General features: G+C 55.1%; 162 protein-coding genes, 1 tRNA gene and 1 other annotated feature. Of the genes, 42 read left to right on the forward strand and 121 right to left on the reverse strand.

Annotated elements, in window-relative coordinates; all coding sequences use genetic code 11:
• Window positions 1-145 precede the first annotated feature (145 nt).
• From F1379_RS08485 to F1379_RS08495, 3 genes are all read left to right on the forward strand, one after another.
• Window positions 146-1,027 (forward strand): glycosyltransferase family 2 protein, encoded by an 882-nt coding sequence (locus F1379_RS08485; protein WP_150268442.1) that lies wholly within the window; start codon window positions 146-148, stop codon window positions 1,025-1,027.
• A gap of 147 nt (window positions 1,028-1,174) precedes the next feature.
• Window positions 1,175-1,387 (forward strand): hypothetical protein, encoded by a 213-nt coding sequence (locus F1379_RS08490; RefSeq protein WP_150268444.1) that lies wholly within the window; start codon window positions 1,175-1,177, stop codon window positions 1,385-1,387.
• Between the two features lie 3 nt (window positions 1,388-1,390).
• The gene (locus F1379_RS08495; RefSeq protein WP_150268446.1) at window positions 1,391-1,696 is read left to right on the forward strand and encodes an HNH endonuclease; all 306 of its coding nucleotides are present in this window, start codon (window positions 1,391-1,393) and stop codon (window positions 1,694-1,696) included.
• Window positions 1,697-1,835: 139 nt separating this feature from the next.
• On the opposite strand, the gene F1379_RS29990 is transcribed toward F1379_RS08495, so the two are convergent.
• The 4 genes from F1379_RS29990 to F1379_RS08510 all read right to left on the reverse strand — a co-directional run bounded on the left by F1379_RS29990 (window position 1,836) and on the right by F1379_RS08510 (window position 5,768).
• Window positions 1,836-1,994 carry a hypothetical protein gene (locus F1379_RS29990; RefSeq protein WP_203457062.1) on the reverse strand — a complete coding sequence of 53 codons (159 nt, stop codon included), beginning with the start codon at window positions 1,992-1,994 and terminating at the stop codon, window positions 1,836-1,838.
• A 200-nt stretch (window positions 1,995-2,194) separates the two neighbouring features.
• The gene (locus F1379_RS08500) at window positions 2,195-3,202 is read right to left on the reverse strand and encodes an aldo/keto reductase (protein WP_150268448.1); all 1,008 of its coding nucleotides are present in this window, start codon (window positions 3,200-3,202) and stop codon (window positions 2,195-2,197) included.
• Between the two features lie 4 nt (window positions 3,203-3,206).
• Complete coding sequence (locus F1379_RS08505; RefSeq protein WP_162551101.1) at window positions 3,207-4,022, reverse strand: HAD family hydrolase; 816 nt, start codon at window positions 4,020-4,022, stop codon at window positions 3,207-3,209.
• A 105-nt stretch (window positions 4,023-4,127) separates the two neighbouring features.
• On the reverse strand, window positions 4,128-5,768 hold the full coding sequence (locus F1379_RS08510; RefSeq protein WP_162551102.1) for a stalk domain-containing protein: 1,641 nt from the start codon (window positions 5,766-5,768) through the stop codon (window positions 4,128-4,130).
• 193 nt (window positions 5,769-5,961) lie between these two features.
• On the opposite strand from F1379_RS08510, the gene F1379_RS08515 reads away from it, so the two are divergent.
• Window positions 5,962-6,633, forward strand: a complete 672-nt coding sequence (locus F1379_RS08515) for a tetratricopeptide repeat protein (protein WP_150268454.1) — start codon at window positions 5,962-5,964, stop codon at window positions 6,631-6,633.
• A 1,000-nt stretch (window positions 6,634-7,633) separates the two neighbouring features.
• Here the strand turns inward: F1379_RS08515 and F1379_RS08520 are convergent.
• The 7 genes from F1379_RS08520 to F1379_RS08550 all read right to left on the reverse strand — a co-directional run bounded on the left by F1379_RS08520 (window position 7,634) and on the right by F1379_RS08550 (window position 14,132).
• Window positions 7,634-10,792, reverse strand: a complete 3,159-nt coding sequence (locus F1379_RS08520) for an MMPL family transporter (RefSeq protein ID WP_150268456.1) — start codon at window positions 10,790-10,792, stop codon at window positions 7,634-7,636.
• Complete coding sequence (locus tag F1379_RS08525) at window positions 10,789-11,241, reverse strand: MarR family winged helix-turn-helix transcriptional regulator (protein WP_150268458.1); 453 nt, start codon at window positions 11,239-11,241, stop codon at window positions 10,789-10,791. The genes F1379_RS08520 and F1379_RS08525 overlap by 4 nt, the downstream gene beginning before the upstream one ends.
• A gap of 193 nt (window positions 11,242-11,434) precedes the next feature.
• Window positions 11,435-11,875 carry a GNAT family N-acetyltransferase gene (locus F1379_RS08530; protein ID WP_150268460.1) on the reverse strand — a complete coding sequence of 147 codons (441 nt, stop codon included), beginning with the start codon at window positions 11,873-11,875 and terminating at the stop codon, window positions 11,435-11,437.
• A 49-nt stretch (window positions 11,876-11,924) separates the two neighbouring features.
• Entirely contained in the window at window positions 11,925-12,353 is a 429-nt protein-coding gene (locus tag F1379_RS08535) for a VanZ family protein (RefSeq protein ID WP_162551103.1), read from the reverse strand.
• 46 nt (window positions 12,354-12,399) lie between these two features.
• Window positions 12,400-13,086, reverse strand: coding sequence for a ribose-5-phosphate isomerase RpiA (rpiA, locus tag F1379_RS08540; protein WP_150268464.1), 687 nt, complete (start codon window positions 13,084-13,086; stop codon window positions 12,400-12,402).
• 40 nt (window positions 13,087-13,126) lie between these two features.
• Window positions 13,127-13,672, reverse strand: coding sequence for a macro domain-containing protein (locus tag F1379_RS08545; protein ID WP_150268466.1), 546 nt, complete (start codon window positions 13,670-13,672; stop codon window positions 13,127-13,129).
• Complete coding sequence (locus F1379_RS08550; RefSeq protein WP_150268468.1) at window positions 13,656-14,132, reverse strand: hypothetical protein; 477 nt, start codon at window positions 14,130-14,132, stop codon at window positions 13,656-13,658. Before F1379_RS08550 ends, F1379_RS08545 begins: the two co-directional genes overlap by 17 nt.
• 211 nt (window positions 14,133-14,343) lie before the next feature.
• Here F1379_RS08550 and fsa point away from each other — a divergent pair, with 211 nt between their 5' ends.
• From fsa to F1379_RS08565, 3 genes are all read left to right on the forward strand, one after another.
• Complete coding sequence (fsa, locus tag F1379_RS08555; RefSeq protein WP_150268469.1) at window positions 14,344-14,991, forward strand: fructose-6-phosphate aldolase; 648 nt, start codon at window positions 14,344-14,346, stop codon at window positions 14,989-14,991.
• A gap of 209 nt (window positions 14,992-15,200) precedes the next feature.
• Window positions 15,201-15,644, forward strand: a complete 444-nt coding sequence (locus tag F1379_RS08560; protein ID WP_150268471.1) for a MarR family winged helix-turn-helix transcriptional regulator — start codon at window positions 15,201-15,203, stop codon at window positions 15,642-15,644.
• Window positions 15,645-15,656: 12 nt separating this feature from the next.
• Window positions 15,657-16,880, forward strand: a complete 1,224-nt coding sequence (locus F1379_RS08565; protein WP_239004603.1) for an MFS transporter — start codon at window positions 15,657-15,659, stop codon at window positions 16,878-16,880.
• 134 nt (window positions 16,881-17,014) lie between these two features.
• Here the strand turns inward: F1379_RS08565 and helD are convergent, their stop codons facing one another.
• Together helD and F1379_RS08575 are read right to left on the reverse strand one after the other, a co-directional pair.
• Window positions 17,015-19,369 carry an RNA polymerase recycling motor HelD gene (gene helD / locus F1379_RS08570; RefSeq protein ID WP_150268473.1) on the reverse strand — a complete coding sequence of 785 codons (2,355 nt, stop codon included), beginning with the start codon at window positions 19,367-19,369 and terminating at the stop codon, window positions 17,015-17,017.
• 247 nt (window positions 19,370-19,616) lie between these two features.
• A complete protein-coding gene (locus F1379_RS08575; RefSeq protein ID WP_150268475.1) occupies window positions 19,617-20,648 on the reverse strand; it encodes an FUSC family protein in 1,032 nt (343 codons plus the stop codon).
• Window positions 20,649-21,117: 469 nt separating this feature from the next.
• Between F1379_RS08575 and F1379_RS08580 the strand changes: the two genes are divergently transcribed.
• Window positions 21,118-21,468, forward strand: coding sequence for a hypothetical protein (locus tag F1379_RS08580; protein ID WP_150268477.1), 351 nt, complete (start codon window positions 21,118-21,120; stop codon window positions 21,466-21,468).
• Window positions 21,469-21,689: 221 nt separating this feature from the next.
• On the opposite strand, the gene F1379_RS08585 is transcribed toward F1379_RS08580, so the two are convergent.
• On the reverse strand, window positions 21,690-22,337 hold the full coding sequence (locus tag F1379_RS08585; RefSeq protein ID WP_150268479.1) for a phosphatase PAP2 family protein: 648 nt from the start codon (window positions 22,335-22,337) through the stop codon (window positions 21,690-21,692).
• 77 nt (window positions 22,338-22,414) lie between these two features.
• On the opposite strand from F1379_RS08585, the gene hfq reads away from it, so the two are divergent.
• Entirely contained in the window at window positions 22,415-22,669 is a 255-nt protein-coding gene (gene hfq / locus F1379_RS08590) for an RNA chaperone Hfq (RefSeq protein ID WP_150268481.1), read from the forward strand.
• Here the strand turns inward: hfq and F1379_RS30615 are convergent.
• Both F1379_RS30615 and F1379_RS08595 read right to left on the reverse strand, forming a co-directional pair.
• Complete coding sequence (locus F1379_RS30615) at window positions 22,558-22,794, reverse strand: hypothetical protein (RefSeq protein WP_162551097.1); 237 nt, start codon at window positions 22,792-22,794, stop codon at window positions 22,558-22,560. The two genes, hfq and F1379_RS30615, sit on opposite strands and share 112 nt — an antisense overlap.
• A gap of 282 nt (window positions 22,795-23,076) precedes the next feature.
• Window positions 23,077-24,156 carry a lactonase family protein gene (locus tag F1379_RS08595; protein ID WP_150268483.1) on the reverse strand — a complete coding sequence of 360 codons (1,080 nt, stop codon included), beginning with the start codon at window positions 24,154-24,156 and terminating at the stop codon, window positions 23,077-23,079.
• 201 nt (window positions 24,157-24,357) lie between these two features.
• On the opposite strand from F1379_RS08595, the gene F1379_RS08600 reads away from it, so the two are divergent.
• Complete coding sequence (locus F1379_RS08600; protein ID WP_150268485.1) at window positions 24,358-24,693, forward strand: hypothetical protein; 336 nt, start codon at window positions 24,358-24,360, stop codon at window positions 24,691-24,693.
• A gap of 223 nt (window positions 24,694-24,916) precedes the next feature.
• Window positions 24,917-26,182, forward strand: a complete 1,266-nt coding sequence (locus F1379_RS08605) for a peptidylprolyl isomerase (RefSeq protein ID WP_150268486.1) — start codon at window positions 24,917-24,919, stop codon at window positions 26,180-26,182.
• A gap of 78 nt (window positions 26,183-26,260) precedes the next feature.
• Here F1379_RS08605 and F1379_RS08610 read toward each other — a convergent pair whose 3' ends face one another.
• Both F1379_RS08610 and F1379_RS08615 read right to left on the reverse strand, forming a co-directional pair.
• Window positions 26,261-26,455: a DUF2188 domain-containing protein gene (locus F1379_RS08610; RefSeq protein WP_150268488.1), complete on the reverse strand. Its 195-nt coding sequence runs from the start codon at window positions 26,453-26,455 to the stop codon at window positions 26,261-26,263.
• Between the two features lie 79 nt (window positions 26,456-26,534).
• The gene (locus tag F1379_RS08615; protein WP_150268490.1) at window positions 26,535-27,134 is read right to left on the reverse strand and encodes a nitroreductase family protein; all 600 of its coding nucleotides are present in this window, start codon (window positions 27,132-27,134) and stop codon (window positions 26,535-26,537) included.
• 270 nt (window positions 27,135-27,404) lie between these two features.
• Between F1379_RS08615 and F1379_RS08620 the strand changes: the two genes are divergently transcribed.
• Together F1379_RS08620 and F1379_RS08625 are read left to right on the forward strand one after the other, a co-directional pair.
• Complete coding sequence (locus tag F1379_RS08620; protein WP_162551104.1) at window positions 27,405-28,829, forward strand: metallophosphoesterase; 1,425 nt, start codon at window positions 27,405-27,407, stop codon at window positions 28,827-28,829.
• A 24-nt stretch (window positions 28,830-28,853) separates the two neighbouring features.
• Entirely contained in the window at window positions 28,854-29,069 is a 216-nt protein-coding gene (locus tag F1379_RS08625) for a helix-hairpin-helix domain-containing protein (RefSeq protein ID WP_150268494.1), read from the forward strand.
• Between the two features lie 83 nt (window positions 29,070-29,152).
• On the opposite strand, the gene F1379_RS08630 is transcribed toward F1379_RS08625, so the two are convergent.
• The 9 genes from F1379_RS08630 to F1379_RS08670 all read right to left on the reverse strand — a co-directional run bounded on the left by F1379_RS08630 (window position 29,153) and on the right by F1379_RS08670 (window position 39,489).
• The gene (locus tag F1379_RS08630) at window positions 29,153-30,664 is read right to left on the reverse strand and encodes a copper amine oxidase N-terminal domain-containing protein (RefSeq protein ID WP_150268496.1); all 1,512 of its coding nucleotides are present in this window, start codon (window positions 30,662-30,664) and stop codon (window positions 29,153-29,155) included.
• A gap of 114 nt (window positions 30,665-30,778) precedes the next feature.
• Window positions 30,779-31,447, reverse strand: coding sequence for a TraX family protein (locus F1379_RS08635; RefSeq protein ID WP_150268498.1), 669 nt, complete (start codon window positions 31,445-31,447; stop codon window positions 30,779-30,781).
• A gap of 178 nt (window positions 31,448-31,625) precedes the next feature.
• On the reverse strand, window positions 31,626-33,440 hold the full coding sequence (locus F1379_RS08640) for an LTA synthase family protein (RefSeq protein WP_150268500.1): 1,815 nt from the start codon (window positions 33,438-33,440) through the stop codon (window positions 31,626-31,628).
• A gap of 108 nt (window positions 33,441-33,548) precedes the next feature.
• On the reverse strand, window positions 33,549-34,538 hold the full coding sequence (locus F1379_RS08645) for an aldose 1-epimerase (protein WP_150268502.1): 990 nt from the start codon (window positions 34,536-34,538) through the stop codon (window positions 33,549-33,551).
• An 84-nt stretch (window positions 34,539-34,622) separates the two neighbouring features.
• Window positions 34,623-35,354 (reverse strand): MgtC/SapB family protein, encoded by a 732-nt coding sequence (locus F1379_RS08650; RefSeq protein ID WP_203457064.1) that lies wholly within the window; start codon window positions 35,352-35,354, stop codon window positions 34,623-34,625.
• A 216-nt stretch (window positions 35,355-35,570) separates the two neighbouring features.
• On the reverse strand, window positions 35,571-36,362 hold the full coding sequence (locus F1379_RS08655) for an SDR family oxidoreductase (RefSeq protein ID WP_150268504.1): 792 nt from the start codon (window positions 36,360-36,362) through the stop codon (window positions 35,571-35,573).
• A 275-nt stretch (window positions 36,363-36,637) separates the two neighbouring features.
• Window positions 36,638-37,432 (reverse strand): ABC transporter ATP-binding protein, encoded by a 795-nt coding sequence (locus F1379_RS08660; RefSeq protein WP_150268507.1) that lies wholly within the window; start codon window positions 37,430-37,432, stop codon window positions 36,638-36,640.
• Complete coding sequence (locus tag F1379_RS08665) at window positions 37,419-38,345, reverse strand: ABC transporter permease (RefSeq protein WP_150268509.1); 927 nt, start codon at window positions 38,343-38,345, stop codon at window positions 37,419-37,421. The genes F1379_RS08660 and F1379_RS08665 overlap by 14 nt, the downstream gene beginning before the upstream one ends.
• A 64-nt stretch (window positions 38,346-38,409) precedes the next feature.
• Window positions 38,410-39,489: an ABC transporter substrate-binding protein gene (locus tag F1379_RS08670; RefSeq protein ID WP_150268510.1), complete on the reverse strand. Its 1,080-nt coding sequence runs from the start codon at window positions 39,487-39,489 to the stop codon at window positions 38,410-38,412.
• A gap of 381 nt (window positions 39,490-39,870) precedes the next feature.
• On the opposite strand from F1379_RS08670, the gene F1379_RS08675 reads away from it, so the two are divergent.
• Window positions 39,871-40,794, forward strand: a complete 924-nt coding sequence (locus F1379_RS08675) for a C40 family peptidase (protein ID WP_150268512.1) — start codon at window positions 39,871-39,873, stop codon at window positions 40,792-40,794.
• A gap of 69 nt (window positions 40,795-40,863) precedes the next feature.
• Here F1379_RS08675 and F1379_RS08680 read toward each other — a convergent pair whose 3' ends face one another.
• Together F1379_RS08680 and F1379_RS08685 are read right to left on the reverse strand one after the other, a co-directional pair.
• Window positions 40,864-43,563, reverse strand: coding sequence for a cation-translocating P-type ATPase (locus F1379_RS08680; protein ID WP_239004604.1), 2,700 nt, complete (start codon window positions 43,561-43,563; stop codon window positions 40,864-40,866).
• Window positions 43,564-43,690: 127 nt separating this feature from the next.
• Entirely contained in the window at window positions 43,691-44,122 is a 432-nt protein-coding gene (locus F1379_RS08685; RefSeq protein ID WP_150268517.1) for a DUF2500 family protein, read from the reverse strand.
• Window positions 44,123-44,284: 162 nt separating this feature from the next.
• Between F1379_RS08685 and F1379_RS08690 the strand changes: the two genes are divergently transcribed.
• Together F1379_RS08690 and F1379_RS08695 are read left to right on the forward strand one after the other, a co-directional pair.
• Complete coding sequence (locus F1379_RS08690) at window positions 44,285-44,662, forward strand: hypothetical protein (RefSeq protein ID WP_150268520.1); 378 nt, start codon at window positions 44,285-44,287, stop codon at window positions 44,660-44,662.
• Window positions 44,663-44,716: 54 nt separating this feature from the next.
• Window positions 44,717-45,574: a YitT family protein gene (locus F1379_RS08695; protein WP_162551105.1), complete on the forward strand. Its 858-nt coding sequence runs from the start codon at window positions 44,717-44,719 to the stop codon at window positions 45,572-45,574.
• A gap of 96 nt (window positions 45,575-45,670) precedes the next feature.
• On the opposite strand, the gene F1379_RS08700 is transcribed toward F1379_RS08695, so the two are convergent.
• From F1379_RS08700 to F1379_RS08715, 4 genes are all read right to left on the reverse strand, one after another.
• Complete coding sequence (locus tag F1379_RS08700) at window positions 45,671-45,958, reverse strand: stage VI sporulation protein F (protein ID WP_150268524.1); 288 nt, start codon at window positions 45,956-45,958, stop codon at window positions 45,671-45,673.
• A 67-nt stretch (window positions 45,959-46,025) separates the two neighbouring features.
• Window positions 46,026-48,077, reverse strand: a complete 2,052-nt coding sequence (gene recG, locus F1379_RS08705) for an ATP-dependent DNA helicase RecG (RefSeq protein WP_150268526.1) — start codon at window positions 48,075-48,077, stop codon at window positions 46,026-46,028.
• A gap of 15 nt (window positions 48,078-48,092) precedes the next feature.
• A complete protein-coding gene (locus tag F1379_RS08710; protein WP_150268528.1) occupies window positions 48,093-48,953 on the reverse strand; it encodes a DegV family protein in 861 nt (286 codons plus the stop codon).
• Between the two features lie 30 nt (window positions 48,954-48,983).
• On the reverse strand, window positions 48,984-50,762 hold the full coding sequence (locus F1379_RS08715) for a DAK2 domain-containing protein (protein ID WP_150268530.1): 1,779 nt from the start codon (window positions 50,760-50,762) through the stop codon (window positions 48,984-48,986).
• Window positions 50,763-50,955: 193 nt separating this feature from the next.
• Between F1379_RS08715 and rpmB the strand changes: the two genes are divergently transcribed.
• Complete coding sequence (gene rpmB / locus F1379_RS08720; RefSeq protein WP_150268532.1) at window positions 50,956-51,144, forward strand: 50S ribosomal protein L28; 189 nt, start codon at window positions 50,956-50,958, stop codon at window positions 51,142-51,144.
• A gap of 75 nt (window positions 51,145-51,219) precedes the next feature.
• On the opposite strand, the gene spoVM is transcribed toward rpmB, so the two are convergent.
• The 16 genes from spoVM to F1379_RS08800 form a co-directional block, all read right to left on the reverse strand.
• Window positions 51,220-51,300 (reverse strand): stage V sporulation protein SpoVM, encoded by an 81-nt coding sequence (spoVM, locus tag F1379_RS08725; RefSeq protein ID WP_006675261.1) that lies wholly within the window; start codon window positions 51,298-51,300, stop codon window positions 51,220-51,222.
• A gap of 280 nt (window positions 51,301-51,580) precedes the next feature.
• Window positions 51,581-52,249, reverse strand: a complete 669-nt coding sequence (gene rpe, locus F1379_RS08730; protein WP_150268534.1) for a ribulose-phosphate 3-epimerase — start codon at window positions 52,247-52,249, stop codon at window positions 51,581-51,583.
• A 5-nt stretch (window positions 52,250-52,254) separates the two neighbouring features.
• Window positions 52,255-53,166 (reverse strand): ribosome small subunit-dependent GTPase A, encoded by a 912-nt coding sequence (rsgA, locus tag F1379_RS08735; RefSeq protein WP_150268536.1) that lies wholly within the window; start codon window positions 53,164-53,166, stop codon window positions 52,255-52,257.
• Window positions 53,167-53,301: 135 nt separating this feature from the next.
• Window positions 53,302-55,500: a Stk1 family PASTA domain-containing Ser/Thr kinase gene (gene pknB / locus F1379_RS08740; protein ID WP_150268538.1), complete on the reverse strand. Its 2,199-nt coding sequence runs from the start codon at window positions 55,498-55,500 to the stop codon at window positions 53,302-53,304.
• Window positions 55,497-56,273 (reverse strand): Stp1/IreP family PP2C-type Ser/Thr phosphatase, encoded by a 777-nt coding sequence (locus F1379_RS08745; protein ID WP_150268540.1) that lies wholly within the window; start codon window positions 56,271-56,273, stop codon window positions 55,497-55,499. The genes pknB and F1379_RS08745 overlap by 4 nt, the downstream gene beginning before the upstream one ends.
• Before the next feature lie 6 nt (window positions 56,274-56,279).
• On the reverse strand, window positions 56,280-57,320 hold the full coding sequence (gene rlmN / locus F1379_RS08750; protein ID WP_150268543.1) for a dual-specificity RNA methyltransferase RlmN: 1,041 nt from the start codon (window positions 57,318-57,320) through the stop codon (window positions 56,280-56,282).
• 144 nt (window positions 57,321-57,464) lie between these two features.
• A complete protein-coding gene (gene rsmB, locus F1379_RS08755; protein ID WP_203457065.1) occupies window positions 57,465-58,919 on the reverse strand; it encodes a 16S rRNA (cytosine(967)-C(5))-methyltransferase RsmB in 1,455 nt (484 codons plus the stop codon).
• Window positions 58,916-59,854: a methionyl-tRNA formyltransferase gene (gene fmt, locus F1379_RS08760; RefSeq protein ID WP_150268546.1), complete on the reverse strand. Its 939-nt coding sequence runs from the start codon at window positions 59,852-59,854 to the stop codon at window positions 58,916-58,918. The genes rsmB and fmt overlap by 4 nt, the downstream gene beginning before the upstream one ends.
• A 4-nt stretch (window positions 59,855-59,858) precedes the next feature.
• A complete protein-coding gene (def, locus tag F1379_RS08765) occupies window positions 59,859-60,347 on the reverse strand; it encodes a peptide deformylase (protein ID WP_150268548.1) in 489 nt (162 codons plus the stop codon).
• Between the two features lie 117 nt (window positions 60,348-60,464).
• Window positions 60,465-62,993 (reverse strand): primosomal protein N', encoded by a 2,529-nt coding sequence (priA, locus tag F1379_RS08770; protein ID WP_150268550.1) that lies wholly within the window; start codon window positions 62,991-62,993, stop codon window positions 60,465-60,467.
• Window positions 62,993-64,225: a bifunctional phosphopantothenoylcysteine decarboxylase/phosphopantothenate--cysteine ligase CoaBC gene (coaBC, locus tag F1379_RS08775; RefSeq protein WP_150268552.1), complete on the reverse strand. Its 1,233-nt coding sequence runs from the start codon at window positions 64,223-64,225 to the stop codon at window positions 62,993-62,995. Before coaBC ends, priA begins: the two co-directional genes overlap by 1 nt.
• 275 nt (window positions 64,226-64,500) lie before the next feature.
• A complete protein-coding gene (rpoZ, locus tag F1379_RS08780) occupies window positions 64,501-64,701 on the reverse strand; it encodes a DNA-directed RNA polymerase subunit omega (RefSeq protein ID WP_150268555.1) in 201 nt (66 codons plus the stop codon).
• 39 nt (window positions 64,702-64,740) lie between these two features.
• The gene (gmk, locus tag F1379_RS08785; protein ID WP_150268557.1) at window positions 64,741-65,328 is read right to left on the reverse strand and encodes a guanylate kinase; all 588 of its coding nucleotides are present in this window, start codon (window positions 65,326-65,328) and stop codon (window positions 64,741-64,743) included.
• Window positions 65,329-65,346: 18 nt separating this feature from the next.
• The gene (gene remA, locus F1379_RS08790; RefSeq protein WP_150268559.1) at window positions 65,347-65,607 is read right to left on the reverse strand and encodes an extracellular matrix/biofilm regulator RemA; all 261 of its coding nucleotides are present in this window, start codon (window positions 65,605-65,607) and stop codon (window positions 65,347-65,349) included.
• 48 nt (window positions 65,608-65,655) lie between these two features.
• Window positions 65,656-66,552 (reverse strand): YicC/YloC family endoribonuclease, encoded by an 897-nt coding sequence (locus F1379_RS08795; protein ID WP_150268562.1) that lies wholly within the window; start codon window positions 66,550-66,552, stop codon window positions 65,656-65,658.
• Window positions 66,553-66,590: 38 nt separating this feature from the next.
• Window positions 66,591-68,459: a bifunctional homocysteine S-methyltransferase/methylenetetrahydrofolate reductase gene (locus tag F1379_RS08800; protein WP_150268564.1), complete on the reverse strand. Its 1,869-nt coding sequence runs from the start codon at window positions 68,457-68,459 to the stop codon at window positions 66,591-66,593.
• Between the two features lie 173 nt (window positions 68,460-68,632).
• Here F1379_RS08800 and F1379_RS08805 point away from each other — a divergent pair, with 173 nt between their 5' ends.
• Window positions 68,633-68,890: a hypothetical protein gene (locus F1379_RS08805; RefSeq protein ID WP_150268566.1), complete on the forward strand. Its 258-nt coding sequence runs from the start codon at window positions 68,633-68,635 to the stop codon at window positions 68,888-68,890.
• On the opposite strand, the gene F1379_RS08810 is transcribed toward F1379_RS08805, so the two are convergent.
• The 5 genes from F1379_RS08810 to F1379_RS08830 all read right to left on the reverse strand — a co-directional run bounded on the left by F1379_RS08810 (window position 68,863) and on the right by F1379_RS08830 (window position 76,886).
• Window positions 68,863-69,963: a GerAB/ArcD/ProY family transporter gene (locus tag F1379_RS08810; protein ID WP_150268568.1), complete on the reverse strand. Its 1,101-nt coding sequence runs from the start codon at window positions 69,961-69,963 to the stop codon at window positions 68,863-68,865. The genes F1379_RS08805 and F1379_RS08810 overlap by 28 nt on opposite strands.
• Window positions 69,964-69,982: 19 nt before the next feature.
• Window positions 69,983-71,209, reverse strand: coding sequence for a Ger(x)C family spore germination protein (locus F1379_RS08815; protein ID WP_162551106.1), 1,227 nt, complete (start codon window positions 71,207-71,209; stop codon window positions 69,983-69,985).
• The gene (locus tag F1379_RS08820; protein ID WP_150268572.1) at window positions 71,196-72,839 is read right to left on the reverse strand and encodes a spore germination protein; all 1,644 of its coding nucleotides are present in this window, start codon (window positions 72,837-72,839) and stop codon (window positions 71,196-71,198) included. The genes F1379_RS08815 and F1379_RS08820 overlap by 14 nt, the downstream gene beginning before the upstream one ends.
• A gap of 253 nt (window positions 72,840-73,092) precedes the next feature.
• Entirely contained in the window at window positions 73,093-73,929 is an 837-nt protein-coding gene (gene dapF, locus F1379_RS08825) for a diaminopimelate epimerase (RefSeq protein WP_150268574.1), read from the reverse strand.
• A gap of 140 nt (window positions 73,930-74,069) precedes the next feature.
• Entirely contained in the window at window positions 74,070-76,886 is a 2,817-nt protein-coding gene (locus F1379_RS08830; RefSeq protein WP_150268576.1) for a calcium-translocating P-type ATPase, SERCA-type, read from the reverse strand.
• A gap of 191 nt (window positions 76,887-77,077) precedes the next feature.
• On the opposite strand from F1379_RS08830, the gene F1379_RS08835 reads away from it, so the two are divergent.
• Entirely contained in the window at window positions 77,078-78,964 is a 1,887-nt protein-coding gene (locus F1379_RS08835; protein WP_150268578.1) for an Rqc2 family fibronectin-binding protein, read from the forward strand.
• A 796-nt stretch (window positions 78,965-79,760) separates the two neighbouring features.
• Here the strand turns inward: F1379_RS08835 and F1379_RS08840 are convergent.
• The 12 genes from F1379_RS08840 to F1379_RS08900 form a co-directional block, all read right to left on the reverse strand.
• Window positions 79,761-80,657 (reverse strand): PHP domain-containing protein, encoded by an 897-nt coding sequence (locus F1379_RS08840; RefSeq protein ID WP_150268580.1) that lies wholly within the window; start codon window positions 80,655-80,657, stop codon window positions 79,761-79,763.
• Window positions 80,635-81,249 carry a GNAT family N-acetyltransferase gene (locus tag F1379_RS08845; protein ID WP_150268582.1) on the reverse strand — a complete coding sequence of 205 codons (615 nt, stop codon included), beginning with the start codon at window positions 81,247-81,249 and terminating at the stop codon, window positions 80,635-80,637. The genes F1379_RS08840 and F1379_RS08845 overlap by 23 nt, the downstream gene beginning before the upstream one ends.
• Window positions 81,250-81,433: 184 nt before the next feature.
• Window positions 81,434-82,333, reverse strand: coding sequence for a LysR family transcriptional regulator (locus F1379_RS08850; RefSeq protein WP_150268584.1), 900 nt, complete (start codon window positions 82,331-82,333; stop codon window positions 81,434-81,436).
• A gap of 101 nt (window positions 82,334-82,434) precedes the next feature.
• Entirely contained in the window at window positions 82,435-82,857 is a 423-nt protein-coding gene (locus F1379_RS08855) for a hypothetical protein (RefSeq protein ID WP_239004605.1), read from the reverse strand.
• 135 nt (window positions 82,858-82,992) lie between these two features.
• Window positions 82,993-83,958 carry a GGDEF domain-containing protein gene (locus F1379_RS08860; RefSeq protein WP_150268589.1) on the reverse strand — a complete coding sequence of 322 codons (966 nt, stop codon included), beginning with the start codon at window positions 83,956-83,958 and terminating at the stop codon, window positions 82,993-82,995.
• Window positions 83,939-84,844, reverse strand: coding sequence for an EAL domain-containing protein (locus F1379_RS08865; protein WP_239004606.1), 906 nt, complete (start codon window positions 84,842-84,844; stop codon window positions 83,939-83,941). The genes F1379_RS08860 and F1379_RS08865 overlap by 20 nt, the downstream gene beginning before the upstream one ends.
• 236 nt (window positions 84,845-85,080) lie before the next feature.
• Window positions 85,081-85,344, reverse strand: coding sequence for a YlbG family protein (locus tag F1379_RS08870; protein ID WP_150268591.1), 264 nt, complete (start codon window positions 85,342-85,344; stop codon window positions 85,081-85,083).
• Window positions 85,345-85,386: 42 nt separating this feature from the next.
• Window positions 85,387-85,827 (reverse strand): YlbF/YmcA family competence regulator, encoded by a 441-nt coding sequence (locus tag F1379_RS08875; RefSeq protein ID WP_150268593.1) that lies wholly within the window; start codon window positions 85,825-85,827, stop codon window positions 85,387-85,389.
• Between the two features lie 29 nt (window positions 85,828-85,856).
• Entirely contained in the window at window positions 85,857-87,800 is a 1,944-nt protein-coding gene (locus F1379_RS08880) for a helicase-associated domain-containing protein (RefSeq protein ID WP_162551107.1), read from the reverse strand.
• Between the two features lie 2 nt (window positions 87,801-87,802).
• Window positions 87,803-89,467, reverse strand: coding sequence for a DNA repair helicase XPB (locus F1379_RS08890; RefSeq protein WP_150268599.1), 1,665 nt, complete (start codon window positions 89,465-89,467; stop codon window positions 87,803-87,805).
• 111 nt (window positions 89,468-89,578) lie between these two features.
• The gene (locus F1379_RS08895; RefSeq protein WP_203457066.1) at window positions 89,579-90,007 is read right to left on the reverse strand and encodes a CBS domain-containing protein; all 429 of its coding nucleotides are present in this window, start codon (window positions 90,005-90,007) and stop codon (window positions 89,579-89,581) included.
• Window positions 90,008-90,088: 81 nt separating this feature from the next.
• The gene (locus F1379_RS08900; protein WP_150268601.1) at window positions 90,089-91,258 is read right to left on the reverse strand and encodes an amidohydrolase; all 1,170 of its coding nucleotides are present in this window, start codon (window positions 91,256-91,258) and stop codon (window positions 90,089-90,091) included.
• Between the two features lie 292 nt (window positions 91,259-91,550).
• Here F1379_RS08900 and ftsW point away from each other — a divergent pair, with 292 nt between their 5' ends.
• Window positions 91,551-92,885, forward strand: coding sequence for a putative lipid II flippase FtsW (gene ftsW, locus F1379_RS08905; protein ID WP_239004607.1), 1,335 nt, complete (start codon window positions 91,551-91,553; stop codon window positions 92,883-92,885).
• A gap of 112 nt (window positions 92,886-92,997) precedes the next feature.
• Here the strand turns inward: ftsW and F1379_RS08910 are convergent, their stop codons facing one another.
• Entirely contained in the window at window positions 92,998-93,366 is a 369-nt protein-coding gene (locus F1379_RS08910) for an Asp23/Gls24 family envelope stress response protein (RefSeq protein ID WP_150268603.1), read from the reverse strand.
• A gap of 165 nt (window positions 93,367-93,531) precedes the next feature.
• Here F1379_RS08910 and cax point away from each other — a divergent pair, with 165 nt between their 5' ends.
• The gene (cax, locus tag F1379_RS08915) at window positions 93,532-94,608 is read left to right on the forward strand and encodes a calcium/proton exchanger (protein ID WP_150268605.1); all 1,077 of its coding nucleotides are present in this window, start codon (window positions 93,532-93,534) and stop codon (window positions 94,606-94,608) included.
• A gap of 97 nt (window positions 94,609-94,705) precedes the next feature.
• On the opposite strand, the gene F1379_RS08920 is transcribed toward cax, so the two are convergent.
• The 5 genes from F1379_RS08920 to F1379_RS08940 all read right to left on the reverse strand — a co-directional run bounded on the left by F1379_RS08920 (window position 94,706) and on the right by F1379_RS08940 (window position 99,830).
• On the reverse strand, window positions 94,706-95,008 hold the full coding sequence (locus F1379_RS08920; RefSeq protein ID WP_150268607.1) for an Fpa/YlaN family protein: 303 nt from the start codon (window positions 95,006-95,008) through the stop codon (window positions 94,706-94,708).
• Between the two features lie 233 nt (window positions 95,009-95,241).
• Window positions 95,242-95,487, reverse strand: coding sequence for an HPr family phosphocarrier protein (locus F1379_RS08925; protein WP_150268610.1), 246 nt, complete (start codon window positions 95,485-95,487; stop codon window positions 95,242-95,244).
• A gap of 101 nt (window positions 95,488-95,588) precedes the next feature.
• Window positions 95,589-96,704, reverse strand: coding sequence for an aminopeptidase (locus F1379_RS08930; RefSeq protein ID WP_150268612.1), 1,116 nt, complete (start codon window positions 96,702-96,704; stop codon window positions 95,589-95,591).
• A gap of 96 nt (window positions 96,705-96,800) precedes the next feature.
• Window positions 96,801-97,676 (reverse strand): hypothetical protein, encoded by an 876-nt coding sequence (locus F1379_RS08935; protein WP_150268614.1) that lies wholly within the window; start codon window positions 97,674-97,676, stop codon window positions 96,801-96,803.
• Window positions 97,677-97,811: 135 nt separating this feature from the next.
• Window positions 97,812-99,830 carry a sensor domain-containing diguanylate cyclase gene (locus F1379_RS08940; RefSeq protein WP_150268616.1) on the reverse strand — a complete coding sequence of 673 codons (2,019 nt, stop codon included), beginning with the start codon at window positions 99,828-99,830 and terminating at the stop codon, window positions 97,812-97,814.
• A 389-nt stretch (window positions 99,831-100,219) separates the two neighbouring features.
• On the opposite strand from F1379_RS08940, the gene rpsD reads away from it, so the two are divergent.
• Window positions 100,220-100,819 carry a 30S ribosomal protein S4 gene (gene rpsD / locus F1379_RS08945; protein ID WP_150268618.1) on the forward strand — a complete coding sequence of 200 codons (600 nt, stop codon included), beginning with the start codon at window positions 100,220-100,222 and terminating at the stop codon, window positions 100,817-100,819.
• A gap of 224 nt (window positions 100,820-101,043) precedes the next feature.
• A complete protein-coding gene (locus F1379_RS08950) occupies window positions 101,044-103,968 on the forward strand; it encodes a transglycosylase domain-containing protein (protein WP_150268620.1) in 2,925 nt (974 codons plus the stop codon).
• A gap of 94 nt (window positions 103,969-104,062) precedes the next feature.
• Here F1379_RS08950 and F1379_RS08955 read toward each other — a convergent pair whose 3' ends face one another.
• The 3 genes from F1379_RS08955 to F1379_RS08965 form a co-directional block, all read right to left on the reverse strand.
• Window positions 104,063-104,758: a 5'-methylthioadenosine/adenosylhomocysteine nucleosidase gene (locus F1379_RS08955; protein WP_150268623.1), complete on the reverse strand. Its 696-nt coding sequence runs from the start codon at window positions 104,756-104,758 to the stop codon at window positions 104,063-104,065.
• A 137-nt stretch (window positions 104,759-104,895) separates the two neighbouring features.
• Complete coding sequence (gene ccpA / locus F1379_RS08960; protein WP_150268625.1) at window positions 104,896-105,906, reverse strand: catabolite control protein A; 1,011 nt, start codon at window positions 105,904-105,906, stop codon at window positions 104,896-104,898.
• 288 nt (window positions 105,907-106,194) lie between these two features.
• Window positions 106,195-106,677 carry a hypothetical protein gene (locus tag F1379_RS08965; RefSeq protein ID WP_150268627.1) on the reverse strand — a complete coding sequence of 161 codons (483 nt, stop codon included), beginning with the start codon at window positions 106,675-106,677 and terminating at the stop codon, window positions 106,195-106,197.
• A 204-nt stretch (window positions 106,678-106,881) separates the two neighbouring features.
• Here F1379_RS08965 and F1379_RS08970 point away from each other — a divergent pair, with 204 nt between their 5' ends.
• Complete coding sequence (locus F1379_RS08970) at window positions 106,882-107,406, forward strand: type 1 glutamine amidotransferase domain-containing protein (RefSeq protein WP_150268630.1); 525 nt, start codon at window positions 106,882-106,884, stop codon at window positions 107,404-107,406.
• Between the two features lie 44 nt (window positions 107,407-107,450).
• Here the strand turns inward: F1379_RS08970 and F1379_RS08975 are convergent, their stop codons facing one another.
• The 7 genes from F1379_RS08975 to aroA all read right to left on the reverse strand — a co-directional run bounded on the left by F1379_RS08975 (window position 107,451) and on the right by aroA (window position 116,940).
• Window positions 107,451-108,863, reverse strand: a complete 1,413-nt coding sequence (locus F1379_RS08975; protein ID WP_150268632.1) for a hypothetical protein — start codon at window positions 108,861-108,863, stop codon at window positions 107,451-107,453.
• Window positions 108,850-109,383, reverse strand: a complete 534-nt coding sequence (locus F1379_RS08980; protein WP_150268634.1) for a sigma-70 family RNA polymerase sigma factor — start codon at window positions 109,381-109,383, stop codon at window positions 108,850-108,852. Before F1379_RS08980 ends, F1379_RS08975 begins: the two co-directional genes overlap by 14 nt.
• 210 nt (window positions 109,384-109,593) lie before the next feature.
• On the reverse strand, window positions 109,594-111,360 hold the full coding sequence (gene ptsP / locus F1379_RS08985) for a phosphoenolpyruvate--protein phosphotransferase (protein WP_150268636.1): 1,767 nt from the start codon (window positions 111,358-111,360) through the stop codon (window positions 109,594-109,596).
• Window positions 111,357-113,243 carry a glucose PTS transporter subunit IIA gene (locus F1379_RS08990; RefSeq protein ID WP_150268638.1) on the reverse strand — a complete coding sequence of 629 codons (1,887 nt, stop codon included), beginning with the start codon at window positions 113,241-113,243 and terminating at the stop codon, window positions 111,357-111,359. Before F1379_RS08990 ends, ptsP begins: the two co-directional genes overlap by 4 nt.
• An 898-nt stretch (window positions 113,244-114,141) precedes the next feature.
• Window positions 114,142-114,810 carry a PDDEXK family nuclease gene (locus F1379_RS08995; RefSeq protein ID WP_150268640.1) on the reverse strand — a complete coding sequence of 223 codons (669 nt, stop codon included), beginning with the start codon at window positions 114,808-114,810 and terminating at the stop codon, window positions 114,142-114,144.
• A 267-nt stretch (window positions 114,811-115,077) separates the two neighbouring features.
• A complete protein-coding gene (locus F1379_RS09000; protein ID WP_150268642.1) occupies window positions 115,078-115,512 on the reverse strand; it encodes a CoA-binding protein in 435 nt (144 codons plus the stop codon).
• A gap of 135 nt (window positions 115,513-115,647) precedes the next feature.
• Window positions 115,648-116,940 carry a 3-phosphoshikimate 1-carboxyvinyltransferase gene (gene aroA, locus F1379_RS09005; protein WP_150268644.1) on the reverse strand — a complete coding sequence of 431 codons (1,293 nt, stop codon included), beginning with the start codon at window positions 116,938-116,940 and terminating at the stop codon, window positions 115,648-115,650.
• A 117-nt stretch (window positions 116,941-117,057) separates the two neighbouring features.
• Here aroA and F1379_RS09010 point away from each other — a divergent pair, with 117 nt between their 5' ends.
• Window positions 117,058-117,366 (forward strand): rhodanese-like domain-containing protein, encoded by a 309-nt coding sequence (locus F1379_RS09010; RefSeq protein ID WP_150268646.1) that lies wholly within the window; start codon window positions 117,058-117,060, stop codon window positions 117,364-117,366.
• 246 nt (window positions 117,367-117,612) lie between these two features.
• Here the strand turns inward: F1379_RS09010 and F1379_RS09015 are convergent, their stop codons facing one another.
• From F1379_RS09015 to F1379_RS09025, 3 genes are all read right to left on the reverse strand, one after another.
• The gene (locus F1379_RS09015) at window positions 117,613-118,161 is read right to left on the reverse strand and encodes a shikimate kinase (protein WP_150268648.1); all 549 of its coding nucleotides are present in this window, start codon (window positions 118,159-118,161) and stop codon (window positions 117,613-117,615) included.
• Between the two features lie 229 nt (window positions 118,162-118,390).
• Entirely contained in the window at window positions 118,391-119,803 is a 1,413-nt protein-coding gene (gndA, locus tag F1379_RS09020) for an NADP-dependent phosphogluconate dehydrogenase (protein ID WP_150268650.1), read from the reverse strand.
• Window positions 119,804-120,055: 252 nt separating this feature from the next.
• A complete protein-coding gene (locus tag F1379_RS09025) occupies window positions 120,056-120,652 on the reverse strand; it encodes a hypothetical protein (RefSeq protein WP_150268652.1) in 597 nt (198 codons plus the stop codon).
• A 259-nt stretch (window positions 120,653-120,911) separates the two neighbouring features.
• Between F1379_RS09025 and F1379_RS09030 the strand changes: the two genes are divergently transcribed.
• Window positions 120,912-121,535, forward strand: coding sequence for a DUF1054 domain-containing protein (locus tag F1379_RS09030; RefSeq protein WP_150268654.1), 624 nt, complete (start codon window positions 120,912-120,914; stop codon window positions 121,533-121,535).
• Between the two features lie 263 nt (window positions 121,536-121,798).
• On the opposite strand, the gene F1379_RS09035 is transcribed toward F1379_RS09030, so the two are convergent.
• The gene (locus F1379_RS09035; protein WP_150268657.1) at window positions 121,799-123,106 is read right to left on the reverse strand and encodes an MFS transporter; all 1,308 of its coding nucleotides are present in this window, start codon (window positions 123,104-123,106) and stop codon (window positions 121,799-121,801) included.
• 91 nt (window positions 123,107-123,197) lie between these two features.
• Between F1379_RS09035 and F1379_RS09040 the strand changes: the two genes are divergently transcribed.
• On the forward strand, window positions 123,198-124,673 hold the full coding sequence (locus F1379_RS09040) for an aminotransferase class I/II-fold pyridoxal phosphate-dependent enzyme (RefSeq protein ID WP_150268659.1): 1,476 nt from the start codon (window positions 123,198-123,200) through the stop codon (window positions 124,671-124,673).
• 182 nt (window positions 124,674-124,855) lie between these two features.
• Here the strand turns inward: F1379_RS09040 and F1379_RS09045 are convergent, their stop codons facing one another.
• The 5 genes from F1379_RS09045 to F1379_RS09065 all read right to left on the reverse strand — a co-directional run bounded on the left by F1379_RS09045 (window position 124,856) and on the right by F1379_RS09065 (window position 127,111).
• On the reverse strand, window positions 124,856-125,176 hold the full coding sequence (locus F1379_RS09045; protein WP_150268661.1) for a DUF1292 domain-containing protein: 321 nt from the start codon (window positions 125,174-125,176) through the stop codon (window positions 124,856-124,858).
• Window positions 125,177-125,266: 90 nt separating this feature from the next.
• Entirely contained in the window at window positions 125,267-125,818 is a 552-nt protein-coding gene (locus tag F1379_RS09050; protein ID WP_150268663.1) for a copper amine oxidase, read from the reverse strand.
• A 204-nt stretch (window positions 125,819-126,022) separates the two neighbouring features.
• Complete coding sequence (locus F1379_RS09055; RefSeq protein WP_150268665.1) at window positions 126,023-126,256, reverse strand: DUF3892 domain-containing protein; 234 nt, start codon at window positions 126,254-126,256, stop codon at window positions 126,023-126,025.
• Between the two features lie 87 nt (window positions 126,257-126,343).
• Window positions 126,344-126,790, reverse strand: coding sequence for a GNAT family N-acetyltransferase (locus F1379_RS09060; RefSeq protein WP_150268667.1), 447 nt, complete (start codon window positions 126,788-126,790; stop codon window positions 126,344-126,346).
• A gap of 108 nt (window positions 126,791-126,898) precedes the next feature.
• Window positions 126,899-127,111, reverse strand: a complete 213-nt coding sequence (locus F1379_RS09065; protein ID WP_150268669.1) for a hypothetical protein — start codon at window positions 127,109-127,111, stop codon at window positions 126,899-126,901.
• Window positions 127,112-127,274: 163 nt separating this feature from the next.
• Window positions 127,275-127,537 (forward strand) — a binding site (T-box leader).
• A 72-nt stretch (window positions 127,538-127,609) separates the two neighbouring features.
• Between F1379_RS09065 and metG the strand changes: the two genes are divergently transcribed.
• Window positions 127,610-129,268 carry a methionine--tRNA ligase gene (gene metG / locus F1379_RS09070; RefSeq protein ID WP_150268671.1) on the forward strand — a complete coding sequence of 553 codons (1,659 nt, stop codon included), beginning with the start codon at window positions 127,610-127,612 and terminating at the stop codon, window positions 129,266-129,268.
• 386 nt (window positions 129,269-129,654) lie between these two features.
• Here metG and F1379_RS09075 read toward each other — a convergent pair whose 3' ends face one another.
• Together F1379_RS09075 and F1379_RS09080 are read right to left on the reverse strand one after the other, a co-directional pair.
• Window positions 129,655-130,104, reverse strand: a complete 450-nt coding sequence (locus F1379_RS09075) for an NUDIX hydrolase (RefSeq protein WP_150268673.1) — start codon at window positions 130,102-130,104, stop codon at window positions 129,655-129,657.
• 72 nt (window positions 130,105-130,176) lie between these two features.
• Window positions 130,177-130,677, reverse strand: coding sequence for a cupin domain-containing protein (locus F1379_RS09080; RefSeq protein ID WP_150268675.1), 501 nt, complete (start codon window positions 130,675-130,677; stop codon window positions 130,177-130,179).
• A 192-nt stretch (window positions 130,678-130,869) separates the two neighbouring features.
• On the opposite strand from F1379_RS09080, the gene F1379_RS09085 reads away from it, so the two are divergent.
• A tRNA-Val gene (locus tag F1379_RS09085) sits at window positions 130,870-130,941 on the forward strand.
• 199 nt (window positions 130,942-131,140) lie between these two features.
• Here the strand turns inward: F1379_RS09085 and F1379_RS09090 are convergent.
• On the reverse strand, window positions 131,141-131,890 hold the full coding sequence (locus F1379_RS09090) for a hypothetical protein (protein WP_150268678.1): 750 nt from the start codon (window positions 131,888-131,890) through the stop codon (window positions 131,141-131,143).
• 109 nt (window positions 131,891-131,999) lie between these two features.
• Between F1379_RS09090 and F1379_RS09095 the strand changes: the two genes are divergently transcribed.
• Both F1379_RS09095 and F1379_RS09100 read left to right on the forward strand, forming a co-directional pair.
• Window positions 132,000-132,200, forward strand: a complete 201-nt coding sequence (locus F1379_RS09095) for a DUF6199 family natural product biosynthesis protein (RefSeq protein WP_150268680.1) — start codon at window positions 132,000-132,002, stop codon at window positions 132,198-132,200.
• A gap of 173 nt (window positions 132,201-132,373) precedes the next feature.
• Entirely contained in the window at window positions 132,374-132,808 is a 435-nt protein-coding gene (locus F1379_RS09100) for a hypothetical protein (RefSeq protein ID WP_150268682.1), read from the forward strand.
• A gap of 99 nt (window positions 132,809-132,907) precedes the next feature.
• Here the strand turns inward: F1379_RS09100 and F1379_RS29730 are convergent, their stop codons facing one another.
• From F1379_RS29730 to F1379_RS09125, 6 genes are all read right to left on the reverse strand, one after another.
• Entirely contained in the window at window positions 132,908-133,081 is a 174-nt protein-coding gene (locus tag F1379_RS29730) for a hypothetical protein (RefSeq protein WP_162551108.1), read from the reverse strand.
• 111 nt (window positions 133,082-133,192) lie between these two features.
• Window positions 133,193-133,588 carry a LytTR family DNA-binding domain-containing protein gene (locus F1379_RS09105; protein ID WP_150268684.1) on the reverse strand — a complete coding sequence of 132 codons (396 nt, stop codon included), beginning with the start codon at window positions 133,586-133,588 and terminating at the stop codon, window positions 133,193-133,195.
• 78 nt (window positions 133,589-133,666) lie between these two features.
• Window positions 133,667-134,296, reverse strand: coding sequence for a hypothetical protein (locus F1379_RS09110; protein ID WP_150268687.1), 630 nt, complete (start codon window positions 134,294-134,296; stop codon window positions 133,667-133,669).
• 140 nt (window positions 134,297-134,436) lie between these two features.
• Window positions 134,437-136,047: a helix-turn-helix domain-containing protein gene (locus F1379_RS09115; protein WP_150268689.1), complete on the reverse strand. Its 1,611-nt coding sequence runs from the start codon at window positions 136,045-136,047 to the stop codon at window positions 134,437-134,439.
• Between the two features lie 105 nt (window positions 136,048-136,152).
• On the reverse strand, window positions 136,153-137,184 hold the full coding sequence (locus tag F1379_RS09120) for an ABC transporter substrate-binding protein (RefSeq protein WP_150268691.1): 1,032 nt from the start codon (window positions 137,182-137,184) through the stop codon (window positions 136,153-136,155).
• An 85-nt stretch (window positions 137,185-137,269) separates the two neighbouring features.
• Window positions 137,270-137,755, reverse strand: coding sequence for an NUDIX hydrolase (locus tag F1379_RS09125; protein ID WP_150268693.1), 486 nt, complete (start codon window positions 137,753-137,755; stop codon window positions 137,270-137,272).
• Between the two features lie 219 nt (window positions 137,756-137,974).
• Here F1379_RS09125 and F1379_RS09130 point away from each other — a divergent pair, with 219 nt between their 5' ends.
• Together F1379_RS09130 and F1379_RS09135 are read left to right on the forward strand one after the other, a co-directional pair.
• Window positions 137,975-139,033, forward strand: a complete 1,059-nt coding sequence (locus F1379_RS09130) for a LacI family DNA-binding transcriptional regulator (RefSeq protein ID WP_150268696.1) — start codon at window positions 137,975-137,977, stop codon at window positions 139,031-139,033.
• 92 nt (window positions 139,034-139,125) lie between these two features.
• Window positions 139,126-141,561 carry a glycoside hydrolase family 94 protein gene (locus F1379_RS09135; RefSeq protein ID WP_150268697.1) on the forward strand — a complete coding sequence of 812 codons (2,436 nt, stop codon included), beginning with the start codon at window positions 139,126-139,128 and terminating at the stop codon, window positions 141,559-141,561.
• 150 nt (window positions 141,562-141,711) lie between these two features.
• Here the strand turns inward: F1379_RS09135 and F1379_RS09140 are convergent, their stop codons facing one another.
• Window positions 141,712-143,679, reverse strand: coding sequence for a glycoside hydrolase family 127 protein (locus tag F1379_RS09140; RefSeq protein WP_150268699.1), 1,968 nt, complete (start codon window positions 143,677-143,679; stop codon window positions 141,712-141,714).
• Between the two features lie 175 nt (window positions 143,680-143,854).
• Between F1379_RS09140 and F1379_RS09145 the strand changes: the two genes are divergently transcribed.
• The 4 genes from F1379_RS09145 (at window position 143,855) to F1379_RS09160 (ending at window position 146,732) form a co-directional block, all read left to right on the forward strand.
• Window positions 143,855-144,727, forward strand: coding sequence for a helix-turn-helix transcriptional regulator (locus F1379_RS09145; RefSeq protein WP_150268701.1), 873 nt, complete (start codon window positions 143,855-143,857; stop codon window positions 144,725-144,727).
• A gap of 90 nt (window positions 144,728-144,817) precedes the next feature.
• Entirely contained in the window at window positions 144,818-145,402 is a 585-nt protein-coding gene (locus tag F1379_RS09150; RefSeq protein WP_150268703.1) for a YitT family protein, read from the forward strand.
• Between the two features lie 115 nt (window positions 145,403-145,517).
• Window positions 145,518-146,285 (forward strand): threonine/serine exporter family protein, encoded by a 768-nt coding sequence (locus tag F1379_RS09155; protein ID WP_150268704.1) that lies wholly within the window; start codon window positions 145,518-145,520, stop codon window positions 146,283-146,285.
• 24 nt (window positions 146,286-146,309) lie between these two features.
• On the forward strand, window positions 146,310-146,732 hold the full coding sequence (locus tag F1379_RS09160; protein ID WP_150268706.1) for a threonine/serine exporter family protein: 423 nt from the start codon (window positions 146,310-146,312) through the stop codon (window positions 146,730-146,732).
• Window positions 146,733-146,907: 175 nt separating this feature from the next.
• On the opposite strand, the gene F1379_RS09165 is transcribed toward F1379_RS09160, so the two are convergent.
• From F1379_RS09165 to F1379_RS09235, 15 genes are all read right to left on the reverse strand, one after another.
• Window positions 146,908-147,420 (reverse strand): GNAT family N-acetyltransferase, encoded by a 513-nt coding sequence (locus tag F1379_RS09165; RefSeq protein ID WP_150268708.1) that lies wholly within the window; start codon window positions 147,418-147,420, stop codon window positions 146,908-146,910.
• Window position 147,421: 1 nt separating this feature from the next.
• Complete coding sequence (locus F1379_RS09170; RefSeq protein WP_150268710.1) at window positions 147,422-149,431, reverse strand: Na+/H+ antiporter; 2,010 nt, start codon at window positions 149,429-149,431, stop codon at window positions 147,422-147,424.
• 190 nt (window positions 149,432-149,621) lie between these two features.
• Entirely contained in the window at window positions 149,622-150,257 is a 636-nt protein-coding gene (locus tag F1379_RS09175) for an NAD(P)-dependent oxidoreductase (protein ID WP_150268712.1), read from the reverse strand.
• Between the two features lie 30 nt (window positions 150,258-150,287).
• Window positions 150,288-151,157 (reverse strand): VOC family protein, encoded by an 870-nt coding sequence (locus F1379_RS09180; protein WP_150268714.1) that lies wholly within the window; start codon window positions 151,155-151,157, stop codon window positions 150,288-150,290.
• Window positions 151,158-151,994: 837 nt separating this feature from the next.
• The gene (locus F1379_RS09185; RefSeq protein ID WP_150268716.1) at window positions 151,995-152,414 is read right to left on the reverse strand and encodes a hypothetical protein; all 420 of its coding nucleotides are present in this window, start codon (window positions 152,412-152,414) and stop codon (window positions 151,995-151,997) included.
• A 528-nt stretch (window positions 152,415-152,942) separates the two neighbouring features.
• On the reverse strand, window positions 152,943-153,392 hold the full coding sequence (locus F1379_RS09190; protein ID WP_150268719.1) for an Rrf2 family transcriptional regulator: 450 nt from the start codon (window positions 153,390-153,392) through the stop codon (window positions 152,943-152,945).
• Window positions 153,393-153,457: 65 nt separating this feature from the next.
• Complete coding sequence (locus F1379_RS09195) at window positions 153,458-154,054, reverse strand: DJ-1/PfpI family protein (protein WP_150268721.1); 597 nt, start codon at window positions 154,052-154,054, stop codon at window positions 153,458-153,460.
• A gap of 28 nt (window positions 154,055-154,082) precedes the next feature.
• Complete coding sequence (gene map, locus F1379_RS09200) at window positions 154,083-154,829, reverse strand: type I methionyl aminopeptidase (RefSeq protein ID WP_150268725.1); 747 nt, start codon at window positions 154,827-154,829, stop codon at window positions 154,083-154,085.
• 63 nt (window positions 154,830-154,892) lie between these two features.
• Window positions 154,893-155,651: a metallophosphoesterase family protein gene (locus F1379_RS09205; protein WP_150268727.1), complete on the reverse strand. Its 759-nt coding sequence runs from the start codon at window positions 155,649-155,651 to the stop codon at window positions 154,893-154,895.
• A gap of 38 nt (window positions 155,652-155,689) precedes the next feature.
• Window positions 155,690-156,664, reverse strand: a complete 975-nt coding sequence (locus tag F1379_RS09210) for a hypothetical protein (protein ID WP_150268729.1) — start codon at window positions 156,662-156,664, stop codon at window positions 155,690-155,692.
• Window positions 156,665-156,820: 156 nt separating this feature from the next.
• Window positions 156,821-157,450, reverse strand: coding sequence for an SGNH/GDSL hydrolase family protein (locus F1379_RS09215; RefSeq protein ID WP_150268731.1), 630 nt, complete (start codon window positions 157,448-157,450; stop codon window positions 156,821-156,823).
• 115 nt (window positions 157,451-157,565) lie between these two features.
• Window positions 157,566-158,414 carry a DUF2785 domain-containing protein gene (locus F1379_RS09220; RefSeq protein WP_162551109.1) on the reverse strand — a complete coding sequence of 283 codons (849 nt, stop codon included), beginning with the start codon at window positions 158,412-158,414 and terminating at the stop codon, window positions 157,566-157,568.
• A gap of 273 nt (window positions 158,415-158,687) precedes the next feature.
• The gene (locus tag F1379_RS09225; protein ID WP_150268735.1) at window positions 158,688-159,011 is read right to left on the reverse strand and encodes an antibiotic biosynthesis monooxygenase family protein; all 324 of its coding nucleotides are present in this window, start codon (window positions 159,009-159,011) and stop codon (window positions 158,688-158,690) included.
• Between the two features lie 217 nt (window positions 159,012-159,228).
• On the reverse strand, window positions 159,229-160,407 hold the full coding sequence (locus tag F1379_RS09230) for an NAD(P)/FAD-dependent oxidoreductase (protein ID WP_150268737.1): 1,179 nt from the start codon (window positions 160,405-160,407) through the stop codon (window positions 159,229-159,231).
• A gap of 36 nt (window positions 160,408-160,443) precedes the next feature.
• A complete protein-coding gene (locus F1379_RS09235) occupies window positions 160,444-160,881 on the reverse strand; it encodes a DUF1641 domain-containing protein (RefSeq protein ID WP_150268739.1) in 438 nt (145 codons plus the stop codon).
• Window positions 160,882-161,191: 310 nt separating this feature from the next.
• On the opposite strand from F1379_RS09235, the gene F1379_RS09240 reads away from it, so the two are divergent.
• Window positions 161,192-161,809 carry a nitroreductase family protein gene (locus F1379_RS09240; protein WP_150268741.1) on the forward strand — a complete coding sequence of 206 codons (618 nt, stop codon included), beginning with the start codon at window positions 161,192-161,194 and terminating at the stop codon, window positions 161,807-161,809.
• 246 nt (window positions 161,810-162,055) lie between these two features.
• On the opposite strand, the gene F1379_RS09245 is transcribed toward F1379_RS09240, so the two are convergent.
• On the reverse strand, window positions 162,056-162,685 hold the full coding sequence (locus tag F1379_RS09245; RefSeq protein ID WP_150268743.1) for a hypothetical protein: 630 nt from the start codon (window positions 162,683-162,685) through the stop codon (window positions 162,056-162,058).
• A 4-nt stretch (window positions 162,686-162,689) separates the two neighbouring features.
• Window positions 162,690-163,607 (reverse strand): EFR1 family ferrodoxin, encoded by a 918-nt coding sequence (locus F1379_RS09250; RefSeq protein WP_150268745.1) that lies wholly within the window; start codon window positions 163,605-163,607, stop codon window positions 162,690-162,692.
• 588 nt (window positions 163,608-164,195) lie between these two features.
• Here F1379_RS09250 and F1379_RS09255 point away from each other — a divergent pair.
• Complete coding sequence (locus F1379_RS09255) at window positions 164,196-164,711, forward strand: hypothetical protein (RefSeq protein ID WP_150268747.1); 516 nt, start codon at window positions 164,196-164,198, stop codon at window positions 164,709-164,711.
• Between the two features lie 165 nt (window positions 164,712-164,876).
• Here the strand turns inward: F1379_RS09255 and F1379_RS09260 are convergent, their stop codons facing one another.
• Complete coding sequence (locus F1379_RS09260) at window positions 164,877-168,230, reverse strand: X2-like carbohydrate binding domain-containing protein (RefSeq protein ID WP_420850487.1); 3,354 nt, start codon at window positions 168,228-168,230, stop codon at window positions 164,877-164,879.
• 275 nt (window positions 168,231-168,505) lie between these two features.
• Entirely contained in the window at window positions 168,506-169,753 is a 1,248-nt protein-coding gene (locus F1379_RS09265) for a purple acid phosphatase family protein (RefSeq protein WP_150268749.1), read from the reverse strand.
• 274 nt (window positions 169,754-170,027) lie between these two features.
• On the opposite strand from F1379_RS09265, the gene F1379_RS09270 reads away from it, so the two are divergent.
• The 3 genes from F1379_RS09270 to F1379_RS09280 all read left to right on the forward strand — a co-directional run bounded on the left by F1379_RS09270 (window position 170,028) and on the right by F1379_RS09280 (window position 173,413).
• Entirely contained in the window at window positions 170,028-170,741 is a 714-nt protein-coding gene (locus F1379_RS09270; RefSeq protein ID WP_150268751.1) for a polyphosphate polymerase domain-containing protein, read from the forward strand.
• 1 nt (window position 170,742) lies between these two features.
• Window positions 170,743-171,477, forward strand: a complete 735-nt coding sequence (locus F1379_RS09275; protein ID WP_150268753.1) for a DUF4956 domain-containing protein — start codon at window positions 170,743-170,745, stop codon at window positions 171,475-171,477.
• A gap of 109 nt (window positions 171,478-171,586) precedes the next feature.
• Entirely contained in the window at window positions 171,587-173,413 is a 1,827-nt protein-coding gene (locus tag F1379_RS09280) for a CotH kinase family protein (protein WP_150268755.1), read from the forward strand.
• 142 nt (window positions 173,414-173,555) lie between these two features.
• Here the strand turns inward: F1379_RS09280 and F1379_RS09285 are convergent, their stop codons facing one another.
• On the reverse strand, window positions 173,556-174,425 hold the full coding sequence (locus F1379_RS09285; protein ID WP_162551110.1) for an S-layer homology domain-containing protein: 870 nt from the start codon (window positions 174,423-174,425) through the stop codon (window positions 173,556-173,558).
• Window positions 174,426-174,610 lie beyond the last annotated feature (185 nt).

A 174,610-nucleotide genomic window follows, 5' to 3' on the forward strand; every position in this document is an offset into this window, starting at 1 on the left:
TTTTTGAGGAGGTAAACTTCCGATTTGTGGTGGAAATAATTATGATCTGTAAGCAGGTCTCCAGCCTTTTTTCGGTCTTCCGGTCGCGTATGACTATTCTATTTCATAATGTGTAACCAGAGACAAGTATTTAGGAGGATGCCCATTGCCCAGAATATCTGTAATTCTGCCGGTCTTCAATAACGCAATGTACCTTCAGGAAGCCGTCAACACGATTCTGATGCAGACTTTAACCGACCTGGAACTGATTATTATCGACGACGGGTCAACCGACGGATCAGCGGGAATCATTCATGAGCTAAAGGATGCCAGAGTAAGGAAGGTTTTTCATGCTGTCAACATGGGTATTGTCACTTCGTTGAACCAGGGACTTGACCTGGCCCGAGGGGAGTATGTCGCCCGCATGGACAGCGACGACATTGCAGCGCTGAACCGTCTGGAAGTGCAGGCCTATTTCATGGACCAGCACCCCGAGATCGATATCTGCGGAACCGGATACACGACCAACTACCTTGGGCCTGTCAAAATAAATCCGATGCATCACGAAGAAATTAAGGTATGGCTGCTATTCCACTCCTGTCTGCTGCACCCTTCGGTTATGATGCGCCGAAGCACCATAGACCGGCTTGGAATTCGTTATGACTATAATTATCCCCATGCCGAGGATTACGAGCTGTGGAACAGGCTTTCGTCCGTCGCGAAATTGGCGAACCTTCCTTACAATTTAATGTATTACCGTCCCCATGAAGGACAGATATCGAACAAGTACCGGTTCATCCAAGATAGCTCTGCCCGAAATATCCGGCTGAGACAGCTTGCTCAACTGGGTGTTCAGTTGTCTGATGATGAATACAATACCATGGCTAAATTGGCCGAGTTCCGCGTGAATTCCGAGGATTTCGAGGATTACCGCACAGCAGCCGGCTTGGCGAACTGGCTGATTGAGCAAAACCGGAAATACCGTGTTTTTGATCATGATTTATTACAAATGGCCTTCTCCAGATGTATTTCCAGAGTGCCGTACTGATCCGATCTGCATAAAGCCGCTTCCGGGACAGCGGCGACAATTGTAACAACCGATGTACAGACCCTCTCCGGTGGATTTCTCGGCGGCATCCGGTTATACTGTTGATGGTTTCGCCATTATCGCCGTGTCACAAAGGAGAGAACTACTATGCCCATTAACCGTCCGCTGCTGACCGACAGCGATTTGCAGGAAGCTGTAGACCGCAAGCTGCCGGTCCGCGTGTTTGAGGATGATCATCTGGTCAATTCTGGAGGCACTGTCATCCGTTTTACCGATTCCGATGTGGTGATCCAGAACCGGGTCAGCGATTTGGCCTATTATTCCCGCCGCAGCTGCGAGTTCTTTGAGGTCAGACCCTAGCCCATGGACATCCGCGCCGAAGACCGCTGTGAGCTGTGCGGGCGCTTCCCGCTGGCCACAACGGTTCATCACCTGACGCCCAAGGAAGAAGGCGGCTCCCTGCTGCCTACCGCCCGGCTGTGCCGGACATGCCACCGCCAGCTACACGCCTTATATACGAACCGTGATCTGGTGACGGCCGGCTTGACTACAATTGAAGCCTTACAGCAGGACCCGCAGATCGCTGCTTTTCTGAAATGGGTCCGTAAACAGGCCCCCGGCGCCGAACCCAAAATACGCAAGTCCCGCCATGTACGGGGTAACCGTTGACTGAATACCCGGTTAAGGCGTAAGAAGCCACCTGACAATTAATTGACGTTGACGCAACGCAAAGAAGCCGGATAATTGGCCTGTTGGCCATCGTCCGGCTTCTGTTATTTCATGGTTTAGAGCGAATAAGAGTCGATGTTTATGGGCGGTGCGTGCTCAAAACCTTCAGCTTCTCGTTGAGAATATCCTGAAAGCTTTGCGTTTGCTCCCGTTCACGGCTTGGTTTGGGTGTAGCCACCGGTTGAGGTCTTAAAAACTGATGGTTAAAGCCCATAAGGTTATGTACTGTCATGTTCATTCAGAATCCTCCTCCTTGCGGTCTATCTTCCGGTTTGCGCAGGTATGCAGCTGCTTATCCCTTTATTAAACCCACTTTTCCAACCCTAAACAGTTTTTTGTCTTTTTTTAGGCAAATAATTATGATATCAGCAACAAAAAGCCTCCCGGACCGGAAAACCGGCTGGAGGCTGGTGTGATTACGCTTATATTCAGCTTTCTTTAATTGAGTGCCGCCCATGACGCTTCGTTTAGCAATTCCAGCTCGTCCCGGGTTAACCGGAAGCTCATCGCCCCGACATTCTCCTCGGCATGCCGTACCTTGGACGCTCCGGGAATTGCCACTACCGTCTCGTCATGGTAATGGACCAGCCAGTTCAAGGCAATCTGCCCGGACGTCACCCCGTATTTGCCTGCAAGTGACGACAGCTCGTTAATCAGCGGCCGGCTCCGCTCCAACCCTTCCGGATTCAGACCCGACTGCATGCGCCGGATACGGGAGAGCTTGGCAATCTGTGCAGGGTCCTGATGGAATCTGCCCGTCAATACGCCTTGCTGGAGCGGAGAATAAGCAATGATAGATATCCCCAGCTCCTTCGCAGCCTCCATAATGCCATTGCGCTCAATATTGCGGTGGAGCAGATTATATTTCACCTGATTGGATACCAGGACCAGGCCGTATTGCTGCAGCTGCCTGTGCGCTTCCCGCATCTGCTTCGCCGAATAGTTGCTGACGCCGACATAGCGGATTTTGCCCGCTTTCACCAAGCCGGCCATCGCTTTCATCTCGCTGGCAATCGTCGACAAGGAGAACGGCTGATGAATCTGGTACAAATCTATACGCCGGCCGCCCAGGCAGCGGATGCGTTCATCACTGGTAGCCGTAATGGAGCGCGCCGTGCGCAGCATCGGCCACCATTTGGTAGCAATCAGCGGCCGGGCATGCGGATTCCCTTCCCGCTCCAGTGTCCCGAGCGCATCGGCAAGCGCCTGCTCCGATTTGCCGCCGCCGTAGATTTCGGCCGTGTCGACCCAGTTCATGCCGCCTTCGAGGCTTGTCCGCACGATGGCTGAGATATCCTCGTCGTTCAGATTGCTCCAGTATTTGCCGACGATGCCGCTCGCCCGGCTGAACTGCCAGCAGCCAAGGCCAAGCGGCGAGACCCTAAGGTCCGATTGGCCGAGCGGACGGAGCCGCACTTCATGATGTGCAGAATGGTCTGAATTCATGCCTCTACATTCCTCCTCTTTCAATAACAGCGGCTTCGGATAGCCACCGCTCCAGCACCAGGGCGACACCTTCCCGGTCATTGGTATCGGTAATTTCGCTTGCCGCCTGCTTCAGCGCCGGAGCCGCATTGCCCATCGCCACTGCGTAGCCGCATTCCCGGAACAGCCCGAGATCGTTGTAATCATCGCCGAAGCACATGACTTCCTCCATCACTATACCGAGATTCAGGCAGAGCTGCCGGACCGCAGCCTCTTTGGAGACACTGGCGGCCATGATCTGCACCAGTGCGCCTTCATCGGTGACCAGGATATTCAGCAGATGTCCATATTTCGCATACAGGCTGTCCACCTGGTCGAAATATTCGATCAGAATTTTGGTGCAGTCAAGAGACTGGAGGGCATTCCGCTCTATAACGGAAGGCGGCTCCTTGGCTTTGGTCGTCCGGGAGTAATCCAGCGGACGGAAGCTGTACCAGCTGTTCATGACTTCAATGCTGAGTGCCGCCGCCGGGTCCAGCAGCAGACAGTAATCCATGACCTCGGCCGCCAATTCGCGGTTAATCGGATAGTGAAAGGACTGCTTGCTGACACAGCATTCGAATAGAGCGCCGTTGTAATAAACAACTGAACCCAGCGCGGACAGATCCATCTGTTCAAAAGCCACCGCCCGCGGCGGTCGTGCGGTGGCAAATATCAGATGCAGCCCCCTGTCCTTAGCAGCAGCCAAGGCCTCTCTGGTTCTATCTGTAATCCGTTTGCTTGAGGTTAGCAATGTACCGTCCAAATCAATCACGGCCGCCTTTACGTTCAATACTGACATACAGTGCACCCCGCTCTCAACTGTCATTAGGTAATGTCAGCATAACGCGTGTCCCCGGTGAACTGTCAACAACCTTTCTCCGGTATAAGTGAATGCTGCCCCCCTTTATTTCGCGGCATTCTTCGGTGTGATTGTTAATACAAAATTGACACTGTCCCACTTGGCCGATGCACCAAGCGCTGTTGCCAGCGGGCCGGCCGGAGCAAGCAGGGTATAGCCGACATTTACCGGGACCGGCGTCAGATTGCTTGTCTTGCCGTCCGCGGTCAATTGTTCCCCCTGAATCCGGATGATGCGTCCTGTCTGCTCCAGCTTAATGCCGTTATCCCATGTAACGGTATACCCCAGACTCTCTGCAAACGCCCTTACAGGAACCATGACTCTGTTATCCTGCAGCAAAGCGGCCTGCTCCGTCTCTACTTGGCGGCCCGCTACCACTAAGGTCACCGGCTTCAGAATCGGCGATGCCGTGAACGGGCGCGACTCCACCGTGCTGATCCCCAGCTGACCAAACCTGTTGGTGCCCCAGGCAACCGCAGTCCCGTCTTTGAGTATGGCATACTTACTGTACTCACCGCTGGCGAAGGCCACCGGATTCAGCAGCCCTTTGATCTGCCACGGACGCTTGAACTTCAGAGTCTCGTTGAGATAATCCCTGCCCATATTCCAGGTTACTCCGTTCTTTTGCGTAACCGCAATCCCGTCCGGAATGAGCGCAGCCCGGACGGCCTGCGGAACGGCGGTAACCTTCTGCAAAGACCGCTGGTCGGTCCCGGATTCCCAGACCCAGATTTCACCCTTTCCGTTCTGGACCAGATTGAGGCTTTCCTTCGTCTCTGCGGAGACGGCTCCACTGAGCCTGCTCATCTTCTTGACGGTTTGCGGCAGGAAATGTTCGTAATCAACGCCAGATGTTGCCCACACACTGCCGCTCCCGGTCAGCGCGATAAGGCTTCTGCCGTCCAGGCTGAAAGACTTTACGTTGTAAAGTCCTGCTATCTGAGCGGGCTTGGTGCGCAGCAGTCCGGCCGGACCTTGATCCTTATCGGCCGATGTCCACAGCCATAACGTCCCGTCACTGCGCAGTGCCGCATTAAAAGCGCCGCTGGCGATTTCCTTGACTCCTGTAATTCCGGAGATTTCCTTGGCTGCCGGTAACGGAACGATGTCTGAACCGTCTGACTCCGGAGCTTCCCATTGCATGAGCCTTCCGTCGCCCCTTAAAGCAAGCAGACTGTCATCACCTGCCGCAAGCTTGACAACTCCGCTCAAGCCCGGGACCAGTTGCGGTGTACTGACCCGCGTATTGCCGCCGGGAGAGTCTGCCTGTTCCCGGAGACTTCCGCCCCATACTCTCACCGAGCCATCGTTGCTCAGTGCAGCATAATAGCCGTTGCCTATTAAGAGCTGACGCATGCCGTCCAGCGCAGCAATCCGCAGCGGCGTGATGATCCAGCCATCAGGGCTGGATGTGCCCCGGGCGAATTGGCCGAAGAAATTGCTGCCCCACACCCATACGGTTCCATCCTGTTTAAGTGCGAATGAGCTCCCGCCCCAGAAGCCGGAGGAAGCGACAATTTCCTTGATGCCGGACAGCTTGGCTGCACCGGCTGAATAGCTCTGCGTCGCCCCGCCCGGAGCAGCAGAAGCTGCTGAAGCGCTCACCGGGCGCGCACTGATTACCGATAATGCTGCAATCAGCAGCAAGGTCATATAGCGGAGCCCTCGTCCAAAAGTATTCCTCATAGCGATTCCCCTTTGGCAAATTATAGAACTGGATAATTGATAATTGCATAGATTAAGACGCACTGCTCCTGCAAAGGTTGTTGCCCCTGCCATAAAAATTCCATACGGAAATGTGGGACATTATGGTATAATTACCCTGCTTTGCTGCCTTGTGCTAAACTACATATAGATTTATTGATTATAGGGGGAACACATGTTAAAATTCATCGGATTTATTGCACTGCTGAACCTGGTCGGCAATCCTCTGATTGCCTTGATCATTTTGTTTGCCATTCTGTATTTCCTCGATCGCCGGTATGTCGGAATCTTCCCGAGTCTGGGCAAACCGTTCCGCCGCAGCCGGCAGATCTCCAAGCTGCGGAATACAATCACGCTCAATCCCAATGATGTCTCCGCCAAATTCGATTTGGCCAGACTGCTGATCGAGAAGAAGCGTTATGCAGAAGCGAAGGAGCTGCTGCTGCAGATCGGCGACCGCTACGAGCAATCCGCCGAATATTGGGTGGAGCTCGGTTATGCCAACCTGCGGCTCGGCCAGCTGGCCGAAGGGGAAGCGCAAATGCTGCAGGGGCTGGAGATTAACCGCCGGGCCAGATACGGCCAGCCCTACCTGCGTTTGGCTGAAGTGTTCCGCGGCAGCGACCAGGACAAGGCGCTCCGCTATGTAGGCGAATTCCAGGACATTCAGACGTCCTCCAGCGAAGCTTATTATCTGGCGGGATCGATGTACAAGACGCTGGGCCGCGATGAGGAAGCCAAGCAAGCCTTCTCCGAATCCATCGCGATCTACCGTTCACTGCCCAAATATAAGAAACGCCAGGAACGGGGCTGGGCGCTGCGCAGCTACCTGGCCAAGCTGCGTTAAGCCTGAACGCTATAAGCCGTGACGGGCAAGGTTTTTTGCGGGGCGATGAGCCCCGCAAAAGGCCGGCCTGCGCGGCTGTTTTTTTATTCGGGCTGCTGAACACTTGATCGGCTGAATGCCAAACGCCAAACGATTGACATCTGAACGCGAATTGCCTGGCGCATTGTGGTCGCTTTTTCATACACATTTGCCCCGGTTACCCACGCAGCGGCGCATTGTGGTCACTTTTTCATACACATTCGGCCCATTACCCCATGCAGCGGCGCATTGTGGTCACTTTTTCATACACATTCGGCCATTAACCCATAAAGCGGCGCATTGTGGTCACTTTTTCATACACATTTGCCCTGGTTACCCATGCTGCGGAGCATTGTCTCGTTGTGGTCGTTTTTCCATACACATTCGGCTCATATCCCCTTACAGTTGCAAATTGTGGTCGCTTTTTCGCACACATTTGCCCCGGTTACCCATGCTGCGGAGCATTGTGGTCACTTTTTCATGTGAAATCCTTGAAAATGTCCGGCAAGCGGCCACCATACCTGCTCGACAAACAAGCGTTTTCCGTAGCCATGACCGCTTTGCAGCGTATCAAGCCGTTCTCCTTCCCTTTGCTTTGAGATGATCGCTCAACCATTGCTTATGTTCATACGTAAAACCCATTTCCGTCCCCTCGCTTTACGATATTGGTTTCTAAATACACAAAGCCCCGCCTCCTTCCGGATGGAAAAGGAGACGGGGCATTCTGTGCCGCGTATGCTTGTATCTGTAGCCACCTGTGCCACTTTTGGCCGCTAACGCAATACGAAATTTGGCCCGTTACATCTATGGGTGAAACAGATAGTTACTGATCAACAGCGCTATTCCAACATTCCTGCTGCTATGATTTTCTGCTATATGCAATACTGCTTCTATGCATTCCTGCTTCTATGCACTCTTGCTCCTATGCACTCCTGCTTCTATAATCCAGCGCTAATATACTTTTACTGTTTACACTTCCATACTACATTTCCAGTGTATCCGGCTTCTCCTCGCTTGCCGAACCACTGAACGGCCACCAGTTGGCCCGGCCGAACATCCGTACCATCACCGGAACGAAGAACGGCAGGAAGAGCAGCGCGTAGAGCGCAAGCCCGGCAAGCACAACGGTGGCAATCTGCATCATCGACAGCACGCCGGACGGATACATCGAGGCAAAGGTTCCGCCCAGGATCAGCACTGCCGACAGGATAACCGTGCCCATGTTGCGCATGGCATGCAGCATCGCTTCGCGCACATTCCAGGTCTTGTTCTCATTGAAGCGCGACATCAGGAAGATGCTGTAGTCCACGCCCAGGGCAACCAGCATAACAAAGCTGAAGAACGGTGTGCTCCAGGTGATCCCCGAATAATTCAGCAAATTGACGAAGATCGCCTCGGTGACACCCAGTGCGGTAAAGTATGTGACCACCAGCGAGAGCATCAGATAAACCGGCATCACAATCGAACGCAGCAGCACTACCAGGATAATGAAGATGCCCGCCAGCATCAGTATAACGGTCCGCGTATAATCCTCATCGGAGATGGTCTGCAAATCGTTGTATGTGCTGGTCACTCCGCTCATGGCCGTCTCGGCATTTTCCAGCTTGGTGCCCTGTACGGCGCGGCCTACGGCAGCCTGAATTTCGTCCACACTGTCAATAGCCGCCTCGCTGTACGGATTCTCGGCAAAAACAACATCCAAGGTCATGACCTTGCGGTCTGCCGACAGGTAAGTGTCGAACACCTGCCGGATGCCCTCCGCTTCCAGCGCTTCCGCCGGAACGAAGAACCCGCTTAGCTCTTCATCCTTCAGGTCCTGAATTTGCTGCAAATAACCCTTGGCCGAATCCAGGCCCCCGGTAATTTGCGCCAGTCCGGCTGCGCTTTGCTCCAGGCCGTCCGTCAGCTGGCCGAGCTGGCCTGACAGCTGACCGAAGCCATCGGCCAGCTGCTGCTGGCCGCCTTGCAGCTCATCCAGCCCGCCAGTGAGCGCCGGGATCTGGTCAATGATCTGCCCCTGACCAGCCGCCGCCTGATTCAGCCCGCTCTGCAGCTGGTCTATACCGGCAACCAGCCGGTTCAGCCCCTGGGCCAGCGCCGTCTGGCCGGCAACTGCCTGCGCATAGCCGGCATTCGCTTCCGTCAGGCCCGCAGCCGCGCCGTCTAGCTGGCCGGAAATCTGCGCGAGTCCAGCTACAAGCTGCGCGGCTCCGGCCCCGGTCTGTGTAACCGTCCCCTTGATGGTCTGGTAATTTGCATCCTGCAGCAGATCGGGATGGCTGATCTCCAGACCCGTGAAGGACGCCTCCAGCCCATTCAGGGCTGTGCCCACACCCTGTAACTGGGTCTCCAGTTGGCCGAGTCCGCCGCTAAGCGCCGTGAGCCCCGAGCCAACCGTCTTGTAGCCTTCCAGCAGCTTGGCGCCCGCGTCCGCCAGCTGTCTGGCGCTGGCCGCCGCTTGGGCCAGGCCGTCCTTGATTTCTCCGGCGCCGGCCGAACCGCTGCGGATGCCGTTCTCGATCTGCGTCAGCCCGCCGCCGAGCTGTGCGATGCCTTCCTTCAGCGCGGCCGTGCCTTCGGTCAGCTGTGCGCTGCCCGAGGCAGCCTCTGCCAGCTTCGGCTCATTGTCCTTAAGCTGCTCCCCAGCTTCCGCCAGACCGGACTTAATCCGGACAAGTCCCTCATTGCTCTGATCCAGCCCTTCCGATAGTGTAGCCACCTGGGTTGGGATCAGGAAGTCATTGATCTGCTCTCCGGTCGGGCGCGACATACTGCGCACGGATTTCACACCGTCGACCTTCTCCAGTTCGCGGCTGATTTTTTCCGCCAGGCCCATATATTCCGCATTGTCCATACGGTCATCGTTCTTGATCACGATCTTGCCCGGCATGGATTCGCCTGGACCGAAGCTGTCTGCGATGATATTGAAGCCCTTGACCGAATCGTAGCCCGAGCCGATTTCATCCATGCTGTTGAAGGACAGCTTGCCGTCATAGGTGACGAGGAAAGGAACGACGATGACCGCAACGAGCAGCAGCGCTGCCCATGGTCTTTTGAAGGAGAAGGAGCCTGCCGCTCCCCAGATCTTGCTTTCACTGTGCTCAAGCTTGCCGCGGGACGGCCAGAACAGCTTTTTGCCCAGCACCGCCATGAAGAAAGGAACAATTGTCACGAGTGCCAGCAGCATCACGGCGATGCCGACCGCCACCGCCACCGCGGAACGGTACAGCATGAACTTCGAAAGACCAATCGCCACGAAACCAACGAACACCGCCAACCCGGAGTAAAATACCGTCCCCCCGGCCTTGCGGTAGGTTGCGATAATCGCGCTTTGTGTGTCTTCTGCCGTGGACAGCTCTTCCTTAAACCGGCTGATCAGCAGAATGCAATAGTCCGTGCCGATCCCGAACAGCACCGCCACCATAAAGATTTGCGTGAACGTTGACAGCGGGAAATCAAAGCGGTCCACCAGGAACGCTACAATCGACTGGGACACGATATAGCTCAGTCCGACGGTAAGCAGCGGTACAAACGGAGCCACCAGCGAACGGAACACGACAAACAGAATCAGTAAAATAAAAATAACCGTAATATATTCCGATTTCTTGAGACCCGCTTCCGAGCTGACAATCGTATCCTCTGTAATCAGCCCTTCACTGGTCAGATAATGCTCGGCTTGCACACCGTCCAGGAGCTCACTCACTTTGCCCGGCAGCTCCTTGACCGCCTCCTCCCCGCCAAGGACGGATAAGGCGACCATGATAGTCTTGCTGTCTGCAGAGATCAGCGTATCCGCAAGGTCCGGTGTCGAAAAAGGATCGTTAATCGTGTCCAGACTCAGCTCCGCCTTGTTCGCAGCCAGCGTCTCCACGCCCTGCTTTACGCTGTCCTTCGCCTCACCGCTCAATCCGTCCGGATTGTGGAACACCAGCGCCACCTGGTGCAGGGTCTCTCCGCCCTTGGCATCGGACACCTCACTAAGAATTTCTGCGGCCCGGGAGGACGTATAGCCCTCAGGAACAGCGATTTGCCCCTTTTCGCGCACCAGGTCGCCCATCCCCGGCGCTGTCAGGAACAACAGCACGGCGGCAGCCAGCCAGGCGGCGATGATGGCCCATTTTGTCTTCAGAATGATTCTCACGAATTTCTCCCTCCACTCTCCTGCATCAGAGATGCCAGCTTCTCGAACCTTGTCACGAACATTTCGACCTCATCTTCCTTAAAATGCAGCAAATATGGCGCAATGATCTGCTGCACCTCTACCTCGGCAATCCTGTACACCTCTTCACCATGCGGCGTCAAGGTCAGGTACACGAGCCGCCGGTCCTGTTCGTCACGCGTCCGATCCAGCATTCCGGCTTCCACCAGACGGTTGATGATCGCGGTAATGGAACTTTTCCCGACGGCCACGGCTTCCGACAAGTAAGTGGAGGTACAGCGCTCCTGTCCTCTGATCAGCCGCAGGATACTAAACTGATCGTTCGTCAGCCCATCCGGAATCCGTTCTTTAATGCGGGAGCTGACCTGCCTGGTCACAATGCCGTAAGCGTCTATGTAGCGGTTAATCCACTTCTCCGCCTCTTCATTCATCAGCAAACCTCCTAAACCCAATAATAGTTTCATAGACGAACTGTTCTACAGTAAAACTATATGATTTGGCCTCACAAAAGTCAATGCAGATTGTATGCCTCAAATTCCCCAATGTATATAAAATAAAAGAGGAAACCCGGTATCACGGATTCCCTCTCATCTGAACCACTTTATTAGTCATAAATTGGACTCTTTACTCTTCATCTTCAGACTCTTCCACCTCATACACGCAGCGGAACATCTCGATGCCTGCAGCGTTCACGCCCAGGCTGTAGACCATAAAGCCAAGACTGCGGTAGAAATCGGCGGCAATCTCATCCTCCGTCTCCGCCAGCAGATAACGCGGGCTGCGCGCCTCCAGCAGCTCCAGTATCATGCCGCGGGCATAGCCCTTGCCGCGGTTCTCGGGCAGCACAGCGATGTGATGCAGCTCCAGCGAGCCGTCCTCGGTCTCCTCATACCCGGCCAGACCGACCAGCAGCCCCTCTTCCTCCCATCCTGCCAGCTTCAGCGCATTGCCAGTGCTGTATTCAGCAGTTATAGCAGCCAGCGCATCGGGATCATCCATTACGGCGTAGCCCAGCAGCTCCTGCACCTCCGGCGTACCGGTTCGGGATTTCAAGTCAATCAGCATGTTGTATCCTCCTATTATTACTTGTGCTGCAATCGAAGCGGCAGCTCGCTTATTTCCACCGCATTAGCCGCAGTACAATATATCCGATCCACACGCCCAGCAGATTGAGCAGCAGATCATCAATGTCGAAGCTGCCGACATGCAGCAGCATTTGCAGACATTCCAGAATCAGAACCCAAAGCCCTGTATAAAGCGTCAGTCTTACAATGGACCGCAGCTTGCCTTTGACAAGCGGAAGCAGGATGCCGAACGGAACGAATACGGCGACATTGCCGATCAGATTCACCAGCCTGTAGCCGTAGGACACCCCGTTGTCGAGATTAAAATACAGCTTGATCGTCCGCAGCGGCTCCAGATTGTACTGCAGCGGCCCTTCGGGATCGGGCGTACGTCCGAAGCCGATGAACATCCAGTATATCACTGCACCCGCGTAAAAGAACAGGAGCAGCCGCGCCCCTATCCGGCGCGGCTGCTTCACCTGTGCCTTCCCGGACCGCGAGGCCGGGGCGCTGCGGCCTTTGGACTTAGAGATGCTGCTCACCCTCAAGTACAGTAATGCTTCCGTCGGCATGTCCAATGATTGCCAGCGAGGCGATACCGATGAAGAGTCCATGTTCCACAACACCCGGGATCTGCTGCAGGGCTAACGCCAGCTCGCTTGCAGAGGCTATCGCCCCGAAGCGGCAATCGGCAATATAATTGCCGTTGTCTGTCTTGTATAATTCACCGTCTTTATGCCGCAGCTCCGTCCGGCAGCCCAGCTTGTCCAGAGCGGCCACCGTCCACTCCCAGGCAAAAGGCACGATCTCCACCGGCAGCGGAAATTGACCAAGCGTCTCGACGACCTTACCCTCATCGGCGATAACAATCATGCGCGCGCTTCCTGTCGCTACGATTTTCTCGCGCAGCAGCGCACCGCCGCCGCCCTTGATCAGCTGCAGCTTGCCGTCGAGCTCATCCGCTCCGTCAATGGTGATATCCAGACTGTCGATATCCCCGAACGCAACTAGCGGGATTCCCAGCTCGCGGGCTTGATCCTCCGATGCCTGTGAAGTGGCTACGGCAGTAATCTGCAGCCCCTCCTTGACCCGTTCCCCCAGCTTGCGGATGGCCCAGTAGGCGGTGGAGCCGGTGCCGAGCCCGACCTTCATTCCGTCCTTTATGTATTCCACGGCTTTCTCCGCCGCAAGCTGCTTCACATTGACACTCATGTTATGCCTCCTAATTAATCTGTGATAAAAGCGCTGATGATTACCGCTGCAGCAATTCCCTATAAATCTCTGCATTGTCCTGCTCAAAGCAGACAAATGCAATAAGCTTCAGCGGCATTGCAGGACCACTCTCTCTGATGAACTGGATAACCGAGGTTACAGCGGTTTGGGCCGCCGCTAATTTAGGGAAATTATACACTCCCGTCCCGATATTCGGAAAAGCGATGCTCCGCGCTCCTTGCTGACAGGCCAATGTCAGGCTGGTGCTGTAGCATTTGGCCAGAATCGCCGTTTCGTTTGCGCTCCCGCCCTTCCAGATCGGGCCTACGGTATGGATGATCCCCCGGAACGGCAGGCTTCCGGCAGTCGTAAGCGCAGCGTCACCGGGCAGCACATGTCCCTGCTTCTGGCGGATCACAGCACATTCTTCGGCAATCCGCCGTCCGCCGGCGCGGTGGATTGCCCCGTCGACGCCTCCGCCGCCATAGAGGCCCGAGTTGGCAGCGTTTACGATATAATCACCCTGCCAGCGTGTAATATCTCCCTCAATGACTTCAAGCACCACTTGTTCAATATTGATTTGCATTTCCGGCTTCCTCCTTCATAACGGCCATAAGGCGTCTGGTTAATTCTCTTTCCCCTTTACGGACGGCATGCTCCGCATACGTTGCCGGCATTAACTTGTTCCCTTCAATGCCGGCTGTGCGGATATGCTGCACCATCCGCCGCTCGGCCTCCGCCAGATCCATCTGGCCGCTGCCGGCAGGGACGCGGCATAACGCCAGCGTCTCGCCTGTCTCTCCCTCGGCTAGTTTCTCTCCGGTCCCCGAAACAATGCTGAACTGGAACAGAGGCACCGCCTCCGGCAGCTTCTCCTGCGGCGCGAAGGAACGCCGGAGGATGGAGTACATGCGCGAGCTCAGCCGGGTATCATGCTCCTCGGCCTGACGCTCAGCCATAATCCTCCGGTTTTGCCCGGCGAATATTCCGGCGGCCAGGAGCAGAAACAGGACAATGCCTGCCAACTCGATATACAGTTCAGCCACCTCATTTATCCGAAATCAACAAGCACTCTACTATATTATCATGGACCGATCAGAGCGCAAATGGTCCAGGCAGCAGAAATCATTTTTTCTGTATTCTATAAAGTTATTTTGAAATATTCAAGTTAACAGTTGAAACTTTGGTTAGCATGACTCATAATAAAGCTGTGCTTAGGTTTGCCAATTCATAAGAGATCAAGGGAGGATATTTTCAATGAAATTTTTCTTGGACACTGGTAATATTGAAGAAATCAAACGGATTACCCGGCTCGGTCTGGTCGACGGCGTTACCACCAACCCGTCGCTGATCGCCAAAGAAGGCCGACTGTTCAAGGATGTTATCAAAGAAATTGTTGAGATCGTACCCGGTCCGGTCAGCGCCGAAGTTATCGGGCTCACTGCGGAACAAATGCTTAAGGAAGCCTATGAAATTGCCGAGTGGGCTCCCAACGTCGTTATCAAGCTGCCAATGACCGAAGACGGTCTGGAAGCCTGCTACGAGCTCACCAAGAAAGGCATCAAAACCAATGTAACGCTGATCTTCTCCGCTGCTCAGGGCCTCATGGCCGCCAAAGCCGGCGCAACATACATCAGCCCCTTCGTCGGCCGCCTGGACGATATCGGCGTAGACGGTATGAAGCTGATCCAAGACCTCAAGACCATCCTGACGAACTATGGATTGCAATCGGAAATTATTGCCGCCAGCATCCGCAACATTGCGCATGTTGAGCAGGCTGCAATCGCCGGAGCCCATATCGCCACCATTCCGGGCTCGCTGCTGCCATCACTCTGGAAGCACCCGCTGACCGATAACGGCATTGAGCGCTTCCTCAAAGACTGGGAGAAAGTACCGCAAGTCTAATGTTCGCAAGCTAAACTTTTACATCAACACCTTCTGTATGCCGCACCTTACACGGGCCGGCAAGCGGAAGGTGTTTTTTGTATATATGAGTTTGTCCAACGCAGCCGTTTATGAAAGTGAATTTGGAATTTTCATTGCAAAGCATTACATTTACATGCTATAATTATAATTGTTATGACAAGTATTATATGTGAAAGGGAAGTTGCCTTATGCCGATTTCTACTCCGCAGCAGTTCCTCGGTTTCCTCCTTGGCTCTACTTATCGCCGAATTTCCAATGCGTTTGCCAGAGCATTGAAGCCTTATGATATCACCCCGGAGCAGTGGTCGGTGCTGCTGATGATCTCAAGCCGCGGCGGCATCAACCAGAAGGAGGTTGCTGCGGCAGCGGCCAAGGATCAGCCCACCACCGCCCGGATCGTCGAGCTGCTGCTCAAGAAGGGCTTTATTACCAAATCGATAAGCGAGAGCGACCGGCGCGCTTATCTTCTGTATGCCACAGAATCGGGCACAACGCTCATTGAAAGCACGCTTCCGCTGGAGCAAGAGACCATTGATGCCGCTGTAGCGGGACTTCAGCCGGCACAGCTGGAAGAGCTGCGCGCCATGCTGGAGCATATCTACCACAACACAGACAAACCGCATCAGGAATAGGAGAACCTACTATTGACTAATTTATCCGAACGTTTATGGACCAAATCCTTCATTGTACTTACACTATGCAATCTGCTGCTCTTTACCGGGCTGCAGATGACGTTGTCTACGCTGCCCGCTTATGCCGAAGAATCACTGGGCGCCACATCGGTGCAGGTCAGCCTGGTTACCAGCCTGTTCGCACTGAGCGCCATTGCTTCCCGCCTGTTCGCAGGCAAGGCGATGGAGAAGGGCGGCCGCAATCTGCTGATTTTCCTCGGCCTTGCGATTTCGCTTGCCGCCGTCGTCGGCTATTACTGGGCCGGCGGCGTGACCGCACTTCTCTTGCTGCGCATGCTGTTCGGCGTCGGCTTCGGCATGGCCAGCACTGCGTTTCCGACCATGGCCTCGGACGTCATTCCCATCCGCCGCATGGGCGAAGGCATGGGCTACTTCGGGTTGTCTACCAGCCTCGCGATGTCAGTAGGCCCGATGATCGGGCTTACCCTGCTGCAAGGCCCCGGCTTTGGTACGCTGGTGCTGGGCACGGCGGTAATCCTCGCACTCATCGTTCCGCTGGGCCGGCTGCTCACCAGATCACTGCCGGCGGGTCATAAGGAACCTGCGGTGCAGGAAGCCGCAGACGACCAAGGGGGGAGCTTCCGCAGATTGTTCCTTCCCAGTCTGCTCAACTTCCTGCTGTCCGTATCCTACGGCGGCCTGCTCGGTTTCCTGGCCCTCTACGGCAAAGAAGTGCATTTGGCGAATGTTGCCTATTTCTTCTTGTTTAACGCCGTAGCCATTGTTATTATCCGCCCCCTGTCCGGCAAAATTTATGACCGGTACGGGGCACCGGCGCTGCTGATTCCCGGCAGCCTGCTAGTCATCGGCGGGTTGCTGCTGCTCTCCTTCGCCCGCTCGACAGCCGCACTGTTTCCGGCGGCGCTGCTGTACGGCTTCGGCTTCGGCTCGATGCAGCCTGCCCTGCAGACCTGGATGATCCAGGCTGTCAGTCCAAGCCGGCGCGGGATCGCCAACGGCATGTTCTTTAATTCGCTGGATCTCGGCGTAGCCCTTGGCACGATGGCGCTGGGCTCCATCGCGCTGTACAGCAGCTATGCCGAGATGTACCGCTATTCGGCCCTGGCCCCGCTCCTGCTGCTGCTTGTATACGTCATTCTTATTGCCGGTAAACGCCGCCGCAAAGGCAAGAATAACGGCGTGACAGCACAATCCGGTGCAGCGGCGGCCGAATAATGTACCCGGCGGCCATTTCTTTGGCCGGTTAGCCCGGATAGCTAAACAGAGCAGCGATTCTCCCGGCTACGGAAGGAACGCTGCTCTGTTTGTTATTCAGATCTGTTTCTTGAAGCCTGCCGCTGCCGGAGCGCTCAGCCCTGCGGCAATCCCGCATGCTCCGGTTCTCTTACCGCCGGCAGGAAGCGGCTGGGCTGTCCCAGGCTGAACACATGCAGTACATGCATCGCCCGAGTACAGGCGGTGTAGAACAGCTTGCGCTCGTTCTCCCGGTCATACCGGTCCGCCGAGCCGTCGTAGATGATGACAGCGTCGAATTCTACGCCTTTGGCCAGATATGCCGGAAGCACCAGCGTGCCTTTCTGGAAATTCGGCGTATCCTTGGTGACCAGCTGCACAGGCAGCTTGTCTTTGAGTGCCGCATGTACCCGGCTGCTCTCCTCCGCCGTCTTGCAGATCACGGCTACGTAATGATAACCCCGGGCATGCAGCTTCAGAATATCCTCAGACACTGCAGCAACCAGCTCGGTCTCCGAATCTACAGAGGTTATCAGCGGCTCTTCGCCGCGGCGGTTAAACGGAACAATCTTATCCCCGCCAGGAATCATCGAGCGTGTAAATTCGACGATTTCGTAAGTGGAACGGTAGCTTCGTGTCAGCGAGATGACCTCGGTGTTCTCTTGGCCGTAGATACTGACCAGCCCGGCCAGATCGCCTAGCACCTCACCCTGGGCATAAATGGCCTGATTCAGATCGCCTAATACGGTCATCTTGGCCCGCGGAAACAGCCGGCGCATAAATTCCAGCTGAAACGGCGAATAATCCTGTACTTCATCGACAATCACATGCCGGATCAGAGTATTCGTGCGGAAGCCCTGACTTAGCTCCTTCAAGTACAGGAACGGCGTGGCATCCTCATACGCAAGATTCCCTTCGGCAATGACTGCCAGAGTCTGCGCGGAGATATCGTCCCAAAGCGCAGGCAGCGGTGCATGCCCATTCAGCTCCTCCATCCAGTCCCGGTCGGAGAAGAGCCGGCTGTAGAGCCCCTTCACATCGACGAAGCGTCCGCGCTTGGTCCATCCGCGCAGCGGCTTCAGCCGCTGGCTGACGACGTAGCGGGCCAGCGAGCTCTTTTCCAGGTCGAAATCGTCAAAGCTTTCATTCTGCCCGCCGCCTTTACGGCGCACCATCTGGTAAGCCCGCTGATAATCGCTTGTATCCAGCAGTTCTATCTGTTCCTCCACCCAGGGCGCATTGCGTTCCTCCACACTGAAGGCGGCAATTCGCTTGAGCAGCCAGCTGCTCATCAGATCGATCCGGTTCGCCAGCCGGATGGCAGGGTCGTAGCTGTAGAATTGACGGGCCATCTCCTCCCGGTCGACAATTGCCCGTCCCTGGAACATCAGCGGCTTGAAGAGCATGCCCTCCCGCTCCAATTGACCGGCATAGGAGCGGATCACATCGAGAAACGCCACCGACGACTTATACTCGATTCCTTCCCGGCGCACCTGTGCCTCGGGAGCGTCCGGATCGTTCAGCAGACGTTCGGTCTGGCTGAATACGTCCTCAAGCTGGAACTCCTGCCCCAGACGGTGCTCCAGATACATCTGAAAGGTCGTCTGCTGCATGTTCTCTTCGCCCAGCTCAGGCAGAACGGTGGAAACATAGCTGTTGAAGAGCGGATTCGGCGAGAACAGCAGCATCTGATCCGCCTGCAGCACCTCGCGGTACTTGTAGAGCAGATATGCAACGCGCTGCAGAGCCGCAGAGGTCTTGCCGCTGCCCGCGGCCCCCTGAACCACCAGCATCCGGCTCCGGTCATTGCGGATCACCGCATTTTGTTCCCTTTGGATAGTGGCGACAATATTCTTCATCCGGTCATCCGCACTGTGGCTGAGCACCTGCTGCAGCAGCTCGTCTCCGATGGTTACGCCGGTGTCGAACATGACCTCGATGGTTCCGTGATCAATGACGAACTGGCGTTTCAGCTCCATTTCACCCGAGACCTGGCCGCCTGGCGTCTCATAGGCGGCGGGACCGGGTGCCCCGTCATAATACAGGCTTGATATCGGCGCACGCCAGTCATAGATCAGAAATGTTCCGTCATCCTCCATCAGTGAACCGATGCCCAGATAGATTTGCTCGGCTGCAGTGTCGTTCTCCTCCCGGAAATCGATCCGGCCGAAGTACGGCGATACGACCAGCTTTTTATATTTTTTCAGCGCCTTGCTGGACTGCAGGTGATGGCGTTCCCGTTCGTTCAGGATTTGCGACTGCTGCCGCAGGCTGGTGGATGTTTCGCCCAGGTCGTCCGGGCTGCTGAAGTTTACGGTAACCTCTTCCCAGAAATCCTTACGCATATCCACCACATCGCTGCGGTGGGTCCCAAGCTCCTCCTGCAGTGCACGGATATGGGAGGTCAATTGCCTGGTTACCTTTGTTACCCGTTCTTGTTCTGCTGTCCACTCTTTATCCTGTGTATCCAAAATGATTCATCCCCTTTGGACGTTGACATATCATTTAGTTCATGATATAATTATTTTGATTACCTATGTCTTTTTTGTTGCTTTTATTTTCGATATCTTTATATATTACCAATGTTTGTGCGGCTTATCAAGCACATCCCAATTCATTGAAACTCATTGCTGTCTATACTGTTATGTATGTGAACCTCCGGTCCTTATGGACCGGGGGTTTTATGTTTGTACCGTAGCGGCTTGCCGTGTTTTCCGGTTATTCCTTGTCGTCGCCGGCGGCACGGTTGATCCGCTCTGCAACCCTGTCGAGCCGCTCCAGCTGATAGCCGTACTCGTAAATCGCCGTCGCTACGACCGACAGCCGCAGCTGCCCTGTTTTATCAGCGTCATAACCAAGGATTGCCGATTCCAGAAAGCTGTCATTGTCGGTGTTCCAGGGCTCCAGCTCGCTGCCGCCCGGCTTCAGCTTATCCTCGAATTTGAGCAGGATCAGCTCATGATATTTAATCAGCCGCTCCAGATGCCGGTCAAAGAGCTCATCCGTCTCTTCCGAGCGCTCCGCCTGAAAATAATGCCGGTCAATGGCATCCAGCACTCCGTATCCTTTTTGCAGAGATTCCAGCAGATTCTTATAAACCACCAGCTGCCGGGTCTGGCTGTACTTCGCCCGCCGCAGCTTCTTCTGCTCCTCCTCGAACAGATTATATTTGTCGGTAAGTGCCCGGATGGAGCCTGCCAGCGCATTCTTCTCATCGCGGAACACACTCTCCTTCATTTCATGCGATACCGCCGTACGGAGCAGCAGCGAGAGGCTGGTGAACACGCTCTCGATCTGCTGAATGTACTGCTTGCGCGGCTTCGGCGGGAACACGGCGATATTGATGATGAACGCAGAGAAGATTCCCACCAGCGTCAGCAGAAACCGGGTAAGCGCGAATTCCCACTGGCCCGAAGCCTCCATGACGGAAATGACCGTCACCAGCGTCAGGCCGACGGTATCCGCCCGGTTCATCTTCATGCTGAGCATCAGCACCAGAATACAGACGAGGCCGACCGCAATAGGCTCATTCGACAGCAGCATTCCGCCGAGCAGGGCCAGGACGGCACCCATGGTACTGGTCTGGATCTGATCGAGAAAATAGCGCCAGGATCTGTAAATGGAGGGCTGCATGGCGAAAATCGCGGCAATTCCCGCACCGACAGGCGAAGCGAATTGAAAGAGTACGGATAAATAGAGGGCTAATGTTACTGCCATCCCTGTTTTAAGTATGCGGGCACCAAAGGCCAAAATCATCCCTCCTAAAAGTTTTATGGAGCATAGCCTCCTGGTAATCACTTCGCAATAAAACTCGCTTCGGAAGCATTTGCTTAGTTATGTAAAGCGATACTCCAATGATAATACTACGTACATAACTCGCTTCGGAAGCATTCACTTAGTTTTATGGAGCATAGCTTCCTGGTAATCACTTCGCAATAAAACTCGCTTCGGAAGCATTTGCTTAGTTATGTAAAGCGATACTCCAATGATAATACTACGTACATAACTCGCTTCGGAAGCAAGCCTCTTGAATCATTCTTCCCCGGGTATGTATATCCTTCGGCCGTTCGGTGAATTTTGAATAGGGTACATGGTTTATTTACCCATGAAGACAGCCGGCGAAATATCCTTCACATTACGCATCATGGCTGCCGGTTCCATGCTTTCGGCAAATGCTGTGTACAGCAACATCATCCGGTTAAGGAAAAGAGGTGAACCCATGAATAGCGTGTTCTGCAAAATCACCGCTCTTGCCGCAGTGCTCATGCTGGCCACCGCTCCAGGAGCGGCGCTTGCCGAGACAGCCGTACAGGCGCCTGTTTCCGTCTCCTACAGCCCCCTGTCCAAGGGCCATCCCCATCCGCATCATCAAGGCAAAGGCTTTCGGGCCGGCGGTTATTTCATTCTGAATGAAACGGCCAAGCTACTGGATATGGAGCGTTCCGAAGTGGTTGACAGCCTCAAGAGCGGAACAACGCTTTATGCACTGGCCAAGGAGAAGAAAGGCTGGAGCGAAGAGCAGTATCTGCAGCAGCTCAGTGCAGCGGCCGGCCGCAAAGTCGACGAGTAAGTCAAGGAAGGCCGGCTGACACAAGATGAGGCTGCCAAGCTGAAGGCCGGGCTGCCCGCCCTGCTGAAGCTGACGATCAGCAATGCCGGCAGCCTGCACGGGACGAAGCCTGCCCCGGGCGTCAGCCATAGCCATTAACCTTCGGCCGGTACTCAAGTTTCAGGCGGATGCTTCCCGCATGGATTTGCGGGCATCCGCCTTTTTGATGCGAGCGCAGCCCTTCAGAGGCGGATGCTGCGCCGGTTCCGGTACGCTGTAAAGCAGGCGATGCACAGCATCAGCCAGGCACCGCTGGCTGCATATCCGCCGATGACATCGCTCGGATAATGCACACCAAGGTAAATCCGGCTCCACCCGATCCCCAGCGTCATCAGTACGGCAAACAGAATGAGCAGCAGCCGTTCCTTCCGGGAACGGGTATGCCGCCAGAGCAGATAGGCAAGCACGCCATACAAGGTGAAGGCCGCCATCGAATGGCCGCTGGGAAAGCTGTAGCCAGCCGCTTCTGCCAGCCGGTGGATGTTCGGGCGTTCACGCCGGAACCAGAGCTTCATAGAGATATTCAGCAGCTGTGAGCCAAGCGAAGCTACAAGAAAAAAGGCCAGCTCCGCCCAATGCTTCAGCAAGCAGAAGAGCAGCACCATCGCCACGATTGAAATGCCGATGACCAGGCCGGTGGACCCGACAAGCGACAAGCCTTTGGCCAGAAAGGTTAGCCCTCCTGTCTCCATTCCCTGGACGAACGAGATAACAGACCGGTCGAAGGCCAGTGTCCCTTCCTGCACCACCAGGGTAGCAATCAGTGCGAAGCCCAGCATGAACCACAGTAAATAACGAAACCCTCTGGACCAGCTCCGATAATACAACATGGCTCCCTCCTGTGACTGTTAATTTATGTACGCCAGTTTCCTGAGCGGGTCTTTCCCGTGTTATAATGTCTCTAGAGATGACAATTCATAAAAGATGGAGTGCTGCCAAAGTGGAAACTCTCAAGCTGCAGGAGCGCTTGTTGAATCAATGCATTTCAACAAAGATGCCCGTCACGATCTTTACAACAAACGGAGTGAAAATGCAGGGCCTTATAACCTCTTACGATGCGTACACCATCACTTTGCAGGGCCAGAACGACAGCAGGCAGAACGTACTGTTCAAATCGGCAATTTCGACGATAGTCCCCCTCAAGCCGGTCTCGCTCAAATAAGCCGCCGGCCACGCTGAAGCCACCCTGCTGCCTTGCAGAAGCCGAAGTGAAATCAAAAGGGCTGCCCCAATCGCCGTTATCCGGCTAACGGGCAGCTTCTTTTTGGCGTTCACGGGATGTGCCATCGGCACTCTGCCGCTAACGGACCCGGGAGCCTCTATTTCTCCGTTTTGCGTAGATTTCCCGGTGTAACGGACATCAATGCGCCTATTTGACATGCACCGGAAAGAATGTATGAAAAGTGATTCTGCTAGGCGGAATGGATAAGTTGAAGCTTGTTGCGGAGCTTTCCCTTGGCCGCAGACCCAAAAGCGCAGAGCAGCGTTCCTCAACTAGCGGGAGAAACGCTGCTCTGCTCATTGGTCATGCCAGTTCTTCAGAGTGCCATGTTCTGCGCACCGCTCAGCTTAAAAAACAACAGGCTTCACGCAGACCGGTTTGCCGGTCTCCGCCTCATTTCCCGTAAAGGTCAGTCTTCCACTTTCGCGGTCTACATGGAACACCACCAGATTGTTCCCGTCCCGGTTGGCGGCGATCAGAAATTCACCGCCGGGCAGCAGCGCGAAATGGCGCGGATGTCCGCCTCTCGTCTCCACATATTCCACCGGTGTAAGCACAGCCGCAGCAGACTCGACCGCGTAGACAACAATGCTGTCATGCCCGCGGTTAGAGCCGTACAGGAAGCGTCCGTCTTCCGATAAGGCGATCTCTGCGCAGCTGTTCTCGCCGGTATAACCTTCCGGTAAGGTTGAAACTGTGGCAACGGTCTCCAGGTCACCGGTTCCGCTGTCATACCGGAAGGAAGTAACGCTGCTGTCCAGCTCATTAATGACATAAGCACTCTGTCCGTCCGGGTGGAACACGAAATGCCGGGGACCTGCCCCGGGATGAAGCCGGGTATCTCTGAGCGCTTCGAGCTGATTGTTCTCCTTATTAATGCGGTAGGTGCGGATCAGATCCAGACCCAGATCGCACATGAACAGGAAGCGCTCATCCGGACTGAAGATCGCCGAGTGCAAATGCGGCTTGGCTTCTCCGCTATGTACGGCAGTATCGGCAAGCCGCTCCGGCAGGCCGTCTTCGCCCATTGTGAACAGGCCGGCCATTCCTCCGTGGTAGCTGCAGACAATCATATATTCATGGGCCTTGTCCTGATTTATATGGCAGGCGGTTGTCTGGTTGCGGCCCTCAACCGCCGGCATTGCTGGCGTGCGCTTCAGCTCTGTCAGAGTGCCTGCTGCCGGATGAACTGCATAGGATACTATCTCCGCTTCCTTCCCGCCCTCTTCGTTCAGCCGTTCGCCGATGGCATGCAGCTTGTGCCCCCGGGCGTCCACATGCAGAAAGGTAGGATTCACGATGCCTGTCACACTGTCCTTTAGCGTCAACGTTCCTCCGGCTTCGCCGTCGAACTCGAATACCTTCACTCCGCTCTCACTGGCTGTGGCATACGAGCCGATAAACAACAGCAGTTTTTGATGATTCATCTACGTAATCCTCCTTGGGCAAGATGTAACCGGATGATAAATACGGCCATCTTTATAATTTACAATTTTTCGACTCCTATGACAAATACATTGGAAAGAATGACAAAAAACATTTCAAAAATAAGACTTCTCAAAACAAAAAATGTATGCTATAATGAAAGCGCTAACATTCATGCATATTTTTATAAAGGGGGAACACGAATGAGCAGCCTGCTCGAGACCAGAAATGTATATGAGGACTTCGAGGTGGAGACGGACATTCTGTTCTTTAAGGTCGGTGACCACGACCTGGTCATTTTTCACGGCAGAAACTACAATATCAAAAAAAGAATGACTGCCGAGCAATTGAACCGCTTACTGTCTAACGCTAATTACTATCATGTTTACGGCGGCTGTTATGTCAATCTGAACAAGATCAGCAGCATTGAGGATGACTGCATCTACTTCGGGGAGAAGGGCCATTATGCCAAGAATGTGCGAATCCCGCGACGGAAGCAGGACAACATCCGCCATTTACTGCAACAAATGCACTCGTAATTACTGTGGCTTCAGCGAAAGACCAACTCTTGTCTGAAGCTGTAAAAGCCGGAGCGGCACGGGTTCTCCTGCCGCTCCGGCTTTTTTTCTGCCTGCAAACTTAAAGCAATCTTAAAAAGGATTTTCACTTTTTTATACTTTCTTAAGGTTTGAAATCCTTTTTTCTGGTAAAGTTGTAGGAAGGACAGGCATCACCTATTATTGAAGGGAGTCATTAATTCTAATGGACAAAAAAGATGTAAACGGCAATGAACACCTGGACACAAACGAAACACCCAATGAAACACCGAGCAACGTAACGGAAGATACAACAGCTTCCGATTTGATTTCCGAAGGAACCAACGGGCCCTCGACGGAAGCCGTAGAGCCTGCAGCCGAAGAACCGGCAAGCACCGTGAATGAGCCGGCTGAAGTTCCGGCAGAACCGGTCAAGACCGCTCCGGCAGCTTCCAAGGAATCCAATATTCCTGTGATGAGCAAGGTTGGTGCGCCTGAAGCAGCAGCGTCCGCACCCGGCAGCAAGAGCAGTAAAGGCTGGATGATCGCATCGATCATTCTTGCAGCCGCACTGATTATCGTACTGATCAAGCCGCCGTTCCAGAAGGACGACGACAGCTCAGCCGTAGCTACTGTCAACGGCGCAGACATTACCAAAGGCGACTTCTATGACAAGCTGGTCGAAGCCGGCGGCGAAAGCACCCTGCAGAACCTGATCACTACCACTTTGGTTGGTCAGGAAGCGAAGAAAGCAAATATTACGGTTACCGATGAAGACATCAACGCCGAGCTTGAGGATCTCAAGGCCCAATTCGGCGGCGAAGAGGCCTTCAATAACGCATTGATGCAAAGCGGCATGTCCGTCGACGATCTGAAGGCGCAGATGCCGCTGCAGGTTGAAATCCGCAAGCTGCTTGAGCCTAAGATCACCGTAACCGATGAAGAAATTTCCACCTATTTCAATGACAACAAAGCATCCTTCAACCAGGAAGAGCAGGTCCGTGCATCGCATATCCTGGTAGAAACCAAGGAAGAAGCCGATGCCATTGTGACTGAGCTGAAGGGCGGAGCTGATTTTGCTACGCTGGCCAAGGAAAAGTCGGCCGATACCGGCTCCAAGGATAACGGCGGTGATCTGAACTTCTTTACCCGTGCCGAGATGGTTGCCGAATTCTCCGATGCGGCGTTTAACCTGAAGGTTGGTGAGGTCAGCGAACCGGTTAAATCCGACTACGGCTACCACATCATCAAAGTGACCGACCGTAAGGAAGCCCATGAGTATACGCTGGAAGAGAAGAAAGAAGACATCAAGAAGACACTGACGTCCCAGAAGGTTTCCGAAATGTCCTCGACATGGCTGGCAGACCTGACCTCATCCGCGACAATCACCAACTCGCTGACGGACAAGCCTGAAGAGAGCGAAGCTCCGGCTGCTTCCGATGCCCCTGCTGCATCCGAGGCTCCTGCTTCCGAAGCTCCGGCTACCGAATAGTACTATAGGTATTCCAACAAATAACCGGACAGGCATATCAGCCTGTCCGGTTATTTGCTTGTGGCGAGCGATGGCGCTTCAGTGGCCTTTCTTGCGGATTTGCTTATCATGATTCTCGCCCCACTCTTTGGCCTGGGCGGTTGCAATGGAAATGGCCCTTCCTTCCTCATATCCGTCCTCCAACAGCGCATTGGCGATATCAATCGCTTTGTTCCGCACAGGTGCGGTGAAATTCTTCAGTGAATCCGGATATTCATCCTTGTTCCATGGCATAACAAAACCTCCTTAGTCGGCTATAGCTATAATTAGCCTGACACAGGAGGTTTTAAACATGCTAGTGATAACAGGTCGCTTATTTGCGTACTTTCACGCGTTCCTCAATCGGCTGGAATTCCTTCTCACCCGGAGGGGTAACGATGTTGCCGAACGGCAGCTGGGCAATCAGCTTCCATTCCTCCGGAATGTCAAAGGTCGCACTGACTTCATCGTCGATCAGCGGATTATAATGCTGCAGCGACGCGCCTAGTCCGGCTTCCGAGAATGCAGTCCATACCACGTATTGCAGGATGCCCGAAGACTGGTTGGACCATACCGGGAAATTCTCGGCGTACAGGGCAAAATTCTCCTGCAGGCTCTTCACCACGTTCTGGTCTTCATAAAAGAGAACCGTGCCGTAGCCGGCTTTGAAGGAAGCTAACTTCTGGGAGGTGCCTTCAAATTGTTCGGTCGGAACGATCTTGCGCAGCGTTTCGGAAGTGATGTCCCACAGCTTATCATGACTGTCGCCAAGCAGCACTACCGCGCGGGAGCTTTGGGAATTGAAGGAAGTCGGGCTATGTAATACAGCCGCTTCTACGATTTCTTGGATTTGCGCATCGGAAATCGGAGTCTCCTTACCGATGGCATACACAGAACGTCTCGTTTTAACGGCTTCTAAAAAGCTGTTCGACATAAAATAACTACCTCCATTTAATTTAGTTACTAACTTTTTAGTATCATAACACTATTCTTCCGTATATACAACTTCTTTTTCACAAATTTTCCTTATCTCTGAATGGGTTCCCCACTTATTGTCGCGATTTATGATCTTATTATTCGTTCGCTCTTATTTTCTTTAAAGCATTTCCGGGCCGCAGAAACACTGTTCACATTTCAGATAAACATTAACTGCGGCAAATGGGCTACAATAATGGGCACATACGCCCGAAGGAAGGTCATCCCTATGAAGTTAATGAAGCATTTCCCGCTGTCACAGACTATCGCCAAGCATAAGCAATCCCTCCTCGCCCTTCCCTTATTGGCGGCACTCACGCTGACAGGCGGCTGCAAGGATGATTCTGCGTCTGCCACCCTGCCGGTCAATGCGGCAAATCTGACGGCAGCATCGGCAGAGCCTGTATCGTTCTGGGTCGCGACAGACACGCATTATCTGGACAATGGGCTGCAGGATGGCGGAGCGGCCTTTGAAGCCTATGTCAGCGGCGGCGACGGCAAAATGCTGCCATACAGCGATGAATTGATGGAGGCGCTGGTGCATGATGCCGAGCAGAAGAAGCCTGCTTTTCTTATACTGAGCGGGGATTTGACCAACAACGGAGAAACAAGCAGCCACAAGAAGCTGGTGCAAAAGCTGGTGCGCATAGAACAAGCGGGGACATCGGTTTATGTAATTCCCGGCAACCACGATTTGAATAACCCGTGGGCTAGATCCTTTGAAGGGGACAAGCAGATTGTCGCCTCGCATATTTCCGCTGAAGATTTTGATAAGCTGTATGCAGATTTCGGTTACAATGAAGCTATCTCCCGGGACAAGGAAAGCCTCAGCTACCTGGTGCAAGCCGCTCCCCGTCTGTGGCTGCTGATGCTTGACAGCGTCCAGTATGCCAAGAATGAGGAGTACGGCTTCCCGCAAACTGATGGACGGATTCTGCCTTCCACTCTTGCCTGGATAGACAAATGCGCCAAGCTTGCCGCCGGGTCTCAGGCTTCGGTAATTACGGTGATGCACCACAACCTGCTGAATCACACCTCAATGCATGTGTCCGGATTCCGGCTGAACAACAGCCAGGAAGTGCTTAAGCAGCTTCGTAAAGACGGGCTTAATCTGGCCCTCTCGGGACATATCCATATGCAGGATATCCGCCGTGACCCCGGAGCCGCAGCAGCGGATGCCGCAGCACCCGTGTATGACATCGCCACCGGTGCCTTTGCCGTCAATCCCCACCAGTATGGGGCAATGAGCTTCGATCCGGTAACCCGGAGGGTCACCTATGCCACCACCGCCGTAGATGTTGAAGGCTGGGCAGCCGCTAGCGGCAGTACCGATCCCAATCTGCTTGGATTCAAAGCTTACGCGGAGGATACCTTCGCCGCTTCCTCTTACAACAAGGCACTGCAGCGGCTGGAAGAGAGTACGTTCAGCGCAGCGGAGCGGGCATCCATGGCCGAAGCGATGGCGAAGCTGAACGTTTATTATTTCGCGGGAACGGCATCGGAGCATTTGAGTGAAATCAAGGCCATGCCGGGCTTTAAGCTGTGGGAGCAGACGGAAGGCGGCTTCATGTCAGGCTACATCCGCAGTATGGCGGAAGAGCAGGGCGGGAGCAATGTGTCGTTTGAGATGGTGCTGGGTGCCGCAAAGCCTTAACTTAAGAAGAAACGGGGAATGTTCATGACCGCTGAACCCATCGATCCGGCGCAAGGCGGCTTTCCGGCCGGCTTATCGCAGCCGGCCTTGCGGGCGCTGGCCCACGCTGGCTACCGGACACTGGAGCAGCTGAGCGCCGTATCCGGCAGTGAGCTGCTGAAGCTGCACGGCATGGGACCCAAGGGCGTCCGGCTGCTGCGCGAAGCGCTGGAGGCCAAAGGCTTATCCTTCAGAAAGTAAGACGTCCCTCCTGCCGTCTCATGAGGCAATAAAGGGCCCGTAAGCCGTCCAGTGGCTTACGGGCCCTCTATTTATATTCCGGCTTACGGACGGTCTACAAAGATATATCCATCCTCATCCACTTCAACGGTTGCATACAGTCCGGCTGCCAGGAAGCGCAGCGGCACATAAGCATCGCCGTATTCATCGACGAACACCGGCTTCACCAGCTTCACGGCCGTGCCGTTCACCAGCACCTGGTCCGAACCGATGCGGAAGACCAGCTGGTCTCCGTAGACATCCTCCGTCACCACGATGGCCCGGTTGGCCGCATCCCATTCAACGGTGGCATCCAGATCTTCGGCAACATAGCGCAGCGGCACATAAGTGGTGCCATTCTCCACGATTGGATAATAATATTCATCCTCCGGCTCGATAAAGAGCGAACGAGAAGTGATGCCCAGATCGTTCTTCAGCAGACCATAGACAGCCGAATCCGGCTCGAAGCTCCGCAGCGTCTGACCCGGAGTCAGTTCAGCGCTAAACATATCAATTGCACCTTCGGCGCTGATTGGATCGGCTGTTACCGGACCGTTCACATTCCAGACCTCGCTCTCCATGGTAATGGCGATTGACTGGAGCGGCAGATCCTCGCCTGCCGGCAATGCGATGTTCAGTCCAATATTCTGCTTGCGGATATGGAACCCGCTGTCAACAAACAGAACGACCGTCAGCTTCGTGTCCTTGCCCAGAATCGTCACAACATCCGGATCTTCATACACAGCTTCCACTTGCTTGTCATAGACAAGCAGCAGTGTGTCTACGGCCAGCTTGGCAGCATCATGCAGCACCGTAACTACGGCTTCCTTGTCTTCCAGCGGAATATCTCCGAATCCGAGATTATCCAGCTCGGCATCGAGCCCTGAAGCGGTCAAAACCGGAAGCAGGTAATCATATAATCCGCTGATCAGATTTTTGAAGCCTTCAGTGTCCTGCGAAATGGACTTCAGGAAGCTCTTGAGCAGAGCCGGGAGCTCATCACCCGTAATCTCTGTATGTAGCTTCGTCAGATTAACCGTTTGCCCGTACACCGCTTCACTTACGGAAGAGACGTTGATTTTTCCGGGATTAGGGAGATTCTTCACAACAAAGGAAGTCAGCAGCTTGGTAATCTCCTGCGCCTTCGCTTCATCAAGCCCTTCCAGATTCAGCTCCTGGCCATATCCGGCAATCGGCGCATAGAACGGCTGTTTCGCCCCCTCTACCGTGAACACAAGTCCTTCCTGGTCCATATAGAAAGCGAACGGAATGGTCAACTGCTTGTAATGCAGGTTACCGGTAGCAGATGCACTGCCATTATCCTGCAGCTTCACATGGGCAAAATCGAGTGAGAAAGAATTGATAAGATCGACTACAGCCTGGTCTTCACTGCTGATTCCGGCTGCGGGTACCGCTTTCACAGATAAGGTGGAGCTCGATTCCGAGGATTTCACGTCGAGATCGCTTAGCAGCGCCTTGTTGACATCAAACCCCGCCACGCTTTGGCAGCCGGCCAGGATCAGGATCAGCGCGAGCAGTGGCAACAGCCATTTCGTCCTTGCCTTGATTGTCTTCATAGCATGTCTCCTTTGACTATAGTGTGTAATTGCTTATATCCATCAACTCTAAACGATAGAGGAAGGACCGCTACTAAATGATACGGGAGACTTGGCTTCGTTAGCCCTTCAGGACTAAATTTGAAATAAACTACGCCAATCCATAATTACCCATTCGTCAAAATATAGAATCTTGATCGCCGCCAATATGGCCAGATGTCCCGGATAGAAGGACCACCATACCCAGCGGGGCAGTCTGCGCGCCTCCAATGCCTGACGGTAAACCGGCAGAAGACCGATCAGCAGCGTAGGGACGAGGCTCAGCATCTGCACCACCCATTGGTAGTAGAACAGATAGACAAAGTTGAGCACAAAGTGGCCCAGGACCAGCCAGTAAGAACGCAAATAACGGAAGATCAGCACCAGCAACAAGCCATACGCGTTATAATCAAGCGGAAAATGGTCCATCACCACGAACGCGGCAAGCACCACGGGAATGCCCAGCCACAGATTCGGCAGCTTATCCAGCACAATCAATACGAGCTCGGACAGCAGCAGAGTGAACACGACATTCCAGCCGTCCGGCGTCAGAGCCAGATTATACGGGATTTGAGCGATCACTGCGATCATAAACAGTCTCAGCACATAACGCCGTTTCGATGAAGTATGTATATGCCCCTGCACCAGCAAGTAGCAGTAGATCGGGAAAGCAATTCTCCCAATGTACCTCCATCTCAAGTCATCCGGAAAAAATATATATCCGATGTGGTCGATCAGCATCGTCAGCATGGCGATAATTTGCATCTGCGGCCTCCTGTAAATGGTTGTATGCTTGTTATTATCTCTGCGATTGCATCTAAACGCAACCGTTAGGAACAGGCAGAAGGCAGATTTCACCGGACAGGTGACGCAGCGCATGAATAAGGACCCCACCTGCACATACGCAGGATCAGGGTCCCAAGTTTCACGAAGCTGTCGGCGTTTAGAACATCAGCTCAGCGGCAAACTGCCCGCCCTCCAGCAAATCATACTCAATCAGGCGATAGTCCTGAAGCAGCCGCTGCTGAGCTGCGCTAAGGCTACCAACCTCTCCGGACGGCCCGAGCAGGACGCTCTTGCTCAGACCGGGAAGCTCACTGCGCACCCGTTCCAGCAGCGTATAGAAGCCCGGCATGGCCTGCCCGGTCAAGCGGAATACCTCCGGCCCGAGAAAGGCCGGACTGAGTGTGCCGAGCGGCTGTCCGCCCAGCTCGAAATTAGCCAGCATCAGCAAGGGGGTCTCATACTTCAGCCGCGGCTGATCCCCCCAGCCCGCAGAGGCATAAATTCCGTCCGTCAGCGCAGGCAGATGATCGCCCCAGAAGACGGCAATCGTCGGCCGCCCGATCGTGAGCAGCTCCTGCTGGAGCTTGGCGAGCGCCTCATCCGTCAGCTTGACATTTTGCGTAAAGGTCTCCAGCTCGTCACGGTCCTCTTCCGCCACGCCGTCAATGCCGACTGTATTCGGTCCGTTCTGGCCCTTCGTGAAGGGGAAGTGATTCTGCATCGTGACCAGATGGACAAAGGTGGGCCGGTCGGCTGATTTCAGCCTGCTTACGGCCTCCTGTATAGCAGCTTGGTCCGAAATGTACGCATTCGGCGTAAGCCGCTCTGCATTCCCCATATCCTCCTCGCTGACAAATTCGTCGAACCCGAGGATCGGATACACCCGGTTGCGGTTGTAAAAGGTTTTGTCATAGGGATGCAGTGCCAGCGTGCCATATCCGCGATCTTCGAGAATGCTGACAATGGAAGGCATGGCATTCATTTTAACGATTTTCTGCTGATAAGGGATCGATCCGTCCTTGAGAAAATACATGGAAAGCCCGGTCAGCGCCTCAAATTCCACATTGGCCGTATTGCCGCCGAACTCCGGCGACAGCAGAAATCCGGATGGATGATCAGCTGCTGCCTGATGAATGAAAGCCAGCGGATCTTCACTAAAGTCAAAGGCAGTCATCCGCGTCGGATCAAAAAAAGCCTCATTCATGATAAACAGGATGTTCGGCTGCTCACCGTTCAGAATCCCTTCCGGGGTTTCCGGTTCTCCCGCATACTTAGCTGCAATCCGCTCAATCGCTATGCGGCTGTAGCCCTCCGGCTCCTCCAGCAGGCTCTGGCGCAGGTTGCCTGTGAACGCAAATACAAATCCGTTCTGGCTGTAATTCACCTTCTGGTTCCAGAACAGGTTCTCATAACCCAGTGCCGAAGCCATAGGAGACGGAGCGGAGACCATATGTACGAAGCCGCCAGCGCCAGTCAGAGATACAGTCAGCAGGACGGCTCTCAGCGGCAATGTCACCCGGGACTTCGGCAGCTTGCGAACCAGCAGTATCAGCACTGCGATCAGGAAGACAGCCGTACCCAGCATCAGCGGCGTGATCATGCCTTTAGTGATCCGGAGCATCTCCGGCGCATTCCTCAGAAGCATCAGGTCCCAGGGAAACAGCGGCTCGTCCGTCGTTTCCAGCTTCTTATAATCCGCTGCCGCAGCGACAAGAAGCAGAGCCGCAGCTGTTGCCGGGCCCGCATACAGATGGGGCAGCAGCATCGAGCTGCCGAGCAGAATGAGAAACAGAAGCAAGCTGCCTGCCAGGTACAACCAGAAATGGCTACCGATCCACACCCAGACGGCAGAGATATCCAGGTCCAGCGAAGCAAGCTGCATCACAAAATTAAGTATTAAACTGCTGAAGATAAGAATGAAGGCAAGCCTCCGTATTCCTTCACCGGCAAACCTCCGGGGCTTGCAGCGCATTTTGATTCACTCCCAGGTTCATCTAAGCTGTGTTCAAGCGAACAGTATACGGTATAAAAAGAGGAACGGCAACCTGCCGTCCCCCTGCATGCCCTATTCTGAGCCCTGTTATTTCACGTATAAACGCGCAGTCTCTTCCCAATATTCGCCCGGTGCCAGGCTGAATAAGCCAATCTCCTCTGCCGGAAGCTCAACCTTCGGCGCATTGACCAGATTGATCTGCGGCTCCGGACAGAAGAAGCCTTCGGTTGCCCCGTTGTTCCAGATCATCCACTGCTTGTACGAAGCTCCGACATCATAGACCAGCGTCACACCGGCTTTGGTATCCGTCAATTCCATCTTGTTGCGGCCATTCTGCGGCACAGCAGTGTAATGGTTGTCCATCGGACCGAAGAAAGGATTTACCCCTTCGCCGCGGAGTGCGACTTCCTCTGCGGTCAGCGGCTGATAGTTCCCGGTTGGCAGCATGCGGCCGTTCAGCTCCCAGCGTTCGCCGATCGTCGCCTTTACGCGGTAATCCTGAGCGCTACCTCCAGGTACGAAGGGCGCATTGATAGCCGTATGGAACGCCAGCAGGCAAGGCATCAGCACTTCGCCGTCGTTATGTACGCTCAGGTGCTGGGTCAGACCTCCCTCGCTCAGGGCATAGCGCAGCTTCACCGTGTATTTAAACGGCAGATATTGATAGGAGGAATGCTTCTCATCTACCTGGATCTTTACGGTTACAAAGCTCTCCGTCTTACCGGCACCGAAGTCTTCTACCTCCCAGGCAGCGGTATGCAGGAATCCGTGCAGATGGTTGCCTGTAGCTTCTTCATTCACCGGCAGATGGTAGGTCTGTCCATTGAACGGAAATTCTCCGTCTTCATAACGGTTCGGCGGGAACAGTACCGGAATGCCGTGGATGCCCGGGCTGGCTTTGAAATCCTCCATGCCCTCCGCACCCGGCTCGTGCAGGAAACGGTAACCGTTTTCGGTATCGCGGAAGCAGATCAGATTGCCCCCGATGCCCGGCAGCACGGCAGCTTCATAACGGCCGGCCTGCAGCCATACGGCGTATTCTCCTTCGTATTGTCCTTCATATGCTTTGATAGCCATGATTTCGTAAAACTCCTTCCATATTCTCATAATGACTGTCTCCTGAATAGATTACCACATCTGCCCAGGAGACGACATGCCTTTTTACAGCTGTTCCACTTCCACGCTCATCACATGCTCGATTTGCTTCACATCATTGTAGACTTCCGTAGCATAATCTTTGTCTGAGCAGGACAGCACCATATCAATCATCTGTCTGCCGTCCTCCAGATCCTTAATACGGATACGGCGGATGGTCCTGCCGGTCACTTTGGCCTTCTTGTGCATACCCACTTGCGGGCCTTCGATCCGGCTGATGACATCCGTGAGCTGATAATCTGGCTCCATAATAATCTGCACGGAGATCTCATGCTTGTTAAGCACCTGGGGGCCGATCAGCTTGATCAGCAGCGGTACCAGATTGACGGCGAACATGAGCAGGATAACCGCATATCCGGCTTCCACATAGAAACCTGCCCCAACCGCGATGCCGATGCCCGAAGCGGTCCAGATCAGCGCGGCTGAAGTCAGTCCCGAAATGGCGTCACCGCCACGCCGCAGGATGACCCCTGCTCCCAGAAAACCGATACCGCTGACAATCTGCGCCGCCAGACGCATCGGGTCCATGGTGGGATGATCGGCGCCGCCAAACTTGTCGTAAGCATGAATGGATACCAGCGTTACCAGACAGCTGGCGATACTGATGACCATACTGGTCCGGATGCCCAGCGGTTTCTGCTTGAGCTGCCGGTCGATGCCGATGAACAGCCCGAACAGCATGGCCACGAGCAGCTTGACTATGGATTCAGTATGCAGGTTAATATCCAACAGATTCATCGCTTCGCCTCCAGTCACACGTTAAAATAATAGTATACATCATAAATAGGCGAATGCTCAGATCTATTATTAGGCCCGGATGCAACAACGGACCCCGCCCCGCTGCGTTATCTGTCCTCATAATGCGGGCAGCACACAAGCAAGGAGCGGAATCCGCTTCTTCCTGAAGGGTTATTCCTTTATAATCTATGCGTCAGACCGCAAGAGTAGACACCTTTAGCCGTGCAGGAGCGATTCTGCTCCGTCGCAGTAAATTTCAGTGCCGGTAATGTGATCGGAATCTTCCGAAGCCAGGAACAGGGCCAATCTAGCAACTTGATCAGGCCGTCCCGGTCCCTTCTCCAGCGGCTGACCGCCGTCCGGGAACTGGACCTCGATCTGCACTTCCTGCAAATCATCGGAAGGGAAGGTGTTATCGTCGATGTTGGTGGTAATGGCTCCCGGACAAATCGCATTGACGCGGATTTTGTACTGGGCCAGCTCCAGCGCAGCCATCTTCATAAAAGCAACCTGGCCGGCCTTTGTCGTACTGTATGCCGAAAAGCCGATATTCGAGAACACCCGGTTACCGTTAATCGAGCTGTTGATTAGCACACTGCCGCCGTTCTCCTTCAGATAGGGGATCGCATACTTCACGGTAGCGAACGTGCCCCGCAGATTGATATGGATGGTCTGATCCCACGCTTCGATGTCCATCGTCTCAATCGGCGTCATCGCCCCGTTGATGCCGGCATTGGCGAACACGATATCCAGCCGGCCCCACTTCTCAGCCGCCTGCTTCACCGCAGCCTCAACCTGCTGTGGTTCGGCGATATCGCACTCGATAACGACCGCTTCCCCGCCTTCCTGCTCCACCTTGCGGCGGACCTTCTCGGCATTCTCAGGGGTACGGTCCAGCATTGCCACCTTTGCACCCTGGCGGGCGAATTCCAGCACGGTTGCTCTGCCGATGCCCGATCCGCCTCCGGTGATGATCGCTACCTTGCCTTCAAGCTTCTTTTCTGCCATCTCTGTCATCTCCTCCGTGGTTGTTGCCGGGGGCGAATGCTTATACGGCGCCTTTCCCGGCTTCTTCTTGCTGCGAATGCTACGGGATAAGTTCTTTCCTTAACTTATACCTCGCATACCCGGCAATGAATCGGGAGATTCTAGGGGTTAGACTGAGCGGCATATCATTATTCCGATATTAGGTATAACAAAGACCCGGGTAGATGCAGCATCTTGCTACTGCATCTACCCGGGTCTACACTTCTTATGTGCCAGTCTGGTCAGCCGTCTGTCTGTTAGCCCAGTACGATTCGGTCATCAGCCAGCTTATGCCCGCTGATCGCCTCGAATTCTCCGAGCAGCCGTTCTACGCTCAGGTCGCGCTTGCGTTCTTCGTCGATGTCCAGAATAATGGAGCCTTTATCCATCATAATGAGCCTGTTCCCCAGCCGGATCGCCTGCTCCATATTGTGGGTTACCATCAGCGTCGTCAGCTTCATCTCACGTACAATATTGTCCGTCAGCTTTGTAATCAGCTCGGCCCGAGCCGGGTCAAGCGCCGCAGTATGCTCGTCCAGCAGCAGAATCTGCGGCTGGGTGAAGGTTGCCATCAGCAGGCTCAGCGCCTGCCGCTCTCCGCCCGACAGCAGGCCAACCTTGGCCCGCAGCCGGTTCTCCAGTCCAATGCCCAGGCGGCTCAATTGTTCGCGGAACAGGTTGCGCCGGGCAGCGTTCACGCCGAAGGCCAGTCCGCGGCTCTGGCCGCGCTTATATGCCATGGCGAGATTCTCTTCAATGGTCATATGCGGGGCTGTTCCGGCCATCGGGTCCTGAAAGACACGGCCGATCCAGCGGGCCCGCTGATATTCGGGCAATTGGCAGATCGAGCTGCCCTCGATTCTTGCATCCCCAAGATCAGGCTTCATCACGCCGGAAATGATATTCATCAGCGTTGATTTACCTGCGCCGTTGCTGCCGATTACAGTTACGAAGTCACCGGCCTTAAGCTCCAGATCAATACCGAGCAGCGCAATCTTCTCATCGGGTGTTCCCGGATTGAACAGCTTGGATACATTATCAAGCTTTAGCATCGGCAGCTCCCCCTCTCTTGCGGGCAATCGCCTGCTCGGCCAGCTCGGCACTGCGTTTGCGGGCCATGCTCTTCTGCTTCACATATCGCTGGATGGACGGGAAGAGAAGCGCGATAATAACGATAATCGCCGTAATCAGCTTCAGGTCCGAAGCCTCCATGCCCGGCGCACGCAGCGCCAAGGCCACAACGATACGGTACACAATTGATCCCAGCACAACGGCCAGAGTTGCCCGGAATACACTGCGGGCTCCGAAGATCGCTTCACCGATAATCACGGAAGCGAGGCCGAGAACAATCATACCGATACCCATCGAGCTGTCGGCAAAAGCGGAATCTTGGGCAATCAGTGCACCGGAGAGCGCTACAAGACCATTGGACAAGCTGATGCCGAGAATGGTTGTTGTATCTGTATTGACACCGAAGCTGCGGATCATCCGGGCGTTGTCGCCCGTAGCCCGCAGGGCAAGCCCAAGGTCGGTGCGCAGAAACAGATCCATCAGGATCTTAACGGCAATCACTACAAATGGCATAACCAGCAGCAGATTGATCGGGCTCAGCAAGGTCTCCTCGCCCATCAGCGAGACATTCGGCTTGCCTAAAATGCGCAGGTTAATGGAATAAAGCGCAATCATCATCAGAATGCCCGAGAGCAGTCCGTTGATCTTGCCCTTCGTATGCAGAAGACCGGTGCACATGCCGGCCAGTGCTCCGCCCAGCAGCGCGCACAAGGTGGCCAGCCACGGCGAGTAGCCGTTGGTAATCATCACGGCGGCAATGGCTCCGCCGGTCGTGAAGCTCCCGTCCACCGTCAAATCGGGAAAATCAAGAATACGGAACGTAATATACACACCGAGCGCCATAAAAGCATAAAGCAGCCCTGATTCCACAGCTCCCAGCATTGAATTCATCATAGGTGACTTCCTCCTTAAGCATCAAGGGGCGTCCGCAAGGGAACAGCCCCATTACATAAACCTGTTATTGGATAATACTGCTTGCCGTATCGGATACTTCAGCCTTCATGGCATCCGTTACTTCAATGCCCTGGGCTTCCGCTGCCTTCAGATTCAGAATCAGGTCCAGCTTCTCCTGCATCTTGACTTCCATGTCGCCCGGGCTGGTGCCGTTCTTCAGCACCTCCACTGCCATTTCTCCTACCTGGTAGCCATGGTCATAATACTTGAAGCCTACAGTGGCGAATGCCCCCTTCTCAACCGTGTCGCGGTCAGCGGAGAAGAATGGGATCTTGTTGTCATTCGCTGTCTGGATAATGGCATCCACACCGCTGACAACCGAGTTGTCCAGGGTGATGTAGAAGGCATCTACACGGCCTACCAGCGATTCAGCTGCCTGCTTCACTTCGGAAGTGTTGGTAATCGGCGCCTTCACCAGCTCGATCCCGTGCTTGTCCAGCTCTTCCTTGGCAATGCCCGACATAACAACCGCGTTTGGTTCGCCTTCATTGATGATCAGTCCCAGCTTCTTGACGTTCGGGAACTGCGCGGCAATGAACTGCATCAGGCGAGTAATGGATTCAGGGTTCGTATCCGAAGCCCCGGATACGTTGCCCCCGGGATGCGCCAGATCGGAAACAAGCTTGGCGTCAAGCGGATCGGTAACGGCTGCAAACAGAATCGGCGTGTTCTTATCCACTTCCTGCACAACCGCCTGTGCCGAAGGTGTGGCAATAGCCAGTACCAGATCGTTCTTATCGCCGGCAATCTTCTGGGCTACTGCGAGGTTGTTGGATTGATCCGCCTGGGCGTTCTGGAGATCCACGGTCAGGTTCTCCCCTTCCACGAGGCCTGCGTCCTTCAGTGCGGCCAGGAAGCCTTCACGTGTCGCATCCAGCGACGGATGCTCCACATACTGCGAAATAGCGATCTTGTAAGAATCCTGCGCCGCCGGAGCTTCACTCGCCGGGGCATTAGTTGCATTAGCCGCACCATTGCCCGAGTTAGCGGCATTCTCCGTGTTTGCTGTGTTGTTGCCTCCGCAGCCGGCGATCGCCAGCATCAGGCACAGGCCGAGTCCGGCCAGCATATTTTTTCTTTTCATGAAATAACCCCTTTTCTTTTACGGTATCAGCGCGTGCATCAATGGGAGCGGTTAAGCATTATCGCTTTCATCTTTAAAAGCGATAAAGCAAAAGCTTACACCGAACTCACATTTAATACAGCAAATCTATTAAACTAATATTATATGGCGGTTGATTATCCGTCAATCATTTATCACCTCGCCAGATATTACAAAACAGGCACAATGCATCCGTTCGGGTCCGAGCAATGATGTAGTAATTCTTGACATTTACTGCATATTGCACATATCGGCTATGTAGGATCAGGAAGTTCAGGCAATAAGTTTACGTTCCGCGCTCTGATGAAACCGCCACAGGCTGCACACACTTTAGGTACAGTCTGAGATTGGAGCGTGTTAATGATGCCAACAAGCAAAATTGCCAAATCCGCTGCAACAGCTGCAGTGCTTACTGTTCTGCTGGCGGGCACTTCGGCCTGCGGATATTACTCCCAGGATACCAAGCCTAAGGTAAATTCGGTCACGCCTACCGGCAACCTGGCCGGCAGCTATTATGAGAAGGAAGTGTATACCGACCAGAAGGGCAAGTTCTGGATTCCGCTGAAACCGGCGGCCGCATCCCTCGGCTACCGCACGAAGGACGATACCGCAAGCGGCGGTTACGCCAAAGTCGGCTATACCGATGTCATGTACATGCTGAAACCGAATTCCAGTGAAGCTTTCTCTCTTGGAGAGAAAATCACGCTTCCCGACGCTCCGATACGGCACAACGGGCAAATCTATATTACACCCAATGCGCTGTCCAAATTTCTTCAGACCGAGGTAGGCTGGAATCCAAGCAGCGGCGAGATCAATGTTTCTCCGCCCGAGGATAAGGATTCTGGCGGAGCAGGCACTGGCGCCGCTAAACCGCTGCGCATCCAGAGCCTGTCCGACGTTGACAAAGGCGAGCTGGTGTCTTATGCCAAGAAATATCTTGGCACCCCGTATGATTTCGGCGCCGGCACATATGAAGAGACCAAGAAATTCGACTGCTCCTCCTTTACTCGCCATGTCTTTAAGAAATTTGACGTCACTCTACCGCGGCTGGCCCGGGATCAGGACAACATCGGCAGACGTGTATCCCGCAGCGACCTTGATGTGGGCGACCTGATCTTCTTCACCGTGCCCGGCCGCTTCGAGAGCGATGCCGTCCCTGGACATGTCGGCATTTACATTGGAGACGGTAAATTCATTCATACCTGGGGTGAACCTGGTGTACAAATCAGCAACCTTGATACAGGATATTGGCATGATGTAATACTGCACATGACTCGCGTGCTTTAAATTAAATATAGCAAAGAGCTTGCGCTCCCGGATGAGAGGCAAGCTCTTTTTGTGCGGTTCTGCAACCATTCAATCCCAGGTCTTTCCTTTGCCGCTGAGCCGGAGCACAAGCTTCACCAGTTCTACAATCACTACAATGGCAAGTGCTGCGCCAACAACAATAAGCCATTGCGTCCCGTTCATATGCTGCACACCGAACCATTCGTTCAGCCCCGGAATGATAATGACCAGCACCAGCAGCAGGCCGGAGATCACCGAAGCTCCCAGCATGTAACGGTTCGAGAACAGACCGAGCTGAAACAGCGATTTCGTATTGGAACGGACGTTAAATGCATGGGTGATCTGCAGCAGCCCGAGTGTGGCGAAGGCCATGGTTACCGCAACGCCTTCATCATAATGGGTGTGTGCCCAGTAGTATACCAGCAGCGTCAGCAATGCTTCCAGAATTCCCTGATAGATGATCCCTGCGCCGACCCCTCCGGCAAAAATACTGCTGCTCGCCTTCCGCGGCTTCTTCGCCATAACATCGCTGCCCGCCTTCTCCAGGCCCAATGCCAGCGCCGGAAGCGTATCTGTCACCAGGTTAATCCACAGAATATGGATCGGCTCCAGAATGCGCCAGCCGATCAGTGTCGCGATGAACAGGGTTAACACTTCCCCGAGGTTCGCCGAGAGCAGGAATTGAATCGCCTTGCGAATATTACTGTACACTTTGCGTCCTTCTTCTACAGCAACAACTATCGTCGTGAAATTATCATCCGCCAAGACCATGTCCGACACGCCTTTGGCTACATCCGTCCCGGTAATGCCCATGCCGACACCGATGTCGGCCGATTTGAGGGCCGGTGCGTCGTTGACGCCGTCGCCGGTCATCGCTACAATCTTGCCCTTTGCGCGCCAGGCCTTGACAATTCGCACCTTATGCTCCGGAGAGACCCGGGCGTACACCGAGTAATCCGCTACCCGCTCGGCAAAATCCTGCTCGCTGATCTTATCCAGCTCCCGCCCTGTAAGCACCGCATTGTCGTCTTCGATAATGCCCAGGCGTTTGGCGATAGCGGCGGCGGTATCCCTGTGGTCCCCGGTAATCATTACCGGCCGGACTCCGGCCTTGCGGCAGACGGCCACGGCCGCCTTAACCTCTTCGCGCGGCGGATCGATCATACCGGCGAGTCCGACAAACACCAGCCCGGTTTCCGTACTCTCCGGCGTAGGGTCTGCCGGCAGTTCTCCATGCTCCCGGAACGCAAAAGCCAATACGCGCAGCGCTTCGTCCGCGAGCTGCTTGTTCCCGGCAGAGATCCGCCGGGTATGCTCCTCCGTCAGCGGCACGATGTCTCCCGCTTCAAGAATATGGCTGCAGCGGGACAGAAGCACATCGGGCGCTCCCTTCGTCAGCGCCCGGAAGCCGCCTTCCACCTGATGAATCGTCGTCATCAGTTTGCGGTCTGAATCGAACGGAAGCTCGCTGCGGCGCGGCTGCTCCCGCTCCAGCTCCCGCTTGTCGGTACCGATGCTGAGCGCATAATCGACCAAGGCCGTTTCGGTCGGATCGCCGATGATCGCCTTGCCGCTCTTGCCCCCTCCTCCGGCAGCACCCTCGTCAATGCTGGAATCGTTGCAGAGCGTCATGACCTCCAGCAATCTCTTGCCCCCGGGAACACTGGACAATTCCGCGGTTGCTTCCAGCAGTTCACCGTTCAGGTACAGCTTCTCTACCGTCATTTTATTCAGGGTGAGCGTACCCGTCTTATCCGAGCAGATAATTTCCGTGCTGCCAAGGGTCTCGACCGCCGGCAGCTTGCGGATAATCGCCTTGCGGCCGGCCATCCGCTGTACGCCCAGCGCCAGAATGATGGTTACGATTGCCGGAAGGCCTTCCGGGATCGCCGCTACGGCCAGCGAGATGGAAGTCAGCGTCATATCCAGCAGCTCTCTGCCTTCCAGCAGTCCCACCGCAAAGATGACCACACAGACGCCGAGAATGATATAGGTGAAATATTTCCCAAGCTCATCCAGCTTTTTTTGCAGCGGCGTTACGTCGGACTCCTCTTCCGAGATGAATCCGGCGATCCGGCCGACCTCCGTCTGCATGCCTGTCGCCGTGACCACGCCGACGCCGCGTCCATAAGTCACACTGCTGCTCATATAGGCCATGTTCGTCCGGTCACCGATGACCAGATCGGCGCCCTCCAGCACAGCAGTCTGCTTCTCCGCAGGCAGTGACTCTCCGGTAAGCGCCGCTTCCTCCGTCTTCAGCGAGGCCGCTTCCAGCAGACGCACATCAGCCGGAACCACATTGCCCGCCTCCAGCAGCACAATATCGCCCGGTACCAGCTCTTCGCTCTTGATCTCCGTTACCTGACCGCCGCGGCGGACCCGGGCCATCGGAGAAGACATGCTTTTGAGCGCTTCCAGCGCCTGCTCCGCCTTGTTCTCCTGAATGACGCCGAGCACGGCATTGAGCACAACCACCAATAAAATAATGATTGTATCCGTCCATTCACCCAGCACGCCGGAGAGCACTGCCGCCACCAGAAGAATAAAGATCATTACATTCTTGAATTGCTCAATGAACTTGGCGAGCAGTGTCTTCTTCTTCGCTTCCTGCAGCAGATTACTCCCGTAACGTTCGCGACGTGCCGCCGCTTCCTCTGGACGCAGCCCGTCTAGCGAGCTGTCAAGGCGCTTCAGCACCTCTTCACTGCCCAGAGTATGAAACGGTGTGAGGGTTTCCGCCTTCGCTTTTGTAGGTTCAACAGGATTCAAACCGCCAGCTCCTTCCGTATCCATTTGATCTTGGCCTAGCTCCTATATGGAGTTTACCCAAAAATAGCCGGGGGATTCTGTAAACCGCGACGATCGGCAAAAGTTTTAAAGCATACCATAATATCTTTTACTCTCCGTAGACTCGCTGAGGCATCCGTTCAAAGCCCTTGAACCGTGTCCCCTGATAGGATAGCCGTCCGCGGTCGCCCTCCACAATAAGTCCATAGTCGGTCCCTGACACATACATTTCAATGCGTTCTCCGTACTCTGTTTCAAACGTTATATAGTAGTTTGTGCTGGCGCTGGAATCTCCCGAACCGCCCCACACCTCAGTACGTCTCCCAATAACAGTACTGTTGACTGTAGTCAGAGGACTTGCGTTATTTTTACTCCAGCCCACCAACCCTTTTATGATCACAAAGACAAAAAATCCGATGACCAATACAAAAATCAGCATCACGAAAAAAGGTAATCCCCCGAAAAAACCATTGAATATACCCGGCTCCGAAAACCCCGGTGGCTGCCCCCAATTACTCAAAAGTAACCCATCCTTCCCCATTAAAAAGTTTTTGCACGGCTTTTACTCCGGAATACGCCCGATACCTCTTCCGGTTTCAAAATCCCATTACTCTCATGACCATTTTAACGCGTTTCCAATTTGGCTGATACCTAGCCGTATGTTATGCTTAAACTATACTTTATTCCGTCAGGAGGTGGTCCCATGATGAACTTCCGGAACAGCCAATGGCGGTTTCGTCTGTCCGCGGCGGCTTTGATCCCGGTTCTGCTGCTGAGCGTTCTTGCGGCTTCGGCAGGGCTGTTCAATTCAACCGATGCCGATAACAGCACCTTTAAGATTGAACGCCAAGAGCATAAAATGACGCACGCTGCCTGGAAGAAAACAACGCTGCTTAAGCATATGCCGCTTATCCGTCCTGTGCAGCAGGGGACCACATCCTGGATACCCGGCACCTCAGCGGCGGTGCTGCTTGCCGGCTTGCTGCTGCCGGTCATATATCTCTGCCTGAAGCGGCTGCTGCTGCGCCCGCTGAAATACACCTCTCATTACGTGGACAGCGCTGCGTGTCTGAGCGTATAACTACTCTCCACTGAACGCAGTCCTAACCACCCTATGAGAGGGGAGCCAATAAATATGAAACGACGTTACGGTGAAAGCGGATTGCCCTTGGATATGCGCAAGGGAGTGCGCGTTCTTTCAGTTATCGCAGGCGGTCTTATCGCCGCCGTGGGCCTTGAGCTGTTTTTGATGCCGCATAAGCTTATCACCGGAGGTATTGCCGGCTTGTCGGCATTGCTGTCACATATGACCGAGATGCGCCTTGGCTTGTTCCTGTTCCTGCTGAACCTGCCGTTCATCCTGCTGTCGCGCAAGCAAATTAACCTCCGGTTTGCCATGTATACCATGCTTGGCCTGATCTGCCTGACGGCCGGATCACTGGCGCTTCACCGGTTCCCAGCCGTCATCACCGAGCCGCTGCCGGCCGCACTTGCAGGCGGATTGTGCCTGGGCGTGGGCCTCGGCATTTCCATCCGCTTCGGCGGCGTAGGCGGCCCGGCGCCGGAGTCGGGATTTATGTTTCTGCGCAGCGGGCCGCCCAAATGGGCGGAGACCGCACTGATGCTGCTGAACTGCGTCATCCTGCTATGTGCGGGCGCCTTGTTCGGCTGGGATCAGGCGATGTATTCCATCATCGCTTACCTGCTGGCATTCGAAGGGGTACGCTTCTCTCTGCGCGACCTTACCCGTTCCCGGCCGGTATGGATCACCACGAACCGCTGCACAGAGATCAGAGAGGCGCTGCGGGATGAACTGAAGCGTGAAGCCAAGCTTGTGCAGGCCGCAGGCCCCGAGGGGCAACCCGGCACCCTCTTCTGTCTGGCCACCCGCATGGAAGAAGAGGCGCTGGCGACCATTGTCCATAGCTTCGACCGCCACGGCGAAATTGTCGTCGGAGGCGGCGAATCGCGTTGGATGCTTCCTTCCAATTAACCAACGCCGCACTCTTGCGGCATAACCCAAAAAGCGTTCCTGCATTTCTACCTGCAGGAACGCTTTTTTGGGGTCGTCAGATGCGCTTACCAAAGATCAGCGGAACATATTCCATAAGCGGATCAAGTGAAAGGTATTGTTCGGATCAATCTTCTGGGCAATGACAAACTTGACAATTTGCTCTTCCTGCGCGGAGGACAGCTTTTCATTCAACACGGCCGCGGCATTACGCACAAGTCTGCGCACAACCGCTGGGTCCTGCAGCTCCTGCCGCGAAATCCCCTGAATCATGTTCTTGATGCGGTCCTTGACAGCCGTATTCTTCATCTTCAGCTTAATGCGTTCCACCAGCTGCGGGCTGATTCCGTACTGCTGATATCCCAAACGACAAGCACCTCCCGTCATATCCGTCATTCAGAGTATATGCCCGGGGGGCTTTGCATGTGCCTATTTAGTCGATGATCTCACCCTGAAAAATTTGTTCATTCTGCAGATAAGTCCGCAGCGCCGCATATTCAGGTGATGTCCAGAAGGAAGCATCCTTCAGCATTTCGGCTGCATCGTCGCGGGCCTGCTCCAGAATGTCGAAGTCGGCCGTCATGTCGGCCAGCCGGAATTCCGGCAGACCGCTCTGTTTCGTGCCGAAGAAGTCACCGGGACCGCGCAGCTCCAGATCGCGTCTGGAGATCTCGAACCCGTCTTCCGTCTCAGTCATGGCAGTCATCCGCTCACGGCCAATCTCCGATTTCGGGTCCGCCACCAACACGCAGTATGAAGCATGACTGCCCCGACCGACGCGCCCGCGCAGCTGATGCAGCTGGGATAACCCGAAGCGGTCCGCATCCATAATGATCATCAGCGTAGCATTGGGAACGTCTACACCGACTTCTACCACGGTCGTAGAGACCAGCAGCTGAACTTCGTTGTTATAGAAGGCCCGCATGACCTCGTCTTTCTCGGCAGGGGTCATCCGACCGTGCAGCAGGCCTACCTTGTAATTCGGGAAATGCTGCGACATCTGCACATACAGATCAATTGCATTCTGGACATCCAGTTTCTCCGATTCCTCAATCAATGGACAGATCAGGTAAGCCTGGCGGCCCTGATCCACTTCACGGTTCACCAGATTCAGCACACGGTCCAGCATATCGTGCTTCACCCAGTAGGAGGTAATCGGTACCCGTCCCTTCGGCCGTTCCGACAGTGTGGAGACATCCATATCACCAAAGACGGTAATGGCCAGTGTGCGGGGAATTGGTGTCGCCGTCATCGTCAGTACATCGGGATTATATCCCTTGCGGCGAAGCACACTGCGCTGATTGACCCCGAAGCGGTGTTGCTCATCGGTAACCACGAGTCCAAGGCTCCGGAAGAAGACATCGTCTTGAATCAAGGCATGTGTGCCTACGACAACATCCAGCATCCCCATCTGCAAAGCGGCCAATATATCCTTCCGTTTGCGGCCTGATACACTTCCGGTGAGCAGCCCCACCGAGATGCCAAACGGTTCGAACATTCGGGTTAACGAGCGCATATGCTGCTCCGCCAGAATTTCCGTCGGCACCATCAGAGCCCCCTGGAATCCCGACCTTACCGTCGCAAACAATGCCACGGCGGCCAGCACGGTTTTACCTGACCCGACATCGCCTTGAAGCAGCCGGTTCATGCAGTATGGAGATCGCATATCCTGCAGAATCTCCAGCTCTACCCGTTTCTGTGCATCCGTAAGCTCAAACGGCAAGCTGCGCACGAACTGGCGCACCGTTGCATTGTCCACCGTATGCACCACACCGTCCGTCCGCCGCTGGTTGAGTACCCGGAACGCCTGCACCTTAAGCTGGAACAGGAACAGCTCCTCATAGACCATTCTGCGCCGGCCCTGCTGGCCTTCGCGCGAGTCCTCGGGGTTATGGATGGTGGCTATGGCCCGTTTGCGCGGCATAAAATCATATTTACGGATAATAGATTGCGGAAGTATCTCCGGAATCAGCTCACCGAACTGCTGCAGCCCTTGATTGATCGCCTTGCGGATCCAGTTCTGCGTAATTTTGCCGCCCACCGAATACACCGGCTGCAGTGTCCCGGTCTTGCCGCCTCCGCGGTCGGGGAATTCGTAGTCCGTCACCGTAATTTGGCTGCGCTTCTGATCCCATTTGCCGGTAATGACAATTTCCCGGCCCACTGTCAGCTGCTCGCGCACATACTGCTGGTTAAACCAGGTGGCCGTGAACATCCACGGCTCTGCGATGAGCTTGCAGCTAAGCCGTGATTTGCCGCCGAAGCGCTGCAGCACCGGGATTCCGATTACCTTGGCCACCAGTGTCGCCTTATCTCCATGCTTCACTTCACCCAGAGTGCGGGGACGGAAGTCTTCATAGCGAAACGGGTAGTATTCCAATAAATCCTTCACATTAAAGATGCCAAAGGCGTGAAGCTCACTTTGCTTTTGAGCACTCACGCCGTTCACTTGCTTCACTTCAATTGATTCTAGAGATAATGTCATCATGCACCCCTATGTTCAAGCGGGCCATATGAACACTGCCAGCGTCCCGTTGCCGACATGACTGCCTACAACAGGTCCGACGTTGGTCAACACTTGCTCGTTCAGGCTAAAATGACCCGCGAGCTCCTTCAGGAACTCTTCGCCGGCTGCCGGTTCAGCGGTATGGCCCACGGCAACGTTGATATGATCGACACCCGGCAGATCAGCCTTGAACAGCTCGATCATGCGGGCTACCGCCTTCTTGCGTCCTCTGACCTTCTCCACCGCATAAATAATCCCTTCCTCATCAATGGACAGGATAGGCTTGATATTCAGCAGTGTTCCAAGGATGGCCGACGCCTTGCCGATTCGGCCGCCCTTTTGCAGGTATTCCAGCGTGTCCACCAGGAAATACAGCTTGCGGGAACGGCGCAGACGCTCTACAGCTTCCAGAATTTCTTCCGGCGGCTTGCCTTCTTCCGCCCATCTCGCAGCCTGCACCACCAGCAGACCGAAGCCGTAGGAAGCGGAGAGAGAGTCCACTACTGTGATCTGCTCCCCTTCCTCCTCCAGCATGGATTTGGCCAACACAGCGGACTGATAGGTGCCGCTCAGCCCGGAAGAAATATGAAACGACAGAATCGAGCTACCCGGATGTTTCGCCAGAATACTACGGTACACATCCATATACTCCACCGGCGAAGGCTGCGATGTAGTCGGCAGCTGCGGCGAACGGGGAAGGCGATCATAGAATTGCTCCGGTGTCATATCCACCCCGTCGCGGAATGATTCCTCGCCGAACATGAGCTTTAGCGGTACGACTTCAATCCCAAGCTCCCTCGCCAGCTCCGGCGGGATATCGGATGTGCTGTCGGTGACGATTAGAGTGCGTTTCATGGATTTCCTCCCCAACTGAATTGGTGTCTCTTATGGCTCCACCGAGAATAAATAGTAATACAGCGGCTGTCCGCCTTCATGTATCTCCACTTCCACCTGCGGGTATGTCTCTTCAAGCCAGGCAGCGAGAGACTCGGTTACTTCCGCGTTGGCATCGGCGCCCGTCAGCACGGTAACGATCTCATCGCCGTTCACAAGCATATTCTCCAGCAGCTGCCGGCTTGCGGCCAACAGATCATCGTCAGCGGCGACAATCTTAGAGTTGCTGATGCCGATGTATTGCCCGGACTTAATCTGCAGCTCTTCAATCACCGTATCTCTGACCGCATTGGTAACCTGTCCGGACTTCACCTGGGCGATGGCTTCCAGCATATTGCTTGTGTTGACATCCACAGCGTCGTCTTCCTGGAATGCGAAGGCGGCAGCAATACCCTGAGGAATGCTCTTGCTCGGGATAACGGTAATCTCGCGTTCACCTTCCAGAAGATCCTTCGCCTGCTGCGCAGCCAAGACAATGTTGGAGTTGTTCGGCAAAATGTAAATATGCTTGGCGGAGATGGAAGAGATCGCATTAACGAAATCTTCCGTACTCGGATTCATCGTTTGTCCGCCTGAGAGCACAGCGTCCACACCGAGACTGCGGAAGATTTCCGAGATGCCGTCGCCGGAAGATACGGCGATGAACCCGTAAGGTGCCAGGTCGTCCGCAGGCGGAACAGCAGGAGCCTGCACACTGCTTGTCTCTGCCGGCATATCGGCAAACAGCTCCGGCATCGGTGCGATATCCATCCCCGTAGTCAGCAGATCACGGTGCTGTTCGCGCATATTCAGAATATGAATCTGGGTTATTTCTCCGTATAAAAGGGCAAGGTTCAGTACTTCGCCCGGAGTCTTGGAATGGACATGCACTTTGATCGTCTCGTCATCGGAAATGACAATGATCGAATCCCCGTTGACTGATAACGCTTTCCTGAAAGCATCCTCATCAAAAACCGCATTTGCGGCACCGCCAAGCTGGCGGTTGATGAAAAACTCCATATCATAAAGAAACTCGATATCTTCCGTGTGCAGCTGGGATTGCGCCGAAGTGTGCATCGGTACTGCAGGCGTTGCTGCAGGCTTCTCCTGTACCGGAGCCTGTGCAGGCTTGAGGGCTTGTCCCTGCTGCGAGGCTGTCCCGGCAGCCGGAACGGCGCCTGTCAGATATTGATGAAAGCCTTCATAGATATAGACCAGACCCTGTCCGCCTGAATCGACAACCCCTACCTGCTTAAGTACAGGCAGCAGCTCTGGCGTATGCGCAAGCGCTTCTTTGGCTTTGGCCAGCACTTCTGTCATGAGCTCTGTTACATCCGTAGTCCGCCGGGACAAATACGTGGCGTGCTTCGCCGCTTCCTTGGCAACGGTCAGAATGGTGCCTTCCACCGGTTTTACGACCGCTTTATAGGCGGTATCCACCCCCGTCTGCAGCGCCGCTGCGAACTGCTGGGCATTAAGCTCTTCGTACTGGGCCGCATAACGTCCGAATCCCCGGAACAGCTGCGACAGGATTACCCCGGAATTGCCGCGGGCTCCCATCAGCAGGCCCTTGGAGAGCACTCCTGCGCACTGGCCCAAAGAGGCGGTATTATTCTTCTTCAACTCATTCGCGCCTGCGGTCATCGTCAAATTCATATTGGTTCCCGTGTCGCCGTCCGGCACCGGAAATACATTCAAGGAATTGACATGCTCTGCATGCTGATGCAGCATATCCGCTCCGGCGAGAACCATTGCGGTAAAATCTGTTCCATTTATAGAACGCTTACTCAATGAGAATTCCCCTTCCTAACTTTATGCCTAATCAATTCGTAGATTAACTGGACATAATACACTAAGGTATATTGTACTATAAGAGCCAAAAGAAATAAATGTTTTTGAATCAGTTGACGTAGCATTTTTTGCTGTGATATTATATTTAAGTATTGTTTTAAGCAGGTCTTAGTAACACAAGGAGGTGTAATTCATGTCCCGTAAATGTACTGTAACTGGCAAGAAACCAAGCAGCGGCAACCACGTATCCCATGCCAATAACCGCAACCGTCGTTCTTGGGGGGTTAACGTTCAGAAGGTTCGTATTCTCGTGAACGGCAAACCGAAACGTGTATACGTCAGCACCCGCGCACTGAAGAGCGGTAAAGTAGAACGCGTTTAGTCCTAATATGAAGCAAAAAGCACCCTTTACAATCGTAAGGTGCTTTTTTTCATGTTTGCTGTTCTTTCCCCGGCTTCAGCTCTTCTGAAACGTGTTTAATATCGCTTTAACAAAACCTCCCAAAAATTTTGGCAGCTTAAACGTGTAGAATTTCATCCTTTACCCTCCCATCAATTCATGCCGTACAGTAGGAGACTTTCCTGTCTTTCCTGTCTTTCCATACCTAACGAACCGCAGAACCTCCCGGCAACCATGTAGAACCGTCTTTGCCGCCCTCCCAGAAGGCGGTAACCGTTGCTGCGAGAAATATCAGATTTGTGTAAGAACCGCAGGTTTATAAATCTCTGATATCAAAAAAGGCTACATGAGATTTTCTGCTCATGTAACCATGTTATGCTTGCCGGACTTGGCCTATACCTTGAAGGCAAGCCCGCTTTTAGCGGATTCCGCTTTCTGCAGCGTGGCGGATTGCTGAAATGGCGGCTGCGCGGTCGCTGCGGCCGAACACGGCGTTGCCGGCCACCAGCACATCGGCCCCCGCCTCTGTTACAAGCGGCGCCGTCGCTTCGGCAATGCCGCCGTCCACCTCGATAAACAGCCCCTTATGGTTCATTTCATTGGCCCACTCACGAACCTGCCGGATCTTGCGCAGCACTCCGGGAATGAATGCCTGACCGCCAAAGCCCGGGTTCACCGTCATTGCCAGCACCAGGTCGATATCCTCCAGCACTTCACGCACCGCCGCTGCCGGAGTACCCGGATTCAGCGCGACGCCGGCCATCAGGCCCAGCTCCTTAATTTGGTGAACCACACGGTGCAGGTGCACGCAGGCTTCGGCATGGACCGTAATCACTGAAGCCCCGGCCGCCGCAAAATCAGCCAGATAACGCTCAGGATGCTCAATCATCAGATGAACATCAAGCGGCAGAGACGTATGCTTCTTGACTGCCGCGACAATCGGCGGCCCCAGTGTAATATTCGGGACGAAATGGCCATCCATCACATCCACATGAATCCAATCTCCGCCGCAGCGTTCAGCTTCGGCCACTTCAGCGCCAAGCGCGGCGAAATCCGCCGACAGAATAGAGGGAGCAATAATGGTCATGTTGGTTAGTACCTCCGCTTTTTGTCTTTCATTTCTTGGTGAAACAGCTTGTAATGCTCATATCGGCTGTCCGCAATCTCACCGGCCTGCCAGGCTTCGACGACACGGCAGCCCGGCTCATGCAGATGGCTGCAGCCCCGGAATTTACACTCCTGGGCATAGGGAATGAACTCCCGGAAACATACCGACAGCTCTTCCACGCCTAGCTCCAGAAAATCAAGCTGGCTGAAGCCCGGGGTATCAGCCACCAGCGCGCCTCCGCCGATGTCCATCAGCTCGACATGGCGGGTCGTATGACGGCCGCGGCCAAGGCGCATGCTGATCTCTCCCGTCTCGAGTCCCAGGCCCGGCACGAGTCTGTTCAGGAGCGTCGACTTGCCGACGCCGGATTGTCCGGCGAACACGCTGACGGTTCCCGCCAGACGTTCGCGCAGCTCATCGCTGCCCGTTCCCTTGAATGAGCTGGTAATCAGCACCTCATAGCCGATTCTCTCATACAGCGCCTTGACCTGCTCGGATGCGGCATCATCCTCAGCATCTTCCTCCAGGTCCTGCTTAGTCAGCACGATAAGAGTGTCGAGGCCGGAGTGCTCGATATGTACGAGGAACTTGTCCAGCAGATTCAGGTTCATATCCGGCTCACGCAGGGAGAAGAGCAGCACCGCCAGATTGACGTTGGCCACCGGCGGACGGATCAGCTCGGATTCACGGGCTAGAATTTCATCCACCATGCCCTCCCCGTTCTCGGTCAGTACATAGCGGATACGGTCGCCGACGAGCGGCGTCTGTCCCTTCTTCTTCAGAATTCCGCGCCCGCGGCATTGCACCGCCTCTTCATCGGCAGCCACCGAGCCGTCCCGCAACGGTTTAACATAATAGTACCCGCTGAGCGCTTTGACGATCATTCCTTCAGGCATACATTACAAGCCTTCCTCTCTATCCTGAAATTGTGCAAATGACCCTTGCACTTAGGATACGCGCAGGGTCATTTGACTGTCGCTGCTGGCGGTCCAATTCAGGAAGCCGCAGCCGCATTGCAGAGTTCAGTTATTCTAATGCTTGTCTTTGTTCTTGTTTCCTTTGCCGTTCCCGTTTCCATTTCCGTTGCTTGCCTGACTGTTCTTGTCGTTCAGAATAAATCCGGTCTGCTCGCCGTCAACAGCCTCGCCCCCGTCATCGCTCGGCGGGAGAATCTCCGGTTCAATCGTTGGATCGGGCGGCGTCGGCTCAGGCGTCGGTGTCGGCGCCGGCGTCTCTGCCACCGGCAGCTGCGGCTCATCCACGGTCCCGTTCTTGGCATCGGAGAAGCGCACTTCATAAGCCTCTACATATTCACCGTTCACGTAAACGGTGATCGCACCGTCCTTGTTCGGAGCCAGAACTAAGTCTACCGGCAAATACTGACCTTTTGCGATCGTACGAATGCCCCATTCCTGCTGCTCACCGTCCTTGCGCGCATCGGAGTAGACAATTCGAATCTCCGTCTTGGTGCCCTCGCTCGTCGGTGTAACCGGTACACGGAACGTATAGTTGATCGCCTCCGGAGGAAAGCCGGTGCTGAGCGTAATCGTAAATTTCTCGCCACGCTGAGCAGACTCCCCTTCTTCATAAGGCCACTGCTTGATGACTTTGCCTGCATCAATGTTGAAGCTGCTATCCTGCTGCACTTCTTCAAGCACCAGCCCGAGATCCTCCAGCGCTTTCTTCGCCTGAGCCTCTGTCTTGCCGGTCAGATCTGGCACCGCTACACTTTCATTGCCCAGGCTGACGAATACGGTGACCGACTGCGTCTCCGGATCAAACTCGCTGCCCTCGGCAGGCTCGGTACCAATAACCTGGCCCTCGGCAAACTCTTCACTGTATCTCTCATCCGGAGTAATCCGGGATTGGTCTATTCCAAGAGCGACCAGAGCCTTCTCCACATCAGCATACTTTTGTCCCGAGTAACCTGGCATTGCGGTGAGCACCTTAGCAGTGCTTACAGTAAGCGCGATATGGGTACCCTTCTTGACCATGGTATCAGGGGACTTGCTTTGCTCGTAAACGACATTCTCACCGTAGTTCGGGTTGTATACCGCTGTCACCGGCTCCTCGATACTCAGGCCAACCTCGTCAAGCATAGTTCTGGCTTCTTCGATATTTTTGTTGATCAGATTCGGTACGGCTACTTCCGGTACAGACAGCTTGTTGGTGAAATACCACACCAGAACGCCTAAGATCAGCACTACGGCCAATGCTATTCCGGCCCACAGCGCCGGCTTGCTCCATTTACGCTTCGGAGGAGGCGCCGACTCCGGTTCCATCTGGCGCCGGGTCAGCCCCTCTTCACCCCGGCCTTCAAAACCGCGCTGCACCGGCTTGATCGCCGGAATAATCCGCGTTTTGTCGATATCATCGTCGTCATGGAAATCGGCCTTGGCCTCACTGCGCCGTTCCGGCAGCAGGCAGGTCTCCAGATCCTGCAGCATCTCCTTGGCGGAGTGGTACCGCTCCTCCGGATTTTTGCGCATCGAGCGCAGAATGACGTTCTCCACGCTTTGCGGAATCAGCGGATTCAGCTGCCGCGGCTCTTCGAACTCTTCCTGCAGATGCTTCAGCGCTACGCTGATCGGACTCTCTCCCAGAAACGGCAGCGCGCCGGTCAGCATCTGGTACAGCACGATGCCCAGTGAGTACAGATCGGATTTCTCGCCGGCAGCCACACCCTTGGCATGCTCCGGAGAGAAATAATGCACGGAGCCGACCACAGAGCCGGTTTGGGTAATCGTTGTAGAGGTAACCGCACGGGCAATCCCGAAGTCCGTCACCTTCACCCGGCCGTTACGGCCAATCAGAATATTATGAGGTTTAATATCGCGATGAATAATCTGGCTATGATGGGCATGATCGAGCGCATCGCAAATCTGCGAGGCAATGCGTACAGCCTCATCAACCTGCAGCGGCGCCCGCTCTTTGATGATTTCGTTCAAATTCTTGCCTTCAACGTATTCCATAACAATATAATGAATGTCATCTTCCTGTCCGACATCGTAAATGCTAACCACATTGGGATGGGACAGCGACGCGGCGGATTGCGCTTCACGCCGGAACCGGCGGATAAATTCCTCATCATGAACAAACTGGTTGCGCAGTACTTTAATTGCGACATTGCGGTTGAGCAGAATGTCATGGGCTCTATAGACGAGCGCCATGCCCCCTCCTCCGATCCGCTCGATGACTTGGTAACGGCCGCCCAATTCGTGACCGATCATCTGTTCCACTCCTTTGTTTCGGGCACAGCGGCCTCTCCTTGATGTTCTAACAAAGCGACGCTGATGTTATCGCCGCCACCGGCCAGAAGCGCCAGTTGAAGTAATCGCTCCGCTCTTTCCTCTAAAGAGATTTCATGGATGCCGGCCACCTTGCCCAAGTGCTCCTGGCTGACGAAATTACTGAGTCCGTCACTGCACAGCAGCAGCTGCTCACCGGCTGCCAGGCTTACCGGGGCCAAATCGGCCGCCACCGCCGGGTCGGTGCCCAGCGCTTTGGTCAGGACATTGCGACGCGGATGATTATCCAGCTCCTCCAGGCTGAGCTGGCCGTTCTTGAACAGCTCATTGACCAGTGTATGATCCTCAGTCAGCAGTGTAGCCCTGCCATCCTTGATCAGGTAGGCTCTGCTATCGCCGATATGGCCGATATAACCTGCGGCTTCTTTCAGCAGTACGGCCACGACGGTGGTCCCCATATTGTGGTACTTCTCATCGCTGGAAGCCTCCTGGTAGACCGTGCGGTTGGCCTTCTCAATCGCTGCGGTCAGCGCCTCCTGTAGTTCGTTCTCAGGAAGGCCGGGCGGCAGTGATTCCAGGCTGGCACGCATACTCTCCAGCGCCAGCCTGCTGGCTGTGTCGCCGGCCAAATGGCCGCCCATCCCGTCGGCGATAATACCAAGGGTATACCCGTGGCGCGTAGGCCCGGTCCAGACCGAATCTTCATTGACCGTACGTACACGGCCAACATCGCTGGCATGAACTGTTCTGATCAAATATCCTCACCCCAACTCCATATGTTTGGCGCGCAGCTGTCCGCATGCGGCCGCAATATCATGGCCCTGCTCCCGTCGGATCGTTACATTTACGCCTTCGTCGGCAAGAGCGCGTTGAAATTCGAAAATATCCTTGCGCGAGGTCCGCACATATTTGCGTTCCGGCACATGGTTGACCGGAATCAGGTTGACATGGCAGATCATCGACTTCAGGACGCCGGCCAGCTCTCTCGCATGCTCCGGCTGGTCGTTGACGCCGCCGATCAGGGCGTATTCAAAGGTGATGCGGCGGCCAGTCTTCGCCTGGTAGTAGCGTAGCGATTCGATAACCTCATCGAACGGGAAGCGGCGGTTCACCGGCATCAGCTTGGAGCGCAGCGCATCATTAGGCGCATGAATCGAGATCGCCAGATTGATTTGCGTATCCTCGTCGGCAAATTTGTAGATGTTGGGCACAATCCCGCTCGTAGAGACGGTAATATGACGCTGGCCGATGTTGAGACCCTTCTCATGAATCATCAGCCGCAGGAAGGTCATCGTAGCATCATAGTTCTCGAAGGGCTCGCCTGTCCCCATGATGACGATGCTGCTGACGCGTTCGCCCCGCTCATCCAGCATCTGCTGGCAGCGGACAACCTGGGCTACGATCTCACCAGCCGTCAGATTCCGCTTCAGGCCGCCCAGCGTGGAGGCGCAGAAGGTACACCCGACACGGCAGCCTACCTGAGTTGTAACACATACGCTGTTACCGTAATTGTGCTTCATGATGACGGTCTCGATCGCGTGATCGTCATGCAGTCCAAACAGGAATTTGACCGTTCCGTCCTTGGACTCGAAGCGGGTAATTTCACTCAGCGCCGAAATGCTGAAGCTGTCCGCCAGCTTGGCCCGCAGCCCCTTGGACAAATTGCTCATGGCTTCGAAGTCGGTGACGCGTTTCACATACAGCCAGTCGAAAATCTGGCCGCCGCGAAACGCGGGCTCACCGTTATCCTTGGCCCACTGCTGTAACTCTTCCAGAGTGAAATCATATATTAAAGGTTTCATTGTTATCAACACCTGTACTTTCTTTATTAAGGATATGCTTATTATTTCTCATTCTTCCTATTCTAACACAAAATTCAGAGCCGGTAAAAGAAAAGCCCGCCGCGCAGAGGTCCTGCGGGCGGGAATCCGGGCAGAAATACTATATTACAAGAGTTTCTGGAGGCGGGAAATATAAAAGCCGTCACTGCCAAAATGCTGCGGCAGCAGCTGAATCCCGTCCCCTGCAGCCAGCGCCGTCCCCTGCAGCCGCTCCCAGACGGGAGAGTCAAAGGTCACAGCGGTGAAGCCTGGCTGCGCGCGGAGGAACCGCGAGACAACCTCGCTGTTCTCTGCCTGCTCCGTCGTACAGGTGCTGTAGACCAGGACACCGCCCGGCTTCAGCAGCCGGGCGACCGATTCCAGCAGCCTGCCCTGAAGTGCGGCAATTTCAGTGATGTCTCCGGGCTGCTTGCGCCATTTGAGATCCGGCTTGCGGCGGATAACGCCGAGACCGGTGCAGGGCGCATCCAGCAGAATCCGGTCAAAGGAAGCTTCCGGCAGCTTGCCGGCCAGCTCCAGCGCGTCTCCGCTGTGCACCGTAATGCATTCAAGGCCCAGCCGCTCCGCCTGACCGGCGATCAGCTTCGCCTTATGCTCATGCAGATCATTGGCGTAGACGGCGCCTTCGTCCTTCATCAGCTCGCCCATGTGCGCACTCTTGCCGCCGGGTGCGGCGCAGCAATCCAGCACGCGCATGCCCGGCTCCGGCGCCAGCGCTTCCGCCACCAGCATGGAGCTCTCATCCTGCACGGACAGATAGCCGTCCGCATACCAGGAGGTCAGCGCCAGATTGCCGCCGCCCCGTACGACAATCCCGTAAGGACTGACCTGCGATTCCGCCGCATCCAGTCCTGCCTCCACCAGCTTCGCCAGCATGGCTTCGCGGCTGATCATCGTGGTATTCACGCGGACGCTGGCAGCCGGCGCCTCATTGTTCGCCGCGCACATCGCTTCCGCGGTCTCCAGGCCGTACTCCCCGGCCCAGCGCCGCACCAGCCAGAGCGGATGGGAATGAAGCACCGAGATGCGCTCCTCCGCGCTGAGCCCTTCCTTCAGCACCGGCAGCTCGCCGACGCGCAGCACGCTCCGCAGCACACCGTTCACCATCCCGGAGATTCCCTGGTGGCCGCGCTTCTTGGCGATATTGACCGCTTCATTGACGGCTGCATGCGCCGGCACACGGCTCAGGTACATGATCTGGTACAGGCTTAGCCGCAGCAGATTGCGCACCCAGGGCTGCAGCTTGGCCAGCCCCTTGCTGACGTAATCTTCGAGCACATAGTCCAGCGTAAGCATCCGGGAGATGCTGCCGTAGACCAGCTCTGTGGCGAGTCCGGCATCCTCGCGCCCGAGACCGGCCTTCTGCAGGGCGCTGTTCAGCAGCAGATTGCTGTAAGCGTCCTGCTGCTCGACACGCGTCAGAATGTCGAGCGCCACTTCCCGCGCGGTGGCTCGGGCACCGCCGCCGCTGCCTTTGGCTCCGGCGGCAGGTGTCCTGCCGCCGGGTTTCCCGGCCGCCCGTGCGCCGCTGCGGCCTGTGCCGCCCCCGTCCCGGCTCAACCGAGCACCGTCCCGGGCGGCATGTTCGCGCCGCGGCTGAAGTCGGCGGCGTTCATCGCTTTCTTGCCCGCCGGCTGCACTGCGGTCAACAGCAGGCTGCCGTCGCCGGTCTTCACCTCGACGCCGCGCTCACTTACCGCCAGCACCGTCCCCGGTGCTGCGGTTCCGCCGGTGCCGGCGTCTCCCGGCTTCGCCGCCGCCCACACCTTGAACGTCTCACCGTTCCAGAGCGTGAACGCGCCGGAGAACGGCACCAGTCCGCGGATGCGGTTATAGATCGCCCGCGAGTCCGCGCTCCAGTCGATCCGTTCATCCTCGCGGCTAAGATTCGGGGCATAGGTCGCCTCGCGCTCATCCTGCGGCTGCGCCTCTACCTTTCCTGCGGCCAGCCGCGGCATTTCGGCCTTAAGCAGCTCGCGTCCGGCCAGGCTGAGCTTCTCAAACATGGTTCCGGAGGTATCCTCATCTTCGATCGGCACTTCGACGCGTGAAATCATATCGCCGGTATCCAGTCCCTCGGCCATATACATCAGCGTCACCCCCGTCACCGTCTCCCCGTTGATAATGCTGCGCTGGATCGGAGCGCCGCCGCGGTATTTCGGCAGCAGCGACCCGTGAACATTAACGCAGCCGTTAGCCGGCATGTCCAGCACCGCTTTCGGCAGGATCTGCCCGTAAGCGGCCGTAACAATCAGGTCCGGCGCATAGGCTGCCAGCTCGGCAACCCCTTCCGGACGGCGCAGCCGCTCCGGCTGCAGGACGGGCAATCCGAGCGCCAGCGCCGCTTCCTTCACGGGCGAGGGCGTCAGCGTCTTCTTGCGGCCCTGCGGCCGGTCCGGCTGGGTAAGCACGGCTACGACTTCATAGCCTTCCTCCACCAGCATCTGCAGAGAAGGCACCGCAAAGGCCGGCGTGCCCATAAATACGATTCTCATAGTCTCACTCCCCGGCTGCGCCGGTCTGCTCCGCCGTCGCCTCGTAGATCTTCTCGGCGATATCTGTGAACAGCACACCGTTCAGATGGTCGATTTCATGCTGGAACGCCCGGGCCAGCAGCCCGTTTCCGGTAACGGTAATTTCATTGCCCTCGCGGTCAAGCCCGCGCACGGTCACAGTCTCCGCCCGGCGTACATCGCCGTTGAGCCCGGGAATACTGAGGCAGCCCTCCGGCCCGAACTGTTCGCCCTCCGTGGCGATGATCTCAGGGTTGATCATCTTGATCAAGCCATGCTCCTCATCGGCATCCACTACAATCAGCCGTTTGAGAATGCCTACCTGCGGCGCGGCCAGGCCTACGCCCTCGGCGTCGTACATCGTATCGGCCATATCGTCCAGCAGCTTCTGGACGTTGGGTGTGATTTTGGTAACGGGCTTAGCCGTCTTGTGCAATACATCATCGGGTTCTTTCACGATCAATCGGATTGCCATAATGCAAACACCATCCTTGTTTCTACGATTCAGTAATTTATACAATAAAGCGCACAGCAAATGGGCCTAAGCCCAGGCGGCGCATTATTTCCTATCCCATTGTACCATGAAGCCGGATTACATCAACATTTGCGGATCAACGTCGATGCTGATCTGCAGGCCGGGATCGCGCACGGAATCCTCCAGCTCCTCGGCTACTTTGCGGGCGAGGCCGACCGCATCGATCGCGCCGCGCCATTTAATAATGCACTGGAACCGGTACCTGCCCTTCAGACGTGGCAGCGGAGAAGCTACCGGCCCCAGCAGGTCGAGCGCATCTGCGGACAGCTTGTCCAGACTGCCGAACCAGCGCAGCTGACGGGCCTTGCCCTGCAGCTCCAGCGCGTAATTCTCCGCCATCTTCAGCAGCAGGGGCATCTGCTCGTGGGACAGTGTAACCAGTATTAACCGGCAATATGGCGGATAATGCAGCGCCTTGCGGTGCTTCAGCTCATCGCGGACAAAGGAGCCGTAGTCATGCCCGCTGGCATGCACAATGGAATAATGCTCCGGCGTATACGTCTGGATGACCACCTCGCCCGGCAGCTGATGCCTTCCGGCACGGCCGGCCACCTGTGTCAGCAGCTGAAAGGTCTTCTCCCCGGCACGGAAATCGGGCAGATTCAGCGCCGAATCGGCGGTAATGACACCGACGAGCGTCACATCCGGAAAGTCCAGTCCTTTGGCCACCATCTGCGTGCCAAGGAGAACATCCGCTTTCTTATCGCGGAACTGATTCAGCAGCTTCTCATGCGAGCCTTTCTCGGTAGTCGTATCGACATCCATCCGGATGACCCGGATACCGGGGAACAGCTTCCCCAGCTCCTCCTCTACCCGCTGCGTACCCGTCCCGAAGAAGCGGATATGCTCGCTTTCGCATTCCGGGCATTGCTTGGGAGCGGGCTCCGCATGGCCGCAGTAATGGCAGCGCAGGTTCTCGCTGCGGCTGTGGAAGGTCAGCGAGATATCACAGTTCGGACATTCGGCGACATACCCGCAGCTCCGGCACATGACAAAGGTGGAGAACCCGCGGCGGTTCAGCAGCAGCACCGTCTGCTCGCCCCGCTCCAGCCGTGCCTTGAGGCCGGCATGCAGCCTGCGGCTGAACATCGAGCGGTTTCCCTCCTTCAGCTCTGCGCGCATGTCGGTGACATGCACCTTCGGGAGCTCATTCCCGAGCGCACGCGTTGGCATCTCCAGCAGTACGGGCGAGAAATGGATGTCGCTCTGCGAACGGGCCGCATGATAACTCTCCAGCGAAGGCGTCGCCGAGCCCAGAATAACGGCTGCACCGCACCCCTCTGCCCGGCGCACAGCAACATCGCGCGCATGGTATTTCGGATTCTCTTCCTGCTTATAGGAGCTTTCATGCTCTTCATCCATAATGATCAGGCCGAGATCATTGAACGGTGCAAATACAGCCGAGCGGGCGCCGACAGCGACCAGTGCCTTGCCTTCGCGGATCTTGCGCCATTCATCATAGCGCTCTCCCGCAGACAGGCGGCTGTGCATGACCGCCACTCCGCTCCCGAAGCGTCCCTTGAACCGCTCCACCATCTGCGGCGTAAGGGCGATTTCCGGAACCAGCACCACCGCCTGGCGGCCCTGGTCCAGCGCACGCTGGATCGTCTGCAAATAGATCTCCGTCTTGCCGCTGCCCGTAACTCCATGCAGCAGGAATACTTCATGCCGCATGGATTCCACAGCATCCACTATCCGCGTGTACACCTGCTGCTGCTCCAGGGTCAGCGGCAGCGGCGCCGTCGGCTTGAAGTCACGTCCCTGGTACGGATCGCGGTAGACTTCAATTTCGCTGATCTCGATGATTCCCTTGTCCTCCAGAGCCTTGACTGTACCCGCAGTCACCTGAAGGACAGCGAGCAGATCCTTCATCGGCATCGGCAGCACTGCCTCCATCTCGATCAGGAAGGCAAGAACCTCCTTTTGCCGTGCCGAACGCGCCGTGAAGGCAGATAAGGCTTCCCGGGCGGCCGATAGTCCGACGGCAAGATCCACCGCCTTCAGCTTCTTCTTGCCCAGCTTGTCCTTGATCGACTGGCTTTCGGTCAGCACCCCGCGGCGCAGCATGAACTTTACCGTCTCCGCCGCGTCGGGAAAGGTACGGGTCAGCTGCTTCATCGTTACCTCACCGTTCCCGCGGACAAAATCAATAATCCGCTGTTCCTCCGGATCATTCTCCAGGAACAGCGGGAACAGCTCGTCTTCGGACTGGCCCGGTTCCTCGGCATCGCCCAGGGAAATCAGCCGTTCCGCCTTGCCCTTGAGCGCTGTCGGCAGCATGGCCTGCAGTGCGGATATCCGCCGGCAGGCATACTTGCGGCTCATCCAGTCTGCCAGCTCCACCAACTCCGGTGATAGCGGAGGCAGCAGGTCGAGCACCTCCTGCACAGGCTTGAGACTGCCCGCCCCTTCCGTCTCTCCTGATTCCAGAGAGACCACGAAGCCTTGCACGGTCCGGTGTCCGAACGGTACCGCCACTCTGCTGCCGACCTCAATCCATAATTTCAGCGAGCCGGGGATCAAATAATCAAATGGCCGGTCCGTGCTGCGGACGGGAACATCGACAATGACCTTGGCTATATCCATCAGACCGCCGCCCCGGCCATGCGCTCTGCCGCCAGCTGCAGGATGCGGCGGGCCACCTCGTCTTTGGAGCTGAGCGGCAGGTCCAGGACCAGCCCCTCCGAACTATAAATGGAGACAATATTGGTTTCTGTGCCGAAGCCTGCCCCCTCTTGTCCAACATCGTTGGCCACAATCAGGTCGAGATTTTTGCGGACCAGCTTGTCCTTTGCGTACAGCTCGGCATTGCCCGTCTCAGCGGCAAAGCCGATGACAAACTGCTTTTCCTTGATTTTGCCGAGAGTATCCAGGATATCGGTCGTCTTCACAAGCTCCAGCGTGAGCGTATCGCCGCTCTTCTTGATCTTGGTCTCTGCGCTTATTCTGGGCCGGTAATCCGCCACCGCCGCCGCGCCGATGAGCAGATCACAATCGCTCCAGCGGCTGCTTACCGCTGCATACATGTCTGCGGCGGATTCGACGCGGACCAGGTCGATCTGCGGGTCCTGCGGAGGCGCCACATCGGTGCGGGCCGCAATCAGCGTAACCTCTGCACCCATGGCCCGGGCCGCCCGGGCGAGCGCAAAGCCCATTTTGCCGGAGGAATCATTCGAGATATAGCGGACCGGATCAATGCGCTCCACCGTTCCGCCGGCGGTAACCATCACCCTTTTGCCTGCCAGCGGACCCTGGGCTGCCATATCCCGGCCGGCGAAGAATTCATTGACCACAGCTACAATCGTCTCCGGCTCCTCCATCCGTCCCTTACCGACATACCCGCATGCCAGCAGCCCCTCACCCGGTTCAATGAAGTGAACACCGCGGCTTGCCAGCGTCTGCATATTGGTCCGGACGGCGGGATGCTGGTACATATGCACGTTCATCGCCGGAGCTACCATTACCGGTGCCGTCACGGCAAGCATCGTCGTCGAAAGCATGTCGTCCCCGATGCCCACCGCCATCTTGGCCAGGATATTTGCCGTCGCCGGTGCAATCAGCACCAGATCAGCGGAATCAGCCAGGTCAATATGGGAAATTTCGGCGGGATCACGTTCCTGGAACGTATCGCTGTACACCCGTTGCTTGGACAGTGACTGCAGCGTCAGCTCGGTAATGAATTCCTTGGCTGACGCTGTCATGATAACGTGGACCTTAGCGCCCTTTTGCGTCAGCTTGCTGGTCAGAGCCGCCGCCTTGTAGGCTGCGATCCCGCCTGTCACACCGAGAATAATCGTCTTGCCGTAAATGTGGTTCATACATCTTTCCCCCTGTTCCTTAAGGTGCGCCATCTGTATGTGCAGAGGCACGAAAAAACGGCTGCTGTGACCCAGACTGAGACGGCATCCGTTTTGATGTAGATGTGGCTATGCGTTAGAATGAATCCTTTAAAAAAATAACAACCTTCCGGTTGTCAGTAGGCCCTGCGGGCCGTGAATCAATAGGTTATGAAGCCCGTCGCGCCGGCGGAGACGAGAGCCGTTAATCAGGCATGGACGGCGTTCGCATCCGCAGCGGGCGGCAGGTCCGCAGGCTATTCTTCCCCGCGGGTAACTACAATGCGGTCTTCATAGATTTCTTCCAGCGCAACACCGACATATTTATGCGATTTCGGCGCCTTTACATCGGTCTTGCCGCCTTCGCGAAGCGATCTGGCCCGGCGGGCTGCTGCGACAACGAGTGAATATTTGCTGTCAACCTTGTTCATCATTTCATCAATGGATGGATATAGCACGTAAGACACCTCTTCATCATCTTTATACTGCTAGCGGAATCAACCGTGCAGCGCATCTCTTCTTACTTTACAATGCTCGGCGATAATAATGCTTTCTATTCTTCTGCAGGCCAAATCGATCTCGTCATTGACAACGGCATAATCGTAATGACGAATCAGGCTGATCTCATCTTCCGCCACAGACATGCGGTGATTGATAACATCGGGATGCTCGGTGCCGCGTCCACGGATGCGGTCCTTCAGCTCGTCCATGGAAGGGGGCAGCAGGAACACAAAGATCCCCTCCGGAAATTTCTCCTTGACCTTGAGGGCACCCTGGACCTCGATCTCGAGAATAATATCCCGGCCGCTGTCGAGCGTCTTCTCCACAAAATCGCGCGGTGTACCATAGTAATTGCCTACGTACTCCGCATATTCCAGCAGTTGGTCGGCTTCAATCATCGCCGCAAATTGCTCTTTGCTCTTAAAGAAATAGTTGACTCCGTCCTGCTCACCCTCGCGCGGATTGCGCGTAGTTGCAGAAACAGAGTAGACCAGCTCAGGCATCCGCGGTCTTAGCGCGGTACATACCGTGCCTTTGCCTACACCGGAAGGGCCGGATAAAATAATCAGCAATCCTCTTGACATAGTACGCTCCATTAGTTGTTATTCGTCGCTGTCGTCATCTTTGCTGGACAAGCGGTGCGCCACGGTCTCCGGCTGAACCGCCGAGAGGATGACATGATCGCTGTCTGTAATGATGACGGCCCGCGTCCTGCGGCCATAAGTGGCGTCGATCAGCATATGCCGGTCTCTAGCCTCCTGAATAATGCGCTTGATCGGCGCGGATTCAGGACTGACAATGGAAATGATCCGGTTGGCCGATACGATATTCCCAAAGCCGATGTTAATTAATTTGATTGCCATGTTCCGGTTGTTCCCCCCATAAGTAACTTGTCTTGTTTCCGGTGGCGGTTATTCGAGATTGGCCGCCTGTTCACGTATCTTCTCGAGTTCGCCTTTCATTTCGAGCGTAAGGTTGGCCAGGGCCAGATGGCTGCATTTGGAGCCGATCGTGTTGGTCTCCCGGTTCATTTCCTGAACGAGAAAATCCAACTTGCGTCCTGACGGCTCACCGGACTGCAGCAGTGCCCGGCACTGCCCGAAATGGCTGAATAGACGGGTTAGCTCCTCATCAATGTTGGAACGGTCGGCAAAGATAGCAATTTCCATCCCCAGCCGGTGCTCATCCAGCGGCAATGCTCCGCCGGTAAGGACTTCCAGGCGCTGCTGCAGCTTATCGCGGTACTCGTGCAGGACAACCGGAGCCAGGTTGAGCATCTCAGCGTGCAGTTCTTCCAGCCGGTCCAGCCGCAGTGCAATATCACGGGCCAGGAACTTCCCTTCCCGTCTGCGCATTTCCATGAGCGATTGCAGGCTGTTCTCCAGGCCCTCGGCCAGTGCTTCCTTGAAGTCGCCGGCCGCTGCAAAGGCATCGCTGCCGGATTCCTCGGCAATTTCCATAATACCGGGCATAGAAAGTATATCACGCACTGTCAACTCACCCGGCAGGCCGTAATTCTTCTTCAGCGCCTCCGCGCCTTCCAGGTAAGACTGTACCAATGCATGGTTCAGACCCTGGACAGGAGCAGAATCGCCGGCTGTTTCTCTATTAATCGTGACATCAACTCGTCCACGCTTGATATGACTCTGCACCTTGCGGCGCAGCATATCTTCATACCCCGACCAATCGCGGGGCATCCGCAGGACTACTTCGCAGTAACGGTTATTCACCGACTTGACCTCGAAAGTAATCTTGTAGCCGCCGGATTGGAGGGATGATTGACCGTATCCGGTCATGCTAAATGACAACGGAACCACATCCATTACACTATTGTAATTGATTCTTACTAGCGAAACAAGGGGGACAATCTGCGGCCCTGCTTCTGCCAGATGTACTCCAGAAGCTGAACGCTCATGTCGTAGAACATGAACGGCGTCATCAGATAAATGCCGTTGAAATGGGCGGTGGCAACTTCCAGCAGCTCCTTGGCGATGGCCACACCTTCAGCACGTCCCTCCGCTCCTTCAAGCCCCTGCATCCGGCTGCGTACCGCATCGGACAACTGGATTCCCGGAACCTCATTGTGGAGGTACTCGGCATTTCGGCCGCTGGCCAGCGGCATAATGCCGATGAAGATAGGAATGTTGAGATGCGCTGTAGCATCGGCGATGCGGACGATCAGCTCCGGATCATAGACCGGCTGCGTCATAATATAATCGGCGCCAGAAGCAATCTTCTTCTCCAGCCGTTCCACCGCCTTGTTCAGATGCTTGACATTGGGATTGAAGGCGGCGCCGATAACGAATTTCGCCTTAGCTTTCAGCGGCTTGCCGGAGAAGGCGATGCCGTCATTGAGCTGCTTGATCATCCGGATGATCTCGAAGGAAGTCAGATCATAAATGGAGCTGGAGCCCGGCAGATCGCCGAACCGTGCCGGATCGCCCGTAACCGCGAGCACATGGTCGATGCCCAGCGCATCGAATCCCATCAGATGCGACTGTGTCCCGATCAGATTGCGGTCGCGGCAGGCCACATGCACCAGCGGCCGCAGCCCGGTGCGGGCCTGTACGAGATGCCCGAGCGCCATGTTGCTCATCCGGGTGACCGCCAGTGAATTGTCGGCCAGCGTCAGCGCGTCCGCTCCCGCTCTACGCAGGGCATCCGCACCCTGCATGAATTTCGTAATATCCAGATCGCGCGGCGGGTCGAGTTCCACGATCACAGTGTGCCGCTCCTTTACAAGATCGACCAGCGTCGGCTCACCGCCGCCGGCGTCTTCGCCGAATTGCTCCTGCACCGCGATCCGCTCCTGCGCCCGCAGCTGCACCGGCTCCGGCAGCGGCTGCGGAACATAAGCTTGCAGCGCAGCCGAGATTTCAGCGATATGCTGCGGTGTTGTACCGCAACATCCGCCGATGATCCGGCAGCCCAGATCGGCCAGGACCGGGGCCATCTGGCCGAAGTACTCCGGAGATGCCCCGTAGCGGTACTGCCCGTCCACATAATCGGCAACCCCGGCGTTCGGATAGACAGAGGCCGGGAGCGCCAGGCTGCCCTGCAGTTCGCTGAGCGCCCGCTTGATGCCGTTCGGGCCTGTGCGGCAGTTGAAGCCGATAACATCCGCGCCATCCTGCTCCAGAATCCGGAATGCTTCCGGGAGCGTGAATCCGTCCAGCGTGCGCGCCATTTCGTCCACAGCCAGCTGGCAGATGACCGGCAGATCGGTAAGCTTGCGCACCGAGCGCAGGGCCAGATGCAGCTCCTCGACATCATAGAAGGTTTCCAGCATGATCCCGTCCGGCTCCTCCGTAAGCAATGCCGAGAACTGTTCAGCGAACAGGCGCTTCAGCTCTGCCGGGGACAGGTTAGCCCGTTTGCCTGCACGTATGGAGCCGGCGGCGCCAACGACATAACCTGTTTCTCCTGCAGCCCTGCGGGCGATCCGTACACCGGCCCGGTTGATTTCGCTGACTTTGGTCTCCAGTCCGTATTTGGACAATTTGTCGTAATTGGCGGAGAAGGTGTTGCTCTCCAGAATGACGGCACCCGCTTCCACATAGCTGCGGTGTACCTCTTCAATCACTTCCGGCGAGGTTAAATTGAGTTCCTCGTAGGAGATGCCTACGGGAAAACCCTTTTGATACAGAAAGGTGCCCATGGCCCCGTCACCGACCAAAACCTTGTTGCTCCAAGCTGAGCGCAAATCCGGCTTCACCGCTAGAACCTCCCCTGTCTGTCATTAGTTTCATACTAATGTAACATAAAACGGATAGGTTGATAAGCCGGATCGGCCTAAAAGCTTCCCGCCTCCGGGAACGGCCGCATGTCCAGACAGGAATTGAACCATACTACCCGTAGATTTCCGGAAATGGAGGCGACCTATTTTATATGAAGAAAAAAATCAGAAGACAGCTCCTGCGGAAATACGCCGCCATTCTGCTGCTGGCTTTGCTTTCAATACTGTACCTGCTGCTGGGCGACTGGCTGTTCGGCTACGGAATGAAGAACCTGTGGTACATCTGCAATTACCTGCTCTATACCACCGCAGAGAAGCTGGTCGCGGTAGGTCTCCTGCTCTGTCTGGTGATTCCCGATGCCTTCTATTTTATAACGGGCACTCAGTCCGGCCGCCGTTCCGAGAAATGACTTTTCACAGCGGTTACCAGGATCAGTACTGCCGGGACGACGATCATAAAGAAAGGATATACTGTATACAGCAGCCTTCCGCCTTCATCCAGATGTTCGATAAAGCTGCGGGCGTCCACCATGGAGGTGAGCAAAATGATCAGTGCTGCGGGATACAACATCTTGCGGTAGGGCAGCTTGAATACCTCGGAGATACCGATCAGCGCGGCCGCAAAGAACACCGACATTTTGAAGAACACACCGATAATCAGCACCATCACCACGAAGATGTCCACACGCTGGATGAAATCCGAAATGGAGATTTTACTGATGGCGGGCATGAGCGGCAGAGGGGACCTTTCCACGATATCCGCTCCCAGCACTGAAATGTTAAGCGCCATGGTGTAAGCCAGCAGCAGCGCTGCGGTCAGCATTGCCCCCATGATAACCCACGGACCCTTGCGGGAATTGGAGAGATAGGGCATCAGCATGGTGAAGCAGACCATCTCCCCGAAGGGAAACATGTAGCTTTGGCGCACAACAGACTCCAATACGGGCTGTATACCGGTCTCCATAACCGGCAGGAGCCGGTTCAGATTGATGCTCCCCGAGAGCATCAGCATTATGGTACTGAACAGGCCGATCAGGAGCACTATCATCAAAAAGACAAGCGATGTTCTGGTCAGCACCTCGATTCCTTTGTGCAGCACATAAGCAGATGATAATATCATCAGCGTACTCAGGATAAACAGCGGAGTATGGTGCATGGTCGCCATGGCCAGCATCGTGCCGCCGTCGCGCATATCGCGGGCAGCCAGATTCAGATAAAGAACGATATAGGCAATGGAGACGGGCACCCCGATCGCTTTGCCGAGAAGCTTGGTAGTGTAGCCGGTGAACGTTAAATCCGGATGCTTCCAGTACAGATAGGCATATCCCAGAAAAACAAGGATGCCTGCCAGTCCTCCGAGCAGGATCGAGACCCAGGCATCCTTTCCGCTGAGTATTCCCAAATTGACGACCAGCGCCGTTCCCAGTTCAAATAACAACGCTATGCTGAAGAATTGGCTCAAGCCGATTCTCACGCTTCCCATATCTGCACCTCTTCTGCCTTCATTTGTTCACCTGAAAGGAATTGCCGCGCATATCGGTATGCCTGATGACCGCATCCGCATTAATCTTGACCTCGCAGGTTTTAAACAGTTCCTCCCAATGATCCTTGACCCTGTTCCAGCCCCGCGGGTTTTCCCGGCGAAGCGCCTCACCGAAGCCGATATAATCGCTGCCCAGCCTGCGGGCCTCCTGCACGGCAAGCTGAATCATGTTTTTGGTCTCCGCGGTCAGGCGGTCCGACAAGCCTTCGATCACTTCCGGGTCTGAGTAATCCAGGGTGCTGGGCCCTTCCTTAAGCGCAGCCTGCTGCGAAATATTCACAATAATTAACGGGTGTTCCGGGTCCTTGGCTTTAGCTGCAATCTTTACTGTCGACTGATACACATTAAACGCAATATATCCGCCCTCCCTGTCTTCGACCAGCGAAGGGAATTCCTTGACCTGGTTCTGCAGCAGAGCTGTACCGAGCGCCGTCTCTCCCTCCAGCCAGCCTTTCAGCTTGTCATCCTTGAAGGCGGCTAATCCGGTGACCCGCAGAATGGCCTTCGGGGCGATCGTCTTCAGATTGTCATTGGAGCCCGCATTCTCCTTATCCCCGGTGGTTTGTACACCGTTAATCGTGGGTCCTCCGCCTCGGATCTGTATCCCGCGGATGACTTCATCGACCTCCATCCGGTAGTTGTAGCCGAACTGTTTGGAGGTCGTCTCCAGCTTCTCTACGAGATCATTGGCCGGGATCTTGCTGAACACCGTCATTGTCGACATCAGATCCTTGGCGGGCTGCCCCTTCGAAATAAACATCAGACTCGTCAAGCGCGTATCGCTTTCTCTTTCGAGCACATCCATGATATCCCGGATGCCTTCACGGGCGAATTTCTCGGAGATAACCAGCACACGGACATGACCCAATGAGAGAAAGCGGGCTGTCTGCCGCGAAGCATTGGCCAACGCCTCGAACATGGTCCTCCCCCGGCCCGTATATAAAGCCACCGGGGCTATCCCTCTCGCTTTCTCGCCTGAAATCTCCTCGGATACGATCACCTGAAACGAGAGCACGTATTTGTCCGCTTCCGTCTCCCCTCTGTCAATTGCGACCCCCGACACAATAGCCCGCCGGTTCAGCTCAACGCTGTCCCAGCAGCCGGTCAGCAGGGGCATCAGGGCAAGCAGCGCCGAGAATAAGAGCAGGCTCCGGCGTACAGGTATCCCCCGTCTATTCCGGTTCATTGCTATTGCCTCCTTCCCGTTTCCGGTCCATTTCCTCATTTTTCTTGATGGCAGGGGACAGCACAGCTTCATGTCCGGTGGTAATCTGCATCGATTTCGGCAATTCCGCGCGCATCTGCTGCGGCGATTTGCCGGGATTCATCATCCACATCGGCAGCCGCAGGAGCGTATCCTTTTGCCCCCGGACCGATAGCGGAACGAACGGCGACAGATAAGGTATACCGAAGGAGCGCAGGCTGTTCATATGCGCAATCATCACGATCAAGCCGAGCGTTATGCCGTAGAAGCCGAACATTCCGGCCAGCAGCAAAAAGGCAAAGCGGATCAATCGCCCGGCGATAGCCATGTTGTATGCCGGAATCGCAAAGCTGGCGATGCCGGTCAGGGCGACCACGATAACCATGATCGGCGTAATAATGCCTGCCTCAACCACCGCCGAGCCAAGGATCAGAGCACCAACTACGGAGACGGTCTGCCCGATGACACGCGGCATCCGCACACCCGCTTCCCGCAGAAATTCAAAGGCGATCTCCATCAGCATCGCTTCGACAAAAGCAGGAAACGGCACGTTCTCCCGCTGCGCCAGCAAATTGATCAGCAGCGTCGTCGGAAGCATTTCATAATGATAGGTTGTCAAGGCGATGTAGACGGAGGGGCCCAGTATCAGCACAATGAAACTAAGATAACGTACTACTCTCATTAGAATGGCAATGTCAAAGCGCTGGGAATAATCCTCGGCGGATTGGAAGAACTGCGTAAACACAGCCGGAAGAATCAGCACAAATGGCGTGCCATCCACAAGAATCGCCACTCTGCCCTCCAGCAAATTGCCAACCACCACATCCGGACGTTCCGTGTTGTAGATGGTCGGAAACGGGGTAATGGTCTTGTCCTGGATCAGCTCCTCGATAAATCCCGATTCGAGCACTTCGTCAATCGCCACTTTCTCCAGGCGTTTACGCACCTCGCCGACAAGATCGTCGCTGGCGAAGCCCTTCACATACATCAGGACAACCGTCGTTTGCGTCTCAGTCCCGATCTTCATCGATTCCAGTCTCAGCTTGGGCGAGCGGAGTCTGCGGCGGACCAGGGATATGTTGGTGGCGATGGATTCCACGAACCCGTCTTTGGGGCCGCGCACTACCAGCTGTGAGGTCGGTTCGCTGACCGAGCGCCATTCACCGCCCCGGGTGCCGCAGATAATCGCCACAGTACAGCCGTCCAGCAGGATGGCGGTATCTCCTGACAGCACTGCAATCAGGGTTTCGTTCCAATCCTCGGCTATCGCCGCTTCCCCCACCTCCAGCGCGCGGCCCAGCAGCAGCTTCGGCAGCTCATCCACCGGGTTGTCCGTTAATTCTTCCGCGTTCTGCAGCAATGCACCCATCACGAATTCATTCAGAAGCTGCGCATCGGTCAGCCCGCTTAAGTGAACCGCCGCAGCCTGAATACCCGGAGCGGGGCCAAGCCGTATCTCGCGTACCTTGATATCGGGACTGTAGCCGACTTCGGCCTGAATATTCCGGAGGCTCTCGTGCAGATCAAGCGACAGCCGGCGTTCGGCGCCGTCCGCCCGGGCACCCGCAGCCTTAGCTCCGGATTGCGTACCGGAATCCCTTCTGGCAGTCATAGTGCTCCCCCTTTTTTACGGATAATGGTCTATTATTCGCGGTTACCGTTGCCATTATTCGGCTGACAGGGTAGATCGTACCCTCCGGCGGCTCGCCAGGCTCACTTGTGACAGAAGCAGCGAGGGTAACGTTTCATAACTATTGCAAGTTCAACCTCCCCATACAAAAAAAGAACAGCCCCGGGCCGCAGCCCGGGACTATTCCGGTTTAAAGCATTCTTCCTGCCGCTCAGCTTGTCTGAGCCGCCCAGGATTACAGTTCTACCGAGCCTGTATACACTACCTGTGCCGGGCCGGTCATGTACACATGGTTATCTTCCTCGCTCCAGCGGATGAAGAGATCGCCGCCCTTCAGGCTGATGACAGCCGAACGGTCAGTAAGGCCGTTCAGCACCGAGGACACCAGCGTCGCACAGGCGCCGGTTCCGCAGGCCAGCGTCGGCCCCGCTCCGCGTTCCCATACGCGCATGTCCACATGGCCGCGGTTCTTCACGGTGGCGAATTCCACATTCACCTTCCGCGGGAACAGCGGGTGCACCTCCAGCTTCGGTCCCCAGGTTGCCAGATCGAAGGAGACGGCATCGTCGACATAAATGACGCAATGCGGATTGCCCATGGAGACGGCGGTAAATCTAAACTCAGCGCCGTCCGCCGAGATCGCTTCATTCAGGACCGGCTCGGCGTCAATGGCCACCGGGATCTGCGGTCCGGACAAGACCGGCTCGCCCATATCTACGGTAACCGATTCGACCTTACCGTCCTTCACCTGCAGCTTCACCTTTTGCTCCCCTGCGCCGATGGTTTCGATCACGATTTCTTCGGAAGCCACCAGCCCCTGCTCATACACATATTTGGAGACGCAGCGGATAGCGTTGCCGCACTGTTCTGCCTCCGATCCGTCCGAATTCATAATGCGCATCATGTAGTCGCCACGCTGCGACGGAAGAATATACACCAGACCGTCCGCGCCGATGCCGAAGTACCGGTTGCACAATCGGACGGCAAGCTCGGATGCGTTGGCCGGCAGCTCCGGCTCGCCGTATACAATGATAAAATCGTTGCCGAGTCCGTGCATTTTCGTAAATTCCATATCAGATTCCACTCCCAGGATTATGTTAATGATACTGTCTGCGCAGGCATACTTCTGCGCGCCCGGCTCCATACCACTTTACCATGCAGCCGATGCCGTGAGACTAGCATACCCTAAGGAGAATCGATCCGCTATTGATTTTATGCCGAAAATTTTGTACTTTTTATCATCGGCGGACGTCCGGCGCGTGCGCGGTTCTTCCTGCCGCCCCACACGCTTCCTGCACCCATGAGGAAGGTCGGAATGCCGGCCATCACCAGAACGAGGCACCAGTCGCGTAAGCCCAGCGGCACCGTCTTGAAGATCGGCTGAAGCACCGGCAGGTACATGACAACGAGCATTAATACGACCGAGGACAGCACCGCCAGCACCAGGTATTTGTTCTGGAACGGATTGCGGTGAAATACCGAACGCGAGCTGCGGCAGTCAAAGACATGGATGAGCTGGGCCATTACCAGCGTAGCGAAGGCTACGGACTGCGCCTGGAGCAGCTGCTGCGGGTTGCCCGGAGCGACACGCAGCGTTATCCAGAAGGCAGCCAGGGTGCACAGGCCGATCAGCAGACCGCGGCTGATAATCTTCCAGCCGAGCCGGCGGGCGAAGATGTTCTCCTTGGCGCCGCGCGGCTTGTGCTCCATCAGATCCTTCTCGGGCTGATCCACGCCCAGGGCCATGGCCGGCAAGCCGTCCGTCACCAGATTGACCCACAGAATCTGGATCGGCACAAGCGGCAGCGGCAGCCCCAGCATCATGGCGAAGAACATGGTTAGTATCTCGCCGACATTGGAGGCCAGCAAATACCGGATAAATTTGCGGATATTCTCGTAGATGCTCCGGCCTTCTTCAATTGCCGCCACAATCGTCGAGAAGTTATCGTCTCCCAGCACAAGCGCCGAAGCCTCCTTGGTCACATCGGTGCCGGTAATACCCATGGCGATCCCGATGTCCGCCGCTTTGATCGCCGGAGCGTCATTGACGCCGTCGCCGGTCATTGCCACCACATGACCGTGGCGCTGCAGCGATTTGACGATCCGCAGCTTATGCTCGGGCGATACCCGGGCATATACGTGGATATTGTCGGACACTTTATCGAGCGCATCGTCATCCATCCGGCTGAGCTGGGTGCCGGTCAGCACGGAGCCGCCGCGCTGCAGAATGCCGAGCTGATGGGCAATCGCCTCGGCGGTTGTGCCGTGGTCTCCCGTAATCATCACCGTCTTGATGCCGGCCCGGCGGGTGACGCTGATGGCATCGCGGACCTCGCGCCGCGGCGGATCAATCATTCCGGTGAGCCCTACAAAGATCAGCTGGGATTCGGCTTCCTTCTCACTTTCAGCCGTTTCCCCGGAACGCAGCTCGCGGTAAGCCATGCCGAGCACGCGAAGGGCTCCGGAGGCCATGCCTTCATTGGCTTCAAGCACCTTCTGGCGCAGCGTCGGCGTGCATGGCACGACTCCGCCTTCCCAGAGCATATAAGCGCAATTATTCAGCAGCACATCCGGAGCGCCCTTGGTGCAGATCATTCGGCCGCCGGGATGGCCGACCAGCACGGACATCAGCTTGCGCTCGGAATCAAAGGGGAACTCCTTCTCGCGTGCGAAGGTTACCGCCAGCGATTGCGCACTGAGTCCCATTTTGGCTGCGAGGGCGACCAGCGCGCCTTCCGTAGGATCGCCCTTGAGCTCCCATACAGAAGCGGCGGCGGTTGTCTTGTCCGCTTCTGCTTTCTCCTTGCCCTTGCGCTTGCCCCGCGTCTCCCCGGGAAAGGTCTCCACAATCTCCGCATTGCTGCACAGCGCGCCCACCTGCAGCAGCCGCCGCAGACTCTGGTCCGCCTTCAAATCAACCGGCCTGTTCTTCTCCAATACCTGTCCGAACGGTGCATAGCCTTCACCGGTAACCTCCAGGCTGCGGCCGGCGGTCCACACCCTCGTCACCGTCATTTTATTCTGGGTCAGCGTTCCCGTCTTGTCGGAGCAGATGACGGAGGCGCAGCCAAGCGTTTCCACGGACGGCAGCTTCCGGACAATCGCCTTACGCTTGATCATCCGCTGCACGCCGAGCGCCAGGGCAATCGTCACAATGGCCGGCAGGCCTTCCGGGATGGCGGCTACCGCCAGACTGACGCCGGCGAGGAACATGGCTGGTGCGGGCTGGCCATGGAGAATGCCGGCCAGTACAACGACAATGGTCAAGCCGAGCGAGACATAGATCAGAATTTTGCCCAGCTGCTCCAGGCGGTGCTGCAGCGGTGTCTCCTGGGACTCTGTATTCTGGATAAGGTCAGCAATCTTGCCCATTTCCGTGTTCATACCCGTTCTTACAACCACGGCCTTGCCGGTGCCGCGTGTGACCATCGTGCCCATGAAGCCGATGTTCTTCTGGTCGCCCAGCGGAATCTCCTCCGCATGGATCGCGTCGGCATGCTTGGACACAGGCAGCGATTCCCCGGTCAGCGCCGATTCCTCGGCATAGAGCGAGCTGCACTCCAGCCAGCGGACATCCGCCGGTACCCGGTCCCCGCTCTCCAGCAGCACGATATCACCGGGAACCAGAAGCCGCGCCGGCACGGTCACCTGCTGCCCGCCGCGCAGCACCTTGGCGGTTGGTGCGGAGAGCTGCTTGAGCGCACGGAGCGAGCGCTCGGCGCGGAATTCCTGCACAAACCCCAGAATTCCGTTAAGCACAATAATGGCAACAATCGTGACCGCATCCAGATATTCACCCAGAAGTCCCGATACCAGTGTCGCACCCATCAAGACCAGAACCATGAAATCCTTGAACTGGTTCAGCAGCAAGGTCAGCGGCGAGACCGTCTTGCCTTCCGAAAGCTCGTTGGCGCCGCTTTCCTGGCGCCTGGCCTCGGTTTCCTCTTCGCTCAGGCCCGTTTCGGGACGAACGCTAAGCAGCCTCTGCAGTTCTTCCGCACCGAGCCGGTGCCAGCTTTTTTGTTCCATAATTACCCTTTCCCCTCCCGGTCGTTTCTTGACTTCCGGCGGCACATAGCTTTTCCACCCGTTCATGAGCCATTGTATTCATGGTCGTCCCAAATTATCACCGCAGGAAACGGGCTTCTCCTTTTGCGCAGGGTGTCAATCTATGGCATCATAGAGAAGAGTTATCACATTTATGCGACAGGAGAACTTATATGGCATTAGACGGCATTGTTACCAGAGCGATCGTGCATGAGCTTCAGCCGTTCATCGGCGCACGCATCGGCAAAATATATCAGCCAAACACCCACGACCTGATCTTTATTCTCCGTGGCTCCGGGGGAGGCGGCAAGCTGCTGCTCTCGGCCAATCCGACCTATCCGCGCCTGCATTTGACCGAAAGGAGCAGCATCAATCCGGCGGAAGCACCCATGTTCTGCATGCTGCTGCGCAAGCACTGTGAAGGCGGAATGATTGAATCGATTGCCCAGGTCGGAATGGAGCGCATTATTCATATCGATATCCGTACCCGGGATGAGCTGGGAGATGTCTCGGCCAAAAGAATAATCGTAGAGCTGATGGGTCGGCACAGCAACATTATTCTAACCGACCTGTCCACAGGCATCATTATTGACGGAATCCATCATGTAACGCCGTCGATCAGCAGCTACCGGATCGTCATGCCCGGTGTCGCCTACACCGAACCGCCGCAGCAGCACAAGCTGAACCCGCTCACCACCGGGAAAGCGGAATTTATCCGGCTGGCGCTTGACGCAGAGGAGTCCGCGAAGCAGAAAGACGCTGAAGAAGAGCTGCCAGCCGAGGAGATGATCGAAGGCGACATCGCCTTGCTCGCCGGCCTTGGAGCAGAGAAGCGCCCGGATGGCAGCGGCGGCCCCTCCCCCTTTGCCGATTTCAGCGGCTGGCTGGTGCATGCATTCAGCGGCGTCAGTCCGCTTGTAGCCGGCGAAGTCGCGCTTCGGCTGAATAGCGGGACGGCTGACAGCCCACTCGCCGCAGATGATTCCGGCGCTGCTCAGATGTGGGCAGCATTCGATGGCGTTATCTCTCCAGTACGGGAGAACAAATACTCCCCCGTCTGCGGTGCGAATGCCCGCGGCAAGCTTGTCTATTCGGCGATCCCGCTCACCTTCCCTGGAGAAGATCCCAAGCATTACAGTACGATCAGTGCTTGTATGGAGGACTTTTACGGCGACAAAGCCGAACGGGATACCGTCAAGCAGCGGGTAAGCGATCTGATCCGCTTCCTAACCAATGAACGGACCAAGAACATCAAGAAGCTGGACAATCTGCACAAGGATCTGGAGGAAGCCAAGGATGCGGACCACTACCGGATTTGCGGCGAGCTGCTGTTCGCTTCCCTTCACGCGGTCTCCAAGGGTGACAAGGAAATCCGGCTGGTGAATTATTACGATGAGGACCAGGCAGAGATCACTATCCCGCTTGACCCGCTGCTCAGCCCGTCGGACAACGCCCAGCGATATTTCAAGAAATACAACAAGTACAAGAACAGTCTTATCGTCATCAATGAACAGCTGCTCAAGACTCGTGAGGAGATTGTGTATCTGGAGACGCTGCTGCAGCAGCTTGCCGACGCCTCGCTGAATGACATCGAGGAGATTCGCGAAGAGCTGGTCAGCCAGGGCTACCTGCGCGACCGCAGCAAAAAGGGCAGCAAGAAGAAGAAAAAGAACGCCCGCCCTACCCTGCAGGTGTTCACCTCCTCTGAGGGCATCGACATTTATGTCGGGAAGAACAACCTGCAGAACGAATACTTGACCAACCGCCTGGCTGCGCCGGGCGACACCTGGCTGCACACCAAGGATATTCCCGGCTCCCATGTGGTCATCCGCAGCGAGAGCTTCGGTGAGGCCACCCTCGAAGAGGCGGCACAGCTGGCCGCCTATTTCAGCCAGGCCAAGCAATCCAGCAGCGTTCCGGTGGACAGCACGCTGATCCGCCACGTCCGCAAGCCGAGCGGTGCCAAGCCGGGCTTCGTGATCTATGATCATCAGAAGACCCTGTTCGTCACACCGGATGAGGAGCGGATCAAGAGCTTGCCGAGCGCTTTGAAGAGTTAGCGAACAAGGAGCGTTGGGACATTGATAGTTTTAAGGATCGTTGGTAGTTTGGTTGAGAAGGTTAAGACTAGAGAACTATCTAGTGTAGGATGCGGCGGGGCTGCGGGAATACGGGAGCTCGGTGCCTTCGGGGATACGGGGCTATGTACGTGATACGGTGCCACAGGCTTCGGGGACACGTGCTACGAGGGCATCCGGGCGCTACGGGCCACGAGGGCCACGGACCGCGGGCTACGAGGGCTTCGGGGCCACGGACCGCGGGCTTCGGGGCCACGGGCCGCGGGCTACGAGGGCTTCGGGGCGCTACGGGCCACGGGCCACGGGACCACGGGCCGCGGGGCGCCACAGGCTACCGACTCCGGGCTACGTGCTACGCTGGGCCACATGTGCTTCAAAACTTCCTGCCGCATGCCAGAACGCAGCAATTGATCGTATAGTTGCACTTCGTACAACTATTATTAACCAAAGCGACCCTTTTTTCAGTTTAGCTGCACTTTGTGCAACTAAACTCCGGGTACAATGCCGAAATGGACGAAATCGCTGATTATAGTTGCACAAACTGCAGCTATTTCCAACAAACTCATATTTCCAAAGGGTTTAATTGTACAAAATACAATTAAACCCTGTCAGCAAAGAACCTCCGATCCTCAGAAGCTAACGCTTCAGGATGCGGAGGTTCTTTGTGTTACTGTTTGTTTCTAATTGCCGGGCCCGATAGTAAAAGTACGAGTCGGTCCGGCAAAGCTTAATTAGTAAGTGTGTAACTCATTACGTGCCACTAGCGTCTTGCATTCATTTATTTCTCCCGCTGCCCGCCTGCGGCTTCCCGCAGCTGCCGCAGTACATCCGCCGGGACGCGGACGCTGCCGATATCGCCATGGAAGACTACGCCCTGGCGTACGCCGTGGTAATCCGAGCCGCCCGTAATCAGCAGGCCGAATTCTTCGGCCATGGCGGCATATCTGGCAGCATCCTCGGGACTGTGGTCCGAGTGGTAGGCCTCAATGCCGCCCGGCTGTGCAGCGGCGATGATGCTCCGCACCAGTTCGTCATCCCCGTAGATCCCGGGATGGGCCAGCACCGGCACGCCGCCGGCTTCCCTGATCCATTCGCAGGCCGTCTCCGGGGCAATCCGCGGCGGCGACACATAGGCCGCCGCCCCTTCCGCGAGGTACTTGTCGAAGGCGTCGCGCATATTGTCGGCGGCGCCCAGCCGGACCAGCTCATCGGCGATATGGGGACGCCCGACGCTCTCGTCCGGCTTCAGCTCACGGCCCAGATTTGCCACGATCTGCTCCAGCGTAATGCCAATGCCCAGTTCGCGCAGCTTGGTCAGAATAGCTTCATTGCGCTGGGTGCGCGTGTCCCGCTGAGCTGCAAGGCGCGACAGAAACAGCTCTTGCTCCGTGTCGATGTAATAGCCCAGCACATGGATCTCCTTGCCGCCGGACCGGGTGCTGATCTCCACACCCGGCACCACCGCAATGCCGTATTGCCGTCCGGCCGCTACAGCTTCCGCAACGCCGCTGACCGTATCATGGTCAGTGATGGCCACAGCGTCCAGCCCTTTCTCATGGGCCAGCCGCACATTCTCCGCCGGAGGCTGTTTGCCGTCCGATGCAACTGTATGCGTATGTAAGTCACACCCGCCACTTTGTGCCGCAGCGGTCTTATCCAACTTGTCCTGCTGCATTGACTCCACTCCAATCCTTAATATACCTGAGGCTGCTGTCATCCCATTCCTCACGGAGGATGCCCATCTTGATCGCATCGTAATATTCACCGCGTACGATCCGCGCCTTGCGGACCCGCGCTTCTTCCGCCATGCCGCATTTGGCCGCCAGCCTCATCATACGGATATTGCCCGACCAGGTGCCGATCCCCAGACGAACGGTGTCTACCGCCCGGAACAAGTACTCCATCCACATGCCAAAGGCTTCGGTGCCGTAGCCACCGGACCAATAACGTGAATCGTAGATGGCGATGCCGATTTCGAACCAATTGGTCGCCTTATCGATCCAATAGCGGCCCACAGTCCCTTTCAACTCACCGTCGATTTCAATGATTAGCCGGTTGCGGGGCGTATCTGTCCCGACTAACGGTAACTGTGTCCGGTAACGTTCGGCAAACTCTTCATACGTTTCTTCTTCAAGCGGTTCATAAGGCCCGTCCCATTGCAGAAATTCCCGGTCTTCCGCTTCGTAGCAATGATGATACATCTGCCGGATATCTTCCTCCGTCATATCCCTGAGTACAACCCGCTCACTGCGCAGCATAATAGAAATGATAACTCCCCCAATCTCCCGTTGATTAACGACATCTCTTTACATAGCATCGCTTCGCATAGCATCTCTCTTTACAGTCCCTTTCAAACTCGCCGTCGATTTCAATGATTAGCCGGTTGCGGGGCGTATCTGTCCCGACTTACAGCATCTCGCCTACTACCTGCATACTCGCCGCCCGCCCAAATCACCGTTCGTTCGCATGCTGGCGCAAATAAGTCAGGAAGGTTACCGCCGAGATCGGCAGCAGCGTCGACTTCAGATGAATGGCGTAGAACTGCCGCTTGAAGGACGCATCGGTGAGATCAACGATCTTCAAGAGACCCAGCGCCGCTTCATGCTTTACAGAGGAGGCCGAGATGATGGTCAGACCCAGACCCGCTTCAACCGCCGACTTTACGGCGCCTGTACTGCCCAGCTCCATCACCACCTGCATCGCCCCCGGGTCCTGTCCCTTGACCAGCAGCTCCTCCTCCATCACCCGGCGGGTTCCCGAGCCCTGCTCACGCAGCACAAACGGATACTGCAGCGCCTCCCCGAGCGTGACTTCCGTTCGTTCCGCCAGCGGATGATCCCCGGGAACGATCAGCTTCAGCTCATCGCCCATCACCGGCTCCACTTCCATATCCGGATGGGTTACAGGCGCCTCGATCAGCCCGAAATTGAGCTGGTGCTTGAGAATCTCCTCCATGATCTGCGTCGTATTCATGACCTTCATCATGATGGAGATGTGCGGATATTCCTTGCCGAACGGCCCAAGCAGCCGCGGCAGCACGTATTCTCCGATGGTCAGACTTGCCCCGAGCAGCAGCCGTCCCTCCAGCATATGAGTAAAGGCCGACATCGCCTGATCCGTTTCCCGCATCAGCTGGATGCTGCGCAGCGCGAACGGGAGCAGGGTGCGGCCTGCTTCGGAGAGCATGATTTTTTTGCTGGAACGGTCGAACAGCTTGGTGCCGAAATAATCCTCCAGCGACTGCACCTGCATTGTCACCGCAGGCTGAGTCATATGCAGCGTCTGTGCCGCCGCCGAGAAGCTGCCCCGTTCCGACACAGTATAAAAAATATGGAGCTGATGAAAATTCATGCTTCGTTAACCCCTTCATAATAACCTGGTATGCCAAAAAAATATGCCAAAAAAGGACATGCAGCGATAAAGCCGCATGTCTGCTTATAGTGCTGCCGGAGCTATTTGCGCCTGCGGCGCTTCCTGCCCGGCTTCTTCCGGCTGGGCTGCACCGTCCGTGCATAAAATCCCTTCAATTCCCGCAGCTGGGGCAACACGGAGATCCGTCCAAGAAAGGAGACGACGACCATGACATCAAGCGGCCTTCCAGAGAGGCTTGTCACTCCTTCCAGCCGGTTGAACTCCGCGATCATAACGATATCCTCGTCGATCAGATACGCGTTATACTCCGGAGCCTGGTATGACTTGATCCGGCGCTGCTTCAGGCGCTGCCATATCCATGCGTCCAGCTCCCCGGCTGCTTCGCCCTCCTGCAGAATCCGGTCCGCGTACCGGCCCCGCGCGTGAGGGGTGATAGAGATATCAGCGACACAGTGTTCGTTCAGCATGATATGAAAAGGCTCATACGTCCTTTCCAATTCCATCCCCTTGAAGGACATCCTCATCACACTCCACACAAAAAGGGTCTTGCCATGCTCTTATTGTTGTTCATCTTACCTTATCTGCACGGCTTGTTCAAGCATGTTCCCTTCCCGGTCTTCACCATGTTCGCCTCAGGCTCAGCTTGCAGACCCTATTAGGATGCCGGCATCGTCCACACAGCTGCTGCCCGGAATCCCCTTACATTTCTTCTTGAGCCGAGCCGACTCCCCCGACAGAGCCTCAATCGAATCAAAGCGCTGCCAGCGGTTCGTCACCACAGCGATGGAAATGGAGACGAGCGGAATTTCCTCCACAGTTCCCGAACGGCCTTCGGTCAGTACATAGCGCCTGGAGAGGTGTCCGGTATGATAGAAATCGAGCATCGATTTTTCAAACTGGCGGATAATGTCCCTGCAGCACTCTTCGTAACGGTAATGATTCAGACATATGATGAAGTCATCCCCGCCGATATGACCGAGAAAGCCATCCAGCCGCAGCGCGCTGTGCTTCAGAATTTCCGCTGTCGCCTGGATCATCCGGTCGCCCTCCTTGAAGCCATATGTATCGTTATACGCTTTGAAGTGGTCCAGATCGATATACAGCACACTAAACTGCTCCTGCAGCAGCGACTTGACCAGCCGTTCGTTGATGCTCAGATTGCCCGGCAGTCCCGTCAGAGGGTTGAGGAAGCTTGCAGCCAGCGCCTGTATTTCGGCAAAATTAAGCAGCAAATCCCGCACGCTGACGGCCCCGTACAGCTTGTCATCATGGGTGACCAGCACGTAATCGTACAGATGCTCATCGCTGCGGTTCATCGCGAGCTTGCTGACTTCGGTAATCGGCGTCCGGTAATCGACCAGCAGCGGGCTGTCGTCCATGACCAGCTCCACCGCTCTGCCCATGTATAGAGTATACCCGTAAAGCGTGCCGATCTGCTGATAAAAGCGGATACGCATAATCAGCGCCACCGGCCGGCCATTTTCTGTCACGGCCACTCCATGCAGCTGCGGGTTCTTTTTAAAAATCCGGTCGACAACCTCGCATTTTTGATCGAGCGAAATTTCCGGAATCTGTTCGGCGATCTCACCGATCTGAAGAAACATGTCTCAAGCCCCCTTGTCGCAAAAATGGGGAAGCCTCGGCGGGAAGCGCGCCTGTAACCGGCCGGTGTGCAGGCCTGCCGAGTGCATATCCCTGTCCGTAATCTATACCGCTCTGCCGCAGATAGTGGAGCTCCTGCTCCGTTTCGATCCCCTCGGCAATTACCCGCGTCCCTGACCGTTCGGCGTATTCTCTGACCAGCCCCAGCAGCTCCTGCTGTTCCCGGCTGTCATGGATCGCTCGGATCAGCGACTTATCCAGCTTGATGAACTCCGGCTTGAGATAGACGAGCGTCTTCAGGCTGTTGTAGCCTGAACCCGCGTCATCGACGGCAATCCGGAAGCCCTGTTTGCGGTAATGCGACAGCACCTTCTCAAAGCCGATGTAATCCTGCACCGCCTGGCGCTCTGTCAGCTCGAACACGATGCGCTCCGGAGACAACCCGAGTTCTCCTAGAAGACCCAGCGTTTCACCGCTTTTGTGGCGGGCGTCGCCCAGCACACCGGGATGTACATTAATGAAGACCAGCCCGTCCGCCGGTGTCTCTGTGCGTGAGCTGCGTTCGACATAGCGGGAGAGCGACATCCGCCGGCAAAACAGCTCAAAGCGGAACATCTGCTCCGTACACCCCGCGAACTCGTAGAAATGCTCCGTGGAAGGAAAATGCGCCGAGCTTGGCGGCCGGTTCAGAACCTCATGCCCGAGCGTGTGTCCACCCCCGAGCTGCACAATCGGCTGAAAGAACGTATCGAGCCGCTTGTTATGCATAATATCCAGAAAGGCGGACAGCCTCCCCAGTTCCTTAATTTCATGTTTGATCCTTCCGCTCAGGTGCTGCATAACCTCTATGCACACTGACATCCCTTTGGTAGCTGTATCTGGCTTCATTCCATCACCCGCATGTTTTCTCGTGAATTTTGTCACTATTCTTCAAGTATACGGCGTGAATATTAAGCAGCGGTAAAATACAAACCAGTATTTCCCGCGAATCGGCAAATTTCTGCAAGATATCAGCATCCGGGTGCACAGTTATGCTGGGGCAGAGTTCACCTGAGCCGCCGGCAGCGCAGAAAAAAGCAGGCGCCTCACGGCGCCTGCCCGGTACAAGCAATATCTTCTGCGGTTTACAACCCGTAGTAACGGGTCTTGTCCTGCCCGTTGTTCGAATATTCCGTCTTCAGTTCATTGCGGAAAGATCTTTCGATCTTGCGAACATAGGAGAGCCTGCGGACATTCTTCATAATCTCCTCGGCACGATCCGAATTCACGTACATCACCGCGTAATGCATTTTCCGGGAAACATAATGCAGCGTCCCGTATTTCTCCAGGTTGCGCGCCGCCTTGACGTCGCTGACCCAGACAATATATCCTGTCCGTTCCGCAAACATAAGCTCATCCGCCTTTCGTTCTTCACCCTTTACCCGCTTACCTTAACCGCAGGAGCAAGCGCCTCCGCTGCCGCAGCCGCCGCCCTTCGGGTTCGGGTCATTGCTGGGAACCTTGATGCTGTCCGAGACCGCATAGGCAATCGTCTCCGACATTGAATGCAGCATGTTGTCCAGCGCGAGTTCCGCCTGCTTGAAGCGGGCGACCTCCTCGAATTGCTCCAGCTCCTTCTCCACCGCCGCCACTTCGTCCTTGGCGGCATGGTAGTTCGGATGGAAGTGGCCGAACCGCTGCGTTTCCTCGAAGAGCTCCTTCTTGGATTGCAGCCGCTTGATCATGCCCTGAATGTCCGGATTGCCGTTGACCCGGCTCTTCCAGTATAAGTAATCCGCTACCTCGGCGGACTGGTTAATCATATCGCCTAATTCATAGGCGTATGTCAGCACTTCGGCCATATCGACCGTACTCATTTCCGCTACGCTCATGAACTTCACTCTTTTCTTGTACAGATATTCTACCGTGAACCAGTAGACTTTCTTATCATACCATAATCGCCCACTACAGCAGAAGAGGAATTTCTGCGCGCTGCGGGCAACAGCAGCTTCATCTCCCGCCAATCCCCTGCGGCGAGCATCGCTTCCTCCGGTGCCGTACCCGGGCGCAGCAGTGTGCCCGATACTCTCCAGGGAATCCCGTGGCTGCGTTCGGGAATGAATTCACAGGCTTCGCCTTGTACAGCGACCTGCACTTTATACCCGCGCTCCAGCGCATGCTCCATCATTTGCATGGCCGTGGAAGCGTGATAGTGGCGCCACTCCTTCAGCCACATCTGCGGGACCCCTTCCCCGCCGGCCGCTTCCTCCGGCCCGGCGGGCGGGATCAGCGGCAGCTCCGTGAACGCTGCCGTCCCGGGGCCGCTCTCCTTCGCCGTTCCGTGCGAAGGCAGCGCAGCGCTGCCGCCCGGCGCGGTCTCCGGGCCGCCGAGAAACAGCGCTTGCAGCGCAGGCCCCGCTGCTTCCCGCCCGGCGAACGCGCGGGGCGGAGCCATGCCGGCGGCGGCCAGCTCCTTGCGCAGCGGCTCCACGTCCGCCGCCGGCACCGCAAAGTGCAGCGGGCCGAGCCGCGCAAGCCGCAGCCGGGGATGGGCGGCGATCAGCTCCGCCTCCTCCAGGCTGCGGCAGGTCAGGAGAATCGCCTCCGACAAGGCGGTCCGGCCGATTCCCCGGGCCCAGAGCCGCAGCGCCTGCTCCGCCTGCTCCGGCAGCCCGCCCATGGCATGCTCCGCAAGCCAGGCGATAACCTGCCCGGGCTCCAGGCCATGCTCCGCCGCCTGCTCCAGCCGCTGCCTGGACAGGCGGAAGCTCCAGAACGCCTCGGTGTCCTGCAGCTCCGCACAGGCGAATAGCGTCCAGCGGACACTATAGGGCACCTCCGGCGGCACCAGCACCTCCAAATCCGGCTGGACGATGAATTGCGCCGCAGTAGCCGGATCAGCCGCGTGCCCGCCTGCGGACAGCCCCTCCGCTTCGTCGTCCCGCTCGCCGGACGGATGGCCGGCCGTGAGGCGCGGCTTGTCCTTCGTCCAGCGGAAGAGCGGCTCCCCCCCGGCCGCGCTGGCCAGCTCCATCCAGCCGCAGCCGGCCAGCGCCTTGAGCCAGGACCCGCTTGCTTCGAGCAGCTCCTGGATGGTCTGACCGGCTGTCAGCCCGGCCTGTTCCAGTACCGCCAGGGTATCCGGCAGCGAGAACCACGCTCCCGGCAGAAGGTCGCTGCCGGTAATCCAATAGCGGAAATGCAGCAAGGCCGGCTCCTGAGTGCCGCTGCGGGCAAGGATCATTTGATACAGCCTATCGTTCATTTCAGGCTCGGTAAGCTGAAGCCAGGCAGCCAGCGCCGCCGGTACTAAGGTAATGGCCCCGCTCTCTTTGACCGCCAAGCCCAGCGCCAACAGCAGATCCAGCAGCACGGCTGCGGCCGGCGGCAGATTAACCATACCCCCGGAGGGTGGCAGCATGGCCTTCAGCCGCTCGCCCTCCCCGCTCAGCGAGGCGGTGAGGCGGCCGGCGGCGGCTTTGTGAATCGCGCCTTTGGCGGTAAGCGCAACTCCGCCATCAGCCATGAAAGCCAGCATGCGGAACACCTCTGCGGCCAGCGGCGGGCCGCTGCTCACCCCCGATCCAGCTTCGGCCCGGCTGGTAGGAGGCCCGAGCGCTGTCACTGCCTGCAGAATCGCCGGAATCCGCTGTTCAGGAATCCGGTACAGCCGTTCGCCCCACAGCTTCTGCCGCAGCTCCAGCCACTCTTCCCGGCGCAGCTCCAGCAGCGCCAGCTCCAGCTCCGCCCGGCACATCGCCTTCGGGCGGTGCTTCTCCTCCTGCCCCGCCGGAAACGGTATAGCCGAATAAGCGGCGAATAACCGCTTCAATATTTCCTGTGCTCCGTCGCTTAACCGGTACATGCTTACTCCCCTTCCCTTGCCGCTTGACTTCGCCGAACTGCGTATTCGTATCCCTGCTCGGTGAGAAACAGCCGGCGGCGGAGCGCGAATTCCTGCTCCCGGCTGTCCTCCGAGACAAGCGTATAGAAGTAGGCCTTATTGTCGCCGGGCTTCGGACGCAGAATGCGGCCCAGCCGCTGCGCTTCCTCCTGCCTTGAGCCGTAGGCTCCGGATACTTCGATTGCCACCGCGGCATCCGGCAGATTGACGGCGAAATTCGCCACCTTGGATACCACCAGCACGCGCAGCCCCCCTTCATTGAATGCCTCATACAACTCCGAGCGCTGGCGCTGCGGTGTTTTTCCGGTAATCAGCGGGGCCTGCAGTTCCTCCGCCAAGTGCTCCAGCTGGTCGAGATATTGTCCGATAACCAGAACCGGTGTGGCAGGATGGGCCTCGACGATTCTTTTTGCCGCCTCCGCCTTACCCGGATTGCCCGCTGCCAGGCGGAACTGCTCCCTGCTGCCTGCATAGGCATACTCGCTTCTGAGCCGCATATCCATCGGCACCGTCAGCTCAATGCATTCGACGGATGCAATGAAGCCCTCCTGCTCCAGCTGTTTCCAGGGCAGCTCATAGCTCTTGGGACCGATCAGCGAGAAGACATCGTCTTCTCTGCCGTCCTCCCTGACAAGCGTGGCGGTCAGCCCAAGGCGCCGGGTAGCCTGGATTTCTGCAGTGGCCCGGAACACCGGGGCAGGCAGCAGATGCACCTCGTCATAAATAATCAGGCCCCAATTCCGTTCGTTGAAGAGACTCATATGAAGAAACGGGGCGTCCTTGCCGGATCGGTGTGTCAGCATCTGATAGGTAGCCACAGTCACCGGGCGCACCTCTCTCTTCTCCCCGGTATATTCACCGATAAGATCTTCCGAAAGGCTGGTGCGGCTCAGGAGCTCTTCGCGCCACTGCTCAACGGAAGTCGCGTTGGAGGTGAGAATAAGGGTTTCGCACTGCAGCCGTTCCACAGCTGCGATGCCCACTACAGTCTTGCCTGCGCCGCAGGGCAGTACGATAACGCCGCTGCCGCCGCCCTTCTCGAAGGCCCGGGCTGCTTCAAGCTGGTATTCGCGCAGACGGAAATCTGCTCCGCTCCACTTCACAGACAAGGTCTGTCCTGCCCGGTAGCCTGCCCGGTCAAGCACAGGATAGCCCAGCCGGGTCAGCTCCTGCTTAAGCAGGCCGCGGCCCGCTGCAGGCAGCAGCCACTCCCCGGGACCGCTGGTCCGCAGACCCATTCCGGCCAGGACCGGATTCTCCTCAAGCTGCGGCATGAGGTTATTCTGCAGTGCACGAAGCACCATCAACCGGTTGTCCTCAGGGCAGGTGCATAGCTCAAGGCTCCCGTAACGGGACATAATTTCGGTAATTTCCTCGTTCAGTCCGGCCGGAACACCCCAGCGCGACAGCCTGCCGAGACTGCAGCAAATCTCGGCGGCCGTATGGCCGGCAGCTGCGGCATTCCATAGGGACAACGGTGAAATGCGGTACGTGTGATAGACGGACGGGCTCTTCAGCAGCTCGGCATAGCCGGCGAGCTCCCTTCTGGCCTCCGCAAACCCGGGATGGGCGCACTCCAGCAGAATGGTGCGGTCCCGGCGCAGAATGCAAGCACCTTGTCCTTCCATAGCAACCCCTCCAGTCAGTCTGCAATATGATTAAACAGCCCTGATACGCAGGAAGAAGCCCACCTCCGGCCTGTAGCCGGACATGAGCTTCCCCGTATGAAACCATTAAATTCAATGCAGCTGCCGCGAAATATCGCTCAGCGCTTCCCCGGCCTCATCCGCAAATACATTTCGCACCGCCAGATCACCGAGCGAGATGATTCCAAGCAGCTTCTGCCCTTCGCATACCGGCAGACGGCGCACCTGGTGCTCCGCCATAATCTCGGCAGCCTCATCTACGGTGGCCGCTGGAGAGACGGAGAGGATATCCTTGCTCATTACCGTTTCAACTGCGGTCGAGCCGGAATGCTTCTCTGCATAGCCTCTGATGACCAGATCGCGGTCGGTAATGACCCCAAGCAGGGTCTGTCCGTCAGCGGAATCGACCACCGGGATAAAACCGGTGTCATGCTCCTTCATCTTGACCGCCACTTCATAAATATTATCGAGCAGCGTAACCGTTGCCGGCCGCGCGGTCATGACTTCCTTCACTGTCTTCAAGCAAGGAACCCTCCTGTTTCTAAGCGTGGATGCTTCATCAGCAGTAGGATTTCCCCGCATTGCCAAATCTATACGGCCATGTTATTCATTCATGTAAGAATCCGCCATGGCAATCAGCAGGCGTGCGCCATGCAGCATCGCCGCTTCGTCGAAATCAAATTTGCTGTGGTGGTGGGGATAGACGGCGTTCTTGTCCGGATTGCCGGCGCCTACGAAGATGAAGCAGCCGGGGATCTCCCGGACATAATAGGCGAAATCCTCCGCCGGCATCAGCTTCTCGATCAGACTCACCTGGACACCTTCGCCAAGCACCTGCGGCGCTACGCGGAAGAACCGGTTAAACTCCGCTTCATGGTTCACCAGCGGCGGATAACCCATCATATAGTCCAGGTGATACTCCGCGCCATAGGCCGCCGCTACAGCAGCCGTCAGCTCCTCGATTCTCTTGCGGATCAAGAAGCGTGTCTCTTCATCGAAGGCACGGACTGTACCCGTGATGCGGGTACGCTCTGCCACCACATTCTGGGCAGTGCCGCTCTGGAATGTCCCGACGCTGACCACAGCCGGCCGCAGCGGGTCTACCGAGCGGCTGACGATGGTCTGCAGCTGCATCACCAGCGCCGCTCCGGCCACGATGCTGTCCACCGCTTTATGCGGCATGCCGCCGTGTCCGCCTTTGCCGATGATGTCGATGAAGAATTCATCGGCTGAAGCCATCAGCGGTCCCGGTGCACTGCCGACCGTGCCCACAGGCATCGGTGTCCACAGATGCAGTCCATACACGGCGTCGGCGCCTTCCAGCACACCTTCTGCAATCAGCCCCTGGGCTCCGCCGGGGCATATTTCCTCCGCAGGCTGGAACAGGAACCGCAGCTCGCCCGCGATGCTCCCGCGTCGTGAACTGTAATATGCGGCCGCCGCCAGCAGCATCGAAGTATGCCCGTCATGTCCGCAGGCATGCATGACGCCCTCCTTCTGCGAAGCATATTCCGCCCCGCTCTCTTCCTGAATGGCCAGTGCGTCCATATCGGCCCGGAGGACCACCGTCTTTCCGGGCTTGTCTCCCTTCAGAATCCCCACTAATCCATAGCCGGAGGCGCTCCGCTTGACTTCGATGCCGAATTCGGCAAGCCTGGCGGCAACATAGGCCGAGGTCTCCTTTTCCTGATAGGATAATTCAGGATGTGCATGCAGGTGGCGCCGCCACTTGACCATCTCCGGGTACAACCGCTCTAACGTCAATAACTCCATATCCAATCGCCCTTTCTGCATAACCCGCTCCGGCCCAATTCCGGACCCCGCCTTCCTGGTGTCACCGGATTTCAGCCGCAATAGGCTATATTTCTTCTATTGTAGCAGAAACGCTATAAAGTAGGGAATCATAGGTCCCGATTACCTTGCACTGCCTCTCTAAACATACTATCATGAAGTAGAATGGTATTCTTTCCGGTTTATGAATCTATGATTATACTCAATTAAGGAGACCGATCGCTATGATATTTATGAATATACATACTTCCCGAGTGAAAGCGCTGCTGGCGACATGATGGCCTTGAAGGGAAATACCAGGACGAATACCAAGACGAATGCCAGAAGCAGCGGCAAAGCCGGCGCCGAGAAGAAATCCAGTTCATCTGCCAAACCCAGGGCAAGTCTTCCCGCCAGGGGCACGCCGGATTTTCAGCTGCTCATTCTGACGCTGCTGCTGGTCGGCTTCGGGCTGGTGATGGTCTTCAGCTCCAGCTCCAGCCTGACGCTGGCCAGCAATAAATTCGGCAATGATCCGTTATATTTCATTAAGCGCCAAGTGGTATGGGTAGTCTTGGGGACGTTCGTCATGTTCACTGTGATGAATATTCATTTCAGCAAGTTCAAGAAATGGTATGCCCCGTTGTTCATTCTTACCCTTATTCTGCTGCTGCTCGTTGCTTTTACCGAACGGATTAATGGCGCCAAGAGCTGGCTGAGCATCGGCAGCCTTGGCATTCAGCCGACCGAGCTGGCCAAGCTCTCGATCATTCTCTATCTGGCGGCGCTCATCACCAAGAAGGGCGAACGCTTCCGCGATTTGCGCACCGGCTATATCCCGGTGATGGTGATCGTCGGCATCGTCGCCGGGCTGATTATGATGCAGCCGGATTTGGGCTCCTGTCTGATTCTGGTGGCTACAAGCGGGCTGGTGATCTATGCCGGCGGAGCCAGCATGAAGCACATTCTCGGCTCCATCGCCCTGCTGATTCTGGGCGTAGGCATCGTTATGGGCGCCAAGATGGGCATCGACGCATTATCCCCTGCGCCCAGTACGTCCGCTATATCGGACAGCTACAAATTAGACCGTATCACTGCCTTTCTCGACCCGCTGGCGGACGAGTCGGACAGCGGCTTCAATATCGTCCAGTCGCTGATCGCCTTCGGCGAGGGCGGCACCAGCGGCATCGGCTTCGGGCAAAGCGTTCAGAAGCTGCATTATCTGCGCTATCCGTATACCGACTTTATCTTCGCCATCGTCGGTGAGGAGCTGGGCTTTATCGGCACCTCGATTTTCCTGCTGCTGTATCTGTACTTTATCTGGCGGGGGATCCTGATTGCCCTGCGCTGTACCGATCCGTTCGGCACGCTGGTCGGAGTCGGTATAATGGGCCTGATCGCTATACAAGCCTTCGTCAACATCGGCGGCGTCACCAAGACGATTCCGCTGACCGGGGTTACGCTGCCATTCATCAGCTATGGCGGCTCTTCGCTTCTGGTCAGTATGCTGTGCATGGGTATCATGCTGAGCATCTCCCGGGAGAGCACCCGCCCCGCCAAAGAGGAAGTGACCAAATCCGTCACCACCGTCCGCGAAATCCGGAACGCCCGGACCGCCGGCGGCAGATAAGGCTCCACCCATGCAAGAAGGCAGTCCGGATAATCCGGACTGCCTTCTTGCATTTCTATTCTCTTCCGCAAGCCGGAAGAGTCACAGGCGCGGCTGGCCGTGCCCTTTCTCGTTACGCGATTTCGTCGTTCTTGAAGGCTACGCCTTCGACCTTGACGTTGACTTCCACAATGCGCAGCCCCGTCATGCTCTCGACAGCCTCGCGTACGTTCTGCTGCAGCATACGGCATACTTCGTGAATCGGAGTCTCATAGAGTACGATAATCCGCAGATCCACAGCCGCTTCCAGCTGTCCCACTTCTACGGTAACGCCTTTCTGTACATTCTTGCCGCTGAGGCGTTTGGCCCAGCCTTCGGACAATCCGCCTGACATGGCTGCAATCCCCGGCGTCTCCAGAGCGGCCATACCGGCAATCTTCGAAACGACGTCATTCGATATCCGTATATTACCCATTTCCAGTTGTTGAAGTTGTTCTGCCATGCCATATCCCCCCTACACTCATTATCAATTATTGTAATTCGAAAGCGGGTTAAAAAGCAAATACATCCATCGCTTTGTCAAACTCGTTTACACTAAGGATTGATTTGGGTATAGTGAATTATGGATTTAACAACTTACATATAATGAGACTGGAGGGTGTCGGATTTGAAAAAATGGATTTCACCTGCGCTGATGATCATTACGTTTCTCCTCAGCGCCATCGGACACTACGCGGACTGGGATCACACGCTTCAGTTTGTCGTCTCCGCGGTTGCCGTCATTTTCGTCGCCGGCTTTCTCGGACGGGCGACCGAAAGCGTGGCCCATTACGCCGGACAACGGCTCGGCGGCTTCCTGAACGCCACCTTCGGCAACGCCGCAGAACTGATTATCGCCTTCTTCCTGGTGAAGGAGGGCCTGTTCGACATGGTCAAGGCGAGCCTCACCGGCTCGATCATCGGCAACCTGCTGCTCGTGCTCGGGCTCAGCATCTTCGCCGGGGGGCTGAAGTTCAAGACGCAGAACTTCAATGTAACCTTGGCCGGAATGAACGGCTCGCTGATGATTGTGGCCGTCATCGCCCTGTTCGTGCCGGCCATGTTCTTCAACACCCACTCCATTACGGACAGCGATACCAAGACGCTGAGCCTGGTGGTCGCCGGTGTGCTGATCGTCTCGTACATCGCGTGGCTGATCTTCTCGATGATTACCCACAAGAAGTTCCTGGCCGATGTGACCGAAGACGGTCAAGAAGAGCTGCCCAATGAGCATCCGCCCGTCTGGTCCAAGCGCAAGTCGATTCTCTATCTGGTACTGGCTACAGTCATGGTCGCCTTCGTCAGCGAATGGCTGGTCGGCACGCTGGAGACCCTTACTGAGCGCTTTGGATTCAGCGAGCTGTTCGTCGGCGCGTTCCTGGTGGCGATTATCGGCAATGCTGCTGAACACAGCGCCGCTATCATGCTGGCGATGAAGAACAAGATCGGCGCCGCTGTGGAAATCGCGGTCGGCAGCAGTCTGCAGATTGCGCTGTTTGTAGCGCCCGTACTCGTATTTTCAAGCTTTTTCCTAAACAGCAACAACACGATGGACATTGTCTTCACGATCATTGAAATAGTCGCCATCGCCGTCTCGGTGTTTATCGCCAAGTCTATCACGCAGGACGGCTCTACCAACTGGTATGAAGGCCTGCTCCTGCTCGCCGTATATGTGATCCTCGGCGTGTCGTTCTTCCTGGTATAGACAAGGCATCAGGATAAACAAACCAAAAACGCACATGTGACTCCAGCCGGTCTGCCGGGAGTTCATGTGCGTTTTGTATGATCGGAGTATGACAGGCCTATACCCCGCGTTCTTCCGCCTTCTGGTTCAATGCCTCATACAGCACAGCCAAATTGCGTTCCAGCTCGCTCAGAAGCAGCTTGCCCGTAAGCTCCGGCACAAGTCCGGCTCTGACCGCGAAATCCACTTCCTTGGAGAAGCCGTACATTTGGGTATCGAGCACTTCCTCATAGAGAGGACAGTAACGCGTAGCCAAATTCTCCATCTGCACTTCAATGAGCTTCTGAATTTTATTGGCATCTTCTTGTAGAAGAGTGATTGCTTTGAGATTCAGCTGTTCCTGCAAATCTGATGAAGTCATGCATATTCCCCCCCATGTCCAAAAGTTACTGCTGCGGTTTGCCATTTCTTTAATATTAGTCGAAATCGGGGTCCAATACAAGAATTGTGTTTGGAACAGCCTCTCCTTGGAAGGAACAGCGATGCTGTCCGGGATAAAGCAGGATTTATAGCGTACCATCTATACACTCTTATGAGTTACAGCAAAGACGCCCTGCCGCAGGGCAGGACGTCTTCTGGCCATTCAATTATTCTTTACTCAGCAACCACTGTAAAATTCAGATTGTGCTTGGCGAACACTTCGCTCATGGCTTTCTTGGCTTCTTCCGCATCAGATCCGTGAACATGCAGTTCATAGCTTTGGCTGGAAACCAGCGTAGTGAACAAGCCGAGGATACTCTTAACATCAATGTACTTGTTGTCCGCTTGAAGAACGATGGACGAATTGAATTTGCTTGCCGTCTGGGCAATTTCCACGATTGCCGCATTGTTACTGGACATAAGAATCCCTCCGCAACTTGATATGGAACAAGGTCTTGTAATCAATACCATGATACATTGAATCCGCTTACTCGCGCAAGGTATTTTCTTGTTATTACAGGTTATTTCAGATTTTCCGGGTTCAGACCTTCCAGTTCGGGAAGGACAAAGATTCCGTCTTTACGGATCAGCACATCGTCGAAATAGATCTCTCCGCCGCCGTATTCCGGACGCTGAATCAGCACGAGATCCCAGTGGATAGAGGAGCGGTTGCCGTTGTCCGTCACCTCGTACGCTTGACCCGGGGTGAAGTGCAGGCTGCCGGCGATTTTCTCGTCGAACAGAATATCCTTCATCGGATGCAGAATGTAAGGATTAAAGCCGATGGCAAACTCACCGATATAACGCGCTCCTTCGTCGGAGTTCAAAATCTCGTTCAGGCGGGCGCTGTCGTTGCTGGACGCCTCAATAATTTTACCCTTTTCGAAGGTGAATTTAACATTCTCGAAGGTAATGCCGTTGTACACCGTAGCCGCATTGTAGCTAATGGTGCCATTGACGGAATCACGTACCGGCGCACTGTACACTTCACCATCGGGAATATTGCGCTGGCCGGAGCATTTCTCCGCGCCGATTCCTTTAATCGAGAAGCTGAGATCAGTACCCGGACCGGCCAGCCGGACCTTGTCGGTGCGGCGCATCAGATCGGCCAGTGCATCCTGCGCTTTGTCCATTTTGGCGTAATCCAGATTGCACACTTCGAAATAGAAGTCTTCAAAAGCTTCCGTGGTCGTATTGGCCAGCTGTGCCATGCTGGCATTCGGGTAGCGCAGCACGACCCATTTCGTATGCTTTACGCGCTGCTCGCTATGTACCGCATGTGAATAGATGGAGTTATACAGCTTCATATTCTCTTCCGGCACGTCGGCCAGGTCATTGATATTCTCGCCGGCCCGGATACCGATGTAACCGTCCATCTGTTTCATGCGGCTCAGGTCGATATCGGCCCAGATTTGCAGGCTCTCTTTAGTGGCATATTTCAGCATGCTGCGCAGAACGGTGCGGTCTGTCAGCTGTACGAACGCATTGCCTCCCGCTTTGCCGACCTCTTCCACTACGGCCTTAAGCAAATCTCGTTCGGTGCCGATCATTTCCACCAGCACGTTCTCGCCGGGCTGTACATTGACGGAGTATCCGACAAGATTCTCCGCCAGCTTCTGAATTCTGGGATCCTTCATTGCTTTCTCGCTTCCTTCCTCATGCTATAAAAATGACATTCCGTTCTATTGTAGCACGACGTCAAGCAAGCGCAAGCTTTCCGCCGCAGGCCGGGCTTACCGGTATCCGTAAAACTCCACCTCTGAGACATATACTTCTTCGGCTCCCTGCCCTATTGAAGCGGGCAAGCTGACCTTACGAGTCCAGGACAGCTTCTTGGGCCGGTTACGTTTGGAGTCCACCTGCAGAGAATAGACCGATGTAATCTCCGCCTGTGCCAGCTTATCGCGCAGCTCCTGCTCTTTCTGCTCCCAGAATGCTGTCAGCTCCGCCTGCTCCTCACCGCTTAAGGCCGCGCCACCGCTGATCGAGGCTTCCGGACGCACCGCCTGCATATCGCGTTCCAGCGCGGAGGCCAGCTGCGATTTGGCCGCCTCCGGAGTAAGCTCGATCCGCAGCAGCCGGGTCCCCCGGGCCGCGCGTCCTTCCTCGGTTACGGTCTGCTTGTCGAGCTTCTCCAGCTCCTCCAGCTGGCGCAGCGGATTGAGCCCCGGCAGCGGGTTCAATTCCCCCGTAGCGGATTCGCCCAGCTGAGTCCAGCCGCCGGATGTTCTGGCCAGTCGCGCAGCATACGCTCCGGCCGTTTGCGAGGTCCGGAGCCTCTTCTGCTCATCAACGGCCGCCGCTGTCTGCCCTTCCTTATCCGGAAGCAACGTATATAAGCTTACCTTATTATGATCTTCAACGCTGCCGCCGTAGGTTAAGGCCGACTCCTTAAGCAGCTTGCCGTCCAAGAGAAGTGCAGCTGCCCCTTCGAAGGACACGCCGTCGCTGCCGTCCATGCCGGCCAGCACCAGGCTCAGCGCTTCCGCTGCCGGCTTCTGCGAGCCTTCCGAGGTGCAGCCTGCACATAGCAGGCAGCAGGCATTCAGCAGGAGGAATGCCTTTCGGGCGTGCAATAAAGTCCGCTTAGTCTTTATTCTTATTTTCATCGTATTCAAGCCCTTCCCGAGCAATATGGTCGCATAGCTTTCTTTAGGTTATCCGTATACCCGTTGCCGTATCCAGAGGAGTCTTCATTAAGGTTGTGTTCACCTGCTTTGGGGCAACAAAAAAAGAGTCCCGGGCTAAGCCCGGGGACTCTTGGACAATCCTTCCGTCATTTTGCTGTCGATGACCACCTGGTTACGCCCGTTGTTCTTCGCACCGTAAAGCGCCATGTCGGCCCGGTAGAACAGCGACTCCACACTTACGCGTTCGTCGATCCAGCTCCACTCCGCCACGCCGCAGGACACCGTAACCCTGGGCTCTGTCTCACCCATGACCCGCTTGCGGATCCGTTCGGCGACATTGACCGCCTGCTGTACGCCGAGCTGCGGCAGATAAACCGCCAGCTCTTCGCCGCCCCACCGGGCGGCAATATCGCCCTGGCGGATGGAGGACTTGATAATTTCACTGACCTGCTTGAGAATTTTGTCGCCTCTTTGATGGCCGTATGTATCGTTAACCGTCTTGAACTGGTCAATATCGACCACAATCAATGAGCCGCAGAAATCCGCGGTCATCCGTTCCTTAATTTCCTCGTCCAGATAGTGGCGGGCATACAGTCCCGTCAGGCTGTCCCTGTTCGCCAGATAGCGCACTTCGGCATGCAGGCGGGCATTGCCTACCGCCAGGCCGATATGCCCCGCCATCGCCTGCAGCAGCCTGAAGCTGTCATAGGTGAAGAAATGCGGTTCCTGGTGAGCCAGCATAATCGTTCCCCGCACCACGCCCCCCACATTCAGCGGAACGGCAATCAACGACTGGGATCGGGTGGCTTCCATCAGCCGTGATTTCGCACCGGGCATTCCGGCGAAATCCGAGAGTATAATCGCCTCTCCCGTAGTATAGATCTTGCCGCTGATGCCTTCGGTGCTGTTGATAATTTCGCCGACAAGCGGAAGGTGGTTGCAGGCGATCACCTCCAGGCCGCCCTTCTCTTCATTCATATGAAGGATGCAGCAGTAATCGGCGCCGAACATCTCCAGCAGCTCTTCAAAGGCGTACTGGAAGATATCGCCGAGCCGCAGGCTCTGGTTAAGCCGCTGCGTCAATTCGTTGCTCATCCGCAGCTCGCGGATCAGCTGATTGGAGCGTTCAAAGAGCTTGGCGTTCTCAAAAGCGGTTCCCGCTGTATCGGCTACCATGGACAGGAAGCGTAAATCCACTTCAGGGAAGGCGGGCTTGTCCAGTACCATATGAAAGACTCCGTACACGCCCTGCTTGCCGCCAAGCGGCAGACCGATCTCGACAACCTCACTATCCTCGCGCCCGGCATTCAGCGTTACCTGCCCGTCCTTGAACGCTTTCGCACAGACATCCTCACTCCCCAGGCGGAGCTGGAGCGGTTTGACCTGCGGATGCGTACTGCGGTGATCCTGGGACATGAACAGCTCCAGCACCGCATCCGGATACATGGCTGAAAGACTGTCGATGACCTCGGCCAGTACGGCGTTAACATCAATATTGTCATGCATGCGCTGCACAATCTGAAAGAGTAGTGAGCGGCGGTTGCTCTCACGCTCTGCATGCTGGTGGATCCGGGCCAAATCGGCTACGAACAGATGCTCAAAGTTACGGTAGAAGCAGACCGGAAAGTGTTTGGCCATCGCCTCCGCCGTATGCCATCCGCCCTGTTCGTATTGCACAGCAGGCATCGCACAGCAGAGCAATGCAAAGATTTCCCCAGCCTTGCGGGTACGCAGGGGAAACGTCATCAGATACAACTGCTGGCCATTCACCCGCTCCTGCGCGGCGTAAATTTCGCCTGAGTCCAGGCTGATGGCCGCATATTCCTGCCATTTACTCTGCACATACGGTTCCTTGTGTTCCCCGGCATGTCCGGCTTGAGGGGAAGGCCCGATCCATTTGAGCTCATGACTCAGCACACACCAATCCCAATGCTTCGCATATTGCGGGGCAGACTCAGCGCGCCATTCACTGAAACTTTCTGCAATAAGCTCGGCGGCGTAAGGAAAGTCGTGGGAGACGATATCCGTTTCCTTTAACCAAGCGGCGGGATCATAATGTTCTCCGCTTGATCTCACGGCACCCTGCAACAGCGCACGAAAATATTCTTGATCACGCGCTTCCTGATCTGACATAAAGAGGATCCCCTTTGCATCCGTATTAAAGATTCCGACTGTATCCAATTAGCTACATTTTACTCCCTTTCCCCATACATTGCATTATATTTTCCGCAAAAGCACGATTTTTTTTAGGACCAAAGTACTAACGACAAGGATTGACAAAAATCTATCTAAAGAGTTGCTTGACTTTAGCATTCATTTTCATATAATATTTATTGTTGAACAAGACTGTAACAAGTCTTTATTGGGCGTAACGTTGTGTCACCCTCACGCTTCTCGTTACTGCCAGGGCAGCGGCTGAACTCCCCTGACGGTGTGAAACCACAGAATGCTTTCACGGATACGATTAGCGGCGCAAATAGAGCCCTCAAATGAAATTTCAATTTAAAGGAGTCTACTATAACATGGCACGTTACACCGGACCTAAATTTAAACTCAGCCGCCGTCTGGGCATTTCCCTTAGCGGTACAGGCAAAGACTTGAAACGCCCTTTCCCTCCGGGACAGCATGGCGCTAACCAACGCCGCAAGGTAAGCAACTACGGTATGCAGTTGCTTGAGAAGCAGAAGCTGCGCCATATGTACGGTTTGGGCGAGAAGCAATTCCGCACACTGTTCTCCAAAGCACAGAAGCTGCAAGGTATTGCGGGCGAGAACTTCATGTTCCTGCTTGAAAGCCGTCTGGACAACCTCGTGTATCGTCTGGGCTTCGCCAACTCCCGCGCCGGCGCGCGTCAGCTGGTATCCCATGGACACGTAACTGTTAACGGCAAGAAAGTCGATATCGCTTCTTACCGTGTAAGTGTAGGCGATGTTATCGGCCTGCGCGAAAGAAGCCGTTCGATGAAATCCATCAAGGAAGCTCTGGAAGGCCGCACTCATCTGCCGGCTTACCTGGAATATGCTGACGCTGCTTTCGAAGGCAAATACATCCGTTTGCCAGAGCGCGCTGAGCTCTCCCAGGACATCGACGAGAAGCAAATCGTCGAATTCTACAACCGTTAAGATTTGCCTTACCGGCGAACTGAAAGCCCCCGGATTTATCCGGGGGCTTTTTGCTGTCCGGGCCCTTTTCCAGCGCAGCTGCAGCATGATTGCCGATAAGTCCCGCTAAAGAATGCTCCTCCTTGAGCCTATTCGCCCCACTTTCTGCTTCCGGTACCGCAGAAGCGCATTCAAAAGCAGCAAATTGTGCTATAATAGTTCCGTTAAAAGGAGGATTATCGTCGATGGTTGAGGAAAACAAAAAGAAAACCGCAAAACAGCGTCCCCCACGCAGATCCTGGCTCCGGAGGTTCGGTTCTGTCGTCAAGTGGATGTTTATACTTGGTATTATTGGCCTTTTGTTTGCCGGAGGAGCATTTGCCGGCTATGTGGCTTCCATCGTGAAGGATGAGCCTGTGCGCTCTGAAGAAACCATTCAGCAGCAAATCGGCCAGAACGCCATTACCGGCTTCGCCTACTTCCGCGACGGGCAGCCGATCGGCCAGCTTAGAACCGAAGAGGACCGCAGAATAATCGCATTTGATGATATACCGCAGCTTGTCATTGATGCCGTCCTCGCCATAGAGGACAATGATTTCTACCAGCATAACGGCGTCGATTTCACCGGCACCCTGCGCGCCGTGAAGCAGCGGCTCCTGAATGAATCCGTGCAGACCGGCGGCAGCACGCTGACCCAGCAGCTGGCCAGACGCGTCTTTCTGAATCTGGACCGTACGGAAGACCGCAAAGTGAAGGAAATCCTGCTGGCACTCCGCCTGGAGCGGTTTGTCTCCAAGAACGAAATCATTACAGCTTATTTGAACAAAGTTCCGTTCGGCAACGGCTCGAACGGCTATAACGTGTTCGGCATCAAGGCCGCTGCCAAAGGCATCTTCGGGCTGGATGATCTGGACAAACTGAATGTGGCCCAGGCTGCTTATCTGGCCGGTCTTCCGCAGCTCCCTTCCGCTTACTCCGCTTTCAATGGTGTCGGGGAATTCAATGAGACCGCTTTTAACCGTGCGCTTGAACGCCAGCGGCTCGTCCTCCGCCGTATGCTGGAGGAGAACAAAATCACCATCTCGCAGTACGACGACGCCCTGCTGTTCGATATCAAGGGGTCACTCGCGCCGCACACCAAAAAGGCTTACGCTACATACCCCTATCTGATGCTGGAAACCGAACGTAAGGCTGCGGAAATCCTGCTGTCGATCAAGCAGGTCACCGACGGCAGCAATGACGCTGCTTCCGCTGCCGACAACGCCGTACTTCTGGAGGAAGCACGCCAGCAGTTGATGACCGGCGGCTATCGCGTGTACACGACGATAGACAAGAAGGTCTATAACGCCATGCACAGCGTATCCGATGACAGCGACAATTTCACCAAAGACAGCAAGACCAAAGGCATTGAACAAACCGCAGGCATGATGATCGACAACAAAACTGGCGCGATCCTTGGAATGATTGAAGGCCGCGACTTTAATATTGAACAGATGAACTATGCCACGCAGATGATTCGCCAGCCAGGCTCCACAATGAAGCCGATTGCTGCATATCTGCCGGCGCTCGATGCCGGACTGATCCAGCCGGCAAGCATTCTAGACGACGCACCGGTCATTCTGAAGGACGGCACCAAAGGCTTCCATATTCCGAAGAATGCCAATAACCGTTATCAGGGACTGGTCACAGCCCGTTATGCGCTGAATAAATCGCTTAACCTGCCGGCGCTGAAGCTGTTTAACGACAAGGTTGGCATCGAGGATGCCTGGGCCTTCTCCAAGAAACTGGGGATCAACACCCTTCAGGAAGACGACTACCATGCCCAGACCGGCGTCATCGGCGGATTGCGGTATGGTGTATCTGTTGAGGAATTGACCAATGCCTATTCCGCTATCGGTAACCAGGGCGCTTTCAACGATGCTTACATGATTGAGAAAATCGTTGATGCCCAGGGTAAAATCATTTATCAGCATAAGGTGAGTCCGGAGCAGGTATTCTCCGAGCAAACCGCTTATCTGATGACCGATATGCTGCGGACGGTAATCACTGAGGGAACGGCCTCTACCGTCAAGAGCAACTACGAGCATTTCAAAGAGGTGCCGATTGTCGGCAAGACGGGCTCCACGCAGAATTACGGGGATGTCTGGTTCATGGGCTACACGCCGGATATCACACTCGGCATGTGGGTTGGCTATAAAGAGCAAATCAATACGCTTGAGGGCGATAAGCAGAAACGGCAGGCCCAGACGCTGTGGACCAAGGTCATGAACGCCGTGATCGATAAGCAGCCGGAGCTGTTTGCCACCAAGGAATTCCCGCAGCCGGAGGGCATTGTCAAGAAGACGGTCTCCGCTTACAGCGGCAAGCTGCCGACCGAGCTGACCGATAAATTTACCACAGATCTGTTCAATGTCAAATATGTGCCGACAGACAGTGATGATGGCATATCCAAAGCCAAATACATCACTTACAACTCGGTCAACTACCTTCCGCTGGAAGGAACACCGGAGGATTTCCTGAAGGAGAAGATCGTGGTCAAACGTGAAAAGCCGATTCAAGAGCTTGTGAAAGAGCTTCTGGCCGCTTTTGAGGGGATGAAGGATCATGAATCGCTGGAGTATTACATGCCTGCCGATGCCAAATCCGACTTCCCGACCGAGGTAGATCCGCGGGTTGATGACGGGACGGCTCCCGCTCCTCCGGGAGGCGTGAGCGTCTCCTATAGCACCGGCAAAGCCGTCATCAGCTTCACCCCGAGCGACTCCGCTGATGTGGTGGGCTACCGTCTATACCGTTCGCTGAACGGAGGTGCCTTCCAGAAGCAATCGGTCCGCTCCGTGGGCGAATCTACCGTGTTTACTCCGGGGACACCGCAGAGCGTCAACGCCACCTTCTATGTCACGGCCGTCGATGTGGCCGGACATGAGACAGCGTCGGTGAGCGTGGCCGGCGGTGTGGCAGCCACACCGGAGATCACTCCGACTCCGGAAATCGATCCCGGGCTGGAGCCGACACCGGAGGGCGGTCTTCCGCCGGAAGGAACGGAGGATCCCGGCATGATTATTATTGAACCGCCGGGCAGCACAGACGGGGCCAGTGAGGCTGGTAATCCCGGGGCCGGCAATGCAGCAGGCAACGCTGCCGGCAATGCAGCGGGCAACGCGCCTTAAGCGTAAAGCTAGCTAGACCGGCTGGCGCAGACATACAAAAGACACCGTTCCAGGGTTTCCGGGAACGGTGTCTTTTCGTTTAACCAGATTGGTGCTACATGGCAGTCAGCATATGCTCCAGAATCGCGCAGGAATTGCGGGCAGCCGTTTCGGTAAATTCACGGTAATTCTGATGCGCCGATCCATCGGCTTTATCGGACATGGAACGGATAATGACAAACGGAGTGCTGTTCATGAAGCAGACCTGGCCCACCGCCGCACCCTCCATCTCCGCACACGCCCCGTCCAGCTCCTCCCGGAGACGGGCGACCGCCTCGCCGCTGGCGATAAACTGATCACCGGATAAGACAATCCCGGTGATATAGCGGACACCAAGCGCCCGGCAAGCCGCTTCGGCAAGCTCTACCAGCCCAGGGTCCGCGCCGAAAACAGAAGTCTCCTGATACGGGATGACCCCCCTGGCGTATCCGAGCGGCGTGACATCCATATCATGCTGAATGCAGCTCGCAGAAATGACGATATCGCCAATGTCCAGACCCGGATGAAGCGCTCCGGCCACTCCGGTGAACAGAATGCGTGATACTCCGAAAGTGTCCAGCAGGATCTGTGTCGTTACAGCTGCATTGACCTTACCTACGCCAGACTTGCATAGTACGACCGGTTTGCCGAGAAGCGCACCTGTATAGTAAGTAATGCCGGCTTTCACCTTGCAGTCACGGTCAACCATTCGCTCAAGCAGCAGCGCAATTTCCTCATCCATTGCTCCGATAATGCCGATAGGCTGATTCATTATGTACCTCCGTCCATTTTCTTTCGTACTGCCAGCCCCCGTAGGGCAAGCCTATGTATGTCTCTGCTGCAAACTGCAACATAAAAAGCTCCATAAAGGAGCTTTATTATGTCTGAACTATTCAGTATGTGTTTCCCTTACTGATTCACGTGATTGACCGACAGACGCAGAATCGTCTCATGCGGCAGGATGACGCGCGGGTTGTCCACCGTTTCCTTCTTCATCAATTTGGTCAACAGACGCATTGCCACTGCACCAAGATCATACATCGGCTGGGCGACTGTGGTGAGCAGCGGCCGTACCATCGAGGCCATCCGAATGTTGTCCACGCTGATAATTGAGAAATCATCGGGAACCTTAAGGCCTTCATCCTGAATGCTGTGGATGGCGCCAATCGCCATTTCATCGGTTGCGGCAAATATGGCCGTCGGCTTCTTCTTGAGACCCAGGAAGTACTTCATGGCTTCTACACCGGATTCGTAACGGTAATTCCCGATGCGCACCAGGTCCTCCTGATATTCGATACCGGCATTCTCCAGCGCCTTCTTGTAACCCTGGAACCGGGCATAGCCATTGGCCGGGTCCTGCAGCGTACCGCTAATCATGGCAATCTCGCGGTGACCATGGCGGATCAGTGTATTCACGGCGTCATAAGCCGCCGCTTCATGATCGATATCCACCGACGGATAATTACCTTGCTCATCACGCGTGGCGCAAAGAACAATCGGCACTGCGGAAGTCTGGAACGCTTGAATATGCTCCTCAGTCACGGTCCCGCCCATGAACAGCAGCCCGTCCACCTGCTTCTCCAGCAGTGTGTTAATGACACGGATTTCCTTCTCTTTACGTTTATCCGCATTACACAAAATAATGTTGTAGTGATACATATTGGCGATATCTTCAATCCCGCGGGCAATTTCCGCAAAAATCGAGTTGGAGATATCGGGAATGACAACCCCGACGGTTGTCGTTTTCTTGCTGGCGAGACCTCTCGCTACAGCATTTGGACGATAGCCCAAACGTTCGATTGCTTCAAATACCTTCTTCCGGGTCTGCGGTTTCACATTGGGGTTATTGTTCACAACCCGCGATACCGTCGCCATGGACACGCCTGCTTCTCTAGCTACATCGTAAATGGTTACCGTCAAATTACTCTCTCCATTGCGATAAATTTTATCGTTCAACTAATTAAAATTATGATACGACACTTTGTACAATTGTGCAATGATAACGCTTCATTTTCCTTTCAAATTTCTTTCAAAAGGCGCAAATTCCGCTAATATGAGCTAAACTCTCTAAACCCATTGCATCAATATACTTACTTAGTTCTATCCTAACAAAAAGTTTATGAAAAATCCAATGTCTACTGAAATATTTTCAATGTTTTTGCAGAAAAAATATGCGAATCGCGTAATCTTTCACGGAATAGCGGCTTTTCAGCCTTCGATTTTCCTTTTTTCACCATGGTTCGCGTTTTCAGGCGTATGTATGGTTAACTGGGACAAGCGTCTTTCCGTCTCTTCCATCCAGCTGTGATCATCCATCTCCGCCGCCACACGGTACAAATCCAGCAGCAGGTCAATTCTTCCCTGGACCGATATTTGGATTGCTTCTTCAAGCTCCATCACGCCCCCCGGGAACATCCCCGCAGCCATGGTCTCCTTCAGCACACAAGCCCATTCATTTCGTTCGGCGAAAGAAACATGCTTGCCTCTTGCGGAGCTTGCATTCAACTCTTCCAGGAAAGACACCAGGTCCTTCTTGATATAAGGCAGCGGTTCATAACGGGCGCATACATCGCAAGTATAGACCGGAACATGAGTGATTTTGATTTTGGCGCTGTAAATAAGGGTGTGCATATGTATAGTCATCGTACCGCCGCAGCCGCATACCTTCTTCGCTAATTTGTCATTGTACATCGCTTGGGCTCCTCGGACTTAATAATAGACTTGCAGTATTCCTTCTTCCTAAGCTATATTCGACCTCCCTCCATCAAAACCCTTCCCATTTGCATATAATGATTTATTTGGAAGAAGTGCTAGGGTTTACAAAGCGCGAGATGATTTCATCGGCCGGATTTGCTAGAATGGACAGGAACATGCACACGAAAGGAGCTGCTTAGAATGAGACTATCCGGTAAAAAAGTCATTGCACTGGTTGACGATGAATTTGAGGATCTGGAGCTATGGTATCCCGTATACCGCGTCCGGGAAGAGGGTGCCGAAGTCCACTTGGCAGGACTGGAGAAGGGAAAGACCTATGTCGGCAAATACGGCGTTCCCGCTGTGGCCGACTTCTCCTGGGATGAGCTTCAGGCTAAAGATTATGACGGAATTCTCGTGCCTGGCGGCTGGGCTCCGGACAAGATCCGGCGGTACGGCGCGGTGCTACAGCTGATCCAGGACTTCAATGCCGCCCGCAAGCCGATCGGGCAAATCTGCCACGCCGGCTGGGTGTTGATCTCCGCCAAAATATTGCAGGGCGTCACCGTCACATCCACACCAGGCATCCGCGACGATATGGAGAACGCAGGCGCCATCTGGAAGGATGAGCCGGTCGTCACCGACGGCCACATCATTTCCGCCCGGCGTCCGCCTGACCTGCCGCCCTACGGCAAGGCGTTCTGCGACGCGCTGGCCGGTGAGTAAACCATTTAAGCCCCGCCGACGGCGGGGCTTTTTTGATAGGGACATTACTTGGTGATCTCTACCTCCACCCGCTCTTTAATTGCATTCGGATAGCTAAGCAGTGTAAAGGTCAGAGGCTGCGGCAAACCGGCAGAGCCCAGTTCGTAGGAATATCTATATGCTGGATTCTCTCCAGTAGCAGTTGCTTCCCTGAACTCTAGGTCGGCCCAAACCGAATTCTGAAGCATATGCTTTTGCCCTTGGCCGTCCACGAATTGATTAGCGATCTGCATAACGGTGTAGCCGTTCGTCGCTCTATCCGTTCCCTTCAATTCAAAGTCGAGCACCATTCTTTCACGGGATGACTGCGCTGAGAACTTAAGCCGGTTATCCGGTGCCTTGATGATCTGTTTCTGTTCGGTATCGACAATCAGTTGGGTCTCCGTCTTATCAAGAGCCACAATTCCGGTGATTCTCAGCTTCAGCGGTGCACTCGAGGTGTTATCTACCGGAAATACATACGTTAGCCTGCCGTCAGACATCATCGTTTGTCTTACACCGTAACCCACATATTCCGAATTGCTCCCCTGCATTAATTGCGGGCCGAGCAGACCGAATATCTCTTTGGTATTGCCGGAGTCATAATCAACGGTCAGATAGACACCGGTTGTGGAGATATATGCGTTCTCGAGGATTATTTGCTGGTCCGCTATGCTAAAGTTTTTGTTCAATTGCACCTCTTTACCTGTCTTAGCCATATCCGCTTTGTCCAGCGTTAAAGGAAGCGTCAGCTCCGTAGCATCGGACGAAGGAACGAGGAGATGGGGATCGATGTCTGAGACCGAAATCTTCGCATACAACGTATCTGGAAGCGCAGTATAATCTCCGTCCCATAGAATTTGGCTGTAAAAGCGGGTAGTACCTGCACCCGCCGTTTGCGGCGTAGAGCCTGCAGAATATATAAGCGGTTTGCCGTCCTTGTCGGTCACATTTAAGCTTGCAACCTCCACCTTTTCGCCGCTTCTGTTGTATAGCGAATATAGTACAAGCATTCCTTTGCGGTCCGCAGCGATCCGTTCGATTTCGAAGGTAAAGCCGTCCTTCTCTATCACTGCCCCTTCCACCGGCTTCAGCAACCCGGCTTCCAAGGCCGAAACAACCGTCGTGTGTACATTATCATAGCTTCCTCCTGTTCCCGTCAGACCGAGATAAGCCGCCGCATTCGAGACTGCATTCCGGGCTTCCGTCTGCCGGGAGGGTTCACCGGTTTGTGGGATGAACGGCAGAAGAAAGATAACTGCCGCCAATGCCGCAGCTAAAGCTACCGTCCATTTGTACCGCGGCAGCAGCCTCTGTCTGCGGACCTTGCGGACTCCGCCTGTTATTGCCGCATTCAGCTTGGCTTCAGACACCTCACCCGCCTGCGCCGATACCGTCTGAAAATACTCTCTGAGCAGCGTTTCTTCATTGACCGTCATCGCTGAATCCTCCTTTCATTTGGGCACGCAATTGCTTTAATCCTTTGTTCAGCCAGGTTTTGACGGTGCCCTCCGGCTTGCCGAGCACTGCAGCAATTTCTGTCAGCGTAAGATCCTGATAATACTTAAGCACAAGCACCTGCCGGTACTTTGGCTTCACTCTGTCCAGAGCCCGCTGCATGTCCAGTTTGCGGTCGCTGGTCATCTCCACCAGCGCGTTCTCCCTTGATTGCGGTTCAGCAGAGACCAGTTGCTTTCTGCGTTTCAGTTCATCCTTGCAGCAATTAATAAGAATCCGTGTCACCCAGGGGGCAAACCGCTCAGTGTCCTTCAGGCTCTTACGCTTGATCCATGCCCGGTAAGTCGCCTCCTGCAGCATTTCCAGCGCATCATTCTCATTGCGCAAATAACTGTAGGCAATGCCATACATGATCCGTTTCTGGCTGGCTACCCGCTCGATAAAGGGCCCGGCTTCTTCTTCATTAAGCTGCGCCCATTGCCCCTCCAGCAAATTTTCCATTCTCCTGCTCCCCTCTGTACAAGCTCCTCCTGCCAGCATATCTGAGTTGTTTCAATGCTTCTGTATATAATGACTCCGCAAGGCTGGAAACGGTTTTGTTTTTTAAGCGCACCTTCACCGTTCTTCCGCCGGAACACAAAAAATCCGGCGCCAGCGCCGGATTATCCGTTGTTATCAGGGTTGTCCTGAATATCTCTAGTCTGCTATCCCTCAGGACTGCTTCTTCTGTGGTTCAACGCCCGCAGCCAGCGTGATGCTGCTGCGTTTGGCAAAAGAGCTAAGCAGTTCCTCTGTCTGCAGGCTGGTCCGGTGCCCGAAGCAGAGCTTGCCGGTTTCTTTCGCTTCGGAAGCGAGGGTATTCAATATACGGTGCTTGACCCGGAGCAGCGCCTGCGGCGACATGCTGAGGTCGCGGATGCCCAGCTCCAGCCACAGCGGCAGAGAGCGTTCATCCGCAGCCATTTCGCCGCAAATGCTGATGTCGATCCCACCGCGGCGGGCAGCATCAACGGTCATCTTGATCATACGCAGCACAGATGGATGATACGGATGATACAGATGGGCAATTTGCTCGTTCATCCGGTCCACTGCAAGTACGTATTGGACCAGATCATTCGTACCGATACTGAAGAAATCCACTTCTTCCGCGAGCAGGTCAGCGATCATTACAGCTGCCGGCACCTCGATCATGATCCCTACCGGAATGTCCTTGTCGTACGGAACGCCTTCCGCTTCAAGCTCTGCCTTTACCTCTTCGAGCACCGCTTTTGCCGCCTGTACCTCTTCAATAGAGGAGATCATCGGGAACATGATTTTGACTTTTCCGTAGTGGGCGGCCCGTACAATGGCTCTCAGCTGTGTCTTAAACAAATCCTTCTGATCGAGACTGATCCGGATGGCCCGGTAGCCCAGAAACGGGTTCTGCTCCTCGGAAAGCTGGAAATAATCCAGATGCTTGTCTCCGCCGATATCGAGCGTACGAATGACGACCGTGTTCTGCTGAACCCGCTCCGCCACCTGCTTATAGACCTCAAATTGTTCTTCTTCCGTAGGGAACGAATGCCGGTCCATGTAGAGAAACTCTGTCCGGAACAGCCCTACGCCTTCGGCTCCGTATTTCAAGGCCAGATCCAGCTCTTTCACGGAGCTGATGTTGCCGGCCAGCCGCAGCTGTGCGCCGTCTTTGGTGATGGCCTCCACAGTAGCAAGCAGCTCCAGCTGTTCCTTCTTCCGCTGCTGCTTGTCGCGGATGGCGGCAAATTCCTGCACCGTGGCCTCGTCGGGATGAAGCTGGACCACTCCGCTGTCCCCGTCGATCACGAGAAAGTCGCCGGTCTGAATCGGCGTGGTCAGCTTGCTCTCCAGTCCCGCTACCAGCGGAATGCCCAGAGCCCGGGCCATGATGGAGGAATGCGAGGTCTTGCCGCCCATCATGGTAACGATCCCGAGCACATACACCGGATTGAGGTGGGCCAGCTGTGACGGCGACAGTTCTTTGGCTACCAGAATGTAAGGCTTAGTATCGGATGGCAGGGTCACTTCCGGCGCACCCAGCAAATGCTTCAGCAGACGGTTGCCGACATCCTTGATATCGGCCGCCCGCTCCTTCATATATTCATCATCGAGCAGGTCGAACATGGCGACAAAATGGTCGATGGCTTCCTTAACGGCCACCTCTGCAGCCTTATATTGGCGTTCAATGATACCGCGAATTTCACTCATGAATACAGGATCATCCAGGATCGCCAAATGAGCGTCGAAAATGCTCGATTCCTCCGGACCGACCACCTCACGGAATTCGCGTTTGATAAATTCAATCTCATCCTTGGAGGTACGGACCCCCTCGTACAGCCGCTCGAACTCCTTGGCCAGATCGACCGGGTTAATCTGTGTCTCCGGCATGCTCCATTCCCAGTTTGGCAGGACAAAGGCCTTCCCGATGGCTACACCCGCTGCTGCGCCTATGCCTTGTATCATGCGTCAATCCCTCCAACATTACTTTCGTGTAATACTACGGACATAACCGACGACTGCCCCTTTTTCACATTTTTAAATGGCCCGTAGCTCCAGGATTTCACCCGGTCCGGGTTGGTGATCACCATAGGCGTCGCCAGCGAAGCCGCATGTTCGCGAAGATATCCGATGTCAAACCGTACCAGCAATTGTCCCGGCTCCACACTGTCGCCTTCCTGGACCAACGCTTCAAACGGCCCTTTGAGCTGGGAGGTATCGATACCGATATGCATCAGTACCTCCAGACCTTCCGGTGTTGAGATGCCCACGGCGTGCATGGTGGGATACACATGCATCACCTTGCCGAACACCGGCGAGACCAGCTCGCCTTTTTCCGGGAAAAAGGCCACACCGTCCCCCACCAGCTTGGCGGCAAATATATGATCCGGCACCTCCTCGATCGGCATCATCCGCCCCTGCATCGGGGCGCTGAACAGCACCTGCGGCAGATCCCGCAGCAGAAGCTTGTTAATCTCTTCGCGGATCAGCTCGGAATACGTGCCGAAGACGACCTGCACATTGCCGCCGCCCAGCTTGATGATGCCTGCGGAGCCCAGACTCTTCAAAGCTCCAGTATCTATATATCGGTCGTTGTGCACCGTTAATCTTAGACGTGTAATACAAGCCTGCACCTGCACAATGTTCTCCTTGCCGCCCAGCGCCTCCAGAATAAGTGGTGCCTGATACGGAATATTGCCCGCCCAGTCGCCCAGCTCCGAGCCTTCTTCGCGTCCCGGGGTCGGAATCTGGAACCGGCGTATCGCCCAGCGGAAGACATTGTAGTACAGAATGAAATAGCCGATGCCGATGGGGATCAGCAGCCAGGCCCGCTGGGATAAATGCAGATTGAGAATGAAATCGATGGCTCCCGCCGAATAGGAGAAGCCATGATGAATCCCCAGTGAGTATGTCAGCAGCATTCCCAGACCTGACATTACCACATGCAGTGCGAATAAATAAGGAGATGCGAACAGGAACGCAAACTCGATTTGCTCCGATACCCCGGTCAGAAAGCAGACGGCGGCGGCGCGCACGAAGGTTTTGCGGATTTGCGGCTTGAGATCCTCCCGTGCTTCCTGGATAATTGCAAATGCAATGGCCGGCAAAGCAAACATCATCACCGGATACAGCCCCGCCATGAACACGCCCGCTGTCGGGTCTCCGCTGAAGAAGCGCGGCAAATCCCCCTGGATTACGGCGCTGCCGTCAGGTGTAGTGAAATTGCCAAGCTGAAACCAGACCACATTATTTAGAATATGATGAAGACCGAAGGCGGTAAGTACCCGGTTCAGCACCCCGAACATAAACACACCGAAGCCGCCGGTCATTTCGATGCCCTGGAACAGTGACTCCAGCCCCCGCTGTAAGTAAGGTGAAATGCCCAGCATCGCCCAAGCGAAAAGGGCCGAGAACAAGCCCATAAACAGCAGCACAAAACGCGATCCGCCAAAGAACTGAATCGCTTCCGGCAGCTTGATATTCTTAAAGCGGTTATGCGCCACACCGGCAATGATACCAAGGATCACGCCGATCATCGTCGCGGGCTGCAGCTCGCCTGTACCCATATGGGTAACGATCCGGTCATAAGTGAACATTCCCGCCAGCGCCGCCAGCCCGGCCGGTCCGGCCTGATTCGACAGTCCCCACGCCACGCCGACCGCAAACAAATAAGGCATGAAATAAAAAATCCCCTGCCCCGCGTATGTAGCCACTTCCGCCACCGAAGAAAGTCCCCACGCCGACCACGGCAGACTGCCCAAACTCAGCAATATGGCCGCCGCCGGAAGCACCATGGTGGGAAGCATGATCGCTCTGCCCAGCTGCTGCAACGATCCGAGCCAATTCAAGATGACCCTCTCCTTTCTTCTATACTGAATCGTAAGCGCTACTAAGGCTTTTGTCAAAAGATTACGCAACACTTAGAATACCACGTTTGACGGATTGATGTGAACTTTATTTCTTGTATACCGGCTCTGCGGTTAATCTGCCTTTCGGGAGTCATCAGCGGCAATGAACCCGCGAGTGCATAAGAGTGTTCAAGAAGGGCAACAGCATGGATTGCCGAAGGCCTTCAGCAAATGCGGAAGGCCAATAGCCCGATTGCTGAAGGCCAACAGCTCCAATTGAGGGAGGCCAACAACTTCAATTGCCGAAGGCCAACAACTCCAATTGCCGAAGGCCAGCAGCTCCAATTGCGGAAGGCCTTCAGCAAATGCGGAAGGCCAATAGCCCGATTGCTGAAGGCCAACAGCTCCAATTGCGGGAGGCCAACAACTCCAATTGCCGAAGGCCAGCAGCTCCAATTGCGGAAGGCCAGCAGCACCGATTGCTATTAATGACCTCGCTAACCGCTGCTGATAATTGTATTTTGTACAACTATATCCATCTATACAGGCTTTTTCCTGGCTATAGTTGTATTTTGTACAACTATTTTCTTGATTTTTAGCAGTTTGAATTCAATATGCTGATTTTAGTTGCACAAAATACATCTATTCCTCAAAGATTGGTGCATACGTAACAAATAGTTGTACGAAATGCAGTTATCCTTGTCATTGCAGATTTTTATGCACTCTTCTCCTTTTGTTAGTTACAAATTTTTATGCACTCTTCTCCTCTTGTTAGTTACAAATTTTCATACACCCTTCTCCTCTTACTAGTTACAGCTCTTCTTGCACTCTGCTCCCAATGAACATGTGTTCCACCGCTTTCGCCGTACATTTACGTTCATAAGCTTACCAGTTGAAATCACCAGATTTGCCCCTGGCGCATCGCCTTCACTTCATAATAGCGCGTCCTCTCCCCCTTGCCCACTGGCTGCATCAGACTTTTCGAACAGAGCGAATCCAGCAACTTCCGCGCAGTACGAAAATTCATCCGGAGCTGTTCAGTCACATCCTTCGGCCGGATCGGCGTACCAAGCTGCCAAGCCAGGCGGAGCACATCCTTTTCTTCAGCGCCGAGTTCAATCACGGCGGGCCTACCGGCCAAATAAGGCGCCAACGCCATCTGCAGGAGCATCATGCACACCTCGGGACGCTGCTGGATGTCATCAAAGGAGAAATGCAGCATCCCCCACCCCATCCCGGTCAGAAACGTGTCGCGGTTCAGCGCATAACTGAATTTTTCCCGGTCCATGTCCTTAACATGACTCTGGTATCCGTCGCACTCCATGCCAAACCGTACTCCGTTCGGTGGCAGAAAGGCGAAGTCCAGAAACTGCGATTTACGGTTCCAGTCATACACCTCGTATTCCGGATGCAGATGGTCCAGCGATTCGAACAACGGCCACCATACATTTTGCAAAAAGAGTCTTTCCGCATACTGATGCCCGCGCAGCAGCCTCCCTTTCCGTTCGCCCGTCCGCAAGCCGGAATGCCGCTCGATAAACAAATGGTGCGACTCCTCAAAGCCCATCTTCAATCCCTCCCGCAAAATAAAAAAACGCCCTTAGCCCGCAAAAGCGGATAAGGACGTTCTTCGTCTAGCTAAATTATAGCAGACCCGGGAGTTAAAATATACGGCTTAAATCGGCCACGTTGGCCTAATTCATGCCCATGGAACTTTTTCCGGGCCACTGGACCTGCAGCAATAATACCTGACGAGGCATAAGCTCCGCGCAGCCAATGATCAAACCGGTAGCATGCCCTTGCAACAAACTAATGCAACTACGGTCGCAGGGTGCTATCCCCGGCTCCGCCCATGCATCGTGATTGCTTCTTCAACCTTGATGCAGCGGTCCATGATCGCAACCATGCCGTGGCGGGCGGCGATATCGGCCGCCTCCTGATTGATGATGCCCTGCTGCAGCCAGAGCACACGCGCGCCGATGTCAGCGGCCTCCTGGGCTACCTCTGCACAGTATTCGCTGCGGCGGAACACATTTACGATATCCACCGGTTCTGGGATTTCAGCCAGTGTATGATAGCACTTCTCACCCAAAATCTCTCCATCTACCGTCGGATTGACCGGAATAATGCGGTAACCGCGGCTCTGCATGGCGTAAGCAACCATGTAAGAGGTGCGGTCGCTTTTGTCGGATAGGCCTACGACGGCGATATTGCCTGCAGATGCGAGAATATCGCCGATTTGCTCCCGGCTGGGGTTCTCAAAGCCCATTGTGATTGCTCCCTTCAGTTCATCTTCAATATGCGGCTATACGGGCTATGCGGCACACTCCTGGGCAAAAGCTTCGTGCACCCGAACAGGAACAGCCTGCTCACTCTTAGTAAACTCCGCGCCGCTTCTACATATCTATTGTACCCATTCCACATCGGCGCCAAGCGCACGCAGATGATCAAAGTATTGCGGGTACGATTTCGCAACATGATGTGCATCCTTGATCAGCAGCGGCTGACGGGCCCGTAAGCCCACCACAGTCAGTGCCATAATGACACGGTGATCGTAATGGGCGTTGATGGTAACTCCGCCTTCAACACCCTCCGGCTGGCCGTGTACGATAATCTCATCGCGTCGCTCCTCCACCTTGGCACCGGCCCGGGTCAGCTCGGCCAGATAGTCGGTGATCCGGTCGCATTCCTTGTAGCGCAGATTCTCTACATTATAGAAGCGGGATGTTCCTTCGGCAAATACAGCCGCTGCAACCATCGCCAGTACAGCATCGGTTGCCGCATCGCCGTCAAATTCGACCGCCTTCAGTACGCCGGTGCCCTGCACATGCACCGTATCATTCTGGTGCGTAAGCGGGACTTCCATCATCCGCAGCACGTCGACAATCGCCCGCTCGCCTTGCTTGCTGCGCTCAGCCAGACGTTCGATCTTCACGTCGGATTTCGTCACCGCAGCCGCTGCGAGCACTGCTGCGGAGCCCGGGTAGTCGCCCTGTACCGTATAAGTCTTGGCTGCATAGGATTGGCCGCCCGGCACTTTGAAGGACATATAATCATCGGCCGCATGCACTACGATGCCGGCCTGCTCCAGCACCTCCAGCGTTTGTCCGATAACCACCTTGGATTTCAGATCGTCCAGCACAATAATCTCGCTGTCTTCCTCAAGCAGCGGGGTCAAGAACAGCAGTGCGCTGAGGTACTGGGAGCTGACAGCTCCGGACACCGAAATTCGTCCGCCCTTCGGAGCTCCGCCCCGGATCGTAATCGGCAGCCTGCCATTGTTGTGCTCTACTTCCACGCCAATCTGTCCCAGTGCAGCGATGAGGTCGTCATGCGGCCGCTTGCCGAGTGAATCGGGATAAGTATTCACAAACGTCACTTCTGGACTCAGGGCAGCCACCGCCATCAGAAAGCGCAGCACGGCGCCGGCGTTGCCCACATTCAGCTCTTTGACATGACGGGGATTACGCCCGAAGCCCTGAATGACAATCTTCTCTTCATCCTCTGTCAGCACCGCTCCAAGGTCGGCGATACAGCGGCGGATAGCATCGCTGTCCTCGCTGTGTGCGGGATGATAAATCGTACTGACGCCCTCGGACAAAGCAGCGACCAGCAGGTAGCGGGTAGTGTAGTTTTTGGAGGACAACGCTCCAAATTCTCCTTGCAGGACAGGCGTAGGCCTAACGATTACGTCCATGGTTCAGTTCTCCTTATAGTAGGGTTAGTTATAAGTATAAGTGCCTCGTTTGACAGGCCATTCCACAGTTATGGTATCATAATAACATTCTTCACACAGAAAAGAGGAACCGCTACGATGAACGATATCCCACAAGTGACGCCGCAGGAGCTGCGTGAGCGCCTGGCCAGTGGCGAGGAGCTTGTCCTGATCGATGTGCGCGAAGACGATGAGGTCGCATTCGGAATGATCGACGGTGCAGAGCATATCCCGATGGGGGAAATACCGGCACATTCCGGTCAGCTTTCGCCCGATTCCGAGCTGGTCTTTATCTGCCGCTCCGGCGCCCGCAGCCAGCGCGTCTGCGAATATCTGCAGCAGTTTGGTCTCAAGGTCTCCAACCTTAGCGGCGGCATGATTGCCTGGAACGAGAGCGCTGAAGAGTAAGGTTTTTGAGCTGCCTCGGAGCTACAATGGAACTGTCTTCGAGCTGCCTCAGAGCTGTCTTGAACTGTCTCGGAGCTGTCTCGGAGCTGTCTCGGAGTTGCCTTGGACCTGTCTTCGAGCTGCCTCAGAGCTGCCCTGGAACTTGCTTCGAGCTGTCTTAGAGCTGCCTCAGGAATACCTCTATGCTGCTTTGTGTCTACAGCTCCTGCAGCTTCAGCTAATCCATCCGCAAATACGCTTAAAAGCTCAACCGCGGTAATGCATTAAAATATGCTGCGAGACTTCGGCTGCATTCAGCTCCGAGGTATCCACCGTGCAATGCGCGAACAAGTAGGCATCACGCCGCGAATCCATAATGGAGCGCACCTTCTCCCGCGCATTGCCGGCCAGCAGCGGCCGTCCTACATCTCCGCTCGTTCTTGCCACAATAACATCCTCCGTGGCCGTCAGCGCCACGACGAGCCCCTGTGCCAGCATCAGCTCTGCATTGCCGGGAGCCAGCGCCGCCCCTCCGCCGGTCGATATCACCTTGCCTTCGCCTTCCAGCACACGCTTCAGTGCTGCAGACTCAATGCTGCGGAAATACGCCTCGCCGCCTTCGGCAAAAATCTCCGCGATGCTCCGGCCTTCCTCCTGAACGATCAGATGATCCAGGTCCACCAGCTCATAATCCAGTTCTTCCGCAAGCATGGCGCCTACCGTCGATTTGCCCGTAGCCATCATTCCAACGAGAATAATGTTTCGCTTCCGCAGCTGCCCATCCGGTTGCACCTGTTCTTCATTGTTTAATGCCATGTCTACCTCCTGGGCGCAACATTTGTCATATCATAACACAGGGGCAAAAGGTTAGACAATGCACTTCTCCCCTGCAAAACGCCCCGCCAAAGAGTGGATAAGCATGCGGTTGTTTCAATTTCTCTGCGGGTACCCGTTATATTCCTTGAGATATTGTAAAAAAACGGCCCAAAAGCCCCGCCGGTAGCGGAAGCCTTTCGGGCCGTTGTCCATTAATAGAGATCGCTGCTTACTCAGCCAGCCAGTTGTGGTGGAACACGCCTTCTTTGTCCACGCGTTTGAAGGTGTGGGCGCCGAAGTAGTCACGCTGAGCCTGAAGCAGGTTCGCAGGCAGGCGTTCCGTACGGTAGCTGTCGTAGTAAGCCAGTGCGCTGGAGAAGCCCGGTACCGGGATACCGCGTGTAACCGCAGAGGCCACCACTTTGCGCCAAGCGTCCTGGTAAGAAGTCATAATGTCCTTGAAGAACGGATCAAGCAGCAGGTTCTTCAGGTCCGGATTGCTGGTATAAGCATCCGTGATGTTCTGCAGGAAGCGGGAACGGATGATGCAGCCGCCGCGCCAGATTTTGGCCAGCTCGCCGTATTGCAGGTTCCAGTTATATTCGTCGGATGCTACGCGCAACTGCGCGAAGCCCTGTGCGTAAGAAACGATTTTGCTGGCGAACAGTGCTTTGCGCACGTTCTCGATGAATTCCGCCTTGTCGCCCTGGAACGGCTCGGCTGCCGGACCGCTCAGCACCTTGCTGGCTGCCACGCGCTCTTCCTTCATGGCCGACAGGAAGCGGGAGAACACAGACTCAGTGATCATGGACAGCGGCACACCAAGGTCCAGGGAGCTTTGGCTCGTCCATTTACCGGTACCCTTCTGGCCGGCAGCGTCGAGAATCACGTCTACCATCGGTTTGCCGGTCTCTTCATCGTATTGGGCAAAAATATCCTTGGTGATCTCGATCAGATAGCTGTCGAGTTCGCCTTTGTTCCATTCCGAGAAGGTTGCATGCAGCTCTTTCTCGTCCAGACCCACGACGTCTTTAAGCAGTTGGTAAGCTTCGCAGATCAGCTGCATGTCGCCGTATTCGATACCGTTATGCACCATTTTGACATAGTGTCCGGCACCGTCAGGTCCAATATATGTACAGCAAGGTTCATCGTTCACTTTAGCCGAGATGGCTGTGAGAATCGGTTCAACCAGTTTATATGCGCTTTCCTGGCCCCCAGGCATGATGGAAGGTCCCTTCAGTGCGCCCTCTTCGCCGCCGGATACGCCGGTGCCGATGAAGCGGAAGCCCTTCTCTTCGAGCTCTTTGCTGCGGCGGACCGTATCAGGGAAGTAAGCATTGCCCCCGTCGATAATGATGTCGCCCTGATCAAGATGCGGCAGCAGCGATTCAATGGTTGCGTCGGTTGCTTTACCCGCCTGAACCATGATCAGAATTTTGCGCGGAACTTCGAGGGATGCCACGAACTCCTCCACGGAAAATGTGCCCACCAGATTCTTACCTTGCGCTTCGGCAATCAGATCATGTGTCTTCTCCGGGGAACGGTTAAATACCGATACGGTAAAGCCTTTGCTCTCGATGTTAAGAGCCAAATTCTTGCCCATAACCGCCAAGCCAATAACGCCGATTTGTTGTTTTGCCATCTGGTCCTCCACCCTTTGCATCCTGTATTTGTGTGTAATCTGTTTCTCGCAGTCTTAGAATAACATCCTTTGTCACTTACGGCAAAGTACAGACCTGCGAAAAAGCGATCAACCTCATTGACAAAATCCTTTAGCACCAGGAATTTGCTCACAATGACTATTTTAACGGTTTTACCCCTTGTCCACAAGCTGCAAAAGCAAAACATAAGGCATCCCCGGCCGGGGATGCCTTAACCATCAAGAGCTGCCGGATTACCACTCCAGCATATTCAGTTCTCTACTCAAAAATTGCAGCCGCGCATGGCACGCTTCCACAGCCGCGGCATCCCCGGCGCGAATCCCCTCATTCATCAGGTCAAGCTGCTCGTCGACTTCGACACGGCGCTGCCGGATGCGGTCTTCGCCCTCCACAGAATAGAACAGCTTCGTCAGTTCCTGATCGGACAAAAGCGGCCCCTTCTGATACAGCACACGCTGCTGGTAACCGGAGATTTCCACCAGACGGATCACTTCACCGAATAAAATATTCTCAATAATGATCTGCCGGTCGCGGAACCGTTTGACCACGGCATGCCCCCGCATATCGCCAATCAGCTTCTCCATCCACTCGGCCAGCCGGGCGTCGCGGATCATATAATCGCCTACGAGCTTATAGCCGTCCTTGATCCGCTGAAAGCGCAGCTTCACCAGCTTGCGTCCGGTGCGCACCGAGATCAGAAAGACGTTTTCATTCTCGCTCCAGTACAGGGAATAGCCTTCCTTGATCAGGTCCTTAATCAGATCCTGGATATGCTGCCTTTCAAACCGCAGCTCCAGATTGCAATACTCCACTTCGTCGTTTTTGTTCACGGCGCTCCCCCCTTTTGCCCCCTTGCCTGACGGCATAGACAGCTTCATAGGCTTATCACAGAGTAGAACAGACTGGCAGACCTCGACCGGCTCGCTTCAGCAAAACTTTGCGTTCTTCTTACTCCTATTTTATACTTCATCTTATGTAGCGGTAACTTGGTTTATTGACTATTTTTACCCGCTTTCCGCCGTTTCCAAACGCCCGGGCCATATTCGCTGTATATCAGCCAAACTATTAATAGAACAAGGAGAAGAAGCTATGACTTTCCAAGGATTTGACCAAAATGACTTTGCCGTATTTACTGTTGAGGGCCTTGAGCCGCGGATGGAGGCACTGATTGCCCGTATCCGTCCGAAGCTGACGGAGCTCGGAGATGAACTCGCTCCATTCCTGTCCGCCATGTGCGGCGAGGAAATGTTCCCCCATGTGGCCAAGCATGCCCGCCGCAGTGTTCACGCACCGAACGACACCTGGGTCGCCTGGGGTCCGAACAAGCGCGGCTACAAAGCGCTGCCGCATTTCCAGGTGGGCATGTTCCACAGCCATCTGTTCATTGTGTTCGCCATTATTTACGAAAGCTCGAACAAGACGGTGTTCGCCCAGGCTCTGAATGGGCGTAATGAGGAGATTCGCAGGATGCTGCCCGGGGATTATTTCTGGTCCACCGACCATCTGGACCCGCACGGGACTGCCCAAGCGGATATGGACGCAGCCAGGCTGGAAGAGCTCGCCCGCAGGCTGAAGGAAGTCAAGAAAGCAGAGGTCACCGTCGGCCTGCGTATCGACAGCGGCGACCCGCTGCTGGAGGACGGTGCTAAGCTGCTGGAAGTGATTGAGCGGACGTTTGAAACGCTGCTGCCGCTGTACCGGATGTCATTCTGACACAAGCATAGTAGCGCCAAGCTTCGGGATGACACCCTAGTAAAACCTAGCATAGCGACGCCATGCTTTGGCGGACTCCATCCGTATACATTACGAGGATTGGCTCAAGTAACACGGCCGTTCAGCTGCAGTAGAGGCATTGACCGCTGAGTACACACTGTCAAATCAATCTGCAACATAGACAACCCGCAGGGCCGCCGGATCATTCCGGCAGCCTGCGGGTTGTTCCCGCTTCCCTGTCCTTGCCACCCCTGGCAAGGATGCTAGGCCTGCTTCTGCTTCGTCCGCCGGACGATCAGGAGATGCAGACCGAACAGCAGCACCATTACGCTGGCGCTGGCCAGAAAGGGCGCGCTGTGGCCGACCGCATCCCACAGGCGGCCGGAGATGACCGGCCCGGCGACCATGCCGAAGCCCTGCAGCGTCAGGAACAGGCCCCAGACGGTGCCCCGCTCCTCCTTCGGCACCTGCTGCGCGACAAAAGCATTCCACGCCGGCAGAATCAGCGCATAACTGACGCCCACGAGGGCTACAGCTATAAAGGCCAGCGGCAGCCAGCGGACGGTTGAGAAGAAGGCCAGCGAGCAGGCCGCCAGCAGAAAACCAACGTTCAGGAAGGCGGAGGTGCCGAGCCTGTCCACCAGACGTCCGGCAGGGATCAGGGCAATGACCGTAATGCCGCCCCCCGCAATCAGCAGCAGGCTATACTGGTTCGGCGTCACATGCAGCTCTGCCTGGGCGAACAGTGTGACCACAGGCGTCATCAGCCCTATGGCGAATGCTTGCAGGAATAGCCCCGGAAACAGCAGCCGGCTGACCTTCAGCGAGCTCCGCACGCCTTGTAGCGTCTCCCGCAGGCTTTGCAGCGGATGGCGGGGTTTCCCTGCGTCCGCCATAGCTCCACCACCGGCATCCGCTGCCGCTCCATCACCGGCACGGGTCCGCACCGCCTGCGATGCATGGCCGCCGATCCGCGAAGGCAGCAGCAGCGCAATCACGGCAACGACTGCCGCACAGACTATTAATACGAAGAAGGACAAGCGGTAGCTATAGCCTTCGTGGTCCATCAGGAAATTGACGGCGATCGGGCCGATGCCCATTCCCGCCAGGGAAGCCATCTCGACCGCCCCCATAGCCGCGCCGCTGCCGCCGCCCTCACTCGCCCCCGCCAGCTCGGAAATGCCCGTCATGGTCACAGGCCACAGCGGCGATGTGCCAATTCCGAGAATCAGGCAAGCGAGAGTCAACGAAAGAGCATCTTTCGCATAGATAATCATAGCAACGGCTCCGGTGACGAGCAGCAGTGCTCCTGTCATCGTCCAGCGGTAGCCGATCTTCCCCATCAGCCAGCCGAAAGGTCCGCGGAACAGGTTATCGCCCAAATACTGCAGCGCAAATGCAATACCCACCGTGGTCACCGACAGACCCAGGATGTTCTCCATATAAACCGGCAGAAGGGCGACAAGAAGCGAGCCTTTGACGAAGGTAACCAGAAAAATAATAACACACATTTTGACAATAAAAGGCGATGCCAGCGGGATATGCGCCGGCCGCAGCGCTTTCTGCGCCATTTTTATCACATCCTAGTATTCTGTCGTTGGTTTTGTTATACTGATGCTTGCTTGAAAAATAACTATTCACGAAAGGTTGTGACAGCATTAAATGGATCAAAATTGCACCCCCCTCTTCACCGCTCTTAAGCAGCATGCCGCAGGAAACCCTGTGCAATTTCACATTCCCGGGCATAAGAAGGGGTTAGGAACCGATGCCGAATTCCGTGAGTTTATCGGCGATAACGCTCTATCCATAGATTTGATCAACATCGCGCCGCTTGACGATCTCCATCAGCCTACGGGCGTCATCAAGGAGTCTCAGCAGCTGGCCGCGAAGGCTTTCGGTGCCGACTATACGTTCTTCAGCGTACAGGGCACGAGCAATGCCATCATGACTATGATCCTCTCTGTCTGCTCGGAAGGAGATAAAATCATCGTGCCGCGCAACATCCACAAATCGGTGATGTCGGCGATCATTTTCTCCGGAGCCAAGCCTATATTTGTCTCTCCTGTACAGGACGAGAATCTTGGGATAGACCACGGCATTACCACCAGCTCGCTGGAGAAGGCGCTCAGGCGCCATCCGGATGCTAAGGGTGTTCTGGTGATCAATCCGACGTATTTCGGCGTATGCGCCGACCTGCGTTCGATTGTTGATCTGGCCCATAGCTACGGAGTTCCGGTTCTGGTAGACGAGGCACATGGTGTATTGATTCATTTTCACGAGGATCTTCCGGTATCGGCGATGCAGGCCGGCGCGGATATGGCGGCAACCAGTGTACACAAGCTGGGCGGCTCCATGACGCAAAGCTCGGTGCTGAATGTCAACGCAAAGACCGGACTGGTCAACCCGCAGCGGGTCCAGACGATGCTCAGTATGCTGACCACAACATCCACATCATATATTCTGCTCGCGTCCCTGGATACATCCAGACGCAATCTGGCCTTGAATGGCCATGAAATGGCGGAGCGCACCATTGCCCTGTCCAACTACGCGCGCGACGCGATCAACAACATTGACGGCCTGTACAGCTTCGGCAAAGAAATTCTCGGCACCGAGGCCACGTTTAACCTGGACCCGACGAAGCTGAACATCCATGTCCGGCACCTGGGCATTACCGGGTACGAAACCGAGAACTGGCTGCGTCAGAAGTATAACATCGAAGTTGAACTCAGCGATATGTATAACATTCTTTGCCTGATTACGCCGGGAGATACCCGCGAGTCCGTGGATAAGCTGATTAACGCCATGCGTGTGCTGTCGGCCATTCATTACAGCAAAGGCGAGATTTACGAGCTCAAGGTGCAGGTCCCGGAGATTCCGCAGCTGGCCCTTACGCCGCGTGATGCTTTCTATGCCGATACGCAGGTCGTGCCATTCCGTGAATCCGCCGGATACATTATCGCGGAATTCATCTATGTCTATCCGCCGGGTATCCCGATTCTGCTGCCCGGAGAAGTTATTACCCAGGATAACATCGATTATATCAGGGACCACGTAGAAATCGGCCTTCCGGTAAAAGGTCCCGAGGACCGCAGCATCGACTTTATCAAAGTTGTAGTGGAAGCCGAGCCCATTTACTAAAATACACGGATCTTCTAAGCCAAGCACACTCCTGCCCGGAGCAGCTTGGCTTTCTTTTTCATCCGGAACCCGATTCAAATCTCCCGAAACACGCTCCTTAGCACAGACGATGCCCTCACCTCAAAAACAAAACGGCCCCGTCCTTCGCCTAAGCGAAGCACAGGACCGCTCCTCATTGAAATCTATTCCTGCTGGGCAAGCAGCTCGTTGTAAGCTTCTTCGACAGCTTTCCATTCAGCTTCATCTTCAATGTTGTACAGCACCATTTCTTCATCTTCTTCTTCCATGCGCAGAATGATGCCGTCTGCTTCAGGGTTGTCGCGTTCCAGCAGAAGGGCGTACAATTTCTCGCCTACGTCGAACGTTTCAACCAGCACCATTTCTACATCTTCGCCCTGCTCGTTCGTCAAGGTCAGCACAAACTCCTCGTGCTCATGGTCGTGATCATGTCCGCAGCCGCATGCATCATGGTCATGCCCATGCTCATGTTTGTGATCGCTCATTGAAATACCTCGCTTTAAAGTGAATTATCCTACATTTGGTATGGTAACACGTAAGACAAGGCAGGTCAATTTGAGACTCACTTCGCCAGCTTATTGAAGCGCGGTGATTACCTTCTCCGACACAAGTACATAATCCGAATTCTTGGTAGCTTTGATATAAAATCCCACCCGGTATTTCCCCGTATCCTTAAAATCATAGGTGAATTCCGAAGTCGAGAACCAGAAATCTTCTTTCTTGGAGCTGCCAAGCTCCTGGGACTGGATATCCTTCACATTGCCGGAAGGGTCTGCGATGGCAATCTTCACGGCCGCAACCTCATCATTCAGACTGTCTACTTGGGCCAGAACCTTGATCTTCAGCTTGCCGGTATTCACGTTGCCGAACACATTGTCACCTTTAAACAGCACCATATGCACATTGGGTTTAATAATCGTCACTTTGCCCGAGCCGTCCCAGCTGACGATACCGCCCGCTTCACGGGCCGGGATATACGTCTTGCCGTCAATGACGTATCCGCCGTCGGCGATCTCCTTCCCGTTGCTCCACACTCTAATTTTCTGACTGACCGCATCCGCGAACATAAATGAGCTTCCCATCAGGGAAAATGCCACTACGCACAGAGCAACTTTTCTCCATCGCATACCCTTGAACCCTCCAGATAATTCATGCTGTTAATATATACTACCAATCCTATTACAAGTTGCGCTGGCGGACGGAAGAAATTTCATTTGGGTTACAAAAATACGACTATATATTCATCTTGCGGCCAGGCCGCCGATTCAGCAGACGCAAATAAGCCGGACAACAGCGTAAAATACGCCTGTCCGGCCCGGGATTACCCCATATTAGAATGTCGGCAACTGCGAAAGATTGTTGCTCGGGTCACCGTCCGCGTCGCTGCGGATATACATCTCACCGTCTTTACCTTTAAACACATTGACACCGGCAATCGTGCCGGCCTTGACCTCCTCCAGCGCCTGCTGGTACTCCAGCACGCGGCCGGAAGAAGTCTTGAACCGGGTAAGATCTCCGTCGCCGCCACGTTCTGCAGCCACAAATCGTTCACGCTGATCTTCCATCTTTGTATCCGCTCCTTCATACCGGGACTTGGCCATAATCCGGCCAGGGATTAGTCTGCCCCCATATGGAAGGAATATGTAACCCGGCTAAGACAGCGCCTTTTGCATACGGACATGCAGGATTCCAGCATCATAGAAGGGCTCACTGGAGATCACCTCATATCCAAGTCTCAGATAGAAGTCCTGGGCCTGACACTGGGCATCCAGCACCGATGAAGCCAGACCCAGTTCGCGGGCCAGCTCCTCCATTGCCAGCAGCAGAATGCGTCCGTAGCCCTTGCTGCGGTATTCCTTCAGCACAGCGATCCGCTGCATCTTGGCGGTTCCCGCTTTATAATAGATCAGCCTGCCGGTGGCGACAGCCTGTCCGTCATCCATAATCAGAATATGATGGGCATTCGCGCCGACGACATCATAATCATCAATCTCTTCTTCCGCCGGCACTTTCTGCTCTTCAACAAATACTTCCTTGCGGATATTCAGCCCCAGCTGAAGCTGCTCATCTGAAGTTACATGTACAATTTCCGCGGCCATAGTCTCCGGTCTCCTCTCTGTATACTATCCAGGCGATAGTTGACCTATTATACAGAAAAATACCCCTGCTGTATAGGGCGGCTCAGCACCGCCCCTAGTCTGCAGCCGCTAATCCGCCGAATAAACCTCGGCGGGAATCGAGCGGTCATATACGTCCCGCATCACCGGAGCCAAAGCTCCCCCCCGATCACCCGGCCAGCTCTCAAGCGTTCTTGTCTGGTATGCTTCCGTTTCGCGCGGTGCCATTTCTCCCGCCGAGCATCCCGCCGTAGCCAGAAGCAGCAGAAACCCTGCGATTCCGGCAGCCCAATTTCTGCGCATGTTCAAACCTCCTGTCGAAATCATCTGACTGTACTCTAGCAGCATTAACGGTTTAAGCAGGGTCTAACCGTAGCCGCTTTAAATCATGAGCTATGCAGCGCGTAATATTTTCGCTTGACGCATTCCTGTATCTTCCAGTAAGATAACCAGTAATTGAAACCGCCAACAAGCTATGAAGAGAAAGAGTACCTTGGCCAATCTTACACAGAGAGCTCCGGTTGCTGAGAAGGGGCAAAGAGAATCCAGGGGAATATGGTCTCCGAGCTGTGCACCGAAATCCTTATCCGGGTCGTAGGCTGCACCGGTATGCACCCGTTACCGTGCTAGGGTATAACCGGCTTGCCCGGCGTACCTGAAGAGATGAATACCGCGAGGTGTTCATGAAGTTGGGTGGTAACACGCGGGCTGAAGGCTCTCGTCCCTTTAAGGGGACGGGAGCCTTTTTGTCGTCTGTAAGTACCCCCTGCAAGCATTCCGAATTCGAGGAGGAAGACAAGAATGACTAACATTTTTATCGGCGGGGCCTGGCCCTACGCCAACGGCTCCCTGCATCTGGGCAGAGTAGCCAGCATCCTGCCCGGTGATATTCTCGCCCGTTATCACCGCGCCAAAGGTGACCGGGTGCTCTATGTATCCGGCAGCGACTGCCATGGAACGCCTGTTGCCGTGCAGGCAGCCAAGGAAGGTGTAGCTCCCGGCGAATTTGCCGGCCGTTACCACCGGGAGTTCGCGGACAACTTCGCACGCCTGGGCTTCACGTATGATCTGTATACCAGAACCGATCAGCCGGAGCATCATAAGGCCGTGCAGGAATTGTTCCGGCAGCTGCAGGACAACGGCCACCTGTATGAACGAACCGTGCTGCAGTGTTATTGTGAACAGGACCGCCGTTTCCTGCCGGACCGCTACGTGGAAGGCGTATGTCCGGTCTGCGGCGCACAGGCACGCGGGGACCAGTGTGATTATTGCTCCACCCTGCTCGACCCCATAGACCTGCTCTCGCGCACCTGCAAGCTCTGCGGTACAGAGCCGGTGCTGCGGCCGGCGAAGCATCTCTACTTCTCGCTATCCGGCTTTCAGGAGCGGTTAACGGAAGCTGTGGACGCTGCCGAAGGCTGGCGGGAGAACGCGCTGCGGATGACCCGCCGCTATCTGGAGGAGGGCCTGCAGGACCGGGCGGCAACCCGTGACCTCGATTGGGGTGTCGATGTGCCGGTCCCGGGCTTTGAGGACAAAAAAATCTACGTCTGGATCGAAGCGGTCAGCGGCTACCTGTCCGCCAGCAAGGAATGGGCCGCCCGGACCGGAGGGCGCTGGGAGGATTTCTGGGTCGATCCCGGCACAGCCGCAGACCCTAGCTCGGAAATCACCGCTTATTATGTACACGGCAAAGACAATGTGCCTTTCCACAGCCTGGTTTGGCCAGGCATCCTGCTGGGAGCGGGCGGCTTACATCTTCCCGACCGGCTGCTCGCCTGCGAGTACATGACGCTGGAAGGCCAGAAATTCTCCACCAGCCGCGACTGGGCGGTATGGCTGCCGGATATTCTCAGCCGCTATCAGCCGGATTCCGTACGTTATTTTCTGGTGGCGAATGGACCCGAGAAGCGGGATACCGATTTCTCCTGGCGGGAATTTATTCACAGCCATAACGGTGAACTGCTCGGTGCTTTCGGAAATTTGGTGAACCGGACGCTGGTCTTTGCCCGCAAAGCCTTTGCAGAAACGGTTCCGGAAGGTACGCTTGAACCGGAATGGAGCGACGCGCTCAAGACGCTGTATGCAGAAACCGGACAGCGTATAGAAGCCGGGCGTTTCAAAGACGCACTGGAGCTGGTGTTCAGCTACATCCGTAAGGCGAACAAATATTTTGACGAACGCAAACCCTGGCTGCAGATCAAGGAAGACCCTGCTGCCTGTGGCCACACTTTGTATAACTGCATTCAGATTATCGCCAATCTCGCCCAGCTGCTGAATCCATTCGTACCTTTCTCCTGCGCGGATATCCGGAAGTTTCTTTCACTAGAGGCACCTGTCTGGCAGCCTGTTGCTGTAAAGGCGGGGACATATATCGAAGAGCCTAAGCTGCTGTTTGAACGGATTGACCCGGAGCGGATCGCTGAAGAGACAGCCAGGCTGAAGGAGCAGACACACTAACGATCTGATTCTGCCGCTGCCGGTGAATGATCTCCAGTCTTCTTACGACGATGTTAATTGAAGCTGTTTCTGCAAGAAGAAGCATTCTCCGGGGAGGGCATGCTGCCCCTTGAAATGTATTTGAACAATACAGAGTGATCTGGCGAAAATCAACACATACCCTTTTGCTTATATCCCATGCGATGCCCTGAGTGCGCTTCAACCCAAGCTTCGAGTCGGTCCCGCTCCGAACGCCTACCAGTTGATTGCAGGCAGACTGCCCGTTGCAGAAGCCACGAACGAACAGCTCTACCGGCAAGCATTAGAAGCGCTCAGCAATGTTAATGCTTACCCGAAATATGTGAATACCGATTTGCACCGAGGCGGCGGCAACGCAGTCCATGCACTTATTCGTGGGTGGGCAGTACGCTTTGCCGCTCTGCTGCCAGAAACTCCGTGACTTTAGCGTGCAGCACCGGATAAATCAGTGGGTAGGTCAGTGCTTCAGGCAGTTCGGAGAACCTGCGGATCTCTGCCATTTCATAGCCCGGCAGCGTTCCAAAGTCCTGTACCTCTGCATAAAAAAGCTTGCCGTAATTCAGCGGAATATCTTCCCGTTCCACAGAATACACACATACCGGATACAGCACATACTGCCCGGCTCCGGTCTCTTCATACAATTCTCTAGCCGCTGCCTGCGCCGCCGTCTCTCCAACTTCGATATGACCGCCGGCAAATTCCCAGGTGCTCCGCTCTCTGTGACGGGCCAGCACCCAATCTTCGCCCTGCTTCACGAAGATCACCACATACATCAACTGCTTTTCATCTATGCCTGATTCATAAGTATTCACTTTCATAATCCAGTTACCTCCTTAATATGTGTGTCGGGACTCTGCGGCTATGCTGGGGTGCAGATGCTCTGCATGCTGCTACCGCTCATTCCACTCGGCCAGCAGCCGTTTCCAAAGATCAGCGGTCCCGTTTTCGCCCAGATAATAATCGACCCGGTCCTCCGCCTGATACAGCTCTTCGTAGGGCAGAATATTGATCTTGCCGGAATCGGGATACTCCGCGACATCAAGCCCGTTGTTCGTCCGCAAGTCCAGGTATGTACAAGGCTGATCCGTAGGGTTGAACAGTTGATGCGCCCCGCTCGGACCCGTTTCAAAAAAGATTGTATCCCCCGCTTTCACCTCCTGCAGCCCCTCCGGCGTCCGCAGCAAGGCCTTCCCTGCCATAATGACGAACATCTCCTCGGCATTGCGGTGGAAGTGGTACGGATACGAGTATTTGCCCGGGTCCAGCGAACGGAAGTGAAAGATCAGATGCTGGGAGTCCGCCAGTTTCTCCGTCGTGTGCCAGGAAAACTCGGGAACAGGAGATTGTCTCACTTTATAGGAAAGATTGTCTTCATTAAAGATCACCGGCATATACCTTTTCCTCCCCGAACCTGTAGATTGATTACAGAATAGATGTAATGGTTGTATCTGGAAATGATATTTCTCCTAGACGCAGGAACGTATGTTTGATGATATCACCGTCTCAAGAACCGCCCTTCGAGACAGTAAAATAAAAAAACCTTGCCATCACCTCACATTCTGTGATATTATAAATTTCGTTGCAGGACGGTAGCTCAGCGGGAGAGCACTATCTTGACAGGGTAGGGGTCATGGGTTCGAACCCCATCCGTCCTATACTGTAACACCCATGAAACCCTTATTTTATAAGGGTTTTTCTGTTGTTTATAGACAGAAAATGAACATGTCAAAGAAGCCGCTGGCCCCTTGTGACCACGGATACACACAGCATTTATATCTCCGCAAATAAAAAAGTCGACCTTCCCGGTTTTACGGAAGATCGACTTTTTAACGTTCAACAATGGCGGCAGCCAAACTACTCCCCCAGCCTCTCCTCAAAAAACCGCACAAGCCCCGCCGATTGGATTGAGTATTCTTTTTGACTCCGCTTGTTCGTAATCTCAACAAAGATATTCCCATCACGATATTTCATCCGAATGGATAGATGCTCATTGGATTTCATGAGGAAGACGATATCCGCAGCCAAATCACGTTCCGCATAGGGAACCTCAGTAATCTTGCTCTCCGGCACCGAATTAAACATAGAACGGAGCTGGTCCATCTCCTGCTGATTTAACTCGATATACCGGTTATCCACGTCCGCTGCACCACTGTAGATCCACATCGCCGCACTGGCGATATCATCTGCTGCTATCTGTTCCCAGTCAATCTCCGGCTCATACATCAGCTGGCTGATTAAACTGCCTGACCCCAGCATTCCTGCCATACCTAACACAACCACAGCAGCCATGATCGTAGCCGACAACCGGCTTATGTCCAGATAACCGTAAATCGTCCAAAGCATACTCGCCACCAATGAGGGAACCAACAGAAAGCTAAAGAAGCCCGTTTTGATCGAGTAGTCGATCATCGCTTCCAGAGATAATTGAATCGTCGTGCCTTGAGCATATTCATACAAAAACGGACCCGAAACACTAATCACCAGACATAAGGGGAGTAGTATCCAGTACAACCGAACAGCTTGAGACGTATGAATGACCCGGAGAAGCTTGTATATCAGCGTCGGATATATAATAGAACCTGCCAGCATTAGCATAACGTTCATAGGAATACTCCTTCTACATATAATGAAGCTCTGCAAGCGCCCGAACCTTGAATTTTACCGTAACCTTCCTCAACTCCCAAACGTACTTCTATAAAAAGGAGCTGATCCCATGGTCTTGTTCGCCATTCTATTTATAGTTATTGCCCTGCTTAATATTTTCTTCCCGGCGCTCGGCTGGCATTTACGCTATGGCTGGATGGTCAAAGGGGAGTCCGAACCCAGCGACACATACCTGTTAATGACCAGAATTAGCGGAGTTATCGTGCTTATTGTGTTTCTGTTTATCGGGCTGCCGGTCATGCTGCGTTAATATAAGCTGATTTGCGCCCAACAAGCTTTCCAATTTTGTAATTTACGTGAACTTACTTCACTTCCGCAATTTTACTCTCTCTTTCCAGATGGAATAGATTTACACTATATACAAGGGATGGTATAGTAGAAACGAAGCGGGTGTTACCGCTTACAATTCTGGGAGGTGTAATGATGATTCGCAAAAAAGGTATTGCTTTGGTTCTCGCCTTGCTGTTCACCTTGAGCATCGCTACCTCTGCTTCTGCAGCTTCACAAACGTTTACGATCCCGCGTCTGGATTACTTTCTGCAGCACGGTATGAACAGCGGGGATTCCTCATCCTTTGTGTACACCAATACGACGGGCGTCACAGCAACAGCGATCTTCCGCATAACTAATGTCAACCCAACCGACAATGGCACGGATCAGGTTAAAAACAAGCTGCAAGGAACTTATTACATGCGGTATGCGAACGGGTCCACTGTTTCGCTCGGGACAATCAGCGGATCTACTCTGTCCGGAGGACTCTACAGTTATCTCGCTCCCGGCGCTTCGCTGGTGGTCGATTTGAAGCCGGCGAGCGGAGTAAACCAAGTCTCTTTCAAGATCACTTTCTCCAAACAATAAAACGCAGTGATACGAAACAGCCCGGACTTGCCGCTAAAGGCAAATTCGGGCTGTTCTATAATTGATGGTTCTGCCGCCGCACGCCGATAAGCTCCACTTCTAAAATGTTTTCTCCAGAAAAGAACCGAATGCATATCCGATACCGTACGAATCTGTCGCCAACGCTTCTAATGTCTGTACAATGAAGGTTGCTGTATGGAACGCGAGAGTTAGTGCGTAAATAAAGATAAGCGGACTCAAGGCCAGCAGTAGCTGCTGCATTTTATCTTTCATTGGGCCAACGACTCCTTATGTAAGGGTTAAGATGACCATACCATCATCAGGCAAAAAAAGAACCCTGCCGGTTATGACAGGATTGGCGTGAATCCAGTAATCCATAGCGGATTACCACATAGGCAGTTCAATAAACTGGATCGGTGTATCGGTGGCTTTAATATTCTTGCTGACCTCACGGTAACCCTTCTCGGAAAGAAAACACTTGGGCTGAGTGCCTGCAGCATTCTCTCCGAAATAGGCGATATTAAAGGTTTTGTCGATCTGCACGATATTGGTAACATGGATCAGGGTGTTGCGGTCAGCCAGCACAAAGTTATATCCGGAGCCCGACAAGGCGGTCAGCCAGTATTTCAAGGTGCCCACAGTATAATACAGCTCGTCGCGTGTATGGACCAGAATCCGGTACATGGATCCCTCGAATTCCATATAATTAATTTCGGCAATCTCCAGCGTGAACAGCCCCGTAGTCCCCTTCGGATCTTTACTTACAGATATGCTACTCATGATGACCAACTCCAATATTAGTTAAGCAATTCCTCCGGAACTTCCGGTAATACATTGCGCTGGCGCTCCCCCAGGACTTCAAGCATCTTCCTTCTCCTTCTTGGTCGCATAATACAGCATAAATGAGGTGATGGCCAAGAAGACTACTGAATTCAGCAAGATATCCTTGAAAAATAGCAGAACGGAGATCCCGAGCAGAAAGCCGACGAGCAGAATGACCAGGATGATATCCTCCAGCTTCAGCCTCAGCCTGTCCATGTCGAAGGTGAAGCCCTTCCCTTTACGGTAAAGCTGCCAGAATAGTGCAAATACGACTGATCCGCTCAAGGTTTGCAGTAAGTACCCGTTGCCCAGGCTCGCTTCAACATTTGCAATGGAGCCGAACACCACAAAAAGCAGGAGGGTCTGAATGACAGCAAATACGGCATATCCGGAAATGGTGGCGATAATCGACAGCAGGACGGGTATCCTTACTACGGCTGCGAAGAATAGAATGAAGATAATGATAAAAATCAGCGGAGCTACATTAGCCATGCCCAGCTCATTTCGCAGCAGATAGCTTTGTAAATTGTTCAGCATAATAACGAACAAAGCCTGCCGGGCATAGCGTTTCCACTTGAACCGGAACAAACACATAATCATATAATAGAGCGCAAAAGTTTCAATGGTGGAAAAGAACATAAATCCCACCGGTTCCCACGACAACATACAACACCGCCCGACAATATTCTAGATGCAATATGAAATAATTATATAACTTTTGGCCTAATCTAGTATAGATAAAATACACTAAAGCGCATAAAGCGAAGCCACGGTTCGGACATATATTGTCTTTCTGCATCCGGATCTTAAGCCAGCACCTGCAACACATCGCTTATCTTCCGCCGATGCGCGAGAACACCGTAGTTCATCCAGGCCATAAAATCCACTTCATATACAGTACCGCTCCGGACTGCGGGCAGAGCACGCCAGAGCTCGGTCTCCAGCAGCTCCCGCCCCTCTCCTTCCAGCTTGTCAAAGGTAATGAACAAATGGTCGGCATGCAGCAGGGATAATTCCTCTGCGGACAGGGTGACCCGCTTCTGTCCCGATGTCAGCCTGCGGACGAGCGGATGCGGAGTCAGCCCGAGATCCTGATGCAGCACCGGCGCCGTATACCCAAGCCCGTCACAGCCGTAAAGGGCAACGCCAGCGGCAGATATCCGCAGAAAAGCTACGGTCTGCTGCCGCACAGAACGGCTAAGCTGCCTCATGGCCAGCTGGGCTTCATGCTCGTACTCCGCAATCACCTCCCGGACGCGCTCCGGCCGGCCGAAGACGGCTGCGGCCGACCGCAGGGTGGCCCGCCAATCCTCCTGATAGTGTGGAAGCTTAAACAGCGGGGCGACAGTGCCGCATTCCTCCAGATGCCAGCGCCGGAACCCGTCGTCCAGCATAATCAGCTCAGGCGAATACCGGGCCAGCTCCTGCCAATCGCCGCTCGATATATCAATGGCCGGCACCTGCCGGAGCTGGAGATAGTCCTGCTTTCCCCAGTCAGGATGGCAATACTGCGCCACCGGCGTTATACCGAGCGCCAGCAGGTAATCCTCCAGAAAAGGTGCAAATACCCTGCCGCCTGTCTGATGAATACTCCGGTATTGTCCCGGTGTAACACCGACCAGCCCTTTAAAGCGGCGGTTGAAATAATATTCGTTGCTGTACCCGACAGACAGCGCAATTTCATGCAGCCGGTCCCCGGTCAGCAGCAGCTGCTGCTGTGCCCGCTCAATGCGTAAGCGGTTCAGATACTCCAAAGGGTTCTGCCCGGTAACCTCTTTGAAGAGCTGTGAATAGCGGGTACGTCCGATTCCCGCAACTTCAGCAAGCAATTCGACGGTAATGGTCTCGGAATAATGCTCCTGTATGTAGAGAATAGAGCGCTGGACCGCCCTCCGTTCATCGATAACCGGCACCGTATAAGGGTTGGCCCGCATCAGCAGGAGCAGTAGCTCCTGAAAACGGATCTGGCCCGCAAACCGTTCGACCGGCTCTCTGCTTTGACGGCTCTGGGCAACCTCCTCGAGCATCAGCAGGCACTGCGATATCGGGCGGCAGCTGACCGGTCCCGGCCGGAGCAGTTCCTCCCGAGGCGCCATGTCCGGCCTGGTTCCGCTCTGCATAGAGTCGCTGCGGACGGCCGCAAATTCGAGGCGGTACAGCACAAGCCCATGAGCACCGCCCTGTATACGGCAACTCATTCCCTGCTCGGACAGCCAGCCGTTCCCCCTTTCAAGGGCGCACCGCTCCTGCTCCGTCTGAGCCCAGCCTTGCCCCTCCAGAGGAATGAACAGCGTATATCCGGCAGAGCTCGTCCGCTGTATCCGTTCACCCGGCGGGCATGATAATTTCTCGATCTGCTTCAAGCTATAGTATGGCGTATCCGAAATGGAAGCGCCGTTTCCGGCAGACTCTATCATATCTCCGCCTCCTTATTGAGAATCATTTTCATGAATAATAGTGTAAGACAAAAAAGAAGGCCCATCAACCATGCGATGGACCTTCCGTTATACAATTTACCGCTTCTAATTATTGGCCATTGCTTCCAGCAGATCGTCAAGCTTCATCGAGTTGGCCGTAATCGCCCCGGATTGCCAATGCGAGCGCTCCATCCGGTATATATGCCCGTTCTTCACGGCAGGCAGGCTCTGCCACAGCGGGTCATCCAGAATACGGATCGCTTCCTGGTTCTCAGCTGTCTCCCATGCGCCGTTGTCCGGGAAAATAATGATCCGGTCCGCCTCCAGCTCGGGAATCAGCTCCTCCGAAATGATCTGCTGATATTCAGTCATCGCGGCAGCCATAGGCACAGGGGTCAGGCCGAACTGATCATAGATTACACCGGTGTAGCGGTTCTTGACGCCGAAGAGTGCAAAAGTCTTATCCGCTACATTCAGCCGGATCACAGCTACCTTCTCCTGGCCAACCGCCGCCTGCAGCCTGGCTTTGCCTTCTTCAACCTTTTTATCGTAATCAGCCAGTACTGATTCGGCCTTCTCAGGAATACCTAGCGCATCGGCTATCGCCGTTAACACCTGCCGTGAGTCCTGAAGCACGCTATCGGGCAGACGGTAGGTCGGGGCAACCTTCGCATATTGCTCATACTTCTCCGCATCGACTCCGCCATCCAAGATAATCAGGTCCGGCTCTTCGGCGAGGAGCGCCTCTATGCTTCCGGAGATATCGAACTCAGGCACATCCAGGCCCAGATAATCCTGCTTGCCCCAGCTCGGATGGTACCACTGCACTACAGGTGTCACTTCAAGCGCCTTCAAATAGTCTTCCACATAGATACCTGCGATCCGCTGCGGATGGGTGGGAATTTCCACTTCGCCGAATTCACCGGCAATAGTGCGCGTTGCTGCCTCATCTGAAGAGCCTGCATTCGTTCCTTCTGCGGCGCTGTTGCCACTGCTGGTGTTCTGCTGGGCCGCATTCTCTGTCTGTAAGGTATCGGCTTCGCTTGCAGTATTCCCGTCAGCCCCGCAAGCTGCCAGTGCAGTCATTGCCAGCAGCAGTACTGCTGTTATCATCCATTGACGTCCCCGTTTAAACATGTTGCCTTCACTCCTATGCTTCATTGTGATTGATTATCATTCTCAATAATCAGCTATGAACATAGTAACATGTCTACTCCAGCTTTCAATGCACTTTCTTTGCGGAATTCTTATACAAACTGTTATGCGACTCGTACTTGAATTCTTTCATTTTGCCTTTGATGTACGGGTTAATCGGATCAGGCAGATGCTGCGGACCAAAAAATCCCGCCTCCAGCACTTCCCTGCCATCCGGCACCGGCTGTCCTTCAAAATCTGTAGATGTATAGCAAATGACCACATTGTAGTATTCGTGCCCGTTACGCAGCTTTACATGGAGTTCTTCGCCGGAATACACGCCGTAAAGCTTGAGATTCTTGACCGTAATTCCTGTTTCCTCCGCCACCTCACGGATCACGCAAGCTTCCGCCGATTCGCCCAGCTCCATCAATCCACCAGGTATCCCCCACTGTCCATCCGAATGTTTCACTAACAGAACCTCGCCAGACGCGTTAAACAACAGCACACTTGCTCTGACCAGAATAAGCGGGGCATTCCCGACAGCTTTACGCAACGTTTCAATATAACCCACGAACCACCTCTCCCTTCATGTACAACCTGGTTCAAATGTATCGTACATTTTTTACGAAAAAAAGAGAAAAAACAGCGCGCCCATTGCCTATTTTCCTCCTATCCAAAGGTTATCAGCGCTTGATGCCCGGCATTGTCCTTCATCCAAATTCTAATTGCTTTCTGAGAGCTTTTATTTTACAATAGGCTCATAAACGCGCGTTTATGAAAGGGGGCCCTTATGCGCAGCGAAGATATCGCAAGATTGGCCGGGGTGTCCCGCAGCACGGTATCCCGTGTGATCAACAATTATCCGAATGTCCCGGAAGATACCCGCGCGAAGGTGCTGAAGGTCATTGAACAGCATCAGTACGAACCCAACAGCTTCGCCCGGGCGCTGGCCGGCAAGAAGACCGATACGATCGGCCTGTTCGCGGTCAGCATGAACGAGAAGGAGAATGCGACGCGGATCTATCAGAACAATTACTTCGCACCGTTCGTCGATGCCATTGTGGATACGGCGAACGCCCGCGGCTGTTATGTGCTGATTCATACCGTATACTCTCCCGATGATTTTCCGAAGGTCAAGCAGGCATTCCTGCAGAAACGGATCGACGGCGGCATCATCGTCGGAACCCAGAAGGATATTGATATCGTCCGGGAAATGGTCGGTCTCGACTCCCCGCTGGTGCTGATTGATTACGACATCTCAGAGATCATGTCCGAGCATCTCGATCGTAATCATCTGGCGATTGTCAACTCCAAGGACTATGACGGTACGGTAGAGGCTATCGAATATCTGATCGGCCTGGGACATCAAGAAATTGGCATGATCTGCGGACGCATGAACACTTACTCCGGCAGGGAACGCTATATGGCATACGCAGATACCCTGAAGCGGCATCAATTGCCTCTGAATGAACGCTATATCCTGAAGGGCGAATTCCTGAAGGAAGCTGCCTATGAAGAGGTCAAGCAGCTGCTGTCATCCGGCGGCCCGCTGCCTACCGCATTCTTCTCAGCCAACGACGATATGGCTATTTCGGCCATGGAAGCGTTCTCGGAATGTGGCATTGCGGTACCGGAGGATGTCTCCATCGCCGGCTTCGATGATGTGCAGCTTGCTTCACGTATTCATCCGAAGCTGACCTCCGTGCGGCTGCCGATTTATGAAATGTCCAAGGCCGCCGTCGAGAAAGTGATCGAGCTGTGCGATGCCAGCCAGCCGACCTTCAGCACCATCAGCTTTCCGGCCCGTCTCATTGAGCGGGATTCCTGCCAGCCGCCGAAGCAGCGGTAGGATTTCTGAATAAAGCAATCCCCCAAGGCCCCGGGGGACTTTTGCTGAGCCTTATAAACGCGCGTTCACAATCGAAAGGAGACTTTCTACTTATGAAATTCGGAAACTTTGACGACACTCGCAAAGAGTACGTGATTAACACTCCAAAAACGCCTTATCCATGGATCAACTACCTTGGCAACGAGCAATTCTTCGGCCTTATCTCCAATACTGCCGGCGGTTATACCTTCTACCGTGATGCACGCATGAGAAGACTTACCCGTTACCGGTATAACAATATTCCGCTGGACAACGGCGGCCGCTACTACTACCTGCATGACGGCGGTGATTTCTGGACTCCGGGCTGGATGCCGGTTAAGCGTGATCTCGATTTCTACGAGTGCCGCCACGGTCTTGGCTATACTTCCATCACTGGTGAGCGGAACGGTATTTCCGTTAACCAGCTTGCTTTTGTACCGATGGGCCACAATGCCGAAGTTCACCGTCTAATCGTGAAGAACACCGGAGATGTGAAGAAATCGGTTAAGCTGTTCTCCTTTGCCGAGTTCTGTCTGTGGAATGCCCATGATGATATGACCAACTTCCAGCGCAATCTGAGCATTGGCGAGGTTGAAGTCAAGGATTCCGTTATCTATCACAAAACCGAGTACCGTGAGCGCAGAAACCACTACGCTTTCTACTCTGTCAATAAACCGCTGGCCGGCTTCGACACTGACCGTGAATCCTTCCTCGGTATGTTCAACGGACTGGACAATCCTGCGGTGGTCGCTTCCGGACAGGCAAGCAACTCCGTTGCCTCCGGCTGGTCGCCAATCGGCTCCCATGCTTTGGATATTACGCTCGAACCGGGTGAACAACAGTCCCTTATCTTCGTACTCGGCTATATCGAGAACCCGGAAGAAGAGAAATGGGAAGCTCTGAATGTCATCAACAAAAAACCGGCACAGGCTGTTATCGATCAGTTCGCAACAGACGAGCAGGTTGACGCTGCACTTGCTGTTCTGGCTGCACACTGGGATAACCTGCTGTCCAAATACCAGATCCAGAGCGGTGACGACAAGCTGAACCGGATGGTTAACATCTGGAATCCATATCAGTGTATGGTTACGTTCAACATGTCCCGTTCCGCTTCCTACTTCGAATCCGGGATCGGCCGCGGTATGGGCTTCCGCGATTCCAACCAGGACTTGCTCGGCTTCGTACACCAGATTCCAGAGCGTGCCAGAGAACGTATTCTCGACATCGCCGCTACCCAATTCCCTGACGGCAGCGCGTATCACCAGTACCAGCCGCTGACCAAAAAGGGCAACAACGAAGTCGGCTCCGGCTTCAATGATGATCCGCTCTGGCTGATCTCGGGAACTGCTGCCTACATTAAGGAAACCGGCGACTATTCGATTCTTGATGAGCAGGTTCCTTTTGACAGCAATCCGGACCATACCGCTACCCTGTTTGAGCATTTGAAGCTGTCCTTTGAGCATGTTACCAACAACCTCGGACCTCACGGCCTGCCGCTGATCGGCCGCGCGGACTGGAATGACTGCCTCAACCTGAACTGCTTCTCCACCGTTCCGGGCGAATCGTTCCAGACCACTGAGAACATCGCAGGCGGCACAGCAGAATCTGTATTCATCGCAGGCTTGTTCGTCTTCGTCGGACCGGACTATGCCGAAATCTGCCGCATGCGCGGACTTGACGATCTGGCTGCAGACGCTGTAGCGAAGATCGACAACATGCGTGAAATCACGCTGACTCACGGCTTCGACGGAGACTGGTTCCTGCGCGCCTATGACCACTACGGCGATAAGATCGGCAGCAACGAGAACGAAGAAGGCAAAATCTTCATCGAGCCGCAGGGCATCTGCGTTATGGCCGGCATCGGTGTGGAAGGTGGAGAAGCCGCCAAGGCGCTGACTTCCGTAGAGGAGCACCTGGATACTGAATACGGTATCGTATTGCAGCAGCCAGCTTACTCCAAGTACTATCTGAATCTGGGCGAAATTTCCACGTACCCTCCGGGCTACAAGGAAAATGCCGGTATTTTCTGCCACAACAACCCGTGGATCATGATCGCTGAAACTGTGCTTGGACACGGGGACAGAGCGTTCGAAATCTACAAAAAAATCGCTCCTGCCTACCTGGAGGACATCAGTGAAGTACACCGCATGGAGCCTTACGTGTACTCCCAGATGATCGCCGGTAAAGACGCTGTTCGTCACGGTGAAGCGAAGAACTCCTGGCTGACAGGTACTGCAGCTTGGAACTATGTAGCCATTACGCAGTCCATCCTGGGTATCCAGGCAGACTTCCGCGGCCTCAAGGTTGATCCTTGTATTCCTGCTGAGTGGGACGGCTTCGAGATCACCCGCGTCTTCCGCGGTGACACTTATGTCATCCAGATCAAGAACCCGAACCATGTCTCCAAGGGCGTGGCCAGCCTGATCCTCGACGGCGCTGCCGTAGAAGGCAACATCATTACACCTGTAGGCGACGGCGGTGTGCATCAGGTTGTCGTTGAGCTTGGTTAATGGTTTGATATTCAATGTAAATATGTAAGCAAAGAACCCGGAAGTCCGCTGCACAGCGGCGCTTCCGGGTTCTTTGCGGTTCTTAGTGCCATGCGTTTGTTATACGCATGTCGTACGCATGTCGTTCGCATATCGTGCTCTTATCACCAGCTAAATTCTGTCTTCTTTCACCCATACAGTCATCTCGCCGCTGCCGCGGTTGCCCCATAGATAATACGGAACCGCCGTCACTTTGACGGGCTGCGACTGAGGCTTCCTGCGGCTATACAGTCCGTCTTCCCAGCTGCCGGACTCGGTACGGAAGCCGGAGCCCTCCACGATAACGGCTCCGCCCAGCAGCGCTGGTTCAAACCGGTCGGTGAAGCCGCTCGCCGCGCTCCAGGTAATGGAGCTAAGCGGCTGGCCGTTATCGGCCTCTTCGAGGCAATAGACCAGCGGTCCCCGCTGGATAGCCGCCTTCTGCGCATCCGCACGCAGATTAGGATGGGAGTAGACCCGGTGGGCCTCCATCGGGATGTCCACCTCGACCAGATCGCCGGGCTGCCATAATCTGCGGAGCACGAGGTAGCCCTGCTCAGTGCTGAACGCATCCTGCTGCGGCTGACCGTTAATGCTCAGCTGCATTCCGTCACTCCAGGAAGGAATACGCAGTGCCAGGCCGAAATCGGCGGCCTGCTCCGGATTCACACGGAAGCTTACCTTGCCTTCCCATGGGAAGCTGCTCTGTTGTTCGATGCTTACATTCGTACCGCCCAAAGCCGTTGTCCATTCGCTGCCGATGTAGAGATTCACATATGCAGTGTCTCCGTGCACCGTATAAATATATTGATCCAGTGAGGTCAGCAGACGCGCTACATTCGGCGGGCAGCAGGCACAGCCGAACCAGCCCTGGCGTTCGCTCTTGACATGATGCTTGCCCGGGTCATGCTTGCAGGCCTGCGGCCACACCTCCAGCGGATTCACGTAGAAGTAATGCTTGCCGTCCTGGGCCATGGAGCCCAGGACATTATTGTACAGCGCCCGCTCCATCACGTCGGCATACCGCGCGTCCGGCGACAGCTCCAGCATTCTCCGGGCAAAGAAGATCAGGCCGATTGAAGCGCAGGTCTCTGCATAGGCGGTATCGTTCGGCAGATCATAGTCGAAGGTGAACGCTTCCCCGTGATGGGTAGAGCCGATTCCGCCGGTAATATACATCTGCTTCCCTGTCATATTGGCCCACAGCCGCTCACAGGCCTCGCGCAAGCCCGCATCACCGGTAATCGCCGCCAGATCGGCCATGGCCGTGTACATGTATACGGCGCGGACCGAGTGACCTACCGCAACCTCCTGCTCACGGACCGGAACATCGGCCTGGTTATAAGCCGGGTCCATCTGCTCTGTCCGCCCGAGCCAGTGGCTAACCTGGTCCCGCTGCTTCCACTCTTCCACCAGGAAATTCGGCTGCTGGCCCCGCTCATTAATGAAGAAGGCGCTGAGCTTCAGATATTTCTCTTCTCCTGTCAGCCTGTACAGCTTGACCAGCGCCAGCTCAATCTCCTGATGGCCGTCATAGCCCTTCAGCTTGCCGTCTTCCGGTCCAAACACGGTATCAACGTAATCGACCATCCGGCGCATGATGTTCAGCAGCTTGTCTTTACCGGTCGCCTCATAGTAAGCCACCGCAGCTTCAATAAAGTGACCCGCACAGTACAGCTCATGACAGTCGGTCAGATTGGTCCAGCGCTTGCCCGGCTCTTTGATGGTAAAATACGTATTTAAATATCCGTCGGGTTGCTGGGCTTCGCCCACCAGATCAATGACCTCATCGGCGCGGCGTTCCAGCTCGGCATCCGGCTTCAGCATCAGCGAATATGCCACTGCCTCCAGCCACTTGGCCACGTCGCTGTCCTGAAACACCATGCCGCCATACTCTCCGGTTCTTCTGCCGGCAGCGATTTCAAAATTGGCTATCGCATAGCTCGGCGCCGCCTCCGGCACCCGGTCATGCAGCGCCTCGTATTGATACGGGATGACCACATCCTGGACTAGCGCGATATATTTGTTCCAAAATCCGTCGCGGACGGCGGCCTGATATCGGCCGTTTGCCGGCATGGTTCCAATTCCGTTGTTATTCATGTTATGCATCCCCTCTGCTGTATTGATTTCACCCTCGCTATTTGCAATTATAGAAGCTAGAATGAATAAAAAACAGCTCTTTCTGCAACCCTGTTTTTGTACTATCTCACACTGTATAAATTACTATTCCGGCGCTTTTGCCTACGCGGCTGCGGCCGGCCTGAGAGGAACCGTTATGGCCCATAACCCTACTTATATCCATTTCGCCGTCCCGCCTTTCCCCTATTTTCTGGAGGCGGGTCGCACCGTATATCAGCCCGGAGAGCAGCATCCCGGCCGCAGCCGTCTGGGCATCTTCGATCTGCTGATCATCGAAGAAGGCTGCCTGTTCATCGGCGAGGACAAGCAGACCTGGGCGGCAGCAGCCGGGAGCACCCTGCTGCTGCTGCCTGACAGGCAGCATTATCCGGTCAAGCCCTGCAAAGAGACCACTTCGTTTGTCTGGATTCACTTCCAGACCGTAGGCGAGTGGGGTCAATCCACGGGCGAGTCTGTATATGCTGAGCGGGACCGCCACTTCCGCAGCTTCCATACCTATCCGTACACCATACGGATGCCGCAATACGGCCTGCTGCCGGGACTGCTGGCACGCAGCGGCCAGGCAGCCCTCCTGCCGGAGCTAAGCCGGGAACGCCGCTCAAGCGCAGTCTGGCGGCAGCAGCGTCTGTTCGAGGAGATGCTGCAGCTGCTCGATCTCGCCCGCCAGGACGAGGGCGGCAACCAGGCCGCTGAGATTGCCGAGCGCACCGAGGCTTATATCCGCAGTCATTACGCCGAGCGGCTGACTAACCGCTCGCTGGCGGAGGCACTGCATTTTCATTACAACTATCTCGCCCGTTGCATGAAGCGCGTCTATGGACTGACACCGATGGAGTATCTGACCGATTACAGACTCGAGCAAGCCAAGCTGCTGCTGCTGAAGACAGAACTTCCGGTCTCGGCCGTCGCCGAGCGTACCGGTTTTGAGAGCATCGCCTATTTCTCACGGCGGTTTACGCATAAGGTCGGCCACTCTCCGCTGCAATTCCGCAAGCGGTACTCGCGTTAAGCCGCATCCGGTAATTTTATGCTATTCAGCTATTTTCGGCCATCGCTTCGCATAAGCATAAGACATGCCTTTTATGTGGAGAGATTACAAATGAAACAATCATACATTAAACTGATCATAATTCTGGCAGGCAGCCTGCTGATCGCAATTGCGACCAATTTCCTGCTTGTTCCTTACAAAATCCTTGACGGCGGGATTATCGGAATTGCCCTCATTATCAATTATTTATCCGGCACCAGCATCGGACTGGCCATCCTGCTCTGCAGCCTGCCCGTATTCCTGCTGGCCTGGCTGAAGGAGCGGGAGCTTTTTTACAGCAGTGTGCTTGGGCTGCTCGCCTCCTCCGTCCTGATCGAACTGCTCTCACCGCTGCAGTATTATTTCTTGTACTATATCGAATTGGGTTCGGTCTCGAGCGCCATAATCGGCGGCTTTCTGATGGGAACCGGCCTTGGCCTGATGCTGCGCTTCAAAGCCAGTACAGGAGGAACGGATCTGCTGGCCAGGTTCATCAGCCGGGCTGTGCCGCTCAATGTCGGCCTGATTATTTTTCTGACGGATGCCCTTATCATCGGGACTGGCGGCCTGCTGATCTCCAAGGAGACCTTTATGCATTCGCTGCTGACGATTTTTTCCGGAGGCGTGGCAACCGGCCTGCTTACGCTGGATAACTGAAGCCGGAATGGCCGCCGCTGAAAGATAGATCGGATTGTTTGGGCAGGGCCTTGCAATTTTCCGGCTTTGCGGCGACAATCGGATATATGACATTTCAGGGGAGGATCAAAAGAAGTTGGAAAGCCCAAGCACCTTTAGCAATACTTCCGCGCATGACATTACCGATCTCTGCTTGCTGGCCGGCAAAATTATGCTGCAGAGCGGCGCGGAAACCTACCGGGTGGAGGACACGATGTCGCGTATGGCGGCCGCGCTCGGCTTTCCGGGTGCGCACAGCTATGTGACGCCGACCGTCATCATGTTCACAACCAGCCGGACCGAGCCGGTGAAGCTGTTCCGGATCGCCGAGCGGACCACTGACCTCCAGAAGGTATCGGAGGTGAACGATATCTCGCGCCGGCTGAGCGAACGACAGCTCACGATGGCCGAGGCCCGGGAGCGTCTGGGCCAGGTGGACGATGCCGCCCATGCCTATCCAGCCTGGATGCAAATCGCTGCTGCTGCCGTCACCGGTGCCTGCTTCACCGTCATGTTCAAGGGCAGCCTGTGGGATGCCTTGCCTGCACTGTTTGTGTCCGGTCTCGGCTTTGCGGTTGCAGGCTACCTGCACCGGCTGGTACAGATCCGTTTCTTCGCGGAATTTACCGCCTCATTCCTCATCGGTCTCTCTGCCTTCTTCTCCGTCAAGTACGGTATCGGCCGCGAAATGGATAAGATTATCATCGGATCGGTGATGCCGCTCGTTCCGGGCCTGCTCATTACGAACGCTGTCCGCGACCTGATGGCCGGGCATCTCGTCTCCGGGCTGTCCAAGGGCGCCGACGCGTTTCTGACCGCCTTTGCAATCGGGACAGGCATCGGTCTGGTGCTGTCGATTCTATAATCAAGTGAAAGAGGTCAAGCCTTCATGATATTGCAGCTTATCACTAGCTTTTTTGCGGCCGCTGCCTTCTGCATTCTGTTCAATGCGCCGCGCCGGGCGCTTTTCCAGTGCGGCATTGCCGGCATGATCGGCTGGGTGCTGTATTGGGAGCTGGAGCGCGAGTGGGGTACGGTGATCTCCACCTTTGCCGCCACCGTTGTCGTCGGTGTCATCAGCCAGATCTTTGCCCGTTCCTTCAAGATGCCGGTTATCATCTTCAGCGTCGGCGGCATCATTCCCATGGTTCCCGGCGGCCTGGCCTATGACGCGATGCGCAATTTTGTGGAAAGCGACAATAACCAGGCGATTCAATATGGCGTACAGGCGCTCCTTCTGTCCGGAGCGATTGCCGCTGGACTTGTGCTCAGTGAGGTGCTGGGGCAGATGTTCAGGCGGAGGACCGGTTGAAAATGAATAACAGGACGCAAGCATTCGTCCGGAAGCGTCCTTAGCGGACTGGAAGGAACAGTCACACCGTCCGAATATGATGGTGTCTGTTCCTGCGAGATATCACACGAAAGCCCGCCTGGCGAGGATTACTCCTTCTGCAGGCGGGCTTTTGACATTTCATATGTAGCGGTTATCAAGCCAGTATCTTCTGATAGCTGGCAATATCCAGCCATGCGCCGAACTTGTAGCCGATTTCCTTGAACAAGGCGCTTTGCTCATAGCCATGCCGCTGAAACAGGCGGCGGCTGGGCTCATTGTCCGCGCAGACAGTTGCCACCAGCACATGGAAGCCGAGCTCCGAAGCCTGCCGCTCGATGAAATCCAGCGCTTTCCCGCCGATTCCCTGGCCCGCCTGGTCCGGCTTCAAGTAAATACTGATCTCGCCGGAGGTGTCGTAGGCCTGCTTGTTCTTGTGTCTGGCAATCAGCACGTAGCCGAGCATGTCCCCGTCCTGCACAATGGCATAGGACCGGAAGCGCGTGTCTCCGCTTAACACGGAAGCGCGCATTTCAGACGCCTCCAGCGGCTCCGTATGGAACGAGACAGTTGTATTCTGTACATAATAGTTGTAAATATCCACTGTCTCCTGCAGATGTTCTTCCCCAAGCTCTACAAATAACAGCGCCGCAGCACGGGCTTCTCCCATATTAATCCTCCCAAATCGATGTTTCCAGCTGGTCCACGAAGCGGCGGAGCCTTCCGGCGATTCGCAGATTGATCGTGCCTTCCTGATACATCTCCTGGACCTTGTCCCGCTGCTCCTGAATGGCCTGCAGCTTCAGCTCCAGCTTACGGTCGTCAATCACTCCATCCTTGCTCCAGCCTTCCCCCTGCTCCAGCCGGGACTCAAGCCGCTCGTACTTGTCGATGACACGCTGGGCGGCCAGGCGGTTCTCTCCGCTCATCCCGGCGCCGACTGCCGAAGCTGCGGCCTGGCACATCGCAATCTTCGCCTTGCGGGCGCTCTCGGCCTGCTGGACGGCCTCCCTGCTGATCTCACCGCCGGAGCGGACCGTGAAGAGTCCGGAGAACAGGCGCTGGAGCTCTGTCAGGGAGAACTTAACCTGCGTATCGAACCTCCGGCAGAGTATGGACTCGGTGTGATCGAGCATCTCCTCCAGCTTGACGGCCACCGGCGCTTCGATCCGCCCTTCCTCAAGGAGCCGCCGCAGCTCTGTCCGTTCCGCCTCGAGCCCATTCAGGCGCGCTTCCATGCCAAGCTTGCGGAAGCGTTCCGCGGCGATATCGTTCTCCGTCTTGGGTGCACACAGCCGGTCAATCTTGTCGGTGAATTCCAGCAGCGCCGGCTGAGTACCGCCGCCGGGCGAATCTGCGACCAGCCCCCGCAGCATGCTCATGCCTGCATCAATAACCACGGATCGGGCAGCCAGCTCCTTGCTCTGAGTTCCCGCCGCTTCCGCTTTACCCGCGAGAAGCGGCAGAAAGACACTGGCGATGACCAGCGACATCAGGATAACGCCGGCCGCCAAAGCAATAATGAGGTCCCGCTCCGGGAACGGAGAGCCGTCGCCGAGCACCAGCGGGATCGAGAACGCCCCGGCCAAGGTCACCGCGCCGCGTACACCGGAGATGGAGGTAATCAGCTGCGATTTCAGCGGAGCACGCGCTGTCCTCCGCCGCCGGCTCTCAAAGAATGAGTAAGCATAGACCCAGAGGAAGCGGATTGCAATCAGGAGCGCCGTTATCGCCAGTACATACCCGGTTACGGTGAAGTTGCTCAAGGATTCATCATGGTAGATAACCTCAACAACGTCAGGAACCGATACCCCGAGAATCAGGAAGACCAATCCGTTCAGGATAAACAGCAGCACCGACCAGGTACTGGCCGATACCAGCTGCAGCTTGTACTGTGGAGATACCGCCCGGTCCTTCTCGACCGCATAGACAATGCCTCCGGCTACAACCGCCAGGATACCGGATACGCCGATCTCCTCGCTGATCAGATAAATCAGAAACGGCGTCAAGATTTGCAGAAGCACATGCACGGTGACATCCTCCATGCCGAGCCTGCGGATAAACACCCCGAGCCGGATCAGCAGGAAGGACAGCACCGCCCCCAGCAGAAGGCCCCCGACGGCAATCAGAATGAAGCTCAGCGTGGCCTGCGGCAGCGAGAACGCTCCGGTCACCATCGCCGCAATGGCGAACTTGAAAGCGACCAGCCCGGAAGCGTCGTTCATCAGCGACTCGCCCTCCAGAATCCGGTGGATACTGCCCGGCAGATGCACCCGCCCGGCCAGCGAGCCGACCGCGACCGCATCCGTCGGCGAGAGAATGGCGGCAAGTGCAAAAGCCGCAGCCAGCGGAATGGAAGGGATCATCCAGTGGATGGCATACCCTGCGACCAGTACGGTTACAAATACTAGGCCCAGCGCAAGGAGCAGGATCGGTGCCCTTAAATTCCACAGTTCATCGCGCGGCGTCCGCTTCCCGTCATTATAGAGCAGCGGTGCGATAAATAATATGAAGAATAGCTCAGGTTCAAATTCCATATGTATGCCCGTCGGCACGAGCGCAGCTACAATACCCAGCCCGATCTGGATCAGCGGAATCGGTACAAACGGGATGAACCGGTGCACGATATTCGATACTGCAATTAATACCAGCAGCAACAGTACCGCCAAAAATGTCTCCAACCCCATCATCTCCATCAACTATTTATTGAAGATTATAGCTTAATTCTGCACAGAGTGGCAAAACAGCAGCTTTAATCCGGCTTTAATCCGGCATCAGCCCGCCGCGGCGGCAGAAAAAGCAAAATGGAAGGCCCAGCCGGATCATCCGGCCTGCCTTCCGTGTTCATTCCTGTGATATCAGGATTCCGGTTCAGGATTCCGATACTACTGTAAACCGCTCTCCGATATGCTGCGGACGCTCGATCTCGTCTACAATGGCAATCGCGTAATCAGCATAGCTGACGTAGCTTTCACCCTTGGAGTTGAACAGCAGCTGATCCTTGCCTGCGGCATAAGCGCCTTTGCGTTCACCTTCAGCGAAGGTCGCCGAAGGACTGACAAACGTCCATTTGAGGCCTGAGGTGCCTTGGAGAATCTCCAGATTCCGCGCCTGGTTCAGGGCTGTCGGCTTCACAAAGTCCGGAAACCCGGGAGCTTCAGCCACCTTCTGCGAACGAGTCTCGTCGGTGTAAAGACTGCCGGCGCCGCCAACCACGATTAACCGTGTATCCGGAGTGTTCTTAAGCGCATCAATCAGCACATTCCCGGCATCCACATGCAGATGCTCCTGCCCGAATGGCGCACCGAACGCATTGACCACTACATCGAAGGGCTGCAGGTCTGCGGAGGTCAAAGCAAAAATGTCCTTGACCAGGATTGCAGCCCGGCTATCCTTCACTTTGGCTGCGTCACGGACAATGGCCGTTACCTCATGCCCGCGGTTTAATGCTTCCGCTGTAATTTCGTTCCCTGCCTTGCCGCCTGCTCCAATAACAGCTATTCTCATCGCTCGTTCCCCCCGGTTCAATGTTAGCACTCAATTTGTCTTAGCGATTATTCTGGTACCGATATTCCACGGGTCATACAGTATGGTCTCATCACCGGACGCTTCCACCCGGTAGCCTGCGCTGCGTACACGCCCCACTACCGCCTCAAGCTCAGCACGGTCCGGCACCACCAGTGTATAATAATCAATCCCCGGTGCATTAGGAGAAGCTGCAGGTGCGCCGTGTCCAGCCCATACGTTCAGCCCCATGTGATGATGGTAACCGCCCGCCGAGATGAACAACGCGGAATTGCCGTAACGGGTTGTCGGCTGAAAGCCCAGCACCTTCACATAGAACTTCGCAGCCTCCTCCAGATCACCGACGTGGAAATGAACATGCCCGATAACCGTTCCGGCAGGCAGTCCGTTCCATTCCAGGCCTTCGGAAGCCGCCAGCAGCCCTTCCACATCCACCGGATCGGTGTTCATGATCAGATTTCCCTGCTCATCATGCTGCCAGGTGTCGCGCGGGCGGTCCCGGTACAGTTCAATGCCGTTGTTATCCGGGTCCTGAATATACAGCGCTTCACTAACTGCATGATCCCCCTGTCCGATATCAATGCCCGATTCGATCAGATTGCGCAGCACCAGACCCAGACTCGGCCGGTCCGGCACCAGAATCGCAAAGTGATACAACCCCGACGCCGAATTCTTGCGCAGCGTCTGCGCATCCGGAATTTCCCGCAATATAAGAAGCGCCGTCTTGCCGTCCGCCGTCAGTTCAGCTTCATGCCCCTCCCGGCGCAACAGCTGCAAACCAACTACCTGTTCATAAAATTCCAATGAACGCTCCAACTGGCTAACTCTGATCTGCACCGTGCCGAGCTCAATATCGCGGTGCAAGGTGGCCGTTGCCTCCATTACAATCCCCTCCTGGTCCAATGTCCGTTTCGAATACTATCCATTTCCGCTTAGTTTAAACAGCTGTATTTAATTCCATGCACAGCTGTAACATAACCTGTTACATATTAACTAACTTTATTATAGCTGCATATAATAAGTTCGTCAATTACAAATTATTAAGTGCGGAAATATAGCTCTAGTACCTTGACCAATTCAAATTCCAGGGATAAGTGCTTCAATTCCCTCTAGCTTGCTCATTATAAAGTGCCATTGCACCGATTTCTGAGCCTCGTTTCGTTTCACATCCCACGCAGTCACTTCTTGCTGGAGCCGTTCTAAGCAGCCAATTCGGCGTTGCAAACACTAACGTACAGGTGAAATTAGATGGCGATTTTCCACTAACCCTAAACAAGAGCAACCTGAGAACTTTAAGGTATTGTCCTTCTTTTCGTTAGGTGAGCTTGGTTTGTGGATTATGGTCGATTTTTCGCCTATGTTTGCCCTGTCTACCTTAACTGCAGCCCATTGTGGTCGGTTTTTCGACTACAATCGGCCCGTTTACCCTTGAGATAGCGCATTGTGGTCGATTTTTCGACTACAATCGACCTGTTTACCCTCGCGACAGAGTAAAGTAGTCGGTTTTTCGACTACAATAAAATTTTTTAGCCGGACTGTGCTGTTTGTCCGCCTGTTCACGGAAAAGGGCTGCAGGTGCAGACGTCTCCAGCCTTGCTCGCAAATAGATGGTGCGTAGCTACGATTTGATGCGGTCAAGGTACTAGTCCGGTTCTTTTGAAATTGTACAGGGAGTACAACTCATGGCTGTAGCTCTAACGCTATACTGGCAGAAACAAATTACTGCAAACGCGTGGTGCCGCTGTATACCCGATTCTCCAAGGTTGCCTTGCTCAGCCAGCTCATCAACAATTCGCGGTTAATCAGAAACTGGTCATCAACCTTTATGTACGGCAATCTCTCCCCGACATATACTCCATTATTGCTCAGGATTGAACTCTCCGCCTTGATAATGTTCAGCACCTGATCCCCGGTCAGACGGAGCAAAGCCCCGGCCTCCGCCAGCGTCAGGACAGGACTGTCATCATCCTCTTGTACAGTCTCCTGCCGCTGTGCTGTGAGCTGCATCTGCGATATCATGGCCTGCATCATTTCCTCATTGCCGGCTCTTCTCTCCGAGCTTACAATCCGGCAGCCCCAGACAAACGAGATCCCCAGAATCAGACTTGCCGCCAGGATGAGTATGGGATGATTTTTCATAACTGCGATCGTCTCCTTCAAAATGATTTACCATCCAGATATTCCATCAGCCAACAATCGCGGAATTCCCCTTCATGCCATTCACGGGCCTTGAGCAGGTGTTTGCGCACAAAGCCATTTTTCTCATAGACTCTGATCGCTCGCGCATTCCCGCACTGCGGGTCCATTGCAATAACGTCTGCCCCCGGGGCCCCTTTACTGAATTGCTCCCTATTCGCCAGATTTGCTCAGCACCTACAGGCACTTCCTTTAGGCTGCCCGCCGTTCTACTGACAGTCTACTCCGGCTGGAATTTCGTGTAAAAGAAGCAGACAGCGTGCAATACACCTCACAAAGTAAAGCTTTTGCATGAAGCTCATTCAGGTACTATACCGGTAAAAAGAGGACCCCGCCGCCAGCCGGCAGGGCCCATAAAATACAAATGGGCTCTGCCGAGGGGACGGCAAAGCCCGTTAAATACATCCACTGGGGGTGGAGAATTACATTATACACCTCAAACCTTAAAAATACATAAATGGAAGCTTAAGCTTACTTGAAATCGGCTTGCTGTGACTGCTCCAGAGCCGGCAGCGTGCCGACAATCTGATCCAGGGTGACGCCCTTCAGTACATCCTCCATCGCCGTTTGCGCCAAGGTGAACACCGGAATGATCGCTCCTGCGATATTCCGTCCTACCGGGCAGGCCGGATTGGGATGCTCATGCACGGCAAACAGCGAGCCTTCTTCAACGGCATTGACCGCCTTATAAATGTCCAGCAATGTAATTGCCGAGCTGCTGCGCGTCAGCTTGGCTCCCGCGACGCCGGGCCGCACATCCACCAAGCCCGCTTTATGAAGCATCCCTGTAATCCGCCGGATGACGACGGGATTGGTGTTGACGCTGGCGGCTATCCATTCCGAGGTGCTTTTGCCGTCCTTGTTGCTGTCAATCAGGGTCAAGATATGAATAGCCACCGCAAACCGGGTACTGATGTTCATGGCTGTGTCTCCTTTAAGCCTATGCGTACAAGCTGAAATAATGATGCAACAATGATAGTTACATTTCATCCGTTTGTCAACGGCTGATGAAATATGCCTTGAATATCGTAAGGATAATCAATCTGCTGCTTGACGGACCGGAGCGCTTCATCGCCGGCCAGCAGGGAGATCATATACAATCCCAAATCAATCGAGGTCGAAACGCCGCCACCTGTAATTACATTCCCGTCATGAACAATGCGCGTCTGTACTACCTGAGCACAATATGGCTCCAGCAGCCCGTATGCCGACGGATGTGTGGTCGCGCTGCGTCCCGCCAGCAGGCCTGCCGCCCCCAGCAATAACGAGCCGGTGCATACCGAGACTTTATAGCGCACCTGCCCGGCCTGGCGCAGCCATCCGATGAAATTCTCATCATAGCGCAGCTTGCGCGTGCCGAGGCCGCCGGGTACAAAGACCAGGTCATATGCGGACAAATCCGGCTTCACCTTGTTAATACGGACAATAAGGCCCATTTCATCCGTCACTTGCTCCGCAATGCCGCATATCTCCCATTCCAGCTCCCGCCCTGCCGGAAACTGCCGCAGTCGGTAAATCACATCATAAAATCCGGCGAAATCCAGAAAGGTCACTCCGTCAAAAAGCACCAATGCAATCCTCATGCTTCATCCCCTCTTGCTGCAAGCAGAGCTATGCACTGGTCAAGATCACCGGTTCGCCGCTTGTCACAATAATCGTATGCTCATACTGGGCCACCCGGCTGTGATCCTCCACACTCAGCGTCCAGCCATCCGCCTGCTGCTCCACAAATACGGCACCGGTGGAGAGAAACGGCTCAATGGTAATGACCTGGCCCTCTTGAAGCACTTCCGTGGAGCGCGGATGATAAAACGGTAAAATCTCGAACGGACGCTCGTGCAGTGCCCGGCCGATCCCATGGCTGCATAAATTGCGTACCACCTTGTAGCCGCGCCGGTTCGCCTCCAATTCCATGACCCGCCCGATTTCACTGACCTTCATCCCGGAACGGAGATGGCGGATGACGCTCATCATCGTCTCTTCCGTGCTGCGGCACAGCCGCACCAGCTTCTCATTGTACGGAGGAAGCTGAAAGGATACGCCGGAGTCGCCGAAATATCCGTTCAGTTCAGCGGATACGTCAATATTAATCAAATCCCCGGGCTGAATGACCCGCTTGCCCGGGATGCCATGCGCTACCTCCTCATTAATGCTGATGCAGGTATAGCCCGGGAAATTATACGTAACCTTCGGAGCCGATTTCGCTCCCTGATCCTTCAGAATCTTCGCCCCGATCCGGTCCAGCTCGGCAGTGGTCATGCCCGGCTTGACCTGCCGCTTCATCTCGGCGATGGTGTGCCCCACCAGCCGGCCTACCGCCTTCAGCCCCTGTAAATCCTCCGCGTTCTCACTGGTCATCGCTGCACTTCCTCATTCAACAGTATAGTTTACGTCTTCATACCACTCTATTCTGTCATGCGATTACCGGACTGCTCCGCGGGTCCGCCCAGTCCTGATTGCAACCGCATAATCTTCTCTCCCGTTCCGCTCGGCAGCCCATGCTGCACGTTCCCAATCATAGCTTACCAGGATCTGTCCGGCAGTCCAACCGGCAGCGGTGCCGCTATGTGTAAACAGGCAATAGCTGGCCTGAGGAGTCCCTGATTCCATGACATGATAATGGGGTTGTTCCTCTTCATAGGCGGGCAGCCCGACACTCCCCGCATTGACAACGCTTCGGCCGCCAGGCAGCATTACCTGCCGGAATACATGACTATGACCGCAGCATACAATCTTTTCTTCTATTGTGTGCAGCTCCTGCTCCAATTGCTCCGGCGGCTTCACCCTCACCTCTCCTCCGGGCAGAACTTCCTCGAGCAAATAACTGGAATTGTCCCAAGGTGTACCATGGCACAGCATCAGCCCTTGATGGCTCCACGTCTTGCGGTGGCTACGGATCCATGACAGCTCGGCATCGCCAAGCAACGGTCTCACTTGCCTGTAGGTTAGGGAGCTGCTCTCCGGCAGCAGCAGATGCTCGTCGCAGTTGCCCATAATATTCACCAGCTCCTGGCGCTCCATTAGCAGAGCAGCCGTCCCCTGCGGATCTACCGGTCCGAACAGGCTATCCCCGAGATTTACTATCCGTTCCACGCCGTGTAAACCGATATCTTGCAGTACCGCTTCCAGCGCCGGGGCATTGCCATGGATATCAGAAATGACAGCAATCTTGCGCAGCAATGAATCCCCTCCCCTTATTTATATGATTGCAGGCCTCTCTACTGCCCGGTTTCCGCAAATTCTTCACCGTTCCAAGCGAATATTTCCCTGACTGTTTGTCCCAGAGAATTATCATAATGACTGGCCGCGAATCCTCCGGAGACATTCTGCAGCCTGACGGAATACCGCCCTTCGCCGCCGCTGATAAACAACCAGGGATGCTGCTTGACGGTTAGCTCTTCCACCACATTGTTCCTGAGTGTGAAGAGCTTATACTCATATCCGTTGCTTGATGCATACTGGCCGATTGTGAAATCGGGATATCCGTCACTGTTGTAATCACCAAACTGAACGGGAAACGGACTGTCGAAGCTCAGCTCTTCATAGGGTGCCCCATTAAAATCATAGCTGGATAAGCTCGTGCCCGTATCATCCGTTACCGTCAGCTTGAACTGCCCGCGCCATTGCCTGCCGCCCAGTGGCGATGGTGTGGTCCAATCCTCACTGTAGCTACCCTTCCAAAGCTGAAGATTCAAATACTCCCGCCTGCCGGTCCATGTATACAGCTCATTGCGGGATAACGTTACCGGTCCTTCCGCAATAACGGCTGCCAATTGCTCCGCCTCCGCTTCGGCATCAGAATATACCAACGCACGCAGCTTATCCGCCTTCTTAACGGGAATAGAATAGCCTTCGGAGCTCTTGCTCTCAGCGACCAGCAATCCGGGGTTTCCGGAGGCCTGCCCCAGGTTCAGGATGTAATCCTCCGTATAGCCGTCGCCATAAGTCAGCTTCATGCGGAACTCCACACCGTAATCGAGCTCGCCGCTGAGCCTGCTGCTGGAATTCATGGCGTCCGCCAGCTGCTTCAAGAACGCAGGATCTGTATAGCTATTGCGCTCAAACGGGGCTTTGTCCCTTTGCCCTTCTATCTCCTCGTAGACCAGATCAACCTGCTTCAGCCAGCCGGCATTGATATGCCCGAACGAACGTCCGCAGCCGCCAAGCAGCACTGCCAGCAGTAATATAGGCATAGGCCATAGATATCGCCTAATAATCCCACCTCCCGATCATCGTTAGTCACCTTCAGATAAAACCTTGCTGAAACAAACAACCGATTCGCTGAAGATACACGAATCGGTACGATGGGCATTATGCGCAGCAGGTGACTTGCTTGCCGCAGACAGGGATCAGTCCGCTGCGCCAACCGCCTTCAGCCAGGCCTCGGTAATAAGGGCATGTCCGGCAGCGGAAGGATGTACGCCGTCCCCCGCCCAGAAAGCCGGCTCGGCCTTGACCGAGGCCTGCGCGAACAGCCCGTCCAGGGGAACAAGCACGGCGCCATATTCGCGGGCCAGCTCACGCACCACGTGAATCTTGGGATCAAGGTCAGCGCGCCAATGCTTGCGGTCCTCCGGTACCGGCAGCACAAACGGCTCCACAAAAACCAGCTTCGCGTTCAGAGTCTGCCGGGTACGCTCCGCCAGGTCACGGTAGGACGCTTCAAACTCGGCGGCTGTCGTCTCCAGTCCGGAATCATACCAGCGCCAGGTGTCGTTAATCCCGATATATATTGAAACCCAGTCCGGCTTCAGCGCAAGACAATCCTTCTCCCAGCGGTTCTGCAGATCAACGGCGCGGTTGCCGTTAATTCCGCGGTTATAGAAACTCAATTTCTTCCCGGGATATTTCAGTCCCAGCTGAGCGGCAACCATCATTGCATAGCCTGTACCAAGCGAAGCCGGGTCAGCATAATTACGGCCGCAGTCGGTGATGCTGTCACCCTGAAATAGAATGATATCGTTCTTTTGAAATGGCATTCGGAAATCCTCCTGATGATTCAGAATAAGATAATACCCATTGCTTCCTATATTATACCAAACCGGGCTATCGGAACACTGTGAATAAAATGCCTGCACGGCGGAAGTTAAAGTGTCAGGCCTTCGCCGCAAAGGGGTTCAGCTTACATTCGGCTGACCTCAGCGCATGCATAAGCCTGCGGTCATATCCCCCTTCTTCCCTGCGGACAACCAGACAGCGCACCATATTCTTGCAGTTGATCCGGTTGATGTCGGCGGCGCGGCTTCTTGGCCGGCTGCCGCATTCCGCAAGCCTTTTCACCCATTCAATCATACTCCCGATTGCCATTAGGCCACGGACAATTACCGAATCTATTACAGTAGCGATCCGCTCGTCCTCTTCTTCACTGAAGATATGTACTCCGTTCTGCAGCATCCCGCCTAAGGCATCCAGCACCTCAAGCTCCACTGCGGCATCGCATTCGGGGCAGAGCACCAGCTTGTTCAGCGCATCGGCCGCATGGGCCGGCGCATGCGCCCACCCGTATTCCGCGTCATAACCGCGGTAATCCTTCTCTTCACGGTAGTAACGGAGCAGCGCGTCTTTCACCCCGTGCCATTCCCCCTCCGTCAGGAAGGGCTGCAGTCTGTGGCGCTCCAGAATCAAGGCAACCGGCAGCACCGAGAAGGCACGCGTAAATACACTGTTCCCGTCCGTGCTGCCGATGCCATGAAATAAATGCGAATCGTCCAGTAGTACAGCCAGCAATGAGCTCAGCTCAGCATCGGTAAATCTGGGCTCTTTATGAATCCACATATAAAAAACAGGATAAATCAGCCCGTCCCGCAGCTCCGGGTCAGGATCGCCGATGTATTCCAGCATGCTGGAGATAAAATGCTGTGCTGACTCCCCCTCACGGAGCCTATATTCTTCAGCTTCGATTCGTTGCAGGTCTTGCCACAATTCCGTTCTTACATCCATCATGTGCGTCCACCTTTCCCAAATTCCGCATTCTAAGCTTAATCTCCCGCACGATAATTTCCGGCTCGTCATGGTGGATATAATGCCCGCTGCTTTCAGCAAGCATAAAGGAATCCCCCGAACTCCGCTGTGTCTTCTGCCACAGCAGCGATGCATACCGGACGGTCCTGTGCCATCAGTGCTTTATACAGCTCTGCTATCACCGAAATAACAAACAAGCATGCGAAGCAACGCATGCTTGAGCAAGCCGAAGCGATTTAAGACCGAACGGCAGAACTATGCCTCAAATCCGTAGTCCCGTTCGACTAAACAAATCCTCGTCTTGTAACGGCTGTACCAGACCGACTGCCCCTCCTTCTGGGCCATCAGATGGCGCTCGTTCTGCTTCCATTGCCGGATCGCCTCGAGTGTTTCCCAGTAAGACACGGTAATTCCTGTACCCTCCCGGGCGCTTTCCACACCAAGGAATCCCGGCTGCTGTGCAGCAAGCTTTACCATTTCATCGGCCATATCGCCATAACCAAGATCACCCGGCGTCCGCTCTGATGTAAATATCACCGCATAATACGGCGGCTCCGGTGTTCCGGCAATTCCGCTCATTGTCATTCCCCTTTCATCAAAACGCCCGGCATCCACCTCTAACCAAACACTCCGTTGCTGATCATCTATAGTAGCATCTATCTCATTCTGCCTTAATGCTCCCGATTCTTCAAGCGTCGATCTGGGTGTTCAGGGTCGCCAGCTTAAAAACAAAGCATCCCCTTTACCGCTTGCCATGGCAAGCGATAAAGGGGATGAGTACGCCCGAAATATGCGATTAATAGGCCAGGCTGAACAGGCCTTTGATGTGTGACAGGTAACGGATGTTGCTCGCTTCCTTCATCATGGTTGCCGGCAGACCCTTAAGCGGCGTGGAGTTGCCTCCGACAATCGCTACGCCGTCCTTGCGGCCCAGACTGGCCAAGGTGCCGGAGTTGATCGGGCTGAAGCTTTCCATGGATTTACCGTTCAGATAAGCATACAGGTTGTAGCCGATTTGCTCGCCCATCTGCCAGGCAATCTGTGCAGTCGGCGGATAAGGGCGGCCGTCCGCGCCGAAGTATACGGCACTGTCGCCGGCTACGAATACATCCGGATGGGAGGTGGATTGCAGGAACGCATTGACTGTCGCACGGCCACGGTTCACTTCCAGACCCGATTCTCCGACCAGCGGATGGCCTTGCACGCCTCCGGTCCAGACAAAGGTGTTCGCCACGATCTGCCGGCCGTCCTTAAGATCGATGGTATTGCCCGCCACATTGGTCACAGGCAGACCGGTCAGGAATTGCACGCCGCGTCTTTCAAGACTGGTGGTCGCCCGTTCAATCAGATGATCAGGCAGCACCGGCAGAATTTTCGGTCCGGCCTCCACCAGCAGCAGCTGAATTTCCTTATGGTCTACGCCATAACGCTTGGTGAGCTTCGGCAGGGCATCGGCAATTTCGCCGACCAGTTCTACGCCGGTCAGGCCGCCGCCGCCGATGAGAATCGTAGCGTCTGCAGCATTGCGGGTTCTGGCATATTCACGGATGCGCTCCTCGATATGCGCGTGAATTTTGTTCGCATCCGCCGCAGATTTCAGCACCATGCTGTGCTCTTCCAGTCCCGGTATGCCGAAGTAGGCCGTTACACTGCCGAGACCGACGACAAGCGCGTCATAGGACAGCGTTTCGCCGCTGGAGAGCCTGATCTGCTTGGCTTCCACCGCAAAGGAGGCTACCTTGGCGATCTTCAGATCGATATCCTTGCCGGCCAGCAGCTTGCTGATCGGCATCGCGATTGCCTGCTCGGAAATGCTGCCAGCCGCAAGCCGGTGCAGCTCGGTAATGATCTGGTGGGTGGGGGTCTGGTTTACCACCGTAATTTTGGCATCGTTCTTGGACAAATATTTGCGGGCGGTAATGGCGCTGAGCAGGCCACCGTATCCGGCACCGAGAATAACAATATGTTTTGACATCATTTCTTCCTCCGTCCTGGCATTATGAGTAGTAGATTAGTTGCGTCCGCTGCGTTCGCCGCTGACCTGAAGATACGCGTTCAGAAAACGGAGAAGTTTCTGCACCTGGGGATCTTTGAGCATCTTCATCAGTCCGAACAGGCTTACAGTTTCCGTACTGGCATTGGCCCGGTCTTTGGCCTCAATCACTGTAGCTGCCATGTTCTTGACGGATCCCACCACGGGATCAGCCAGCTCCTTGATGGCACCGACCGTGTCATTCTTCAGCACCTCGTCAGAGGCTACCGCCTGCACAAAGTCATAAGACTTCGTCAATGCGCCGACAAGCTGTGTAATTTGCGGCAGCTGCTCAATGAGCGTAGTTAAAGATTCCTGAACCTCCGGCTTCAGAAGCTGGTCCAGCACATCCGCTTTGGTATAAGCAGTTTTGGCCCCTTCTTGTTCAGGCTGCGTTTGCGTAATAGTATCCGACATATTAGGCTCTCCTCTTCTTTGACTTAATGGCTGTATTCGTTAGAGCACTTACCCTATATGACTATTATATCACTCACAATGTTATAAATGTCACAATCTTTTCGCTTGTTTATCCTTATTTTGTGATAATAATCACTTGTTTTATTCCTTTTTCTCTGTTTTTTATTTATTTTCGTTAAAAAACGCCTCAGAGCATTGACGCAGGACTAAAGCTGTGTTATCTTGAGTTAGTAACTTATAGTAAGTTAATTTATTTAAATTATTAATTTATATTTGTTAACCAATACATAAGATCATTGGAGGGTTCATAATGAGCGCTTTTTCAGAACTGGTACAGGCCAGAAGATCGGCCATGAATTTCGTAGAGGGAGTTACGATCCCGCGGGGGGAACTGGAGGAAATGTTCTCGCTGGCCCGGCTGGCTCCTTCCAGCAACAATCTGCAGCATACCCACTACAAAGTAATCAGCGATCCGGAGCTGAAAGAACGAATCCGGGAAGCTGCCTACGGCCAATATAAAGTCCATACGGCATCCGCAGTTATACTCGTTCTGGGCGACAAGCAGGCTTACAAGCAGGCACCTGACATCTACAGCGGGCTGCTGACGCTGGGCGCCTTGAGCCAGGCGGACTATGACGAGACCATCCGGTCAATCAATGACGCTTATGAAGGCAACGAAGCCTTTCAGCGCGATGAAGCGATTCGCAACGCCTCCTTGTCCGCGATGCAATTCATGCTGATTGCCAAGGACAAGGGCTGGGATACCTGCCCGATGATCGGGTTTGATCCGGCAGCCATCGCCGGGGTCCTGCAGCTACCGGACCATCTGGTGCCCGCCTTGATGATTACCATCGGCAAGGACAACAAGCATAAGATCAGACCGCGCGGCTACCGCAAGCCGGTCCATGAATTTGTCGAATTCCTGTAAGGCAAGCTGTAACACTGTAGAGGAGTTGTCTCCAGTCACGAAATTGCTGAACGGGGCAGCTCATTTGCAATTGCGGGAGGATTTCGGCGGCCTGCTTTCCCGTTACGCAAGGATAAGCGGCGGTCAGCTTCCCCATTACGAACAATAGACCTAAACAAGCAGAGCAGCGACCCTCCGTTAACCGGAGAACCGCTGCTCTGCTTGTTTCTGTATTCAGAATTCCTGCTCAAGTTACCAAGTCAATCCCTATGATCGGGCATACTGCAGGATCGCAGCTGCCGCCCGTTCCCTGCGCTCCGGATCGGCGCTGGCGAGCGCTTCCTTCAGAACCTCAAGCGCCGCGGAAATCGTCTCGTCGTCCACCTTGGGCCGGGCAATGCCCTCCGGCTCTTCGGCGGCTCCGGCAATCGCTCCGGCAATCCATAGCTCGACTCTTGCCGCCGGCAGCTTGCCTTCGTAGCGCGTGAGCCACCGCGGGGAATCCAGCAGCTCCGTCACCTGCGGATTCACCTCGGCACGCGGCAGACTGCGCAGCCAGGTAACACCGCGGCGGTGGCTGCGTTCACCGCTGTCATCTTCGCCCCTCCCGGCATAGAAGTAATCGCCCAGGTCGCCCAGATACGCCCACTCTGCATCGGCTATAAGCACATAATCTCCATCCTGCATGAGGTTTACAAACATATGCAGACCCTCAAGCATCTCGTCCAGTTCTTCCGCACTACAACCGGCTTCTGCCTCCAGCCGCTGCCGGATTGCCTCCCGCGTTGCCTGCTCCAGATCGCCGAGCCCGGAAAGGCCCGGGGTCACATAATGATCCCGCAGAAATTCTCCGGCGGCTTCCTCTCCCAGCAGGCTGCGCATAACAAACAGATTCATCTCTTCACTCCTTCCGCACCCCGCATTGCCGTTCATCTTCCAGCAAGTAGCGTATAAAATGCTTATAATACCCCCTGGATTTCGCCGTTACGAAGCGGCCGTCGTTCCCCGGCTCCTCCAGCAGCTTGACCAGCCGCGCACCGCCCGTAAAGGGCTCCACCACGGAACCGCGCAGTCTTGTGGCCTTAATCGCCTGACGCGGGCAGCTATACACGCAGCGCATGCATAACAGGCAGTCCGGCCCAAAGGTGAAGTGCCCGGCCTCGCAGGATATGTTGCCGGCCGGGCAATTTCGCACACACTTCATACAATACGTGCACGCTTCGCCCACCTGCAGCCCGCCTGCGAAGTATTTGCCGGCCTTACGCTCCTCCCAATCATTCAGCAACCGCAGCGCCTTCTCCAGCAGCGGATGTACCCTGAGCTCTCTGGAGGTTCCGGCGGCGATCTCATCGGCCAGCAGGTCCAGCTTGCGAAGGGCCGATTGGTAGAGCTGCTTGTTCAGGCGTTCATCATATTTTACATAAAAATTGCAGGCCATGGCCAGCAGAGAGTCATGATAAACCTCATACCCCTTACCTTCAAGCTGACGGATCAGCGGTTTAGAGGCTCTGTGGTTTACGGCATGCGGCGAGGATGCAGTCTTAAACACAAATACCGGGGTACGCTCACCCGCTGGCAGCCCGGCCGCAAAAGTCTCCACCAGCCGCGGTGCCCCAAAGCCGTACACAGGATGACCGATGCCTATAAGCCCATAGGAGGTGAAATCCACACACTGCCTGCCGCCGAGCAAATCTTCGATCCGGCACAGCTCCGTCTGCAGATTACGGCGGCGGAGCGCCTCCGCGTATCCCCTGGCGATGAGCTCGGTGTTGCCGGTTCCCGAAAAATAAAAGATGATGGCATGGTCAGATTTCCGCATAAGCCATCCTCCATTCTGCAAAATAAGCGAAATTTTAAGCAAAAGCCAGAATAATACCGCTTTCAAGAGGTAAACCTGCTAAAGTTATCCATTTTTCGAGGCATAGGACTTTTTACGTCCCGCTATTCCCCGCTGTATACTGGAGGTATCAACTCAAGGTTGGCAGCAAGCCCGGAAGCAAAGCCGTCCAGCGGCGCATATGCTTCACAGTGTATCAGGCTACCGCCGGCTGTGCCCCTGAGCTTGAAACTATATCTTGGAACCGGACCGCGCTGCCGCGTAGGGTTGAACCCGGAACGAACGGATGGGGCTTCTTAAAGCCCAAAGGCGGATATCCACTTGACCGTTACCGGAAGGTGAGACTGCGGGAGCAAGGAATGTTCGGCCAGCGCACAAGATAGGAAAAGGAGTCTGGCCCTGTATGGATATAGTGCTTGCAGCGTAAGCCTCTGTCATTGACCTGTTCAATGGCGGAGGCTTTCGTGCGTCTTCAGGCCGGCCGGCAAGGGCACCAGTAGCCCGGAAGCTGAATACTCTAATCATATTTCATTCTGCTGTAATGGAGTGATTCCGGAGGTGTGCGCCATTGTGAAGAGAATAACCCGCAAGAGCAAACCGCTGCTGTCCCGAAAATGCTTTGCGCCCAATGAACGTCAGCTAGCTCCCAAACCCTATGTATACCGCGATCCGAATTACGGCTTCCGCTTGACCATCCCCGGCTGGTGGAGAAAATACACGGTGATCGAAAGGAGCACGTCTGCCGGAGACGCCGATTACGGTGTATTCTTTATATTCAAATATAAGGGCAAAACCTATGGTGACGTCTTCAGCCTTCTGGTGTTCCGCATGTCCCTGAAGCGGTGGATTGACGATGGCTACGATGAATCCCCTTTTATCCGGCTGGCTGCACGCAATGGACTGATCTATGCCTATACTACACCGGAAGAGCTTCCGGAAGAGTTCCTCGATAAGACAGGCAATGACTATGATTATGTAAAATATGCCGTACCCATCCGCCTGATGTCCCGGATGGTCAATGACGATGCTCCGAAGATAGCGAAGTCCTTCAAGCTCGGGCCGGCGACCGCCCGGAGAAGGAGATAACGTGAATGCCCCTGCGTTCAGCTGCGGTGCGGCACAGGGGCTTGCCGTTCATCCGGCGAATAGCATCCGGTACATACAGGCAGGCCGACCAAGCTTCCGGATGGACGGAAGATGGACGGCCTGCTTTGAGCTCTCTATAGCCGGTTAATCCCGGATTTCAGCATATTATTGCGGCTCGCTTCCCCACACCAGGCTTCCGGCAAGATAAGCCGGCATATTAACCCAGTCGGCAAAGGTGGTGGCGGAGCTGTTAAACGAATAGTCACCGGTCTGGGTATAGTTGCTCCAGTCCGTCTTGGAGACGCGCGTCTGGATATCAATGCTTGCCCCAGCCGCCAGTGTTCCCGCGGCACTGCTGAAGCCGATTTCCAGAACATAATCCGCACCGGTCTTGGCAGCCGGCAGCTTAGTGAATGTACCCGTCACATTGGCGGCGCCGACATGCGACCAGTCAACGAAGAAGCTCTGCGCCTTCTCGCCGTCAATCGTATAGTAATAGCGGAGCTTCACATCCGCCAGATTGACCGCACTTGTCCCCGTATTAACCAGCTTGATCCGCGGACTCAAGGAATTGGAGCTGGCTGCAGTGGTGCCGTTGTACATCTGCACCTTGAGCGCACCCGGCGCCGAAGCGGTAGTATCCACCACGGAAACGGTGAGTGTCTTGGCGGCCCCGGCGTTGAAATTGAAGGTCAGCGCTGTCGTTCCTACCGTCTGTTGAGCCAGATACGCTTTCTTGATCGTTACTGTATTTCCGCTTACTGTATAGTCCGTGCCTGCTGTCAGGGCGGCGCTGCCGTTCTTGATAGAAGTCAGCGTATTGCCGTTCAGCGTCAGTGTCACCGGAATATCGGCCTGATTCGCCGTCTTCTTGTCAAAGCTGGCCGTCACCGGCGCAATGGCCGAATCGTTGGCAGCCGAGGTGGTATCCACGACTGTAACCGCGAGCGGCTGTGCTGCTCCCGCGCTGAAGCTGAAGGTCAATGTTGTGGTGCCCACTGCCTGTGCTGCCAGATAGGCTTTCTTGATCGTTACCGTACTGCCGCTCACGGTATAATCCGTGCCCGCCGTCAGGACGGCGCTGCCGTTCTTGATAGAAGTCAGCGTATTACCGTTCAGCGTCAGCGTTACCGCGATATCCGCCTGGTTGGCCAGCTTCTTGTCAAAGGAGGCCGCAGTCGGCGTAATGGAGGAGCTGTTCGCCGGCGGATTGACCGGATCTGCGTACAGCGTTCCCCGGCCGTTGGTGCCCAGGTAGACGCGGCCGTAAATCCGCGGATCACCCGTGATGCCTACGTTGATCTTCGCATACTGGTGGGCATCGTCATTGATCCGCACCCACGATACGCCTGCATCGTCGGAGCGGAAGACGCCTCTGACATTGTCAATCTGCGCCACGGTATAGAGCGCCATATAGCTCTGGCCCGGAGCGGCTTTGCCGAAGCCGATCAGATCGGCCTCCTGCACACCCGTAAGGCGAGTGAAGCTGGCGCCTGAATTCACCGAATGCCACAGGCCGTACTTGCCCTCTTCCGTGCTGCCACCGGCGAACCAGATGTCCCCTTCGATGCCCGGCATCGCCTTCAGGCTAACCTGGGTATTGGTCGTCGGAATATCCGATGCCGCCGTGGACGTAAAGCTCGCCCCGCCGTCGGTGCTGATGTAGAACACGCCTTTGTTAAAGGCATAGAATTTAGCCGGGTTCACCCGGTCGGAAGCGATCTTGGCTCCGGCCGGAAGTCCGGCGCTGGCCGTCCAGGAATTGCCGGAGGACTTGCTGTAGAACACGCCGACGTCCGGTGTACTCCAGACCACGGCATTGCCATCGGCTGAGACGGCGACCTGGCCGCCGCCGGCCGTTGCCTTTCCACTGCTGGACGGCTCGGCATTCGGCATATACCAGTTGCTGCCGCCGTCATTGGAGAAGCCGATTCCCTTCATGTTCGGGTATTTCGACTTGTCAGGCGTACCTACACGCACAACGAAAGCCGGTGTCAATTCGGCATAATCGATGCCCTGCGTGGACGACCAGAAGGGCTGCGTCTGATATTTCGTCGGCACAACGGACACATCATCATACCGGAAGCCGGATACATCGCCGAGTGCCGTAATCAGATGCGGGCCTGCCGGCGGGCTGATTAGCCCAAGCACAGCTGTCTCTTCCACGCCTTTGGCCATGACAGAGATGTTCACGGTAGCGCCGGTATCCCAGGACGTCAAATTATTGGTTCCGTAGATTGTCGCTCCTGTTCCGTACATCATCCGGTCAGAGTTGAACGGGTCGATCTCGAGATCCCCCATCATCCAGCCGAGCTTCGGCGCAGGATCAAGCGAGGTATCGTTCTGGCCGTGATCCAGCCATGGCGCCGCCGTAATATCCATCTTGTATTTCAGGTTGCGCTCCGGATAAAAGCCCCAATCCCAGCTCCGGCTCCAGGTTGCCCCGCCGTCGGTACTGCGGAAGATCACTTCATCCGGCCACCAGGCGTTAAGGCTCGATACCATCAAGGTATTCGGATGCTGGGCATCCACAGCCAGTCCACCGAAGCCGTACCAATTATCTTCTCCTGCCGTCGGACTGATGTTCGTCCAGGCCCCGCTGGCAGTGTTGAATTTCCATACCTGTCCCTTGCTGCCGTCATAGGGGCCGACGCCGTTGCTGTACGTAATGTACAGATTGCCTGTGGAGGCAAGTACACCGTGATGCGGAAGGAGTCCGGTCGGTTGTCCGGGAACAGCTGCCCAGGTCGCTCCGCCGTCGGTACTGCGATAGACGCTGCTGGCGGTATCTGCAACCCCTACATAGATCGTCTGGGTAGCGCTGCCGGAGGAGCCGGTGCTTTTGTCAAATGTGATCCAGGATAAGCCGACAATATCACTGCCGTATTCAATACTCGGGTCCTGGACATAGGTTCCCGCATTCGGGAAGGAGGTCACCTTGGACCAGGTTACCCCGGAATCGGTGCTCTTCCACAGCCCGTTGCCGCTGCGCGCCCCGAAGAACAGAATGCTGTTCTTGTTCGGATCAATGACCAGGCGTTCTCCCGCCGACCGGCCCGGCATATTGCCGCCGACCTTAAACGGCAGCGGGGTCGTCTGCCAGGTGTTGCCCCGGTCGCTGGAGCGCATAATCTGGCCATTCGTGTCCCAGCTGTTGGTGTAGGTTCCGGTGGCCATGTAGACCTTATCGGGATCGACAGGATCGGTAGCCAGCGCATCCACCCCGTTCTTGTTCCAATCCACCCAGCCTACGGAATCCGTCAGCGGAATCCAGCTGCTTGTAGCCTGATTCCAGCGGTAAGCTCCTCCGATATCGGTGCGGGCATAGATCAGATTGGGCTCTGTCTCGTTAAAAATAATCCCCGGTACAAAACCGCCCCCCGCACCGGTGTTCACACTCTTCCAGGTGTAAGCTTCGCTTGCCGCAGCATGGGTGGCGGCTGGCAACGCGGTAAACATAGAGCTTGTCATAGCAGCAAGCACGACAAATAAACCTATTTTACGAGCACGTTTACGAATCAAATTACTCCCTCCCTGAATTGGTTTTAGCCGTTCACATGTTGTTTGGCAGCCGCGCCTGGGACCTCCCTCCCGCCAAACTTTGAAATTTCGCCATATTATATGATACCGCTTTCATTATAATGGAAAATTTTATTATTTGTGAGCGAAAATGGTTCGATAACAAGGAAATTCGTCGCCTGTTATCGAACCATTTTCACACCATAATTTACATATTAAGGTTATCCACTCGCAAACGGCCCGTTTACGCCTATCTGCCATCATGCCCTATCCGCTCAGTGCTGCAAAATCACTTCATCCAGCATGCGCCCATCCACATCATATGCCTGATAGGTCAGTCTCTCACCGCTGATGGTTATACCGGCGAACATCTGTTTATCGTTCTGAAAATGCACCTGATGATAGAACTGGTCCTCTTTCTTCTCGTTGAATTTGCCTCCGGAGGCATTGGTGACTACATAGACCGTCCCGCGCCGTTTGGCCGCACCGTCCTTAACGATCTGACCGTCATATAGCGGATAAGACCGTGAGTATTCATGGTTGTGCCCCTGCAGCACAAGATCCACCTTATATTTGTCAAAAATATCTGCCAAGTCCTCCACCTTCTTGTACATATTGCCGCCGTAGACCGGCCGGTGCATGGCGACAATCCGCCAGGGCTTGTCCGTTCCCGCCAGATCATGCTTCAGCCACTCCGTCTGCTTCTTCAGATTGCTCTCGGTATTCAGCACGGTCACATGCACCGGGCCATAATCAAAGGAATAGCTGGTCCCGGGGTTCGAGCCGTCCGCCCCGTTATCCGGCACCTGGAAATGCGAGGAGAACTCCGCCGCCTTCCCGTCCACCTCATCATGATTGCCGGCCACCGGCATCAAGGGTATCGAAGCCACGATATCCTGCACATTGCCGAACAAATCGTCCCAGGCCGCCGCATCCTCCGGCTCCTCCACAAAATCCCCGTTATGCACGATAAACTGCGAATCCGGAAAGGTCTGCAGCGCTTTGTCCAGCGTATGGCCCCACAGCTGAAAATCGTGCGCCGATGCCCCTTGGGAATCCGTCACGTTGATCAAAGTAACCACACCGCTGTCCGCTTCGGCTGTAGTGAACCGGTACACGCCGCTCCACTCGCCTTCCTCCCCGCTGCCTGCCCGGTAGGAATATAGCGTGCCGGGCTGGAGTCCGGCGGCTTCCGCCTTATGTACGCCTCTCACACCACTGTCAGTCCTGATGCGCGTATGATCCGCCTGTATACGCAGCACCTCCGGCCCCGTGAAGTCATCCGTCTCTCCTTCCGCTACCTCCAGCCACCCTTCAGCATCCGGCTCCCGCGTATACCAGGTGAACGCGCGGCTGTTCGCGGCATCGCCCTTGAAGGTGGTGACGAGATCATAGGGCAGCCCGGCGGCGGCTGGGACATTCCCCGTGCGCTGGCTTGCCTTGATCCATTCCATGCCCAGTACCAGTAATATCAGAACAAGGATAATGGCGCCAATGATCACTATAGTCTTCATATCTTTCATATTTTGTCCTCCGTCATTCCGTACTTTTATACAAAGATATCCCCCTCCGCAGACGAAAGTCAAACCTAGCACGTCAGCACCTCACGTTCCATGTCATTTGTTAACGCAGTGTAAAAACTTTCAGCTAACATTCAGCCAGGTTTAAGAAAAGCATAAGGTCCGTCCCTTACCATGGGAGCTGCGGGCAAGAAAGCAGTGGTTACTTTTACACGGGGCACGGGGTATCTGCCCCAGCCGCATTGAACGGCGATTACAGAGAGAAATGGGGTGTGATATGAATAAGAAGCTGCAATTCCGGCATGAGCTGAAATTTATGATCGGCTATCCGCAATACCTGATCCTGCGCCAGCGCCTGCAGAACCTAATCGACAAGGATGACAACGCCAACGAGAGCGGCGAATACCATATCCGCAGTCTGTATTTTGACGATATCGACAATTCGGCGCTGGCCGACAAGCTGGGCGGACTGAGGGAGCGGGCCAAATACCGGATCCGGATCTACAATGTGCAGGATGATGTCATTCATTTTGAGAAAAAAATAAAAATGGACGATTACATCGCCAAAATCAAGGAGCCGCTGACCCGCGGCATGTACGACGAGCTTATGGCGGGCAACTATGAGGTGCTGAACGTACCCGGCAAGCCTCTCTTTATGGAGCTCTACGACCAGATGCGCCACCGTCTGCTGCGACCGAAGGTCATCGTGGATTACGTGCGTGAGCCTTATGTATGCCACAGCGGGAACGTGCGGATTACCTTTGACAAGGAGCTGCGGACCGGCCTGCATGCGACTAATATTTTTGACCCTGAGCTGCGGCCGGTGAAGGCGCTAGAGGATGATCTGATTATTTTCGAGGTCAAATTCGACGAGTACATCCCGGACTATATCAAGATCGCGCTGCAGCTTGAGGGGCTGACCCGGCAATCCGCTTCGAAGTACGTGATTTGCCGCAAATTTCTAAAAATGAACTCGTGGGAGGATTATTGAAATGAGCCATTTCGCCACACTGGCGGCCGCTGCGCAGACGACGGCGCAGAATAGCGACGCAACTACTTTTTCCGATATGATTAAAAATTCGGTGCTGGACAACTTCGTCTCCGACATCAGCATCTCCAGGATTCTGATTACGCTGGCCATCGCTTTTGTGATCGGCTTCTTCATCTACGTGCTGTACAAACGCGTCTTCAGCGGCGTGCTGTATTCCAAGAGCTTCAACGTCTCGCTGATCGGCATGACGATGATTACTGCTACCGTCATTATTGCGATTAACTCCAACCTGGTGCTGTCGCTCGGGATGGTCGGCGCGCTGTCCATCGTCCGTTTCCGGACTCCGATCAAGGACCCTACCGATCTGATCTTCCTGTTCTGGGCCGCCGTTGCCGGGATTGTCACCGGTGCGGGCTTCTACACCCTTGCGATTATCGGCTCGATCATTATCGGACTGATCCTGTTCCTCTTCATCAAGCGCTCGTCCCTGGAAACACCGTACCTTCTGGTAGTAAACTGCGAGGGCGACGACACGGAGCGTGAGGTCCACAGCCATCTGGACAAGTCGGTCAAGCGCTACAATGTGAAGCAAAAAACCGTGAGCGCCGGCAACATCGAGCTTACGCTGGAGCTGCGGCTGGATGATAAGGCCGGCGGGTTCGTCAATACCCTCTCCGATATCGCCGGGGTTAAGAACGCGCTCCTGATCAGCTACAGCGGCGACTATGTCTCCTAATGCCCTAAAAACCCCACAAAGTGAAGTCTTGCATCGAAGCTGATTCAGGTACTTTGCGGGGGCCCCGATCACTTATTCACTCAATCATGCAAAGAAAGGCGGTGCCCGAATGAAAGCGCGCGGTAAGTCGGCTCTGCTGGTGCTCGGCTCCCTGCTGCTGGTGCTGGCTGTGACCGGATGTCAGCTGACGGGTTCCACGGCGGACAACAACAATGCTGCTGCGGGTACAGCATCGAAGGCAGTATCCGGTGAGGAGCAGAAACTAAATACGGAGGTCTTCCCGAAGGACAAGGTCGTGGACGTCAAAATCACGCTGGACCCGGATGACTTCCAGAATATGCTGGACAACGCCAGCGCCGAGGAATATAAAGAAGCTTCGGTGGAGTATAACGGCATCAAGCTGGACCATGTCGGCATCCGGACCAAAGGCAACCTGAGTCTGCGCAGCGTCGTGCAGATGGAGGATTCGGACCGGTACAGCTTCAAGCTGTCTTTTGACGAGTATGTGAACCAGAACCTGTATGGCCTCAGCAAAATCAACCTGAACAACAATTACAGCGACGCCACGTATATGCGCGAATTTCTGACCTATGAGCTGGCGGAGACGATGGGTCTCCCCACCCCGAAATATTCCTACGTCAATGTGTATGTGAACGGGGAGCTGAAGGGCTTCTACCTGGCGGTGGAGCAGATCGGCGACGCTTATCTGGAGCGGAATTTCGGAAACTCCTACGGGGCGCTCTATAAGGGCGTAATGACCGGACAGGGCAGCGACCTGACCTGGCTGGGCGACGATGCGTCGCTGTACACGGGCCTTGAGATGAAGTCGGAGAAATCAAACGACGATATTCTGATCGACATGCTAAATGAGCTGAACAACGGCACCGACTATGAAAAATACATCGACATCGACGATGCCCTCGGCTATATTGCGCTTAATAGCGTGACCGGCAACATGGACAGCTATCTCGGCAGCAACAAGCAGAACTATTACTTGTATGAGGACGACGGTGTCTTCTCGATTCTGCCCTGGGACTACAACATGGCCTTCGGCGGCATGGGCGGCTCCGATGTGCTGATCGACGAACCAACGCAAGGCGCGCTCGCCGAACGGCCGCTGGTAGCGAAGCTGCTGGCGAACGACGAATACAAGGCCAAATACCATGAAATCATCTCGGAGATGATTAACGGCTACCTGAAGGACGAGAGCTTCCAGGCCCGGATGGACGAGCTGGACCAGATGATCTCCAGCTATGTGGAGGCGGACCCTTCGGCCTTCTACACGTTCGAGCAGTATCAAAGCGGCATCGAGTCTGTGAAGACCTTTATGTCCACTATGGCCAAGAGCGTCGCGCAACAGCTAGACGGCACCATCGCCTCTTCCGGCGACGGCTCCGGCAGCGGCGGGGGCATGGGCGGCGGCGGGCGGTTTGGCGCCGGCGGGTTTGGCGGCGCGGCGGGGCAGGTCGCGCCGGGTGATGGCGCAGCTGGGCAGGCGGCGCCGGGTGATGGCGCAGCGGGGCAGGCGGCGCCGGACGGTGGCGCGGCTGGGCAGGCCGCGCCGGGTGATGGCGCAGCTGGGCAGGCGGCGCCGGGTGATGGCGCAGCTGGGCAGGCGGCGCCGGGTGATGGCGCCGGGGGCGAGCCCGGCGCCATGGGCGGACCGGCGATCCCCGAGGGGGGAGCCGGTCCGGGCGGTGACTTCGCCGGGGGCATGCCCGGCGGGGGTTTTGGCGCCGCCGTCATGGACGGCGGCGGGATGGGCGGCCGCGGCGGCGGCATGCCAGGCGCGGGGGGCGGCTTCGGCGGCGACTTCGCGCCTGGCGCCGCGCAGCCGCAGGGCAGCGGCCGCGAAGCCGCTGCCACGGGCGTTGCCCTTGTAGCGCTGCTGCTAGCTGCAGCGTTCGTTACGTTCTACAAGCGGAAGCGGCTGTAGTACGTTGGCATTTACAGACAAAAGCCTCAGATCTATACGATCTGAGGCTTTTGTAGTATAAAACGAGGCTGCCTTCCACACAGCTTCGAATTCTTTTGAAAAGAGAAGCTCCTATCTCTAGATCAATTATCCCCTACCTCTGTCAGTTACCTGCTTCCCCGGAACTCTCCGTTAATTCAGCAACGATTTGATCCATTGGATTAGTGAATAAAGCATACAGGATTGCCGCATTTTCCTTGTTGCTCAGGGCTTCTCTGGACTTGAAGTCAACCGCCCCACTGGCATCTGCCTGAATATCAGGGCCATACAATCCAAAGGCCACAGACATCTTCACTGCCGGAACTGCCCATTGATCCGTCTTGCCGGCCAGCTTTACATCACGGAACAGCTCATCAGGGTACTGCGGGCTCAGCAGTCTCCACACCATAACCGCCGCCTCCTGGCGGGAAATGATCCGGTCAGGCTCGAACTCTCCTCCCTGCGTTCCCTGAACCATTCCGAGCTCTACGGCCATCTGCACATAGCCGGCAGCCGGATGGCCTTGCAAATCAGGGAAAGCCAGCTTCTCCGTCTTGCTCTCCTTTACGCCGCTGCTCTCCAGCATTAGCCGCACATACTCAGCCCGCGTGATTCCCGCTTCAGGCTGAAAATATAGCGCTGCATCATTAGGTAGATAGCCCAGAGACTGGAGCATCATAACCGGAGTGGCATAGGGGTGACCCGGAATAACATCGGCATAACCGGCACCCTGCGGACCTTTTTGACCATAGCTGTAAGGATTAAGGTACGGTTCTTTCAAATAGGTGATGTGTCCGCTCGAATCCTGCGCAAAACCAGTGAATTTCCGGGTAAGCTCATCAATAAATAAATGATCATCCACTTGGCGCAGCTGGCGATTGCCGAGCAAAGCATCGCTGATGTTAAGGGCTCCTTCTTTTACAGTAACGGTAGAGACCAGGCTCTTAAGCCGGAGATCGGCATAATAACCGGTAAACGCACAGTAATTTTGCAAAAAACTTACCACGGTAGATCTACAGGGGGAAGATTGCTGGAAATGTAGATTCTCCACCTTCGTCTGAGGCCAGTCGGAGGGAGATTTGGCTGGGTGAGCGCTCAAAAGACAAAAAAAGGCCTTCCTCCAATTTAACGTTTAACAACACCCGTTTTTTGGATTGATCTAGCTTCAGTTGTTTGTCT

Origin of the sequence: Paenibacillus tepidiphilus, from assembly GCF_008635795.1 — a bacterium.
Lineage (GTDB): Bacteria > Bacillota > Bacilli > Paenibacillales > Paenibacillaceae > Paenibacillus_AQ > Paenibacillus_AQ tepidiphilus.

Coding starts and splice junctions, on each gene's coding strand:
- gmk (WP_150268557.1), bottom strand. CDS start 65,328: ATGTCAAGAGGATTGCTGATTATTTTATCCGGCCCTTCCGGTGTAGGC.
- F1379_RS08910 (WP_150268603.1), bottom strand. CDS start 93,366: ATGGCAGAACAACTTCAACAACTGGAAATGGGTAATATACGGATATCG.
- F1379_RS08695 (WP_162551105.1), top strand. CDS start 44,717: ATGAAACGACGTTACGGTGAAAGCGGATTGCCCTTGGATATGCGCAAG.
- F1379_RS08500 (WP_150268448.1), bottom strand. CDS start 3,202: ATGAATTCAGACCATTCTGCACATCATGAAGTGCGGCTCCGTCCGCTC.
- F1379_RS08690 (WP_150268520.1), top strand. CDS start 44,285: ATGATGAACTTCCGGAACAGCCAATGGCGGTTTCGTCTGTCCGCGGCG.
- priA (WP_150268550.1), bottom strand. CDS start 62,993: ATGGATATAGCCAAGGTCATTGTCGATGTTCCCGTCCGCAGCACGGAC.
- spoVM (WP_006675261.1), bottom strand. CDS start 51,300: ATGAAATTCTACACGTTTAAGCTGCCAAAATTTTTGGGAGGTTTTGTT.
- F1379_RS08505 (WP_162551101.1), bottom strand. CDS start 4,022: ATGTCAGTATTGAACGTAAAGGCGGCCGTGATTGATTTGGACGGTACA.
- F1379_RS09275 (WP_150268753.1), top strand. CDS start 170,743: ATGAGCCATTTCGCCACACTGGCGGCCGCTGCGCAGACGACGGCGCAG.
- rpmB (WP_150268532.1), top strand. CDS start 50,956: ATGTCCCGTAAATGTACTGTAACTGGCAAGAAACCAAGCAGCGGCAAC.
- F1379_RS08935 (WP_150268614.1), bottom strand. CDS start 97,676: ATGAAAATAAGAATAAAGACTAAGCGGACTTTATTGCACGCCCGAAAG.
- F1379_RS08840 (WP_150268580.1), bottom strand. CDS start 80,657: ATGCAGCAGGACAAGTTGGATAAGACCGCTGCGGCACAAAGTGGCGGG.
- F1379_RS09250 (WP_150268745.1), bottom strand. CDS start 163,607: ATGCGGAAATCTGACCATGCCATCATCTTTTATTTTTCGGGAACCGGC.
- F1379_RS09195 (WP_150268721.1), bottom strand. CDS start 154,054: ATGAGGATTGCATTGGTGCTTTTTGACGGAGTGACCTTTCTGGATTTC.
- F1379_RS09030 (WP_150268654.1), top strand. CDS start 120,912: ATGACTTTCCAAGGATTTGACCAAAATGACTTTGCCGTATTTACTGTT.
- F1379_RS09055 (WP_150268665.1), bottom strand. CDS start 126,256: ATGGAAGATCAGCGTGAACGATTTGTGGCTGCAGAACGTGGCGGCGAC.
- F1379_RS08510 (WP_162551102.1), bottom strand. CDS start 5,768: ATGAGGAATACTTTTGGACGAGGGCTCCGCTATATGACCTTGCTGCTG.
- F1379_RS09235 (WP_150268739.1), bottom strand. CDS start 160,881: ATGTCGGATACTATTACGCAAACGCAGCCTGAACAAGAAGGGGCCAAA.
- F1379_RS08970 (WP_150268630.1), top strand. CDS start 106,882: ATGAGACTATCCGGTAAAAAAGTCATTGCACTGGTTGACGATGAATTT.
- F1379_RS09210 (WP_150268729.1), bottom strand. CDS start 156,664: ATGCCTATATTACTGCTGGCAGTGCTGCTTGGCGGCTGCGGACGTTCG.
- recG (WP_150268526.1), bottom strand. CDS start 48,077: ATGACATTATCTCTAGAATCAATTGAAGTGAAGCAAGTGAACGGCGTG.
- F1379_RS08655 (WP_150268504.1), bottom strand. CDS start 36,362: ATGGCAGAAAAGAAGCTTGAAGGCAAGGTAGCGATCATCACCGGAGGC.
- F1379_RS08600 (WP_150268485.1), top strand. CDS start 24,358: ATGAGCAGCCTGCTCGAGACCAGAAATGTATATGAGGACTTCGAGGTG.
- ftsW (WP_239004607.1), top strand. CDS start 91,551: ATGATGGCCTTGAAGGGAAATACCAGGACGAATACCAAGACGAATGCC.
- F1379_RS09105 (WP_150268684.1), bottom strand. CDS start 133,588: ATGAGTAGCATATCTGTAAGTAAAGATCCGAAGGGGACTACGGGGCTG.
- F1379_RS08925 (WP_150268610.1), bottom strand. CDS start 95,487: ATGTCCAGTAACAATGCGGCAATCGTGGAAATTGCCCAGACGGCAAGC.
- F1379_RS09050 (WP_150268663.1), bottom strand. CDS start 125,818: ATGCGATGGAGAAAAGTTGCTCTGTGCGTAGTGGCATTTTCCCTGATG.
- F1379_RS09175 (WP_150268712.1), bottom strand. CDS start 150,257: ATGAGAATAGCTGTTATTGGAGCAGGCGGCAAGGCAGGGAACGAAATT.
- F1379_RS09010 (WP_150268646.1), top strand. CDS start 117,058: ATGAACGATATCCCACAAGTGACGCCGCAGGAGCTGCGTGAGCGCCTG.
- F1379_RS08980 (WP_150268634.1), bottom strand. CDS start 109,383: ATGGAAAATTTGCTGGAGGGGCAATGGGCGCAGCTTAATGAAGAAGAA.
- F1379_RS09065 (WP_150268669.1), bottom strand. CDS start 127,111: ATGCGCAGAAATTGGGCTGCCGGAATCGCAGGGTTTCTGCTGCTTCTG.
- hfq (WP_150268481.1), top strand. CDS start 22,415: ATGACAATTCATAAAAGATGGAGTGCTGCCAAAGTGGAAACTCTCAAG.
- F1379_RS08965 (WP_150268627.1), bottom strand. CDS start 106,677: ATGTACAATGACAAATTAGCGAAGAAGGTATGCGGCTGCGGCGGTACG.
- ptsP (WP_150268636.1), bottom strand. CDS start 111,360: ATGATACAAGGCATAGGCGCAGCAGCGGGTGTAGCCATCGGGAAGGCC.
- F1379_RS08900 (WP_150268601.1), bottom strand. CDS start 91,258: ATGGAGTTATTGACGTTAGAGCGGTTGTACCCGGAGATGGTCAAGTGG.
- F1379_RS08670 (WP_150268510.1), bottom strand. CDS start 39,489: ATGAAAAGAAAAAATATGCTGGCCGGACTCGGCCTGTGCCTGATGCTG.
- remA (WP_150268559.1), bottom strand. CDS start 65,607: ATGGCAATCAAATTAATTAACATCGGCTTTGGGAATATCGTATCGGCC.
- F1379_RS08810 (WP_150268568.1), bottom strand. CDS start 69,963: ATGGGAAGCGTGAGAATCGGCTTGAGCCAATTCTTCAGCATAGCGTTG.
- F1379_RS08955 (WP_150268623.1), bottom strand. CDS start 104,758: ATGAATCAGCCTATCGGCATTATCGGAGCAATGGATGAGGAAATTGCG.
- F1379_RS08890 (WP_150268599.1), bottom strand. CDS start 89,467: ATGGAAGGACAAGGTGCTTGCATTCTGCGCCGGGACCGCACCATTCTG.
- F1379_RS08805 (WP_150268566.1), top strand. CDS start 68,633: ATGAAGAAAAAAATCAGAAGACAGCTCCTGCGGAAATACGCCGCCATT.
- F1379_RS08640 (WP_150268500.1), bottom strand. CDS start 33,440: ATGCGCTGCAAGCCCCGGAGGTTTGCCGGTGAAGGAATACGGAGGCTT.
- F1379_RS09230 (WP_150268737.1), bottom strand. CDS start 160,407: ATGTCAAAACATATTGTTATTCTCGGTGCCGGATACGGTGGCCTGCTC.
- F1379_RS08660 (WP_150268507.1), bottom strand. CDS start 37,432: ATGCTAAAGCTTGATAATGTATCCAAGCTGTTCAATCCGGGAACACCC.
- F1379_RS08675 (WP_150268512.1), top strand. CDS start 39,871: ATGCCAACAAGCAAAATTGCCAAATCCGCTGCAACAGCTGCAGTGCTT.
- F1379_RS09145 (WP_150268701.1), top strand. CDS start 143,855: ATGGCCCATAACCCTACTTATATCCATTTCGCCGTCCCGCCTTTCCCC.
- F1379_RS09220 (WP_162551109.1), bottom strand. CDS start 158,414: ATGATGGATGTAAGAACGGAATTGTGGCAAGACCTGCAACGAATCGAA.
- F1379_RS08875 (WP_150268593.1), bottom strand. CDS start 85,827: ATGAGCGTAGCGGAAATGAGTACGGTCGATATGGCCGAAGTGCTGACA.
- F1379_RS09040 (WP_150268659.1), top strand. CDS start 123,198: ATGGATCAAAATTGCACCCCCCTCTTCACCGCTCTTAAGCAGCATGCC.
- F1379_RS08605 (WP_150268486.1), top strand. CDS start 24,917: ATGGACAAAAAAGATGTAAACGGCAATGAACACCTGGACACAAACGAA.
- F1379_RS09180 (WP_150268714.1), bottom strand. CDS start 151,157: ATGGAGGCAACGGCCACCTTGCACCGCGATATTGAGCTCGGCACGGTG.
- F1379_RS08650 (WP_203457064.1), bottom strand. CDS start 35,354: ATGAATCTGTTGGATATTAACCTGCATACTGAATCCATAGTCAAGCTG.
- F1379_RS09265 (WP_150268749.1), bottom strand. CDS start 169,753: ATGAAAGATATGAAGACTATAGTGATCATTGGCGCCATTATCCTTGTT.
- map (WP_150268725.1), bottom strand. CDS start 154,829: ATGACCAGTGAGAACGCGGAGGATTTACAGGGGCTGAAGGCGGTAGGC.
- F1379_RS29990 (WP_203457062.1), bottom strand. CDS start 1,994: ATGAACATGACAGTACATAACCTTATGGGCTTTAACCATCAGTTTTTA.
- rlmN (WP_150268543.1), bottom strand. CDS start 57,320: ATGAAACCTTTAATATATGATTTCACTCTGGAAGAGTTACAGCAGTGG.
- F1379_RS09090 (WP_150268678.1), bottom strand. CDS start 131,890: ATGAACGTTATGCTAATGCTGGCAGGTTCTATTATATATCCGACGCTG.
- F1379_RS09075 (WP_150268673.1), bottom strand. CDS start 130,104: ATGAAAGTGAATACTTATGAATCAGGCATAGATGAAAAGCAGTTGATG.
- F1379_RS08870 (WP_150268591.1), bottom strand. CDS start 85,344: ATGTTTGCGGAACGGACAGGATATATTGTCTGGGTCAGCGACGTCAAG.
- rpe (WP_150268534.1), bottom strand. CDS start 52,249: ATGACCATTATTGCTCCCTCTATTCTGTCGGCGGATTTCGCCGCGCTT.
- F1379_RS29730 (WP_162551108.1), bottom strand. CDS start 133,081: ATGAAAGATAAAATGCAGCAGCTACTGCTGGCCTTGAGTCCGCTTATC.
- F1379_RS08860 (WP_150268589.1), bottom strand. CDS start 83,958: ATGTTTCTTCAGATCGGTGAGATCGCCGAACAGATTCCGGAAATTTCG.
- F1379_RS08865 (WP_239004606.1), bottom strand. CDS start 84,844: ATGAAGCCAGATACAGCTACCAAAGGGATGTCAGTGTGCATAGAGGTT.
- coaBC (WP_150268552.1), bottom strand. CDS start 64,225: ATGAACCACATTTACGGCAAGACGATTATTCTCGGTGTGACAGGCGGG.
- F1379_RS08880 (WP_162551107.1), bottom strand. CDS start 87,800: ATGTACCGGTTAAGCGACGGAGCACAGGAAATATTGAAGCGGTTATTC.
- F1379_RS08835 (WP_150268578.1), top strand. CDS start 77,078: ATGGCATTAGACGGCATTGTTACCAGAGCGATCGTGCATGAGCTTCAG.
- F1379_RS08545 (WP_150268466.1), bottom strand. CDS start 13,672: ATGCAAATCAATATTGAACAAGTGGTGCTTGAAGTCATTGAGGGAGAT.
- F1379_RS08815 (WP_162551106.1), bottom strand. CDS start 71,209: ATGAACCGGAATAGACGGGGGATACCTGTACGCCGGAGCCTGCTCTTA.
- F1379_RS09140 (WP_150268699.1), bottom strand. CDS start 143,679: ATGAATAACAACGGAATTGGAACCATGCCGGCAAACGGCCGATATCAG.
- fmt (WP_150268546.1), bottom strand. CDS start 59,854: ATGAGAATCGTATTTATGGGCACGCCGGCCTTTGCGGTGCCTTCTCTG.
- metG (WP_150268671.1), top strand. CDS start 127,610: ATGACTAACATTTTTATCGGCGGGGCCTGGCCCTACGCCAACGGCTCC.
- F1379_RS09115 (WP_150268689.1), bottom strand. CDS start 136,047: ATGATAGAGTCTGCCGGAAACGGCGCTTCCATTTCGGATACGCCATAC.
- F1379_RS09240 (WP_150268741.1), top strand. CDS start 161,192: ATGAGCGCTTTTTCAGAACTGGTACAGGCCAGAAGATCGGCCATGAAT.
- F1379_RS08940 (WP_150268616.1), bottom strand. CDS start 99,830: ATGTCAGATCAGGAAGCGCGTGATCAAGAATATTTTCGTGCGCTGTTG.
- F1379_RS08630 (WP_150268496.1), bottom strand. CDS start 30,664: ATGAAGACAATCAAGGCAAGGACGAAATGGCTGTTGCCACTGCTCGCG.
- F1379_RS08525 (WP_150268458.1), bottom strand. CDS start 11,241: ATGAATGAAGAGGCGGAGAAGTGGATTAACCGCTACATAGACGCTTAC.
- F1379_RS08920 (WP_150268607.1), bottom strand. CDS start 95,008: ATGACTTCATCAGATTTGCAGGAACAGCTGAATCTCAAAGCAATCACT.
- F1379_RS08625 (WP_150268494.1), top strand. CDS start 28,854: ATGACCGCTGAACCCATCGATCCGGCGCAAGGCGGCTTTCCGGCCGGC.
- F1379_RS08710 (WP_150268528.1), bottom strand. CDS start 48,953: ATGAAACGCACTCTAATCGTCACCGACAGCACATCCGATATCCCGCCG.
- F1379_RS09120 (WP_150268691.1), bottom strand. CDS start 137,184: ATGTTTAAACGGGGACGTCAATGGATGATAACAGCAGTACTGCTGCTG.
- F1379_RS09160 (WP_150268706.1), top strand. CDS start 146,310: ATGATATTGCAGCTTATCACTAGCTTTTTTGCGGCCGCTGCCTTCTGC.
- rpiA (WP_150268464.1), bottom strand. CDS start 13,086: ATGAGTGTCAATGTGAAGCAGCTTGCGGCGGAGAAAGCCGTGGAATAC.
- F1379_RS09280 (WP_150268755.1), top strand. CDS start 171,587: ATGAAAGCGCGCGGTAAGTCGGCTCTGCTGGTGCTCGGCTCCCTGCTG.
- F1379_RS08950 (WP_150268620.1), top strand. CDS start 101,044: ATGGTTGAGGAAAACAAAAAGAAAACCGCAAAACAGCGTCCCCCACGC.
- F1379_RS09165 (WP_150268708.1), bottom strand. CDS start 147,420: ATGGGAGAAGCCCGTGCTGCGGCGCTGTTATTTGTAGAGCTTGGGGAA.
- aroA (WP_150268644.1), bottom strand. CDS start 116,940: ATGGACGTAATCGTTAGGCCTACGCCTGTCCTGCAAGGAGAATTTGGA.
- F1379_RS09015 (WP_150268648.1), bottom strand. CDS start 118,161: ATGGCATTAAACAATGAAGAACAGGTGCAACCGGATGGGCAGCTGCGG.
- F1379_RS08855 (WP_239004605.1), bottom strand. CDS start 82,857: ATGGAATTGGAAAGGACGTATGAGCCTTTTCATATCATGCTGAACGAA.
- F1379_RS09060 (WP_150268667.1), bottom strand. CDS start 126,790: ATGGCCGCGGAAATTGTACATGTAACTTCAGATGAGCAGCTTCAGCTG.
- F1379_RS08615 (WP_150268490.1), bottom strand. CDS start 27,134: ATGTCGAACAGCTTTTTAGAAGCCGTTAAAACGAGACGTTCTGTGTAT.
- F1379_RS09270 (WP_150268751.1), top strand. CDS start 170,028: ATGAATAAGAAGCTGCAATTCCGGCATGAGCTGAAATTTATGATCGGC.
- F1379_RS08635 (WP_150268498.1), bottom strand. CDS start 31,447: ATGCAAATTATCGCCATGCTGACGATGCTGATCGACCACATCGGATAT.
- F1379_RS09110 (WP_150268687.1), bottom strand. CDS start 134,296: ATGTTGTCGTGGGAACCGGTGGGATTTATGTTCTTTTCCACCATTGAA.
- F1379_RS09245 (WP_150268743.1), bottom strand. CDS start 162,685: ATGAATCTGTTTGTTATGCGCAGCCTGCTGGGAGAGGAAGCCGCCGGA.
- F1379_RS09130 (WP_150268696.1), top strand. CDS start 137,975: ATGCGCAGCGAAGATATCGCAAGATTGGCCGGGGTGTCCCGCAGCACG.
- F1379_RS09185 (WP_150268716.1), bottom strand. CDS start 152,414: ATGAAAAATCATCCCATACTCATCCTGGCGGCAAGTCTGATTCTGGGG.
- fsa (WP_150268469.1), top strand. CDS start 14,344: ATGAAATTTTTCTTGGACACTGGTAATATTGAAGAAATCAAACGGATT.
- rsgA (WP_150268536.1), bottom strand. CDS start 53,166: ATGCCTGAAGGAATGATCGTCAAAGCGCTCAGCGGGTACTATTATGTT.
- gndA (WP_150268650.1), bottom strand. CDS start 119,803: ATGGCAAAACAACAAATCGGCGTTATTGGCTTGGCGGTTATGGGCAAG.
- F1379_RS08665 (WP_150268509.1), bottom strand. CDS start 38,345: ATGATGAATTCAATGCTGGGAGCTGTGGAATCAGGGCTGCTTTATGCT.
- F1379_RS08685 (WP_150268517.1), bottom strand. CDS start 44,122: ATGGGGAAGGATGGGTTACTTTTGAGTAATTGGGGGCAGCCACCGGGG.
- F1379_RS08620 (WP_162551104.1), top strand. CDS start 27,405: ATGAAGTTAATGAAGCATTTCCCGCTGTCACAGACTATCGCCAAGCAT.
- F1379_RS09225 (WP_150268735.1), bottom strand. CDS start 159,011: ATGAGCGGAATTGCCGGAACACCGGAGCCGCCGTATTATGCGGTGATA.
- F1379_RS08975 (WP_150268632.1), bottom strand. CDS start 108,863: ATGACGGTCAATGAAGAAACGCTGCTCAGAGAGTATTTTCAGACGGTA.
- F1379_RS08610 (WP_150268488.1), bottom strand. CDS start 26,455: ATGCCATGGAACAAGGATGAATATCCGGATTCACTGAAGAATTTCACC.
- F1379_RS08490 (WP_150268444.1), top strand. CDS start 1,175: ATGCCCATTAACCGTCCGCTGCTGACCGACAGCGATTTGCAGGAAGCT.
- F1379_RS08995 (WP_150268640.1), bottom strand. CDS start 114,810: ATGGGCTTTGAGGAGTCGCACCATTTGTTTATCGAGCGGCATTCCGGC.
- F1379_RS08595 (WP_150268483.1), bottom strand. CDS start 24,156: ATGAATCATCAAAAACTGCTGTTGTTTATCGGCTCGTATGCCACAGCC.
- F1379_RS08515 (WP_150268454.1), top strand. CDS start 5,962: ATGTTAAAATTCATCGGATTTATTGCACTGCTGAACCTGGTCGGCAAT.
- F1379_RS08530 (WP_150268460.1), bottom strand. CDS start 11,875: ATGCTGATTGACTTGAAATCCCGAACCGGTACGCCGGAGGTGCAGGAG.
- pknB (WP_150268538.1), bottom strand. CDS start 55,500: ATGATCGGTCACGAATTGGGCGGCCGTTACCAAGTCATCGAGCGGATC.
- F1379_RS08830 (WP_150268576.1), bottom strand. CDS start 76,886: ATGGAACAAAAAAGCTGGCACCGGCTCGGTGCGGAAGAACTGCAGAGG.
- F1379_RS09135 (WP_150268697.1), top strand. CDS start 139,126: ATGAAATTCGGAAACTTTGACGACACTCGCAAAGAGTACGTGATTAAC.
- F1379_RS08850 (WP_150268584.1), bottom strand. CDS start 82,333: ATGAATTTTCATCAGCTCCATATTTTTTATACTGTGTCGGAACGGGGC.
- F1379_RS08645 (WP_150268502.1), bottom strand. CDS start 34,538: ATGGCTATCAAAGCATATGAAGGACAATACGAAGGAGAATACGCCGTA.
- F1379_RS09215 (WP_150268731.1), bottom strand. CDS start 157,450: ATGCCATTTCAAAAGAACGATATCATTCTATTTCAGGGTGACAGCATC.
- F1379_RS09190 (WP_150268719.1), bottom strand. CDS start 153,392: ATGAACATCAGTACCCGGTTTGCGGTGGCTATTCATATCTTGACCCTG.
- F1379_RS09150 (WP_150268703.1), top strand. CDS start 144,818: ATGAAACAATCATACATTAAACTGATCATAATTCTGGCAGGCAGCCTG.
- F1379_RS09045 (WP_150268661.1), bottom strand. CDS start 125,176: ATGAGCGATCACAAACATGAGCATGGGCATGACCATGATGCATGCGGC.
- F1379_RS30615 (WP_162551097.1), bottom strand. CDS start 22,794: ATGGCACATCCCGTGAACGCCAAAAAGAAGCTGCCCGTTAGCCGGATA.
- F1379_RS09000 (WP_150268642.1), bottom strand. CDS start 115,512: ATGGGCTTTGAGAACCCCAGCCGGGAGCAAATCGGCGATATTCTCGCA.
- F1379_RS08585 (WP_150268479.1), bottom strand. CDS start 22,337: ATGTTGTATTATCGGAGCTGGTCCAGAGGGTTTCGTTATTTACTGTGG.
- F1379_RS09100 (WP_150268682.1), top strand. CDS start 132,374: ATGATTCGCAAAAAAGGTATTGCTTTGGTTCTCGCCTTGCTGTTCACC.
- F1379_RS09095 (WP_150268680.1), top strand. CDS start 132,000: ATGGTCTTGTTCGCCATTCTATTTATAGTTATTGCCCTGCTTAATATT.
- rpsD (WP_150268618.1), top strand. CDS start 100,220: ATGGCACGTTACACCGGACCTAAATTTAAACTCAGCCGCCGTCTGGGC.
- F1379_RS09080 (WP_150268675.1), bottom strand. CDS start 130,677: ATGCCGGTGATCTTTAATGAAGACAATCTTTCCTATAAAGTGAGACAA.
- F1379_RS09035 (WP_150268657.1), bottom strand. CDS start 123,106: ATGGCGCAGAAAGCGCTGCGGCCGGCGCATATCCCGCTGGCATCGCCT.
- F1379_RS08560 (WP_150268471.1), top strand. CDS start 15,201: ATGCCGATTTCTACTCCGCAGCAGTTCCTCGGTTTCCTCCTTGGCTCT.
- F1379_RS08580 (WP_150268477.1), top strand. CDS start 21,118: ATGAATAGCGTGTTCTGCAAAATCACCGCTCTTGCCGCAGTGCTCATG.
- F1379_RS08495 (WP_150268446.1), top strand. CDS start 1,391: ATGGACATCCGCGCCGAAGACCGCTGTGAGCTGTGCGGGCGCTTCCCG.
- F1379_RS08930 (WP_150268612.1), bottom strand. CDS start 96,704: ATGAAGGATCCCAGAATTCAGAAGCTGGCGGAGAATCTTGTCGGATAC.
- def (WP_150268548.1), bottom strand. CDS start 60,347: ATGGCAATCCGATTGATCGTGAAAGAACCCGATGATGTATTGCACAAG.
- F1379_RS08820 (WP_150268572.1), bottom strand. CDS start 72,839: ATGACTGCCAGAAGGGATTCCGGTACGCAATCCGGAGCTAAGGCTGCG.
- dapF (WP_150268574.1), bottom strand. CDS start 73,929: ATGGAATTTACGAAAATGCACGGACTCGGCAACGATTTTATCATTGTA.